This is a genomic window from Pseudomonas sp. SK (assembly GCF_012975065.1).
Classification (GTDB): Bacteria; Pseudomonadota; Gammaproteobacteria; order Pseudomonadales; family Pseudomonadaceae; genus Aquipseudomonas; species Aquipseudomonas anuradhapurensis.
Genome location: NZ_CP051857.1, coordinates 1,655,678 through 1,886,363, shown reverse-complemented (window position 1 = coordinate 1,886,363; position 230,686 = coordinate 1,655,678). Strand labels below are relative to the sequence as shown.

The window sequence follows — 230,686 nt, the reverse complement described above, 5'->3', positions numbered from 1 at the left end:
AATCGATGAAGTACACGTCGGCATTGAGGAACTTGTGCCCGATCAGTTTCTCGATGCCGGCGATCACCGCGCTGACGTTCAGCGCGGCGACGATCCCGACCACGGCGCCGATCAGGGTACCGATCACCCCGATCACCGTGCCCTGGACCATGAAGATGAGCATGATCTGCCCGGGCGTGGCGCCCAGGGTGCGCAGGATGGCGATGTCGCCGCGCTTGTCGTTGACCACCATGACCAAGGTGGAAATGATGTTGAATGCCGCCACGGCCACGATCAGCAGCAACAGCAGGCCGATCATGGCCTTTTCCATGCGGATCGCCTGGTACAGGTTGCCGTGGGTGCGGGTCCAGTCACGGCTGTAGAACTCCTGGTCACCCAGGCGCTGGGCGATATCCCAGGCCACTCGCGGCGCCTGGAACAGGTCGTCGAACTTCAGGCGCAGGCCCTGCACCTGGTCGGGTTTCCAGCGGTGCAGGCGGGACAGGTCGCTGATGTTGGTCAGGCCCAGGTAGCCATCGATCTCGCCCGCCCCGACGTGGAAGGTACCGACCACGGTGAAGCGCTTCATGCGCGGGAACATGCCGGCCGGGGTCACGCTGACCTCGGGGGCGACGAAGGTCAGCTTGTCGCCAATCGACACCCCCAGCTTGGCCGCGGCCTTGTCGCCGATCATGATGCCCCACTCGCCCGGCGCCAGCTGGTCGAGGCGGCCCTGCAGGACGAACCTGTCGATGATCGACACCTCGCGCTCGCGGGCTGGGTCGATACCGTTGAGCAGCACCTTTTGCACCTTGCCGTCATGGGTCAGCAGGCCCTGCATCTGGGTGAACGGCGCAACCGCCAGCACCTGCGGATTCTGCTTTACTTGTTGGGCAAGGGCCGGCCAGTCGGCTATGGGCTGGCCGCTCTCCAGCGTGGCATGCGGGATCATGCCCAGCACGCGGGTGCGCATCTCGTGGTCGAAACCGTTCATCACCGAGAGCACCACGATCATCACCACCACGCCCAGGGCGAGGCCGATCATCGAGGTCAGGGAAATGAACGAGACGAAGTGATTGCGACGTTTGGCACGGGTATAACGCGTGCCGATGAATGCGAAAAGAGGTCTGAACATGTCGGGGCTTGTTCGGATGAAAGGGAACGTCCTTGTGGCGAGGCGCCTACGGCGGCTTTACACTCGGACCACCGCCGCTACCTTGGGTTCGCCATGACGACATTAGACGAAGAAGATCGCCGCGAATACTACCGCATCGAAGATCAGATCGCACTTCAAATCAGCCCCCTCAGCGCGGCCGAAGCCCTTGACCCAGATGTGTTGCAAGATGATTCGCCGCTGTTCAACCTGCTCAGCGAGCTGCACCTGTCCGACTTCGAGTCGCAGCACCTGCTGCGTCAGCTGAGCGAAAAGGACCGCACCCTCGCCGCGTTCCTGCGCGCGCAGAACAAACGCCTCGACCTGCTCAGCGCGGTGGTTGCCCAGACCCTGATCGGCGAAGTGGGCCAGCCCCAGCCGGTGGTCATTTCCGAGGGTGGCATCGAATTCACCCAAGCCACGCGGCTGGCCCCCGGGACCCGGGTGAAGGTGAAGATGGTGCTGATGCCGCGCGCCCATGGCCTGCTGCTGCGCGGCAAGGTCAGCCATTGCGACCCGCGCCCGGAGGGCGGCTTCGAGGTCGGCACCGAATTCACCGACATGAGCGACGCCCAGCGTCAACTGCTGGCGCGCTACATCCTGCAGCGTCAGCAACAACAACGGCGCCAGCAGCTGGAACAGAACGACCCCGCCTCCTGAGCCCATTTTTCCCTGATTTGAAGGAACGAACGTGACCCTGATCTACGGCCATCGCGGCGCCAAGGGCGAAGCGCCCGAGAATACCCTGAAGAGCTTCCAGCAATGCCTGGCCCACGGCGTGACCCGCTGCGAGCTGGACCTGCACCTGTCGGCCGACAACGAGCTGATGGTGATTCACGACCCCACCCTCAAACGCACCACCGGCAAGCGCGGCAAGGTGGTCGAACACACCGCCGCCGACCTGGTCCGGATCGACGCCCGCAAGGGCGGCCCGGGCCACGTCCAGCCCTGCCCCATCCCGCGGCTGGAAGAACTGTTCCAGAAATGCCCGTTCGAGCACTGGCAGCTGGAAGTGAAAAGCGCTTCACGCACCCGCGCGGCTACTACCGTGCTGGCGATCCGTGAACTGGCCCAGCAGTACGGCCTGCTGGACAAGGTGACCATCACCTCCAGCTCGCGCGAAGTGCTGGGTGCCGCACAGGAACTGGTGCCGGATGTGAAACGCGGGCTGGTGGCCGAATACGCCTGGCTCGACCCGTTGAAGGTGGCGCAGAACTACGGCTGTGACCTGCTGGCATTGAACTGGACACTGTGCACGCCGGAGCGCCTGTTGAAAGCGCAGAGCCAGGGGTTGCACGTGTCGGTGTGGACGGTCAACGAACCGGCACTGATGCGCCGGCTCGCTGACTTTGGCGTGGACAGCCTGATTACAGACTTTCCCGGTTTGGCCAAGACCACCCTCGGGCAGGGTTGAAATCGGTCTCTCCGACCGGCTCAGGCCACCGGTCGGAGCCGCTCAAAAAAGCCGGTTCAGGCCGTCGTAGGCAGCTACCCGATAGGCTTCGGCCATGGTCGGGTAGTTGAACGTGGTGTTGACGAAGTACTTCAGGTTGTTCAGCTCGCCCGGCTGGTTCATCACCGCCTGGCCGATGTGGACGATTTCCGAAGCCTGGTAGCCGAAGCAGTGCACGCCCAGCACTTCCAGTGTTTCGCGATGGAACAGGATCTTCAGCATGCCTTGCGGCTCACCGGCAATCTGCGCACGGGCCATGCTCTTGAAGAAGGCCTTGCCCACTTCGTACGGCACCTTGGCCTGGGTCAGCTCCTGCTCGTTCTTGCCGATCGAGCTGATCTCGGGAATGGTGTAGATGCCGGTCGGCACGTCGTTGACGAAACGCCAGCTGCCATTGTCGACGATGCTGCCCGCGGCCGAGCGGCCCTGGTCGTGGGCGGCACTGGCCAGGCTTGGCCAGCCGATCACGTCACCGGCACCGTAGATGTTCGGCACGCTGGTGCGGTAGCTCTCGTCGACCTCGATCTGGCCGCGACTGTTGACCTTGATGCCGATGTTTTCCAGGCCCAGCTTGTCGGTGTTGCCGGTACGGCCGTTGCACCACAGCAAGGCGTCGGCCTTGATCTTCTTGCCCGACTTCAGGTGCAGGATCACACCGTTGTCCAGGCCTTCGACACGCTCGTAGTCTTCGTTGTGGCGCACGGTGATGTTGTTGTTGCTGAAGTGGTAGCTCAGCGCCTGGGAAATTTCCGAATCGAGGAAACTCAACAACTGGCCGCGGTTGTCCACCAGCTCCACCAGCACGCCCAGGCCGCTGAAGATCGAGGCGTATTCGCAACCGATCACGCCGGCGCCGTACACGATCAACTTGCGCGGGGTGTGGCTGAGGCTGAGGATGGTGTCGCTGTCGTAGACGCGCGGGTGGTTGAAGTCGATGTCGGCCGGGCGGTAGGGGCGCGAGCCGGTGGCGATGATGATGTGCTTGGCGTTGAGCTTTTCCACCACGCCGTTCGGGCACACCACTTCGATGGTCTGCTCGTCGGCGAAGCTGCCGGTACCGACGAACACATCGACGCGGTTACGGGCGTAATAGCCGGTGCGCGATGCCACCTGCTTGGCAATGACCTTCTCGGCGCTCTTCAGCACGTCGGGGAACGAGAACCAGCGCGGCTCGCCGATGGCTCGGAACATCGGGTTGGTGTTGAACTGCATGATCTGCCGCACCGAGTGACGCAGTGCCTTGGACGGGATGGTACCCAGGTGGGTGCAGTTGCCCCCGACCTGGCGACGGCTGTCGACCATCGCCACCTTGCGCCCTGCTTTGGCGGCGTTCATTGCCGCGCCTTCCCCGGCCGGGCCGGAACCCAGCACCACTACGTCGTAGTTGTAGACAGCCATGCGTACTCCTTCAGAACTGGCCCGCAAGCCACGGTCGCTCGCGGGGCGCGATCATGCCGCCGGGGCGCCATGAGAAAATTCGGGTGCAGTCTAATCAAGCGTGAACGCCGCGCACATTAACCCTTGGTCGCGTCGTAGGCCAATTTTGCCCGCACTACATGTGGTTCACCCACTCCCTGGCGGCGATCATCCCTGCTTGTGCTTTCACTCGCCTTTCACTGCCCGTTCGAACGCGGGCGTAGCTCGGGAGACGAAGCCACCCTCGACCCGAGTCACCAGCACCGCAGGCAGGCCATGCGCCACGGCAAAATCCCAACCGCGTTGCGGGCCCAGGATCAACAGCAGCGTCGAATAGCCGTCTGCCCGCAGTGCCGAGGCATCGAGCACGCTGACCGCGGCCAGGTCGTGCTGCACCGGGCGCCCGAGGCGGGCATCGAAGGTGTGCGAATAGCGCCGGCCATTGTCCTCGAAATAGTGCCGATAGTCACCCGAGGTTGATACTGAAAGGCCATTGAGCGGAATGATCTGCCGGGCGATCTGGCGGTCTTCGCGGGGCAGCTCCAGGGCGATGCGCCAGGGGCTGCCGTCAGGCTTGCGGCCGACCGCCTTGAGCTCACCGGTCGCTTCGGCGACGAAGCTGGCGACACCCATGGCCTGCAGGCGCGCAGCGATCAGGTCGACGGCATGGCCGGCGGCCATGCTGTTGAAGTCGAGCTGCACCGGGGCGTCCTTGCACAGGGCCTGGCCCTGGATGTGCAGGTGCCGGTAGCCGACACGCTGGCGCACCCGCGCCAGGGCCTGCGGGTCGGGCACCTGCGCGTGGCGCGCCTGGGGGCCGAAGCCCCACAGGTCGAGCAACGGCTCGACGGTGAGGTCGAAGGCGCCATCGCTCTGCTCGGCCAGTTGCTGGCCCAGGCTGACCAGTTCGAGCATGTCGGCCGGCAGGGCCAGGCACTGGTTGGCGGGCAGCAAGTTGAACTGGCTGACGGTGGAGTCGCCGCGGTAGGTTGAGTAGTGCTGATCGATGCCGTTGAGGATGGCCTCGACCGCCGCCTGGACTTGGGCCGGCGCCGGGCCGCCAGGCTCGCGGACGTACTGGATGCTGTAACTGCTGCCCATGGTCGGGCCACCCAGGCGTTCGACGGTCGGGCCCTGGTTACAGGCGGTCAGGAGCATCAGGATGAACAGAAGGGCTCTGCGCAAAGGGTGGGTTCTCGGTGGCTGTGCTGGCCTTATCGCGGATAAATCCGCTCCTACAGGATATGCTCCGCCTGTGTAGGAGCGGATTTATCCGCGATAAGGCCAGTACAGACAAGACAAATTCTGGATAAAAAAACGGGAACCCGAAGGTTCCCGTTTTTTCATTGCCTTACAAGCGAATCAGCGCGGAAACGCTGGCGGGTTCACACCGGCCATCTCTTCCATCACGCGAACCACCTGGCAGCTGTAACCGAATTCGTTGTCGTACCAGACGTACAGGACAACACGGTTATCGTTGGCGATGGTTGCTTCAGCGTCGACCACACCGGCGTGGCGCGAGCCGACGAAGTCGGTCGAAACCACTTCCTGCGAGCTGACGTAGTCGATCTGCTTGTGCAGTTCCGAGTGCATGGCGGTCTGGCGCAGGTACTCGTTGATCTCGTCGCGCGTGGTGGGCTTTTCCAGGTTCAGATTCAGGATAGCCATCGAAACGTTCGGCGTCGGTACGCGAATGGCGTTGCCGGTCAGCTTGCCCTTGAGCACTGGAAGTGCCTTGGCGGCAGCAGTGGCGGCGCCGGTTTCGGTGATGACCATGTTCAGCGGCGCGGCACGGCCACGGCGGCTGCCCTTGTGGAAGTTGTCGATCAGGTTCTGGTCGTTGGTGAACGAGTGAACGGTTTCGACGTGGCCGTTGACGATGCCGTACTGGTCGTTGATGGCCTTGAGCACCGGCACGATGGCGTTGGTGGTGCAGGAAGCGGCCGAGATGATCTTGTCATCGGCAGCGATGTCACCGTGGTTGATGCCGTGCACGATGTTCTTCAGCGCGCCCTTGCCAGGTGCGGTGAGGATCACACGGGCAGCACCCGGGCAGGCCAGGTGCTGGCCCAGGCCGTCGGCATCACGCCATACGCCGGTGTTGTCGACGATCAGCGCGTTTTCGATGCCGTACTGGGTGTAGTCGACTTCGCTCGGGCTCTTGGCGTAGATCACCTGGATCAGGTTGCCGTTGGCGGTGATGGTGTTGTTGGCTTCGTCGATGGTGATGGTGCCATCGAACGGGCCGTGCACCGAGTCACGGCGCAGCAGGCTGGCACGCTTGACCAGGTCGTTCTCGGCGCCCTTGCGCACGACGATGGCACGCAGGCGCAGGCCGTCGCCGCCACCGGTCTTCTCGATCAGGATGCGCGCCAGCAGGCGGCCGATGCGGCCGAAGCCGTACAGGACAACGTCGGTGCCCTTGCGCGCCGAAGCGTTCTGCTGGCCAACCACTTCGGCCAGTTCCTCACGGACGAACTGCTCGGCAGTACGGCCATTGCCTTCCTGCTTGAACTTGTTGGCCAGCTTGCCGAGGTCGACCGAGGCGGCGCCCAGCTTCAGCTCGCTCATGGCCTTGAGCAGGGGGAATGTCTCGTGGACGGACAGTTCGGTTTCGTCGGCTTGACGATGGCGCGCAAAGCGGTGCGCCTTGAGGATCGAGATAACCGAACGGTTGATCAGGCTACGGCCATAAATCGAGCTCACCACATTGTTGTTGCGGTAGAGCTGACCGATAAGCGGGATCATCGCTTCAGCCAGGGCTTCACGATCGATCCACTCACCAAGACACTGGTCGGGCTTCTGAGTCACGGGAACCTTCCACATGTAGGGACAGAAAAAAGGGGCTACATTATGACGCCCCAACGCGTAACCGGCAATGAGCGCCTGTCGCGGCACGCGCGCCAGCGTTCATGCCCTTTCGAGCCTGACAGCCGGCACCGTCACCGGTACAATCGATCTCTTTGCCGCAACGCTTGGAGTGCAATCTCCCGTGTCAGTTCTGCGCCTACCGCAAATGTCGGCCACGGCCGGCAAACAAACCTGGGGTAATCTGCCCGGAGCCGCCCTCAGCCTGGCCATCGCCGAGGCCGCCAGCAGCGCGGGCCGCTTCACCCTGCTGCTGACTGCCGACAGCCAGGCAGCCGATCGTCTGGAACAGGAACTCCGCTTCTTTGCCCCGGACCTGCCGGTGCTGCCGTTCCCCGATTGGGAAACCCTGCCCTACGACCTGTTCTCACCGCACCAGGACATCATCTCCCAGCGCATTGCCAGCCTGTACCGCTTGCCGGAGCTGAGCCATGGCATCCTCGTGGTGCCGGTCACCACCGCCCTGCACCGCCTGGCACCAACCCGCTTCCTGCTGGGCAGCAGCCTGGTGCTGGACGTCGGCCAGACCATCGACGTCGAACAGATGCGCACGCGCCTGGAAGCCAGCGGCTATCGCTGTGTCGATACCGTCTACGAGCATGGCGAGTTCGCCGTGCGCGGGGCGCTGATCGACCTGTTCCCGATGGGCAGCAAGCTGCCCTACCGCATCGACCTGTTCGATGACGAGATCGAAACCCTGCGCACCTTCGACCCCGAGACCCAGCGCTCGATCGACAAGGTCGACTCGGTACGCCTGCTGCCGGCGCGCGAGTTCCCGATGCAGAAAGAGGAAGTGACCCGCTTCAAGGCGCGCTTTCGCGAACGCTTCGATGTCGACTTCCGCCGCAGCGCGATTTTCCAGGACCTGGCCAGCGGCATCATCCCCGCCGGTATCGAGTACTACCTGCCGCTGTTCTTCGAAGAAACCTCGACCCTGTTCGACTACCTGCCGGCCGACACCCAGGTGTTCTCGCTGCCCGGCGTGGAACAGGCTGCCGAGCATTTCTGGAACGACGTGCGCGGGCGTTATGAAGACCGCCGTGGCGACCTGAGCCGGCCCTTGCTGCCGCCCGCCGAGCTGTTCCTGCCGGTGGAAGACTGCTTCGCCCGGCTCAAGCAATGGCCACGGGTGGTGGTCAGCAGCGAGGACCTCGAGCCCGGGGTCGGCCGCGAACGCTTCCCGGCGCGCGCACTGCCCAACCTGGCGATCGAGGCCAAGGCCAACCAGCCGCTGGCCGAACTGGCCAAGTTCCTCGACCAGTTCCCTGGCCGGGTGCTGTTTACCGCCGAATCGGCGGGCCGCCGCGAAGTGCTGCTGGAGCTGCTTGAGCGGCTGAAACTGCGCCCCCAGGGCGTCGAGGGCTGGGCCGACTTCATCACCGGTGCCGAACGCCTGGCGATCACCATCGCCCCGCTGGACGATGGCCTGCTGCTGGACGACCCGGCCGTCGCCCTCATCGCCGAAAGCCCGCTGTTCGGCCAGCGCGTCATGCAGCGCCGCCGCCGCGACAAGCGTGGCGAAACCGCCAACGACGCGGTGATCAAGAACCTCACCGAGCTGCGTGAAGGCGCACCGGTGGTGCACATCGACCATGGTGTAGGCCGCTACCTGGGCCTGGCCACCCTGGAAATCGAAGGCCAGGCCGCCGAATTCCTGACCCTGGAATACGCCGAGGGCGCCAAGCTGTACGTGCCCGTGGCCAACCTGCACCTGATCGCCCGCTACACCGGCAGCGACGATGCCCTGGCGCCATTGCACCGGCTGGGTTCGGAGGCCTGGCAGAAGGCCAAGCGCAAGGCTGCCGAACAGGTGCGCGATGTCGCCGCCGAACTGCTCGACATCTATGCCCGCCGCGCCGCGCGCAAGGGCTATGCGTTCGCCGACCCGGCCGCAGATTACGCCACCTTCAGCGCCGGCTTCCCGTTTGAGGAAACCCCGGACCAGCAGGCTGCCATCGAAGCCGTGCGCGCCGACATGCTCGCGCCCAAGCCGATGGACCGCCTGGTGTGCGGCGACGTCGGCTTCGGCAAGACCGAAGTGGCCATGCGCGCGGCATTCATTGCCGTGCACAGTGGCCGCCAGGTGGCGGTGCTGGTGCCCACCACCTTGCTCGCCCAGCAGCATTACAACAGCTTCCGCGACCGCTTCGCCGACTGGCCGGTGACCGTGGAGGTGATGAGCCGCTTCAAGTCGGCCAAGGAAGTGGCCGCCGCCGCCGCCGACCTGGCCGAAGGCAAGATCGACATCCTCATCGGCACCCACAAGCTGCTGCAGGACGACGTGCGCTTCAAGGACCTGGGCCTGGCCATCATCGATGAAGAGCACCGCTTCGGTGTGCGCCAGAAGGAACAGCTCAAGGCCCTGCGCAGCGAGGTGGACATCCTCACCCTCACCGCCACGCCGATTCCGCGCACGCTGAACATGGCCGTGGCAGGCATGCGCGACCTGTCCATCATCGCCACGCCACCGGCGCGCCGCCTGTCGGTTCGCACCTTCGTCATGGAGCAGAACAAGAGCACGGTCAAGGAGGCGCTGCTGCGTGAATTGTTGCGCGGCGGCCAGGTGTACTACCTGCACAACGATGTGAAAACCATCGAGAAATGCGCCGCCGACCTTGCCGAACTGGTCCCCGAGGCACGCATCGGCATCGGCCATGGGCAGATGCGCGAGCGCGAGCTGGAACAGGTGATGAGCGACTTCTACCACAAGCGCTTCAACGTGCTGGTGGCCTCGACCATCATCGAAACCGGCATCGACGTGCCCAGCGCCAACACCATCGTCATCGAGCGTGCCGACAAGTTTGGCCTGGCCCAGCTGCACCAGTTGCGCGGCCGGGTTGGCCGTAGCCACCACCAGGCCTACGCCTACCTGCTGACCCCGACCCGGCAGAAGGTCAGCGCCGATGCCGAGAAACGCCTGGAGGCGATCGCCAACACCCAGGACCTTGGTGCCGGCTTCGTGCTGGCCACCAACGACCTGGAAATCCGCGGTGCCGGCGAATTGCTGGGCGAAGGCCAGAGCGGGCAGATCCAGGCAGTGGGCTTCACCCTGTACATGGAAATGCTCGAACGCGCAGTCAAGGCGATTCGCAAGGGCACCCAGCCCAACCTGGAGCAACCGCTGGGCGGCGGCCCGGAGATCAACCTGCGCCTGCCGGCGCTGATCCCCGAGGACTACCTGCCCGATGTGCACGCACGGCTGATCCTGTACAAGCGCATCGCCTCGGCCGCCGACGAAGAAGGCCTCAAGGACCTGCAGGTGGAGATGATCGACCGCTTCGGCCTGCTGCCCGAGCCGACCAAGAACCTGATGCGCCTGACCTCGCTCAAGCTGCAGGCGGAAAAGCTCGGCATCAAGAAAGTCGATGCCGGCCCCAATGGCGGCAAAATCGAGTTCGAGGCCGAAACCCCGGTCGACCCGCTGCCCCTGATCAAGCTGATCCAGGGCCAGCCCAAACGCTACAAGTTCGAAGGCGCCACCCAGTTCCGCTTCCTGGTACCGATGGAACGCCCCGACGAACGCTTCAATACCCTGGAGGCGCTGTTCGAGCGCCTGACCCCACAGCCTGCTTAAGGAAGATCCATGCGTGCCATCCGTTGCCTGACCCTGCTGCTGGCGCTGTTCGCCCCGGCCGCCTTCGCCGAAGGCCTGTATCAGGTGGAAATGATCCTGGTGCGGCAGAACAGCGTGCCCGCCTTTACCAGCCCGTTTGCCCCGGAAAACTGGAGCGCCGGCGCCCCGCGCCTGGAAAAGGACGCCGAGCGCCGCCCGGCGCTGGAAGACGAAGCCACCCGCCTGGAAGCCACTGCCGACTACACCGTGCTGATGCACAAGGCCTGGCAGCAGCGGGTTGGCAGCGAACCCAGCCGCATCGCCCTGGGCGAAGGCGCCGAGCAGTTCGGCCACTTCCCCATCGAAGGCAACCTGAGCATCACCGAGGGCCGCTTCATCGCGGTCGAGGCCAACTTCTGGGTCAACCAGCTGGACGGCAACGGCAGCGTGCTGCAAAGCGAGCAGTTCAAGCAGAGCAACAGCAACGTCAAGGGTGGGCAGTTGACCTTCCTTGACGGCGGGCACCTGGCGCTGCTGCTGAAGGTGACGCCACCGGGCACGCCGAAGATGCCGGTGATGGACCCGGAGATGATGGAGCAGTGATGCAATGAGCCGTGACGCTCTGCAGTTGCTGCGTGAGTACCCGAACTGGACCCAGTCGTTCACCGGCCCGGTCCTGCAGCGCGGCGAGCGTTATGCCCGGGAAGAGCGGGTAAAGATCGAATACTGCAGCGGCGCGCTCATCGAAGCCAGCTGTCGTGGCAGCGAGGGCAGCACTTATCGGCAGAAGATCACCCTCACCGCCTTGGCTGGCCGCTGCCATGTACGCGGCCAGTGCAGTTGCCCCGTCGGGCACAACTGCAAGCATTGCGCCGCCGCGCTGTTGGTCCTGGGCGAACAACAGGCCACGGCGAGAAGTGACGGTGACGCACTACCGGCCAACCTGCAGCGCTGGCTGAAAGGTCTCGAACAGCCTGCGCAGGAGCCTGCCGAAACCCAAGACAAACGCGGGCGCATGGTTTGCTACCAACTCCTGCTGACCGACGAGCCCGGCTGCGCGCTGCGGGTACGCAAAGGCACACGCGAAGACCAGGGGCTGCGCTATAGCCGCGTGCAGTCACTCTACGATTTCCTTTACGAACCCCCGCGCTTCGTCAAGGAAGACGATATCCGCATCTTGCGCCTGCTTTCGGCACTCAATCAGGCCGGCAGCCAGGACCGCGGCTACCAGCTCAAAGGCCGGGAAGGCGGCGAGCTGTTCCAGCGCGCGCTGCATACCGGCCGCATGCTCTGTGACGAAAACAAGCCCCTGCTGCGCGAGGGCCCTACGCTTGCGGCCGAGTTCCGCTGGGTACGGCTGGACAATGGTCACTATCGGGGCATCTGGTACCACGGTGAAACGCCGCTGAACTGCGTGATTGCGTTGCTGCCACTTTACTATTTCGACTTCACCGGCAGCGTGGTGGGCAAGCTCGAGCACAGCCTCGATCCGCATATTGCCCTGCAACTGACCATCGCTCCTGACGTTCCGGAACATCTTGTCGTGCCCCTCAGCCACAAGCTCAACGCCTTGAACCACCAACTGCCTACGCCGACCACGCTGGACGAACAACTCATTGACGACCTGCAGCCCAGCCCGTGCCTGACCCTGGGCAGTCTCGAATTCAGCGCCTACATGCCCAAGACCGGCCGCATGCAACGGCAGATGCAACACCGTGCCGCGCTGGCCTTCGACTACGACGGCCTGCGCGCCAGCGGCAGCGACGACAAACCGCTGACCCGCCTGGTCGGCGACACCTGCCAGCGCATCCGCCGCCAACCCCAGGCCGAGCAGGCACTGCGCAAGATGCTGCGCGACCTTGGTTTCAAGGCCGCCACCCGGCAGAGCAAGGCACTGCCTGACAGCGCCGGCGAAATGCTCCAGCTGCCCGATGACGAAGCCTGGCTGCAGTTTGCCCGCGAGGGCCTGCCGCGCCTGCGCGAAGCCGGTTGGCACATCGATATCCACCGCGACTTCGCCTTCAACCTGCAGGAGGTGGACGACTGGTACGCCAGCATTGACGAAGCACCCGGCCATGAATGGTTCGACCTGGAGCTTGGCATCGTGGTCGATGGCCAGCGCCACAGCCTGTTGCCGATCGTGCTGCAACTGCTGCGCAGCAACCCGGAACTGCTGCGCCCCAGTGAACTGGCCCGGCGCAGCGATGACGAGCACCTGCTGCTCGACCTCAACCGCGGGCGCCTGGACGCCCCGGCCTTGCGCGTCGCCCTGCCCTACGGGCGGATCAAGGCGGTCATGGGCACCCTTGGCGAGCTGTACCTGCACGAAGATGCCACCGGCCCAGCGCTACGCCTGGACCGCGCCGACGCCGCGCGCCTGAACGAAATCGAAGGGCTGCCACTGCATTGGGAAGGCGGCGAGCATGTGCGCGATCTCGGCCGCCGTCTGCGCGATGCCCGCGACCTGCAGGTGCAACCACCGGCCGGCCTGCAAGCCAGCCTGCGCCCTTACCAGCAACAGGGCTTGAACTGGCTGCAGGCGCTGCGGGAAATGGGCACCGGCGGCATCCTGGGCGACGACATGGGCCTCGGCAAGACCTTGCAGGCGCTGGCACACCTGCTGCTGGAAAAGGCCTCCGGCCGCCTGCAAACACCGGCCTTGGCCGTCATGCCCACCAGCCTGATACCGAACTGGCTCGACGAAGCGCAACGCTTCGCCCCCGGCCTGCGGGTACTGGCCCTGCACGGGCCAGGGCGCAGCAAGCACTTCGCCAACCTGCACGCTTATGACCTGGTGCTGACCACCTATGCCCTGGCCCCCCGCGACCTCGAACACCTGCGCGCCCAGCGCTGGCACGTGCTGGTGCTGGACGAGGCGCAGAACATCAAGAGCAGCACCAGCAAGGCCGCCCTGGCCGTGTGCGAGCTGCAGGCCGGCCAGCGCGTGTGCCTGACCGGCACGCCGATGGAAAACAACCTCGGCGAGCTGTGGTCGATCTTCCACTTCCTCATGCCTGGCTGGCTGGGCGACCTGAAACGCTTCAACCAGGACTACCGCACGCCGATCGAGCGCCACGGCGACAGTGAGCGCATGGCCCACCTGGCCAAGCGCATCCGCCCGTTCCTGCTGCGCCGTACCAAGGAGCAGGTGGCCACCGAGCTGCCGGCCAAGACCGAGATGGTGCACTGGGTCGAGCTCAGCGATGCCCAGCGTGACACCTACGAGGCGGTGCGAGTGGCCATGGACAAGAAGGTCCGCGACGAAATCGCCCGCAATGGTGCCGCACGCAGCCAGATCGTCATCCTCGACGCCCTGCTCAAGCTGCGCCAGGTATGTTGCGACCTGCGCCTGGTCAAGGGGGTGGAGAGCAAAGGCAACCAGGCTGACAAGGGCAAGCTGGGCGCGCTGCTGGAAATGCTCGACGAGCTGCTCAGCGAAGGGCGCCGGGTACTGCTGTTTTCACAGTTCACCTCGATGCTGGCGCTGATCGAGGAGGAGCTGCACAAGCGCAAGATCCGCTACAGCCTGCTGACTGGCGATACCCGCGACCGGCGCACGCCGGTGCAGCAATTCCAGCAGGGTGACAGCGAAGTGTTCCTGATCAGCCTCAAGGCGGGTGGCGTGGGATTGAACCTGACGGCGGCCGACACGGTGATCCACTTCGACCCCTGGTGGAACCCGGCCAGCGAAAACCAGGCCACTGATCGCGCCTATCGCATCGGCCAGGACAAGCCGGTGTTCGTGTTCAAGCTGATCACCCGGGGCACGGTGGAAGAGAAGATCCAGCTGTTGCAGCAGGAGAAAGCTGCGCTGGCGGCGAGCCTGCTCGATGGCGGGCAGGCCGGGCAATGGCGCCTGGGGGATGAGGAGATCGAGGCGCTGTTTGCGCCGCTGCCCGGGAAGCGCGGGCGATAGCCCAGATTCCTTCACTGCCTGTACCGGCCTCTTCGCGGGCACGCCCGCTCCCACAGGTACGGCACCGCCCTTGAGGGCACTGATATCCCTGTGGGAGCGGGCGTGCCCGCGAAGGGGCCGACGCGGTCAGTCGACCAACTGCGCTTCCTTCAACGCCCCCAACGCCTCCAGCCACCGCGGCTGCTGGCGATAGTCGGTGCGCGCAAAGCCACGCCCGCGCATCCGCGCAATCCGCGGCGAGGGCTTGACCTTCATCCGCTGGGCCGCGCTCAGCGCCAGCTCTGCCGCCGCCCGGTCGTTGCACACCAGCCCCATGTCGCAGCCCGCAGTCAACGCCGCCTCGATCCGGCTGGCCGCGTCGCCGACCACATGCGCACCGGCCATCGACAGGTCATCGCTGAAGATCACCCCGTCAAAGCCCAGCTCGCCACGCAGGATGTCCTGCAGCCAGCGCCGCGAGAAGCCGGCCGGCTGGTTGTCGACCTGCGGGTAAATGACATGCGCCGGCATCACTGCCGCCAGCTGCCCGCTCAAGCGAGTGAACGGCACCAGGTCGGCTTGCCGCAATTGCTCGAGGCTGCGCTCGTCGGTGGGGATTGCCACATGCGAGTCCGCCTCCGCCCAACCGTGGCCCGGGAAGTGTTTGCCACACGCCGCCATGCCCGCAGCATTCATGCCACGGATGAACGCCCCGGCCAGTTGCGTCGCGCGCAGCGGGTCACCCTCGAAGGCGCGGCTGCCGACCACCGCGCTGCGCTGGTGATCCAGGTCGAGCACCGGGGCAAAGCTGAGGTCCAGGCCAACCGCCAACACCTCGGTCGCCATCAGCCAGCCGCACTGTTCGGCCAGGTACTCGGCGTTATCGTTGTCGGCCAGCGCACGCATGGCTGGCAGGCGCACGAAACCCTGGCGCAAGCGCTGCACACGGCCGCCTTCCTGGTCCACCGCCAGGATCAGGTCGGGGCGGATGGCGCGAATGGAGGCGCACAGCTCACGCACTTGGCGTGGGCTGTCGACGTTACGGGCAAAGATGATCAGGCCAGCCACTTCAGGCTGGCGCAGCAGGTGACGGTCTTCGGCGGTCAGCCATTTACCGGCGATATCCACCATCAAGGAGCCTTGCAGGCTGACAGTCATGGGAAATCCTTCATTGGAGACTGAGAGAAGCCCACTGGGGGCAAGCGGCCTGCTCGATGCGCACCAGGCAATGGGCCGGCACGCGCTCGAACAGGCTGAGCAAATCGGTGTTGCGCAGGCGTATGCAGCCATGGGACAGCGCTACGCCCATGGGTTCCGTATCCGGGGTGCCGTGCAGGTAGATATAGCGGCGGAAGGTATCGACCGCGCCAAGGCGATTGACCCCGGGCTCGCAACCGCTGAGCCAGAGGATGCGGGTGAGGATCCAGTCCCGGCCGGGGTACTGCGCCTGCAACGCCGGCGACCACACCTCGCCGGTCCAGCGCCGCCCGGCCAGTACCGCATTCAACGGCAGGCCTGCGCCGATCTTTGCCCGCACCTGGTGCAAGCCGCAAGGCGTGCAGCCCGAGCCGTTGCGCTCGCCGGCACCGTTGCGCGCGGTGGAAACCGGCAGGCGCAGGCATAGCTGGCCACGGCTGAAACCGTACAGGCACTGGTCGGCAAGGGAAATGTGCAGCAGATCGAGATCGGACATGGGCGCTAGCTTAGCCGAAGCGCCCTGCCCCGCCCAGCCTTCAGGCCTTGGCGGTGACGGTAGCGGACTTGCTGCGCGGGCGTAACTGGGCGGTGGCCATGGCCTCGTCGGTAACGCCACTATCGGCACGCATGCCGGCCGCCAGGAAAGGCACCATCAGGCGCATTACCTGCTCGATCGAGGTGTTGATGCCGAAGTCGGTTTCGGCGATCGCGCGCAGGGCCTTGATACCGGACATGCTGAAGGCTGCGGCACCAAGCATGAAGTGCACCCGCCAGAACAGCTCCAGCGGCGGGATACGCGGCGCGGCCTCGTTGACCAGCAGCATGTAGCGGCGGAACACCTTGCCGTACATGTCTTCCAGGTAGCGCCGCAGGTGGCCCTGGCTCTGGCTGAAGGCCAGGCCCAGCAGGCGCATGAAGATCGACAGGTCGTTGTTGCTGCGGGGCTGCACGGCCAGGGCCTGTTCCACCAGCATCTCCAGCAGCTCTTCGAGGCTGGGCTTGTGCTCCGGTTTTGCCTGGCGCCGCTCCAGCTCGCGCTCGAGGCTGGCGCAGAATGGCCCGAGGAAGCGCGAGAATACCGCCTGGATCAGGGCCTTCTTGGAGCCGAAGTGATAGTTGACCGCCGCCAGGTTGACCCCGGCCTTGCTGGTAATCAGCCGCAACGAGGTCTCGGCGAACCCCCTTTCCGCGAACAGCTGCTCGGCAGCATCGAGAATGCGTTCAACGGTTTCCGATTGGGCCATGACTACTCCGACTACTCCGCCAGACAAACAGGTGTTTGAAACATACGTTTCAGCCCTGCTTCTGTCAAGGCTCGGTGACCGGTCGGTCGCCATTAAAAGGCGACGCGCTTCACGCTGCAAGCCTCAAAACAGCAACGGCTCACGCCGGGGCCTGCAGCAGCGTTTCGCAGTTTTCTTGCTGCCGGTAGCTTGCAGCGCATCCAGTACTGTATATAATCCCAGGCACTGTACAAAAAGACAGAGCGCCCAACATGTTGAAACTGACGCCACGCCAAGCCGAAATTCTCGCGTTCATCAAGCGTTGCCTGGAAGACAACGGCTTCCCGCCAACCCGCGCCGAGATCGCTCAGGAGCTGGGCTTCAAGTCGCCCAACGCCGCCGAGGAACACCTCAAGGCCCTCGCCCGCAAGGGCGCGATCGAAATGACCCCGGGCGCCTCTCGCGGCATTCGCATCCCTGGCCTGGAGGCCAAGGCCGAAGAAAGCGGCCTGCCGATCATCGGCCGGGTCGCCGCCGGTGCGCCGATCCTTGCCGAACAGCACATCGAGCAATCCTGCAATATCAGCCCCGACTTTTTCCACCCCCAGGCCGACTATCTGTTGCGCGTGCACGGCATGAGCATGAAGGACGTCGGTATCTTCGATGGCGACCTGCTGGCGGTGCATACCTGCCGCGAAGCACGCAACGGCCAGATCGTCGTGGCGCGTATCGGCGACGAAGTCACCGTCAAGCGTTTCAAGCGTGAAGGCAGCAAGGTCTGGTTGCTTGCCGAAAACCCCGAATTCGCCCCTATCGAAGTCGACCTGAAAGAACAGGAACTGGTGATCGAGGGTTTGAGCGTCGGCGTCATTCGCCGCTGATCCAGGAGGCGTCATGCAGCAGTTCATTCACGCACCCGAGCAAGCCCAGTTGCCATTGTTCGAAGCATTCCTCGCCCAGCCAGTCTTGCCAGGCCTGAAAACCACTGAACTGGCACGCAAGAGCAGCCAGCCCGAGCTGTTCAGCGAACTGTCGCTGCGCGGTGCTCCCGGGCACTGCCACAGCCTGCTGGCACCGGTACTGCGCGAGCTGAGCGAAGAGGACGAGGCCCGCTGGCTGACCTTGATCGCTCCGCCTTCGAGCCTGACCCAGGCCTGGCTGCGCGACGCCGGGCTCAACCGTGAACGCATCCTGCTGCTGCACCCTCGCGGCAATCAAAGCCCGCTGCAACTGGCCTGCGAAGCGCTGCGCCTGGGCCGCAGCCACACAGTGGTCAGCTGGCTCGGCAATGTGAATGCCACGGCACGCCAGCAATTGCTGCGTGCCGCCAGCGCCGGAAACGCACAAAGCCTGAACATCCGCCTCGGCTGATGTTCAGGCTTTGCCTGTTACCGCGTGACACCGGGTGCCGCGCTGCCTATCAGTGCAGCACGCGCGGCCCCTCGTCACGCTCGAGTTCGCCGTCCATCAGGCGACCGGCCATTTGCACGCCCACACTGAGCATGGCCTTGGCCACTTCCACATGTTGACCCTGCAGGAACGCCTTGGCGTCTTCCGAGAAATCCAGGGTTACCAGAGAGCCCTCATCCTCGGCGCGACGCAGTTCGATGCGGCCATCAGGCAACTCGACAATTTCCAGAAACGACGTAGACATAAATGGCAGTTCTCCGCGAAAGGCCAGTATTGTACCAGCCGTAGCGGCTATCAGCACTCACTCAACGCATCACGGAAACGTCTTACAAGGCCCTTGAGGTTGCTGCGCCAGCTTTCCAGTTCTGCACGTGACAGCGCCGGATGCTCGGGCTCATCGAGATTGACAGCCTGGATCAGCGGCTGGGTAACGTCGGTTTTTGGTGTTTTCTTCGCGACCGGTGGTCGGAACAAATCGGCATAAGCACCTAGCATTTGTGCCAGCCAGGTTTCACGCTGGCGGGCCAGCTCCAGCAGCTCGGCCACTTCCGGGATGGCGATGCCGTTCAGGGCGTCGTCGGCCAGTGCTTGTTCGACCGTAGCAACGACAGGCAAGCGATAGAAGCCACCAATCTCATGGCACAGCCCCAGCAGCGCGCCGTACAGGTGAAACAGCGCCGATTCACGCTCAGCCTCGACCAGGCCCTGGGCGTTCATTGCCTGGCTTTGTTCGGCCTTGGCCATGGACTCCAGGGCGAGGCCGGCGAAGAACAGTTTCTGGTTGGTGCGGGTGTAGAGTTCCTGGGCCATCTCGGTGCCCTCCCATAAGGCTGCAAGGCGGATAGCTGCATCATAAATGATTGGGGCCGCAAAGCGGCCCCAATCACAGCACTCAAGGATCAGCGCTTGTCTTCAACCTTCCACGCATTACCGTCGTAGAACGCCTTCCAGCCGGTCGGCTTGCCGTCGACTTCAGACTGCACGTACTGCTCCTTGGTCTTGCGGCTGTAGCGGATCACCGCAGGCCGACCGTCCGGATCCTTCTGCGGCGCATCGCACAGGAAATGGTACTTAGGATCGATCTCGTGCTTGTGCGGCACGATCTCCAGCACCAGCGGCGCACGCGTCTCACGGTTCTTGGGGAACTGGCTGGCAGCCAGGAACAGCCCCGAAGCACCATCACGCAGCACGTAGGTGTCGTCGACCTTCTCGCATTTGAGCTCAGGCATATCCACCTTGTCCATCTTCGGTGGCGCTGCCTCGCCGCTCTTGAGCAGCTTGCGGGTGTTCTTGCAGGCCGGGTTAGTGCAACCGAAGAACTTGCCGAAGCGGCCAGTCTTCAACTGCATCTCGCTGCCGCACTTGTCACATTCCAGGCTCGGCCCTTCGTAGCCCTTGATGCGATAGTTGCCTTCTTCGATCTCATAGCCGGCGCAATCCGGGTTGTTGCCGCAGATGTGCAGCTTGTGCTTCTCGTCCAGCAGGTAGGCATCCATCGCCGTGGCGCAGATCGGGCAGCGGTGCTTGCCCAGCAGCACACGGGATTCCGATTCGCCCTCGTCGTCGGCGGCAATCTCATCGCCCGGCACCAGGTTCACGGTAGCCTTGCAGCGCTCTTTCGGCGGCAGGCTGTAGCCCGAGCAGCCGAGGAACACGCCGGTCGAGGCAGTACGAATCATCATCGGGCGGCCACATTCCTTGCACGGAATGTTGGTCATGGTCGGCTGGTTGGCGCGCATGCCGTCTTCGCTGGACTCGGCAGTCTGCAGCTTCTTGCTGAAGTCGCCATAGAACTCGTCGAGCACGTTCTTCCAGTCACGCTCACCCTGGGCCACGTCGTCGAGGTTCTCTTCCATGTCGGCGGTAAAACCGTAGTCCATCAGGTTGGAGAAGCTCTCGGACAGGCGCTCGGTGACGATGTCGCCCATCTTTTCCGAGTAGAAGCGGCGGTTGTGCAGGGTCACATAGCCACGGTCCTGGATGGTCGAGATGATCGCCGCGTAGGTCGACGGACGGCCGATGCCGCGCTTCTCCATTTCCTTGACCAGGCTGGCTTCGGTGAAGCGTGCCGGTGGCTTGGTGAAATGCTGGCTCGGGTCGATCTGGATCAGCTTCAGCGCTTCACCCTGGACCATCTCCGGCAACACATCGTCTTCGCCCGGCTTGCTCTGCTGCGGCAGCACACGGGTGTAACCGTCGAACTTGAGGATACGGCCCTTGGCCCGCAGCTCGAAGTCGCCAGCAGCCACGGTGACGCTGGTGGACAGGTACTGCGCCGGCGGCATCTGGCAGGCCAGGAACTGACGCCAGATCAGCTCGTACAGGCGCTCGGCGTCACGCTCCATGCCACTGAGCTTGGTCGGGTGGGTGTTGACGTCGGAAGGACGAATCGCTTCGTGCGCCTCCTGGGCGCCCTCCTTGCTGCCATACACCAGCGGCGCATCCGGCAGGTACTGCTTGCCGAATTCACGCTCGATGTAGCTGCGCGCCATGTCCAGGGCGTCGGCCGACAGGTTGGTCGAGTCGGTACGCATGTAGGTGATGTAGCCGGCTTCGTACAAGCGCTGGGCCATCATCATGGTTTTCTTCACCCCGAAGCCCAGGCGGTTGCTGGCGGCTTGCTGCAAGGTGGAGGTAATGAACGGCGCCGACGGCTTGCTGCTGGTCGGGCGGTCTTCGCGCTTGACCACGCTGTAGCTGGAGGCCTTGAGCTTTGCCAGCGCAGCCATGGCCTGGGCTTCGTTCAGCGGCTTGAAGGCCTCGCCCTTCTCGCGCGCCACTTCGAAGCGCACCTTGGCGTTCTTGGCCGTACCCAGGTCGGCGTGGATTTCCCAGTACTCTTCGGGGATGAACGCGCGGATCTCGCGCTCGCGCTCCACCACCAGCTTCACCGCCACCGACTGCACCCGGCCGGCGGACAGGCCGCGGGCAATCTTGGCCCACAGCAGGGGCGAGACCATGTAGCCGACTACACGGTCAAGGAAGCGCCGCGCCTGCTGGGCATTGACCCGGTCGATATCCAGCTCACCCGGCTGCGAGAAGGCATCCTGGATGGCCTTCTTGGTGATCTCGTTGAACACCACGCGCTTGTAGCGAGTGTCATCGCCGCCGATGGCCTCGCGCAGGTGCCAGGCAATGGCTTCCCCTTCGCGGTCCAAGTCGGTTGCGAGATAGATGGTGTCGGCATCCTTGGCCAGGCGGCGCAGCTCTTCGATCACCTTTTCCTTGCCGGGCAGGATCTCGTACTTGGCCTTCCAGCCGTGGTCAGGGTCGACGCCCATGCGTGCGACCAGCTGGCGACGGGCTTTTTCCTTCGGCGACAGCGCCGGAGCCTCACCCGCGGCCTTGCCACGCTTGGCGGTCGGCTCTTTGCTGGCGCTGGCCGAACCGCTGGTGGGGAGGTCTCGGATATGGCCGATACTCGACTTCACCACGTACTGGTTGCCCAGGTACTTGTTGATGGTCTTGGCCTTGGCCGGGGATTCCACAATGACCAGCGATTTGCCCATGGATCGGAGTATTCCTGAATCTGAAGATAAAAAACGCGTCAGGTGCCAGACGCGGCACCGCTATATATAGTGGCAAAAGTGCGAGGTCAAGTTCGGACTATCACGCTTGCGACTTGCCCAGCAGCCCGGACAGCCCCTCTTCGGCCTTGACCAAAGCAAAGCGTGGCACCTGCTCGCCGTCAACCTCGACGGACTCCTGGAACATCGAAAGTGGCCGTACCCAGAAGCTGTAATCACCATACAGGCATTGGTAGAACACCATCCACTCTTCGCTTTCGGAGTGCCGTGCAACACTGAAGACACGGTACTCAGGCCCTTTGTAATGCCGGTATATGCCTGGTTGTATCTGCATGTTGCCCACCCTCTTGAAAAAAACCTGAAAAAAACAAAACCGGGGCACAAGGCCCCGGTCGCTGTCCGCAACGCGATCAGACGCGTTCGAAGACAGTGGTGATGCCTTGGCCGAGGCCGACACACATGGTCGCCACCCCCAGGGTACCGCCATTCTGCTTCATGACGTTGAGCAGGGTGCCGGAAATCCGTGCCCCGGAGCAACCGAACGGGTGGCCCAAGGCAATGGCGCCGCCGTGCAGGTTAACCTTCTCATCCATCTTGTCGAGCACTTTCAGATCTTTCAGCACTGGCAGGGCCTGTGCAGCGAAGGCTTCGTTGAGCTCGATGAAGTCGATGTCGGCCATGCTCAGGCCGGCACGCTTGAGGGCTTTCTGGGTCGATGGCACCGGGCCGTAGCCCATGATCGCCGGGTCGACACCGGCCACTGCCATGGCACGGATGACGGCCAACGGCTGGATGCCCAGGTCCATGGCGCGCTGGCCGGACATGACGATCATGCACGAGGCACCGTCGGTGATCTGCGACGAGGTACCGGCAGTGACGGTACCGCCCTTGGGGTTGAACGCCGGCTTGAGCGAGGCCAGGCCTTCGAGGGTGGTTTCCGGGCGAATGGTTTCGTCGAAGTCGAATACCTTGAGGAAGCCGTTCTCGTCATAGCCCTGCATCGGGATGATTTCGTCCTTGAACTTGCCTTCGACCGTGGCCTTGTGGGCCAGCTGGTGCGAACGCAGGCCGAACAGGTCCTGCTGCTCACGGCTAATGCCGTGCATCTTGCCGAGCATTTCCGCGGTCAGGCCCATCATCCCGGAGGCCTTGGCGGCGTGCAGGGACAGGTGCGGGTTGGGATCCACGCCATGCATCATGCTGACGTGGCCCATGTGCTCCACGCCACCGACCACGAACACATCACCGTTACCGGTCATGATGGCCTGGGCGGCAGTGTGCAGCGCACTCATCGACGAGCCGCACAGGCGGCTGACGGTCTGCGCTGCGGAGGTGTGCGGGATCTGGGTCATCAGCGAGGCCATGCGGGCGATGTTCCAGCCCTGCTCCAGGGTCTGGTTGACGCAGCCCCAGATCACGTCCTCGACCTCTTTCGGGTCGACCTTGTCGTTGCGTTCCAGCAGCTTGCTGATCAGGTGCGCCGACATGTCTTCGGCGCGGGTATTGCGGTGCATGCCACCCTTGGAGCGGCCCATTGGCGTGCGACCGAAGTCGACAATCACCACGTCTCTTGGATTCAGGCTCATATCAAATCTCTCGCTCTAGCTGGTTGACCGCTCAGTTGAAGAAGCGCTGGCCGTTCTTGGCCATTTCACGCAGCTTGGCGGTCGGGTGGTACAGCGGCCCCAGGTCGGCGTACTGATCGGCCAGGGCAACGAATTCGGCCACACCGATCGAGTCGATGTAGCGCAGCGCGCCACCGCGGAAGGGAGGGAAGCCAATGCCATAGACCAGGCCCATGTCGGCTTCGGCAGCGGTTTCGACGATGCCGTCTTCCAGGCAGCGCACAGTCTCCAGGCACAGCGGGATCATCATCCAGTTGATGATGTCTTCGTCGGTGACTTCACGCTGCTCGAAGACGATCGGCTTGAGCACGTCGAGCACGCTGGCGTCGGCGACCTTCTTCGGCTTGCCGCGCTTGTCGGTTTCGTAGGCGTAGAAGCCTTTGCCATTCTTCTGGCCCAGGCGGTTGGCCTCGTACAGGGCGTCGACGGCCGAGCGACGCTCGTCCTTCATGCGGTCCGGGAAGCCTTCGGCCATCACGTCACGACCGTGGTGGCCGGTGTCGATGCCGACCACGTCCATCAGGTACGCCGGGCCCATTGGCCAGCCGAACTTTTCCATGACCTTGTCGATACGCACGAAGTCGACACCGGCACTGACCAGCTTGGCGAAACCGCCGAAGTACGGGAACAGCACGCGGTTGACCAGGAAGCCCGGACAGTCGTTGACCACGATCGGGTTCTTGCCCATTTTCTTGGCGTAGGCCACGGTGGTGGCGACCGCCACATCACTGGACTTCTCGCCACGGATGACTTCCACCAGCGGCATCATGTGCACCGGGTTGAAGAAGTGCATGCCGACGAAGTTTTCCGGGCGCTTGAGCGCCTTGGCCAGCAGGTTGATGGAAATGGTCGAGGTGTTCGAGGCGAGGATCGCATCGTCCTTCACCTGGCCTTCGACTTCGGCCAGCACGGCCTGCTTGACCTTCGGGTTCTCGACCACCGCCTCGACGACGATGTCGACATTGGCGAAATCGCCATAGGACAGGGTCGGGCGAATGGCGTTGAGCGCCTCGGCCATCTTGGCCGGGGTCAGGCGGCCCTTCTCGACGCGGTTGCCAAGCAGCTTGGCAGCCTCGTTCAGGCCCAGCTGGATGGCTTCTTCGCGGATGTCCTTCATCAGGATCGGGGTGCCCTTGACCGCCGACTGGTAGGCGATGCCGCCACCCATGATACCGGCGCCGAGCACGGCCGCCTGCTTCACGTCGTGGGCGATTTCGTCGTGGGCCTTGGCCTTGCGCTTGAGTTCCTGGTCGTTCAGGAACAGGCCGACCAGGCTTTCGGCAACCGAGGTCCTGGCCAGTTTGGCAAAGCCTGCCGCTTCCACTTCCAGGGCTTTGTCACGGCCGAAGTTGGCGGCCTTCTGGATGGTCTTGATGGCTTCGACCGGTGCCGGGTAGTTCGGGCCGGCCTGGCCAGCGACGAAGCCCTTGGCGGTCTCGAAGGCCATCATCTGCTCGATGGCGTTGAGCTTGAGCTTTTCCAGCTTGGGCTGGCGCTTGGCCTTGTAGTCCAGTTCGCCACTGATGGCGCGCTTGATCAGGTCGAGGGCACCGGCCATCAGCAGTTCAGGCGCAACGACGGCATCCACGGCCCCGACTTTCAGGGCGTCTTCGGCACGGTTTTCCTTGCCGGCGGCGATCCACTCGATGGCATTGTCCGGACCGATCAGGCGCGGCAGGCGCACGGTGCCGCCGAAGCCCGGGTAGATACCCAGCTTGACTTCCGGCAGGCCGATCTTGGCGCTGCTGGACATGACCCGGTAGTCGGCGGCCAGGCACATTTCCAGGCCACCGCCCAGGGCGATGCCGTTGATGGCGGCCACGGTCGGCACTTCGAGGTCTTCGAAGGCGTTGAAAATGCGGTTGGCTTCCAGGTTGCCGGCGACCAGTTCGGCCTCGGGCAGCTTGAAGTTGTCGACGAACTCGGTGATGTCGGCGCCGACGATGAACACGTCCTTGCCACTGCTGACGATCACGCCCTTGACCGAGGCGTCGGCCTGGATGGCATCGACGGCCTGGCGAAGCTCGTTCAGGGTAAGGCGGTTGAACTTGTTGACGGACTCACCCTTGAGGTCGAACTTGAGCTCGACGATGCCACTTTCAAGAGCCTTAACCGTGATGGCTTTACCTTCGTAAATCATCAACTGATCTCCACGATATGGAAGCTGAACGTACACGCCGATCGCTGCAGCAAAAGCAGGCCTAGCTGCCCTGCCCCAGGCACACCCGTCAGCGCGCTATTCGGAAGTATGGCTTGGCGCGCTGACATACAAACGCTCAATTCATACGCCCGTTTGATTTGGGTGTGCACACATTCTCCGAAAAGAACGGCGTTGTCAAATGCTCACGAGCCGGGTGAAAACGCGACTTTCCAGTCATTTTGTATCGCTCAGGTACAAAACATGATGACAGTGATCGCTGACCATTCATGTCAGCGATTGACCATAGGCGACGGTGAAGCGCGGTGTTTTTCCGCTTGCGCGACAATGCCTGGCGGCTACACTGCCACTTGCTTGATGAATACCCGGCCTGCCTGGCCTTTTCTGCGCAGCAGAACGCAAAGCGGCGACTTGGCACCCTATCCCTTCAGGGGTATGCCAAGCCGCCGCTTTGTCGTTACAGAGGTTCAAACAGCGCCGCATAGCCTTGCAGGAGCGGCCTTGTGTCGCGATGGGCCGCAGAGCGGCCCCGGCAATTTCAGCTATGACGCAAAAAACCGGAGCCGCTGCGCGTCCCATCGCGACACAAGGCTGCTCCTACAGGGCCCGTGCATGACAGGCCTCAGGCCAGCGTTTCGAGGACGTAGGCAACATCCTGCAACACAGCCGTATCGCCACGCTCGGTCCAGTACAGGGCAATCATCCGCGCATCGGCTTCGACCTTGTAGACGCTCGCGGGCAAGCGCGCCAAGGGCTCCATGAACCGTGGGTCTTCACAGGGCTCGCGCCACTGGTTCCACCACACCCCGGGGCTGATCTGCCAGAAGCTGAAGCTGTCCTCATGCCCGCGACGGCGCGCCCGATGGTATTGCGGGCACGGGCTTGGCGCTGGCCTTTCCAGCCAGTGCGGCCACTGCTGCGGCGCCAACTGCATGGCCAGGCCCATGCGCCGCGCCTCCAGGCGCAGCTTCATCTGCTCGCTCTGCTTGCGCGAGGTGCGCAACCAGGAAAGCGGGCTGAGGATCAGCGCAAGGATTGACACCACCAGCAATACCGTCATATCAGTAGTTCCCATAAAACGTTGCAAATGAGCCGGTTAGCCATTTTTCACGGAAGACCCGCCCGAAAGCGACCATACTTCTTCTATCGCGATTGTCAGGAGTTCCGCTCATGTCCTACGAACATCTTCTGGTCGCCGTCGACCTGACCGAAGAATGCGACCCGGTGATCAAACGCGCCATGGCGCTGGCGACACCGTCAAATGCCAAGGTCTCACTGGTACATATCGTCGAGCCGATGGCCATGGCGTTCGGCGGTGACGTACCCATGGACCTGTCGCAACTGCAACAGCAGCAGTTCGACCAGGCCAAGGAGCGCATGGAACGCCTGTTCAACAAGTACCCGGACATCCACCGCGGCGACTCGCACCTGACCTATGGCCAGCCGCGCCAGGAAATCCACCAGCTGGCCAAGGACCAGAAGTGCGACCTGATCGTGGTCGGCAGCCACGGCCGCCATGGCCTGGCGTTGCTGCTGGGTTCCACGGCCAATGATGTGCTGCATGGCGCGCCGTGCGATGTGCTGGCGGTAAGGCTGCAGAAAAAAGAATGATTTGACCTGTACCGGCCCTTTCGCGGGCTTGCGCGCTTCCACAGGGACTGCACAGAGCTGAAAATCTGTGGAGAACCTGTGGGAGCGGGCAAGCCCGCGAAGACGCCGGCCCAGGCTGACGCCGATCAGCCTTCCAGCTCGGCCCAACGCTCGACCAGCACATCCAGCTCGGCCTGCAGCTTCTCGATCTTCGCCAGCACTGCCGAGGTTTCCGCAATCGGCCGCTGATAGAAGCCCGCCGCATTCACCTCTTCCTGAGCTTCGGCCATGCGCTGCTCCAGTTCGTCGATCTGCCCAGGCAGCATCTCCAGCTCGCGCTGCAGCTTGTAGCTGAGCTTCTTCTTCGAGGCATCGGCCGCCGCAACAACCGGCGCCGGTGCAGGCTTGGCCTCGACCTTTTCGACCACCGCGCTGTTGAGCTCGGACTTGCCGCCCTTGCTCTCGGTCACGCCCAGCAGCTTCGGCGAACCACCCTGGCGGATCCAGTCTTCATAGCCCCCCACGTATTCGCGCACCTTGCCCTCGCCCTCGAACACCAGGGTGCTGGTGACCACGTTGTCGAGGAAGGCCCGGTCGTGGCTGACCATCAGCACGGTACCCTTGTAGTTGGACAGCACCTCTTCGAGCAGCTCGAGGGTTTCCACGTCCAGGTCGTTGGTCGGTTCGTCCAGCACCAGCAGGTTGGCCGGCTTGCTGAACAACTTGGCCAGCAACAGCCGTGCACGTTCGCCACCGGACAGCGCCTTGACCGGCGTACGGGCACGCTGCGGGCTGAACAGGAAGTCGCCCAGGTAGCTCAGCACGTGGCGGTTCTGGCCATCGATCTCGATGAAGTCGCGGCCTTCGGCTAGGTTGTCGATCACCGTCTTTTCCAGGTCGAGCTGATGGCGCATCTGGTCGAAGTAGGCGACTTCCAGCTTGGTCCCGCGCTCGACCTTGCCCGAGGTCGGCTGCAGGTCGCCGAGCATCAGCTTGAGCAAGGTGGTCTTGCCGGTACCGTTGGCACCCAGCAGGCCGATGCGGTCCTCGCGCTGCAGGACCATGGAAAAATCCTTCACCAGCATCGGCCCGTCCGGGTGATGGAAGCTGACGTTCTCCAGCACCATCACCTGCTTGCCGGACTTTTCCGCCGCCTCGATCTGGATGTTGGCCTTGCCCTGGCGCTCGCGGCGTTCGCTGCGCTCCACACGCAAAGCCTTGAGTGCGCGCACCCGGCCTTCATTGCGCGTACGGCGGGCCTTGATGCCCTGGCGGATCCATACCTCTTCCTGGGCCAGGCGCTTGTCGAACAGCGCGTTGGCGGTTTCCTCGGCGGCCAGCGCGGCCTCCTTGTGCACCAGGAAGCTGGCATAGTCACCGTTCCAGTCGATCAGGCCGCCACGGTCCAGTTCGAGGATGCGGGTGGCCAGGTTCTGCAGGAAGGACCGGTCGTGGGTAATGAACAGCACCGCGCCGTTGAAGCCGCGCAGGGCCTCTTCGAGCCAGGCGATGGCGCCAATGTCCAGGTGGTTGGTCGGCTCGTCGAGCAGCAGCAGGTCGGGTTCCGACACCAGCGCCTGGGCCAGCAGCACACGGCGGCGCCAGCCACCGGACAGCTCGGCCAGGGTCTTGTCGGCCGGCAGCTGCAGGCGGCTGAGGGTGCTTTCCACCACCTGCTGCAGGCGCCAGCCGTCACGGGCTTCCAGCTCGTGCTGCACGTGCATGAGTTTTTCCAGGTCTTCATCGCCCTGGATATTCAGGCTCAGGTGATGGAACTGCGCCAGCAACTCGCCGACGCCATCCAGGCCGGCGGCCACCACGTCGAATACCGTGCGCTCGTCGGCCACCGGCAGCTCCTGCGGCAGTTCGCCGATCTTCAGCCCCGGTGCACGCCAGATCTCGCCGTCGTCGCCCTTCTGCTCGCCCTTGACCAGGCGTAGCATGCTCGACTTGCCGGTGCCGTTGCGGCCGATGATGCACACCCGCTCGCCACGAGCGATCTGCCAGGACACATGGTCCAGCAGCGGCATGGCGCCGAATGCAAGGGACACATCGCTGAATTTGAGCAGGGTCATGTTGGTCTCCATAAATCGGGCGCGCATTCTACCTGACTTGGCCCCGGAGGGCATCTGCCTGGCCGGTAGACCAGGGTTGGGCGACATCTGGTCGAACTTAATATCCCGATACAAGCACAGTGCTTTCACCCGCCGCCGGCAAACGGCTAAGCTAAGGCTATAGCTTCCAACAGTGCTGGCTCCGCCGTCACTTCCCCATGGTTCAACTGCCCGGACGTATCATGCGCAGCCGCCTGTTACACATTGCATCCTGCCTGCTGCTCACCGCCGCCACCGGCGCGGCGCAGGCCACCGACCTTACCCTGCAACGCCAATACTATGACGAGGCCAAGCGCGCGCTGGCCAAGGGCGACAAGGGCCCGTACCTGCGCTATGCCCAGGCCCTCAGCGACTACCCGCTGACGCCCTACCTGGCCTATGACGAACTCACCGCGCGCCTGAAAAGCGCCAGCAACCAGGAAATCGAAGACTTCCTCGCCAAGCATGGCGACCTGCCCCAGGCCAACTGGATGAAGCTGCGCTGGCTGCGCTGGCTGGCCGAACGCGGCGACTGGGATACCTTCGTCAAGTACTACGACCCCAAGCTCAACTTCACCGAACTGGACTGCCTCAACGGCCAGTACCAGCTCAGCCATGGCCTGCGTGCCGAGGGCTACGCCACCGCCGACAAGCTATGGAACGTCGGCAAGTCGCAACCGGCCACCTGCGACACGCTGTTCGCCATGTGGGCAGCCGAAGGCCAGCTGACCGAGGCCAAGCGCTGGCAACGCACCAAGCTGGCGGCCCAGGCGCGCAACTACAGCCTGGCCAACAACCTGGTCCAGACCCTGACCACCCTCGGCCCGCAAGGGCGCCTGCTGGTCGACGTGGCGCAAAAGCCCGAACTGCTCAATCAGCCGTCGCGCTTCACCCCGGCCAACGAAGCCATGTCCGACGTGGTCAGCCTCGGCCTGCGTCGCCTGGCCCGGCAGGACCCGGAACGGGCCATGGCGCTGCTCGACGACTACGCCCAGCGCATGCATTTTTCCCGCGACGAAAAGGTGGCGATCGCCCGTGAGATCGGCCTGACCCTGGCCCGTCGCTACGACCCGCGCGCACTCGACCTGATGACCCGCTACGACCCGGAGCTGCGCGATAACACCGTCAGCGAATGGCGCCTGCGCCTGCTGCTGCGCCTGGGCCGCTGGGAGGACGCCTACGAGCTGACCAAGCGCTTGCCGCAGGACCTGGCCAGCAGCAGCCGCTGGAAGTACTGGCAAGCCCGCAGCCTGGAGCTGGCGCAGCCGAACAACCCGCAAGTGCCGTTGCTGTACAAGAACGTGGCGCGCGAGCGTGACTTCTACGGTTTCCTCGCCGCCGACCGGGCACAGACCCCCTACCAGCTGAACAACAAGCCGCTGGTACTCAGCCCGCAGCTGGTCAACAAGGTGCGCAACACGCCGGGCATCCGCCGCGCGCTGGAGTTCCATGCCCGCGGCCAGATCGTCGAAGGCCGCCGCGAGTGGTACCACGTCAGCCGCCACTTCAACCGTGACGAAATGGTCGCCCAGGCGCGCCTGGGCTACGACCTGCGCTGGTACTTCCCGGCCATTCGTACCATCAGCCAGGCACAGTACTGGGACGACCTGGACATCCGCTTCCCGATGGCCCACCGCGACACCCTGGTGCGTGAAGCCAAGGTCCGCGGCCTGCACTCGAGCTGGGTATTCGCCATTACCCGCCAGGAGAGTGCCTTCATGGAGGATGCACGCTCCCCGGTGGGCGCCAGCGGCCTGATGCAGCTGATGCCCGCCACCGCCAAGGAAACCGCGCGCAAGTTCAGCATTCCCCTGGCATCGCCGGCGCAGGTGCTCAACCCGGACAAGAACATCCAGCTCGGCGCCGCCTATCTGAGCCAGGTGCACAGCCAGTTCAACGGCAACCGGGTACTCGCGTCGGCGGCCTACAACGCCGGGCCAGGGCGAGTGCGGCAGTGGCTCAAAGGTGCCAAGCACCTGAGCTTCGATGTGTGGGTGGAATCCATCCCGTTCGACGAGACCCGCCAGTACGTGCAGAACGTGCTGTCGTATTCGGTGATCTACGGGCAGAAGCTCAACTCGCCGCAGCCGTTGGTGGATTGGCATGAGCGGTACTTTGACGACATGTGAGGGTTGCTGAAACTGCACCGGTCTCTTGGTGGATAACCCCGCCAAGAGGCCGGTGCAGGCAACCGGTCACTCCAGGATTTCGACTTCCATCCCTACTTCAAGCTGCCCACCGCCATCCACCGCCAGGTTCTGCCCGAACAACACATCCCCCTCCTTTTCGCGGAAGGTCCTGAGCGTGGCCATCGGCTCGCGGTCGGCACTGCGCTCGCCAGTCGCCGGGTCGATGGTGGTGAAGATGCAGCGCACACTGGGCTTGAGCACGCGGAACTCCAGGCTGCCGATGCGAATCCGCTTCCAGCCATCCTCGGCAAAGGGCGCCGCGCCTTGCACCACCAGGTTGGGGCGAAAGCGCAGCATCTCCATCGGCCGGCCGATCCGCCGGTTGAGTTCGTCCAGCGAGCCCTGGCCGATCAGCAACAACGGAAAACCGTCCGGAAACGCCGCCCGGTCAGTGTTCAAGCCATAGCCATTGGGCAGGTAGCGCGCGCGCTGTTCGGGGCAATGCACCAGGCGTACGGGCTTGCCCAGCAGCTCGCTGAGCCAGGCCGCCGCCGCATCACCGGCATCCGGCACGCGCAAGGTATCGCGCCAGATGGTCACGCCCCGCAGTGCGTCATCGGCCGCCGGCACCGACACCCGCAACGCAGCCTGCCCCGGCGCCTGCAGCAGCAACTGGCCGCTGTCGTCTTCGCTGGCGCGGAGCTGGCCAAGCTGCGGCCAGGCACGTTGGGTGAGGAAGCGTCCGTTCTCCTCCTCCACCACCATCCAGCGCCGATCACCCTGCAACCCCAACAACCCCACCGCTGAAGCCTGCAGGCGTTGCGCCTGCCCCGACTTCACCGGGTACCGATACAGCTCACTGAGAAACATCCCTGCCGCCTCGCGTCATGCAAAAACGCCAAGCTTATACCCGGCAGGGGCCTGGATCACGCAGTAGCGGCATCCAGCAACAGGCGTTGCTTGACCACATCGACAAGGCGATCAGGCTGGAACTTGGACAGGAAGTTGTCGCAGCCGACTTTTTTCACCATCGACTCGTTGAAGCTGCCCGACAGCGAGGTATGCAGCACCACGTAAAGCTGGCGCAAACGGGCATCGCCACGAATCTCGGTGGTCAGCCGGTAGCCGTCCATTTCCGGCATCTCGGCGTCGGTAAACACCATCAGCAACTTCTTGCAGACATCCTCGCCGGCATCGGCCCAGCCCTTGAGCAGGCGCAACGCCTTCAGCCCGTCACTGGCCACGTGCAGCTTCACCCCGAGCTGGGACAGGGTGTCGCGCAACTGCGCCAGGGCCACGCTGGAATCGTCCACCAGCAGCACCTCGCGGCCACGCGCCCGCGCCAGCACCGGGTCAGCGAGCTTGTCGCCGGAAACCCGGGCGTTGTACGGCACGATCTCGGCCAGTACCTTCTCCACGTCGATCACTTCGACCAGCTTGTCATCCACCTTGGTGATGGCGGTCAGGTAATGCTGGCGCCCGGCGCTGGTCGGCGGCGGCATGATCGCTTCCCAATTCATGTTGACGATGCGGTCTACGCCGCCCACCAGGAAGGCCTGGACCGAACGGTTGTACTCAGTCACGATGATGGTGCTGTCAGGCCCCGGCTGCAGTGGGCGCATGCCGATCGCCTGGGACAGGTCGATCACTGGCAGGGTCTGGCCACGCAAGTTCACCACCCCGCAGACGAAGGCGTGGCGCTGGGGCATCAGGGTCAGCTTGGGCAGCTGGAGCACTTCCTGGACCTTGAACACGTTGATCGCGAACAGCTGGCGACCAGCCAGGCGAAACATCAGGATTTCCAGGCGGTTCTCACCCACCAGTTGCGTGCGTTGGTCTACCGTGTCGAGAATGCCAGCCATTGGAAAACCCCCAGGCTTGAGTCGAAAAAATTGAGATCATCCACCTTGTATCGGCGGCTTCACGCCCAGCTTGACCCTTGCCGGAAAATGCGCCGAAACAATTGATATCACTTTAACATCATGCTTTACTGCGGGCACCGCCAGGCAAATCGGCAGCCCGGCAAAAAGTTCCCTACCTGAGGCTCGGATCAGGGAAACCCTTAGCGACAATCGGGTGCAACCTGATGTTCGCGCTATCCTTTAGCCATTAATGTGACGCCATTCTCATTGCATGAATGGAGTCAGGCTTTTGCTAGCTATCGTATCGGCGTGCCCGTCCTCTGCGCCTGCCTTACGCGCGGGGGCATCATGAAGGACAGTGCCTTATCGTTCGATGATGCGCTGCAGCGGTTTCTGCTGGACGCTCAGGTACAGCTGACCCAGGCGCAGGAGTGCCTGCAGCATCTGGAACTGATCGACAACGACCCGGATGCCTGCCGCTGCCTGGACAACGCGCTCGATAGCCTCGCCCGCCAGGCCATGCACCTGGGCCTGCGCGAAGTCGCCCATTACACCACTGCCCTGCAACAGTTGCTCGCCCCGGCCTGCCACGACGGCTGCCTGCAGCGCGAAGCATTGCCGGCCGTGGAGGCATGCCTGACCCTGCTCGCCTGGCAGCTGGAGCTGGTCGACCCCCTGACAGGCCGGCTTAACCTGGACATCGGCGAGCAGCTGGTGCTGCTGGGTGAACTGGCCAAGGTCGTGCAGCAGCCCTTGGCCCGAACCTGCACGTCCTGTGACGAACAAGGCAGCGTGTGCATCCACCCGCATGACAAAGCGGCAGACGGCACACAACCCGACCGCTCGCCGTCCTCGTATTGACCCGGCACAACGTGCAACTGGCCTCGTTGATTCAAGCCCACCATGGTCGAGCCTGGAAGGTGCCCGAAGTTGCCGGAGCAAGGTCGGATCATTACCGCACAAGTTACCCATTACGCGCCTCAACGGGTGGCACTTTGCTGGCCGGCAGGGCGCAACCGGCCGGCGTTTCAAAGCGCTACCCAGCCGCGACCGCGGCAGTACGAAGTGGTAATATGCGCACCCACAAACGCTTGCAACCTACTGAAAGGTTGGAAGCTCATGTGCTCGAAAACCTATCGAAAGAACTGCGCCCAAGCTTCTGACCAGCATTGTGCAAGGCCCTTCATCAGCAATACTTCAGTGGCTTCCCTACCTATGCTCCCACGCTTGAAGACTTCTTTGCGCTGCCGCTCCCGCGCCGCCCTGCTGCGCTGGGCAACGGTCGGGCTGTGCGTGGCCTCGCTGGTCGCCAACCTGGTGCTGTACCTGGGCAACCAGGCGATCCCGACCAGCCTGCTGCTGCTACAGCTGGCCGCCACCCTGGGCACTGCCGTGCAACTGGGCCTGAGCGCAAGGTCGATCAGCCTGCGTCCGGCGGAACTGGCCGAGCGCATGCTCAAGGTCCAGGAAGACGAACGCCAGCACCTGGGCCGTGAACTGCACGACGACATCGGCCAGTTGCTCACCGCCGCCAAGCTGCAGTTGCAATGGCTGCAAAAACGCATGCCTGACGAGCTGCAGGGCCACTGCGAGGCGCTGCGCAGCACGCTGGATGACACCTTGGGCAACGTGCGCAACGTGTCCGCCCTGCTCAACCCGCGGCAGCTGGCCAGCCTTGGCCTGGAAGCCAGCCTGCGTGCGCACCTGGTGCGCACCCTGGCCAACAGCGACGTGCACTGGAGCCTGGCTTGCAACCAGCGCCTGGGCGGCATTGACGAGGCGGTGACCATGGCAGTGTTCCGTATTACCCAGGAAGCCGTGACCAACATGCTGCGCCATGCCCAGGCACGCAACCTGGTCATCGGCCTGCAACGCACCCCCGCAGGGCTGGCGCTGTCGATCCGTGATGACGGCCATGGCTTCGTGCCGGCGAGAAACCCGGCCGAGGCAGGCCAACGCGGCCTGGCCGGCATGCTGGAGCGGGTCACCGCGCTGCAGGGCAGCCTCGCCATCACCAGCCAGCCCGGCCAGGGCACGCACATCGAGGCGGTGTTCCCATGGCCACCGCGTACTCAGCAACGCGCCAGGAATACCGACACCCATGACCTGTAGACTGCTGTTGGTAGACGACCATTCGCTGATCCGCGCCGGGGTGCGTGCCCTGGTCTGCGACATCCCCGGTTATGACGTTATCGGCGAAGCCGACGATGGCAGCCAATTGCTGGAACGGGTGCGCATGCTGGCGCCGGATATCGTCTTGCTGGACATCTCCATGCGCTCGACCAGCGGCCTGGATGCACTTACCCAGCTACGCGCCAGCGGCAACAACTGCAAGGTGCTGATCCTGTCGATGCACACCGACCCGGACCTGATCATGCGTGCCCTGGAAAGCGGCGCCCACGGCTACCTGCTCAAGGACACCAGCGCCACCGAGCTGGAGCAGGCCCTGGCCGCGGTGCGCAACGGCGAACGCTACCTCAGCCCGGCCATCGCCCACACGGTCATCAACCAGGCGCTGCAGCACACCAGGCAGGGCAAGCAAGCCACGGGCGAGCGCCACAGCCTCACCGCGCGGCAACTGGAGATCCTGCGCCTGATCGTGCGTGGCAAATCGACCCGGGAGATCGCCAGCGGCCTGGGCCTGTCGATCAAGACGGTGGAAACCCACCGTTCGCAAATCATGAAACGCCTGCAGATCCATGACGTGGCTGGCCTGGTGCTGTTCGCCGTGCGCGAGAAAATCATCAGCCTGGACGACTGAGCAACGGCGACCCGGCTGGCAGGTGCAGGCGCAATGCCGCGGCCCTGGCCTGGAAGCGCAGCTTGTCGGCCTGCAACGGCTCGCCATCGAGGTTGATGTCCAGCCCCTGCGAGCACTTGATCTCGACCCAGGGCAACCTGGCCCGGACGAACAGGCCGTCTCCGGCCAACAGGTCACGCAAGGTCCCGACCACTTCCTGCGGAGCCGGCAGGATGGCAATGTCGAGCAAGCCGTCGTTGACCACCGCCTCGGGGCACAGCACCTGCCCGCCCCCGGCCTGGCGGCCATTGCCGATACCCAGCGCCAGCAAGTCCCCTTGCCAGTGAAAACCTGGCCCCTGCAACGCCACCGAAGCGGCCTGCAGTTCGCTGAAGCGCGATAGCCCGGTGAACAGGTAGGCGGCAGCGCCCAGGACTTTCTTCAGGTCTTCGGAGGTGTTGGCCGTGACCTGGCTGCCAAAACCGCCTGTGGCCATGTTGAGGAACAACTGCTCGCCGGCCTGCCCCAGGTCTATCGGCTGCGCAGGAACGTTGAGCAAGGCCAGCGCCGTGGCGGTCTCCAGGGGGATGCCGGCGGCCTTGGCAAAGTCGTTGGCCGTGCCCAGCGGCAGCAACGCCAGGCTGGCCTCGGTACCCGCCAGCCCCATGGCCTCGGCGACATCGCGCAGCGTGCCGTCCCCACCCCCTGCAACGATATGGCTGTAGCCGGCGGCCAGCGCTTCGGTAACCAGGCGCTGGGCGTCACCGGCCTCCCAGGTAACCCGCACATCCAGCACCCAGCCGCTGTCGCGCAGGCCGCGCACGGCGCTGCGCACCTCTTCGTTCATCGCCTGCTTGCCGTGCAGGATCAGCATTGCCTTGCGCCCTTGCATGTGCGCGCCTCCATAAATGGATCAACCCAGATCTCGACCCTCGGCAGCCCAGGATCGTTGCATGCCGCTGTGCAATTGATCGGCTCAACCGGTGTTTTTTCACAGCATCGCACAGGCCCGGCTATGCTTGGCTGATGCATCGACAAGTTTTTGACCCGAGCAGGGAGTCTTTCCAGGCCAGTCAGCCTATTGACGCCTGTTTGCCCGGGCCTGCCTCAACCCTGGCCAAGGACGCGCCCCACCGGCAGTGGTGTGCACGCCTGCCGACGCGCGTGCCTTGTCATCCGTGACCTTCAGCGAGGACTCCGGGTCATGCGCATTCTCTGGACGCTGCCTTACCTGCCCTGGCCGACCACCAGCGGCAGCAAGACCCGGCAATACCATCTACTGCGCGCACTGGCCCAGCGCGGCCACCGGATCACCCTGCTGGTGCAATCGAAAATTCCTCTCGACGAGGCGGCTCGCGAGGTCCTGGAGCCGTTGCTCGAACGCCTGATCGTACTGCCCCGCCGGCCCTTGCACAGCCCGCTCAACCTGCTGGCTTCGCCCATCCTCGACTACCCCATGCGGGCGATCATCAATGGCCTGGCGCCCCGCCTGCGGCATCGCTTCGAGCAATTGCTGGACGAGCCGTGGGACGTGATCCAGATCGAGCACAGCTACAGTTTCCAGCCCTTCGAAAAGGCCCTGCAGACCCGCAGGCTGCCGTATATGCTCAGCGAACACACCCTGGAGTCGCTGACAGGCGGTGCCAACCACGACCGCCTGCCGCTGTGGCTGCGCCCGTTCAATGCCTTCGACCGGTGGCGCTACCGGCGCTGGGAACAGCGGGTACTGCGCCAGCCCACCGAACTGGTGGCGGTCAGCAGCCACGACGCCGAGTTGATCGCGCAGGCCAGCGGGCGCCCGGTGAACGTGGTGGTCAATGGCGTGGACTGCGATTTCTACCAGTTCGTGGAACCGGCGCTGCACAGCCAGCGCCTGCTGTTCGTTGGCAACTTCGAGTGCGGCGCCAACCTGGAGGCGATCGAATGGGCGCTGGAAGACATCCTGCCGCAAGTGTGGATGAGCAATCCGGCGGTGCGCCTGGCGATCGCCGGGCATGCCATGCCGGCCAGCTGGAAGCTGCACTGGAACGACCCGCGCATCGAATGGCTGGGCTATTGCCCGGACCTGCGTGAGCTGCAGCGGCGCTCGGCACTGTTCTTTGCGCCGCTGCGTCATGCCGGTGGTTCCAAGGTGAAGATACTCGAAGCGATGGCCGCCGGCTTGCCGGTCATCACCACTGGCAAAGGCGTTTCCGGCCTGGCGGCGAACAACGGCGAGCATTACCTGGGCAGTGACGACGGCGACCAGCTGGCCTTGTTGATCACACAGCTGCTCAACCAGCCCTGGCGCATGAGCCAGCTGGGCGCTGCCGGGCGCCAATTCGCCCGCCAGCGCCATGATTGGCGGGTGGCTGCCCAGCAATTGGAGAATGTACATATGCGCCTGGCCCAGGCGGCAGCGGCCGAGGCCGCGCCGCTGCCCAGCGCCTGGCTGGGCCGGTCAGCCAAGTAGCTCGCTGAACGGGATGAACGGCACGCAGTCACCCTGCTTCGGCGTGCTGCCTTCGCGCACCTCCACCAACCCTTCGGCCCAGGCCGCACTGCGCAGCACGCCAGAGCTCTGGTTCTTGTAGATGCGCACCTGGCCCTGCTCGATGCGGGCACGCAGGTATTCGCGACGGGTGCCGGGCTTGGGCCAGTCGAAGCCTGCCGGCATGTCGAAACGTAGCGGCGTGACGTCGGCCACGCCCTGGCGCCGCAACAGATACGGCCGGGCCAGCAGGCCAAACGTGACCAGGGTCGACGCCGGGTTACCGGGCAGGCCGATCACCGGCACACCCTGGTAGTGGCCGAAGGTCAACGGTTTGCCCGGCTTGATTGCCAGCTTCCACAAGGCCAGCTCGCCCGCTTCGCGCAGGGCGGCACCGAGGTAGTCGGCTTCGCCCACCGAAACGCCGCCCGTGGACAGGATCAGGTCGACAGCGACCAGCTCGGCCAGGCAGGCGCGGGTTCGCGCCAGGTCATCCGGCAGGATGCCCGCATCGACCACCTCGCAGCCCAGCCGCTGCAACCAGCTGACCAGCAGCTGGCGGTTGCTGTTGTAGATCTGCCCCGGCCCCAGCGGCAGGCCGGGCTCGACCAGTTCGTCGCCCGTGGACAGCACTGCCACCCGCACCTTGCGCACCACCTGCAGGCGGTCGTAACCCAGGCTGGCGGCCAGGCCCAGTTCGATCGGCCCCAGCCGGGTGCCGGCATTCATCACCTGCTCGCCCTTGCGGGTTTCCTGGCCCTGGGGACGAATGTTCTGCCCGGCTTTCAACGGCTCGAGGAAGCGGACCCGGCCCTGTTCCACGTCGGCGGTGTTTTCCTGCATCTCGACGCAGTCGGCGCCGTCAGGGAGCGGCGCGCCGGTGAAGATCCGTGCACAGGTGCCGGGTTGCAGCGGTTGCGGCGCATGGCCAGCGAAAATCCGCTGGCTGACCGGCAGCGGCTCGCCGTGCCAGTCGGCCAGGCGCAGGGCATAACCGTCCATGGCGCTGTTCGGCCAAGGCGGCAGGTCGAGCGGGGCCAGCAGAGCGCTGGCCAGCACACGGCCCTCGGCCTCCGCCAGCGGCAGGCTCTCGGAGTCGCCGATCGGGGCGGCCTCGGCCAATGCCAGCAGTTGCGCCAGGGCCTGTTCCACCGGCATCAGCGGCCGGGCCTGGTGGACCTCAGCCACGGCTGTCACAGGCCGCAGCCTGCTTCAGGTGCGCGACGAAGTTGCACGGGCGATGGCGGGCATCCAGCTGCTCCGCGAGGATACCGTCCCAGCCGGTGCGCACCGCATTGGTCGACCCCGGCAGGCAGCACACCAGGGTGCCGTTGGCCAGCCCGGCGAGGGCGCGCGACTGCACGGTGGAGGTGCCGATATCGGCCACGGAAATCTGCCGGAACAGCTCGCCAAAGCCTTCCACCTGCTTGTCCAGCAGGCACGCCACGGCCTCTGGCGTGCTGTCACGCCCGGTGAAACCGGTGCCGCCGGTAATCAGCACCACTTGCACATTGTCATCGGCAATCCAGGTGGCAACCTGCGCACGGATCTTGTACAGGTCGTCTTTCAGCAGCACACGCTCGGCCAGGCGGTGGCCGGCTGCATTCAGGCGGTCAACGAACAGCTGGCCGGAGGTATCTGTGTCGAAGGTACGGGTGTCGCTGACCGTGAGCACGGCGATGTTCAGCGGCACGAAGGGGGTATCTGCCTTGGCTTTCATGGAGGTCCGTCACAACAAGATGGGATGGCCGCAGTTATAACACAGCGCGCCCCCATCACAGCGTGACACCCGTGGCTGTTGCGCTTAGTCAATGCCTTGGCTGAGCGGCTATGCTGCACTGTAGAAGGAACTTGCGCGGACGCCCTGCGTCTTAATGTCATCTAGCACCATCGCACTGGAGAAACACGATGATTCAACGGACCCTACCCGCCTTCCTGCTCGCCCTGGGCCTGGGCGCCCTGGCAGGCTGCGCATCGCCAACCGTCATTACCCTGAACGACGGTCGCGAAATCCAGGCCACCGACACCCCAAAATTCGATGAAGACTCCGGCTTCTACGAATTCGAGCAACTGGATGGCAAGCGCACGCGCCTGAACAAGGACCAGATTCGCACCGTGAAAGAGCTCTGATTGCAGCATGCTTTTTTGCAAACGCCCTTTTAACAACAAGGGGTTGCGTGCAAAAACAGGATGCAGTAGGATTTCCTTCATCGGAGTGTAGCGCAGCCAGGTAGCGCGTCTCGTTCGGGACGAGAAGGCCGCAGGTTCGAATCCTGTCTCTCCGACCAAATCCTGATCAAAAAGCCCGCCATTGTGCGGGCTTTTTGTTGCATCCGAGAAAGGGTCCCCGCTTCTGCAGGGACCGCATGAACGCTGGAACGCCTCAAGCAGTGAGGCGTGAGGTGACCTCACCCAATTGTCCCGACAAGCCATGCAGGCGCTGCCCGGCTTGTTCGGTGTGCTGCACCGCCTCCTGGTTGGCCGTGGCGATGCGGGTGATCTCGATCAGGTTGCGCGAGATGTCTTCGGCCACGCTGGTCTGCTCCTCGGCCGCCGTGGCGATCTGCCGGTTCATGTCGCGGATAGCCTCTACTGCCAGGGTGATGCGCTGCAGCATCTGCCCGGCCTGCTGCACCTGCGCGGCGCCCTCCTCGCTGCGCTGCTGGCCGCTTTCGATGGCCTTGGCCGCTTCCACTGCCCCGGACTGCACCGCTTCGATGATCTGCTGAATCTCGGCAATCGACGCCGCCGTGCGCTGGGCGAGGCTGCGCACTTCATCGGCGACCACGGCAAAGCCACGACCGGCCTCGCCAGCGCGGGCCGCCTCGATGGCCGCGTTGAGCGCCAGCAGGTTGGTCTGTTCGGCTATGCCACGGATCACTTCGAGGACTTTGCCAATGCGCGTGCTGTCATGCTCCAGGTCGCGAATCACCGCCGCCGTGCCGGCAATCTCGCGGTTGACCACGCCGATGATGTCGATGGTCTGCTGCATCACCTGCTCGCCCGCCTGGGCACTGTGGTCGGCATCGTCCGCGGCGCGGGCCGCCTCAGCGGCGTGGCGTGCGACTTCCTGCGCGGTGGCAGACATCTCGTGCATGGCCGTGGCCACCTGGTCAGTGCGCTGGAACTGGTCGTGGGTGCCACGGGCCATGTCGCCAGCGATGTTGCGCAGCTGGCCGCTGGCACCCTCCAGCTCCTGGGCGTTGTCCTGCAGGCGGCCGACGGTATCGGCGAGGAAATCGCGCAAGGTGTTGGCCGCCCGCGCCAGGCGCCCCAGTTCATCCTCGCGGCGGCTGTCTACCCGCGCGGCAAAGCGGCCCTGGCTGAGCTGTGCGACATAGTCGATCAACTGGCGGATCGGCTCGATCAGGCTGCGGTTGACCAGCCACAGGCTGAACAGCCCCACCAGTACCGCCGAGGCGAGCATCACCAACAGGCCCAGCCATACCGTGCGTTCGGCGCCGGCGCTGAGGCTGGCGGCGCGCTGGCGGGCATCGGCCCGCAGTTGCTCGACCAGCTCGCTCATCTGCTCGCTGGCGGCACGGTCCACGCCCTTGACCGCCTGGTCGCCGGCAACCGGGTCGCCCCCCGCCGCCAGGAACGCCTGGCGGCCCTGCGCATAGGCCTGGCCAAGCTGCCGGTGGCTGTCGCGCAGTTGCTGCAGCGGTGCCTTGAGACGCGCGTCGCTGCTCTCGATCAATTGCCCGAGCAGTTGCTGCACCTGCTGCTCGCGGGCCTGGAACTGCTGCCAGTACTTGTCCATGTCAGCGGGTTGGCGCCCGCGCAACAGCACGTTCTTCCATTCCTGCACCTGGATCTTGAACTGCAGGTTGGCTTCGTCGATCAATTGCGAGGCCCGCAGCGGCCCGTCCACCAGCTCGGCATAGCCACGCACGCTGGACGAGAGGACCTGGAAGCACACCAGGGCGATCAGCAGCATGGCCAACAGGCTGCCACCGAGCAGCGAGAGAATTTGCACTCTGAGTGATTTACGCAACATCTTGGATCTCGGAAACCAGGGGGAAGGCTGGGGCCGACGACGCAGCCCCGGTTACTGGCAGGCCAAAAAAAAGCTGCCATCAAGCAATGGCAGCCAGGTCAAGCGCGCAACAGTTGAGACAGATACTCTCAGGCAAATACTACAGAAATGTTACAAAGCCACGACAAGCTAGCCGGTGGTGAACTGCAAGGCTGCCAAGCGCGCATAAAGCGGGCTGGTTTCGATCAACTGGCGATGCGTGCCTATCGCCACCAGCCGGCCCTTGTCGATGACGGCGATACGGTCGGCATGCTGTACCGTGGCCAGGCGATGAGCAATCACCACGGTGGTGCGCCCGGCCATTAGGCTGGGCAGTGCCTGCTGGATCAAGTGTTCACTCTGCGCGTCGAGGGCGCTGGTGGCTTCGTCCAGCAACAGGATCGGCGCATCGACCAGCAACGCCCGGGCGATGGACAGGCGTTGCCGCTGGCCGCCAGACAGGCCGATGCCCCCCTCGCCCAGCGGGGTCTGGTAACCCTGGGGCAGTTGCCGGATGAACGCGTCGGCATGAGCACCACGGGCCGCCGCCTCGACCTCGGCCAAGGTGGCCTCGGGCCGCCCATAGCGGATATTGGCCTCGACCGTGCCGCGGAACAGCGCGGGGGATTGCGCCACCAGGGCGAACTGCCGGCGCAATTGCTCGGGGTCCAGTTCGGTAATCGCCTCGCCGTCGAGCAGGATGCGCCCTTGCTGCGGGTCGTAGAAGCGCAGCAACAGATCGAACAAGGTCGACTTGCCCGCCCCCGAAGGGCCCACCAGCGCCACGGTCTGCCCCGGCTCGATGGTCAGGCTGAGGCCATCGACAGCCGCGACCGAGGGCCGTGACGGATAGGCGAACAGCAGTTCCTGCAGCTCGATACGCCCACTGGCCCGTTGCTGTGGCAGCACCCGCGCCACACTGGGCGCCAGGATCGCCGTGCGTGCCGCCAGCAGTTCGGCAATTCGCTCGGCTGCGCCGGCCGCACGCTGCAGCTCGCCGATCACTTCACTGAGGGTGCCGAAGGCACTGCCGACCAGCAGGCTGTAGAACACGAAGGCGGCCAGTTCGCCCGCCGAGATTCGCCCGGCGATCACATCCATGCCGCCGACCCACAACATCACCCCCACCGCGCCGAGCACCAGCACGATCACCAGGGTGATCAGCCAGGCACGCTGGGCAATGCGTTGCCGCGCCACGGCGAACGCCGCCTCGACTGCGCCTGCGAACAACTTGCGGTCATGTGCCTGGTGGTTGTAGGCCTGCACGGTCTTGATCTGGCCGAGGGTCTCGGCTACGTAACTGCCCACGTCGGCTACACGGTCCTGGCTCTGCCGCGACAGGCGGCGTACCCGGCGGCCAAACAGCAGGATCGGTGCCAGCACCAGCGGCAGGGCCACGACCACGATGCTGGTGAGCTTGGGGTTGGTGATGAACAGCAATACCACACCGCCGATGACCATCAGCGCGTTGCGCAGGAACATCGACAGCGACGAACCGATTACCGACTGCAGCAAGGTGGTGTCGGCGGTCAGCCGCGACTGGATCTCGGAGCTGCGGTTGTCTTCGAAAAAGCCGGGGTGCAGGCCGATCAGGTGGTCGAACACAGCCCGTCGGATGTCGGCCACGCAGCGCTCGCCGATCCATGACACCAGGTAGAAGCGGCTGAAGGTACCCACCGCCAGGGCCAGCACCAGCAGCAGGAACAGGCCGATGGTCTGGTTGAGCTGGTGCGCGGAGCGGGTCATGAAGCCTTGGTCGACCAGCAGGCGGATGCCCTGCCCCATGGACAAGGTAATGGCAGCCGTGACCACCAGGGCCAGCAACGCCAGCAGCATCTGTCGACGGTATGGACGGAGGAACTGCCAACCCAGGCGCAAGGCGCGGCGTTGACGTGGGGAAACCGATTCAGGCATGGCGGCGACCACAAGAGCGGGGAAACCGCAGCCTACCACTCATCGGCGCCCAGGGAACCCTTGCAGGTCGCTATAGCCTATCGGTCTAACCAGGCGCTGGAGCTTTGTCGCCGTTTCTGCTGGAGTATTTCTGCCGGGACGCGGCGGTAGGTTTCACAGGCCAGTCACGGCGCAGGGTTACCCTGAGCTTGAACCTGATAAGGAGGCACTACATGAGCTTGCAGCATGGCAGCGACAACCAGAAGCCCCGCCCCATCCCGCCCACGCAGGTGTGCGGCTCGATCATCGACGCCCAGGGGCGCGAGGTACCGATTACCGAGCAGATGATCCAGCAGGCCTGCAAGGCCTTGGAACAAAGCCGGGTCGAGCGCGTACGCAAAGGTTGATCGGCGAATCCCTTGTAACCCGGCGCTTGCGCCGGGTTTTTATTTGCCTTGCGGTCGGCGTAAACCGCCCCCTGCAGGAGTTCGCATAGCTGTGGCGAAGGCTGTCAGACCAGTACCCCACCCAAGGCGCTCACCAGTTGCGCCAACTGCGGCGACTCACCGCGCAAGCGCACCGCCAGGCCTTCGATCTCGCGCCGTGGCGGGTACTGTTTGCGCAACTGGTCGAATGCCGCGCGCTGCTGCTGCGGGTCGTCGCTGAGGCTGCGGCGGAAATCGGCATCGTCACGGCGCGGGTCGTACACGGCGCGGCACAGGGTGGCCAAGGCCCAGGCGGGGTCGGCATCGGCGTCCAGCTCGATCTGTGCCAGCGGCGGGCGTGGCAGCAGGTCGGCCAGTTGCACCTGTGCCTCCACGCCGAGGAAGCGGCACAGCGCCTGGTAGATCTGCGCCGTGCCACGCTGGCGACCGTCGAGGCTATAGCCGGCAATGTGCGGTGAGGCCAGGGTGCACAGGTCGGCCAGTTGCAGGTCGACTTGCGGCTCGCCCTCCCACACGTCCAGCACCGCATGCACGTCTTCACGGTCGAGCAGCAGTTCGCGCAGGGCGCTGTTGTCTACCACCGGGCCGCGGCTGGCATTGATCAACCAGGCGCCGGGGCGCAGTTGTGCCAGCTGTGCCTGGCCCAGCAAGTGCCAGGTCGGGTGCTCGCCGCCGCGCTGCAAGGGCGTATGCAGGCTGATCACATCGCATTGTTGCAGGAGGGTATCGAGGCTGACGTAGTCGCCGCCTTCGGCGGCCTGGCGCAACGGGTCACACACCAGCACCTTCCAGCCCAGGCCGTGCAGTACCCGCACCAGGCGCCCGCCTACCTCACCTGCACCCACCACGCCATACACCCGCTCGGGCAATGCGACGCCATCCAGTTCGGCCAGGGTCAGCAGGCTCCCCAGCACGTAATCCACCACGCCACGGGCATTGCAGCCCGGCGCGCTGCTCCAGCGAATGCCAGCTTCGGCAAAGTAGTCGAGGTCCAGGTGGTCGGTGCCGATGGTGCAGGTGCCGACAAAGCGCACGCGGCTGCCTTCCAGTAACTGGCGATCGACCTTGGTCACCGAGCGCACCAGCAGGATGTCGGCGTCCTTGACGCTGGCGGCATCGAGGCTTCGGCCCGGATAACGGCGGATTTCGCCGAAGCCCTGGAAGAAGGCATCGAGCAGCGGGATGTTCTCGTCGGCAACTATCAGCATGGCGCTCTCCTGTCTGGGGAACGCAGTGTAGGCGCAACGCGGGGCGTGTTCCAGAGCGCTTCAGTCGGCTTTCTTGCGAATCCAGTACAGGAAGGTGCCGGCGTCTTCCTGCTGCTGCAGCAGTTCGTGGCCGAGGAAGTTGCAGAACTTGGGGATATCGCGACGGGTCGAGGGGTCGGTGGCGATGACCTTGAGCAGGCCGCCAGCGGCGAGGTCACGTACGTGCTGGTGCAGCATCATCACCGGTTCCGGGCAGTTCAGGCCGGTGGCGTCGAGGATGGCGTCGGGGGTGAATTCGGTCATGGGGGGCTCCGCAAATGATTCGCCATTGTCGCGCATAGCGCGACGCGCTCCAAGCACCACACGCCCTACTCGTTCTTCTTGCTCTTGCTTTGCTTTTGATCTTGATCTTGATCTTGATCTTGATCTTGATCTTGATCTTGATCTTGATCTTGATCTTGATCTTGATCTTGATCTTCGCGACTTCAGGAGGCCGAACGCAGGCCTTGCGGAGGGAGGTGACGGGCATGGATGCCCGTCAAGCGCTGAGGCCCCATGGATGGGGCCTGCAGCGCGTCCTCCCGGGAGCAAGGCCGGAGTGAGGGAACCCCGGAGCGCAGCGGAGGGGCCGGATGATGGGAGCGCAGCGTTTTTTGGTTACTTTTTGCCGCGTTTGGCAAAAAGTGACTCGCCGTAAGGGCGAAAAGGTGAGTCAGCGTCGCCATCGCCAATGGACTTTGCGCGCGATAAAAACCAGCGCTATCCCGCTTCAAGCTTTTCGCTTTTCGCTTTTCGCTTTTCGCTTTTCGCTTTTCGCTTTTCGCTTTTCGCTTTTCGCTTTCAAGCGTGGGCTTCAACAATGAGGTCAACATTCATTTTCGAAGGCGGCGCTTCGTCACCTTTCCGCCCTTACGGCGGGTCACTTTTTGCCAAACGCGGCAAAAAGTAACCAAAAAACGCTGGCTCCCATCATCCGGCCCCTACGCTGCGCTCCGGGGTCCCCTCGCTACGGGCTTGCTCCCGGGAGGACGCGCTGCAGGCCCCATCCATGGGGCCTCAGCGCTTGACGGGCATCCATGCCCGTCACCTCCCTCCGCAAGCCCTTCGCTCGGCCTCCTGAAGTCGCATTCGGCGGCGCCTGAACTATCGCGCGCTTAAAAGCAAAAGCAACGGCAACGGCAACGGCAACGGCAACGGCGATTTCCGGGCACTGCTCAACGCGGTTTCAAGTCTATTCGACGCAGGTGGCAAGTCACTTCCTCTCGGTCATGGTACAGCTGCTTGCAGGCAATCGACACCTTGATCTTGCGTGCCTTGAATGTCGCCTCCATGCGCTCGAGCAGCCGCCGCACCTCGGCATAGCGCTGCTTCATCGGCAATTTCAGGTTGACCACCGCTTCGCGGCACAAGCCCTCGCCCAGCCAGGTCTCGATCAGCGCGGTAGTGCGCGCCGGCTTCTCGACAATGTCGCATACCATCCAGTCTACCGGCTGCTTCGGCTGCCAGGTAAACCCATCGGCCATCAGGTGCTGAACCAACCCGGTATCCATCAGGCTTTCAGCCATCGGCCCGTTGTCGATGGCCGTCACCAGCATGCCCCGACGCACCAGCTGGTAGGTCCAGCCGCCCGGCGAGGCCCCCAGGTCGACACCGGTCATGTCGTCACCCAGGCGCTGCGCCCATTGCTCGCGCGGGATGAACTGATGCCAGGCCTCTTCCAGCTTGAGGGTCGAGCGGCTAGGTGCCTCACGGGGAAACTTCAGCCGCGGGATACCCATGGGCCACAGCGCGCTGTTGTTGGCCGGGGCAACGCCGGCGAACACGCGCCGGCCACTGATGAACGTAAGCAGCAGGCGTGGACGGCTGGCATCGTCGACCAGGCGACCGGCCTTTTCCAGCGCCTTGCGCAGCGGTACCTCAAACTTGCGGCAGAACGTGGACAGTTCCTTGCCTTCGTTGCTGTCCAGCACCTCCAGCCACAGGCTACCGAACACCGGTAACCCCGCCAGGTGCGCCAGCAACACACTGATGCGGTCGTTCTCCGGCAACTCGACATAGCCGCCACGGGCCCATTGCCGCGGGAAAATCAGCTGATTGAAGCGCATTTCCCCCATCAAGCGCTCGGCACCGCCCTCCTCGCTGCTGACAAACTCGGCACTGGCACTGTGCGGCTTGCCTTTGGCATAGCCGGCAATGCCCAGACGTGCGGCATGTTCGCTGATTTCGGCGCAAACCTCGCCCTCGAAGCCGGGCCGGCAATGCATGAACAGGGTATTCATCTCTCACTCCACTACGGCGGGCGCCACAGGCGCCGGCAGGGCGGCGATGATAAAGGAAGATCGGAACCTGCGACACGCCCCGCCGGTCCAGAAAAGGGTCAGGTGGCGCAAAGCGGTCTAACCTGACTTTTCAGCCAGGTCCGTAGCCTGCGGACCGATACAGAGCGGTGCCCCGGAACACCTGAGTCGTGCCCGGCACCGGCGCAGAAGGAGTTGGCAATGCCCTCGCTCGATAGCCTGAACACACTCAAGCCCCTCAAGGTCGGCGACCAGACCTACCACTACTACAGCCTCACCGAAGCCGCCCGACAGCTGGGCGACCTGCAGCGCCTGCCCATGTCGCTGAAGGTGCTGCTGGAAAACCTGCTGCGCTGGGAGGACGGCAAGACCGTTACCGGCGAGGACCTGCGCGCGCTCGCCCAATGGCTGGGCGAGCGGCGCTCCGACCGCGAGATCCAGTACCGCCCGGCACGGGTACTGATGCAGGACTTCACCGGCGTGCCGGCCGTGGTCGACCTGGCCGCCATGCGCGCTGCCATGGCCAAGGCCGGTGGCGACCCGCAGCGGATCAACCCGCTGTCGCCGGTGGACCTGGTGATCGACCATTCGGTGATGGTCGACCGCTATGGCACACCACAAGCCTTCAGCGAGAACGTCGACATCGAAATGCAGCGCAACGGCGAACGCTACGCGTTCCTGCGCTGGGGCCAGAGCGCCTTCGACAACTTCCGCGTGGTACCCCCAGGTACCGGGATCTGCCACCAGGTCAACCTGGAATACCTGGGCCGCACCGTCTGGACCCGTGAGGCCGATGGCCGCACCTACGCCTTCCCGGACACCCTGGTCGGTACCGATTCGCACACCACCATGATCAATGGCCTGGGCGTGCTCGGCTGGGGTGTGGGCGGCATCGAAGCGGAGGCAGCCATGCTCGGCCAGCCGGTGTCGATGCTGATTCCGGAAGTGATCGGCTTCAAGCTGACCGGCAAGCTGCGCGAAGGCATCACCGCCACCGACCTGGTGCTGACGGTGACGCAGATGCTGCGCAAGAAAGGCGTAGTGGGCAAGTTCGTCGAGTTCTATGGCGATGGCCTGGCCGAGCTGCCCCTGGCCGACCGCGCAACCATCGCCAACATGGCCCCGGAATACGGCGCCACCTGCGGTTTCTTCCCGGTCGACCAGGTGACCCTGGACTACCTGCGCCTGTCAGGCCGCCCCGAGGCGACCGTGCAACTGGTCGAGCAGTACTGCAAAACCCAGGGTTTGTGGCGAATGCCAGGGCAGGAACCGCTGTTCAGTGACAGCCTGGCGCTGGACATGCACGAGGTCGAGGCCAGCCTGGCCGGGCCCAAGCGGCCGCAGGACCGCGTGGCCCTGGGCCAGGTGCGCCAGGCCTTCGACCACTTCATCGAACTGCAACCCAAACCCCTGGCCAAGGAAGTCGGCCGCCTGGAAAGCGAAGGTGGCGGCGGCGTGGCGGTGGGCAACGCCGACCAGGCCGGGGAAATCGACTACAGCCATCAAGGCCAGACCCATACCCTGCGCGATGGCGCGGTGGTGATCGCTGCGATCACCTCCTGCACCAACACCTCCAACCCCAGCGTGATGATGGCCGCCGGGCTGGTGGCGAAAAAGGCCCTGGAAAAAGGCCTGCAACGCAAGCCTTGGGTCAAGAGCTCGCTGGCACCGGGCTCCAAGGTCGTCACCGACTACTTCAAGGCCGCCGGGCTCAGCACTTACCTCGACCAGTTGGGCTTCGACCTGGTCGGCTATGGCTGCACCACCTGCATCGGCAACTCCGGTCCGCTGGATGACGCGATCGAAAAGGCCATCGGCAGCGCCGACCTCACCGTAGCCTCGGTGTTGTCGGGCAACCGCAACTTCGAAGGCCGCGTGCACCCGCTGGTGAAGACCAACTGGCTGGCCTCGCCACCGCTGGTCGTGGCCTATGCCCTGGCCGGCACGGTGCGCCTGGACCTGACCTGCGACCCGCTGGGTATCGGCAACGACGGCCAACCTGTGTACCTGCGCGACATCTGGCCCAGCCAGCAGGAAATTGCCGCTGCCGTGGCCAAGGTCGACACGGCGATGTTCCACAAGGAATACGCCGAAGTGTTCGCCGGCGATGCGCAGTGGCAAGCGATCGAGGTACCGCAGGCGGCCACCTACGTGTGGCAGGCCGACTCGACCTACATCCAGCACCCGCCATTCTTCGATGACATCGGCGGGCCACCCGCGCAGGTCACCGACATCCGCGGCGCACGGATACTGGCGTTGCTCGGCGACTCGGTGACCACCGACCACATTTCCCCGGCAGGCAACATCAAGGCCGACAGCCCGGCCGGGCGCTACCTGCGCGCCCAGGGCGTGGAGCCACGTGACTTCAACTCCTACGGCTCGCGGCGCGGCAACCATGAAGTGATGATGCGCGGTACCTTCGCCAACATCCGTATCCGCAACGAAATGCTCGCGGGCGAGGAAGGCGGCAACACCTTGCACGTGCCCAGCGGCGAGAAACTGTCGATCTACGACGCCGCCATGCGCTACCAGCAGGCTGGCACCCCGCTGGTGGTGATTGCCGGGCAGGAATACGGCACCGGTTCGAGCCGCGATTGGGCAGCCAAGGGCACCAACCTGCTGGGAGTCAAGGCCGTACTGGCGGAAAGCTTCGAACGCATTCACCGCTCCAACCTGGTTGGCATGGGCGTGCTGCCGCTGCAATTCATGGCTGGGCACAACCGCAAGCAGCTGGGGCTGACCGGCAAGGAACAGATCGATGTCCTGGGCCTGACCGGCACGCAGTTGCATCCGGGCATGAGCCTGCCCTTGCGCATCACCCGCGAGGACGGACAACAGGAACAGATCGAGGTGCTGTGCCGGATCGATACCTTGAACGAGGTGGAGTATTTCAAGGCCGGGGGAATCCTGCATTACGTGTTGCGTCAATTGATCGCGGGCTGAACCGGGTATGCTTGGGCCGCTCCTACCAGCGATGGGCAGCGGCCCATTTCCATTTACCCGAGAAGGACCACTCGTGCCTCGCCTCCAGTTGATCGCTCTCCTACTCCTGGCCCTCGGTTACACGCTCGCCCTGAGCCACGGCAAGCTCGGCATCGCCAGCCTGCCCACCTTCCTCGCCCTGCTCACCAGCGCCCTGCTTGCTGGTCGCCCGCAGCGCTGGCTACAAGCCTTGGGCCATGGGATGTTCATCCTGCTGGCTATCGCCCTGGCACTGCACTGGCTGCCCGGTTTCAACGCAGCCAAGGTCATCGACAGCGCCACCTTCAGCCCCGGCGCCCAGCCTTTCACGATGTACCTGAACCTGGACAAACCGCTGATCGGCGCCTGGCTGCTGCTGGCCTGCCCTTGGCTGATCCTGTGGCGCAGCCAGGGCCTGCCGGCCAGTCTGCTGTGCGCCCTGCCCCTGACCCTGCTGGCCTGCCTGGGCGGGGCCTGGGCCCTGGGCATGGTCGCATGGGCGCCGAAATGGCCCGAACAAGCCTGGTTGTGGCTGCTGAACAACCTGTTGTTGGTCAGCCTGACCGAAGAGCTGCTGTTTCGCGGTTATCTGCAAGGCGGCCTGCAACGCCTGCTGCGCCATCAGGGGCTGGCGTTGCTCGCCGCCGCCATGCTGTTCGGCCTGGCCCACCTGGGGGCTGGCTGGCAGTGGGTATACCTGGCCACGCTTGCCGGTGTGGGCTACGGCCTGGCGTACCGCTGGGGCGGCTTGGCGGCAGCCGTGCTTTGCCATTTCGGCCTGAACCTGGTGCATTTCGCGCTGTTCAGCTACCCAATGCTGGCTCTTGGCTAGCTAATCGGTCATCATCTGACTTCTACGTCATTAATCCGCAGTAAAAACGCAATAATGACGCAAACAAGCCTGAACGTGCCCGGCGACTATCCCAGATTGCATAATGGCTCATTGCCATAGATCAAGCCTTGCAAATATTCACTCAATAAAACCAGGGCCTTGCCGATAGCTTTGGAAAGCCCTGCGGACTATCAACCCATGCGTAACAACCAGCCGATTACCCAGAGAGAAAGGACTTTCCCTGCCCAGCAGCGGTTGATCTCCACCACCAATGCCAAAGGTGTGATCACTTACTGCAACGATGCTTTCATCGAGATCAGTGGTTTCACCCGCGAGGAACTGACTGGCGCGCCGCACAACCTGGTGCGCCACCCGGACGTGCCGCCTGCCGTGTTCGCGCACATGTGGCAGACCCTCAAGCAGGGCCAGCCATGGATGGGCATCGTCAAGAACCGCTGCAAGTCCGGCGACCACTACTGGGTCAACGCCTACGTCACGCCGATCTTCGACAATAACCAGGTGGTTGGCTTCGAATCGGTGCGGGTCAAACCCACTGCCGAACAGATTCGTCGCGCCGAGGCGCTCTATCAGCGCATCAATCAAGGCAAGCCGCCCATACCACGCCGCGACAAGTGGCTACCGGTGCTGCAGGACTGGCTGCCGTTCATCCTGATCAGCCAGGTGGGCTTCCTGATCGGCAACTGGCTCGGCCATTCCTGGGGCTTCGCCCTGGCCGCCGGGCTTTCGGTACCCCTGGGCCTGCTCGGCCTGGGCTGGCAGCAACGCGGCCTCAAGCGCCTGCTGCGCCTGGCCGAACAGACCACCTCCGACCCGCTGATCGCCCAGATGTACACTGACAGCCGCGGGGTACAGGCACGCCTGGAAATGGCCATGCTGAGCCAGGACGCCCGCATGAAAACCTGCCTGACCCGCCTGCAGGACAGCGCCGAACACCTCAGCGAACAGGCGCGCCAGTCCGATGCCTTGGCCCACAAGAGTTCTTCGGGGCTGGAACGCCAGCGCGTGGAAACCGAGCAAGTGGCCGCCGCAGTCAATCAGATGGCCGCCACTACCCAGGAAGTGGCCAACCACGTGCAGCGCACCGCCGACGCCACCCAGGAAGCCAACCGCCTGACCAGCCAGGGCCGGCAGATTGCCGGGGAAACCCGCGAAGCCATCGAGCGCTTGTCGGCGGCGGTAGGCGAGACGGGCCAGACGGTCACTCAGCTGGCCAAGGACAGTGACGAGATTGGTGGTGTGGTCGACGTGATCAAGGGCATCGCCGATCAGACCAACCTGCTGGCATTGAATGCGGCCATCGAAGCGGCGCGGGCGGGTGAAATGGGCCGTGGCTTTGCCGTGGTGGCCGACGAAGTGCGCCAGCTGGCGCAGCGCACCGCCGAATCCACCGGGCAGATCCACGGGCTGATCGCCAAGCTGCAACAGACTGCCAGCAACGCCGTGCTGACCATGGAAACCGGCCACCGCCAGGCGCAGGAAGGCGTGGACCGCGTGATGCAGGCCGACGAGGCGTTGGTCGGAATCAGCGAAGCAGTGGCCAACATTACCGACATGGCGACTCAGATTGCGGCAGCGACAGAAGAGCAGACGGCGGTAGCGGACGAGATCAGCCGCAACATCAGCACCATCGCCCAATTGGCCGACCAGACTGCCGAACAGGCTCAGCATTCGGCGCTGCTCAGCGAAGAGCTGACCAGCACAGCGGGTACCCAGTACTCACTGGTGGAGCGTTTCAACCGCTGAGGCGGTTTCCACGGTACTGCGTCGGCTTGTAGGAGCGGCTTCAACCGCGACCGCCGGCACAGCCGGTGCCAGCCACCGCATCGCCTGCTTCGCGGATAAATCCGCTCCTACAGTTGGTGCTTTCCCCGTAGGAGCGGCTTCAGCCGCGATCACCGGCACCGCCGGTGCCAGCCTCCGCGTCGCCTGCTTCGCGGATAAATCCGCTCCTACAGTTGGCGCTATCCCTGTAGGAGCGGCTTCAGCCGCGATCAACGGCACAGCCGGTGCCAGCCACCAGATTACCAATCCAGGTGCAAGCGGCTCTCGAAATAACGCTCTTCGCCACTCAGTGGGTCCTCGAAGCGCAAGCTCTGCGCCAGCAGTTTCAACGGCCGCTGGTAGTCATCCTCTTCCTTGAGCAACTGCGGGTAAAACGGGTCATTGCTGATCCCTGCGCCCAATGCTGCCATGTGTACACGCAACTGGTGGGTCTTGCCGGTCACTGGCGACAACCCGTAACGCCACAGGTCGCCATGCTTTTCCAACACCTCAGCCCACGTTTCGCTGTTCGCCTCCCCCTCGACCTCATGCATGCGGAAAAACGGCTCGCCATGCACCAGGCGGCTTTTATGCACCAACGGGAAATCGTGCTGCGGCATGGCCGCGGCAATGGCCTGGTAGCGCTTATCGATGCGCCGCTCGGGAAATAGCCTCTGGTAGGCACTGCGGCTCTGCGGGTTGGCGGAAAACAGCACCAGCCCGGCGGTATGCCGGTCGATTCGATGCAACGGCACCAGGTGCGGGTTACCCAGCTGGCGAATCAACCGGCGCAGCAAGGTCTGCTCGACGTATTCTCCGCTCGGCGTCACTGGCAGGAAATGCGGCTTGTCCGCCACCACCAGGTGTTCATCCACATGCAACACCGCCTCCTGCACCGGGATCGGCCGCTCGTTCGGCACCTCGCGGAAGTAGTGCAGGCGCATGCCCCGTTTGTACGGCAGCTCGGCCGCGACTGCTCGCCCCTCGGCATCCAGCACCCGGCCACGGGCAAAGCGATCGAGCCATTGGGCTCGGTCGATGGCCTTGAAATGGTCGCACAGGCAGTCGAGTACCGTCGCCCAGTTACCGGGTGGCAGGCACACCGTGCTGGCTTGCTGGCGGGCGGGGTCGAACGGCGTGGTCATGGCAGGGCTCGAAACAGTCACGGCCGCGCATTATCCTCCAACCCCGCGCCCTCAACCAGCCTTGGCCATCGCTTCGCTGCGCTCCTTCAACCAACGCAGTACCTGCACCGGCTCCCAGCGGCCAGGGTCGTACAGGGCATACAGCAAGCCCTGGTAACCCACCACATCCAGCCCGCGGTGGTAGCCGGCACGCTGGAACAAGGCCTCTATCTCGGCAAAGCAGGTATTGAAGTGGACCTTGCCGAACGGTGTGCGGTCGTCGGTTACCAGGCCTTCGAGGCGCAGTTCCAGAACGGCGTCGGCCACCCGTTCGACGGGCATGCGGTTGACGCTGTACTTGAGTTGCTCGACGTTGAGCATGGCTTTACCTCGACACTGTATTTATATACAGCATACGAACATCCCCTTGCCGCCGTCAATGCGCTTCATTGCAGCCCCTCCTCGTAGCCGCTGCCTCTGCGAATCGTCAGTACCTGTCGTTGCGGCGTGCCTGGGGTCACCGCCAGGTGTACCCATTGGTCGAATTCGAGGATCAGCTGGTCGAAGGGAATGGCGCTTTCGCTGATGCGCCGCACGACTTCGCGCGGGCTGACTTCGATCACCGTGAAGTCGGCGGCGAGCCCTTGCAAATGCTTGCTCGTAACCGACCCGCCAATGCGGCTGTTGACCGCCGGACTGCGATAGCCGCTGCTGACGATGACCGGCGCGCCGAACAGTGCGCGTACCTGCTCCAGGACATTGCACAGCAGTTGCAGGTTGGCCCGCGCCTCGGCTGGCGGGTCGTTGTCGAGCCCTTCCCTGGCGGCGAGCTGCGAAACGGTCATTTCATCGAGGGAGAAATGAGGGGAAATAAGCATGGTTGGAGTCCTGATGATCGGTGGCAAAGCCGGCCTCAGTGTGCCGGCAGGTGATCATCACGACGCAGCGCGCCACATGGAGCAGGGAGGCACCTCCCCTGGTGCCGTCATTGCGCGAGAAACGCCACGACCTGCTCGGCATCGAATGGCCAATGCAGCTCGGCGCCATTGTCGCAGCGCCGCAGCACCGGAATGATCAGGCCGTAACGCTCGGCCATCGCCTCGCTTTCACTGATATCGACCAGCTCCACCAACAGGCCGTGATCGACGAAGGGCATCAGCACGGCCTCGGCCACTTCACATAGGTGGCAGCCGAGGGTGCCGAACAGTTGGCATTCAGGCAGCATGGGCAGGTTCCGGTTTGGCATGCACAGAAGCCTATTCTAGGCCGCTCCCGCCCAGCGCGCACCTGACCTGGCTCAATCCTGGCTGGTTGCGCCGATACGGTGCAGCGACAGGTCGGCGCCCTGGAACTCCTGCTCATGGCTCAAGCGCAGGCCATGCAGCGCGCGGATCGCACCGTACACGGCAAAGCCACCGGCCAGCGCCACCAGCACGCCCAGCAGGCTGCCCAGCAACTGGCTGACCAGACTGACACCGCCCATACCGCCCAGGGCTGCCTGGCCGAACACACCACAGGCCAGGCCACCCCACACGCCGCACAGGCCATGCAACGGCCACACGCCCAGCACATCATCGATCTTCCAGCGGTTCTGGGCCGCCGTGAAGGTCCAGACGAACAGCGCCCCGGCGACCAGGCCAGTGACCAATGCGCCAACCGGGTGCATCAGGTCGGAGCCCGCACAAACCGCCACCAGCCCGGCCAGCGGGCCGTTATGCAGGAAGCCCGGGTCGTTACGGCCGGCCAGCAAGGCCGACAGGGTGCCACCGACCATGGCCATCAACGAGTTGATCGCCACCAGGCCGCTGATCCCCTGCAGGGTCTGCGCACTCATGACGTTGAAGCCGAACCAGCCAATGATCAGGATCCACGAGCCCAGCGCCAGGAACGGGATGCTCGACGGCGCAAACGCCACCAGGCGGCCATCGCGATAGCGCCCTCGACGCGCGCCCAGCAGCAGCACCGCTGCCAAGGCCAGCCAGCCGCCCATGGCATGCACCACCACCGAGCCGGCAAAGTCATGGAATGGCGCGCCAAAGCGTGCCTGCAACCAGGCTTGCAGGCCGAGGTTGCCGTTCCACACCACACCTTCGAAGAACGGGTAGACGAACGCCACGATCAACGCCGTGGCGCACAGCTGCGGCACGAAGCGCGCCCGCTCGGCAATGCCCCCGGAGATGATCGCCGGGATCGCTGCGGCGAAGGTCAGCAGAAAGAAGCACTTGACCAGCGCGTAACCCTGGTCGGCCGCCAGTGCGGCTGCCGGCTGCAGGAAGTTGACCCCGTAGGCGATCCAGTAGCCGATGAAGAAGTACACCAGCGCCGAGATGGCAAAATCGCTGAGAATCTTCGACAAGGCATTGACCTGGTTCTTGTGGCGCACCGTACCCACTTCGAGAAACGCGAAGCCGGCATGCATGGCCAGCACCAGGATGGCGCCCATGAGGATGAACAGGGTATTGGAACCGTGGACCAGAGAATCCATCGCGCTGTGCATGTTTTCCATGAAGTAGGCAGACCTGCTGAAAAGGCACCAGGACAGTTCAAGAACCTGCATCCCTGCACCGAATCGGTGCCACCCCCCTGCCCTGTTTCGGTGAGCCTGGCGGGCCTGCGCGGTTTTTTCTTGGGTTTGTCGTGGATTGGGTTAAGGTTTATCGGTAGCCGCTGCGTCGGCGCCCTGAATCGGCGCAATACCTGCCACGGACGCCCCGCAACGTGGCAAAGCCTTAGCAAGGCCCATACCAGCGCCGGCACTTGAACCTTCCGCGTGTGCTATCACTCGAACTACCAACATTCATCGACAGGGAGACACCCATGGCCAGCAAATCGGCAAAGACTGCACAAGAGATATTGATGGCTGACTTCCAGGCGCTGGTGCGCGACACCGAGAAGCTGCTGGCCGACACCGCCAACCTGGCCGGCGACCAGGCGGACGAATTGCGCGGACAGATTCACGAGCGCCTGGCCCAGGCCCGCGAAACCCTGCAACTGACCCAGGACTCGGTGCGTGAGCGCGGCCAGGCCGCGTTGGGCAGCGCCGAGCAGTACGTGCAGGAAAACCCGTGGCAGGCGATCGGCATCGCGGCGGGCGTCGGGCTGTTGATCGGCCTGCTGGCCAACCGCCACTGAGGGGATACCATGGATAACGACGCCAACGGCGCCAGCGCTTCAGGCAAGCGCCTGGGCGCAGCTGCGCTGGGGCTGCTGCACAGCCATATCGAACTGTTCGGCATCGAGTTGCAGGAACAGAAGGGCCGCACCTTGAGCCTGCTGTTGTTCGCCGGCCTGGCCCTGGTGTTCGCCTTGCTGCTGCTGACCGCCTTGTCCGGGCTGTTGTTGGTGCTGCTGTGGGACAGTTATCGCCTGGCCGGGATCATCGGCCTCTGTGTGTTCTACGGCATCGCCGCACTGTACTGCGGGCTGCGCCTCAAGGCCGCGGTGTTCGACGAGTCGTCACCGTTTGGTGCCACCCTCGAGGAACTCGCCAAGGACCGGGAGCGCCTGTTGCCATGAGCCTGCCACAACTGCCAGACACGCGTAACCCGCGTGAATTGCGCAAGGCGCTGTTGCGCCTGCGCATGGAAATGCACCGCCAGGAAATCCGCCACGAATCGGCGCAGTTGCTGGAACCGCTGCGCCGCGTGCGGGGCATGGGCAACTCGCTACAGGACGGGCTGGGCATCAAGCATGCACCGCTGTGGGGCATCGGCGCCGTGGTGGCACTGGGTTTCCTCACCGGCAAGGGCGTGCGCAGCGGCAACCTCGCGCGGCTGCTGCGCCTGGGCACCAGCCTGCTACCGCTGGTGCGCCTGTATCTGCAAGGCAACCGTCGCCCTTGAGTGTTTTATTGCCGCCGGCAACGGCCCCGTTGCCGGCTTCCCCCTTGCACTGACCTTTCGGACACCCGAAGCTATAGCCCTCGATGCACAGGAGACCGCGCCTTGGACTGGCACACCCTGCTCACCCGCGAACGCCTGGGCAAAGCGCTGTACAGCGCCGATGAACTCGGGCGCAGCCCCTTTCACAAAGACCACGACCGCATCATCTTCTCCGGGGCCTTCCGCCGTCTCGGGCGCAAGACCCAGGTGCACCCGGTTTCCAGCAACGACCATATCCACACACGCCTGACCCACTCGCTGGAAGTCAGCTGCGTCGGTCGCTCGCTGGGCATGCGCGTCGGCGAAACCCTGCGCGACAGCCTGCCGGACTGGTGCGCCCCGAGCGACCTCGGCATGATCGTGCAATCGGCCTGCCTGGCCCATGACATCGGCAACCCACCGTTCGGCCACTCCGGCGAAGATGCCATCCGCCACTGGTTCCAGCAGGCTGCCGGGCGTGGCTGGCTGGATGACATGAACGACGACGAGCGCGCCGACTTCCTCAACTTCGAAGGCAACGCCCAGGGCTTTCGCGTACTCACCCAGCTGGAATATCACCAGTTCGACGGCGGTACCCGGCTGACCTACGCTACCCTCGGCACCTACCTGAAATACCCGTGGAGCGCGCGCCACGCCGACGCCCTGGGCTACAAGAAGCACAAGTTCGGCAGCTACCAGAGCGAACTGCCCCTGCTCGAGCAGATCGCCCGCAAGCTTGGCCTGCCGCAACTGGAACACCAACGCTGGGCGCGCCACCCGCTGGTCTACCTGATGGAGGCCGCCGATGACATCTGCTATGCGCTGATCGACCTGGAAGACGGCCTGGAAATGGAGCTGCTGCAATACGCCGAAGTCGAAGCGCTGCTGCTCGACTTGGTCGGCGAAGACCTGCCGGAAACCTACCGCCAGCTCGGTCCGGGCGATTCCCGGCGGCGCAAGTTGGCGATCCTGCGTGGCAAGGCTATCGAACACCTGACCAACGCCGCCGCCCGTGCCTTCGTCGAGCAACAGCAAGCCCTGCTGGCCGGCCAGCTGGCGGGCGACCTGGTCGAACACATGCATGGCCCGGCCAAACGCTGCGTGCTGCAGGCCAAGGCCATGGCGCGCAACAAGATCTTCCAGGACAAGCGCAAGACCTTGCACGAGATCGGCGCCTATACCACCCTGGAAATTCTGCTGAATACGTTCTGTGGTGCGGCCCTCGAACAGCACGGCGGGCGCACGCCCTCGTTCAAGAGCCGCCGGGTGCTGGACCTGATCGGCAATAATGCCCCTGACCCCCATGGTTCGCTGCACAGTGCTTTCTTGCGCATGATCGACTTCATCGCCGGGATGACCGACAGCTATGCCAGCGAAATGGCGCGCGAGATGACCGGGCGCTCCAGCCCGGTCTGAAGCGCACCGGGTGCAGCCCGGGCACAGCCCGAGGCTGCCACCCTGCCTGAAGGAAACTTCCTACATATACACAGGACCAACTAAACAATACGATTAAAGATAAATGATTGGTTACCAAACTTGTTTTGACATCGCATTGAATCCCCCAATTTCGTAGCCAGATTTGCTTTATCTTGTAAGCCATTTCCCATATAGGGCTAATAGCCGTTCCTCGCATGCCCGATGACTTCCAACTGCGATAAGGTGCCGCCTGTCCCCTCAATCGCCCGCAGGAAGTTGAACATGCAATCCATATTTATTGTCGACGACCATCCTGTCATCCGTCTGGCTGTGCGTATGTTGCTGGAAAACCAGAATTACCAGGTTGTCGGCGAGTCGGACAACGGCGTTGACGCCATGCAGATGATTCGCGAAACCAATCCCGACCTGGTCATTCTCGACATCAGCATCCCCAAGCTGGACGGGCTGGAGGTGCTGTCCCGCTTCCAGGCCATGGCGTTACCATTGAAGGTTCTGGTATTGACCGCACAATCACCGGCATTGTTTGCCGTACGCTGCATGCACTCGGGTGCCGCCGGCTATGTATGCAAGCAGGAGGACCTGAGCGAATTGCTCAGTGCAATCAAGGCGGTATTGGCCGGTTATAACTATTTCCCCAGCCAGGCGATAAAGCACAACCAGGCGATGGATGCCGACCTGCAACTTTTCCGCCAGGTGAACGACCGCGAACTGATGGTGCTGCAGCTGTTTGCCCAAGGCCGCAGCAACAAGGAAATTGCCAAGGGCATGTTCCTCAGCAGCAAGACCGTCAGCACCTACAAGAAGCGCCTGATGCACAAACTCCAGGTCGACACGCTGGTCGACCTGATCGAAATGGCCAAGCGCAACGCACTGGTCTGAGGATGGTCATGGCGCGCCCTATCGCTCGCCTGCTGCTCGCCCTGCTCCTGCTCAGCAGCGTGGCACAGGCTACCCATCAAGAAGCCTCTTCCTACACGTTGCTGGCCCGGTCATCGGCCCGCCCCGCCCAGCCAGCGCTTACCGCCGAACAACGGCAATGGCTCGACAGCCGTCAGGAACTGGTGCTGGGCACCTCGGCACCGGACTACCCACCCTTCGACATCACCAGTGGCGGCCGCGACTACCAGGGCCTGACCGCCGAGTACGCCAGCCTGATCGGCAAGGCCCTGCAGTTGCCGGTCAGGGTACTGCGCTTTTCCAGCCGGCAGGCGGCGGTGGAGGCGTTGCGCCACGGCGACATCGACCTGCTTGGCAGTGCCAATGGCTACGAGGCAGCCAGCGACGGCCTGGCGCTCTCGCACCCCTACGCCATCGACCAACCGGTGCTGGTAACCCGTGAAGACGAAAGCCGGGTTCTGGACATGGGCTTGCCCGGCATGCGCCTGGGCATGCTCTACCACTACCTGCCCAGGCAGGAGGTCCTCGGCACCTACCCCAAGGCCGAGCTACTGGCCTTCGGCTCTTCCAGCCAGGCCTTGAATGCCGTGGCGTTCGGCCAGGCGGACGTGTTCATCGGGGATACCATTTCCACCCATTACCAGCTCAACCGCGGCCACTTGCCGCGCCTGCGCATGGCCAACTTCGGCAAGCACGAAGCCATCGGCTTCGGCTTTGCCCTGCGCCAGCAGGACATGCTACTGATGGAGCTGGTGAATACCGTGCTGGACAGCCAGCCCCCCGCCATACGCGCCAGTATCTTCAAACGCTGGAGTGCCGGCAGCGATTTGTTGCTGACCGACCGCAAGCTGCAACTGACCGAGGCCGAAGAGCAATGGTTGCGCGACCACCCGGTGATGCGTGTGGCGATCGATGACACAGCCGCACCGGTGTCCTACTTCGATGGCGCGGGGCATTTTCGCGGCATTACCGCCGACCTGCTGGAACTCATCCGCCTGCGTACCGGCTTGCGCTTCGAAGTGCAGCGCGCCAGTGGCATCGCCGACATGATTGCCCGCCTCAAGGACGGACGCGCGGATGTCATCGCCGCATTGGCCACCGGCGGCGACGCCGAGGACAACCTGCAGATCAGCCGCCCTTACCTGGAAAGCGCCTACGTACTGGTCAGCCGCAAGGACAACGAGGCACCGGCCTCGCTGGAACAGTTGCACGGGCGTCGCATCGCCATTACCCGCTACAGCGCCATGGACGCGATGCTGTCACAGCACTATCCACAAATCGGCTGGATCGAGACGGAAAGCACGTTCTACTCCATGGCATTGCTCAACAGCGGCGCCGTCGATGCAGTGATTACCACCCTGGTCGACGCCAACCATGCCCTGGCCAGCAATCCCGAGCTGGTCATCCGCACCACTGTCGGTAGCGAACCCGCCAATTTCGCCATGGCGACCAGCGCCTCGTCGCAGGTGCTGGTCTCGATCCTCGACAAGGCCCTGCTGAGCATCTCGCCGGAGGAGCTGGGGGTAATCAACAACCGCTGGCGCGGCTTCGACCTGCACGATGACGGCAACGGCCGGGATTACCGTCGCCTCGCGGTACAGCTGGTACTGGGCGCAGCCGTGCTGTTGCTGCTGGCGCTGCTCTGGAACGCCCGCCTGCGCCTGCAGATTCGCCAGCGGCAACGCGCCGAGCGCGCGCTGAACGACCAACTGGCGTTCATGCGCGCGCTGCTCAACGGCACGCCTCACCCCATGTACGTGCGTGACCGCGAGGGCTGCCTGCAAAGTTGCAACTTCAGCTACCTGGAAGCCGTGCAGGCGCGCTCCGAGGAGGTCATTGGCAAACGCCTGAAAGACAGCCTGTTCGCCGAGTACGAGCATATTCGCCAGATCGAGGCGGACTACCTGAAGGTGATGGCAGTCGGCACCCCGCTGATCATGGACCGGCCGCTACGGATCAAGGGCCGTGAGATGACCATTTACCACTGGATCCTGCCGTATCGCGACTCGCTGGGCGAGGTCCAGGGCATCATCGGCGGCTGGATCGACATCAGCGACCGCCGCCAACTGGTCATGGAACTGCGCCAGGCCAAACAGCAGGCCGACGATGCCAACCGCGCCAAGAGCACGTTCCTGGCCACCATCAGCCACGAGATCCGCACCCCGATGAACGCGGTCATCGGCATGCTGGAACTGGCGGTCAAGCGTGCCGACCAGGGCCGGGTGGACCGCAGCGCTCTGGAACTGGCGCACCACTCGGCAAAGGACCTGCTGGGCCTGATCGGCGACATCCTCGATATCGTGCGCATCGAGTCAGGGCACTTGACCCTCGCCCCGGAAACCGTCGACCTGGCGGCCCTGGTCGAATCGGTAGGGCGCATTTTCGAGGGCCAGGCACGGCAGAAAGGCCTCGCCCTGGAAGTGATGATCGCCCCCGCGGCACGCTGCCATGCACTGCTCGACCCACTGCGTTTCAAGCAGGTGTTGTCCAACCTGGTGAGCAACGCCATCAAGTTCACCGAACATGGCCAGGTGCGCATCAATGTCAGCCTGGATGAGGCCTGCACCCCGGCGGTGCTGGAGCTGGAGGTGCGCGACAGTGGCATTGGCATACCCGCTGACGACCTGCAACGCCTGTTCAACCCCTTCATCCAGGCCAACCCGCACAGCCAGGGCGCTCGCGCGGGCACCGGCCTGGGCCTGGCCATCTGTCGCAACCTGTGCGAAATGATGGGCGGCGACCTGAGCATCAGGAGCCTGGAAGATGTCGGTACCCAGGTGCGCCTGAAGATGCCGCTGCAGCGGGTAGACGCCCCCACGCTGCAGGCCCCGTTGCCTGAAGAACTCGACGTGCCCGACCCACGGCTGAGCGTGCTGGTGATCGACGACCATCCGGCCAACCTGCAGTTGATGGCGCAACAGCTTGGTTACCTGGGCCTGGACCATGCCAGTGCCCACGATGGCCGTGAAGGCCTGGCTACCTGGCGGGCGGGCGACTTCGATGTGCTGGTACTCGACTGCAACATGCCACACATGAACGGCTATCAGCTGGCCTCTGCGGTTCGTACCGAAGAGCGCCATGGCAAGCGCTCGCGCTGCACCATTCTCGGCTACACCGCCAATGCGCAACCGGAGGTGCGGCGCAAATGCCTGAGCGCCGGCATGGACGACTGCCTGCTCAAGCCCATCAGCCTCAGCACGCTCAGCCAGCGCCTGGCCGGCATCCGCCCGCGGCGCCAGCAAAAACCCCGGCGCAAGCTGTATCACCTGGACGGGCTGGCTCCAGTGGTCGGGCATGACCCCAACGACCGCCAGCGCTTCCTGGAAGCCCTGCAGCAAAGCCTGCAGGCCGACCTGGCCACGCTCATGGCACTGCATCCGGAGCACGACAGCGGGGCCATCGGCGAACAGGCGCACAAGGTGCTCAGCGCCGCACGCATGCTCGAAGCTCCCGAGCTGATGGCGGCCTGCGAAGCCCTGGAGGCCGGCGGCTTGTCCACCCTCCAGCTGCGCCGGCGGCGCCAGGCACTGGCGCGGCACATGTGCCGGGTGGAACGGGCCCTGGCCAGGGAACTGGCTACCGATAGCTGCACACAGGCAGGCAGCCAGGCGTGTTAACTGGTAGACTGCGCGGCGTTATTACCTAAGAGGATTGTTTCATGGCCACAAACCGCTCCCGTCGTCTGCGCAAGAAGCTGTGTGTCGACGAGTTTCAGGAATTGGGCTTCGAGCTGAACCTGGAATTCAAGGAAGATCTGGATGACCAGGCAATCGATGCTTTCCTCGACGCGTTCCTGGCAGAAGCCATGGACGCCAACGGCCTGGACTATGTAGGCGGTGACGATTTCGGCCTGGTGTGCTCGGTCAAACGCGGCTCGGTCAGCGAAGAACAGCGTGCAGCCGTTGAAGCCTGGCTCAAGGGCCGCAGCGAACTGACCAAGATCGAAGTCAGCCCGCTGCTGGACGCCTGGTACCCGGAAAAGCCGATCAACAAGGCCGAGTAATACCGGCCCGATCGCTGAAAAGGCCACCTTCATGGTGGCCTTTTTCATGGCCAGTGGTTTTGCCATGGGTGGTGCTTTTCTATCGAACGTGGCGCATCGTCGCTGCGCTTGGGGCATAATGCGCATTCTTTCATCCTGGGGCCATCATCCTTTACAGCCCCAATGCCCTTTCCCCTCGCCGTAGGGTATTTACTCACTATGATCAAAAAGCTTCGTCCCCTCATGCTTGCCGGCCTGCTGCTGCCATTCGCCCTGCCCAGCCAGGCCGCCGCCGTCAATACCACCCTGCCCCCCAAAGTGCAGCAGGCCCTCAAGGCCAACAAGCTGCAGGACTCGGCGCTGTCGCTGGTGATGCTGCCGCTGGACGGCCCTGGTACACCGACCGTATTCAACGCAGATGTGTCGGTAAACCCGGCCTCGACCATGAAACTGGTCACCACCTACGCCGCCCTCGAACTGCTTGGCCCGACCTTCCAGTGGAAGACCGAGTTCTACACCGATGGCACGCTCAGCAACGGGGTGCTCAACGGCAACCTGTACCTCAAAGGCGGCGGCGACCCGAAACTGAACATGGAAAAGCTGTGGCTGCTGATGCGTGACCTGCGTGCCAATGGCGTGCGCACCATCACCGGCGACCTGGTGCTGGACCGCAGCCACTTCGTGCAGCCCAACCTGCCGCAGTTCAACGATGATGGCGGCGATGAGAACAAGCCGTTCCTGGTCAAGCCGGACTCGCTGATGATCAACCTCAAGGCCCTGCGCTTCGTGGCCCGCAATGATGGCGGCAAGGTCACCATTGCGGTCGAGCCGCCGATTGCCAGTATCCGCATCGACAACCAGGTCAAGGCGGTAGCCTCCCGGCAGTGCGCGGGTGATGTGCGCTACAACCCGGTGCCGCAGGCCGATGGCATCAGCGTGACGGTCAGCGGCCAGCTGGGTGAAGGCTGCAACTCGCAGACCTACCTGTCGCTGCTTGACCACCCGACCTACGCCGCCGGTGCCGTGCGCGCGATCTGGAACGAGCTGGGTGGCAGCATCCAGGGTGGCGACCGCTTCGAGAACGTGCCCAAGGGTGCGCGCCTGCTGGCCCGGGCCTTCTCGCCAGACCTGGTGGAAGTGATCCGCGACATCAACAAATACAGCAACAACACCATGGCCCAGCAACTGTTCCTGAGCCTTGGCGCGCAGTTCCGCACCGATGCCGATGGCGACGATGCCCGCGCCGCCCAGCGCGTGGTGCGTCAATGGCTGGCGAAGAAGGGCATTACCGCACCGCACCTGGTCATGGAAAACGGCTCCGGCCTGTCGCGCGCCGAGCGGGTCAGCACGCGGGAAATGGCGGCAATGCTGCAGGCCGCCTGGAAAAGCCCGTACGCCGCCGAGTTCATCAGCTCGATGCCGCTGGTGGGCATGGACGGCACCATGCGCAAGCGCCTGAAACGTACGGCGATGTCGGGTGAAGGGCACATCAAGACCGGCACCCTGAACACCGTGCGGGCGATCGCCGGCTTCAGCCGCGACAGCAATGGCCATACCTGGGCGGTGGCGGCAATCCTCAACGACCCGAAACCGTGGGGCGCATCGCAGGTGCTCGACCAGGTGCTGCTGGACCTGTACCGCCAGCCGAAGCTGGCTGGCAGCACTGCGGCCAACTGACCGCAGCGGCCCGGCAACACAGGGCCGGCTGACCCGGTCGGTGTAGGAGCGGCCTTGTGTCGCGATGGGCTGCGCAGCAGCCCCCAGCCATTTGGTATTGCGAAGCTGGAGTCCTGGGGCTGCGTTGCAGCCCATCGCGACACAAGGCCGCTCCTACATCGATCGCGCCCGCCATGGCCGATCAGGCCGACTCCCCCTCCACCCGGTCGCGCCCGGCCTGCTTGGCCGCGTACACCCCGGCATCGGCGCGCAGCAGCAAGGCATCGGCACCCTCTCCTCGCCGCCAACCCGCTACCCCAAAGCTGGCAGTCACCCTGCCCACACCCTCCACCGGCACATTGCGCACCCCTTGCCACAGCTCCAGCGCCAGCTGCCGCGCCTGCTCGGCATTACTGCCTGGGCACAGCACCATGAATTCCTCGCCACCCAGCCGGCAGAACACATCGGTACGCCGCAAACGCTGGGCAATGCGCAAGCACAAACTGCGCAGCACACGGTCACCGACGGCGTGGCCGAAGCGGTCATTGATGCGTTTGAAATGATCGATGTCGAGCATGATCACCGCCAGCGCCTGGCCATCGCGCTGGGCCCGTTCCAGCTCGGACTTCAAGCGCTCCTGGAAATAGCGACGGTTGTGAATGCCGGTCAGCGAATCGGTCACCGACAGCGTCCGCAACTCCTCTTCCACGCTCTTGAGGTCGGAGATATCGGTCAGGTAGCCATGCCATAGGGTGCAGCCCTGCTCGCCCACCTCCGGCGTCGCCTCGCCACGCACCCAGCGCAACCCGGCACGCGGCAGGCAGACCCGGTACTCCTCGCGCCAGGGCGACAGGTGCTCGGCCGAGTAACGCACCGAACGGCGTACCCGCTCGAGGTCATCGGGGTGGATACGCTCGAACACGGCCGTCGCATCCTCGCGCAACTGCTGCAGGTCGACTTCGTAGATGTCGTACAGGCCCATGCTGGCATAGGGGAAACACGAATGGCCATCGCCATCCAGGCGGTACTGGTAGATGCCGCCCGGCACTTCGGCAGTGAGCTTTTCCAGGAGCCGATCACGCGCCGCCAGCGCCTCATGTACCCGACGCCGTTCGGTGACATCGATGCAGATCGCCAGGTAGCCCGTCCACAAGCCTTGTTCATCGAGCATGGCGGTGACCAGCATGTTGGCCACCAGCTGGCTGCCATCGGCGCGCAACAGCGTCCACTCCCCCGGCTCGGCACCATGCGCCTGCACCGTCTCGGCGAACATGGCCTGGCCGCCGGCGATCGGTCGGCCGTAACGCAGGCTCAAGGCGTGGGCGCGCTGGCTCAATTCCTCGGCCAGTACCAGGTCTTCCAGGTGCAGTTGGCCAATCGCCTCGCTGGCCGGGTAACCGAGCATGCGCTCGGCACCCGCGTTGAAGGTGCTGATGACGCCCTTGAGGTTGGTGGCGATGATCGCCACCTGGGTCGCGGCATCCAGCACGCTGCGCAGCTGATTATGGGTGCCGCGCAGGGCTTGCTCGCTGACCCGCAGCTCGGCGCTGCGCTGCTCGACCAGGGCCAGGGCACGCTGGCGCTGGCTGAACAGGCTGTGGAACAGCACGCTGAGCAGCAGGCTCAACAAGCCGCCCAGCAAGCTCACCGCCAGCACTGCGGAGGAACGGTTGGCCTGCATGAACGCCAGGCTCGGCCTGATGCCCAGCTGATAGTGGTGGTCGGCCAGGTGCAGCAGTTGGTTGCTGGCCAGCGCCAGGGGGGCTACCGGGTTCTGCGAATCGAACAGCACTTCGGGGCCACGCGAGCCGGCGGGATCGACGATACGCACGACCAGGTTGTCGTCTGCCACCGCCGGTTGCCCGTCACTGACCAGTTCAAGCATGCTCAGCAAGGCCACCACGTAGCCGATTGCTGCGCCGCTGGGCGCGGAATCGGCAAACACCGGCGCCACCATCAGCAGGCCGCGTGCGTCCGAGCGCCCATCGAACAGGGGCAGTGATCCGGAAACCGCCATGCTGCCTGGCCCGAGCGCCCGCGCCAGTGCCGCCCGGGACGTGGCCTGGCCGGCGAGGTCGAGCCCATAGGGCAACCCAGGCAATTCGCCCGACTGGGTATAGAACACCGGGAAGTAATGGTCACGCAGCGGGGCGGGGTGCCACTGGCCATGTTCGTCCTGGTCCCGCACTACATAACCCGGGCCAAGATACACGCTGGCCTGGCGCTCGAACTCGGCGCGTTGTGCAGCTTCCACACGCGGCGCCCAGGCATAGGCCAGGGTCCGCTGCAACAATGGCCGGGCGTAGGCGTTGAATGCCTGCGGGGTGACTGCCTCGGCCAAGCTGAAAAACCGCCGCAGCCCGTCCAGGCGCTGCTGCTGTTGGTCAAGGCGCTCGGCGATACGGCTGAAGCGCTCGCTGGCCAGCAGCTCGAAGCGCTGGCGCAACTGCTGCTTGTAGAAAGTTTGCGCGGCAAGCGCCAGCACGGCGGTCAGCAGGCCGCCCACCAGCAGGGCGACCAGCGCCACAGCCCAGGCGGGCACCCCCTCTGTGCACAGGCCAAGCAACCGCGCACGCACGCCACCCTTCGACATACACCCGTCTCGTCAAGCCAGCGTCCTGCGGATTATCTTGCCCTGCTGTCATTTATAGCTATTGGCCATTAGCCGCGCAATGTACCTCGTCGCCTCACCGCAGCTGCAAACGCCAGGCGCGATGAATGCGGTTGTTGCGGGCGAAATCCGGGTCCAGCGTCTGGGCGGTGATTTCCTCCACGGCGTAACGCGTCATCAGGTGCTCGTCGAGCTGGAACTTGCGGAAGTTGTTGGAGAAATACAACACACCGCCCGGAGCCAGGCGGGCCATGGCCAGGTCCAGCAGTTGCACGTGGTCCCGCTGCACGTCGAACACACCCTCCATGCGCTTGGAGTTGGAGAAGGTCGGCGGGTCGATGAAAATCAGGTCGTAGCTGTCGCGGTTGCCTTCCAGCCAGGCCATCACATCACCCTGCTCCAGGCGGTTGCGTTCGGAGAAACCGTTGAGCGCCAGGTTGCGCCGCGCCCAGTCCAGGTAGGTTTTCGACAGGTCGACGCTGGTGGTACTGCGCGCCCCGCCCTTGGCGGCGTGCACGGTGGCCGTGGCGGTGTAGCAGAACAGGTTGAGGAAGCGCTTGCCGGCGGCCTCGCGCTGGATGCGCATGCGCATCGGGCGGTGGTCGAGGAACAGCCCGGTATCGAGGTAATCGGTGAGGTTGACCAGCAGCTTGACGCCGCCTTCGCGCACTTCCTGGAAGCGCCCTTCGGTGGCCTGACGCTCGTACTGGCGCGTACCGCTCTGCCGTTCACGGCGCTTGAGCACCACCCGCTGCGGGGCAATGCCCAGCGCCTGGGGGATGGCTGCCAGCGCGTCGAGCAGGCGTGCCTGGGCCTTGTCCGGGTCGACCGAACGTGGCGCGGCGTACTCCTGCACGTGCACCCAGTCCTGGTACAGGTCGACTGCCAGGGCATATTCGGGCATGTCGGCATCGTACAGGCGGTAGCAATCGACCTGCTCGCGACGCGCCCACTTGCCCAGTTGCCGAAGGTTTTTCTGCAGGCGGTTGGCGAACATCTGCGCCCCTTCCGACAGGCGCGCCGGCTGGCTGGCCACCGGCGCCTGCGCATCGAGGTCTGCGCCTTGCGCGGGCAGCTCGCGGCGCTCGCCGGTCACGAACTGGTCAGGCTGCACCTTGAACAGCAACAGCTTGCACGGCAAGGCGCCGTTCCAGAACGCGTACTGCTTGTGGCTGCGAATGCCCATGCGCTTGCCCAGCTGCGGCGCGCCGGTGAATACCGCGGCCTCCCAGCCCATGCAGGCCTGGCGCAGGCGCTCGCCGAGGTTCTGGTAGAGATACAGCAGGCTGGCTTCGTCACCCAGGCGCTCGCCGTAGGGCGGGTTGCTGATGACCAGGCCTTTCTGGTTCTGGTCCGGGCGCGGCTCGAAGGTGCTGACCTCGCCCTGGTAGATCTTCACCCAGTCGCCCAGGCCGGCACGCTCGACGTTATTGCGGCCGGGCTGGATCAAGCGTGGGTCGGCCTCGTAGCCACGGATCCACAGCGGCGGCCTGGCCAGGCCGGCTTCGGCCCGTGCCTGCGCTTCTTCATGCACCTTGCGCCACAGCGCCGGCACGTGGCCGAGCCAGGCACTGAAGCCCCAACGTTCACGCTTGAGGTTGGGCGCGATGTCGGCGGCGATCATCGCGGCTTCGACCAGGAAGGTACCGACACCGCACATCGGGTCGGCCAGCGCGCCCCCTTCGGCGGCAATGCGTGGCCAGCCGGCACGGATCAGCACCGCCGCCGCCAGGTTTTCCTTCAGCGGCGCGGCGCCTTGCTGCAAGCGGTAGCCACGCTGGTGCAGGCTGTGCCCGGAAAGGTCGAGGGAGAGGATGGCTTCACCACGGTCCAGGCGCAGATGCACGCGTACGTCAGGGTCGATCTTTTCCACCGACGGGCGCAGGCCTTCGCGGTTGCGCAGCTTGTCGACGATCGCATCCTTGACCTTCAGCGCACCGAAGTGGGTGTTGTCGATGCCCGAGCCGTGGCCGCTGAATTCCACCGCCAGGGTGCCATCGGCAGCCAGGTGGTCGGCCCAGTCGACCGCGTGCACGCCGTCGTAGAGATCGTCGGCGTTCTTCATGGAGAAGCGCTTGAGCACCAGCAGCACGCGGTTGGCCAGGCGTGACCACAGGCACAGGCGGTAGGCGGTTTCCATGTCGGCGGCGCCGCGAATGGCCGAGGTGTGCTCACGCACCTCATCCAGGCCGAGGCTGCGCGCCTCTTCGGCAAGCAGGCCTTCCAGGCCTTTGGGGCAAGTGAGATAAAGTTCGAAACGGTCCGACATGAGTAATCCAGCGCCTTGGGCTATTTGACTGACGGGGCAACGCATCGCCCCGCGATGTTTGCCGCACCCCTTTCCAGCAGGTGTGCGGGTGGCCTTCCCCGGCACGCGAGCGTGCGGTGAACGGCCGGGCCGCCTGACCAATCTGCGCCTGGCCCAGCGGCAAGGACAGCTTAGATCATCAGGCAGTACGTAAAATTCTGGCGACGGCGGGGCCAATGTGACCCTTCGTCGCATTTCAAATTATTTCCATCATCCGCCAGCAACGCTGGCGAAATGGCGTCAAGGTTCGGCAAACCCTGATCATAGCGGGCTCAACGCTAAACAAGGTTGAGTCGCATTTATTTACTTATCCCGTCACCCTTGGAAAGGTTACGTCCTTATGACAAATCGATCATTCACACCGTGACCCGCATTCGATAGAACTGGTCTCAGGCCGCTTCGCAACGAGGCGGCACTTTCAGCTCGCCACGCCGGCAGCGAGCGCACACCGGCAGAAAGACTCTGCCCGGCCTCGGAGAGGCCGACGGGACATTACAGTCAACAAGTGAGGGCAACACCCTATGAGAAGACTTAAGCGTGATCCGTTGGAAAGAGCATATTCACGTGGCTACCAATACGGGGTCACCGGCAAATCCCGCGAACTTTGCCCCTTCAATCTTCCTTCTGTTCGCCAAGCCTGGATCAACGGCTGGCGTGAAGGTCGCGGTGATAACTGGGACGGAATGACTGGCACCGCTGGCATCCATAGACTCAACGAAAATCACGCCGTTGGCTGAACGAGGACACTGAATTCGATTTACCATGCACGCCCTATCCGGGCGGCGGGCGAAGGCCCAGGGGCCCCTTGATGGGGCCCTTTTTTATGGCTTCGATTCGGCATCCACCCTGGCTTTTGCGGTTCCCCGGCAAATGGGCCCGTCAGGTCAACGCGGCATCGCGGCGATCGCGTCGACCGCCTCGCGAATCAGCGCCGGCCCCTTGTAGATGAAGCCCGAGTAGATCTGCACCAGGCTTGCACCGGCAGCGATCTTTTCCGCAGCATGGCGGCCTTCGGTAATGCCGCCGGCAGCGATGATCGGCAACTTGCCGCCCAGCTCGCCCGCCAGCACCTTGACGATATGGGTGCTCTTCTCCAGTACCGGCGCGCCCGACAGGCCGCCGGCCTCGCCGCCGTACGGCAGCCCTTCGACACCTTCACGGCCCAGCGTGGTGTTGGTGGCGATCACCGCATCCATGCCCGACTCCATCAGCGCGGCGGCCACCAGGGCGGTTTCTTCATCGCTCATGTCCGGGGCAATCTTGATCGCCAGCGGCACACGCTTGCCATGCGCACCAGCCAGTTGCTCACGGCGCTCGGCCAGGGCGTCGAGCAGTTGCTTGAGCGAATCGCCGAACTGCAGGCTGCGCAGGCCAGGGGTGTTTGGCGAGCTGACATTGACGGTGATGTAGCTGGCGTCGGTGTAGACCTTGTCCAGGCAGATCAGGTAGTCATCCACGGCGCGCTCGACCGGGGTGTCGAAGTTCTTGCCGATGTTGATGCCCAGCACGCCTTTGTAACGTGCTGCGCGCACCCGGCCGAGCAGGTGGTCGACGCCCAGGTTGTTGAAGCCCATGCGGTTGATGATCGCGGTGGCCTCCGGCAGGCGGAACAGGCGCGGCTTGGGGTTGCCCGGCTGCGGGCGTGGGGTGACCGTGCCGATCTCGACAAAGCCGAAGCCCAGCTGGGCGAAACCGTCGATGGCCGCGCCGTTCTTGTCCAGGCCGGCCGCCAGGCCTACCGGGTTGGCGAAGTTCAAGCCCATGACCGTGACCGGCAATGCCAGCGGCTGCTTGCACAGCACGCCGTTGAGGCCAAGCCGGCCACCGGCACCGATCAGGTCCAGGGAAAGGTCGTGGGAGGTTTCCGGAGAAAGCTTGAACAGCAGCTGGCGGGCCAGGGTATACATGGGCGGCGAGGCTCGGGGTGAATGAGGGGGCGATTATAGCCAGCGCGCAGCCGGCATGACAGCAAATCGTGGGGTAACTGCGCCAGTGCTGCCGCCAGATGGCACATCGGTTGCACCAGACAAGCCCACAGCCTTATCAGTACGGGCGAGGAACCTTGTGAACACAGCACCCCGAGCAATGCCCCTGGCCTGGGTCAACGGCAGCGACGCGCCGGAAAAGCCCAGCCTGAATATCGGCTACATGGCACTGACCGACTGCGCCTCGGTGGTGGTCGCCGCCACCCAGGGCTTTGCCCAGCAGCATGGCCTTACCCTGAACCTCAAGCGCCAGGGTTCCTGGGCTGGGCTGCGTGACAAACTGGTCAGCGGCGAGCTGGATGCCGCACATTGCCTGTACGGCCTGGCCTATGCCGTGCACCTGGGCATCGGCGGCGTACCGGCCAGCGCCATGGCCGTGCTCATGGGGCTGAACCAGAACGCCCAGGCGATCAACCTGTCGCCGGCCCTGCAACGCAAGGGCGTGACCAACCCCGAGGCATTGGCGCGCCTGGTGCACCAGCATGGCGCACGGCTGACCTTCGCCCAGACCTTCCCCACCGGCACCCATGCCATGTGGTTGTATTACTGGCTGGCCAGCCAGGGCATCCACCCGTTGCGCGACGTCGACAGCGTGGTGGTGCCGCCAGCGCAGATGGCTGCGCACATCCAGGCCGGGCGCATCGACGGCTTCTGCGTGGGCGAACCTTGGGCTGCCGATGCGGTGGCCAGGGGCCAGGGCTTCACCCTGGCCACCAGCCAGTCGATCTGGCCGGACCACCCGGAAAAGGTCCTCGCCTGTGCCCGTGCCTTCAGCGAACAGTACCCCAACAGCGCCCGCGCGCTGATCAAGGCGATCCTCGCCGCCAGCCGCTTCATCGAGCAAAGCCCGGAGAACCGCCGCAGCACCGCACAGCTGCTCAGTGGCAGCGCCTACCTGGACACCCCGCTGGAGCGCATCGAACCGCGCCTGCTCGGCCATTACCAGGACGGCCTGGGCAATCACTGGCAAGACCCGCACGCCCTGCGCCTGCACGACCATGGCCAGGCCAACCTGCCCTACCTGTCCGACGGCATGTGGTTCATGACCCAGTTCCGCCGCTGGGGCCTGCTGCGCGAAGACCCCGACTACCTCGGCGTGGCCAGCCAGGTGCAGCAACTGGCCCTGTACCGTGAAGCGGCACAGTGCCTGGGCGTGGCCTGCCCCGAGCAGCCCATGCGCAGCAGCCTGCTGATCGACGGTACCCGCTGGGATGGCAGCGACCCCTACGCCTATGCCCGCAGTTTCCGCCTGCATGCCCTGGGCGAGCTGCCCGATGCTCGCGTCGGCGCGTAAGGGGGATGAGCATGTTGCGTATCCTGCTGATCGACGATACCCAGAACAAACTCGGCCGTCTCAAGGCGGCACTGAGCGAGGCCGGTTTCGAGGTGATCGAAGCCCCAGGCCTGACCATCGACCTGCCTGCCTGCGTCGAAACAGTGCGCCCGGACGTGGTGCTGATCGATACCGATTCACCAGACCGTGACGTGATGGAGCAGGTGGTACTGGTCAGCCGGGACCAGCCACGCCCGATTGTGCTGTTTACCGACGAACACGACCCCGCGGTGATGCGCCAGGCGATCCAGGCCGGCGTCAGCGCCTACATCGTCGAAGGCATCCATGCCGCACGGCTGCAGCCGATCCTGGATGTGGCCATGGCCCGCTTCGAAAGTGACCAGGCGCTGAAGGCGCAGTTGCAGGCGCGCGACCAGCAACTGGCCGAGCGCAAGCGTGTCGAGCAGGCCAAGGGCTTGCTGATGAAAATGAAGGACTGCAACGAGGAACAGGCCTACACCCTGATGCGCCGGCAGGCCATGAGCCGCCAGCAGAAGCTGATCCAGGTAGCCGAGCAGATCATCGCCATGCACGAGATGCTCGGTTAGCAACCTGCTTCACGCGCCCCCCTGTAGGAGCGGCCTTGCGTCGCGATGGGCTGCGCAGCAGCCCCGGCAATCTGTGCTGCGGGCTGAAAGTCGGGGCTGCTGCGCAGCCCATCGCGACGCAAGGCCGCTCCTACAAATACCCGGTCGCTTGGCAAAGTTGGCCCATCTCTTGCTGAACGAATTGCACCGGTAACCAACGGCGGTTGCCCACTTGATCCCGACAAAGACGTCGCTCTCCCCTCCACACCCGTGGAGCGGGAAGCGGCGTCTTTTTCGTTCCGCTGCATTGCCAAGTGAGGTGTTCGATGAGTACCAGCTTCTGGAAATCCGGGCATGTGCCCACCCTGTTCGCCGCGTTCCTGTACTTCGACCTCAGCTTCATGGTCTGGTACTTGCTCGGCCCGCTGGCGGTGCAGATTGCCGCCGACCTGCAACTGAGCGCACAACAACGGGGCCTGATGGTGGCCACACCGATCCTGGCCGGGGCGATCCTGCGCTTCGCCATGGGTGTGCTGGTCGACCGCCTGTCGCCGAAAACCGCCGGGTTGATCGGCCAGGTGGTGGTCATCGTCGCGCTTGCGGCAGCCTGGCACCTGGGCGTGCGCAGCTATGAACAGGCGCTGCTGCTGGGCGTGTTCCTCGGCTTTGCCGGTGCCTCGTTCGCCGTGTCGCTGCCGCTGGCCTCGCAGTGGTACCCACCGCAGCATCAGGGCAAGGCCATGGGTATTGCCGGGGCCGGCAACTCCGGCACGGTGTTCGCCGCCCTGTTGGCACCGGCGCTGGCCGCAGGCTTTGGCTGGAACAACGTGTTCGGCTTCGCGCTGATACCGCTGTCGCTGGCACTGCTGGTGTTCGCCCTGCTGGCACGCAATGCCCCGCAGCGGCCCAAGCCGAAAGCCATGGCCGACTACCTCAAGGCCCTGGGCGACCGCGACAGCTGGTGGTTCATGTTCTTCTACAGTGTCACCTTCGGTGGCTTCATTGGCCTGGCCAGCGCCCTGCCCGGCTACTTCAGCGACCAGTACCGCCTGAGCCCGGTCACCGCCGGCTACTACACCGCCGCCTGCGTGTTCGCCGGCAGCCTGATGCGCCCGCTCGGCGGCGCGCTTGCCGACCGCTTCGGCGGCATCCGCACCCTGCTGGGCATGTACAGCGTGGCGGCCATCTGCATCGCTGCGGTCGGCTTCAACCTGCCCAGCGCGGCCGCCGCCCTGGCGCTGTTCGTCAGTGCCATGCTGGGCCTTGGTGCCGGCAATGGCGCAGTGTTCCAGCTGGTGCCGCAACGCTTCCGCCAGGAGATCGGCGTGATGACCGGGCTGATCGGCATGGCCGGCGGCATCGGTGGCTTCCTGCTGGCGGCCGGTCTCGGCACCATCAAGCAGCACACCGGTGACTACCAATTGGGCTTGTGGCTGTTCGCCAGCCTGGGCCTGCTGGCCTGGTTCGGCCTGCATGGCGTCAAACAGCGCTGGCGCACCACCTGGGGCTCGGCAGCCGTTACCGCGGCGCGGGTCTGAGGCACACCGATGAGCCTGCAACTGAGTTTTGCCCAAGCCAGCGCCACCGGGCCGCGCGAGGAAAACCAGGATGCCCTGCGCCTGGTCACCCCGGCGCCAGAGCTGGCCGCCAGCAAGGGCTACCTGTTCGCCCTCGCCGACGGCGTCAGCCAATGCGCCGATGGTGGCCTGGCGGCACGCGCCAGCCTGCAGGCGCTGGCCCTGGACTACTACGCCACCCCCGCGACCTGGAGCGTGGCCCAGGCTCTCGACCGCCTGCTGCTGGCGCAGAATCGCTGGCTGCGTGCCCAAGGCAGCGGCCAGCCGTTGCTGACCACCCTCAGCGCACTGGTATTGCGTGGCCGGCGCTTTACCCTGGCCCACGTCGGCGATTGCCGGGTGTACCGCTGGCACGCCGGGCGCCTGCAGTGCCTGAGCGAAGACCACGTGTGGGACCAGCCCGGCATGCAACATGTGCTCAAGCGTGCGCTGGGCCTGGACCAGCACCTGCTGGTGGATTACCTGGAAGGCGAGCTGCAGGCCGGTGAATGCTTCCTGCTGCTCAGCGATGGGGTCTGGGCCAGCCTGGGCGACCAGCACATCCAGGCGGTGTTGCGCGAGCAACCCGACCTGCAACTGGCCGTCGATACCCTGGTTGCCAGCGCGCACCTCAACGGCAGCCAGGACAACGCCAGTGCCTTGCTGGTGCAGGTCGAGCAGCTGGGCACGGCCAACCTCGGCGACACCCTGGCCCAACTGCAGCAATGGCCGCTCCCTGGCCCGCTGCGCGAGGGCCAGGCAATCGATGGCTGGCAGGCCGAAAAGCTGCTCGCCCACAGCCGCCAGTCGCTGCTGTACCGGGTACGCGATGGCCACGGCCAGCCCTGGCTGCTCAAGACCCTGCCCGCCGCGCGCGAGCAGGCGCCCGGCGCGGCGCAAGGCCTGCTGCTGGAAGAGTGGTTCCTGCGCCGGGTCGCCGGCCGCCACTTCCCCGAGCTGCACCCGGCCAGCCAACGCCAGCACCTGTACTACGTGATGCGCGAATACCCCGGCCAGAGCCTGGCGGCGCTGCTCGCCGAGCACGGCCCACTGCCCCTGTCGCAGTGGCTGGAGCTGGCCCGGCAACTGCTGCAGGCAGTCGGCGTGCTGCACCGGCGCAACCTGCTGCACCGCGACATCAAGCCGGAGAACCTGCACCTGGGCAGCGACGGTCAGCTACGCCTGTTGGACTTCGGCCTGGCCTACTGCCCGGGGCTGTCCGAAGACGCGCTGCACGAGCTGCCGGGCACGCCCTCGTACATTGCCCCGGAAGCGTTCGATGGCCAACCGCCGAGCCCACGCCAGGACCTGTATGCCGTAGGCGTTACGCTGTACCACCTGCTGACCGGGCATTACCCGTACGGCGAGGTCGAGGCCTTCCAGCGCCCGCGCTTCGGCCAGCCGGTCAGCGCCGCGCGCTATCGCCCCGACCTGCCGGAATGGCTGCAGCACAACCTGCAGCAGGCGGTCGCGGCCGACCCGGCGCAACGTTTCGAAACCGCCGAACACTGGTTGCTGCTGCTCGAGCGCGGCGACCGCCAGGAACTGCCCGACCGGCCACGCCCACTGCTGGAGCGCGAGCCACTGAAGGTGTGGCGCACCCTGGCCCTGCTGTCCTTGCTGTTCAACCTGATCTTGCTGCTCACCCTGCTCAAGGGCTGAATGCTCGACGCCAAAGAGGAAGTGCTGATGAATGCGAAAGTCTGGCTGGTCGGTGCCGGCCCTGGTGACCCTGAGTTGCTCACCCTCAAGGCCGTGCGCGCCCTGCGGCAGGCCGCCGTGGTGATGATCGACGACCTGGTCAACCCGGCAGTGCTGGAGCATTGCCCCCAGGCCCGGGTGATTGCCGTGGGCAAGCGCGGTGGCTGCCGCTCCACGCCGCAAGCGTTCATCCAGCGCCTGATGTTGCGCCATGCCCGGCAAGGGCGTTGCGTGGTACGCCTGAAAGGGGGCGACCCGTGCATTTTTGGCCGTGGTGGCGAAGAGGCGCTGTGGCTGCAGGGGCATGGCATCGAGGTGGAAGTGGTCAACGGCATCACCGCCGGCCTGGCCGGCGCCACGCAGTGTGGCATTTCCCTGACCTCACGGGGTGTGAGCCGGGGCGTGACGTTGGTCACGGCGCATACCCAGGACGACAGCGAACTGAACTGGGCGGCCTTGGCCCAGGGCGGAACCACGTTGGTGGTGTACATGGGCGTGGCACGACTGGAGCAGGTGCGCCAGGGGCTGCTGGACGGCGGCATGGCACCGGGAATGCCGGTGGCGATGATCGAGAATGCCTCGTTGCCACAACAGCGGGCATGCTGGAGCGATGTGCGCGGGATGGTGGAGGCTGCGCGGGGGTTTGGCTTGCGTAGCCCGGCGATATTGGTGATTGGCGAGGTGGTTGGAGAACAGGCGGTTCAGCCGCTGGTGGCAGCAGCCGGCTGAAACACGGTCCGTTGTAGGAGCGGCCTTGCGTCACGAAAGGGCTGCAAGGCAGCCCCAGCGACTTTTGCACCTGCGCGGAAATCCTGGGGCTGCTACGCAGCCCTTTCGCGACGCAAGGCCGCTCCTACAACGGACCGTGCGGACCGGCTTGGCGGTGGAAGGGCCGGCACCGGCAACACAAATTCCTGGCAAAGAAAAACCCGGCCGAGGCCGGGTTTTTCGTGAAGCTTCAAACCAATTACTTGGCCTGGGCTTCTACCTGAGCTTCAACGCGACGGTTGATAGCGCGGCCTTCTTCGGTGGCGTTGTCGGCAACCGGACGGGTTTCGCCGTAGCCTACCGAGTCAACACGGCTAGCTTCTACGCCGTACTGCTGGGTCAGGACCTGCTTGACAGCGTTGGCACGACGCTCGGACAGCTTCTGGTTGTAAGCGTCTGGGCCGACGGAGTCAGTGTGACCTTCCACGGTGGTGGTGGTCTGTGGGTACTGCTTCATGAAGTCAGCCAGGTTCTTGATGTCGCCGTAGCTGTTTGGCTTGACGACCGACTTGTCGAAGTCGAACTTGACGTCCAGCTCAACGCGAACGACTTCGGCAACAGCCGGGCAGCCATCAGCGTCAACGGTAACGTTGGCCGGGGTGTCCGGGCACTTGTCAACGTTGTCGCAAACGCCGTCGTTGTCGGAGTCGGAGCAGACTTCAGCAACAGGAGCCGGAGCAGCTTCAGCTTGCTTCGGGCTACCGCCGAAGTTCAGGCCAACGCCAACGCTCGGGGCCCACTCGGTGTCGCCCTGGTCGATGTTGTACTGAGCTTCAACGCCAGCACGGGCGTAGAACATGTCGGTGATGTACCACTTGGCGCCAGCGCCAACGTTGGCGAAGGTGGAGTGGTCACGACCGCCACGGCCGGTCTGGCCCAGCGACTGGTGCGAGAAACCAGCGGAAACGTACGGACGGATAGCGTCGTACGGGTTGTTGAAGTGGTAAACGGCGTCCAGGGCGGTGTTCGAGCCCTTGATGTTCTTGCCGTCTTCGCCACGAGCGTTGTGAACTTCGTCGTAGCCCAGACGCAGCTCAACGTCGTCGGTCAGGAAGTAACCGATCGAACCGCCGAACAGGTTGCCGTCGTTCTTGAAGTCGCGCTGGCTGTCGAAGAACTCTTTCTTGTAGAAGACTTCAGTTTCGACGGCGCCTTGGCCTTGCGCCATAGCGCCAATCGAAGTGGCGGCTACAAGCGAACCAATGGCCAAGCCCAAGGTGTTTTTCAATTTCATCCGTTAAATCCCCATCTGGTGATAGTTAAGCAGTCCCACCACAAACAAGGGGGACAACTCGACGGCAAGTCTAGCAGAACTCGCCGGTTCGTTAGAGATATTTGCACGCCCCTAAGTTTCATCAAGGCCGGCAAATTTCTCCCGAAGCTTGTCTAGCGCGCGCTTGTAGCGCATTTTCGTCGCGCTCAGGCCCATGTGCATGATGTCGGCAATTTCCTGAAATTCCAGCTCTGCGACAAAACGTAGCACCAGAATTTCCCGGTCAATCGGGTTCACATGCACCAGCCACTTGTCCAGCCCGCCTTTTTCTTCCGGCTTCGGCGCCTTTTCTTCGGACGCCTCTTCCACCGGGTCCAGGCTCAAGGCATCCATCAAGCGCCGCTTGCGGCGCTCCTTGCGGTACTGGGTAATGCATTCGTTGTAGGTGATGCTGTAGAGCCAGGTCTTGAACTTGGACTTGCCCTCGAAGTTCTTCAACCCGTAGAGCACTTTCAGCATGACCTCCTGACAGACATCGTCCGCGTCACGGTCGTTCCCCAGATAACGCGCACAGACGTTGAACAGGGTCCGTTGATAGCGCCGCATGAGCTCCTCATAGGCGCGGGTAACGTGGTACAGCTCCTCATGCGAACGCGCCACCAACTCTTCGTCGGTGAGCTCGCGGGGGTCATAGCGCATGGGCGGCGAATGAACTTTATTCAAAACGGATCTGGCCGACAGTCAGGTCAATGTCGCCGCGTGACCCCGTGGGTCGATTTTCGCGGCGGCATACATTAACAGCTTTTGTGCGGTTAGCGGCTATTGACTCGCTGTTCCAGCAACTCGCGGTTGGACAGCGACACCAGTTCGCCATCATCGGTCAGCAGCGTGGTCTTCACCGTACCGATCTCCTCGATCTGCCCTTCGACCTCGCCAATCCGCACCTGCTGGCCTACCTGGTACAGCTCGCGCACGTAGATGCCGGCCAGGATCTGCCCGGCAATTTCGCGGCTGCCAAGGCCCATCGCCAGCGCAACGGCCAGACCAACGGTAATCAGCCCGATCACGATCACATGGTTCAGCAGGTCGGTTTTCACCTCCAGCTGGCTGATGGCCACCGAGATGCTGATGATGATCACCAGGCCCTGGGTGATACGCCCCAGGCCTGCCGAGTATTCCAGGCCAATGCCTTCGGCAGCGCCACGCACCAGGCCGTTGGCGACCTGGGCCAGGAGCACGCCGGCGAGCAGCACCAGGGCCGCGCCGAATACCTTCGGCAGGTACAGGGCGAGCATGTCGAGGGTCGCCGAGACCCGCTCCAGGCCCAGCGACTCCGCCGCCGAGACCAGGAAAATGAGCAGCACGAACCAGTACACCACCTTGCCGATCAGGGTCGAGATCGGCACCTGGATGCCGACCCGGCCGAGCATCTTGGTCAGCCCGGTGCCGGCCATCAGGCGGTCCAGGCCGAACTTGGCCAGCAGTTTGGACAACAGCGTGTCGAGCAGCTTGGCCACCACGAAACCGAGCAGCACCACGACCAGCGCGCCGAACAGGTTGGGGATGAAGTTCGCTACCTTGGTCCAAAGGGCGGTCATGGCAGTGACCAGGCTCTGGGTCCAGAGATCGAGTTCCATATTCAATCGGCCTTATCTGCTTTGCTGCCATTGGCAGCGTTGCGGGAAGAATGTCGGCGCACCGGCGCAACATGCGCCGCGCCATTGTTCACGGCGATCAGCAGCGCCTGGCTCCAGCGGCCAAGCAGGCTGAACAGATCACCGGCGCCAACCTGGCGGTTGGCGGTTTTCAGCACGCGACCCAGGCAGGCGGCGTCATCCCGGTCGTCCCGGTCATTGCCGGAGGGTGACGCCTTGAGCAGGTCACGCAGGGATTCTTCAAACGGATCGTGCATGGGCACCTCGCGCAGTGTCAGTCAGAGACGAGACGGCCGGGCGATGGGTCACACATCGCAGTGGGACGGATGTTTCAAAATGAGTGCTGCCTGCCTGCGCCGGCCCTGGCGCCGGCAGGCCCGCCCGCACAGCGATGGCACCAGGCTGGAAACCTGTGGCATCGCTGTGCGAGCTGGTTTGGCGGTAACAGGGCCCGGACAGGTCAATCAACATCTATACCCACCGCAAGCGGCGGAACAGCCACCACTGCCCCACCGCCAGCCCCAGCACCACAATGCAGGCGAACAGGAAGCCATAGGGGTTTTCCGCACCTGGAATGCCGCCGACATTGATGCCCAGCAGCCCGGTGATGAAGCTCATGGGCAGGAAGATGCAGGTGATGATGCCGAAACGGTACATGGTCCGGTTCATCCGCTCGCTGCGCCGGCGGTCCTGGCTTTCCAGTACCAGCGCGGCACGTTCGCGGGCCAGCTCCAGCTCTTCGAGGTAGCGGATCAGGCTGTTGTTCAGTTCGTTCCAGTAATCGGCATCGGCATTGGCGAACCAGCTCCATTTGCTGCGCGACAGCTGGGCGTAGATTTCCCGCTGCGGGGCAAGAAAACGGCGCAGGCTGGCAGCGCGCCGGCGGATCTGCTGCAGGCAACCGTTTTCGGGTGTATACCGTTCGTCGGATTCGACCTTTTCTTCCTCCAGGTCGACCTGTTCGGACAGGTCGCTGACCAGGCCCTGGACCTTTTCTGTCAGCAGTTCGCCCATCAGCAGCAACAGTTCGGAGGCCGATTTCGGCCCCCGGCCCTCTTCGAGCTGCTGGAGAATCTCGTCACTGGCACGCAAGGGCCGCAGGCGCAGCGAGATGACCCGCTGCGCCTCAGCGAAGATGCGCACCGAGACCATGTCTTCAGGCTCGGCACCGGGGTTGAGGTTGACCCCACGCAGGAACAGCAACAGCTGCTCCTGCGCCAGGGGCAGCAGGCGCGGGCGGGTGTTTTCTTCCAACAGCAGCTCGCAGGCGAACTCGCTCAGCCCGCTGTCGTGCAGCAGCCAGGTGCGGGTTTGCGGATGGCTGCGGTCCCAGTGCAGCCACAGGCTCTGCTCGGGTTGCAGCTGCAGGTCGTCCAGTTCGGTACGGGCAATCGAGCGCGCGCCGCCTTTGCCATCGAGCACCAGGGCATGGACCAGCCCCCACTGCGCGTTGTCTTCCTCGAACATCAAAGCTCCATCAGCGCGGCTGGCGCATTACGCCGGCATTTCCAGCGGGCTTGGCGAGACCAGCACGCCGTTGTTGTCGGCATACACATACTCACCCGGGCGGAAGGTCACCCCGGCGAAGGTCACCGGCACATTGAGGTCGCCGATGCCGCGCTTGTCGGTCTTCATCGGGTGGCTGGCCAGGGCCTGCACGCCGACATCGGTCTGGATCAGCACATCGACGTCACGCACGCAGCCATAGATCACCAGGCCTTCCCAGCCGTTCCTGGCGGCCTTCTCGGCGAGCATGTCGCCAAGCAGTGCACGGCGTAGCGAGCCACCGCCATCGACTACCAGGACCTTGCCCTTGCCATCGAGCTCGACCTGCTCCTTGACCAGCGAGTTGTCCTCGAAGCACTTGATGGTGACGATCTGGCCACCGAAGGAATCGCGGCCACCGAAATTGCTGAACATCGGTTCCAGCACCTGCACCAGGTCCGGGTAGGCGTCACACAGGTCGGGCGTTACGTAATGCTGCATGGGAAACTCCTGTCAGTCACAACGAAAGCGGTTATCGGCCAAGGCTACACCCTGGAGACCGTCGCAGTCATCCAGGACTGAGCAGTCAGCCGAATCAACCAGCAGGTACAGGCTGCACCGCCACCGTGGAGGCATGCACCGGCAGCAACGGGTCACGCAACCAGCGCTCCACCAGCGGCCACACCTGCACCTGTGCGGCCTTGCTCACCAGCATGTCGACATGCCCGAAGGCCTCGAAGCCTTCCTCGCGCCCCAGCCGCAGAAACTGCTTGCGTTCCCCGCCCAACTGCTCGAACAGTTTGCGGCAGGCCCATACCGGGTCCTGGAAGTCGCCTGCGCCGGCCACTGCCAGCAGCGGCACATCCACCTCGGCAAGCCCGGCCCACCAGTCGTTGTGCTTGTCGCCAAAGCGCCCGAACAGGCCATGCCAGCGCATGCTCTCCAGGGCCAGGCCAATCGGCTCGTCCTCCGGCCCACGCTTGAAACGCGGCCCGGAGATCTGCCCCCAGCGCTTAAGCAACAGCTTCGCGCCCCAGGTCAGCGGCGGGACCTTCAACGGCCAGTACACACGGCTGACCTGGGTGCCGAACAAGGCCACGCTGGCCACCTGCCCGGCCTCCAGGAAGCCACCGCCAAGGGCGGCCACCAGGGTCGTGCCGCCCAGCGAATGACCGACCCAATGTGGCGCCTGGCCCGACTGCTCGCGCACGAACGCCGCAATCAGCGGCAGGTCATCACGGGCATAGGCAGCGACGTTGTTGTGCTTCCACTCGCGGTTGCGCGGCGACAGGCCGTGGCCGCGCATTTCCGGGATCCACACATCGAAGCCGGCGCGGGCGAGAAAGGCCCCCAGGCCGACGCCCTTGGGCGAGTACCAGAAGCGACGGTTGGAAAAACTGCCGTGTAGAAGGATGACCGGTGCGCCCTGGGCCTGCCCCTGGTCGGCCAACCCCAGGCGGGTCACCGCCAACTCGACGCTGGGGTCGGGGCCGTTGCCGGCCTTGATCCGATACACGTCTTCGCTGAGGTCGCCGCGGCGTTCGGCACTGAGCAGGGCCACGGGGAATAGAGTGCTGCTGCTTTGCATAATTTTGCTTGGTGCATAAAAAAGGGCGGGATCCATTGCTGGAACTCGCCCTGGAAAAACCAGGCGGGGGTACGCCAGACGTCCCCCCGCGTTCTACTGCGTCAGACCTCGCCCTGGCCCTCGGCCAGGTAGAACCAGGTTTCGAGTACCGAATCCGGGTTCAGCGACACGCTGTCGATGCCCTGCTCCATCAGCCACTTGGCCAGGTCCGGGTGGTCCGAGGGGCCCTGGCCGCAGATGCCAATGTACTTGCCAGCCTTGTTGCACGCGGCAATGGCGTTGGCCAGCAGCTTTTTCACCGCAGGGTTACGCTCGTCGAACAGGTGGGCGATGATGCCCGAGTCGCGATCCAGGCCCAGGGTCAGCTGGGTCAGGTCGTTGGAACCGATCGAGAAGCCGTCGAAGTACTCGAGGAATTCTTCGGCGAGGATGGCGTTGGACGGCAGTTCGCACATCATGATCACGCGCAGGCCGTTGTCGCCGCGGGCCAGGCCGTTTTCGGCGAGCAGGTCGACGACCTGGCTGGCTTCGCCCAAGGTGCGCACGAACGGCACCATGATCTCGACGTTGGTCAGGCCCATCTCGTTGCGCACACGCTTCAGCGCACGGCACTCGAGCTCGAAGCAGTCGCGGAACGACTCGCTGATGTAGCGCGAGGCACCGCGGAAGCCCAGCATCGGGTTCTCTTCTTCCGGCTCGTACAGCTTGCCGCCGATCAGGTTGGCGTACTCGTTGGACTTGAAGTCCGACAGGCGCACGATGACCTTTTTCGGGTAGAAGGCTGCCGCCAGGGTGCTGATACCCTCGACCAGCTTCTCGACATAGAAGCCGACCGGGTCGTTGTAACCGGCGATGCGCTTGTCGACGCTGTCTTTCAGGTCGGCAGGCAGGCCGGCGTAGTTCAGCAGCGCCTTGGGGTGCACGCCGATCATGCGGTTGATGATGAATTCCAGGCGCGCCAGGCCGACACCGGCGTTGGGCAGCTGGGCGAAGTCGAAGGCACGGTCCGGGTTGCCGACGTTCATCATGATCTTGAACGGCAGGTCGGGCATGGCATCGACCGAGTTCTGCTTGACGTCGAAGCCCAGCTCGCCCTCGAAGATGAAGCCGGTGTCGCCTTCGGCACAGGATACGGTCACGCCCTGGCCGTCTTTCAGCACCTGGGTGGCGTTGCCGCAACCGACCACGGCCGGGATGCCCAGCTCACGCGCGATGATCGCCGCGTGGCAAGTGCGCCCGCCGCGGTTGGTGACGATGGCGCTGGCGCGCTTCATCACCGGCTCCCAGTCCGGGTCGGTCATGTCGGAAACCAGCACGTCGCCCGGCTGGACCTTGTCCATTTCCGAGACGTCGTGGATCACCCGGACCTTGCCGGCGCCGATGCGCTGGCCGATGGCGCGGCCTTCGACCAGGACGGTGCCCTTTTCCTTCAGCAGGTAGCGTTCCATGACATTGGCGCTGGAGCGGCTTTTCACCGTTTCAGGGCGGGCCTGGACGATATACAGCTTGCCGTCGTCACCGTCTTTGGCCCACTCGATGTCCATCGGGCGCTGGTAGTGCTGCTCGATGATCATCGCCTGCTTGGCCAGCTCGCTGACTTCGGCATCGGTCAGGCAGAAGCGCGCGCGTTCGGCACGGTCCACTTCCACGGTCTTGACCGAACGGCCGGCCTTGGCTTCGTCGCCATAGACCATCTTGATCGCCTTGCTGCCCAGGTTGCGGCGCAGGATCGCCGGGCGACCGGCCTGCAAGGTGCTCTTGTGCACATAGAATTCGTCAGGGTTGACCGCACCCTGCACCACGGTTTCGCCGAGGCCGTAGGCGCCGGTGATGAACACCACGTCGCGGAAGCCCGACTCGGTGTCGAGGGTGAACATGACGCCGGCGGTGCCGGTTTCCGAGCGGACCATGCGCTGCACGCCGGCCGACAGGGCGACCAGCTTGTGGTCGAAGCCCTGGTGCACGCGGTAGGCGATGGCGCGGTCGTTGAACAGCGAGGCGAACACTTCCTTGGCCGCGCGGATCACGTTGTCGACGCCACGGATGTTGAGGAAGGTTTCCTGCTGGCCGGCGAACGAGGCGTCCGGCAGGTCTTCGGCGGTGGCCGAGGAACGCACGGCCACGGCCATGTTGTCGTTGCCGGCGGCCATGGCGGCGAAGGCCGCGCGGATCTCGCTGTCAAGGCGCGGCGGGAAGTCGGCTTCCATGACCCACTGGCGAATCTGCGCGCCGGTCTTGGTCAGGGCATTGATGTCATCCACGTCCAGTGCGTCGAGCGCCGCATGGATACGGTCGTTGAGACCACTCTGTTCGAGAAAATCGCGGTACGCCTGCGCCGTAGTGGCAAAGCCGCCCGGCACCGATACACCAGCACCTGCGAGGTTGCTGATCATCTCGCCCAGGGATGCGTTCTTGCCCCCCACATGCTCCACATCATGGACGCCGAGCTTATCGAGGGAAACTACGTACTCTACCAAGGTGATCTCTCCACTAACTGTGTTGGAAAAGCTCAAGGGCGCCCGCCTGCCTTCATTGACTTGGCCGGGCGCTTGTGGCCTGTACATGGAAAATAAGTGAGAATGCCGACAGCCGCATTCGGCAAACCGAACTTATCATATCCAAGAAACGTCATCAGCTTAAGGCCCAGATCGCAAATGAAACGAACCGCGTTCTTCATCTCCGACGGCACCGGCATCACTGCGGAAACCCTGGGCCAGAGTCTGCTCGCTCAATTCGAGAGCATTCCTTTCAATAAATTCACTCGTCCCTACATCGATTCGCCGGACAAGGCACGCAGCATGGTCCAGCAGATCAATGCCGCGGCCGAGCGTGACGGTGTCCGCCCGATCATCTTCGACACCATCGTCAATCAGGACATCCGTGAAATCCTGGCGACCTCGAACGGCTTCATGATCGACATCTTTTCTTCGTTTTTGTCCCCGCTCGAACAGGAATTGACGGCCCATTCGTCGTATTCCGTCGGTAAATCGCACTCGATTGGCGGCAATTCCAACTACATGGAGCGCATCGAGGCGGTCAACTTCGCCCTCGACAACGACGATGGCGCGCGCACCCATTACTACGACAAGGCTGACCTGATCCTGGTCGGCGTGTCGCGCTGCGGCAAGACCCCGACCTGCCTGTACATGGCCATGCAGTTCGGCATCCGGGCGGCCAACTACCCGCTGACCGAAGACGACATGGAGCGCCTGCAACTGCCGGCGGTGCTGAAAAAACACCACAACAAGCTGTTCGGCCTGACCATCGACCCCGACCGCCTCACCGCCATCCGCCACGAGCGCAAACCCAACAGCCGTTATTCGAGCTTTGCCCAGTGCGAGTTCGAAGTGCGCGAAGTAGAGAGCCTGTTCCGTCGGGAGAACATTCCACATATCAATTCCACGCATTTCTCGGTGGAAGAGATTTCGGCCAAGATCCTGGTCGAGAAAGGTGTGGAGCGCAGGTTCAAGTAGGGCGAAGGGCTCGCCACAAGATTTTTATCGCCAGTAAGACCGAGCGCCGCCCACGCGGCGCATCGCGGATAAATCCGCTCCTACATTTGTTGCAACGTGGCCATGCCTGTGAGGCCATGGTTGTCAGCCGGTTTGCACGGCTCAAGACATGCGTCAAGGCAGGCAACCATGGCCTGACAGGTTCGGCACGTTGCAACAAATGTAGGAGCGGATTTATCCGCGATGCGCCGCGCGGGCGGCGCTCGATTTGCGCACCCCACAAAATCCGCGCCAGGCACCTATGAAAAGCCCCGACATCGCTGCCGGGGCTTTGTTTTAACGCACTACCAGACTCAGGACGGCACCACCGTCGCCTGCCCGCTCATGGCCAGGTCGACCAGCTCGCGGTTGGCCACCGCGTACATCGCATAGTCGGTACCGGTGGCGTTGCGCAGGTCGTCGAGCATGGCGCGCCAGCGCTCCACCATCACCCGGTGCTGCTCGGCCCACAGCGCCACACGGGCGTCCATGTCTTCCGGCCCGTCGGCCATCTGCAGTACCGAGATGGTGATCGCCCGCTGCTGCAGGTCGATGTCGTCGCGGAAGGCTTCGCGGGCCAGCGCCTGCCAGTTGTTCTCCACCGGCAGGTTGCTGATCTCCTGCAGGTACCAGGTCAGGTCCAGCGCGCTGCCCACGGCGAAGAACGCCTTGGCCACCTGCGCCGGGTCATGCCCGGTAACGTCAGCCGCCTCGATGATCGGCAGCAGGGTGTACAGGTGGCTGGTACCGGCCACCATGCGCGCCAGCAGCTCCGGCACCCCAGCCTCGACGAAGCCCTGGTAACGCACCATCCAGCGCTCGCGGGTCGGCCCTTCGAGCAGCTCGTCGAGCTTGAGCCCCAGCTGCGCGATCTTCGGCCCGAAGTGCGCGGCGTCGCGCCCGGCGTCCTGCTCGTTGCGGCGGCTGCGCAGGAACCAGCGGGTAGCCCGGCGGCCCAGGCGCATCAGCTCGTCCATCAGGGTCAGCTGGACTTCCGCCGGCACCTGGTAGTCGAGCGCCTCGATCTGGCGGAACCAGTGCGGCAAGTGGAAGATGTCGCGCACGATCACATAGGCACCGGCCACGTTGGCCGGGCTCATGCCGGTCGACTCCTTCAGGCGCTGGACGAAGGTGATGCCCATGTTGTTGACCAGGTCGTTGGCGATCTGGGTGCTGACGATCTCGCGCTTCAGGCGGTGGCGGCGCATGGACTCGGCGAACTTGCTGACCAGCGACGGCGGGAAGGCGGTTTCCATGTCGCGGGTCAGGTAGTCGTCGTCCGGCACCAGCGACTTGAGCAGTTGCTCCTTGAGGTCGATCTTGCTGTACGAGATCAATACCGACAACTCGGCGCGGGTCAGGCCCTGGCCAGCGGCCAAGCGTTCGGCCAGCTGCTCTTCGGACGGCAGGAACTCGATGGCGCGGTCCAGCTTGCCACGGGCTTCGAGGTCTGCCATCAGGCGCTTGTATTCGGCAATCCGCTCGCGGGCGCGGCGGGCTGCCAGCGACAGCGCCTGGGTCTGCTTGTAGTTGTTGCCCAGCACCAGGCCGGCCACTTCGTCGGTCATGCTGCCCAGCAGCTGGTTGCGCTGCTTCTCGGTCATGTCGCCACCCTGCACCACTTCATTGAGCAGGATCTTGATGTTGACCTCGTGGTCGGAGCAGTCCACGCCGCCGGCGTTGTCGATGAAGTCGGTGTTGGTGGCACCGCCGTTGAGGCCGAACTCGACCCGGCCGAGCTGGGTCATGCCCAGGTTGCCGCCCTCGCCCACCACCTTGCAGCGCAGTTCGTTGCCGTTGACCCGCAGCGCATCGTTGGCCTTGTCGCCGACATCGGCGTGGCTTTCCGTGCTGGCCTTGACGTAGGTACCGATGCCGCCGTTCCACAGCAAGTCCACCGGCGCCTTGAGCAGTGCATTGAGCAGCTCGGTCGGGGTCAGGCGGTCGGCTTCGATGGCGAAGCGCTCTTTCATCTGCGGGCTGATGGCGATGCTCTTGGCACTGCGCGGGAAGATCCCGCCGCCTTCGGACATGATGCTGGTGTCGTAGTCGCTCCAGGCCGACCGCGGCAGGTCGAACAGGCGCTTGCGCTCGGCAAAGCTGGAGGCCGGCTCCGGGTTCGGGTCGATGAAGATGTGCAGGTGGTTGAAGGCAGCCACCAGCTGCAGCTTGTCGGACATCAGCAGGCCGTTGCCGAACACGTCACCAGCCATGTCGCCGATGCCGATCACGGTGATCGGGTCTTCCTGCACATTGATGCCGCGCTCGCGGAAGTGGCGCTGCACGCCGACCCAGGCGCCGCGTGCGGTAATGCCCATCTTCTTGTGGTCGTAACCGGCCGAACCGCCCGAGGCGAAGGCGTCACCCAGCCAGAAGCCGTAGTCGATGGCAATGCCGTTGGCGATGTCGGAGAAAGTCGCGGTGCCCTTGTCGGCCGCCACCACCAGGTACGGGTCGTCATCATCGTGGCGCACCACGTTGGCCGGCGGCACCACGCCACCGTCCTTGAGGTTGTCGGTGATGTCGAGCAGGCCGGAAATGAAGATGCGGTAGCACGCCACGCCTTCGGCAGCGATCTCGTCGCGGCTGCCACCCAGCGGCAGGCGGCGCGGCAGGAAGCCGCCCTTGGCACCGACCGGCACGATCACCGAGTTCTTCACCTGCTGGGCTTTCACCAGGCCCAGCACCTCGGTGCGGAAGTCTTCCTCGCGGTCCGACCAGCGCAGGCCGCCGCGGGCCACGTTGCCAAAGCGCAGGTGCACGCCCTCGACCCGTGGCGAGTAGACGAAGATCTCGAACTTGGGCACCGGCTTGGGCAGCTCGGGGATCAGCTTGGGGTTGAACTTGAAGCTGAAGTACGACTTGTTCTGGCCGTTGGCATCCGGCTGGTAGAAGTTGGTGCGCAGGGTGGCCTTGATCAGGTCCAGGTAGCGGCGCAGGATGCGGTCTTCGTTGAGCACCTGCACATCGTCCAGCGCGGTCAGGATGGCCTGCTCCAGGCGCTGCTGCTTGTCGTCCAGGTCTTCCTGGGTGAGCTTGCGCGCCAGGTAGAAGCGGGTCTTGAACAACCGGGTCAGCTCGCGGGCGATGTCGGTGTGGTTGTTCAGGGTGCTGGCGATATAGCCCAGGTCGAAGCCCAGGCGGATCTGCTTCAGGTAGCGGGCGTAGGCGCGCAGCAGCGCCACGTCACGCCATGGCAGGCCGGCGGTCAGCACCAGGCGGTTGAAGGCGTCGTTCTCGGCATCGCCACGGACGATATGGATGAAGGCGTCCTGGAGGATGTCGTTGAGCTGTTGGATATCCAGGCTCAGGCCTTCGCTGTAGGTAAAGGCGAAGTCGTGGATCCAGTACTCACGGCCGCTGGCATGGCGCAGCCGGTAGGGGAACTCGCCGAGCACGCGCAGGCCGAGGTTCTCCAGGATCGGCAGCACATCGGACAACGCCAGCGGTGTATCGGCGTGGTACAGCTTGCAATGCAGGATGCGCTCGCCGACCTGGGTCAGCGGCTGGTAGAAGCTCATCGCCAGGGGCTTGCTTTCCGACAGGTTCAGCACGTGCTGCAGGTCGACCACCGCCGAGTGCGCGGCAAAGCGCTCGCGGTAGCCGGCCGGGAAACCTTTGGGGAAGTCGGCGAGAATGTTGGTGCCCTGGGCTTCGCCGAAGTTCTCGATCACCAGCGCGGAGTAGTCGTCGTGCCAGGAGCGGCAGGCCTGGATCACTTCGCGCTCCAGCTGCTGCGGGTCGATGTCGATGCGATTCTTCGGGTCTACCCGCAGGATCAGCTGCACGCGTGCCAGCACCGACTCGGAGAAGAAGGTCCAGAACTCGCAGTCGCTGGCCTTCAGGCGCTCCATCAGGACCTGCTGGATCTTCTGTCGCACTTCGGTGGAGTAGATTTCCCGCGGGACATAGGCCAGGCAGTAGCAGAAGCGACCGTACGGGTCCTTGCGCAGGAACACGCGGATCTTGTTGCGCTCCTGGATCTGCACGATCGACATGACGGTGCTGAACAGCTCGTCGACCGGTGTCTGGAACAGGTCGTCACGCGGCAGCACTTCCAGCACCTGGGCCAGTTCCTTGCCCAGGTGCGCCTTGGGATCGAAGCCCGAGCGGCGCTCGACTTCGTTGACCTTGACCCGGATATAGGGGATGGCATGCACGCTTTCGCCATACACCGACGAGGTGTACAGGCCCATGAAGCGGTGTTCCTTGATGACCTTGCCGTCGGCGTCCAGCTGGCGGATCGACACGTAGTCCGGGTAGGCCGGGCGGTGTACGCGGCTGGGCAGCGCGGCCTTGGCGAACGACAGCAGCAGTGGCTCGTTGAGGTAGGCCACGGCGTAGTCTTCGATGCGCAGCTCGTCGCTGGTCAGGCCCACGCGCAGGCGGCGCGGCAGGCCGAGGAACGACTGCTCGTCGTAGACCATCTGGCCGCCATCGGCGCCACCCTGGACGGTAAATTCTTCATAGCCGAGGAAGGTGAAGTGGTTGTCCAGCAGCCACTCGAGGAACGCCTTGACCTCGGCCTTCTCGTGCTGCGCCGGGGCAAAGGCGGTCTGTTCCACCTCCGCCACCACCTGGCGCAGCTTGGCCTTCATCGGTTCGAAGTCGGCCACCACCACGCGCACCTCGGCCAGCACCTGCTCGATCTCGCGGGCCAGCACGGTCAGCTCGGCGGCATTGGCGCAACGGTCGATTTCCAGGTACATCAGCGATTCATGGCGCACGCCCTCGCCCTGGGTACCCTTGGGCAGCAGTTCGAGCAATTCGCCCTTGGCGCCACGGCGCACGCTGAGCACGGTGGTCTGCAGGGTGTGGATGCTGTAGCCACGGCGGTTGAGTTCGGTACGCACCGAGTCGACCAGGAACGGCAGGTCGTGGTGCAGCACCTCGACCACCGAGTGGGTCGACTGCCAGCCATTGCGTTCGTAATCGGGGTTGTACACCCGCACCTGCGGGTACTCGGGGTCGAAACGTTCGATGATACGCCAGGCTGAAAGGGTGCAGCCGGCCAGGTCGGAAAGCCTGCGCTGGGTGAGTTCGTCCAGAGAGATGATGCCGAAGAACTGCTCGGCGAACAGCGCCACTTGTGGCAGGGACTGTTCGCTGATGTGCTGCGCCAGGGCCGCTTGCAGTTGATGCTGGAAGTCGGCTTTGCTGGCTGCGGTGAAGAACGCCATCTGTGGTACTCCGCTTGGGCTTTGTAATAGTTGAAGCGTCGCTGCGTGCGCCATGTACGGATCAACGATAGCCAACCCGTGGCAAGGCGGACGGTAAAACCAGGCGTTGAACGTGCGCAGGCACGCCCAGGGCTCGCCGAAGCTTACCGACTGATCGGTCATTCAGGCTTGCAGCGCTGCGACAATTTCGGTCAAGGGGCGGTAACTTTACGTTTATGCCTGCTGACAAGACTGTCAGAATTCCCTTCCGTTTCCCTTGATCCGAGCCTTGTCCATGCAAATCAATACTGCCCTGCTGTTCGCCACCCCTTGCGATGACGAGGAAGACAACATGGCGACCCTGTGCTGTCACAGCGACAAGGGCCAGATGTTCCTGCTGACCCGCTACCCGGACGAAGACACCGTCGACCTGACCCTGGACGACGAACCGTCGACGCTGGATGGGTTGAAAGTGACCTTGAGCGCCAAGCGCCTGCTGATCGAAGTGGCGGCCGGCGACCGCGATGCGCTGAAGGGGGATGAAACGCTGGAGATCAACCTGACCAGCGAGCTGAGCGACCTGGATGAGGTGAAGCAGACCCTGGAGAACATCCTGGCCGGGACCGGCACCTTGGTCTGCGAGCTTTGAGCCACCAGGCAGGCACCGTGGTGGATGGCACCGGCTTTGCCGGTGTTCGCGGCTAAAGCCGCTCCCACAGCGACCGCGTGAGGCCCGAACCTGCGCGATCCCTGTGGGAGCGGCTTTAGCCGCGAAGCAGGCGCCGCACAGGCTCGGCGGGCGCTACATCAAGGCCGCCTGCATTTCCTGCGCCTGCACCCGCAACGCCTCACAGAACGGCTCCACCGCCGCCGACGCTGGCCGGTGGTCCGGGCGTATCAACATCACCTGGTACGGCACCGAAACCCGCAACCGGCGGATCGGCAAGCCACCCTGCGCCGCCTCCAGCCCGCTCAGCGGGTTGATGATCGCCACCCCGAGGCCTTGCCTGACCATGGCGCACACCGAGGCGGCACTGGTGGTCTCGATGACCGTGCGGCGGTTGACCCCCGCCGCCCGGAAGTGCTGGTCCAGGCGCTGCCGGTAGGTATCCAGGCTGGCCAGGTTGATGAAGTCGACCTCGTGGAAATCGCTCAGCTCCAGCTCGGTCTTGGCCTGCAGCGGGTGCCCCTCGGGCAGCACGCAGACCATGTTGGCGCTGAACAACAATTCGCCGTAGGCGCCGCGTGGTATCTGCTCGACCTCGGTCAGGCCCAGGTCATGCTGCTGGGCGACCAGCGACTCCTCCAGCAACGGTGACTCCTGCGCCAGGATGCTCACGCTCACGCCCCGGTGCTGCTGATGAAAGCGCTGGCACGCCTTGGGCAACAAGGTCTGGGAAAACAGCGGCAAGCACGTGATGGCCAGCCGGCCTTGCTCGAAATTGCGAATGGCCTGGGCAAAGCGCTCGATCCGCTCCAGCCCGAGGTAGGCGCGCTCCACCTCCTCGATCAACAGCAACGCCTGGGCCGTGGCCACCAGGCGCCCAGCCTCGCGCTCGAACAGGTTCAGCCCAGTCACCTGCTCCAACCGCGCCAGTTCACGGCTGACGGTGGGCTGCGAGGTGAACAGCAGGCGCGCTGCACCGGTGACACTGCCAGCGGCCATGATGGCGCGGAACACTTCGATATGACGAACAGAGAGTTTCACGGCAGTCCCAGGAAAGTGGCGGAGGGTATATCAGATATGAATGACCAACAGAAAAATAGCTATTTTTCTGAATTTCCACTTTGGCTCATCCTCGAACCCTTCCTTATATGAGTAGCGCCACCATGACCGCACCCTTCCCCCTCCTGGCCGAGGCGGCCCGCCAGCACGGCACGCCGCTGTGGGCCTACGACGCCAGCACCATCGCCGCACGGGTCGAACAACTGAAAGTGTTCGACACCGTGCGCTTCGCGCAGAAGGCCAACCCCAACCTGCACGTGCTGCGGCTGATGCGCGCCCACGGCCTGGTACTGGACGCGGTATCGCTGGGCGAGATGGAGCGGGCCTTCGCTGCCGGTGCGAGCGTGGATGGCGACCCCGCCGGCGTGGTCCTGACCTGCGATGCGCTGGACCGGCCGACCCTGGAGCGGGTGGTGGCGTCGAAGATCGAGGTCAACGCCGGCTCCATCGACATGCTGCGCCAGCTGGGGGAACGCTCCCCCGGCCACCGCGTGTGGCTGCGCATCAACCCCGGTTTCGGCCATGGCCACAGCCGCAAGACCAACACGGGTGGCGAGAACAGCAAGCACGGCATCTGGCACGAGCAGCTGGACGAGGCGCTGGCCTGCGTCAAGGCTCACGGCCTGCACCTGGTGGGTGTGCACATGCACATCGGCTCCGGGGTGGACTACCAGCACCTGGAGCAGGTGGCCAGGGCGATGATCGAGCTGGTTGGCCGGCTGGGCGTGGACATCGAAGCGTTCTCCATCGGCGGCGGGCTTTCCACCCCGTATCGCAGCAGCGACACGCCGGTCGACCTGCAGCGCTACGCCCGCACCTGGGCCGTGGCGCGCCAGGAAATCGAAGCCATGCTGGGCCATCCGGTACGCATGGAGATCGAGCCCGGGCGCTTCCTGGTGGCGGAATCGGGCTACCTGGTGGCCGAAGTACGGGCCGTGAAGCAGGCCGGCCGCAATACCTTCGTCATGATCGACGCCGGCTTCAACGACCTGATGCGCCCGGCCATGTATGGCGCCTACCACCGCATGACCCTGCTCGACGCCAATGGCCAGCCGGTGGACCGCCCACGCCAGCCAACCGTGGTCGCCGGGCCGCTGTGCGAGTCGGGTGACGTGTTTACCCAGGATGACCAGGAACTGACCCCGCACGACCTGCCCCAGGCACAGGTGGGCGACCTGCTGGTGATCCACGACGCCGGCGCTTACGGGGCATCGATGTCGTCGAACTACAACAGCCGGCCACTGTTGCCGGAATTGCTCATCGAGGAAGGCGCGTTGCGGATGATCCGCCGCCGGCAGACCGTGCAGGACTTGCTGAACCTGGAGTGACAGGCAGCGTAACCTGCAGCGTCGGGGGGCTCTGTTAAACTGCCCCTCTTTCATTTTGCCGACAGGGCAAGGCATGAACCCGACGCGCTATGCCCGTGTGGCAAAGGACCTGATGCAAGGCATCACCAGCGGCCGTTACCCGGTGGGCAGCCTGCTGCCCACCGAGCTCGAACTGTGCGACCTGTACGATGTCAGCCGGCATACGGTGCGCGCGGCCATCGACCAATTGCTCGACCAGGGGCTGGTGTCGCGCCGCAAGCGCGTGGGCACCCGGGTCGAGGCCAGCCGCCCGCGTGGCGGCTTTTGCCAGGCACTGGCCAGCGTGGCGGAGCTGGTGCAACTCGGGCAAAACCAGCAGCGGCAAATACAGGACGTGCGCCAATTCGTCGCCGACCTGAGCGAGGCCGAGCGGTTGGGTCTGGTACCGGGTGAGCACTATCTCTGCGTGTCGAGCATCCGTGTCGACCGCGTGCACGATAGCTTGCCGCAGTGCTGGAGCGAGGTTTACCTCCCGCGGGACTACGCCGAGGTCATCGAACTGGCCCGCGAACACCCCGACCAAGTGATTGCAGGACTGATCGAGCAACGCTACGGCCGGGCCATCGCGCTGGTCGAGCAGCAGGTGCGGGGAGTCTTGCTGACTGCGCCGATCGCCCAGGCGCTGAAGGCCGAGGCGGGTTCACCTGGGCTGCGGATCATCCGCCACTACCGTGAGGAAAACGGCGACCTGATGGCGGTATCCGAGACCGTGCATCCGGGCGACCGCTTTACCCTGGTGACCCAACTGCGTCGGGATCGTCCAGCGGGTTGAACCCATCATCGCGGTGCTCTCGAAGCAATACGCACCAGTTTCTGCAGGTTAAGTCGAGGCCAACAGGCATGGCAGTAGAAAGCACACGAATGCTAACGGTAGGGGAAGTGGCCAGGCGCAGCGGCGTGGCCGTGTCTGCGCTGCATTTCTACGAAACCAAGGGGTTGATTGCCAGCACCCGAACGGCAGGCAACCAGCGCCGCTATCCCGCGCTGGTGCTGCGAACATTGGCGATCATCAAGGTGGCGCAGCGCACCGGCATTCCCTTGGAAGAAATCAGGCAGGCGTTCAGCCGCTATCCGCCGAACAGCAAGCTGACGGCGGCGCAATGGGGGGAAATGTCCACCGCCTGGCGCGAAGACCTGAATGCGCGCATCCGTACGCTGGAGGCGTTGCGCGACAGCCTGGACAATTGCATTGGTTGCGGCTGCCTGTCGCTGGAGGAGTGCCCGCTGCGCAACCCTGAGGATGTGTTGGGCAAGCAAGGCACCGGTGGGCGGATCCTGGAGCGCAAGGCCCGATAAGGCATGCGCCCCCACAAGGCGCGCCCTGAAACAGGCAGCGCGGTGGATGGCACCGGCTGTGCCGGTGATCGCGGATAAATCCGCTCCTACCAGGTGCAGCCTCAACCTGAAGCCGTTCACCTTGTAGGAGCGGATTCATCCGCGATGCAGGCGACGCGGTTCGCGGCCGAAGCCCGGCCCCCTTACCAGATGGCGATATCGTAGGTCAGATAAAGGCGATTACTGTCGCGCCCCCGAGCAAAATCCGAACGGTAGACATAATTGCGCAACTTCACCCCCAGGCCTTTCAACGGCCCGGCCTGCACTACATAGGCAAGCTCGGCGTCACGCTCCCACTCCTTGATCCCCTCGCTACCGGAGCGGCCATTGTCGCCACTCAGGTAGCGCGTCATGAAGGTCAGCCCAGGCACACCAGCGGCGGCAAAGTTGTAGGCGTAGCTGGCCATCCAGGTCTTCTCCTCTTCCTCGATGAACTTGCCGATACCGACGTTGCTGAACGAATACACCGTCGCACCACTGATATACGGCAACCCCGCGTCGCCATCGAGCACCTGGTAGCCCGCACCAATGGTATGGCCGGAATGGGCATAGGCCAGTTGCCCGCTGAACATGTCGTTGTCGATGGCGCCGCCATAGGCCGCCCCGCTGTCGCGGCTCTTGAAATAGCGCAGGTCGGTAGTCAGCACCCCACCGGCCAACGGCAGGTCGTGGACCAACCCGGCGAAATCCTGGCGATAGAAATGTTCGAGCTGGCCGTGGTAGTAGCTCAGGCGCAGCTGCTTGTTAACCGCATAATCGGCACCGGCAAAGTTGAAGTCACCCGACCTGTCGCCGCCATAGCCATCCAGGTAAAGGCCGGTGCTGTCGGAAGAGTCACGCTGCTTGAAGCGGTCCAGGTGGCCAGCCGTCAAGGCCAACCCGTCAATGTCGGTGCTGCTGAGCTGCGTGCCCTGGTAGGTCTGCGGCAACAGCCGCGCATCGTTGTATACCAGCAGCGGCATCTTCGGCAGCAAGGTGCCGTGCTTGACCACGGTCTGGCCCAGGCGCGCCTTGGCCGTCACCCCGGCGCTGGCGAACTCGTCCGCAGCACGGCCGTCGTCGTGTACCGGCAGCAGCCCGGTGCCACTGCGCCCACGACCGGAATCGAGGCGTACGCCCCACAGGCCAAGGGCATCCAGCCCCACGCCCAGGGTGCCGTTGGTAAAGCCCGACTGGTAGTCGAGCAAAAAGCCCTGCGCCCACTCTACCCGCTCGCTCTTGGCATTGGCCGCGGCGCGCGCGCTCATGCCCTGCTCGTCACGGAAATTCTCGTTGAAATAGACATTGCGCAATTGCAGCTTGAGCTTGCTGTCATCGACGAAACCAGCGGCGCCGGCAACAGGCAGCCAGCCGCACAGCAGGCCACAGGTGGCCCCACGGAACACAGCTCGGGACATGATCGGTACTCTGTTGTTGTTTTCAGAATGAGTAGTGGCGGGCGCCTGGCAGCGCCCGGTAACGCTTAGACGAAGAAGGACAAGGCCCCGGTGAGCAATGCCAGTGCGGTGATCACCAGCGAGGTGAGCACCGCCCATTTCACCGTGGCTTTCTGGAAGTCGCCGATATCCCGGTCGACCATGCCCACCAGTAGCAGGGTCGACGCCACCAGTGGGCTCATCAGGTGCACCGGCTGGCCCAGCACCGAGGCGCGGGCGATTTCCACCGGGTCGATGCCATAGGCCGCCGCGGCATTGGCCAGGATCGGCACTACGCCGAAGTAGTAGGCGTCGTTGGACAGCACGAAGGTCAGCGGCATGCTGGTCAGCGCCACCACCAGCGGGAACCAGTGGCTCCAGGCTTCAGGGATCCAGTCCACCAGGGTTTGCGCCAGCGCATCGACCATCTTGGTGCCAGAGAAAATACCGGCGAAGATGCCCGCGGCGAACACCAGCAGCACCACGGTCATCGCATTGCCCGAGTGAGCGAGGATACGTTCCTTCTGCAGCTCCAGCTGCGGGTAGTTGATCATCAGCGCGGCGACGAAACCGATCATGAACAGGATGGCGGCGTGCATCAGCCCCAGCACCAGCGCGGTCATCACGGCAATCACCAGCACCAGGTTCACATAGGCAAGGCGCGGGCGCTTGTGCGGGCTATCGCCGAGGATTTCCTTGATGTAGCAGTTGCCACCACCGGACTCCAGCGCGATGTTGCCGATACGCCGGCGTTCGGCGCGGCCCAGCAGGAAGGCGGTGAACACCACCCACGCGGCGCCACCAATCACGGTGGGCAACATCGGGATGAAGTATTCGCTGGCATCCAGCCCCAGCGCGGCAATGGCACGCGTGGCCGGGCCGCCCCAGGGGCTCATGCCGCTCATGATGCTCAGCGACAACATCGACACGGTGGCCAGGATCATCGGGTTCATGCCAATGCGCTTGTACAGCGGCAGCATGGCGGCACAGGTGATCATGTAGGTGGTGGTGCCATCACCGTCCAGCGCCACCAGCAGCGACAGCAGTGCGGTGCCGATGGCGATCTTGACCGGGTCGCCGTTCACCCGCTTGAGGATCTTGCGGATCAGCGGGTCGAACAGCCCGGCGTCGATCATCAGGCCGAAAAACAGGATGGCGAACAGCAGCAATGCAGCAGACGGTGCAACCATTTTCAGCCCGTCGAGCATCATCTTGCCCAGCTCGGGGGCAAAGCCGCCGATCAGGGCGAAGACGATCGGCACGACGGTCAGTGCAACGATCGGAGACAGGCGTTTACTCATGATCAGGTAGGTGAAGGTCACCACCATGATCAGGCCCAGAAGTGCGAGCATGGTTTGTTCTCTTGTTGTTATTTTTCCAGTGTGGCCGAGCGCAGCGCAGACGGCCCCCTACCCCACCCGGCAAAAGCGGGTGGGGGGATTGGTCGACAAGGGTTCAGGGCACCGCAGTTCAGCCGTGACGACGCGGCTCGGCAGTCCATTCAGGTGTTTGCACAACCGGGCCGGGCAGCGGTTCGCCGTTCAGGCGGCTGAGCAGGGTCTGGCGGTCGCAGGCGTTTTCCGACAGTGACACCACCACCGTTGCCACTGCGTTGCTGGCAAGGCTGGTCAGGGCACGGGCTTCCGACATGAAGCGGTCGATGCCGATCAGCAGGGCCAGGCCGGCGAGGGGGATATCGTGGATCACGGTCAGGGTCGAAGCCAGCGCCACGAAGCCGCTGCCGGTCACGCCTGCGGCGCCCTTGGACGACAGCAGCATGATCGCCAGCATGGTGACCACCTGGCCCAGGCTCAGGTCGATGTTGCAGGCCTGGGCGATGAACACTGCGGCCAGCGACAGGTAGATGGCGGTACCGTCCAGGTTGAACGAGTAGCCAGTGGGCAATACCAGGCCGACCACGCCCTTCTTGCAGCCCAGCTTCTCGAGTTTCTCGAGCATGCGTGGCAGCACCGGCTCGGTCGAGGACGTGCCCAGCACCACCAGGAATTCTTCGCGGAAGTAGCGCAGCAGCTTCCACAGGCTGAAGCCATGGGCACGGCAGATGCCGCCCAGCACGACCAGCACGAAGAACGCGCAGGCGATGTACAGCGTGCCCACCAGCTTGGCCAGCGAGCCGAGCGAGGTGATGCCGTACTGGCCGACGGTGAACGCCAGCGCACCAAAGGCACCGATCGGGGCAAACCGCATCAGGTAGCCGAAGATACGGAACACCATGGTCGAGGCCGACTCCAGCACATCCAGTACCGGCTTGCCCTTCTCGCCCATCGACGACAGGGCGAAACCGCTGAGCACGGCAATGAACAGCACCGGCAGCACTTCACCCTTATTGAAGGCACCGATGAAGGTGTCCGGGATGATGTGCATGAAGAAGTCCACCACGCTCAGCTTGGCCGCCGACGCGGTGTACTGGCTCAGGCCTGCGGTGCTCAGGGTGGCCGGGTCGATGTTCATGCCGACGCCGGGCTTGAACAGGTACACCGCCGCCAGGCCGATCACCAGGCTGACCACGGTCAGGCCCAGGAACAGCAGCAGGGTCTTGCTCATCAGGCGCCCCAGGGAGCGCTTGTCGGTCATGCCGGCGATGCCGGTGACGATGGTGCAGAACACCACCGGGGCGATCATCATCTTGATCAGCTTGATGAACGCATCACCCAGCGGCTTCAGGGCCACTGCCTGTTGCGCCCAGAAATGGCCGACCACCACGCCCAGCAGGACGGCGCAGAGGATCTGGAAGTACAGCGATTTGGCGAGTTTCATGTGGCATCACCCATTGTTGAAATTGTGCGGATGCGCTGGTTGCGATTGTGCAGGTCTGGATAACGCCTGGTCTTACCCCGCCAACCTGCGGAATGTAGGGGCGTAGACGAACCCTGAGAAGAGCCGCCGGGCGGTTCGCACCACCGAGGCCTGGATCGTCTTGCCATCGGCACCGCTGCGCGACAGCGCGACATCGATGCCGCCGCTCGGGTGTTCCAGGCGCACCTCGGTGAGTTGCTCGGCACCCTCGCCCAGCAGGTCGCCGATCACCGTACCGGGGCTGACGCAGGCAGTCGCCAGCCCTACCGCGCCGGTGATGGCCAGGGCGCGATGGCAGTTGTGCGGCATGAAGTAGCGAACCTGCACGGTGCCGTCGTAGCGCGGTTTGGACACCAGCACCGGCTTGGGAATGACCATGCCACTGACATCACCCAGGCCCATGGCCTTGCCGGCCTTCAGGCGCAACGCCTCGAGGCGAGCGAGCAGCGCGCCGTTGGCGTCGAGTTCAGCCGGGGTTTCCGCGCCGCTGACCCCCAGTTCGCTGGCCTGCACCACCATCATTGGCATGGCCATGTCGATGCAGGTGACCGGCACACCATCGATCACATCCTTGGCCTGGCCGGTGGGGAACAGCTTGCCGGTCTTGCTGCCGACCGCATCGAGGAAGGTCAGGTGCACCGGGGCGGCAGTGCCCGGTACGCCGTCGATCGCCGTACGGCCTTCGTAGCGCACGATACCGCCGGGGGTTTCCACCAGCGAATTGACGAAGGTGCCAGTGTTGAGGTTGCGAATACGCACCAACGTCTTGCCGTCCTGGCCCTTGACCAGGCCTTGCTCGATGGCGAACGGGCCCACGGCGCACAGCATGTTGCCGCAGTTCGGGGCTGTGTCGACCCGGCGTTGGGCGACCATGACCTGGACGAACAGGTAGTCGACGTCGGCGTCGGCATGCAACGACGGGCTGATGATGGCGACCTTGCTGGTCTGCGGGCTGCCGCCACCGATGCCGTCGATTTCCAGCTCGTGGCCGGAGCCCATCAGGTTGATCAGCAATTCGTCGCGCTCGACCACATTGGCAGGCAAGTCCCAGGCGTGGAAGAACGGCCCCTTGGAGGTGCCACCGCGCATGAGTACGCAAGGAATTCGTTGCATGATTTCGCACTCTTGTTGATCAATGGACATCATTGATGCTGTGAGCAAAAGAGTGACAGGGATGGATAAATCAATCCAATGCAAATATCGTAGCCATTATTGCTTTTCACAAAATAATTCTCCGTCAAACGGGCTGTGGTTTATTTATGGAATATGAGCTGCAAGACATCCGATCTTTCGTGAAAATCGCCGAACTCGGCAGCTTCCATGAAGCCGCCGAAGCACTGCACCTGTCGCAGCCGGCACTGAGCCGGCGGATCAAGAAGCTCGAAGAAGGGCTAGGCACCTCGTTGCTCGAACGCACCACCCGTCGGGTCAGCCTGACCAGTGTCGGGCGTGACTTCCTGCCCAAGGCCAGGCGGCTGCTGGATGACTTCGAGGACTCGATCCTCAGCATCCGTGAGCTGGCCGAGCGGCAGACCGGCCAGGTCACCCTCGCCTGCATTCCCACCGCCGCGTTCTACTTCCTGCCGTCGGTGATCCGCGACTACAACGAGCAGTACCCGAAAATCCGTATCCGCCTGCTCGACCTCAGCGCCAATGACGGGCTGGAAGCCGTGCTGCGCGGCGAAGCCGACTTCGGCATCAACATGATGAGCGGGCAACACCCGGACATCGAATTCGTCTCGCTGGTGCAGGAGCACTTTGTCCTGGCCTGCCGGCGCGACCACAAACTGGCGGGACGTGAAGCCGTGACCTGGACCGAGCTTGCCGACTACCGGCTGATCGGCGTTGGCCGCCTGAGCGGCAACCGCATGCTGCTCGACCATGCCCTCTCCGGCCTCAACCTGCGCCCCAAGTGGTTCTACGAGGTGCAGCACCTGTCCACCTCGCTGGGCATGGTCGAGGCCGGGCTGGGGGTATCCGCCATGCCCAGCCTGGCCATGCCCAGCGCCGACCACCCGACGTTGGTCAGCGTGCCGCTGATCGAACCCCAGGTAACGCGTACCCTGGGCCTGGTGTACCGGCGCGGTGCGTCGCTGTCGCCTGCCGCGGAAAAGTTCGTTTCGATCCTGCTGGAGAAGTGGCCCAACCGCTGAGCGAGCGCGGCCATCAGGCCGATGCCCGGCCCAGGCAAATACGTGCGCCGCGCCCATGCCTCAGTCCCCACCCAGGCCATGCGGGTCGGGCCGGCGTTTCTCGATGGCGAACTTCAGCAACGCGGCGCTGCGGAACAGGCCATGGGCGAACTTGCCATAGGGCAGCGTGAGGAACAGCGCCATCACCGTGCCCAGGTGGATGGCCAGCAACATGGCCATGGCCCCGCTGTCACGCAGCGCCAGCAGTGCCAGCCCGCTGACGCTGACCAGCAACAGCAGCAGGATGAACGCCCGGTCCATCGGCCGTTGCCGGGCATCGCCGTGTTCCGGCGCCCGGCGCAGGTTCAGCGCCAGTAGCCCGAGCGGGCCGATGACCAGGCCAACCCCACCGGCCGTGCCCAGCAGCACCGGCAGGCTCAGCAGCGGGTAAGGCGCTGCCAGGCCGAGCAGGTAGTGATAACCGGTGGCGACCAGCGTGGCCGCGAAGCACAGCAGGAAGCCGTAGAAGGTCAGGTGATGGAAGCGGCGCCGCCACAGCGTGTAGCGGTCGTCGGCATTGTTGCAGCCCTGGCCATGCCCGCCGTCGAGGTACTTCAGCGTCAGTACCGCCGCCGATGCCTCGAGCACAGCGCCATCGGCCGGCGCTGCCTGCTGCCCGGCGGGCGAAACCTGGCGCCAGAAGCGCCGCACGGCCAGTGCCAGCGCCACACCGGCAAGGCTGAAGACGCTGCCGAACAACAGCGCCAGGGTGTTGTGCGGGAACACCGCATAGAAATCGCCCGCCAGCCGCCCGGGCAGCAAGGTGCCGTTGACCGCCAGGGCCAGCAACAGGAACAGCGACAGCGCCACGGCCAGCGCGCTGGCGACATAGGTGCCATTGTGCCGGTACAGCCGGCCGAACGCCGCCGGCCAGGCATAGTCGGCGTAGGTCTGGCCGCGCACCTTGGCCATCGCCTGCGGCACGTTGACGGCGAACTCGTGGGGCGCGGCGTACTGGCAGGCGTGCAGGCAGGCGCCGCAGTTGTGACAGAGGTTGGCCAGGTAATGGATATCGGCCTTGCCGAAGGTCAGCCGGCGGGTCATCGCCGGGAACACGGCGCAGAACCCTTCACAGTAGCGACAGGCGTTGCAGATGCTCATCTGCCGCTGTACTTCCTGTTCGTCCAGGTTCAGCAACGGGATCAGTTCGGGGCCGCTGGCAGCAGGCTGGTACTGGCGGGGTTCAGGCAGTTGCGCGGTCATGGCGGGCCTCGTCAGGGGATGGAATGCGCGCAGCGGCGGCAGCGGCGCGGGTGCCGGCAATACGCCCGAAGGCGGTGCCGATGGACATGCCGACCCCAGCGGTGTAGCCCTTGCCCAGCACGTTGCCGGCCATCATTTCACCGGCCACGAACAGGTTCGGGCTGCGCCGGCCAGCGAAGTGCACGGCGGCGGTCTCGTCGGTGCGCAGGCCCAGGTAGGTGAAGGTCACGCCAGGGCGTAGCGGGTAGCCGTAGAAAGGCGGCGTATCGATGGGCAGGGCCCAGTGGCTCTTGGCCGGGGTGATACCGACGGTGTGGCAGTCGTCCAGCCGGGTATGGTCGAAGGTGCCAGGCTGGCAGGCGCGGTTGTAGGCCTGCACACTGTCGACGAAGGCCGCCGGCGGCAACCCAAGCAGGCCCGCCAGTTCTTCGAGGGTGTTGGCCGTGGTACCTGGAAACACCGGCGGCATGAAGCGGCCCAGGGCCTTCTGGTCGATGATGGAAAAGCCCACCTGGCCCGGCTGCTGGGCCACCAGGCGGCCCCAGATCGCGTAGCGCTTGGGCCAGAAGTCTTCGCCCTCATCGTAGAAGCGCTGCCCTTCGCGATTGACCACCACCCCCAGCGACACGCAGTCGATGCGGGTGCAGATGCCGCCGTCGTACAGCGGCGCGCGGGCATCGATGGCCACCATGTGCGCCTGGGTCGGGTCACCGATGGTATCGGCACCCAGGTCGATCATGCGCCGCAGCAGCACACCGTCATTGAAGCGGGTACCGCGCACCAGGAAGTTGTCCGCCGGCCATTCGCCGCGTTGGTTCTGCCCCCAGGCCTCACGCAGCCAGCTGCGGTTGGATTCAAAGCCACCGGCGGCCAGCACGCAGCTGCGTGCCTGGATACGTTCGGCCGGCAACTGCCGCCCGCCTACCTCGCGCGCCGGTACATGGGCGGCGACGAAACGCTCGCCGTGCAGCTCGATGTCGCACACCGGGGTGTCGTAGCGAACCTGCACGCCCAGGTGTTCGGCGCTGCGGAAATAGGCATTGACCAACGCCTTGCCGCCGCCCATGAAAAACGCATTGGTACGTGCCGTGTGCAAGGCCCCGGACAACGACGGCTGGAAGTGCACACCGTGGCGCCGCATCCAGTCGCGGCATTCGGACGACGCCCTGATCACCAGCCGCGCCAGTTTTTCGTCGGTCTGGCCGTCGGTGACCTTGAGCAGGTCTTGCCAGAACTCTTCTTCCGGGTATGCATCGACCAGCACATCCTGCGGTGCATCGTGCATGCACCGCAGGTTGCGGGTGTGTTGCGAGTTGCCACCTCGCCAGGCACGCGGCGCGGCCTCCAGCAGCAGCACGCTGGCGCCGGCCTCACGTGCCATCAACGCAGCGCACAGGGCGGCGTTGCCACCGCCAATGACAAGCACATCGATCATTTTGCCTCCAGGTCTCGAGGAGCCAGAACGGTCGGTGTGCTCCTCGCGGACCACGGAATCTAATGACCCCGTGCGGGGGACGAAACGCGATCAGCGGGGGTAGGTGTTCAGTTTTTCTAAAGGGTGGCGGCGCGGCAGGCCCTGCTCAGAGCAGTCGCGCGCCCGGCCATTGGCCGTGGGCGACCAGGTCGCGGGCCACTTCATGCAGCACGATCCGGGTCGCCAATGCTGCTGGCGAGAGCTCGTCTTCACCCAGGCTCACCACCAGGTTGCGGCGCTGCGCCTGGGCATCGTCGATGGCGAATACCCGCACGCCGGCCTGGGCTGCCCGGGCTACCGCAGCACCGGGTTGCAGGGTGGCGGCGTGGCCGGCAGCCACGCAATCCATGAGCAGCGACAAGCCGTCGACCTCCATGACGATGTCGGCTTCAAGCCCGGCCCGGGCCAGGATCGCCTGCAAGGTCGAACGCAGGCCATGCTGGGTACTGGGCATCACCAGCGGCAGCGTGGCGATCTGCTGCAAGCTCAGCGCTTCGCCCCAGCCCTCCTGCACCAGGCGCTGCGGCACCAGCGCGAACAAGCGCTCCTGCAGCAGCGGGCGCACCTCCAGCCGCGCCCCCGCTTCCGCCTGGAACAATACCGCCAGGTCCAGGTGTCGGGCGTTGAGTTGGCTCAGCAGATAGCCCGAGAGCATTTCCACCAGGTGCAGGTGGATGTCCGGATAGCGCTGGCGCATGCGCTCGATCAGGGCCAGGCCCAGAACCGATGCGGTGGTCGGTGCCAGGCCGACGCTGACGTAGCCGCTCATGCGCCCGCTCTGTGCCGCCAGCATGGCGTGTTCGGCCTGGCGCAGCGCCAGCCGCGCGTGGTATTCGAAGGCCAGGCCCGCCGCTGTCGGCGTAACACCGGTACTCGAGCGGGTCAGCAGGCGGGTACTCAGCTCGCTTTCCAGCTTCGACAGCTGCTGGCTCAGGGCGGACGCGCCCACCCCGAGCTCGAGCGCGGCCCTGCCCAGGCTGCCGTGCTCCAGCACACTCAAAAAGTAGCGAAACTGGCGTAACTCCACGTTGACCTCGCGATGCCCCTGCCCTGCCCGCATTGTACGCAGGATCGGCGACTGTTCGCGGCCTACTTGTCGCTCGGGGTGACCAGTACCGTCTCGTTGCTGTCGAGCACGAACACCGCCATCAGCTTGGCCGGCTTGCTGTCGCTGGCGTTGGCGCTGACGCCATGGAACGCGCCCGGGGCCTCGTACCAGTTCTCGCCGGGCTTGTAGACCTTGGCCGGCTCGCCGTTGACGCTGCTGCGTACTTCACCTTCGAGCACGGTGGCGTAGATGAACGCGGAATTCGGGTGGCGATGCGCGGGTGACGCAGCGCCCGGCGCGTAGTCGACGATGACCCCGCGCATGCTCTTGCCTGGCACGTTCGGCAATGGCTTGTCGAACACCACGGTGACCTTGCTCAGCGGGCGTTCGGCGGCGATTGCCGGAGTAATGGCCAGCACGCTGAACGCGGCGGCCAGGAGGGTGCGATTGAACATGCTGATGCTCCTTGGTTGACGGGTGGGGGCTGGGCAACTCACTGGCGCGCCAGCCAGTCTTCGAAACGGATGGTGCCAAGCCGCGCGCCGCTGCCGGGGGTGAGTGACTTGTCGTCGAGCTCGGCGCCGAAATAGCGGGCGTGCACATCGGCCACCACCTTGCGGTTGTCGCCACGCAGGCGCAGCAAGCGGCGCACCAGTTCGTCCATCGGCAGTGCCTCCGGCCCGGCCACCTCCAGCGTAGCGTTGGCCGCGGGTGCCAGGGCCACGTCGATCAGTGCCGCCACCACGTCATCGGAAGCCAGTGGCTGGAACAGCGCCGGCGACAGGTGGACTTCGTCACCGACAGTACCCGCCTGGGCGATGCCTTCGACGAACTCGAAGAACTGCGTGGCCCGCAACACGGTGTACGGCAACGCCGAGTCCTTGATCAGCGCCTCCTGGGCGACCTTGGCGCGGAAGTAGCCGTTATCCGGCAGGCGCTCGGTACCGACGATCGACAACGCCACATGGTGCTTCACTCCAGCGGCTTTCTCGGCCGCCAGCAGGTTGCGCGTGGACGTCTCGAAGAACTCCAGCACCGCCTGGTCCTCCCAGGACGGGGCGTTGGCCACGTCTACCACCACATCCGCACCATCCATCGCCTCGGCCAGGCCCTCGCGGGTGATGCTGTTGACCCCGGTGCTCGGCGCTGCCGCGACGGCCTGGTGGCCGCGCTCACGCAGGCCGTTGACCAGCTTCGAACCAATGAGGCCGGTGCCTCCGATGACCACGATTTTCATTGGGCTGTCTCCGCATGCACGACCGCAACCATTGCCGTCGTCTGGCTGCAGCATGCGCCGCCTGGCACAGCGAGTCCTTGTTCGCAGGCTGGATTTGCCTCCACGCAGGCTTTAATTTGCGTCCAAACTATTCAAACCGGGCGCAGGCCAGTACTGCCGCCTGGGCTGCTGCCGTATCATCGACCGATACCTGAAACCAGGCGCCTCGGCCACCAGGCCCAGGGCGTGCGAGGGATGCCACGTGCCATTCGTGTTTGACGACTATCAGCTCGACGAGCAGCGCCGGGAACTGACCCGCCAGGGCCAGGCCGTGGCCATCGGCCCGCAGGTGTTCGACCTGCTGGTACAACTGGTCAGCCACCGCGACCGGGTGCTGGGCCGCGACGAATTGCTGGCACGGGTGTGGAACGGCAAGGTGGTCTCCGAATCGACCATCACCAGCCACATCAACGCCGTGCGCAAAGCCATCGGCGACTCCGGCGAGGAGCAACGGCTGCTGCGCACCGTGGCGCGCAAGGGCTATCGCTTCGTCGGCGAAGTCCGCGAAGCCGCCAGCGGCCCGGCGCCAACCGCAGCCGAAACGGTGCCGGCACCCAGCGGGCCCGCGCTGCCGGACAAGCCATCAATCACCGTGCTGCCGTTCCAGAACCTCAGCGGTGACCCCGAGCAGGACTATTTCGCCGATGGCATGGTCGAGGACATCATCGCCGCCCTGTCACGCATCCGCTGGCTGTTCGTCATCGCCCGCAATTCCAGCTTCACCTTCAAGGGCCAGCCCATCGACGTGCAGCAGGTGGGCCAGGCACTGGGCGTGCGCTATGTACTCGAAGGCAGCGTGCGCCGGGCCGGCCAGCGGCTGCGCATCACCGGCCAGCTGATCGACGCCAGCAGCGGCGAGCACCTGTGGGCCGAGCGGTTCGAAGGGTCGCTGGATGATGTGTTCGAGTTGCAGGACCAGGTCACTGAAAGCGTGGTAGGGGCGATCGCGCCGCAGCTGGAGCGGGCCGAGATCGAGCGGGCCAAGCGCAAGCCTACCGCCGACCTTGGCGCCTACGATTTCTACCTGCGCGGCACGGCCAAGCTGCACCACGGCACCCGCGAGGCGATCGCCGAGGCGTTGACGCTGTATTACCACGCCATCGAGCGCGATCCTGAGTTCGCTTCGGCCTATGGCATGGCGGCATGGTGCTACTTCTGGCGCAAGCTCAATGGCTGGATGGACAGCCGCGCCGAGGAAATTGCCGAGGGCGCCCGGCTCGCGCGCCTTGCCGTGGCGCTGGGGCGTGACGATGCCGTGGCCTTGACCCGTGGTGGCCATGCCCTTGGCCACCTGACCGGCGACCTGGACGGTGCCATCGCCTTGCTCGACCGGGCACGCCTGCTCAACCCCAACCTGGCGCCGGCCTGGTACCTGGGCGGGGTGTTGCGGGCGCTGCGTGGCGAGACCCAGACCGCCATCGACAACCTCAGCCATGCCACCCGGCTGAGCCCGCTGGACCCGGAGATGTTCCGCATGCAGGTGGGCATGGCGTTGGCGCACTTCTTTGCCGGGCGCCTGGAGCAAGCGCTGGAGTGGGCGGAAAAATCGTTGGGCAACCTGCCCAACTTGCTGGTGGCGGTCGCCCTGGTCGCCGCCAGCCATGCGCTGAGCGGGCGGATGGACAGCGCCTACCGGGCCATGGCGCGCTTGCGCGAGCAAGACCCGGGGCTGCGTGTATCGACCTTGCGTGAGTGGTTGCCGATCCATCGCGACGAGGACTTGGCCCGGCTGGCCGAGGGCCTGCAACTGGCCGGGCTGCCAGCCTGACCGGCAAACCGCCGGCCAGGCACGAGCCACTAGCGGCCTGGGTTCACCCTGCCCAGCCAGTCGCTACGGGTCATCTCCCAGATCTCGACGCGCATTGGCCCGGCAACGAAATCGCCATCGCGCACATCGACCAGGCGCATGCCTTCGTGTTCCGAAACCTTGCGTGACGCTTTGTTGGCCACCGCCTTGGGAACCCGCATGACGGAGCGCGACAAGGTTTCGAACCAATAAGCATTGATGGCCCGGCATGCTTCGCGCATATAGCCTTGGCCCCACCACTGCGGCGCCAGCCAGAATCCGCGGTTGTTTCCAGCCTGGTCATACAGGCTGACGCTGCCGATGATGCGCTCGTCTTCGTCGCGCAGGCGGATCATCCAGTGCCACTCTCGGCCGGCGGCCATCGCAGGCAGGGCGATATCACGCAAATAGGTCAGCGCCCCGTCTGGCGGATACGGCCATGGCACGCGACGGTCGAGGTAGCGCACCACCTCCCATTGGGGAAACAGCGCCTGTATCGCCTGGGCATCCTCCAAGCGCAGCGGCGTCAGCAGCAGACGCTTTGTGAACAAGGTAGCAAGGCCTTCCATGCTTGCGCTCCCGAATATCCTCAGCAATGAGTCATTTTTGAAAGTCGACACCGCGCCTGGCGCGCTCATCGACACTCAATGAAAACACGTCGGGCCGCGAATAATGGCCCACCACATCGAAATCGTAGCGAGCGCGCACCAGCTCCTCCAGGTCGATATCCGCGGTCAACAGCCCCGCTTCACCACGCAGCGGCCCGGCAAGCACGTCGCCCAGCGGCCCGACAATAACACTGTTGCCCTGAATCAGCGGACGCTGCGGATCCCAGCTTGGCACTTCGATGCCCAGTTCACGCGGCGACGGCTGGACCTGACAGGCACTGACCAGGAACATCCGCCCCTCATGCGCGATATGGCGCATGCTGGCTTGCCAGACATCCCGCTCGTCGACGGTCGGCGCGCACCACACCTGTACCCCTTTTGCGTACATGGCCGTGCGCAACAGCGGCATGTGGTTCTCCCAGCAGATCGCCGTGCCCAGTTTACCCGCGGGCGACTCGACCACCGGCAGGGTCGAGCCGTCACCCTGGCCCCAGATCAGGCGCTCGGTGCCCGTCGGCATCAGCTTGCGGTGCTTGGCGACCAGCCCGCCCTCTGGCGAGAAGAACAGCGCGGAACAGAACAGGGTGTTGCCGGAGCGTTCGATCACCCCGACCACCAGGTGCGCCCCGGTGCGCTCGGAGAGCGCGGCGAGTTCGTCGGTTTCCGCGCCGGGTACGTCCACCGCATTGGCGAAATAGGCCTGGAATGCCTCACGCCCCTCGGGCAGGCGATAGCCCAGGTAGGTGCCGAAGGTCGCGCCTTTCGGGTACCCGCCAAGCAGCGCTTCGGGCATCACGACCAGTTTTGCCCCGCTCGCCCTGATCGCTTCCTCGTAACCGAGGATCGACTTCAGGGTCTCGGTCTTGCCGTCCGGGTGGGAACCTATCTGCAGTGCTGCAACGGTGATACGGGCCATGATCGACTGTCTCGTGTGGAGGGTGTGGCTGCCATGTTCTGTCGCGAGGCGTTATTGAACAACGCCGCCAGCGCAACATCTGATATGACTGGCATTCATATCGGGTTTCGCCTAGCGTGACCGCAGTCATTCTTGCAAAGGGCAGTCCCGGTCATGAGCAAACTCGACCTCGCCTCGGTGGACCTGAACCTGTTCAAGGTCTTCGAAGCCTTGTATGAAGAAGGCGGTGCCGGCCGCGCCGCCATCCGCCTGGGCATTACCCAGTCAGCGGTAAGCGCTGCGCTGGCCAGGCTTCGTCTGGTTTTCGCTGACCACTTGTTCGAGCGCACCGGGCGCGGCCTCAAGCCCACGGCAAAAAGCGAGGAACTGCGCCCTGTGGTTGCTGCCGCGCTGGACAAGTGTCGCCAAGGCTTGATGTTGGCATTCAACGACGATGCAGCCATCCAGGGACGCACGATCGCGTTGGGCATGTCGGATGATTTCGAACTGGCGATCGGCAGGCAGCTGATCGATCGGGCGAAAGCCCATGCGCCTGGCATCCGCCTGGTGTTCAAGCAGACCCACAGCTTGCTGGCCAACGATGCCTTGATGAATCGGCAGTTCGACCTGGCGTTGACTTCCGGCGCCGTCGCCTCGAAAGCGCTCGGGCGCCTGGCGCTCGGAACCGGTGGCTACAGCTGCCTTACGGCAACCAGCGCTGCGCCGGTTGCGCTGACCCTTGAGGCTTACCTGGAAAAACGCCATGTGCTGGTTTCTTCAGGCGGTTATGTTGGCGTGGTGGACGAAGTGCTGGCAGCGCAGGCACAGAGCCGCACGGTGGAGGCTTCCACCACGCATTTCGCTGCGCTCCCTGCGCTGTTGCAAGGCAGTGACTGCGTAGCCACCCTGCCGACGCATGCGGCCAAGGCGCTGGCCATGGTGAGCCATGTCGTGTGCCAGCCTTGCCCGATCCACTTGCCGCGGTATTCGATAGAACTGGGCTGGCGCATCGACAATGCTCGCGACCCCGCGATTCGCCTGATGACGGCCTTGCTGCGCGAGGTCATCGCCCAACTGCCAGGCAGCGATACAAGGCCGCTCATGCCTGAGTGAAGCGATTGCAAGCAGGTACCTTGTGGGACCGGGCACACCCCGCTCCCAGCGCCTGCGAAATTGTCTCCATTCAGCGCCCTGACACGCCCCCTGTAGGAGCGGCTTCAGCCGCGATCACCGGCACAGCCGGTGCCATCCACCGCGTCGCCTGCTTCGCGGATAAATCCGCTCCTACAGTTGACGTACTGCACCTTCAACCGGCAGACGTACCAGCTTCAAGAGGAAAAACAACCCTGAAGGTCGTACCCCGTTCTGCACTGGAAACGACCTCTATCGTGCCACCATGGCTGGTGACAATCTCGTTTGCAATGAACAAGCCAAGCCCCAGCCCATGCGGTTTTCCACTCTCGGCATGGCCCGCCCGGGCCAAGCGTGCCTCGGGATTGAACAGGTACATCATGTGGTCTGGCGAAATGGGATTGCCCCAGTTGTGAATCTCGATCACCGCGCAATCGTTCTCGGTCGCAAGCCGCACCTGGATCGGCAAGCGGGTATCGCCGTGGCGTATGGCATTGTTGACCAGGTTCGACACCGCCTGGGACATGCGTGACGGGTCGAAGCTGGCCGGCAATGGCGCTACCTGCTGCAAACGCAGGTCGATCTGCGGATGGGCCAGGCTGACTTCCTTGACGATAGCGTTACACAGAGCGCTGAGCTCATTCGGCTCACGCTGTATGGGTATGCCCAGGCTCAGATTGCATCGGGCCAGGTCGAGCAAATCGTTCACCAGGTCGTTGGCTCGCCCGACGCTCGCGTAGATCTGGGTGACCACGGTCTGTTCCCGGGGCCCCAGCTGTTGGCTCTTGGCAAGCATGCCGGCCCCCATGGTGATCGCTGTCAGTGGCGAGCGAAGGTCATGGCCGAGTACACCCAGCACCATCTTGCGGGTGGTCTCGACGGCCTTGCCATACGAGGCGATGGATTCGACCAAGGCCTGGTCGATGGCTTCGTTGAAGCGGATGATCTCCGCCACCCGCTCGGGCTGGTCGATCGACCTTTCCTGAGCAAGCCACAGGCGCAACACGCTTGAGCGAAGGGCGCGGTACTCCGACACCATCTGGTCCATGCTGAAGCCGTCCATCAGGCGCATGACTGCGTGGGTTTCTGCCGCACTTTCGCGCGCCGACACCGGAGCGAGGCCCTGGGATTTGTCTATTTCCTGCTGTAAGGTCTGGTGGGTTTGCATGTCCCGCGCCACGGCCAGAAGAATGTGCGCGGCGTGGTTCCTCAGGCCCGATACGCTCAGTGCTTCCCTGGGCAGGTCAACCGTTCGGGCGAAGTCCTCCCAAGCCTGGAGGATGCTTTCCATCTGCTCAATGATGAACGTAGACAACCGCATGCAGTCATTCCTCCGCTGCTTGACCAGGGCAGTTTTCGATTGGGTGGAATAAGCGTAGCGCTGCAAAGCCCGGTTTTCGAGCCGGGCGCCACCTTTCTGGCGCTTGTAGCGCTACCGTCTGGCAGTTTCCCAGCGATAAAAATGTACGGTTTGTTGGTGAACCAGTGTCGGGCGGCGCAGTCATAGCCGGGCCCTTTGACCGGCCTCACTGCCAATCTCCTGCCGAGCTGTCTGTCCCATGCGCCACGCTGCCTGCTGCTCCCGCCTTGTCTCGCTCTGCCTGTTGCCTTTGCTGCCGTTGTTGACCAGCCCCGCCCTTGCCAGCGGGGAGCGCCAGTTGGTAGCGGCGATCAACGACTATCGCGCCCAGCCACAGCGTTGCGAGCGGCGCCTGGTTCGGGCCTCGACGCCGCTGGCGCTGAAGGCGAACCTGGCGCTGCCGATCGGCTATGGGGGTGGCTTGCGCGACGGCTTGAAGGCGGTTGGCTACCAGGCAGTGAAGGTGCGGGCTATCCGCCTGGTTGGCGCGCACGATGCCGAGGAGGCCTTCGACATGCTGCGCAGCGACTACTGCGCTGCGTTGCTCGATAGCCAGTATGCCGATATTGGCGTGCGCCGCGCCCGCAATGAGTGGCAGGTGCTGCTGGCGCGCCCATTGCTGGAGGCGCAACTCGGCGATCGGCGCAGCACGGGCCAGGCGTTGCTGGCCCAGGTCAACGCGGCCCGGGCCAAACCGCGCCTGTGCGGGCGCCAGCGCTTTGCTGCCGCACGCCCGCTGACCTGGAACGCCGCCTTGGGCGCGGCCGCACAGCGCCACAGCCGGGCGATGGCCAACGAAAACTTTTTCGCCCACCGCGACCTCGACGGTGACCTGCCGGCGGACCGGGCGCGGGATGCCGGCTATCGCGGCCGCCAGATCGGCGAGAACATCGCCGCCGGCCAGGGCTCAGCAAGCAAGGCGATGGCAGGCTGGCTGGCCAGCCCGGGGCATTGCGCCAACCTGATGAATCCGATGTTTACCCAGGTGGGGGCGGCATATGCCGAGAATTCACGTAGCGATGATGGTGTTTACTGGACGATGGTGTTTGGTGCGCCTTGAGCGGCTTGTCAGTGGCTGGGTGTTACCGAGGCACAATACAAATGCTGGCGGGTCGTCTAGTGCTAGGCACAGATCAAGCAGCCCCATGCAGGGCATGGGAGAAATTATTCACCTTACCCTTTCAACTCACAGGCCCTGAAGCATTACCAGTGAAATACCTAGTATCGATATCCGCTGCAGGCTCAAGCCCGCCGTAAAATTCCTTTATATTGAATTTTCTTGATAAAGCAACGGCATACTCCTGCATAGCAAACATTATTTGATCAATATCAAACGACGGGACCTCATCGAAAGAAAGATCAATATCAAATTTGCCCTCATACTTAATAACCCTCATCAAAACCAAAGGAAGGCGTATCGCTTCCAAAACCTTGAATCCATGCAACTGCTCCGTCAGGCACACCTCTCCCTCAGCGGCAACAACTGCATCAATCAAGCTCTTGTTAATCCCCACCGCGCCTACCTCTCCAAAATCTCCAGAAACAGCTAAGCTAGAGAGATCTTGAGCCCCCATCTCTATTAATTTCAGCAACGCATGTAGGTCGACTGCCGCAACTTGCTGAAGGACAATCTCATAGGACTCAGACATAAATGCGTTAACCAATAAAGTCTTTAAAAGTTCTGTCCATATTCAACCGAACGCCGCGACCATCATGCAGCTGCTTCTCCATGAAGATAGCCCCTTATCCGTTGTCTCCGGCTTGAACTGCCTAGGGACTCGTACAATTTCTCGCAACTACCTGATCGCCTGATCGCTCCAGGTACTCATTGATCCCGCAGTAAACTCCACCCTCCTTCAACGTAGTAATGCCAATAGACCGACCCACATCAACCATCCTTACGAATTGGCCATTGGGCAGCGCTGTAGGATGCCTTTAAGCTCACCCGGAGCAATGGTAAACACGGGGCGCGAGTTGGAGATTTCTCTGTTGAACTGTCCATCTATAACGTGCGCAGCGGCGGCCAGCAACACCGATCAACTGCGAGTTCATTACCAGCAAAGTCTTCTGTAATCAATGCCCACATCGTATTTCGCACTAAGTACACCGCTCCGCTAGGCTCTGCAGCGGGCGCAATTCTCCACCACCAGCTACTGCATTCGGATAGCGGCGACGAAAGTACGGCGACGATGACACAACGCTTGCTTATGACACATTGTGTCATTAAGATCGAATTGTGTCCTGACGTCGCCCCGCGCCGATCAGCCCCTGTTCGCCATCCCATGCAGGTACCGCCCATGACGACCACCATGCAAACCCCCAAGGACCAGCTCGTCAAACTCGCCCAACAGCAAATGCTGACGGCACTGGCCGACAACACCTACACCCCGCGGCAAAAACTCGCCCTCACCTGCCGCATCCTGTTCGACGCTGGCCACGACTCCGGCCTGGCCGGGCAGATCACCGCGCGCGCCGAGCAACCCGGCACTTACTACACTCAGCAACTCGGCCTGGGCTTCGACGAAATCGCCGCCTCCAACCTGCTGCTGGTGGACGAAGACCTCAACGTGCTGCAAGGCCGCGGCATGGCCAACCCGGCCAACCGGTTCCACAGCTGGCTGTACCGCGCACGCGCCGACGTCAACTGCATCATCCACACGCACCCGCTGCACAGTGCCGCCCTTTCGATGCTGGAGGTGCCGCTGGCCATCTCGCACATGGACCTGTGCCCGCTGTTCGATGACTGCGCGTTTCTCAAGGAATGGCCCGGCGTACCGGTGGGCAATGAAGAAGGCGAGATCATTGCCAGGGCGATCGGCGACAAGCGCGCGATCTTGCTTTCCCACCACGGCCTGCTGATCGCCGGCCGCTCGATCGAGGAAGCCTGTGTGCTCGCCATGCTGTTCGAGCGCGCAGCGAGGATGCAGCTGCTCGCCATGGGCGCCGGCGACATCCGCCCCATCCCCGAGGCACTGGGCAAGGAAGCCCACGACTGGATCTCCACCCCGAAACGTCATGGCGCCGCGTTCAGCTATTACGCGCGCCGTGCCTTGCGTGCCCATGGCGACTGCCTGGGCTGATCGAAGATGTTGCTCCCTATCCCTACAACGGCAGAGGTGCCTGCTCATGTCCACACCTGTAATTCGCGGCGTTATCGGCTACACCATCACTCCTTTCACGGCAGACGGCACGCTTGACCTGGATGCCCTGGGCCTGTCCATCGACCGCCTGATCGCCGACGGCGTGCACGCCATCGCACCGCTGGGCAGCACCGGCGAGGGCGCCTACCTGTCCGACAGCGAATGGGAAACGGTGGTGCGCTTCAGCCAGGCGCGCATCGCCGGCCGTGTGCCAACCGTGGTCAGCGTCTCCGACCTGACCACCGCACGCACCGTGCAGCGCGCCCGCCTGTCCCAGGCTTGCGGCGCCACGGCGGTAATGGTGCTGCCCATTTCCTACTGGAAGCTCACCGAAGCCGAAGTGGTCGCCCACTACCGGGCAGTGGGCGAGGCGATCGACATTCCGATCATGCTCTACAACAACCCCGGGACCAGTGGCACCGACCTGTCGGTAGAGCTGATCTTGCGCATCCTCGACGAAGTGCCCAACGTGACCATGGTCAAGGAAAGCACCGGTGACATCCAGCGCATGCACCGCCTGTTCAAGGCCACCGAGGGTCAGGTGGCGTTCTACAACGGTTGCAACCCGCTCGCCCTGGAAGCCCTGGTGGCCGGTGCCGCCGGCTGGTGCACCGCCGCGCCCAACCTGATCCCGGCTCTGAACCTGGCGCTGTGGGACGCGGTGCAGCAAGGCGACCTGGGCGAGGCCCGTGCGCTGTTCTATCGCCAGTACCAACTGCTGGAGTACATCACCCGCCGCGGCCTGCCCACCACCATCAAGGCGGGCCTGAAAATGCTCGGCCATGATGTCGGCGCGCCACGCCTGCCGCTGCAACCGCTGGATACGCAAGGCAGCACCTACCTGAAAAGCCAGCTGGTAGCGCTGGCCAACTGACCGCGCCAACAGCCCGGCGGCGCCCTGCCGCCGGGCCTCATCGCAACAGCTTTGCTGCGCCCTATGTGCCAGTACACCGGAGCCCCCCCCATGGACGCACCTGCACACTCCGCTTCAACCCCGCTACGGCTGACCGATCTCCTGCACCCCATGGTGGCGGGGATCGTTTCGGTCATTGTCAATTACGGTGGCACCTTCATCCTGGTGTTCCAGGCTGCCAAGCTGGCCGGACTGAGCCCGGAGCTGACTTCGTCGTGGGTCTGGGCCGTGTCGATCGGTGTCGGCCTCAGTGGCTTGGCCCTGTCCTGGTACAGCCGCGAGCCGGTGATTACCGCCTGGTCGACGCCGGCGGCAGCGTTTCTGGTCACCGCGCTGGCCAGCGTGCCCTACAGCGAGGCCATCGGCGCTTATCTGTTGTCGGCCGCCGGCTTCGTGGTGCTGGGGCTGACCGGGTGCTTCGAGCGCCTGGTGCGGGTGATTCCCGCCGGGATTGCCGCTGGGCTGCTGGCGGGTATCCTGCTGCAGTTCGGCATCGGGGCATTCGGCGGCCTGTCGGTCGACCCCGCGCTGGCCGGGCTGCTGATCGCGGCCTATGTGGCATTCAAGCGCTTTACTGCACGCTACGCCGTGGTAGGCATTCTGCTGCTGGGCATGGGCTACCTGCTTGTGCAGGGCCAGGTCGGCCTGGCAGCGCTGAGGCTGGAATTCGCCTCGCCAGTGTTCACCGCGCCCACCTTCTCCCTCAATGCGGCACTGAGCGTGGCCCTGCCGTTGTTCCTGATCACCCTCACCGGCCAGTACATGCCTGGCATGCTGGTGCTGCGCAACGATGGCTTCAAGACCAGCGCCAACCCGATCGTCGCGGTGACTGGCCTGGGATCGTTGCTGATGGCTCCGTTCGGGTCGCACGCCTTTAATATCGCCGCCATCACCGCCGCCATCTGTACCGGCAAGGATGCCCACGAAGAGCCCGGCAAACGCTGGATTGCGGGCATCGCGGCCGGTGTCTGCTACATCCTCGTGGGGGTGTTCGGGGTCACCCTGGCCAGTGTGTTCATGGCCCTGCCGGCCACCTTCATCACCACCCTGGCCGGGCTTGCCCTGCTCGGCACCATCGGCGCCAGCCTGGCCAGCGCAATGGCCGATGCCCGTTCGCGCGAGGCAGCACTGATCACCTTCCTGGCGGCAGCCGCCAACATCAGCCTGCTCGGCATTGGCGGGGCATTCTGGGGGTTGGTCATCGGCCTGCTGGCCCACGCCGTGCTGAACGGCCGCCTACCCGGTTACAGCCGCTCGCCCCGCTAAGCGGGCTTCCCCCCTGCCGTGCGCCATGTGCGCACGCCGTACAACAGGTATCGACATGCCCCAAGCTGGCCCCAAGCTTCTTACCCAAATTGCTGCGGTGCACTTCGTCAGCCATGTGCACATCATGCTGGTCCCGGCGCTGCTACCCGTGCTCCCCGGCTTGCTCGGGGTCGGGTTCGTCGAACTCGGCGTGGCCCTGGCGGTGTTCAACATCGTCTCCGCCCTGGTGCAGGCGCCGCTGGGCTATGCCGTCGACCATTACGGTGCGCGCAAGGTGCTCAAGGCCGGCTTGCTGCTGGGCAGCCTCAGCTTCCTGCTGGTGGCCTTCAGCCCCGGCTATACGCTGCTGCTGCTGGCGATGGCCATGGCCGGCCTGGCCAATGGTGTGTACCACCCGGCCGACTATGCGCTGCTGGCCAACGGCATCGAGCAAAGCCGCCTGGGGCGGGCGTTCTCGATCCATACCTTTGCCGGTTTCCTTGGCTCGGCGCTGACGCCAGCGGTGTTTCTCGGCATCGCTGCGGTGTCCGGCACGCAGGCAGCCCTGGCGGTGGGCGCGGCAGCGGGGCTGGCTGCCTTGCTGCTGCTATCAGTGCCAGGCAGTGGCGTGTATCAGCTTGCCAGGCCCGACAATGCGCGTGACGCAGGCCCGGCAACAGCTGCTCGCGTGCGGCTGTTCACGCCTATGCTCGGGGTGCTGACGGTGCTGTTCATCCTGCTCAACCTGAGCACCAGTGCCATCGAGAAGTTCTCCGTGGCTGCGCTCGTCCAGGGCCAAGGCTTGACCCTGGCCTGGGCCAACACGGCGCTCACGGCCTTCCTGCTCAGCAGTGCAGTGGGCGTGCTGTGCGGCGGGGCCTTGGCAGACCGGACCCGGCGCCATGGCCTGGTAGCGGCACTGGCCTTTGCCCTGGCAGCGGCCTTGACCGCGCTGGTGGCCCTGGGGCTGCTTCGGGGCTGGCCGTTGGTGGTGGTGCTGGGTGCCATTGGCTTGCTGACCGGGGTCATCGCCCCGTCGCGGGACATGCTGGTCAAGGCTGCAGCTGCGCGTGGTGACGAAGGCAAAGCCTTCGGGCTGGTCTCGACCGGCTTCAACATCGGCGGCGCCCTGGGGCCGGTGGCGTTTGGCTGGATGCTCGACCAGCGTCTGGCCAATGGCGTCTTCGTGGCATCGGTGGTGTTCATGCTGCTGACAGTGCTGCTGACCCTGGCGCAGGAAGCGTACCTGGCCAGAAGGCAGCGACAACGTGCCTAGCCGCTGCCGCAAGTAATGGCCGCTCTCCCGCTTGACGCCTGACCTGCGGGAGCGGTTTACCGGCGGACACCGGCGCAGCCGCTGCCATGCAAGCCGATTGCCGCAGTTGGCTCAGGCGAGCGGATTGGCATGCAGCACGCGACCTTCCGCTGCGGGCCGGTTGACGAACAACACATCCAGCACACTGTTACGCAACCCCTTCACGGCATTCCAGTTCGCCGACGCATGTATGTACCGGTGGCGCAACAGCTGCTCCTCCTCCGCCGTCAGCCCCGGCTGTTGCTGCTCACCCAGGGCGAACGCATGCAACTTGCGGCTGATTTCCAGCAATGCCTCCGGCAAGCGATGCTCGGCCTGCCCGCCCAACGGGGCAAACGGCACCCCCGCCCGCACCGCCAGTTCGCGCATGATGCTCAGGTACACCCGAGATAGCTGCCCCGCCACCTCCCGTTCACGGTATATCGCCGCATACACCTGCTTTTGCGCCTCATCCAAGCGGTTACCGGCAAGCGGCACCTCCCAGGCCAGCACCTGCCCTCCACGTGCCTCCGGTATCGACGCCAGCAAGGCCTGCATCGTGGCGTATACGCGTGTCTGCTCGGCACGCATACCTTGCGGCACACGCTGTGATTGCGGTTTGCACAGCAACACCTGCTCCTGGGTGGTCTCCGGATAACCACCACCGATGTTCGCGTGCACGCCCGGCAACACGATGTCATGGCTGCTGCGCAGCAGTGGGTAGTTGTGCCGCTGCTCGTCCCGCGCCACCAGTTGCACCGTTTGCCGGGCAATGCCTGGCCAAAGCCCCAGGCGCAAGCCGGCGTAGCGCTCGTCTGCCGGGTCGAAGTCACCCTGCAACGGCGCGACGATCGCCGCCACGGTGTCGAACAGGCCGATGAAATTGATCACCAGCCTGCAGGGCACCGGCATCAGCCGGCCTGCATTGTCGTGCAGCAGGTTGGCCAGATGCCGCGCTGCCGCCGCCCCCCGGCTGAAGCCGAACAGATCGAACTCGACGCGCTCGGGCCTGGCCTGGGGATGCGCCTGGTACCAGCCGCGCAATTGCTCGGCTATCGCGGCCAGCGCCTCGGCAACCCGCGCCGCCACCCCTGTCGAGCCAGACCCGGTGGCAGACGCGTACACCTGGTCCGCCTCGCCCGCCAAGGTACCCACGCCTTCGACATAGTGTTTCAGAAACGCCATGCGGCCCTCGGCATCGGCCCCCTGACCCGGATACAGGGCATGCAACAGGGCCACATTGCTCAATGCGTTGACATAACTGGCCCCCATGCCCTGCGGCACCTCCAGCTGTGCCGCATTGTTCTGGTTGTTGCCGGTGCCATCGAAAAACACCCCGAAACGCAGGGCGACCGGGGCCATACATTCATTGTTACAGCTGTTCGCTACCATCAGCGTGCTTCCTGCTTGTTCAAAAAGCACAAGCAAGCGCCAGCGCGCCGCGACGGAACATCAGCCAATGGCCAGCCATGATCGGGAAAATTCAGCGCGTGCATGGCCCCCGGCAAGGATAAATTTCCCTGCCGCCATTGGTCGCCGCCCCCCCGGATGGATTAAAGTATCAGCCCTTGCCAGGGCAGCTGCTTCCAGTTGCCTGCGGCCCCACACCAGGAACCGTCGCCGATGGAACACCGTGAAGCGCTGATCGCGCTGCGCACTTTTCTTTCTTCCCAGATCCTGGGCCAGGAAAAACTGGTCGAGCGACTGTTGATCGTGCTCCTGGCCGATGGCCACATGCTGGTCGAGGGCGCGCCGGGCCTGGCCAAGACCAAGGCCATCAAAGAGCTCGCCGAAGGCATCGAGGCGCAGTTCCATCGCATCCAGTTCACCCCCGACCTGCTCCCGGCCGATATTACCGGCACCGAGATCTATCGCCCGGAAACCGGCAGCTTCGTGTTCCAGCAGGGCCCGATCTTCCACAACTTGGTGCTGGCCGACGAAATCAACCGTGCCCCGGCCAAGGTGCAGTCGGCGCTGCTCGAAGCCATGGCCGAGCGCCAGGTCAGCGTGGGCCGCAGCACCTACGACCTGTCGCCGTTGTTCCTGGTCATGGCTACGCAGAACCCGATCGAGCAGGAAGGCACCTATCCGCTGCCCGAAGCCCAGCTCGACCGTTTCCTGATGCACGTGAAAATCGGCTTCCCCGACGCGGCGGTAGAACGGCGCATCCTGTTGCAGGCCCGTGGCGAAGCCCTGGGCGGCGAGACCAAGCCCGAACGCCGGGTCAGCCAGCAGGCGATCTTTGCCGCCCGCAAGGAAATCCTCGGCCTGTACATGGCCGACGCGGTGGAGGAATACCTGGTGCAGCTGGTGATGGCCACCCGCACCCCGGCCAAGTTCGACGCCGAGCTGGCCGACTGGATCGCCTACGGTGCCAGCCCACGCGGTTCCATTTCGCTGGACCGCTGCGCGCGCGCGCATGCCTGGCTGGCCGGGCGCGATTTCGTCAGCCCCGAGGATATCCAGGCGGTGCTGTTCGACGTACTGCGCCACCGCATCATCCTCTCGTTCGAGGCCGAGGCCGCCGGGATCGACCAGGACCGCGTGGTCCAGCGTATCCTCGACGTCGTCGCCGTAGCCTGAGCCCATGCCCACCGCGTCGCTGGCCGAACCCGGCATCCGTATCGGCCTTGCCGAACTGATCGACATGCGCCACCGCGTGCGCGAAATCCAGCTGTTTTCCCGGCCCGGCCAGCGCAGCCCGCTGGTGGGCCTGCACCATTCCAAGCTGCGCGGGCGTGGCGTGGACTTCGACCAGGTGCGCGTGTACCAGGCCGGCGACGATGTGCGCAATATCGACTGGCGGGTCACCGCGCGCACCCAGGAGCCGCACACCAAGCTGTTCCATGAAGAGCGCGAACGGCCGATCTTCATCCTCGTCGAGCAGAGCCAACGGCTGTTCTTCGGCTCGGGGCTGATGTTCAAGTCGGTGCTGGCCGCTCAGGCTGCAGCACTGTTCGGCTGGGCCGCGCTGGGCCACAACGACCGCATCGGCGGGCTGGTGTTCGGCGACAACGAACACCACGAAATCAAGCCGCGACGCAGCAAGCAGAGCCTGCTGCAGTTGCTCAACCGCCTGGCCAAGGTCAACCAGGCACTGCACACCGAGGCCACCCCCGGCACGGACAGCCTGGGCCTGGCCCTGCGCCGCGCCCGCGAGGTACTGCGCCCCGGCAGCCTGGCCATCATCATCTGCGACGAACGCTCGCTCACCGCCCAGGTGGAACAGCACCTGGCGATGCTCTCGCGCCATTGCGACCTGCTGTTGATGCCGGTATCCGACCCGCTCGACCACGCCCTGCCCGCCGCCGGCCTGTTGCGTTTTGCCCAGCGCAGTGCGCAACTGGAGCTCGACACCCTCGACGCCAACCTGCGCCAGGCGTACCGCCAGCAGGCCGAAGCACGTATCGAACGCTGGGAACTGATGGCGCAGAAGCTGCGCGTGCTGCTGATGCCACTGAGCACCCAGAGCGAAATGATCGAGCAACTGCGCGAATACCTGAATGCCCAGCGGCCACGGAGCGCGTCATGAAGAGCTGCGGCCAATGAACCCGCTTGACCAATTGCAACCGCTGATCGCCCCGGCGCCGATCGGCCTGTGGCCGCCGGCGCCCGGCTGGTGGGTGTTGCTGGCCGTGCTGCCGCTGCTGGCCTGGGGCCTGTGGCGGCTACGCCGCTGGCGCCCGGGCAAACGCCGCGTGGTACGCGCCGAGCAACCGCTGGACCCGCTGCGAGTTGAGGCGCTGGCCGAGCTGGCCCGCCTGCCACGCCCCTATGACGGCGCCCCCGCTGGTGCCTGGCTGCAACAGATCAACGCGCTGCTCAAGCGCCTGTGCCGCATCCACTACCCCGGGGCCAACAGCCATACCCTCAACGGCCGCCAGTGGCTGGCGTTTCTCGACAACCGCTGCCCGGCCGCCGGGCTGACCCGCTGGATGGTGCTGGTCGAAGGCGCCTACAAACCCGAGTGCAAGCTCGACGACAAAGCCATCGCCGGGCTCAGCCAAGCCGTCGAGACCTGGATCCGCAAGCATGTTTGAACTGGCCTGGCCGTGGGTCTTCGCCCTGTTGCCGTTGCCGTGGCTGGCGCGCCTGGTGTTGCCGGCCGCCGACAGCGGCGAGCCGGTGCTCAAGGTCGGCTTCCTCAACGAACTGGAAAGCCTGGCCGGGCGCCGCGCGCGGCTGAACCTGCCGACCTGGCGCCAGCAGGCGCCGTTCGTCGTCATCTGGCTGCTGTTGCTGTGCGCCGCCGCCCGCCCGCAGTGGCTGGGCGACCCGGTACCGGTGGCCGCCAGCGGCCGCGACCTGCTGGTGGCGGTGGACGTGTCCGGGTCGATGGACTTCCCCGACATGCAGTGGCACAACGAGGAGATCAGCCGTCTCGACCTGGTCAAGGCGCTGCTCGGCGACTTTCTGCAGGACCGCGAAGGCGACCGCGTGGGCCTGATCCTGTTCGGCAGCCAGGCCTACCTGCAGGCCCCGCTCACCTTCGACCGGCGCACCGTGCGCACCTTCCTCGACGAAGCCCAGATCGGCATCGCCGGCAAGAACACGGCGATCGGCGACGCCATTGGCCTGGCGGTCAAGCGCCTGCGCCAACGCCCGGCACAAAGCCGGGTGCTGGTACTGATCACCGACGGCGCCAACAACGGCGGGCAGATCCACCCACTGACCGCCGCCCGCCTGGCCGCCCAGGAAGGCGTGCGCATCTACACCATCGGCATCGGCGCCAACCCCGAGGCCAGCGGCACCCCGGGCCTGCTCGGCCTGAACCCGAGCCTGGACCTGGACGAAGCCTCGCTCAAGGAAATTGCCGAGATCACCCATGGCAGCTACTTCCGCGCGCATGACGGCGCCGAACTGGACGCCATTGGCGACACCCTTGACCAACTTGAACCGGTGGCCCAGCAACCGACCCAGTCGCGCACCGCGAAAGCCCTTTACGCCTGGCCGCTGGCCCTGGCGCTGTTGTTGAGCGTGCTGCTGGTGGTGGCCGTGCAATGGCCCGACAACCTGCTGCAGCGGGTGTTGCGCAAGCCGCGCTTCCTGCAGCCGCACCCGGAGTGGCGCCAACGCCTGAAGCGCCTGCGCCTGAGGAGGCGGCGATGAGCGAACTGTGGCCTGAATGGTTGCGCCCGCTATGGCTGCTGGCCGTGCCCCTGCTCGGCTGGCTGCTGTACAAGCTGTGGCACCGGCGCAAGCGCGCCGGGCGCTGGCAGATGATCCTGCCGCCGGCGTTCCATGGCGTGCTGCTCGGTGGCGGCAGTGGCAGCAGCAGCAAGCTGCCATGGGTGGCGCTGGGCCTGGCCTGGGCGCTGGTGGTCCTGGCCCTGATCGGGCCCAGCTGGCAGCGCGTGGAGGAAAGCCGCCAGCGCCCGGCCGACCCGCTGGTGATCCTGCTGGAACTGACCCCGCAGATGCTCGCCGAGGACAGCCCACCCAACCGCCTGGAGCAGGCGCGGCGCAAGATCCTCGACCTGCTGGAGCACCGCCGCGACAGCCAGACCGCACTGGTGGTCTACGCCGGCTCGGCGCACACCCTGGTACCGCTGTCCGACGACCTGGCGACCACCCGCAACCTGCTGGAAGCGCTCGACCCGTCGATCATGCCCAAACCCGGCCAACGCGCCGATCTCGCCGTGCAGAAAGGCCTGGCCCTGCTGGCCCAGAGCGGCCTGGGCCAGGGCCGCCTGCTGCTGATCGGTTCTGCGCTGAGTGCGCCGGAGCGCCAGGGTATCGCCCAGGCCCTCGGCCGCCAGGGCCCGAGCCTGCTGATGCTGGGCATCGGCAGCCGCGAGGGTGCGCCGGTGCGCCAGGCCAACGGCGAATACCTCAAGGACGACCAGGGCGGCATCCTCCTGCCACGGCTGGACAGCGCCAGCCTCAAGGGCTTCATCAGCGGCACCGGCGGGCGCTACCGGCATGCCCGGATCGACGACCTCGACCTGCGCGGCCTGGGCCTGTTCGACAACCCACGCAGCGGGCGTAGTGACGGCCAGACCTTGCAACTGGACAGCTGGGCCGACCAAGGCTATTGGCTGTTGCTGCCGCTGTTGCTGCTGGCCGCCTGTGCCGGCCGACGCGGCTGGCTGTTCTGCCTGCCCTTGCTCCTGGCCGTGCCACAACCCAGCCACGCCTTCGAATTCAACGACCTGTGGCTGCGCCCCGACCAGCAAGGCCAGCGCCTGCTCGAGCAGAACCGCCCGGCCAGCGCCGCGCGCCACTTCCACGACCCACAATGGCGCGGCATGGCCTTGTACCAGGCCGGCGACTATGCCGCTGCCGCCGAAGCGTTTTCCCAGGGCGATACGGCCGCAGCCCACTACAATCGAGGCAATGCCTTGGCCCGCAGCGGCGAGCTGGAAGCTGCGCTGGACGCCTATGAACAAGCCCTGGAGCGCCAGCCCGACCTGCAAGCAGCGCTGGACAACCAGGCGCTGGTGCAGCAAATGCTGCAACAGCGGACGGCCAAGGCCGACGAGCAACCGGCCAACAGCGATGCCCAAGGCACGCCCGGCAGCGAAACCGAAGGCAACAGCAGCTCGGCCAGCAGCCCGGCCCAAGGCACCCCGGGCGATGATGAACAGCCAGGCAACGAACAGCCCGGTGAAGGCAGCGGCAACAGCCAGGCTGCGTCCGGCAACCAGCCGGGCGCAGATGACGGCGTCATCCAGCCGCCGCAGCGCCCGGTGTCGACCAGCCTCGATGCCGAACAGCGCCAGGCCCTGGAACAGTGGCTGCGCGAGATCCCCGACAACCCGGCCGAGCTGCTGCGGCGCAAATTCTGGTATGAACAGCAATTGCAACAGGAAAATCCACAATGAGTCGCTTCGGCGTCTTTCTACTCGGCCTGCTGTGGGCCGTGCTGGCCCAGGCCGAACCGCTGCTGCGGGCCAGCGTTGACCGTACCCGCGTAGAGGCCGGCGAAAGCCTCGAGCTGACCCTGGAAAGCCAGGACGTCACCGAGTTTGGCAAGCCCGACCTGCGCGCGCTGGAAAACGACTTCGAGGTGCGCGGCACACGCCAGCTGAACAGCCTGCACAGCCTGGATGGCGAAACCCGCGCCAGCACCCGCTGGATCATCACCCTGTTGCCACGGCGCAGTGGCAGCCTGCGCATCCCCGAACTGCAATTGGGCCAGTCGCACAGCCAGGCCATCGACCTGCAAGTCCTGCAGGCCGACGCCAGCCGCCAGGACAGTGCTTCCCAGGTATTCATCGAAGCGAGCCTCGACACTGCCGACGTCTATGTCCAGGCCCAGGCCGTGCTGACCCTGCGCATCTACCACTCGGTGGCACTGTACGACGACAGCAGCCTGAGCCCGCTGCAACTGGACAATGCCAAGGTCGAACCGCTGGGCGAATCGCGTACCTATGAAAAGGAAATCAACGGCGTACGCCATGGCGTGATCGAAACCCGCTATGCCATTTATGCGCAGCAGAGCGGTACCCTCGAGATACCGTCGTTGACCTTCAGCGCCACCGCTGCCGCCAGCCCCGACGCGGCCTCGGCCGCCAACGGCACGGCCCGGGCCGGGCGCCAGGTGCAGGTCAGCTCGCTGCCATTGCGCCTGGCCGTGCGGCCGATTCCGGCGGCCTGGCCAGCTGGCGTGCCGTGGCTACCGGCCCGTAGCCTGAGCCTGGAAGAGCACTGGAACCCTGACCCGGGCGACCAGCAGGTGCAGATTGGCGACTCGCTGACCCGGAACATCACCTTGCGTGCCGAAGGCCTGTCCAGCACCCAGCTGCCACCGCTGCCAGCCACCGAAATCACCGGGCTGCGCCGCTACCCCGACCAGCCGCTGCTGCGCAACGAGATTGGCGAACGGGGCATGACCGCCAACCGTGAGGAACGCGAGGCACTGGTGCCGACCCACAGTGGCGCACTGGCCCTGCCGGTACTGGAAGTAGCCTGGTGGAACACCCGCGAGGACCACCTGGAGCACAGCAGCCTGCCGGCGCGTACGCTCAACGTGCAGGACAACCCGGCACTGAGTGCCGACACCCCGGCGGGCGACAGCAGCAGCGCCGGCAGCCTGCTGTGGCCGTGGCAGCTGGCCACCTTGCTGTTTGCCCTGACCAGCGTGCTGGGCTTCGCCCTGTGGTGGCGCGCCCGTTCGCAACCGGCCGTGCTGCGCGCCGCGCAGACCGGGCCGAGCCCGCGTACCTTGCTGGATGACCTCAAGCGCGCCTGCCAGGCCAACGACCCGCAGGCTACCCGCCAGGCACTGGACGCCTGGGCCCGGCAGCAGCCGGAAACCCTGGCCGAAATGGCGGCGCGCTTCGTGCCGCTGTCGGATGCGCTGGACGGCTTGAACGGGGCGTTGTACAGCGAGAGCGGGCAATATTGGCAGGGTGAGGATCTGTGGCGGGCGATCGGTACCATTCCGCCGGCTGAGCAGGTATTGCTGCCGACCGGCGAGAACGGCAGCCTGCCGCCGCTCTATCCCAAGTGATGTGCTGCCTGTGCGGGCCTCTTCGCGGGTTCACCCGCGAACACCGGCGTACGACATTTCTCCGAATACATCTGCGCCAATGCCGGCGAGCCCGGCATCAACATGCTGGTCAACGCGGTGCATCACGTTCAGATAACCAAGGCCTTGGCCGAGTTGCTGTTGCACCGGCAAGCCGGGGATATAACCTGGCACTGACTACACAGCCCCAAGACATACGCGGCCCCTGTAGGAGCGGCCTTGTGTCGCGAAAGGGCTGCGAAGCGCCGCCAGGATCTCCGCACCACCACAAAATCGCCGGGGCCGCCTTGCAGCCCTTTCGCGACACAAGGCCGCTTACAGAGACCACGATCGGAGAGCGGGCTTCATCAACCTGCGAGCACCGGTTGAACTGGCTGACGGTTCAGATGAACCGCTGCCCCTCGAACGGGTTCCAGCCCTGCTGCCCTTTGGTCTGCTTCAGGTAGTAGGCACGGTTGGTCAGGAAACCGTACAGAAACGCAAACCCCATGCTGATGCCGTTATCCAACGGCCGCGGGATTTCGCTACCGGTCGCGATCTCGTAGTAGCTCAGGAGAACGCCAATGACGATCATGATGGCCAGCATGACCAGGTTCTTTTTCCACAGCCCCAGCACGAACCAGTAGATCGGGCCGAAGAAGAACGCGATGAAGTTGTTGTTGATCAGTATTTTCTTGCCAAAGGGCAAGGCGCGAAAAGCGGCTTTGTAGGCCTCGGAGGTGGGTGCGCCGTACTGATCGAAGAAGGCGAAACGCTCCTGCCATTTTGGCTTGAGGTTGCCTGGGTTGGATTGGGTCTGTGGGATCCCTTCCATTGGTAGCTCCTGTGATTTCGTCCGTGGATATCGAATCGCCATGATCATGGCGGGCCGCGAGGGTAAATCAGCACGTCTTCGAGAGCAAACCTGATGCCTGACAGCTTGCCGATCCACCGTGAAACTGACCGGCCGCTTCTACACCATCATCCAGGCCATACCCTTGCGTCGCGAAAGGACTGCAAAGCGGCCCCGGCAATCTGACAGTGATGCGAGGATCCCGGGGGCGCTTCGCACCCCTTTCGCGACGCAAGGCCGCTCCTGCAGAATGCGCTGCGCAGGCCTTGAGGCTTGCCGGCGATCGGGGCGCACAGCGGCCCCACGCTTGGGTTACCATACCGCCCTTGCGCAACGCCCATCACCCAAGCCAAGCCCTCGCTTGCTCGACTCGACACCAACAGGTCATCCATGCGTCTGTTTCATACCTCCGACTGGCACCTGGGCCAAAGCCTGCACGGCCAGGAACGCGATTTCGAACACGCCTGCTTCCTCGAATGGCTGCTCGGCCAGCTGCGCCTGCGTCAGCCGGATGCGCTGCTGATCGCCGGGGATATCTTCGATACGGTCAACCCGCCGGTCAAAGCCCAGGAGCGCCTCTACGATTTCATCGTCCAGGCCCACGAGCAGTTGCCCAAGCTGGACATCGTGATGATCGCCGGCAACCACGACTCCGGCTCGCGCATCGAGCTGCCCGCCGCACTCATGCGCCGCCTGCGTACCCATGCCCTGGGCCGCGTGCACTGGCTGGACGAAGGCCAGCTGGACGCCGAGCGCCTGCTGATCCCGCTGACCAATGGCCGCGGCAAGGTCGCCGCCTGGTGCCTGGCCCTGCCCTTCCTGCGCCCGGCCGAGGTGACTGGCCCGCAACTGGGCGACGATTACCTGCAAGGCATCACCCAGGTACACCAGCAACTGATTGCCGCTGCGCAGAAGAAGCGCAAGAAAGACCAGGCGCTGATCGCCATCAGCCACGCGCACATGGCCGGTGGCGCGGTGTCGGAGGACTCCGAACGCAGCCTGATCATCGGTAACGCCGAGGCGCTGCCGGCCAGGCTGTTCGACAAGGCCATCAGCTACGTCGCCCTGGGCCACCTGCACAAGCCGCAGAAGGTCAACCGCGAAGAACGCATTCGCTACAGCGGTTCGCCGATCCCGCTGTCGTTCGCCGAGATCAACTACCCGCACCAGGTGCTGGAAGTGGAGCTGGATGGCAGCGGCCTGGTCAGCGTCGAGCCGCGCCCGGTACCACGCGCGGTGGCCCTGCAACGGGTTGGCCCGGCACCGCTGGGCGACCTGTTGGTGCAACTGGGCGAGCTGCCAGTGATCGACCTGCTTGAAGACCCCAATCGCCAGCCCTGGCTGGAAGTGCGGGTGATCCTCGACGAGCCGCAACCCGACCTGCGCCAGCAGATCGAAGGCGCCCTGCAAGGCAAGGCCGTGCGCCTGGTGCGCATCAGTGCCGAATACGCCGGCCGCAACAACGCCGAAGACGATGACCTGGCCTTCATCGAGCTGGCCCAGATGACCCCGCAGGACTTGTTCAGCCGCGCCTGGGAGCAGGCCTATGGCAACCCTGTCGACGAACAGGCGCTGGCCGACTTTGCCCTGCTGTTGCAGGACGTGCAGCAGGAAGAGGAACAGCCATGAAGATTCTCGCCATCCGCCTGAAGAACCTGGCATCGCTGGCCGGCCCGATCGACATCGACTTCACCGCCGAGCCACTGGCCAGCGCCGGCCTGTTCGCCATCACCGGCCCTACCGGCGCCGGCAAGAGTACCCTGCTCGACGCCCTGTGCCTGGCCCTGTTCGGCAGCGTCCCGCGGCTGAACGACATCGGCCGCGAGGCCAAGGTGCCGGACGCCGACGGCGATATCCCCACCTCCGACCCGCGCAACCTGCTGCGCCGGGGCACCGGCAGCGGCTTTGCCGAAGTCGACTTCGTCGGCATCGACGGCCGCCGCTACCGCGCTCGCTGGGAAGCCAACCGCGCCCGCGACAAGGCCAACGGCAAGCTGCAACTCAGCCGCCAGAGCTTCTACGACCTGGACAGCGAGCAGGTGCTGGCCAGCGGCAAGAACGAATACAAGCAACTGGTCGAAGCCCGCCTGGGCCTGAACTTCGAGCAGTTCACCCGCGCGGTGATGCTGGCCCAGAGCGAGTTCGGCGCCTTCCTCAAGGCCGACGACAAAGAGCGCAGCGAACTGCTGGAAAAGCTCACCAACACCGCCATCTATACCCGCCTGGGCCAACGCGCCTTCAGCAAGGCGCGCGAGGCTGGCGAAGCCCACAACGCCCTCAAGGAGCGTGCCAGCCACCTGCTGCCGATGGCCGCCGAAGCCCGCGCCGAACTCGACCAGCGCCTGGAGCTGGCACAGCAGCAGTTCAAGGCCGACCAGGCCGCCGAGCGCCAGCTGGAACAGCAACGCAACTGGCTGAATGAACAATCCCAGTTGCAGGCCCAGCACGCCGCAGCCAGCAGCGCCCTGCAGGCTGCCGAACAGGATTGGCAGCAACTGGCCGAGCAGCGCCTGGACCTGGTCCGCCTGGAGCGCCTGGCGCCGCAGCGTCATCAGTTCCATCGCCAGCAGACGCTGGATGCGCAACTGGCGCCGGTGGCGGAGAAAATCGCCGAGCAACAGCGTCAGCAAACTGAGCTGCTGGGCCGTACCGGCGAGCTCGAACAGGCGCTGCAAGCGGCACGCCAGGCACTGGCCGACAGCCAGGCGCAACACGGCGAAAATGCGCCGCGGCTGCGCCAGGCCTTCGCCGCCCAGGACAACCTGGCCCGCCTGGATCAGGAGCTGGCCGCCCAGCGCAGCGCCAGCCAGCAGGCCGACCAGCAGGTTGCCGAGTGCCAGCAACAGGTGCAGCAACTGCACGAGCACCAGCAGCGCAGCCTGCAACAGTTGGCGCAGGTCGACAGCGCCCTCGCCGACAGCCAGCACCTGGCGGGCCTGGCCGATGCCTGGCATGCCTACCTGCCGCAATTGAAGCAGGTGATGCTGATCGGTGGCCGCCTGGCCAAGGGCCGCGAGGAATTGCCCGGCCTGCAGGCCCAGGCCAGCCAGGCCACTGCGCAACTGCAGGCCGAGCGCGAAGCCTTCGACCTGCTGTTCCGCGAAGCCAAGGCCGAGCCACAGGCACTGGCGGAGCAGATCGACCTGCTGGGCGGCATGCTGCAGGACAACCGCAAGCAGCAGCGCGCCGTGGAAGAGCTGTCGCGCCTGCATGGCCGTGAACAGGAACTGCGCGAGCAGCTGGCAGTGCTGCGCGAGCGGCAACAGCAGGCCATGCAGCAGCGCCAGCAACTGATCAGCGAGGGCACCGCCGCCAAGGCCGAGCTGCAAGCTGCCGAGCAGGCGCTCAACCTCACCCGGCAGTTGCTGGAGCGCCAGCGCCTGGCGCGCAACACCAGCGTCGAAGCGCTGCGCGAGCAGCTGCGCGACGGCGAACCTTGCCCGGTGTGCGGCAGCGTCGAGCATCCGTTCCATCAACCGGAAGCGTTGCTGCAGAGCCTGGGCCGGCATGACCAGGCCGAAGAAGACGCCGCGCAGCAGCAGGTCGATACCTTCAACAGCAAGCTGGTGGAATTGCGCACCCAGCTGGGCGTGGTCAACGCCCAGCTCAAGGACTACCAGCAGCAACAGCAACAACTGGGCGAGCAGCTGCAAGCCCAGGTGGCCCAGGTGCAGGCGCACAGCCTCTGGCCAGCCCTGGCGCCGCAGGACGATAAGGCCCGCAGCGCCTGGCTGGACGGGCAGCTGCGGCGCCTGGAGCAGGAAATCAGCCACGACGAGCAACGCCAGAGCGCGCTGCTCGCGCTGCAGAAGGATGCCGCCCGCCTCAACCAGCAGCTGCAGGCCGCCCACCAGGCGCAACAGCAAGCCCAGCGCCACCTCGAGCACCAGCACCAGGCCCTGGCCAGCGACGAGCAGCAGTTGCAGCAAAGCCTGAACGACCTGGCCGGCGTGTTGCCGGAAACAGTGCTCAAGGCCCTCAGCGACGACCCGGCCAACGCCTTCCTGGCCCTGGACCAGCAGATCGCCCTGCGCCTGCAGCTCCTCGAGCAACGCAAGGACGAGCAGCAGGAACAGCAAGCCCGCCAGGCCCAGCTGGACAAGCTGCACGACCAGCACCAGGCGCGCGTGCAAACCCAGCAGCAGTTGCAGCAACAGCTTGCCGCCCTCGACGCACAGCGTCAGCACGCCCAGGCCTCGCTCGGCGAACTGCTGGGCGAACACGCCAGCGCCGAAGCCTGGCAGCAGTACATGGACACTGCCCTGGAACAGGCCCGTGCGCTTGAGGCGGACACTGCCCAACGCCTGCAGGAGCTGCGCAACCAAGGCGTGCAACTGGCCAGTGAACTGAATGCCAACAGCCGCCAGCAACAGGCACTGGAGGCCGAGCGCCAGCAGTTGCAAGCGCAGATCGCTGAGTGGCGCAGCGCCCATGCGGAACTGGACGATGCCGGCCTGGATCGCCTGCTGGCCATCGATGACAGCCAGGTGAACGAGCTGCGCCAGCGCCTGCAAGGTGCCGAAAAAGCCATCGAACAAGGCCGCGTGCTGCTGCGGGAACGTGAGCAGCGCCTGCAGCAGCATGCTGCGCAGATGGCCGTGGACACCTCGGCCGAAGCCTTGGAACAGGCCTTGGCCGACTTGCGTGAACGCCTGGCCGGACATGAGCAGCAGTGTGCCGAACTGCGCGCCCAGCAGGCCGACGACCAGCGCCGGCAACAGGCGCACCAGGCGCTGGCGGCAGAAATCGAGCAGGCACACCAGCAATGGCAGCGCTGGGCCCGCCTGAATGCCCTGATCGGCTCGGCCTCGGGCGATGTGTTCCGCAAGATCGCCCAGGGCTACAACCTCGACCTGTTGCTGCACCACGCCAACGCCCAGCTGCGCCAGCTGGCCCGTCGCTACCGCCTCAAGCGCGGCGGCAGCGCCCTTGGCCTGCTGGTACTGGATACCGAAATGGGCGACGAGCTGCGTTCGGTGCACTCGCTGTCAGGCGGGGAAACCTTCCTGGTGTCGCTGGCCCTGGCCCTGGGCCTGGCCTCGATGGCCTCCAGCACCCTGCGCATCGAATCGCTGTTCATCGATGAGGGCTTCGGCAGCCTCGACCCGGAATCGTTGCAGCTGGCCATGGACGCCCTCGACGGCCTGCAAGCCCAGGGCCGCAAGGTGGCAGTGATTTCCCACGTGCAGGAAATGCATGAGCGCATCCCGGTGCAGATCCAGGTGCGCCGGCAGGGCAACGGCCTTAGCGATGTGGAGGTGTGCGGGTGATTCTCTACTCGTTCCGCCGTTGCCCCTGGGCCATGCGTGCGCGCCTGGCCCTGCGCTATGCCGGCTGCGAGGTGGAAATCCGCGAAGTGGCGATGAAGAACAAGCCGGCAGAACTGCTGGCGTTGTCGCCCAAGGGCACGGTGCCGGTGCTGGATACCGGTACCGAGGTGCTGGAAGAGAGCCTGGACATCATGCGCTGGGCGCTGGCACGCAACGACCCGCAGGATTGGCGGCTGCAAGCCGACGCTACCGCGGCGCAGCAGGCCGAATCACTGATCGCCCGCAACGACAGCACGTTCAAGGCACAGGTAAACCTGTACAAGTACGCCGAGCGCTACCCGGCGCACTCCCGCGCATATTACCGGCAACAGGCCGAAACCTGGCTGGCCGAGCTTGAGGGCTTGCTCGCCGGCCGGCGTTACCTGCTGGCCGACCATCCGAGCATTGCCGATGCCGCGCTGCTGCCCCTGATGCGCCAGTTTGCCGGGGTCGAACCGCAGTGGTTCGCCGAGGCGGCTTATCCGCGGGTGCGGAGCTGGCTGGAGAGCTGGTTGGCTTCGGCACTGTTCAAGGCAGTCATGGCCAAATAGGTTCATACGGTCCGTTGCAGGAGCGGCCTTGTGTCGCGATGGGGCGCGCAGCGGCCCCGGTTTTTTGCATTACAGCTGCAATTGCCGGGGCCGCTCTGCGGCCCATCGCGACACAAGGCCGCTCCTACACCGGACCGAGTCGGATTCACGCGTGCTGCTTGCCGCTCAGGGCCGCATGGAAGTTGGCACTCTGGCGCAGGTACTGCTCGGTGTAGCTGTGGGTAGCGGACGCTTTGCCGCTGCTGTCGGCATGGGCATGCGTCGGCAGGACGACCGAAGCGGAAATGGCGGATGCAGCAATGACCGGGAAGAGATTGAAGTTCATCTGGGTTGACCTCGACGGCGGTGGTTTGACGGTGGCCCGCTCGGGCCTTGGGTCAAACTTACGCCGCCGAGGGCGCCGGCAGAAATTCATTGCGGCAGTATCGGTTATCACGGCAATCGATATCACTCGATGAATTTCAAGTCCGACGGGGCGTCCTGCTTCAGCGTCTGCACCGTCTCCCCCAGCTTGCCGCTACGTGGGTCGCGGCGTATCACCATGATCTGGTTGCTCTTCTGGTTGGCCACCAGCAGGAAGTTGTCACTCGGGTCGAGGGCGAATTCCCGGGGATGATCACCCTCCACCGAGCGGCGTTGCAGCAGCGTCAGCTGGCCGTCCTGCTCGCCCACGCTGAAGGCGACGATCTCGTTGCTCGTGCCACGGTTGCTCACATACAGGAAGCGCCCGTCCGCCGACAGGTGCAAGCCACCGGCCGCTTTCGCCGCCGCCTCCTGGCGCTCGGCCAGGGGCAGGCGCTGGCGTTCGACCAGGTTGCCGTCCTGCACGTCGAACATGACCACCTCGGCGCTCATCTCCAAGGTCAGGTAGGCATGCCGGCCCTTGGCATCGAACAACAAATGGCGCGGCCCGCTACCCAGTGGCAGGGCCACCGACGCCGGGATCGCCGGAGTCAACGGGTGGTCGGCGCTGGCGCCGTCGTAGCGGTAGATGAACACCTTGTCGGCGCCCAGGTCGCTGGCGTACAGGTGCCGACCGTCGGGCGACAGCACCAGCGAATGCACGTGGGCACTGGCCTGGCGCTCGGGCTTGACCCCGCTGGCCTGGTGCCGGGCATGCTGCACCACCGGCTTGAGCTTGCCGTCCCTGGCCACCGGGATCACCACCAGGCTGCTGCCGGGGTCGGGCTTGACCGCATAGTTGGCGACGAACAGGTAACGCTGGTCGCGGCTGAGGCTGGCATGGGTCGGTTCGTCACCCTGGCTGGCGACCTGGTTGAGCGGCTTGATCTCGCCCTTGGCGCTGACGCTGAAACTGCTGACCTGGCCGCCTGGGGTTTCATTGACCGCGAACAGCTGGCGCTGGTCGGCCGAAAGTACCAGCCACGAGGGGCTGACGCTTTTCACCACTTGCAGCGGCGTGGGGTCGATGTGGCCGGCCTTGCTGTCAAAGCGATAACGGTAGATGCCCTGGCTGGCACCGTCGGTGTAACTGCCCACCAGCAAGGTGGCGGCAGGGGCATTGAGGCTCAGGCTCATCAGGCTAGCGGCCAGCAGGCTCGTCCAGATCCGCTTCATTGTCATTATCATCCGGGGCGCGAAAGGCACTCATACAGACTAGTCGATGCGCGCCGTCGGCATCGTCGAGTTGCCATTCGTCAGCGATGGCGACGGCAGCGGCGACCTGTTCGGCGCTGAACACCCAGCGGCGCAGCTGGCGGCCGTCCATGCATTCGACGGTGAGGCCGGATGCGTCGGCGGTGAAGTCGAAGGCGTGCAGGCCGTCGATCAGGAGCATGTCGCAGGACTGCAGGGCGGTGGCGAGGGGGGACATGGGATTACCTGTGAGGGATGTGCCGGCATTATAACCCTGGGGCTGCGTTGCAGCCCATCGCGACACCAGGCCGCTCCTACACGGGTCGCGCCAATTGGCACGGCGCGTTCCCAGGTAGGAGCGGCCCCGCTCTTCAATGGGCGAAGATCGAGCCGCCCTCCTTGCCCACCATCTTCTCCGGCTTGATCAGGAACCGCGCCAGGGCCGGCAGCAGCCACAGCGCACCAAACATGTTCCACAGCAACATGAAGGTCAGCATCAGGCCCATGTCGGCCTGGAACTTGATCGCCGAGAAGATCCAGGTGCACACGCCAATCGCCAGGCACAAGCCGGTGAACAGCACCGCCTTGCCGGTCGAGCGCAGGGTCTGGTAGTAGGCTTCCTGCAACGGCAGCCCCGCGCGCAGGAAACTCTCCAGGCGGCTGTAGATGTAGATGCCGTAGTCCACGCCGATGCCCACGCCCAGCGCCACCACCGGCAGGGTCGCCACCTTGACGCCGATGCCCAGGTAGGCCATCAGCGCGTTGCCCAGCACCGAGGTCAGCACCAGTGGCAGGACGATGCACAGGGTGGCGGCGAACGAGCGGAAGGTGATCAGGCACATCACCGCCACGCAGATGTACACCATGATCAGGATGGTCAGCTCGGCCGACTTGATCACTTCGTTGGTCGCCGCCTCGATGCCGGCGTTGCCCGCCGCCAGCAGGAACTGCAGGCCTTCCTTGTTGTGGCTGTCGGCAAACGCCTTGGCCACGGCAGTGACCCGTTCCAAGGTCTCGGCCTTGTGGTCGTTGAGGAACACCAGCACCGGTGCCAGCGAGCAGTCACCGTTGTACAGGCCATCGGCGCGGGCAATGGAGTTGTTGAGGATGTCGGGGTTGCGCGACAAGGTCTCCCACTTCAGGCTGCCCTCGTTCATGCCCTTGATCACCTGCTTGGACACGGTCACCAGGGAAATCGCCGATTGCACCCCCGGGGTGTTCTGCATGGTCCACATCAGCTCGTCGATCGGCGCCATGGTCGAGTGGATCGAACAGTGTTCCGGTGGCGTCTTGACCATGATCACCAGCACATCGGAACTGGTCGAGTAGTTGCTGATGATGAAGTTGTTGTCCTGGTTGTAGCGCGAGTCGGGGCGCAGTTCCGGCGCGCCCTGGTCGAGGTCGCCGATCTTCAGGTTCTGGCTGTACCACAGGCCACCGGCAAAGGCGACCAGCGCCAGCGCCACCGACACCGGTGCTACCCGGGCGCTGGCGAAGTTCGACAGCAGGCGCCAGAACGGATGTTCGCGGGTGGCGTCCTGCTTGCTGCGCGCGACGGCCTTGTTGCTGATGCCGACGTAGGAGATGGCCACCGGCAGCAGGATCAGGTTGGTGAACACGATCACCGCCACGCCGATGGAGGCGCCGATGGCCAGTTCACGAATCACCCCGATGTCGATGATCAGCAGGGTGATGAAGCCCACGGCATCGGCAAGGATGGCGATCATCCCCGGCAGGAACAGCTGGCGGAAGGTGCGCCGGGCTGCAGTGAGGGCGTTGTCGGCGTCGCTGGACTGCAGGGCGATGCCGTTGATCTTCTGCACCCCATGGGAAATACCGATGGCGAAGATCAGGAACGGCACCAGCATCGAGTAGGGGTCCAGGCCGAAACCCACCGCATGCATCAGGCCCAGCTGCCAGACTACCGCCACCAGGGTGGTGATGAGCACGGCGATGGTGCTGCGGATGCACCAGGTGAACCAGTACAGCAACACCCAGGTGATGGCCAGCGCGATGCCGAAGAACATCGCCACCATCACCAGGCCATCGATCAGGTCGCCGACCTTCTTGGCGAAACCGATGATGTGCACCTTGACGTTGGGGTTCTGCGCCTGGAACTTGTCGCGGATCTTCTCTTCCAGCTGGTGCGAGAACTGCTGGTAGTCCAGCTTCACCTGCCTGCCCGGGTCCTGCGGGTCGGGGTAGCTCTCCAGCAGCGGCACGTCGACGATGCTGGACTTGAAGTTGTTCGCCACCAGGCGCCCCACCTGGCCCGACTTGAGCACGTTGTCGCGCAAGGTGTCGAGGCTGTCCTGGGAACCGTTGTAGGTGTTGGGTATGACTTCGCCGCCGGAGAACCCTTCTTCGGTCACCTCGCTCCAGCGCACGCTGGGGCTCCACAGCGACTTCAGCCCGGCCCGGTCGACACCGGGGATGTAGAACACTTCGTCATGGACCTGGCGCAGGGTCTCCATGTAGTCCTTGTCGAAGATGTCGCCGTTGACCGCCTCCACCGAGATGCGCACGGTGTTGCCCAGGTTGGCCAGGTCGTTGCGGTGCGCCATCATCTGCTCGATGAACGGGTGCTGCAGCGGGATCATCTTCTCGAAACTGGTAGACGGGCGAATCTGCGTGGCCTGCCAGAACAGGAAAATGCTCACCAGCAGGCACAAGGCGATGACCACCGGGCGGTTGTTGAAGATCAGGCGCTCCAGCAACGTGGCCTTGTCCTGGTGATGCGGGTGCATGGTGATGCTCTCCCTGCTGGTCATGGCTGCACCTCCTGGTCGGCACCCTGGGCAGTGGCCAGGTGCACGCCACCCTGCCCTACCAGCAACAGGCCGCCGTTGGCCAGGCCACTGACGCCGGCCAGGGCAATGCGGTCGGCGCGGTTGTAGACACTGAAGGTGTGGCCATCGTCGGTGCTGCGTAGCACGCTGCCGCCGTTGCCGACCAGTACCAGGCTGCCATCCTCGACAAGCGTAGCGCCTGCCAGGCCGAACTCGAGGTTGCCGCGTGCGGCCTTGAGTTCGATCGGTTGCCAACTGTCACCGAAGTCGCTGGAGCGGAACAGGTTGCCGCGCAGGCCGTAGGCCAGCAGCGCATGGGGCTGGGCGGTGCCGATCACGCCGAACAGCGAGCCTGCGTAGGGGCCCAGGACCTTGCTCCAGGTCTGGCCGTGGTCGGCCGAGCGGAACATGCTGCCCTGCTCGCCGACGATGAACAGCCCGGCATCACGGACCTCGGCGATACCGTTCAGGTGCAACTGGTCGGGGTTGTCCAGGCGCTCGGCCACGTCCTGCCAGTGCTGGCCGCCGTCGCTGGTTTCCAGCAAGGCGCCGTAGGCGCCTACGGCAAAGCCATGCTGGGCGTCGAGGAAGACCACATCGAGCAACGGTGCTTCACGGGAAAGGTCTTCGAACTGCTTGCTCCAGGTGGCCCCGCCATCGTTGCTGGTGAGCACCTGTGCATCATGGCCGACCGCCCAGCCGCGCTTGTCGTCGAGGAAGAACACCGCGGTCAGCAGTTGCCGGGTGGGTACCCGGGCCTGGGTCCAGGTGCGGCCCTGGTCGTCGGAAAACAGGATGTGGCCGCGATCGCCGACCACTACCAGGCGTTTACCGGCCTGGGCGGCATCGATCAGCAGGCTCTGGCTGGCCTTGGCCGACTCGGTGGAATATTCCTCGGCCGCTGCGGCCTGGGCAGCCTCGGCCCAAACCCCCAGTGCCAGTGCCAGCATCGCACTGGTTGCCAATGGCCAGGCACCACGCCTGTTCTGCTGCCCCATGACTGCCCCCTGTTGTGTTCTTGTTGGTGGGTCAATGCATTGCAGGTACTGCGAAAAGCTTGAGCTAGAGGCCTGCAATAACTTGACCGGATCGTAGCGGGGATGTTTGCGGGAAGACAACGGGCGGGGTGTTATGTTTTGTTATCGGCGTGTAGCCGGGGGCCGCTGTGCGGCCCCTTTGGCCCTCAAGCCAGGCTCTTGCTCACCACTTCATACACATCACTGGACAGCTCACCGGAAGCCAGAATCCGCTCCAGCTCGCCTTTCATCAGCGCCTGGCGCGCAGCGTCATACTTGCGCCAGCGGGTCAGCGGCGCCAGTTGGCGCGAGGCGATCTGCGGGTTCAGCGCATTCAGCTCGATCACCAGGTCGGCCAGGAAGCGATACCCCGAGCCATCCGCGGCATGGAAGTTGACCAGGTTCTGCCCGGCAAAGGCGCCGATCAGCGCACGCACCTTGTTCGGGTTCTTCAGGGTGAACGCCGGGTGCTGCATCAGCGCCTTGACCCGCGCCAGCCCGCCCGGCAGGGTGCTGGCCGCCTGCACGCTGAACCACTGGTCCATGACCAGCGGGTTGTCCTTGAAGTGCTCGGCAAAGGCCTCCAGGGCCTTGGCCCGTTCAGCCTCGTACGGCGAGTTGACCAGTACCGCCAGCGCGGTCAGGCGCTCGGTCATGTTGTCGCAGCGCTCGAACTGCTCCAGGGTCGCCTCCAGCACCTGCGACTGGCCGCTGAGCATCAGGTACGACAGGGCAATGTTCTGCAAGCTGCGACGGGCAAAATGCTCGGCCGAGGCCACGTAGGCGGTGTTGCGCGATACCTCGCGGTTGGCCTGGTAGCGCGCCCACAGGGCGTCGAACAGCTGCTCGGCGATCTGCCGCCGGGCGAACTCGCGGGCAGCGTGAATGGCATCCACATCGGCGACCTGGCTGATCTCGGTGAGGTAGGCCTCACCCGGCAGCGAGAGCATCTCGGCGACCATCGCCGGGTCCAGTGCCTGGTTGCCGAGTACGGTAGCCAGGGCGGTGATCAGGCGCTGGTCGAGTTGCAGCGCTTCGCCACGCTGATGCTGACCGATCAGCTCCTGCAGCACCTGCACCGACAGCTGCTGCCCGGCTTCCCAGCGGTTGAAGCCATCGCTGTCGTGCTGCATCAGGAACATCAGCTGGTCGCGGTCGTAGGGGAAGCTGAGCTTGACCGGCGCGCTGAAGCCGCGCAGCAGCGACGGCAGCGGCTTGGCCTGGATGCCGTGGAAGGTGAAGGTCTGCTCGGCTTCGGTCACCGCCAGCACGCGGCTGCTGCCTTGCGCGGCCGCTTCACCCGCCAGTTGCAACGGCAAGTCGTTGCCGGCGGCGTCCAGCAGGCCCAGTTCCACCGGGATCACGAACGGCAGCTTCTCGGCCTTGTCCGGGGTCGGCGGGCAGCTCTGGCGGAAGCTCAGGCTGTAGGTCTGCGCGGCAGCATCATAAGCCTCGCTGACGTCCAGGCGCGGGGTGCCGGCCTGGTTGTACCAGCGCTTGAACTGGGTGAAATCGACGCCATTGGCGTCTTCCATGGCCTTGATGAAGTCGTCGGTGGTCACCGCCTGGCCATCGTGACGCGCGAAGTACAGGTCGCTGCCCTTGCGGAAGCCCTCGGCGCCCAGCAGGGTACGCACCATGCGCACCACTTCGGCGCCCTTCTCGTACACGGTCAGGGTGTAGAAGTTGGAAATTTCGATGAAGCTGTCCGGGCGCACCGGGTGCGCCATCGGCCCGGCGTCTTCGGCGAACTGGTGGGTACGCAGGTAGGCGACATCCTCGATGCGCTTGACCGTGCGCGAGTTCATGTCGGCACTGAACTCGGCATCGCGGAACACCGTGAAGCCTTCCTTGAGCGACAGCTGGAACCAGTCACGGCAGGTGACGCGGTTGCCCGACCAGTTGTGGAAGTACTCGTGGGCCACCACGCCTTCGACGCGCTGGTGGGCAGCATCGGTGGCGGTTTCGGCACGCGCCAGCACGCAGCTGGAGTTGAAGATGTTGAGGCCCTTGTTTTCCATGGCGCCCATGTTGAAGTCGTTGACCGCGACGATCATGAAGATGTCCAGGTCGTACTCGCGGCCGTAGACTTCCTCGTCCCAGCGCATCGACTTCTTCAGGCTGACCATGGCGTGCTCGCACTTGTCGATGTTCTCGGGCTCGACATAGATGCGCAGGGTCACGTCGCGGCCGGACTGGCGGGTGAAGCTGTCCTCGACGCACCACAGGTCACCGGCCACCAGGGCGAACAGGTAGGCCGGCTTCATGAACGGGTCTTCCCAGGTTGCCCAGTGGCGGCCGTCTTCTGCCGGCCCGCTGCCGGTCGGGTTGCCGTTCGACAGCAATACCGGGTAGCGGTGCTGCTCGGCGATCACCGTGGTGGTGAAGGTGCTCATCACATCCGGGCGGTCGAGGTAGTAGGTGATCTTGCGGAAGCCCTCGGCCTCGCACTGGGTGCAGAACATCTTGCCCGACTTGTACAGGCCTTCCAGCGCAGTGTTGCTCTCGGGGTGGATCTTCACGCTGGTATCGAGGGTGAAGCGCTCGGCCTTGGGCTGCACGGTCAGGCTGTCGGCATCCAGCCGGTAGGCATCCGCCCCCAGTTCCTGGTCGTCCAGCGAAACGCGCAGCAGTTCCAGCTGCTGGCCGTCGAGTACCAGTGGCGGCAGGCCGGCACCGCGTGCCGGGTTGCGGCGCATGACCAGTTGCGCGTGGACCAGGGTGTGGTCCTCGAACAGCTCGAAGGTCAGGTGCGTCTCGTCGATCAGGTACTCGGGCGCCTGGTAATCCTTGAGGTAGATCACTTGCGGTTGTTCGGTACGCATGTGCAGGTCCTTTTTACTGGAGCACGGCCAACTGGTAGGCCGTGTACTTGCGAATGTTGATCACACCGGTGTCGAAGATCAGGTACTGGCCCTTGATGCCCAGCAGCGTGCCTTCGGCCACCGGGTCCTTGTCGAGGTTGAAGCTGACGATCTTCTTCGGGTAGGCCTCGACCGGGTATGTCATATGTACCACTTCGGCGTCAGTCAGCGGCTGGATCGCCTGCAGGCCGAAGCGGCCCTGCAGTGCTCGCAGGCCATCGGCGCAGGCAGCGAACACCTGCTCGCGAATGGCGACCAGGTCAAGTACCTCGGCGTCCCCCTTGAGCAGGGTGCGCCAGTTGGTGCGGTCGGGTACCTGGCTGCGCAGCAGGTCTTCGACCAGGCCGGACTGCTGACGGGTGGCCACGCGCAGGATCGGCAGGGCCTGGCTGGCGCCCTGGTCGAGCCAGCGGGTCGGCAGCTGGGTGGCGCGGGTGATGCCGACCTTGATCCCCGACGAGTTGGCCAGGTACACCACATGGTCGGTCATGCAGAACTGTTCGCCCCACGACGGTTCGCGGCAGGTGCCGGCGTCGTAGTGGCATTTTTCCGGGGCCATGATGCACACGTCGCACTGGGCCAGCCGGGTCATGCACGGGTAGCAGTACCCCTGGCTGAAGCTGGTCTTGGTGCGCTTGCCGCAATGGCTGCAGTGAATGGCGCCGAGGTATTCCAGGCGCAGGCGCTGGCCGATCAGCGGGTTGACCGGCACCTGGGTGTCACCCAGGCGGAAGCTGTATTGCACCACCGGCGCCTGCAGGCTGACCGCCATCTTGCTCAACGAGCCACGTGCGAGTTCGATCAATGTAGCGAGTCCGACTTGAACAGGATGTTGGCAATCGGTGCCGACTTCGACGCGCATTCCTGCGGGCCCATGTAACCGGTGCGCTGGTCTTCGGGCAGGTTCTTCATCTCCCAGGCGATTACCGCCTGCAGCGAAAGCTCCTTCTGCTCGGCGGTGAGCTTGCGGCCATCGGACCATTTGCCGATCTCCACCGCCAGTTTCAGGCTCTGGTAGATCTCGGGTGTGATGTTTTCGATCATTTGCGCGAAAGTGGACATAGTGTCTCCTGATTCAAGCCGACAGTTTACGCCTGGCCAGCGCCCCACCCAAGAGCCCGGTCAGGCATCCGATGAGCAGCCCGCCGACATGCGCGGCGTTGGCGATCTGGCCCAGGCCCAGGGTACCGACCACGCCGGTCAGGCACACCACCAGCCAGATCAGCATCATGGCCAGTACGCCCTTGGGCAGGGCGAAGTAGCGATTGGGCGCCAGCCACTGGTACAGCCAGATGTGCCCGAGCAGGCCGTACAGCACACCGGACAACCCGCCGAACAGGCTCGGCCCGCTGGTGTAGTGCTGGGCCAGGTTGGACACCAGGCTGAACAGCACGGTCAGGCCCAGCAGCGCCCAGGGGCCCTGGCGCAGTTCGATGCGTTTGCCCAGTTCCCAGTACCACAGGCTGTTCATCGCCAGGTGCAGCACGCCGAAGTGCAGCAGCATCGGCGAGACCAGGCGCCACCACTGGCCTTGTTCCAGGCTTTGCGCCAGCGGGCTGAAGTACAGGTAGTCGCCCTGCACGCGGAAGTCGAGGAAGGTGAACCAGCTGATGGTGGTGAAGTTGTCGCCCAGCCCGGTGAGGCCGGCGACGATGAAGCACAGCAGCAGGGTGATGGTGGTGACCTTGCAGGCGCGTGCCTGTTCTGCCAGGGAGGGCTGGCCAGGGCCAGGCGCGGGCATGCCCGCCGCCACCGGTTCATCGCTCACCTGGATGTCGGCGTTGCCGTCGGGGTAGCGCTGGTAGAGTTCGCGCACGTCTGCGGCCAGGTTGTCAGGCGCCCACAGCACCTGCACCTCGCCCTCCTCGCTGACCCGGTGCGGCACCTGCAGGCGCTGCAGTAGCTGGACGAAGCCGCTGAGGTCGACCGACAGCGGCAGGCGCATCACTTCGATAATGTTCATTGGCTGGCCTGTGGGCGGTCGACGTCGACCCAGACGAACTTGTGCGGGTCGATGCGGGTTTCATCATCCAGCCGGTAGGCGGCCAACTTGCCGTAGAGCACCGCGCTGTAGTCCAGGCAGGCCAGGTTGGCACGGATCGGCGCCGGGCGGCCGCTGCGCCAGTAATGGCCGACGAACAGCATGGGCTCGTCTTCGGCATAGCGCAGCAAGGCGTTCTTCTGGCTGTGGCTGAGTGGGGTATTGGCCACTTCCGCCGGCAGGGCGTCTGGCTGGAACACGATGTCGCCGTAGGTTTGCGGGTCTTCTTCCCAGAACTTGGTGCGGAAGAATGCCCGGGTCAGGCCGTCGCCGCCTGTCAGCGTCAGCCCGTCCGGCAGGCGCATGTCGGTACCGCGCAACAGCCGGTTGCACACGTTGGCCGCAAAGCTGCCGTTCACCGCCGACGCCTGGATGAAGTGCTGGTCGATGCAGCCGTCGGGGTATTGCTGGCGCAGCGGCTCGATCAGGCGCGGGTCCCAGCAGGCGTGCACCAGGCGGAAACGCCCGGCGTCGACGAACAGCGGCAGCTCGTAGAACCAGTTGACGAAGTCGTGCCAGTCCGCCGGGTGCTGGGCGAACTGGGTCAGGGTTTCGTCGATCAGCCGGGCATGTCGTGGCGTGTGCTCGCGCACATAGGCCTTGCCGCTGCCAGGCAGCGCCGGGGTCACCCAGCCCAGGGCGTTGTATTCATGGTTGCCCATGATGCAGAACGCCTGGCCGGCCTCGACCATGTCATGGACGATATGCAGCGCCTCGCGAATGCGTGGCCCGCGGTCGACGATGTCGCCCAGGAACAGCGCCTGGCGCCACGGATGGCGCCACACGCCGGCCTGGCGTTTGTAACCGAGGGCGTCGAGCAGGCGTTCGAGGGTCAGCGCACAGCCATGCACATCGCCGATGATGTCGAAACTTCGCGCCGGATCGAGCATCAGTCGTCCCTGCCCCCCAGACGGCTGCCCCAGCCGAGCTTGGTGCGGCAGACCTCGTAGTAGTTGTGGTCCAGCGGATGGATCAGGCGCAGTTTCTGCGGCTTCTTGCTCACCGTGATGGTGTCGCCGGGGGCGCAGGTGAAGTGGTTCTGGCCGTCACAGGACACCTGCGGGTAGATCTGCAGGTCCTTGGACACCACGATCTTCAGCTCGCTGTTGCCGTCGACCACGATCGGCCGGCCGGACAGGGTGTGCGGGTACATCGGCACGATGACGATGGCGTCGAGCTTGGGGTGCATGATCGGCCCGCCAGCCGACAGCGCGTAGGCGGTGGAGCCGGTGGGCGTGGCGACGATCAGGCCGTCGGCCTTCTGGCTGCAGACGAACTGGCCATCGATGTAGATCTCGAACTCGATCATGCGCGTGGACTTGCCCGGGTGCAGCACCACGTCGTTCAGCGCGTCGCCCTGGCCGATGGCTTCGTTGTGGCGGCGCACCTCGGCCTGCAGCAGGAAGCGGTTTTCCACCAGGTAGTGGCCGTCGAGCACTTCGGCGACCTTCTCTTCCAGTTCGTCCGGGCGGATGTCGGTGAGGAAGCCGAGGTTGCCACGGTTGATGCCGAGTACCGGAATGTTGTGCCGGGCCAGGGCGCGGGCGGCGCCGAGCAGGCTGCCATCGCCGCCGACCACGATGACCAGGTCGCAGACCTCGCCCAGCAGCTTGCGGGTGGAGGTCTGCAGGCCATGGCCGGGCAACACTTCGGCGATGGTGTCCTCGAGGATCACGTGCAGGTGGCGCTCGAGGAGGAATTTTTTCAGTCGGCGAATGGTGTCGAGCACCTGCGAGCTACCAAGGCGGCCGATGATACCGATATTGCGAAATTGCTCCATGGGGCTCCTGCGAGGCTCTGCGGCGGGTGACAATGCGCCGATTATGGGCGAAACCACCGGGCAGCGGCAAACCGGCTATGCTCGCAGGATGATGCCATTCGCCCTGCTCCACGACCTGCCCCGACAGTTACGCCGCCCCGCCGTGCGTGACCTGGCCTGGGCGCTGTTGTCGCCACCGTTGCTCAGCGCCCCGCCGTGCCCCCAGCGCCACCCGCTGGCCGGCAGCCTGTGGGCAGACCGGCCGCAAGGCCTGGAGCGCTGGTTGCGGGCCCTGGACGATGATGACCGGCCTTTGCGCGAGTGGCTGGCGCAACTGGGCAGCCGGCGCCTGGGCCATTACTACGAACGCCTGTGGCAATTCGCCCTGGGCCAGGCGCCGGGCATCGAAGTGCTGGCGGCGAACCTGGCGATTCGCGACGGCGGGCGCACCTTGGGCGAGCTGGATGTGCTGCTGCGCGACCGCGACGGCGTGCACCACCTGGAACTGGCCATCAAGCTGTACCTGGGGCCGGAGCACGCCGGGCAGGACCCTGCCACCTGGCTGGGGCCGGGGTGCCATGACCGGCTGGGGACCAAGCTGGCGCACCTGGCGGGGCACCAGTTGCCCATGTCGCACAGTGCGCACAGTCGCGAAGTGCTGGCGCAGCTGGGCGTCGGCCAGGTGCAGGCGCATGTTTGGCTGGGGGGTTATCTGTTCTACCCGTGGCCAGGCCAGGCCGAGCCACCGCAGGGCGCCAACCCGCAGCACCTGCGCGGGCGCTGGCTGCGGCGGCGCGACTGGGTACTGGCCGAGGGTGAGCGCTGGCAGCCGCTGCAGCGGCATGCCTGGCTGGCACCGGCGCGGGTCGAGGCGGCGGACTGCTGGGAGGTGGAGCAGTTTGCAGCATGGTTGCACCTGCTGCAGCGGCAGGCACCGGCGCAATTGCTGGTGCGCCTGGAACGCGAGGCTGACGGCGCCTGGCAGGAAGCGGAGCGGGTGTTTCTGGTGGCTGACAGCTGGCCACATTTGCCTTAACGCTTGTCTTGTGATTTGCGGAGTTTTCAAGATCGAGCGCCGCCCGCGCGGCGCATCGCGGATAAATCCGCTCCTACATTTGTTGCAACGTGGCCATGCCTGTCAGGCCAGGTTGTCTGCCGGTTTGCACGACCCAAGTCATGCACCAAGGCAGGCGATCATGGCATAACAGGTTCGGCACGTTGCAACAAATGTAGGAGCGGATTTATCCGCGATGCGCCGCGCGGGCGGCGCTCGATCTCACAAGCACAAAAAATATAACGACATACAACCGACCTGATAACGAGGACCGATCATGGTTTCAACCACCCCCGCGCCCCATTACGCGCGCCTGTCCATCGCCCTGCACTGGCTGATGCTGGTGCTGCTGGCCGCTGTCTATGCCCTTATCGAGTTCCGCGGCCTGTTCCCCAAGGACAGCGTCGAACGCAACCTGATGAAAGAGCTGCACTTCATGCTCGGGCTCAGCGTGTTCGTGCTGGTCTGGCTGCGCCTGGCCATCCGCCTGAGCAACCCGACACCACCGATCACGCCAAAGCCGCCGGCCTGGCAGACCGGGCTGGCGCACCTGGTGCACCTGGCGCTGTACCTGCTGATGATCGGCCTGCCGCTGGCCGGCTGGCTGATCCTCAGCGCGGCCGACAAACCGGTGCCGTTCTTCGGCCTGGAGCTGCCGCACCTGATCGGCCCCGACCCGGACCAGGCCAAGTTCATCAAGGGCTGGCATGAACGCGTCGCCAGCTGGGGCTACTGGTTGATCGGCATCCATGCCGTGGCCGGCCTGTACCATCATTATGTCAAGCGCGACAACACGCTGTTGCGCATGCTGCCCTACAAGTAACCGCGCCGGCCCTGCAGGCCGCCGGTATGCACCACGATCAGGCGAGTGCCGGGCGCAAACAGCCCGGCCTCGACCTGTTGCCGCAGGGCCAGCAGCGCCTTGCCGGTATACAGGGCTTCCAGTGGCACGCCGGTGTGCCGCTCGCAGTCGGCGATGAACGCCAGCAGTTCATCATCGAACTTGCCGAAGCCGCCACGGCAGGCGTCGTGCAGCTGATAGCCCTGCGTCCCCGCCAGTTCCTTCACCGCCTGCTCCACGCCATGATCGCGGGGTACGGCCAGTGCGCCATGCACCACATGCCTACCCTCCTCGGCCAGCACCAGGCCGGCCAGGGTCGTCCCGGTTCCAACGGCCAGCCACCAGGCGTCATGGTCGGCCCAGCCGAGTGCGGCGAGTTGGGCGCGGGCCTGCTGCAGGATCAGGGCACAGCCTTGCGCCCCCGCCAGCCCGCCACCACCCTCGGCAATACACTGCCAACCCGGATAGCGCGCCTGCCAGGGTTGCCAGAAACCGGGTTGGTTGCGCGCGCGGTAGCCGCCGTAGCCCAGCCAGTGCAGCTGCATGCCCAGCGCCTGCAGGTCACGCACGGTAGGCGTGTCCTGGGCGTGCCCGCGCAGCAGCCCGGCGGTGGCGAAACCGAAGCGTTTGCCGGCGGCGGCCAGGGCGTGCAGGTGGTTGGAATGGTTGCCACCCAGGCTGATCAGCCCGGGAGCGTTGCTGGCCATGGCCTGCTGCAGGTGATGGCGCAGCTTGAACCATTTGTTGCCGCTGATCAGCGGGTCGATCAGGTCCAGGCGCAGGATGGCGGCTTCGACCCTGGCGTTTACCAGCCAGGGCAGGTTCAGTGGATGCAGGGGGGCTTGGGCTAGGTCGAGGCGCATGCAGCGAGTTTACCAGTGAACGCGGGGGGCGCTGCGCGCCCCTTTCGCGACACTAGGCCACTCCTACAGGGGCCCAGGGTAGTGCAAATTCTGTAGGAACGGCCTTGTGTCGCGAAAGGGCGGCAACGCGGCCCCCGACAAATTCAGAGCTCGGCCGCCAATCTCGAACCTTGATTGATCGCCCGCTTGGCATCCAGCTCCGCCGCCACATCCGCACCGCCAATCAGGTGCACCGACTGCCCCGCCGCCACCAGCCCTACCTGCAGCTCGCGCAACGGCTCCTGCCCGGCACAGATCACCACGTTGTCCACCGCCAACACCTGCGGTTCACCACCCGCCACGCGAATGTGCAGGCCGGCATCGTCGATGCCCAGGTATTCGACGCTGTTGAGCATCTGCACCTGCTTGTTCTTCAGCCCGGTGCGGTGAATCCAGCCGGTGGTCTTGCCCAGGCCGTCGCCCACCTTGGATGCCTTGCGCTGCAGCAGGTAAACCTGCCGCGCCGGCGCATGCGGCTCGGCCTTGACCCCGGCGACGCCACCGCGTGCTTCCAGCTGGGTATCGATGCCCCATTCCTTCCAGAACGCTTCACGGTCCTGGCTGCTGGCCACACCTTGATGCACCAGGTATTCGGAAACGTCGAAGCCGATACCTCCGGCGCCGATCACCGCGACAGCCTTGCCGACCGGCTTGCGCCCAAGCAGCACATCCAGGTAGCTGAGCACCTTGGCATGCTCGACACCCGGGATGTCCGGCGTGCGCGGGGCAATGCCGGTGGCCAGGATGATCTCGTCGTAGCCGCCGGCGAGCAGGCCCGGCACATCGACCCGGGTGTTCAGGCGCAGGTCCACGCCTGTGCTTTTGACCTTGTTGCGGAAATAACGCAGGGTTTCATGGAATTCTTCCTTGCCCGGCACCCGCTTGGCCACATTGAACTGCCCGCCGATCTCGCTGGCGGCATCGAACAGGGTCACTGCGTGGCCGCGCTCGGCAGCCACCGTCGCGGCGGCCAGGCCGGCCGGGCCAGCACCCACCACGGCAATGCGCTTCACCGCGCGCACCGGCAGGTAGTTGAGCTCGGTCTCGTGGCAGGCACGCGGGTTGACCAGGCAACTGGTCAGCTTGCCGCCGAAGGTATGGTCCAGGCAGGCCTGGTTGCAGCCGATGCAGGTATTGATTTCGTCGCTGCGGCCGGCGGCGGCCTTGTTGACGAAGTCCGGGTCGGCCAGGAATGGCCGGGCCATCGAGACCATGTCGGCATCGCCCGCGGCCAGCACCGCCTCGGCCACTTCCGGGGTGTTGATGCGGTTGGTGGTGATCAGCGGAATGCCGACCACGCCCCGCAGCTTGGCGGTGACCTTGCTGAACGCCGCGCGCGGCACCTTGGTGGCGATGGTCGGGATGCGCGCCTCGTGCCAGCCGATGCCGGTGTTGATCAGGGTTGCGCCGGCCTGCTCGATGGCCTTGGCCAACAGCTCGATCTCGTCCCAGCTGCTGCCGCCCTCGACCAGGTCGAGCATCGACAGGCGGAAGATGATGATGAAGTTCGGCCCCACCGCAGCACGCACCCGGCTGACGATTTCCACGGCCAGGCGCATGCGGTTTTCATAGCTGCCGCCCCAGCGGTCGGTGCGCTGGTTGGTGTGGGCGGCGAGGAACTGGTTGATGAAATAGCCTTCCGAACCCATGATCTCGACGCCATCGTAGCCGGCCCGCTGGGCCAGTACGGCGCAATTGACGAAGTCGGCGATCTGCTTCTCGATCCCTGCTTCGTCCAGCTCCCTGGGCTTGAACGGGTTGATCGGCGCCTGGATCGCGCTGGGTGCCACCTGCCGTGGGCTGTAGGCATAACGCCCGGCATGCAGAATCTGCAGGCAGATCTTGCCGCCGGCGGCGTGTACCGCTTCGGTGACGATGCGGTGCTTGTCGGCCTCCTCCGCGGTGCTGAGCTTGGCCGCGCCGGAATACACCCCGCCTTCATCGTTGGGCGCGATGCCACCCGTGACCATCAGGCCGACGCCGCCCCGGGCGCGTTCGGCAAAGTACGCGGCCATGCGCTCGAAGCCGCCAGGGCGCTCTTCCAGGCCGGTGTGCATCGAGCCCATCAGGGTGCGGTTGCGCAAGGTGGTGAAGCCCAGGTCCAGCGGGGCAAGCAGGTGCGGGTAGCGGTCGGCGGCCATGGAAGGTCCCCTGGTGGCGTGATCACGGGATGCGGGCGCCTCACCAGCCGATGGGCCCCGTCGATTGTCTGCCTGCGACAGTAAACAGCCGTTTGAACCGGCTCAATGATCGAAACTGACAAGTTGATGATCCTGGTGCACAGGGTTTCACCGACTGGGCGCTGTTCTTCAAGCATTGCAGCGGTATGTCGCGGTAAATCCTGCCCTGGCTAACGGCAACTGCCCTCACAGGAGGCCCATCTGTCATCAGGCCCGCGCTGTACCGTGGGAGCCGCGCTTGCCGGCGATGGGGCGCGAAGCGGCCCCAACATTCATGAGTCCGCAGTGGGTCGGTAGAGGATGTGATGATGGGGTGCTTTCGACCCCGTAGCGGACTGTCTTGCCTTGGGGCTTGCGTGGATTTGGATGTGTTCGCCTTGGGGTGTGTAGCGCCTATGAGATCGAGCGCCGCCCGCGCGGCGCATCGCGGATAAATCCGCTCCTACATTTGTTGCAACGTGCCGAACCTGTTACGCCATGGCTGCCTGCCTTGGTGCATGTCTCAAGGCATGCGAGGCGGCATCGATGCCCCCCCAAAAAATCCCGTCGTGCCAACAAGGCTGACAACCGTGGCCTCACAGGCATGGCCACGTTGCAACAAATGTAGGAGCGGATTTATCCGCGATGCGCCGCGCGGGCGGCGCTCGATCTCATAGGCGCTACATCCCCCAAGGCGAACACATACGAATCCACGCAAACTCCAGGCACATCCGCTTTGGATCGATAGCGGTCTGTCGTGAACGGCTGCAATCGACCCATTGCGGACATAGCGTTTGTCGCTGACTTGGACAACTCAGCCAACAATCCTTGAGTTTCCTCCTTGCCATTGGCATACCCCACCGTCAGGATGGATGCTTTATCAGGCTTAAGGAGAGAGCCGTGTTTCCAATGAATGTGTGGTTTGCCTACACTGCTGCCTGCGTGCTGTTGGTATTGGCGCCGGGCCCTGACAACCTGTTGGCCATTGGCCGTGGTCTCAGCCAGGGCAAAGTCGCAGCGGCCGTATCCGGCATGGCGTCAGGCGCGGGTATTCTGTTTCACGTCGCAGCCGCTTCGTTAGGGTTGACCCTTCTGATGCAAACCTCGGCGGTCGCTTTCTGGGTGATCAAACTCATCGGTGCTGGCTATCTGCTCTGGCTCGGCATCAAAGTCTTGCGCGCGCGCAGTTTGATCAGCTTTCAGCCGGCGTCCCGGCAATCGTTGCCCAGCATTTTTCTAACGGGTCTGCTTTCGGCTGCGCTCAACCCGAAACCAGGCTTGTTCGTGTTGGCATTCATTCCCCAATTCGTCGATCCAGCTCGCGGATCGGTCAGCGTGCAGATGATGGTTTACGGGATGTGGTTTGCTGTACTCACAGCCTTGGGTTTTGCCTTGATGGGCATTTTCGCCACGGTGTTATCTCGCTACCTATACCAGCGGCCGCGGCTGGTAAATGGGCTAAACGTGGGCGCTGGCCTCACCTTTGTCGCATCTGGTGTTTCGATTGCGGCTTTGAGTCAAAGGTAGTGGGTAGGGAAAAGCGGCGGGGCTTCGGATGAGCCCCGCGTTATCATCAAGATGCTGAAGGTTCGTTGGCAAGCTTCGCATGGGTGGTCAGTTCTTCACTGATGAAGGCCGAAATCATTGCCCGGTAGACCTGCTCCACGACCTCAGCCGAGGCACCAGTTTCCTCAGCCATTTCACGAACCTTCCTTATCACTTGCTCAACCCGAGCAGGCGCACGCACATCATCAGTGGTTTTCTTGAAGACAGCTGCTTGCGTCACAAGCCGGCCCCGTTTGGCGAGAAGCGAAACGAGGTTGCGGTCGATTTCATCGATCCCTTGGCGGACTTCGTCCAGAGAGGTGCAAAGTACATCCATTTGCTTGACTTCCTTTTCATGAGCCTACGCTTGATTAGGGCAGGCAGTTGCTGATGGTTTGGGGCTTTATTGTAGACTCTGGTGGATGTCCGCAATGGGTCGATAGCGGCCTGTCACGTACGGCAGCTTTCGACCCATAGCGGACACTGATCCAATGCTCTGGTGTCCGTGCAGGCCTCATGATTATCACCAGTCCGTACCTTTGGAGTGAGCTTGCCATCAACGGGTCGCTCTCGCCCTGATTTACCATTCGGTACCGAGAAGCACCATGGCTGTGAAACGCACATTAGAGGGAATGGTCGAAGCAGGCGAGCCGCTGATGCGGCAAGCGCTTCAAGCCATCCGCGATGCTCAAGCAGCGGAGGCCTTAGGGTTGGCAAAGCATGAGCTAGAGCGCCTTGAGCTATTGGCGGACTCGCTTTATCTGACCGTCGTTGACGTTCAGCTTGGGAATGCCGGTAAGCTACCTTTGATCATTCACTAAGGTGACTGGTCATGACACAAAAATTGCCCATCCTTGCTCCCGACCATCAGCAGTACACTGATGCTGTCGATGCGATGAAACGGTACCATGAGGCTCAGCTTCGGCTCGACCCGGGGATGAAATCGAGCGGCTACGTCAAATAGCGGAGTCGCAATTTCGAGCTGTAAACGAGTACCAGCTCAAAGTTATGGGTCGTCATTCTCCAGGCACCCTCAACTGGATATTTAAAAATAGCTACTCGATGGACTGAAGTTGGGAATAAAGGAAAGCTGACTCGATGAGCATACTGGGCGACAGGCAGATTACGATTCCATCTCATTACGTCGAAAGCGTTTTAGCGATGATTGAGCAGCATCTAGTCGAGCTGAGTGCCACTATTGAGGATGACAACGAAAGCAATCCGGCGCGACGTGAAATTGCGGCATTTCGACATATGGCACAGCAGCTGGGTTACGATTTTAAAATTGTTATTAAAGCGAACGGTTTCTTCTCTGTATCACGAATCGCTCTGCAGTCCAAACGCCAAACCTAGAAAAAGCCGGCATACAATTCGGCGATTGCTACCGCTTTAAGCAAAAAAGCTTTAATTGTTGTTTTGGGCAAGCGATAGCAATCATAACCTGAGGCTATACCGCTGCGTTGGATCTGAGCCAATCGGCTACAGTGGAAACTCTTACATTCTCTATATAATTATAAGATACTTCTTTGCTCCACGCTACACCAGCGCCGTTGTCATTGCCTTGCGCGAACACCAGTCGATATCTTTTCAAGACGTTAGTGGGATCTTTTTTGAGCTCGTCTTGTAGGAGAGGGATCGTCCAAACATTTCTTGCGACGGAACAATTCAACGCCTCATCTATGAGATCTGCCAGCTGACGATAGGAAACGGTATCGCCCGCAGTGTAAATTACCTTACTAGTGATTTCAGGCTCGGAAAGTACTGCTCTCGCTGTCAACTTACCAATGTCTTCAGGCGTGGTGACGGTAACGGACGTATCCCAGTCGCCGAGTGCATTAACTGTCCTGTTTTCGAGATCTACAACGCCAAAGGATGGCTCAAAGAGAAAGCTTGTGAACATACCCGTAGAAATAATAGTCCAGTCGATCCTGCTTTGTGAGCGCAACAGGTCACGAACATCAAGTTGCTCATCGAAGAGTGGCTGAGCGCTACCGCGACCGATCACGTCGTAGTCAACACCAAACTGCCAAGGATAGTATTTTTTGATACCTGACTCGATCGCTGCCAAGGCCAGCTTTAGCTGCGTGCCTGGACCAGCAGCAAAGCCTACGCAACTGACCACTACCTCAAACTGGCCAAAAGTTTCGGCTATGGTTTCCAGAGTGTCACCCACCACATCCCCTGCAATTACACTAACCCCAAGAGCATCTAGTTCCGTGAGCAGTTGACTCCGTTGGCTTGAAAAACTGCTGGATGATGTCCTCAGCATTACCGAGACATCTGCCTTTCCGATGGCCACCCCTTGGGCAGATAACTCTCGCAAAACCTCTAGCCCCAATTCACCTGCGCCGAGCACGAGTATCTTGCGCTTGTTAAAAGTAGTCTCTTTAGTCATAAAGCCACCTCGTTAGAACTGAAAACCCTCAGAATGAGCAGCTGGCGACTCTTGCAGTTGCTAGCCAGTTAACGATTTTGGCCAAAAGCATTCATGATGTCTGTGCCGAAACTCGATTTCACAATTGCAAATATTTGAATTATGGGCTTCGATCAAACCTCATTCGGCTTCAACGCTTGGCATTTAGGAAGGTGAAATGGGTTACTTTCCTAGTCCTAATTTTGAGTTTTTGAATAGCTCAATGACCCAGTCTACGAACGACCTCAGCGTCGGTGAGTGGTAACTGCTGTGGTGATACATCACTGAGATCGGCACGGGCGGTGCGGTGTAACCCTCAAGCACTGAAACAAGTCTGCCGGAATCCAGGTGGGGCCAAACCATGTAGCTGCCCACCCGTATCAGGCCAAGACCTTCTAGCCCGCATGTCACATAGCCGTCTGTATCATTTACCGCTAGCTTTTCAGGGACTCGAACGAAGACGGGTTCGTCGTTGACCAAATAATGCCATTCGATCGATCGCCCGGTCCTGCTAGACAGGTAACCCACTGACTGATGCTTCTGCAAGTCGTCCAAGGACCTGGGTACGCCATACGCTTGTAGGTATTGTGGAGAGGCGCACGTTACCCAGTCGAAACTGCCAATTTGCCGAGCTACCAGGCTTGCTGAGTCAAGCGGCACTCCGGTACGGACCACGCAGTCGATGCCTTCCTGTACCAGGTCTACGGTCCGGTCACTCAGGCCGATGACCAATTCAACCTCAGGGAATCGCTGCTGATACTCGCGCACTGCAGGTAGAACGAAAAGACGACCTAAAGAATTCGAGATATCCACACGCAATCTGCCTCGCGGCGTGGCATTCCCGCCCGGAAAGGTGGATTCCGCACGATCAATGTCCGCCAGCACCTGCCGACAGTGACGATAGTAATGTTCACCATCCGCTGTCAGGCTCAGCTGCCGTGTCGTCCGATTGAGCAAGCGGACCCCCAGGTAATCCTCAAGATTCTTGATCATGCGGGTGGCCGATGACGGCATGATCCCCAAGGCCTCAGCTGCTCTATTGAAGCTGTTGGTCTCGACTACTCGGGTAAAAACCTGCATTGCTTGCAAACGATCCATCCCAACCCCTTCTTCTGTGCGAAGCACCACTGGCAGCCATAGGCTGCCACAGCTGTGCCCAGGCAGGTACCAGGCCAGAAAATCCTACCCAGGTGCCCCGTGATTCGATACACGAGGTCACAAATGAAGTACCTCAGGGCATATTTATCAGTTTGCTCTGAAATCTTAAAGTTTCTCCATCAACTGCTCATCACCCAAATGCACACTTGACAGAGGAACTTCCCATGCCATTCATCAGCGTCCGCATCACTCGTGATGGTGTTACCCGAGCGCAAAAGGCTCAGGTAATAAAAGAAATTACTGAAACTATGGAGCGCGTGCTTCATAAAGACCCTAAGTTGACCCACATCGTGATCGAAGAAGTCGACACTGATAACTGGGGCTACTCCGGCATTACGACTACCGAGTACAGAAAGCAATTGTCGGAGTCAAAGCCATGAAGCACACGGTAAAAATCGACTTCGTTTCTGATGTCGTCTGCCCCTGGTGCGCACTGGGCTCGACTGCCTTGGACCAAGCCATCGCCAACGTAGCCGACGAAATCGACGTCAGGTTGACGTTTAAACCGTTTGAGCTCAATCCCGATATGCCTGCCGAAGGTGAGGACGCCATCCAGCACATGATTCGCAAGTACGGAAGAACTGCGGAGCAAGTGGCGGCACGTAATCAGATGATTGTTGAAAGAGGACGGGAGCTCGGCTTTGAGTTCAATCTCCAAAGGCGAACTCACTTTTTCAATACCCATGATGCACATCGCCTGCTGTTCTGGGCAGCGAACGAAGGGCTCCAAAGCGAGCTTCACCGAGCGCTAATTGAGGCTTACTTCGTGAACGGGCAAAACCCTAGCAGTCACCAGACGTTGGTGGCGTTGGCTCAGAAAGTCGGTTTAAACGCCCAGCAAGCGCAGGTAGTACTTGAAAGCGGGCAATTCACCGATGAAGTCCGAGCGCTCGAAAATTTTTACTTGGACCGCGGCATCAATTCTGTACCCGCAATGGTACTGAACAATCGGCAAGTCGTCGCAGGCTCACAGTCTGTTGAGTATTACGAGCAAGTGTTAAGGCAGGCGGCACAAGCCGCTTCGTCTAACTGAAAACTTAATCCATCGTAGAGGAAATATCATGAGCAATTCTCAAAAAGTCATCATCGTAACTGGTGCATCTCAAGGCATTGGTGCAGGTGTAGTGGAAGGGTTCCGAGCCCTCGGCCACAAAGTGGTAGCGACCTCGCGCTCCATTCAACCATCGACCGATCCAGATATCCTGACTGTTGCCGGTGATATTGCGGATCCGGCCACAGCGGAACGAGTTGTGCGCGAAGCCGTGGCCCGCTTCGGGCGCATCGATACGCTCGTCAACAACGCCGGGATTTTCGTCGCCAAACCATTCACCAGCTACACCAAAGAAGACTATGCGCAGGTCGTTGCGACCAATATGAGCGGCTTCTTCTACATCTCCCAGCTCGCCATCGCAGAAATGGAGAAGAATGGTAGCGGGCATGTGGTCAGCGTCACCACCAGCCTGGTTGACCACGCAATCGACGGCGTTCCGTCGGTAATGGCATCCCTCACCAAAGGTGGCATCAACGCTGCCACCAAATCGATCGCGATTGAGTATGCCAAGCGAGGCATCCGCGCTAACGCCGTATCGCCTGGCATCATCAAGACCCCAATGCATGGCGCCGAAACTCACGATGCCCTGGGCAAGCTGCACCCCGTCGGCCACATGGGCGAGATCAACGACATCGTTCAAGCGATTCTCTACTTGGACAGCGCTTCGTTCGTCACCGGCGAGATCCTGCACGTCGACGGCGGTCAGAGCGCAGGTCATTGATTGACAGAATGCTCATCACCGGCACATTCCGGTGATGAGCAGTTTCCTGTGAAGGCTGGTTTCTCAGAAATCGAATGCACTGCGATAGGCATAAACGCCTGGTCCGCCGCCTGTAAACAGGAACAGTAGGTTAGCCCCCTCGACGAAGCCTCCTGCAGCAATATCATGAAGCATGCCGGCAAAGGCTTTTGCAGAGTAAACCGGATCAAGCAGGATGCCTTCGGATTGAGCTAGGGAAGCAATTGCCTCAAGAGCCTCAGCCGTCGGAATTCCATAACCCTCCCCCCGGTGATTCCCATCTACATCGATCTGATTGGGCGCGATCTCTGAGGCCCCGACCAATGCCAGCGCGTCGTTAGCGAGCTTCAGGGTTTGCTGCACCGCCTGCTCTTGCTCTCCCAACACTGAATAGGATCGAATAATCGTCGGGGATCGTCCACGCGTGACGAAACCTGCGGCTAGACCCGCGTGAGTACCCGAGCTGCCGTTAGGCAGAAGAACCTTCTCGAAGCGGATGTCGTTATCCCGTTCATACTGCATTATCTCATCACCGCATCTGGCGTAACCCAGCGCGCCAAGAGGTGACGATCCCCCCATAGGGATCAGGTAGGGTTTCTTGCCCTCTTCGATCAGCAGCTGGATTCTTTTAGCTGCGAACTCGGCTGCCTTTTTTCCTTGCGGGAGTACATGGAGCTTGGCGCCATAGATCTTATCAAGCAGAACGTTGCCGTTGTTTTCGTACTCTACATCATGCCGCGGCACTACCCGGCCGAGGACCAGTTCGCAGTCCAAGCCGAGTCGCGCAGCTGCAGCGGCAGTAAGTCGTGCATGGTTAGATTGGAGTCCGCCAGTCGTGACGATTGTGTCGAATCCCTGTGCGATCGCTTCACCTAACAGGAACTCAAGCTTACGAAGCTTGTTGCCACCCCCGGCGAATGCCATGTGATCGTCACGCTTGATGTACAGATTGACTCGCTTGATACCCAGTCGCAGTTCAAGCTTTTTTAGCCGCTGAATCGGGGTTGCCGCCTCGATGAGCGTCACTCTATCGAAAGCGTCCAGTACATCCTTTTGAGCATCCCTCATTGGCATGTGCTCCGGTTGGTATTTCACATTGACAGCGACCCAGCCCCCAACGCAGAGGGCTGGCCTCTTTGAAAGCAGTGAGTGTGCTTGGGCTATGGATTAAATGCTGGTGTCAACAACGAGGCGCCCGCGAATCCTTCCAGCCAATAGGTCATCTGCAACAGGGATTACTTCTGAAAGTGGTACTTCGCTTGTTAACTGCTCCAGAATCGACAGATCAAGCTCCGCGTTTAGCCGAGCCCATGCCTCGACTCGCTCGGCATATGGACGTGTGACGCTGTTGATCCCCAAGAGGCTCACCCCCCGCAGAATGAAGGGCGCTACGGTAGCCGGGAACTCCATGCCCTGTGCCAGGCCACACGCGGCAACCCAGCCGTCGGCTTTGGTCTGAGCACATACGTTCGCAAGGGTATGACTTCCTATCGAGTCAATCGCCGCTGTCCAGCGCTCTTTGCCCAATGGCTTACCCGGTGAAGATAACGTGTTTCGATCAATCACTTCCGTCGCGCCCAGCCGGACCAAGTGATCTGCCTCATCTAACCGGCCGGTCGAGGCAATGACCTCATATCCTCGGGCGGCCAGCAGCGCTACGGCAATGCTGCCGACGCCACCATTCGCCCCGGTTACCAAAACAGGCCCTGCATCAGGCCTTAGCCCGGCGCGTTCCAGGGCGATTAGACTAAGCATGGATGTGTAACCTGCGGTGCCTATCGCCATGGCGTTACGGGGTGTCATCCCCTGCGGCAAAGGAATCAGCCAATCTGCGCTTACCCGGGCCTTCTGGGATAGTCCGCCCCAATGACTTTCCCCAACACCCCAGCCGTTGAGTAAAACAGCGTCGCCTTCGCGATAGCGGCTGTCTTCGCTGCGCTCCACTACCCCTACCAAATCGATCCCAGGAATCATGGGAAAGTGCCGGGCGATCGGACTGCGGCTTGTGATGCAAAGGGCATCTTTGTAGTTCAGCGTACTGTGAGACACCGCAACGGTGACACTGCCGGCTGGCAATTGGTCATCTGATAGCTCTCTGTAATGGGCCTGCTTAGCGCCTTCCTGGTTCTCCACAACGACAGCATTGAACATAGCGACTCCTTTTAGACCGGTTGTCTAGTAATCGACGATAAAAACTCACCGGGCAATGCCGGCGAGAAATCCCCTGACGAAGATCGATAGTGGGTGACCACTTTCGCGGAGACGTGCGCGCGTAATTGCGCCCTCCCAGCCAATCCAGAAAAAAGCTGCCAGTTGCTGACACTCCACAGACTGGGCTATCGATTGGTTGGCCTGCGCTTCCTGGAGGCATTGGCTGAGTAGTGCCTCCCAAACTCGAAAAATCTTCTCTATCTGATCGCGAAAATCATCGGGCAGCAAAGTCACTTCCTGGCCGAGATTGCCTACTAGGCAGCCGCGACGCCAGTTGTACTTTTCCATGCCGATGAGCGACTCCTGCAGCAGATCTTCGATGCGCGCCAACGGTTCTCGATGGGGGTTGAGCAGGATCCGGCGCAGGCGGCGCTCAAAGAAATTTCCGTATTCAGCGAGGACCTCACGCCCGAAGGCATCCTTGCTGTCGAAATAGTGATAGAAGGAGCCTTTCGGTACGGAGACCCGTTTGAGAACCTGTTCAATACCAGTAGTGTTGAATCCTTGCTCGGTCAGCAGCTCCACGCCGCAGCGGATCAATGCACGCCGAGTATCGGGATCGCTACGCGAGATTTTTGGAGGGCGCCCGCGCCTGGGGGCTTTCATTGGAATGTCCATCCAAGGATAATTGGACCGAGTAGTCTAAATGTCAAGCAGCGTTCTCCGGTCGGCGCAACCGTCTACTGCAGTCCGACACCAAGCCTTCTACCAGCCCCTGTACGGATAAATCCTATGAAGCGGCATTTTGACGATCTGCAGTTGGGAAGTATTGAGCTGTTTTGCCTGTCCGCAGAAGCGGGCAGCTTTACTGCCGCAGCTCAGCTCGCTGGCGTTACTCCGGCCGCAGTGAGCAGGTCGATCCTTCGCCTGGAAAAAAGGCTTGGCTCTCGGCTGTTTGCAAGGACTACCCGAAGCATCCGATTGACCGATGCGGGAAAGGATTTTTTCGAGCAGTGCAGCCAGGCGCTCACGCAACTGGTGGAGGCCCAGCAGGCAGTTATGGGCGCTCAAGCAACACCTTCAGGCCGCCTTCGTATCAGCCTGCCTACGACCTATGGGCACCACCGAATCCTGCCGTTGCTGCCAAAATTTCGAGAGCTTTATCCTGAGGTAACCGTTGATATCCACCTCGGTAATCGAAATATCGACTTCGTTGCAGAAGGGTACGATCTGGCGATTCGAGTACGAGCTCAGCCTGACTCCACGATGATTGCGAGGTTGCTGGAGGATGCCAAGTTGGTTGTCGTAGCGTCTCCGGCCTACCTGGAGAAAGTCGGGACACCGCATACCTTGCAGGACCTGGACCTGCATGAATGCATTCAATTTGAGCTTCCGAGTAGCGGGCGGCGTATCTCTTGGCTGTTTCAAGAGGACGGTCGAGAGCGTGAGGTATTCACTGCTGGAAGCTATTCCTGTTCCGACGACGTGCTGGGCGGAGTGACACTTGCCAGGAACGGTGCCGGATTATTCCAAACCTACAAATTCATCGTGGAACAAGAGCTCGCTGATGGGCGACTCGTCGAAGTCTTGAAACCGTTTAGTGGGCGATCGAGGCCGTACACGTTGTTGTACCCTCAAGGTCGTCACATCCCGCAGAGGGTGCGCGCTTTTGTGGACTTCCTGGTTCAGTATCGCGAAAAGTGGGCTTCGCTCTAGCACGAAAGTTGGTCCCCCGTTCCGTGTTCGAGTAGGGGCGAACGAAACACGACGCAGGATCCCCACCCAGTTTTGAGAGCTTGATGGGGAGCCAAGCGGATTGGATGTCTCGATTCTTGGGTGAGTGTTGCGCCCGCCTGGGAGTTGAATGCCAGCTTACGGCATGGCTGGAAGCCTAAGCAAACCAGCAAAAGATGCGCTGTCGAGTCGTCTTTTAATCGCTCAGAGGCGAACCTCGCCCATCGTCGAGCTCGATTCACGGGGTGCAAGCGCATTGATAACTGTGGCCGCTAAAGACAGCAGAATGCCAACCGCGGCAAGGCCGATCCAGCCGGCCTCGTGCACGCCATAATTCCCCAATGCGGCGCCGATCGCTCCCCCCAGAAAATACGACCCCATGAATACGGTATTTAGCCGACTTCTGGCCTCGGTCCTCAGGGTGAATACGCGTGCCTGGTTGGCAACCAGCCCAGCACGATTGCCCAGGTCCAGCAGCACCATGCCGAGGATCAGCCAGCCAAGATGTTGCCCGCCCGCTGCAATGCTGGCGAAGCCCAGGGCGAGGGTTATTGCGCCGGCTAGAACCATGATATGTCTGCCCAGGCGATCGGTCAGCGTGCCGATATAAGGTGACGCGACGATGCCCAACAACGCGACCAGGCCAAACAGACCAATGGTAGCGGAGTCGAGTCCGTATGGAGGTTGTGCCAATAGCGCGGCAAGCGAGGCCCACAGCGCACTGAATGCAGCGAACATCAGCAGGCCGCTCGCCGCGCAGTAACGCAGCACGCTTTCCTGTTTGACCAGGCTGCCTAACGAACCCAGGAGCCGCCCGTAGCTTATCGTCTGCAGACTCGCGGTGGCGGGCAGGCGCTTGGCAACGATGAACAGCAGTAGGACATCGCTGAGCGAGGCCAGCACGAAGACGACTCTCCACCCCGCATGTGCACCGGCGAAGCCCCCGAGCATGCGGGCCAGTAACAGGCCTGCCGAGAGGCCGCTGAGCAGGCTCCCTACGATTCGACCTCGCTCAGCCGGAGTGGCCAACCCCGACAGACAGGGAATGATGAGCTGCGCAGTAATCGCCGTCACCCCGACCAGAAGGCTGCTTATGCACAGCATCATGAAAGTCGGTGATACCGCGCAAAGAAGTAAGGCAACGGCATTTCCCGCGATGGCCAGCAGCGCGAGTTGGCGTGGTTGTCGGCAATCGGCGAGTGGCACGATAAACAGCAGGCCTAGCGCATAGCCAAGCTGCGTCAGCGTGGCGACCAGGCCGGCCTGTGTCGGCGCCATGCCAAACGACGCTGCCATCTGCGGCAGAAGCGGCTGGTGGTAGTAGATGGTCGAGACCGCCAGCGCGCAGCACATGGCCATGAGTGTGGCAAGGCGGCTGGAAACCCCCATTGGCGATGCGCAAGAGGCAGACATGCGTTGCCTCCTCACTGCTGTTGCAAAGTCTGTACGAGCCCGCGGGTGTCGACGATGCTGTGCGCAAACGTCGGCCCGTTCAGTTCGTGTGCCGCGTGCATCATTTCCTTGCTGAAGGCGGCAGTCGCATCGCGGACCAGCGTGACGTGATAACCCAACTCCATGGCGAAGCGTGCGGTCGATTCGATGCAGGTGTTCGCCAGCAGGCCGACGACGATCACGTGTGTGATGCCTCGTTGCTTCAGCTGGAAATCGAGGTCGGTATTGGCGAACCCGCTTTGTCCCCAGTGCTCCTGGATGATGATGTCGCCCTCCTGTGGCACGAAGTCGGGATGCCATTCGCCGCCCCAGGAGCCCTTGGCAAAGGTGTGACGTTCCTGGATCAGGCGTTGGGTGGGATTGGGGTGATCCCAGCGGGTGTAGTCGCCGGGCTGCCAGCGCCGATGAGGCACGTAATACACCTGAATTGCTTGCGCCCGCACGGCGGCAACGGTCCTGCGCAGGTTGTCGAGCAGTTGAACCTCGTCCGCGACGGTTCTGAGCATGGGATAAAGCTTGCCGCCATCGGACAGGAAGTCATTGTAGGGGTCGACTAGCAACAGAGCGGTCCGCTCCGAGGCATACATAGGATGGGTCATGATGGTGCTCCAGGTGAGAGAGGCGCTCTGGGACGTTTGCTATACCGACAAATGCCGCGTTGCGACAGCGCAAGCCGCATAGGCCTCATACTAACTATGAAAATCATAGTGTCAACAGGTATGAGGCTTTGAGCGTTAATCCATGCGACATGGTTAATCACGCTGGGTTACTATGAAAACAATAGTTTCGGAGAAAGCAGCGTGATGTCGAGGCTGGACGTGACAAGCGATACGGTGTGCCCGGTGGCACGCTCGATGGATTTAGTGGGCGACAAATGGACCATTTTGGTCCTGCGTGAGCTCTACATGGGCGCGACACGCTTCGAGGAAATGCAGATCCAGACCACCGCTACGCCTCAGATGCTGACTTCGCGGCTCAAAGCGCTTGAGGCGAATGGCCTGGTCGAACGCCGGGCCTACAGCGAGAAGCCGCTGCGCTACGAATATCATCTGACCGACAAGGGCTGGGACTTCTATCCTGTGATTTACGCGCTGCGCGCCTGGGGCGAGAAGTGGTGCAAGAACCCGGATGAGGGGTTGGCCGTGCATTTCGTGCACCGCGCCTGCGGCCATGATGTGGGTGTGGCCAGCGTTTGTCCTCTCTGCGGCGACGCTGTGGAGCGCAAGGACTTGGAAGCGCTGATCAGCGATCGTTTCCTTCACGAACGCGAGTCTCGTCGTGATGCCTTCAAGCGGAAGTAGCTGAGGCTAAGAGGTTTTCCTGTACTGACATGTTTGAATTGGAAGTGAACGCTATGAAGGGAAGCAATTAGCCGGGGTCTCGCTCAGCGCCTGAAGACTAAGCGTCCTGAGCCTGAATGGTACCGGCAGGTTCCCTCTCTTCTTTCAATAGGATGATCAAAGCTGATGCGAGGCCGGCAAGCATGATGGAGACGTACCACAAGGTAACGTACTCACCCGTGTGATCGAATATCCACCCTCCGAAAAATGCGCCGGATGCACCGCCGATCGCGTGCCCGGCAGAGAGTAAACCAAGCGATAGCCCTAAATTCCGTAGACCCAATCGGCTACCCAGTAGGCTCGCAGTGACCGGAACCGTGGAGTAGTCAAAAATGCCGAACAAGACGGCGAATGCCAGCAGCAGTTCATAACTGTCACCAATAACCAGCAAAAGCCCGAAGCAGAGGGCCCTGGCCACGTATATGGTGAAAAGAAGGAGTGGGCGATTTACTCTGTCTGTAAGCCAGCCGGCCAATATCATCCCGCCGAGGTTTACCGCTGACAGCACTCCGTATGCCGTTGCGCTGGGGACAGGTGCGAAACCACACATCGCTGCGTAGGGTAGTAAGTGGGTCTCGATGACCCCACTGGTGGTGAAACCGCAAATCAAGTAGCTCCAGAAGAGTACCTGGAAGCCTTTATCCTTCAGCATACTGCTGACTTTGATTTTTCCAGCGCTGCCTGCTTCGGGGGATGACTTCCCAGCATGCCCTCTCGATGGTTTGAGTGAAAACCATACGGCAGGGATCAGGATGACTGCGCTTGCCCCCAATAGCCAGAAGCTGTTTTGCCACGCTCCTGCCGAAAAAAGCATGGCAAAAATGGGCAATAGGACAAGCTGCCCTCCGCTTGAGCCGGAAACACCTAGCCCGGTGGCCAACCCTCTTCGAGTTGTAAATCGCGTTGCGATAGCAGTGGCGACGACATGCTGCGCTAGCACGCCGAAACCTATCCCACCCAGCAGACTGAATCCAACCAGTAACTTCCACTCTTGAGATTCGACCGAGATCGAAGCCACCAGGAACATCCCAGCCGCTAGGAATGCCAAGCCGCATGACATGATGGATCTAGATCCATAACGATCGACTAGGCCACCAGCAAAAGGCGCAATTACCGCCATCACGATCATGGAGCAAGCCGCAGCGCTCGAAACGACAGATCTGCTCCAGCCCAGCTCGCTTTGCCAAACAGGTATCGCGATGGACATGACAGCCCTGGCCGAGAACGAAAGGGCTAAGGCGAGGAAACCTAGGCCAACTACCATCCATGCCGTCAGAGGAATGGTTCTGTCTGGGCGGTGCATGGGCGTCTCCGAATATTGCCTCATGAATGCCTATGCGGGCACTCATGAAGTGCTAGGCCCAGGCGGGCTCAGTCAATATCAGGCCGAGCTTGAGCAGTCCATTGGACTACCGATGGCCGTTTCCACTGATTTTTCGCATAGGCGGCCAGCTTCGGTGGTACATCGTCACCGTTCATGACCATCCGATTCAGAAGAAGAGCCAGGTCAACATCGACGATGCTCCAGTCCCCAAAGAGATTGGCCTCTGGATTTTCTATCAGCGGATCGATCGCTTCGAACAGCCGATGCGCGGCCTGTTGCGCGTCTTCGGATAGCGGATTGTTGGTTGGTCGGTAGAAGATCACAGCAGTGGAGCGCTCTTCACGAATGGGCATGAAATCACTGCGTATCCATGCCTGAAGTTGCCTAGCACGTGCTTTAGCACGGGGCGCACGAGGATATAGAGGCCCGTCGGGGTAAACGTAATCCAGATACTCGGTAATGGCTGAGGATTCAGTTAACGCAAAACCGTCATCAATGATCATGGGCACCCGGCGCGTGATCGATAGCTTGGCGTACTCAGCGCTGTGCTGCTCACCAGCGTCGATGTCGATGTTAATGATGTCAAAATCCAGACCTTTTTCCACCAAGGCAACAAATACCGACATGGAGTAGGGACTAGCGAACAAATGGTCTACGTACAACTGAATCTTGGATGACATACCCGCTCCTCGTTCAATGCTCACAGTTGATTTCAGCCGCTAGCAACTTGATCAAAGCTGCTGCTGGCATTTCCCTAGCAAGCGGAGCCCCCTGCCCCGCCCATTGCACCGCGAAATCAAAATTACTTTGCGCGTTTGCTGCGGCATTCAGAGCTTTATTGGCATCGTAGGTGACGGGATATGCCGGGATAGAGGCGTGCTCCGAAGGTAGATCCGTGAAGTTCCGATTGACCATGCCCCGGGCAGGTCGCCCAGAAATCACACTGGTAACCTGGGTGTGATAGGCGCGATGGCTTTTCATTGCTTCCCGGTACACAGCGTTTGCGGATGTCTCAGGGCAGAGGATAAAGGCTGTGCCGAGCTGAGCACCGCAGGCGCCGAGCGCCATTGCAGCTTTGATCCCTGCCCCATCCATAATTCCGCCAGCCGCTACCACTGGTAACTTGCATCGCGACGTCAGCAACCGAACCAATGCCATGACTCCGATCGCATCATCGTTCGCCGGCTCGAAGACTCCTCTGTGGCCCCCGGCCTCGATACCTTGGGCTATGAGCAAATGCACGCCAGCGCGCTCAGCCAATTGCGCCTCTTCGAGGTTTGTGACTGAGCACATAGTCACGATACCGGCTGCATTGAGCGCATTGATCATCGACTGGGGAGGAAGGCCGAAATGGAAGCTGACTACGTCAGGCCGCTCTTCCAGGAGCATTTGCAGCATCGGTACATCTTCAACGAAGGAGCTGTAGATCTCTCTCAGCGAACTTGGCGGCACAGCCTCATACTCAGCAAAAAGTGGTGCAAGACGGCGAAGCCAGCCTTGCTCCAAATCCTCATTGCGCTCAGCAGGGCGATGACAAAAAACGTTCACGTTGAACGGTTTGTCCGTAAGCCTAAAGGTCTCGCGGATCATTTCCCGTGCTTGGTCTACCGAACTGGCTCCAATGCCGATTGACCCTAGGCCGCCTGCGTTGGAAACCGCTGCGGCAAGTTTGGGCGTTGAGACCCCGACCATGGGGGCCTGGATGACGGGGATTTCGATCTCAAGAAGCGACTGCAGCGGGTTTGGCATCGCGTTTACCTCTGTTATCTCGTCAGGCCCTACCATGAGCTTGACTTACTATCTCTCATGGAGAATATTTCTTGTAATACGTTCTCTGCAAGAGATTTGAGGTGATTGATGGATCTGGCGGTATTGGAAATTTTTCGTGCGGTAGCGGAAGCGCAAAGTGTGACGCGAGCGGCCGCGGCCCTGAATCGCGTACAGTCGAACGTCACGACCAGGATTCGGCAGCTTGAGGACGAACTGGGTGTTGAGCTTTTCCTGCGTGATGGAAAACGCATGAAACTGTCCGAGCGGGGCCGGGAGTTCCTTGTCTACACTCAGCAGATTCTTGCGCTCACAGAACAAGCGAAGCAGTCCATGCATCCCGATCGCCCGGCTGGCCTACTGCGCCTGGGGACAATGGAAAGTACTGCTGCCAGTCGCCTGCCACAGAAACTGGCTTGCTTTCATCGCGAGCATCCAAAGGTGGAGTTGACCGTTACAACCGGACCGACAGGACGAATGCTTGATGCTGTGTTGGAGCGGCGTGTGGATTGTGCGTTGGTCGCACAACCCTCTTCCCTTAAGGATGGGCGTTGGGAAGCAGAGCCGTTCCCGCCTGAAATTGAGAGCCTCCCAGTCTTCACCGAAGAACTCGTATTGGTGTTGCCTGAAGGTCATCCGGTAGTGAATGGACCCGATGATGTGTCGCTGACGACCCTAGGCGGTTTCGCCTCCAGCTGTTCTTATCGCCAAATCGCCGAGCAGTGGTTCAACAGCGGGAAGGGACATCCTTTCCGAGCTTTGAAGGTCCAGGAACTTGGGTCGTATCACGGAATACTGGCGTGTGTGACGGCCGGGTCGTGCTTTGGCATCGTGCCGCGTTCTGTACTAGAACTGATTGGCGGCACGACGAACCTGACGCTGCATCCGATCATGCAGATTGATACCCAGCTGGTTTGGCGTGCTGGCTACAACACCCCGGCCTTCAAATCGTTGCGAGACCTGCTGCTGAGCTGATTTATCCCGCTTGGCCTTGGCGGCGTTTTCGGAATTCCGCCACTTTATGACGGTTGCCGCACAAGGCCATGCTGCACCAGCGTCGCTTATGAGATTTGGTTCGGTCATAGAACATGAGTGAACAGTCCGGGCTCTCGCATTTCCTGACAAGACTGAAATCACCTTCTGCCAGCAGCTCAGCTGCTGAGTACGCCAACCTGGCGAGCTGGCGGCTGGCTTCATCTTTGTGATGAAAACGGTCCAGCTCTGGTTGGTGAGCATCCCATGTCAGCTGCGGTACCGCATCACGCAAGAAACTGTTGAGCACCGAAGGATCTGCGTCGCGCTCTTGGCGCCGTGCATGAACAAGCACTTCAACCGCATCCCGCAGGGTGCGGAGGTTCGATAGGAGCACTCCACCTTTCGCCGACGGTAAAGATGCCGGACCAAAACCAGCTTGAGCGAGCCATGTAAAAGCTTGCTCATCACTGTTCAAAAGGTCCGTCTTTCGTCCGTCCACCATCATCACAGTATTGAGAAGGTCGAGCACCGGGTGGTCTGCCAGCACGTAGGGCGCCGGAAGGTTCGCTGCAGGATTAGGGGGGGTCATATGGCCTCCTTTGGGTGTCGACAGTGATTGTAACCGATAAAAAAGATTTGACTAGTTACAAAAGCTGTGCAAAATGAAGCCACGTAACCGCTAAAACCAACCAGACCAGTTACAGGAGCTAAAGCAATGACCCAGTCCAAGCACACCAATGTCGCTTTCAAATTCGCCGAAGCTGATGGCGTCCGTGTCTTCTATCGAGAGGCTGGTGCTCCTGACGCTCCTGTCCTTCTTCTTTTGCACGGCTTCCCGAGCTCATCGCACCAGTTCCGTGATCTGATCCCTCTGCTGGCATCCCGTTATCGGATCATTGCTCCCGATCTGCCTGGCTTCGGCTTCACCGAAGTCCCAGCCGAGCGGGAGTACGTATACACCTTCGATGCGATCGGTAAGACGATCGGCGATTTTGTCGAGAAGCTGGGCCTCAAGCGCTACGCGATGTACTTCTTCGACTACGGTGCGCCGACTGGTTTGCGCTTGGCTCTCGCACATCCGGAACGTGTCAGTGCGATCATTTCCCAGAACGGCAATGCTTACCTGGAAGGTCTTGGAGAGGCTTGGGCACCGATCCGTAAGTACTGGGAAGATGGCCTGCCGGAAAGCCGCCAAGTTATCAACGATGCAATTCTGCATCTGGAGGGGACCCGCTGGCAGTATGTTGAGGGGGTAAGTGATCCTAGCCAGATTGCCCCTGAGTCTTACTACCTCGATGCACTTCTGCTTGAGCGGCCGGGCAACAAAGAGATTCAACTCGACTTGTTCTATGACTATCAGAACAACCTGAAGCTGTATCCTGAATTCCAGCAGTTCTTCCGAACCACGAAGGTGCCGACCCTGGCGATCTGGGGCAAGGGGGACCCTTTCTTCATCCCACCAGGAGCCGAAGCCTTCAAGCGGGACAACCCGAATGCCGTCGTCGAGCTGCTGGATACCGGGCATTTCGCACTGGAGACGCACGTCCAGTACATCGCTGACCGGATCGTCGAAGTGCTGGGCGACTCGATCAACTGATTGATCCCTAAAACGCCACGAACCTTGTTCGTGGCGTTTTCATTTCTGAATAAAGCTATCGCCCATGGACATCATCAATTTTCCCTTTTTTGCCGCCGCTGTCATCGCACTCCATGCCACCCCAGGGCCCGACACAGCCTATGTTGTCGGACGCACCCTTGCCCATGGTAGGGGGGCTGGCCTCATCTCGGCGTTAGGTATCACGGCGGGTTGTCTGTTTCACACGCTTGCTAGCACTTTAGGATTCAGTGCACTGATCGCGGCGGTTCCAGCCGCATTTGATGCAGTGCGTATTCTCGGTGCCTTGTACCTCGCTTATCAGGGCGTCAGGCTGATACTCAGCAAGCCGTCGGTTTCAGCGGAGGGCGGTGGGTTACACGCTTCGCTTCCATATCGCAGGTTGTTCACACAGGCCTTCCTCACAAACGTCCTGAATCCGAAAGTGATCCTGTTCTACCTCGCTTTCTTTCCTCAATTTGTCGATCCTGAGGGTGTTAATAAGCCCGCGGCCTATCTAGTGCTTGGAATTTATTTCGCTGTCACTGCAGGTATCTGGGCGAGTGGAGTTGTGTGGTTTGCTGGGGCCTTGGGACGGAAACTGAAGACAAGCCAGGCTAAGGCACTGCTGCTCAATCGCGCTATAGGTGCTTTGTTCGTTGGGCTGGGAGCTAAGTTACTGGCCTCATCGTAGTGGCCAAGGCTTCGCCTCAGCCAATCCAAAAATGAAGGGGGCCGCAATGCGGCCCCCTTCATTTAGCTTGGCCAGCAGGACTGGCGAATGATGCTGCAGAAGTTACCAGGCTGGAAGCCAGGCTCTTTGTCGGCGATCACATCTGCTTTGACGTTGCCAAATGTCGTTTGCGGCTTGTGGCGGATGCCGTTGTAGAACGTCTGGATAATCGCTTCTTTGAACTGATCGCCACGAGGATGTGCAAGAACGACGGCGTCCCGGTCGTCAGCACTGAGTCCTTCATGGTGCAACCCGAGAACATCGGTTTCTACACCAGCAGTGACCAATGCAATGAGCGGGTGCATATGTTCCGGAATGCCTGGAGTGGTGTGAAGTGCAATTGCAGTCCACACGCGCTCTATGTCGCGCTCGTTGACGCCGTGACCCTCCAGGAAATCACGCGCAGCATTCGCTCCATCGACCTCGAAACGGCAACAATCGCTGCTGTGCTGGTGGGTAAGGCCCATGTCATGGAACATGCAGCCAGCGTAGAGAAGCTCGTCGTCGTACTTCAGGCCCAGACGCTTACCGGCGAGCGATGCGAAATAAAAGACCCGGCTCGAATGATGGAAAAGGAGGGGCGAAGCGGTGTCCCGAACCAGCTCGGTGATTTGTCGGGCCATCGAACTGTCAGGCACGTGAATGCCAGCAATAGCGTTAGTCATCTTGAGATCCTAGAGGGTGAGTGAGGACTCCAGTCTGAGTGCCACACTAAATGGCATCAATTGACTTGTTACGTCATATTCTGCCATTGTCAGCCGGTATCGGACCTGGACACCCTGCCTTCGCTTTTAGGAGCCGTTATGCGCCGTCAAATAACTCTCGCCATCCTGGGCATGCCAGGGGTTCAGCTTCTCGACGCTTGCGGTCCGTTGGACGTCTTCGCGGAGGCCAACCGGCAAGCGGGGTATGAAGCCTATCGGTTGCTTCTGCTCGCTTGTGAACCTGGGCCGCTGGTGAGCTCATCGGGCACCCGGTTGATTCCAGATGCCTGGATCGGAGAGGAGATCGATGCAATTGATACCTTGCTGATAGCCGGAACCCCTCAAGCCGCCGATCAGTACCTTCGATCAGGGATTCTGGATTGGCTCCGCCAGCGTGCTCCGTTGAGCAGGCGCTTCGGTTCGGTATGCACTGGGGCATTTGCGCTCGCAGCTGCTGGACTACTTGATGGCCGCCGGGTCACTACCCACTGGGCTGTGGCGCAGCCGCTCTCTGAGAGATACCCCCAAGTCACCGTGGAGGCGGATGCCATCCAGGTTCATGATGGAAACTTGAGGACAGCTGCGGGTGTAACGGCTGGGCTGGATCTTGCGCTTACGCTGGTTCAGGAAGATTTGGGCGATGAGATTGCGAAGGATGTAGCAGGTCACCTGGTCATGTATTTCAAACGGACCGGTGGGCAGATGCAGTTCAGTCGTCAAGGATCTACCTCACCCACAGGGCGCTCTGCTCTACAGGCATTGCAGCGGTATGTCGCTGCCAATCCGGCTTTGGATCATGGGGTTGCGAAACTGGCAGAACGTATGGGCGTAAGCCCAAGGCATTTCGCCCGGATCTTTCAAAATGATGTGGGCATGACGCCGGCAGCGTGGGTGGAACAGACGAGGGTGAATGCTGCTCGCGAACGGCTGGAGGCTGGAAATGATGCGCCTAAGCAAGTAGCTGCCATGTGTGGATTTGCTAACGCAGACACATTGCGCCGAGCTTTTGTACGTCATATGGGCGTTACCCCTGCGGAATACCGCAAACGCTATGCGCGACATTGTTGAGAACAGAGTGCTGTTTAATAAAAGGCTCAAGGTCAGTTGCTGCGAAAGGAATACTGGCAAGGCCTACGATGTTGAATGGAAGTCTGTTCACTGCTGAGCGTCCGCTATGGGTCGAAAGCTGCCGTACGTGACAGGCCGCTATCGACCCATTGCAGACAGAGAATCTTCAGCAATCTTTGTGGGAGCGGGCGCGCCCGCGAAGAATCCAACGCGGAGCCTGGCACCGGCAGCGCCGGTGTTCGCGGGCACGCCCGCTCCCACAGAGTGCACGTCGCGCTGACGAAACCGATTATGTTCCATCTGCAATGGGTCGATAGCGGCCCCTGGCTACCAATCGCTTTCGACCTGAAGCAGACGCAAAGCCCGATCACAATCCCCTGCCCTAATCGTGCAACAAGAATTGCAACACTGATGAATAGGCCACACCCTGTGCCTGATGGCCAGTTCATTCTTACTGTGCAGTGAAGAAGCCAAGCATCGGCGCCAGCACACTCGGTGTCTGCGCACCGAATACCACCGTACCGTTGATGCGCAAAGACGGAACCACGCGTCCCGCCCACGCCGCAGCCGTGGCTTCGCTGGCCTGCAGTTCCTCACCGAACGTGTCGCCGTGCATGAATTGAACGACTTCGCCCAGAGGTACTTGTTCTCGCTCCAGCAGCTGTTCCAGAACCGCCGGATCAGCAATGTCCTGGCCATGGCAATACAAGGCCTCGAACGCACTTTGCACAAAGTGATGAGCGGGTTTCCCGCTACGCTGCAGCCACAGTACAGCGGCAAGCGCGGGACGCGTGTCGGGCAAGCGGACGATCTGGCTGAACACCGGTTCAATGCCGAGCTGGCGCATCTGCGCAGCCACCAGGGATTGCTGGATCAGCGCCTCGGTGCCGAAGCGACGCTCGAGAAAGTCGTGGTAGGCCATGCCAGCAGCGGCACGGCTCAATGGCGAGCGGCACGGCTGAAAGGTGACGCTCAGTGGTTGGCCGGCCTGGCTCATCGCGAGCGCAAGGCGGCGCAGCGCTACCCAGCTCCAAGGGTCGAGAAAGTCGAATGCCAGGAGCGGGGGAATGTGCATGGTCCAGGCCCTGAGTAAGGTAGTTCAGCCCAGAGTACGGCGTCAGCTGCACAGGCAGAAGCCACACAGCACGCAATAGAGCGTTGCGCAATGTCGCTAGGCAATACTGACCAACTCTTTCATGAAATGCGCAAAGGCCCTGATACGCGTCGAGGCGCGATTGATCGGCAGGTAGACGATATTGATCGAGGCGTTGACTGACATCGGGTTCACTTCGTATTCAGGCAGCAAGCGGGTGAGCCGGCCCTGTTGCACATCCTCGGCAACCAGCCAGTCGGCCAGCAGCGCAATGCCCTGCCCGGCGACCGCTGCCTGCCTGAGAATGTCGGCATTGTTGCTCTGCATCCGGCCCTGCACCGCGACGGGCACCGTCTCGTCAGCCACCTCGAACAGCCAGTCGCGCATTGGCCCGCCGTAATCGAAGCGCATGCAGGAGTGCTGGGTGAGTTCGCTCGGTTGCGTCGGCGCACCGTGCCGCTCCAGGTAGGCCGGGCTGGCCACCAGCCAGCGCTGGAAATGACCGATGGTGGTGCAGATCACGTCTTCGCTGGAGACGGTCGACCCCAGGCGCACGGTCAGGTCGATACGGTCCTTGTAAAGGTCCACCCGCTCGTCGCTGAGGTTGAGGCTGACCTCCAGCTCCGGATGGCTCGCCAGAAACCGCGCCAGGTGGGGAGAGATCAAGCGTCGGCCGAACTCCACCGGCACGCTGACCCGCAGCTTGCCTTTCGCTTCGCTGCCCCTGTCGGTGACCATGCCATCGGCTGCAGCGAGCGCATCGAGAATGCCCACCGCGTTGTCGAAATAGGCTTGGCCCAGGTCGGTCAGGCGGTTCTGGCGTGTGCTGCGGGTAATGAGCGTGGTGCCCAGCTCCGCCTCCAGTGCTGCCACCTGGCGCGCCACGGACGATGTTGCCACGCCAAGCTTGCGGGCTGCGGCGGAGTAGCCACCGCAACGTACCGTCTCTACGAACATGCTCAAGGCGAGAAACTTATCCATTGACCGACCCTGTCGAAGATATCCATGAGGGAAGCTGGTGGCATCACCAGTCGAGGTTGCATCAGCCTGCAGCATAGCCACCTGCCCGGCCGCAAGATTGAACAGGCGTGCTATCGAACACGCGCTGCCAGCCTTGCGTAATGAGCAAAGCTGCCTTGCGCGAGCGACCCATACCCGCACCAGCCGTGCTCCTTTAGGCTCGCCCTGAACTGATCGGCATCCGGCAATACCGAGAGTTGCTGGTTGCTAATGGCGGAGAACGAGGTGGGTATCGATGTCACGTAGGAAGCGTTGGGCATTGGCAGCTATTGCGCTGGGCGTGGGCGGGCTAGCCGCAGCGTTCGGGTTGATGTGGCGACCGGCAATCGACCCGATCGAGCGGCCCATGGCATTCGAACCCGCACAGATCGCGCGCGGTGCCCAGGTCGTCACCGCCGGCGACTGCGCGGTCTGCCATACGCGTCCTGGCGGCAAGTACCTGGCGGGCGGCCTGCCACTGGTGACGCCGTTTGGCACGCTGTACAGCACCAACATCACCCCTGACGCGCAAACCGGTATCGGCAAGTGGCCACTCGAAGCGTTCCAGCGCGCCATGCGCGACGGGATTTCCCGCGATGGGCATTTCCTCTACCCGGCCTTCCCATACACGCATTACCGGCTGCTCGACGATCAGGACCTGGCGGACGCCTACGCCTACCTGATGAGCGGGCCTCCGGTGCACCAGCCGGCAACCCCCAACCGCATGAAGTTCCCGATGAACCTTCGCCCGCTGGTCGCAGGCTGGAACCTGCTGTTCCTGCATTCAGCGCCGTTCGTGCAGACCGCGCAGGCGTCGCCGCAGTGGAACCGTGGCCGCTACCTGGTCGAAGGCGCGGGCCACTGCGGCGGATGCCATACCCCTTTGAACCTGCTCGGTGCCGAGAAAACGGGCCAGGCGCTTGCCGGTGGCGTGGTTGACGGCTGGGCGGCCCCTTCCCTGCTCGGCCTGGCCAGCCGCGAAACGCCCTGGACCCAAGCCCAGCTGGTGGATTACCTGCAAGCCAAGGTCGTCGACGGCCATGGCACCGCCGCCGGCCCCATGCGCCCGGTCACCCAGGAACTCGCGCGGCTGCCTCGGAGCGATGTCGAAGCCATGGCGGAATATCTGCTGGGTTTGCCGGCCTCCCCTCATCAACCCGCCACGCTGGAAACAAAAGCTGTGGCCTCGGCCGAATCGCCCAGCCTGGGTGGTGATCTGTTCCAGGCTGCATGCGCAGGCTGCCACGGCGCAGGCGCACCGATGCGCAGTATCGACGGCCGGCCAGCGCTGACGGCGACGTCCTCGGTGCAGGCCCCTGCGCCACGCAACTTCATCAAGACGGTACTGGAAGGCATTGCCCCCACACCCGGTGAGCCAGGCCCGGCGATGCCGCCGTTCGCGGCCAGCCTGAGCGACCAGCAGCTCGCCGCCCTGGCGGCCTTCGTCCGTGGCCAAGCCGCCCCAGAACGGCCGTGGCCGGATTTGCATTCGACTATTCAGGCTCTGCGCGAGGAGACCCCATGAGCAACGTGAACCTTACAGTCAACGGCCAGCTGCACAGCCTGGATATCGACCCGGACATGCCGCTGCTCTATGCCTTGCGCAACCACCTGGAACTCAACGGCGCCAAGTATGGCTGCGGGCTGGGCCAATGTGGCGCGTGCACCGTCATCGTCGACGACCAGCCGGTATTCGCCTGCGTGACGCCGTGTGCCGGCATGCAAGGCCGCCAGGTGCGCACCGTCGAGAGCCTGGGCACGCCTGAACGGCCAGGCCCGCTGCAGCAAGCCTTCATCGATACCCAGGCCGCGCAATGTGGCTACTGCATCGCCGGGATGATCATGCGCGCCCAGGCCTTGCTGGAGCACAATCCACAGCCCGACGCAGCCACCATCCGCGCACACATGGCCAGCAACCTGTGTCGCTGCGGCACGCATCTGCGCATCATCGAAGCGATCACCCGCGTCGTCGAAAACGGTGGCCTGCATGCCGTCCACAACTGAATTCGGTCGCCGCGCCTTCCTGCAAGGCGGCAGCCTGCTGATGGCATTCGCGCTGATGCCGGCCGCGCGCAAGGCACTGGCCGATACCGAGGTGGATACCCTCGGTACTGTCGTGCTCGCCCCGGACCTGCCTGGCAGCTTGCGTACCAACCCGTACCTCGACGCGTGGATCAGGGTCGGCGTCGAAGGCATCACCGTGTATACCGGCAAGGTGGAACTGGGCACCGGGGTAAAGACCGCGCTGTTGCAGATCGCCGCCGAGCGGCTGGACGTCTCGCCGGCAGCGGTGACGTTCCTCACGGCGGACACGGCGCTGACGCCGAACGAAGGCTACACGGCCGGCAGCCATACCATCTTCGACAGCGGCACGGCGCTGTTCAACGCCGCCGCGCAGGTGCGCCAGATGCTGATGGAGTCGGCCGCCAGGCGCTGGGGTGTGGAAGTGTCGTCGCTGCGCACCGGCGATGCGATGATCACGGCCCCGTCCGGCGCCCGCATGAGCTATGCCGAGGCGGTGGCAGGCGTGGACCTGCATCAATATGCCAAGGCCAGCTCGCCGGACCTTCCACCTGCGCAGTTCAAGCTCATCGGCCACGCCATCCCACGCCTGGATATTCCGGCCAAGGTCAGCGGTGGCGCGGCGTTCGTGCAGGACATGCGCCTGCCGGGCATGCTCCATGCCCGGGTGATCCGGTCACCCAGGCCGGGCTGCACGCTTACCGGCTTCGATCGCCAGGCGATTGAACGCCTGCCGGGCGTCGTCAAGGTGGTCGAGGACGGCAACTATCTCGCCGTGGTGGCCAAGGATGAATGGCAAGCGATCAAGGCGATGCGGGCGGGCTACGCGGCGGCGACGTGGACCACTGGCGAGGTGATCCCGGACCAGGCCGTCATCCACCAGCTGCTGCCCAGGCTGCAATCCAGGCGCTACCCCATCCAGCACGAAGGCCAGCCGACGCCTTCAAGTGGCAAGGGCTATCGGGCGCGCGTCAGCAAACAGTACCTGATGCATGGCTCTATCGGCCCCTCCTGTGCGCTGGCCTGGTTCAAGGACGGTAGGTTGACCGTCTGGACCCACACCCAGGGTGTGTTCCCGCTGCGTGCGGGCATCGCCGAAATGCTCGGCCTGCCGCTGAGCTCGGTACGCTGCATCCACGCCGAAGGCTCTGGATGCTATGGCCACAACGGCGCCGATGATGCCGCCGCCGACGCGGCGCTCATCGCCATGCGCGTGCCCGGTGTGCCGGTGCGCGTGCAGTGGATGCGTGAACAGGAAAACCTGTGGGAACCGTACAGCTCGGCCATGCTCAGCGAACTGGAGGCCAGCCTGGACAGCAGCGGGCGCATCAACCACTGGAAGTACCAGCTATGGACCACGCCGCATAACGAGCGCATCACCAACGCCGGCCGCCTGGTGCCCGCGCGCATGCTCGCCCGCCCGTTCACCTCGGCGCCATCGGTGCCGATTGCCCAGCCTGAAGGCGATGGCGACCGCAACGCGATCCCGCTGTACCAAACCGGCGCAAGCGACATCGACATGCACTTCATCAGCGAAATGCCGTTCCGCACTTCGGCAATGCGCTCGCTGGGTGCCCATATCAATGTGTTTGCCATCGAGGCCTGCCTGGACGAACTGGCGGCGCAGGCAGGCGTGGATGCCGTCGAGTTCCGCCTCAGCCACCTCACCGACCCAAGGGCCCGCGCCGTGGTCGAACGGGCCCGCGATGAATTCGCCTGGCCACGGCGTTCGTCTGCACCCGGCACGGGCATCGGCCTGGGCTTCGCCCGCTACAAGAACATCATGGGCTACTGCGCGGTGGCAGTGGAAATCCAGGTGCATCCGCAAACCGGCGAGATCGAGATTCAGCGGGTGGTCACGGCGGTGGACGTCGGGCAGATCGTCAATCCCGATGGGCTGCGCAACCAGGTCGAGGGCGGCATCGTCCAGTCGAGCAGCTGGACGCTCTACGAGGCGGTCAGTTATGACCCCGGCGGGGTACGCAGCTATGACTGGAGTGGCTATCCGATCCTGCGCTTCCCGCAACTGCCGAAACACGTGGAAGTGCACCTGATCGACCAGCCTGGCCAACCCTTCCTCGGTGCCGCCGAAATTGTCCAGGGCCCGATGGCGGCAGCCCTCGGTAACGCAGTGGCGGATGCCACCGGCCAGCGCCGGCTGGCGCTGCCGCTGACCCGCAAGGCGTGAATCGGCGGCGCTTGAACCTGTGTCTTGCAAAGGTAACGGCAGATGCAACATCTTGATGTGACGGTCCTGGAGCAGGCGCTGGCCTGGGCTGACCAAGGACACAGCGTGTGGCTATGCACGGTCCTTTCCACCTTCGGTTCGGCACCGCGCGCGCCTGGCGCAATGCTGGTGGCCATCCAGTCCGGTGCGCACTGCGGCTCGTTGTCCGGCGGCTGCGTCGAGGAGGCGTTTCTCGAAGCGCTCGGTCGTGGCGAGCATGCCGCACCGGCACAGGTCATCTGCTACGGCGCCAGTGCCGAGGAGCGAAGTCGCCTGCAACTGCCGTGTGGCGGTAGCCTGGACGTACTGGTCGAGCACCGACGCTCGAGCGCCGAATGGCGCGCCCACCTGGGCCAGTTGCTCGACGCTCTGCGCGGTCAACGTCGGCTGACCCGGGTGATCGACCTGGAAAGCGGCCTGTTCAGCACCCGCAGCCGCACCGACGGCAGCGACACCGTAGTGCGCAGCGGAAGCCGCCTGGAGATCGCCCTGGGCCCGGCACTGCGCTTGCTGCTGGCAGGCCTGTCACCGGTTGCCGAGGCCTGCGCACAGTTCGCCCTGGCCCTGGGCTTTGAAGTGATCGCTTGCGACCCGCGAGAAGAAGTGGCCGCGCTGTCGCTCGAAGGCGTGACGGTGATTCCGCTACTGCCCTCGAGCTACATCGCCAACGGCGGTTGCCACGCAGCGACGGCGGTGGTTGCGCTGACCCATGATCCGAAAATCGACGATCTCGCATTGATGGAGGCCGTGCACACGCCGGCCTTCTACATCGGTGCCATGGGCTCGAAACGGACCTCGGAAAAACGCGCGGAGCGATTGCGCCGGATCGGCGGCTTGACGCCTGCGGATGTCGATCGCCTGCACATGCCCATCGGCCTGGATATCGGCTCCAGGACCCCCGCCGAAATTGCATTGTCGGTGATGGCTGATGTGCTGCGGGTGTATCGAGGTAAAGCGCGAACGGCGCTTTGAAGGTTGCCGGGTTTTGCGAATTGCGCAATGCACTTGCCCCGGTTGTGCTGATTATCAGGTGGGGCGCCGGACATTAACCTGACTCCAGCAAACAGCCGCGCTATCGCTGCACTTGCCAACCGCATTCAAACCACTTGCAAAGGAACTGAGTAATGGCCCGTCATCTGTTCAATCCCATTCGCGTGGGCGCCTTGCAACTGCCGCACCGTATCGCCATGGCGCCACTGACCCGCTCCCGAGCAGGCCAACCCGGCGACATCCCGACGGCAATGGCGGCGCAATATTATGCCCAGCGCGCCAGCGCAGCGTTGATCATCACCGAAGCCACGCAAATCTCCCGGCAGGGGCAAGGTTATGCCTGGACACCCGGTATCTACACGGCTGAACAGATCGCAGCCTGGCAGCAGGTGAGCGACAAGGTGCACGCACAGGGCGGACGCATCTTCATGCAGCTGTGGCACGTCGGGCGCGTTTCGCACCCCAGCTTCCAGCCAGGTAATGGCCTGCCCGTTGCACCGAGTGCGATCGCCGCGCCCGGCAAGACGTTCATCGTCGACCACGACGGCAATGGCGTCTGGGGTGATGTACCGGTCCCGCGCGCCCTGGAAGTCGAAGAGATCGCGGCGATCATCGATGATTACCGTAATGCTGCGCTCAATGCCATGGCGGCGGGCATGGATGGCGTCGAGATCCATGCCGGCAACGGCTACCTGCTCGACCAGTTCATCAACAGCAACAGCAACCGGCGCAGCGACCCTTACGGCGGCTCGTACCAGAATCGGGCGCGCCTGCTGCTGGCGGTGGTCCAGGCCGTGGCGCAAGAGATCGGCGCAGATCGCGTCGGTGTGCGCCTCACCCCGATGGGGCGGTTCATGGGCATGGGCGACGACACCCCCTTCGAAACCTTCAGCTACATCGTCAAGTCGCTGAACCGCTACGGCCTGGCCTACCTGCACCTGGTCGAGCCCGCGGTCGTCGGCACCGTCAAGGACGAAAACTTCGACCCGCGCTGGGACGAGATCATCTTGCAGCTGCGCGATGCCTGGGAAGGTGTCCTGGTGATCGCAGGCGGCTACGACGCAGCTTCTGCCGAACAAGCGATTGCCGAAGGCCGTGCCGACGTGGTGGCTTTCGGCCGACCGTTCCTGGCCAACCCGGACTTGCCACGCCGCATCCGCGATGGCCTGCAACTCAACACCCCCGACCCAGCAACCTTCTTTGGTGGCGACGAACGAGGCTACATCGACTATCCAGCCCACCCCTGACAGCGCCGTGCCGACTGGCTGGATCGCCCAGCCCGTCTGCACGGCGGTACGCAGGTTTTAGCCGCATGGCTGGGCGCGAGCGACAAGATGGCCGTAACCGGCAGCGCGGGTGAAATCGGCGAGATGCCAGAGGTTGCCGTTGGCGCCCCAGGTGCCATCGGCGACGTCGACCAGCTGTATCGACGTCATCAGCATGCGCCCGTCAGCCTGCCCCACGCAGTGTTCGATGGCCTGGTGCAGGCCCTGCACATAATCCTTGCGCATCTGTGCATCGAGGACCCCGGCCGGCACCTTTACCGTGACGATGCAGGGAATGGCCTGGGCGTGCAGGTTCACCCCGCCACACAGCCAGTCAGCGCCACGCACCTGCTCGATGAGCACCCAGCACAGGCTGCGCTGCGGTAGCGCGTTACCGATGTGTTCGTGGGCGATGGCGGCCTCGCTGACGCGCTTGAGCAGCTGTTCGCGTTGCGCCTCGTTGAAAGCCCCGGCAGGTACCTTGATCAGGATGTTGGGCATGGCGGAAACCTTGATGATGAATGGAGGCGCCATTAGGCCTGCCAGCCGTTGCGTGCATAAGTGTCGGATCCGTCCCGTTTCGAGCATAATCCGCCAATGTACGATTTCACCATCCTGGTCACGCCGGGGGCATTCGCGACGAGCGTGGCCGCCACCCTGGACATCCTCGCCAGCGCAGCCACCGTCAGCGAGCGGCTCGGCCTGGCCGCACCACGCTGGCGGGTTTGCGGCCCGCAACCGGGGCCGGTAGCGCTGGGCCATGGCCTGCAACTGCCGGTGCAACCGCTCGAAGCAAACGCCGCGGACCATTCCTGCTGGGTCATACCGGGCATCGGCGTCAGCGACATCGAGCTGCTCGAGCAGCGCCTCGCCGAGCCATGGACAGCGCCCTGTCTCGCTGCGCTGCGCAGTCATATCGCCAACGGCCAGGAAATTGCCGCATCCTGCTCGGCGGTGTTTCTGCTGCAGGCAGCCGGGCTGCTGGACGGCCGGCGGGTGACCACCTCCTGGTGGCTGGCAGCGCATCTGCAGCAACTGGCGCCCGGTTGCCGCGTGGAGCCGGACTTCATGGTGCTGGCCGATCACCCGGTGACCACGGCAGGTGCCGCCTTCGCACAGACCGACCTGATGCTGCAACTGCTCCGGCGGCGCCTGTCACCTGCAATCGCCGACGCGGTGGGCAAGGCGCTGCTGCTCGACCGCCGGCAACTGCAGGCGCCTTTCGTCATCCCCGCCGTGCTGGCGCAAGGCAATGCGCTGATCTCGCGCCTGACTGCCGAAATCGACAAGTCACTGCCGCAACCGACCAGCGTCAAGGCCCTGGCGGCAAGCGTCGGCATGTCCGAGCGGACCCTGTCGCGGCATGTGCGCAAGGCAACGGGGCACTCCACCCAGCAGCTGATCCAGCGGGTGCAGTTGCACAAGGCCCGGGCGCTGCTCGAGTCTGGCGAGTACTCCGTCGAAGCGGTCTCGGCGCAGGTCGGCTACCAGGACGCCACGGCGCTCCGACGCTTGATGCGGCGCCTGCTCAATGCCACCCCGCGACAATTGCGCCAGCGCTGACTCAAGGCTGGCTGCGCCACCCTCAAGGTGAGGTCACGACCACCAGATAATGGCCTTGGGTCAACGGCTTGCCGTGCTCATCGACCAGCCTGTAGGCCTGGTCCACGCTGTGCCCACGATCAATGCGTACCGCCTGCGCCGGCAGCGCCTGCTCGTCCACCGCTTGGATGCCAATGACGCTGTCACGCGCCAGTGCCGGACAGTTATCCATGCGCCAACCGGCACTGCCCACGGTGGTGGTGCAGGATGGTTCGACGATGCTGCCACTGAATTGCAGCACTCCTGAGGCGACAACGCCGCCTGCCTGGGCCTGGCCCACCAGGGCCAGGCACATTGCCACACTCACTGCGAATCGCTTGCCGCTCATGATTTCCACTCCCCGATACCCACGCTTGAGACTATCGGATGAGCGTTGGCTGGCCTGGCTGCATGCGTGAGGTCGTTCACAAACCCGCAAAATAAACCACGCGACGGTTTAAGAAACGTCTCAAAGCCGGCGGCGGTGCAGCGGTCTAGGATAGCCAGGCCCCTCCCAGCCAACCTCACCGGAGCCCCTTCCCGACCATGTCGCGCCTGCTTCATACCCTCTCGCGCCCGGCCATGGCGGCACTCCTGCTGATGAGCCTGGCCTCCACGGCCTGGTGCCAACTCAAGATCGAAGGCACGCGCCTGATCTACCAGGGCTCGGCCAAGGAAGCGAACATCAACGTGGTCAATCGCAGCGGCCTCGACACGGTCGTGCAGAGCTGGGTCAGCAGCCCCGACGAGGGCCGCGATACCCCCTTCGCGGTTGTCCCGCCGTTAGCCTTGATACCGGCCAACGGCCAGCAGCTGCTGCGGGTGCTGTACGCCGGCCAGGGCCTGCCCGAGGACAGGGAGTCACTGTTCTGGCTGAACATTCTCGAGATCCCGCGCAAGCCCGAACAGGCCGACACCCTGCAGTTCGCCATCCGCCAGCGCCTGAAGCTGTTCTACCGCCCTGCCGGCCTGCCAGGCTCGGCCAGTGCGGCAGCCGATGGCCTGCAATGGCGCACGCCCCAGCCCGGCCGGATCGAAGTGCATAACCCGAGTGCCTTCCATGTTTCGCTGGTGGACCTGCGGCTCGACAACCCTGGGCAGTCGCAACAGCTCACGGACTATATCCTGCTGCGCCCGGGGCAATCGCTCACCCTCGAAGCACCTTCACCCTTGCCCGTGCAGAGCCACCTGACGTTCAGCGAACTCACCGATATCGGCCTGCAGAGGCCCCACCGCATCGCGCTGCCGTGAACCCACTGCCACAGGATAGCTACCCCATGACCCCGATCCGCAAACACCTGCTGGGCCTGTTGCTCGTCGCCGCCAGCTGCCCCGCCACCAGTTATGCCCTGTCCTGCAAGCTGGACCCGTCCAAGGCGGCGGTATTCAAGGAGGCACTGGGCACCGCACTGGCAGTACCGGCCGACGCGCCCGACGGCACGATCATCTGGGAGTCGGCACCCCACTCGCTTCCGGTCATCTGCGCCGACGACTATGAAACCGGCATCAGGGAAGACGTCTATTTCTATGTCAACCCGGCCAAAGCCAATATTGGCAAGGGCATACGGGTCGGGATTCGCTACGGCTCGCAGACCATCACCCAGAGTTCGGGCGCCGTCACCACGGGCTACAACTCGCTTCATGGTTGCAGCTGGGCGAACTGTGCAGGCTGGGACAAGGCCCGCTTCACCCTGAACTTCACCGTGTTCATCGAAAAGTACGGCGCAACGCCAACCGATGGGCAAGCCAGCACGCTCAGCGAATACCGGGTGTTCCAGCTGGACGGCAGAGGTGGCCTCAATCCCAAGCCCAACAGCAACCTCAACTATGTGGTCACCGGCATGAACAACATCCGCTTCGTGCCTTGCTCGCCTGAATTGACCATCTTGCCTTCGGTGGTCAATTTCCGCCGTGCCCTGGCCAGCTCGGCACAGGTCGGCCAGGTCGCCAGCTCGGCCGATTTCAGCCTCGACCTGGTGCGGTCGTGCGACACCCCCTACACCGTCAATGCTCGCTTCACCCCGGTCGCTGGCAGCGCCAGCGTCATCGACAAGCTGCTGGTGCCCAGCAACAACAGCTCGGTCGGCATCGCCCTGACCCGGCAGGACAGCAACCAACCGGTGCCCTTCGACAGTTGGTTCAAGCTGGCCGAGCTGACCGGGCCGGGCGTGATCCGCAACGCGTTCCGCGCCGACCTGATCTGGCGCTCGGCGGCCATCCCCGGTCCGTTCGAAGCCATGGCGCTGGTGGACCTGTATTACAAGTAAGCCCACGGCCAGACGGCCTTTAAGGATCGTCTGATGTCCAGTTGCCAGCGGCTTGCCTACATTCGCCGCATGCGACTCAAAGCCTACCTGCAACAGATCAACCCCCTCCTCTCCGACCCCGAGGCAGCGCGCCGGCTGCTTCGGCTGCTGGCGATCGTGCTGTCGGCCGGCATTCTCGGCGCGGCCTACAATTTCCTGTCGTTCACCTTCAACACCGACATCGCCCGGCGCCACGGCGCCATGAGCAGCGCGATCGCCGAGGCGCACACTTTCTTCACCAACCGCGAGGCACTGCTGGAGAGCCTGAGCCTCGCGGCCGTGCGCCAGACGGAACCGGGCGCGGACTGGCTGCCCCTGGCCCCGGGCGAAGAAGTGCACCTGGAACTGGGCAGCCAGCCGGGCAAGCGCTGGAGCCTGTGGCTGACCCAGCGCATGTGCGCCTACCTCCAGGCCAGGCAGGTCAACCTGCTGTACGTCGACACGGCAGCCCCGGCTCCGATGCGCTGGCTATACCATGCAGACGCCGAGGCCGCGCCGCCTTCGCCTGCGCTGCTGGAACAGCTGCGTGCTGCAGGGGAACGATCCACCGCGCCCCAGGAATTGTGGCTGGCCGACCGGGACGCGCACCGCTCGCGCCTGTTCATCTTCCTGCGCCTGGACGAGCGCGACGCCGATTCGGGCTGGCTGGGCCTGGAAATCGACAGCCAGGCCGTGGCGCCGGCGCTCCGGGATGCCAGCGCAGGCGAATTCATGATGTTCAACGCCGACGGCATGCTGGTATTCACCAACAGCCCGGGGCCGACGCTGGAGCGCTCGCTGCGCCAGCCCGTGGGCAACGACTTTTTCGGCTTCGCCGGCCAGGGATTGCTGCCTGAGCACCTGGTCATCAGCAAGCCATTGATGTCCTCGGACTGGCAACTGGTCTACGCGATCGACCTGTCCGCCATCCTTGCCGGCCTGTGGCAACAACTGCTCGGTGCCTTGCTGTTCTGCGTGCTCAGCATCAGCTTGATACGGGTACTGATCCAGCGTTTCGACCAGCGCTTCTTCACCCCCACCGTCGAACGCATCCGCGCACTGGTGGAAAGCGAGATGTTCAGCCGTGACGTCATCGAAACCGCCCCCGTCGCCCTGTGTGTGCTGCGCCGCAGCGATGGCCAGGTGGTGCTGGAAAACCACCTGGCCCAGCAGTGGCTGGATCAGGACCAGGCCCGCAGCCTGCGCAGCGCGCAATGGATCGAGCAGGCTTTCGAGCGGCCCGACGGCCAGTGCAGCGACTACTTCGAGAGCGCCGAAGGGCGCCACCTGTACCTGAGCTGCTCACCCACCCGCTACAAGGGCGAGCAGGTGCTGCTGTGCGCGTTCAGCGACATCAGTACCCGCAAGCAGATCGAGGCCGCGCTGGAGGACGCCCGGCGCGCGGCCGACGCCGCCAACGAAGCGAAGACGCAGTTCCTGGCGACCATGAGCCATGAAATCCGCACGCCGTTGTATGGCGTGCTGGGCACCCTGGAGCTGCTCTCGCGTACCACGCTCGACGCCCAGCAACGCGATTACCTGAGGGCCATCGAAGGTTCCTCGTCAACCTTGCTGCAGCTGATCTGCGACGTGCTGGACGTGTCGAAGATCGAGGCCGGCCAACTGGCCCTCGAACTCAGCGAGTTCAGTGCCCCGGACCTGGTCCGCGAAGTGATCCAGGGCTACAGCGCAGCGGCCACGAGCAAGGGCCTGCAGCTCTACAGCTGCCTGGACCCGCGCCTGCCGGAACACCTGATCGGCGACGTCAACCGGATCCGCCAGATCCTCAACAACCTGTTGAGCAACGCGGTCAAGTTCACCGATTGCGGGCGCGTGGTGCTGCGCGCCAGGCTGCTCAACCGCGACGGCGAGCGCTCCTGCCTGTTGTGGCAGGTGTCGGACACCGGCAAGGGCATCGCCGAACAGGACCAACCGTTCATCTTCGACGCCTTCTACCAGACCGAAGGGTACACCCAGGCCATCCCCGGCACCGGGCTCGGGCTGCCGATCTGCCAGCGCCTGACGCAACTGATGAACGGCCAGCTGCGCCTGGTCAGCGAGCTGGGGCTGGGCAGCAGCTTCAGCCTGAGCCTGCCCCTGGAAGAGGCGTCAGGCCGTGCCAGCGCCCCGTTCAACCTGCTGGCCGAACGCATTCACGTGGTATCGCCGGTACACGAACTGGCCGAAGCCATCAGTGGCTGGCTGTGCCGCTGGGGCGCACGCGCCCAGGTCGGCGCGCCGCCAGCGGGCAGCGCCCTGGCTGGCGAACTGCTGGTCGAACTGCATCCCGGCAATGTCGAGCGCTGGCTGGTCGCCGAATGGCCTGGCCCACGCATCCTGGCCAGCGCCCAGGACTGCTGGGAGGCGCGGCACGAAGCCGGTCACTGGCAGGTCAACCTCAACGACCTGGCGGCCCTGCACCAGGCCGTCGGCCAGGCCCAGGGCCTGCGCCGCCCCCGGGACCAGGCCGTGCCGGCCCCCTCGACCGAGCCACTGGGGCTGCACGTGCTGGTGGCCGAGGACAACGTCATCAACCAGTTGATCCTGCGTGACCAGCTCGAACAGCTCGGCTGCAGCGTGGCCTTGGCCAGCGACGGCGAACAGGCCCTGCAAGCCTGGCAGCGCGAGCATTTCGACCTGCTGCTGACCGACGTCAACATGCCCGCCATGAACGGCTACGAACTGGCCCGCGCCCTGCGCCGGCTGGGCTGCACCCGGCCCATCGTCGGTGCCACCGCCAATGCCCTGCGCGGCGAGGAAGAACTGTGCCTGGCCGCCGGCATGGATCGCTGCCTGATCAAGCCCTTCAACCTGCAAGCCCTGTTCAACTGCCTGGCCCCGTATCGAGGTAGCCGTCTTGAAGCCCTTTAACATCCTGATCGTCGAAGACCACCCGTTCCAGCATATGTACCTGCAACACCTGTTCAGCGAACTCGGCAGCTTCAACCTGGAAGCGGCCCGGGATGGCCAGGAAGCGCTGGAGCGCTTGCGCCAGCGTGACTTCGACCTGGTCCTGACCGACCTGCTGATGCCCGGCATGGACGGTGTGCAGTTCATCCAGCACCTCGCCGGGCTGCGCCACAAGCCAGGCCTGGCGATCATGAGCGCGGCCTCGCGGCGCATGCTGATGGCGGCCAGCCTGGTGGCCAAGAACCTCGGCGTGGACGTGCTCGGGCTGATCTCCAAGCCCGTCGAGCCCAGCGCACTGCGCAGCCTGATCGACCAATTGCAGCTGCACCATCAGGCGCCGGCCCAGGCCACGGCGGCCAGCCCCGAATTCGACCGCCAGACCTTGGTCGATGCCTTGAACAACCGGGCCTTCCAGGCCTGGTTCCAACCCAAGAAGTCCTTGCACAACGGCCGCATCGTCGCGGCCGAGGCGCTGGTGCGCTGGATGCATCCGGAGCAAGGCGTGCTGCTGCCAGGCACCTTCCTGCCAGCGCTCAATGCCTTCGGCCTGGAGGAACGGCTGCTGTGGGTGATGCTCAAGCAAGCCATGGATGCCCAGGCGCGCTGGCGGGAACGGGGCTATGACATCCCGGTGTCGATCAACCTGCCGACCCACCTGCTGAACAGCCATGACCTGGCCGACCGCCTGCTGGAATTCGTCCTGCACCACCAGGGCGTGCCCGGCAAGCTCTGCTTCGAGCTGATGGAATGCTCCATTCCCGAACAACTGAGCAACTTCTATGCGGGTGCCTGCCGCCTGCGCATGAAAGGTTTCGGCCTGTCCCAGGACGACTTCGGCAAAGGCTACAGCTCCTACATGAGCCTGGTCTCGACGCCCTTCACCGAACTCAAGATCGACCGCGCGCTGGTGCAGCGTTGCGATGAAAGCGAAAGCCTGGCCTCGGCCCTGGCCAGCATCGTCGCCCTGGGCCGCAAGCTCGGCCTCACCGTGGTCGCCGAAGGGGTGGAGACGCCGCAGGAGCTCGAACTGCTGCGCAAGGTCGATTGCAACCAGGTGCAGGGCTTCCTGATTTCCCATGCCGTGTCGGCGGAACAGTTCCAGCGCCTGCTGAACAGCGACGGCCCGCCGTCGGCCTACTGACCCGTTGTAACTCACGGCGCCGGGCGGGCATCCAAGGTAATCTACATTGGTTATCGACGCCCCACGGCCTTGCGGATCCTTGCATGAAACAGTACAACGCCCTGCTGGAAAACCTGGCCCGCAGCTCCCTGCGCCTGAACAAAGGCATGACCGTGCTGCTGGGCCTGGCACTGCTGCTGGCGGGCTTCAGCTTGTGGTCGATCGAGCGCCTGGTCGAAGAACACAGCGATACGATCAGCATCCATTTCGCCCGCCTGATGGAGAATGTCCAGGAACAGGAAACCTTCCTCCAGGCCCTCGTGCAACGCAGCGCCAAGGGGGAGTTGCTGGACTACCCTCGCGCGCTGGAACCCGTGCTGACGCCGCTGCCCGAAGAAGGGCCGGACATTTACAAGGGCGAGGTCTTTCCATTCTCCATGCCGTTCAGCCTCAAGCTAGACCGGCGCCATTTCGCTGACCGCGACGTGTCGGAGGTGTACACCCAAGGGGCGAACCTGGCCAGTTTCTACAGCATGTTCTGGTCAGCCTCACCCTACCGCTCGCCGCAGGTGTTCCTGTTCTCGCCGGATGCCCGTTACGACATCACCGTGCCCGCTGCAGGACGCGGGCGCGGCAAGCCCGAGGAAGAACCGTTCATCGACGTCATCCGCCAGGTCATGGCACGCCAGCCGCACGCCGAGGATTGGCGCCCCGGAGGCGCAATCATCTGGCGCAGCTATGTCGAACAGCCGGACCAGGCCTCCCCGCCGCGTGTGCTGGCCTACGCCAATGTCATCCTGCACCCGGCCAAGGGCGACAGCCAGCGCACGCAAGTGGCGTCGCTGGTGGACCTGGCGCAGATCGACGATTTCGAACGCATCATGGACTGGACCGTGTATGACCACTTCAACCTCATCGCCCCGTCCGGCGAGGTGCTGATCGGCACGCCTGCCTCCCTGGAGGGCGTGCACGAGGGCCTCAACATCAAAGCCGAAGGCCTGGTGTTCCGCCTGCACGAACAGGCCAACGGCGGCTGGAGCGCGGTCTACACCGTGACCTACCGGCACTTCTTCCGTTATGCGTTCTGGTCGCTGACCAGCATCGCCGCCACCTTCCTGGTGCTGATCGGGCTGGGCCGGGTGGCCATCCGCTGGTATCAGCGCCAAGTCGTCCTGCCGGCACGCGCCGCCCACGAAACCATCGCCGAGAGCGAGGCCTTCAGCCGGGTGGTCATCGATACCGCCCCGACCGGCCTGTGCGTGGTGCGTAGCAGCGACCATGAAGTGTTGCTGGAGAACCAGCGGGCGCAGCAATGGCAAGGCACCCGCGAACTGGTCAGCACCCTCGCCTCGACGGTGGACGAGGCCAGCAGCGGCGAACATTCCCTGCAGGTCGCAGGCCGCCACCTGCAGGTGGGTTTCGTGTCGACCCGCTACCACGGCGAAGACGTGCGCCTTTATGCATTCAACGACGTAACCCGCCACGTCGAGGACGCCCAGGCGCTGGACGAGGCGCGCCGCGCCGCCGATGCCGCCAACACTGCCAAGACCCTGTTCCTGGCGACCATGAGCCACGAGATCCGCACCCCGCTGTACGGCGTGCTGGGCACCCTCGAGCTGCTCGGCCTGACGCAGCTGGATGCTCGCCAACAAGGCTACCTGCACACCATCCAGCGCTCCTCGGCAACCCTGTTCCAGCTGATCAGCGACGTGCTCGACGTGACCAAGATCGAGTCCGGGCAAATGGCGCTCGAGCCGGTAACGTTCTGCCCGCTGGAACTGCTCGAGGACACCGTGCGCACCTATCGCGCCTTCGCCGAGCGCAAGGGCTTGCTGCTGTATGCCTGCCACGACGCCCGCCTGCCGGCCCAGGTGGTCGGCGACCCGATACGCATCCGCCAGATCCTCAACAACCTGCTGAGCAACGCCATCAAGTTCACTGACACCGGCCGGGTGGTGCTGCGCACCCGTGTGCTGGCGCTCGACGCCAACCAGGTCAGCCTGCAGTTCCAGGTTGCCGATACCGGCATCGGCATTTCCCAGGCGCAGCAAGCCAGGTTGTTCGAATTGTTCTACCAGGTCGCCGACGCCTCCAGCGAGAGCGGCGCAGGCCTGGGCCTGCCGATCTGCGGCTGGCTGGCCGAGATGATGGGCGGCCGGATCAAGGTGGTCAGCGAGCCGGGCCTGGGCAGCAGCTTCTCGCTCACCGTCAGCCTGCCGCTGGCCGAGGGGGCGCTGAGCGACTGCCCGAGCCTGGTGCCCGACCCGACCCCGGTGTACGTGCGTGCGCCGATACCGGAACTTGCCCAGCATGGCGTCGACTGGCTGCAGCGCCTGGGCATCGCCGCCACCCTGACGATTCCCCCCCTCGAGCAGGACAACCCCCAGGCCCTGCTGGTCGACCTGCTCGACTGCCCGGACGCTGCCAGCTGGCATGGCCAGCGGATCTGCGCCTGCAGCGACGGCCCGGCCCCCGGTGCATTCATCGACGGCTGCTGGCGGGTAGACCTGCATGACGTGCGCGCCATCGCCCAGGCCATCGCCCTGGTGCGCCAGGGCGGGGCGGCCGATGGCCACGACCCCACCCAGCAGCAACGTGCCGCCCTGCGCCTGCATGTGCTGGTGGCCGAGGACAATCCGATCAACCAGGCGATCCTGCAGGAGCAGCTCGAGGCGCTGGGCTGCACCACGGTCGTCGCGGCCAACGGCGAACAGGCCATGCAACGCTGGCAGCCAGGCCTGTTCGACCTGGTCCTGACCGACGTGAACATGCCGTTGATGAATGGCTACGAACTGGCCAGGACCCTGCGCCAGCACGACGCCCGCCTGCCGATCATCGGCGTTACCGCCAATGCCCTGCGCGAAGAGGGCCAGCGCTGCCTCGAGGTGGGCATGAATGCCTGGATGGTCAAACCGTTGAGCCTGCAGGCCTTGCGCAGCCATCTGCTCCGTCTGTGCCGGCCGGTCCTGGCCGATGGGCCCAGCCAGGCGCAAGCGGACACCCACGGCAGCTCGCCCCTGCCCGCCACCGGCGACACCGTGCAAGTACCCGCCAGCATGCGCGCGCTGTTCATCAGCACCCTGCACGAAGACCTGCAGCAGTTGCGCCTGGCCCTCGAACAGCGCGACCATCGGCGTCTTGGCGAGCGCCTGCACAGCGTCGCCGGGGCCCTCGGTGCGGTGCAGGCCAGAGCCCTGTCCGAGCAGTGCTGCGCACTTGAGGACGCGCTGGCCAACTCGCCGCTCGACGCTACCCTGGCGGCTAGGATGCGGGAGGTGCTGGACAGGTTGTCGGCCATGCTCGACAGCCTTGCATAGAATCAACTACAGCGCTGATAACGCATGGAAACCACCCTCTCATCCGCACCGGCTAACGGGTCGTCATTTATGGAAAAACTCAAGGTCATCATCGCCGACGATCACCCCATCGTACTGCTCGGCGTCCGTGAACTGGTCGAACGCGACCCGCGCTTTTGCGTGGTCGGCGAAGCCGTTTGCTCGCAAGGGCTGATCGAACTGCTCGAACGCCAACCCGTGGACATGGTCATTTCCGACTACAACATGCCGGCAGACTCACCCTACGGTGACGGGTTGAAACTGATCGACTATCTCAAGCGCCACTACCCCGCTGTTCGCATTCTCGTGCTGACCATGATTTCCAACCCGCTGATCCTCACGCGGCTGCAGGAGCTGGGCGTGGACGGTGTCATCCAGAAGAGCCAGCTGCACGGCGAAATCGAGAAGGCGCTGAACGCCGTGGCACGCAACAGCACCTATCGGGCGCCGGAACCGGCCAGGCATTCGGTGGTGGCCTGCAACACCGCCATCGATCAACGGGTAGAAAACCTGTCACCGAAGGAATTCGAAATACTGCGCCTGTTCGTGGCCGGCCAAAGTGTCAGCGAAATTGCCCGCAGCCAACACCGAAGTACCAAGACCATCAGTGCACAGAAAGTTTCCGCCATGCGCAAACTTGAAGTAAACAGCGACCAGGAATTATTGGCCTATTGCCTGGCAAGTCATATCTTCAATTAACCTAGTGTGATTGGCCGACCATTAAGATTCGTCTGATGGGCCAGGGAAACCACCTGACTTATTGTGAGCGTGCATTTAGTTGCAGCACTTACTCACTTTCATGTGGACATCAATATGAATAAATTCTCCCTGGCCGCACTGACCCTCTCGCTGATTACTGCATCAGCCGGCGCCCTGGCTGCCGACCCTACCGGGCCAGTCAAAGGTGGCAGCGGCAAGATTTCCTTCACCGGCGTGATCAACAATGACGCCTGTTCGGTCGACGGCGCCAACGCCGACCGCGTAATCGCCGTGGACATGGGCACCGTCTCGATCAAGGACATGGGCACCGCCGAAAATCCGAGCGCAGGCCGCGTGACCGGCAAGGACTTCAACCTCAACGTCAACTGCAACGTCGGCACCAAGGTAGCGATGGTCTTCGACGCCAACAGCGGCGGCTCGGGCCTGGTCACCGGCAAGAAGGTCCTGGCCCTGACCAAAGGCACCGGCACCGCGGCCAACGTCGGCATCGCCCTGCTCGACCCGAACGGCAACCTGATCGACCTGAGCTCGGCCGCCACCGCCAAGATCCAGAGCGACGTACACGGCACTGGCGCCGCGGGCGGCGATGCCACCCTGAGCTTCTCCGCAGCCTACGTGACCACCGGCGCCGCCGGCACTGCCACCGCCGGTCGTGGTGACGCCACCCTGCCGTTCATCCTGCAGTACGAGTAATCGATTCGCCGCTGCTCCCCTGCGCGAGGCTCAACAGCCTCGCCACTTCTTCGTCCCGCAAGGTACCCCAACCATGTTGCGTCGTTCTCTGTATCCCGTTTTCGGGTTGCTGGGCATGCTCGTCGCTGCCCAGGCAACCGCCAGCATCTCCCTGAGCGCTACGCGCGTCGTGTTCGACGGTGCTCACAAGGAGGCCAATGTCACCGTGCGCAATGGCAACCAGGAAGTCCTGGTGCAGTCCTGGGTGGATGCCGGCGACAGCGCGCAGGCGCCGTTTGCCATTACCCCTCCCTTGGCCAGGGTGATGCCCAAGCAGGAACAACTGCTGCGCATTCTCTATGAGGGCCAGGGCCTGCCGACCGACCGCGAATCGGTGGTCTGGCTGAATGTGCAGGAAATCCCGCAAGCCAGTACCCAGGCCAATACCTTGCAGTTGGCGGTGCGCCAACGCATCAAGATTTTCTTCCGCCCGGCCAACTTGCCCGGCAATGCCCTGCTGGCACCGGAACAATTGGTCTGGCAAGTAACCCGGCACGCCGGCAAGGCACAGCTGAGCGTGAACAACCCCAGCCTGTATCACGTGTCGATGGCCGACATCGAAGTCAAACGCGGTAACCAGAGCGTGTTCAGCGTCGACTCGAGCATGATCGCCCCCGGAGAACAAAAGACCTTCAGCTCGGCACTTTCGCAAGTGGACGGCCCGCTGACGCTCACCTTCAAGAGCATCAACGACTATGGCGCCCAGCATGGCTATTCCGTGCTGCTGAACCCTGCCCAGCCAGGTAGCGCCAAGCCTGCCGAACCCGCCATCAGCTTGTGACCGCATAAAGCCCACCTCGCGCGCCCCGGTCGTGTGCGGCCTCCCGTGCCCAGCCCGTGCCGGGACATGAAATAGGTTCCTCGTATGTCTTTGTCCATCGCCCCCCGCTCCGTAGACGGTGCCGATGCAGGCGCGCGCGCGCTCAATGGCGGCACGCCTCGCCCGGCCTGGAAGCTCAATGCCCTGTCATTGCTGCTGTGCAGCGCGCTGCCCGGCCTCGCGACGGCGCAGGACGATCCCCAGTTGCTGGGCTTCAACACCACCTTTTTGCAAGGTGCGCAATCGGCAGTCGACCTGCAGTTGCTGCTATCGGCCAGCAGCGTGCTGCCGGGCAACTATCGGGTAGACCTGTACAGCAACGAAGTACTGGTGGGCCGGCGCGACATCGACTTCAACCGCAACCCCCATACCGGGCGCGTGGAGCCGTGCCTGACCCTGGAGCTGCTCGAGCAGCTGGGCATCGACATGGACAAGCTCAGGGCCCAGGGGCGCCTGGATACCGCGCAGGCTTGCCACGACCTGCCCACGCTGATCGACCAGGCCAGCCTGAACTATGACTCGGGTCACCTGCGCCTGTCCGCCAGCATTCCGCAAGTCGCCATGAAGCGCGGCCTGCGCGGCTACGTCGACCCGCAACTGTGGGATGCGGGGGTGTCTGCGGCATTCGTCAACTATCAGTTCAACACCAGCCGCAGCGGCGGTGATGCCGAGACCCGCATCAACAACAACCTGAGCCTGCGCAACGGCATCAACCTGGGCAGCTGGCGCTTGCGCAACGAGTCGAACTTCAGCAGCGGCACCGGGCGCCCGGACAGCTTCAAGAGCAACCGCAGCTATCTGCAGCACGATGTGACCGCGCTCAAGGGCCAGTTCAGCGCCGGCGACATCTTCAGCGACAGCGACCTGTTCGACAGCGTGCGCTACCGGGGCCTGAAGCTGGCTTCGGACGAAGGCATGCGCGCCGACAGCGAGCGCGGCTACGCACCCGTGGTGCGGGGCGTGGCGCAGACCAGCGCCAGGGTCGAGATCCGCCAGAACAGCTACCTGCTGTACACCGCCAACGTACCGCCCGGCCCGTTCGAGATCAGCGACATCTACCCCAGCGGCTCCAACGGCGACCTGGAAATCACCATCATCGAGGCCGACGGTCGCCGCCGGGTCAGCGTGCAGGCGTTCTCCAGCCTGCCGCTGATGGTCCGTGGCGGCCAGGTCAAGTACAGCCTGTCCGCCGGGCGCTACAACAGCAACAGCGAGGGCCTGGCGACGCCGCAGATGCTCAGCACGACGCTGGCCTACGGCCTGACCAACACCGTGACCGGCGTGGTTGGCCTGCAAGCCACCGACGACTACAAGGCACTGGCCTTGGGCAGCGGCCTGAACACGCTGGTGGGCGCCTTTTCGCTCGATGTCACCCATTCCTCGAGCAAGGCCCAGGGCCAGACCACCCAGGGCAACAGCCTGCGGGCACTGTACGCCAAGACCTTCACCGGCACCGATACCAACTTCACCCTGGCCGCCTACCGCTACTCCACCGAGGGCTTCCGCACCCTCACCCAGCATATCGAGGACCAGAGCAGCGACGCGATCAAGCGCAGCGGCAACTCCAAGACCCGCACCGACCTGACCATCAACCAGAGCCTGGGCCGCGACCGTGCACTCGGCAGCCTGTACCTGACGGCCAGCGACCAGCGCTACTGGAACCGCGGCGGTTCGCAGAGCCTGTCGGCCGGCTACAGCAACAACTGGGGCGATATCTCCTACAACCTCGACGTCAGCCGCACCAAGGAGCTGGGAACCTCAGGCCCTGCGGGGCAGGATACCCAGTTCAACCTGTCGCTGTCGTTCCCGCTTGGCAGCCGCAGCCGCGCACCGCGGGCGTTCGTCACCAGCAGCACGCAGAAAGGCAACGACACCACCCAGGCCGGCATCAACGGCTACCTGTCGGAGACCAGCGACACTTTCTACTCGATCCAGGGCGGCCATAGCCGCACCAGCGGCAGCTCGGCCTCGGCCAACCTGAACACCCGCACCTCGGTCGCCGACATCAGCCTGGGCTACAGCCAGGGGCGCGGCTACGATTCGCAGAACCTCAACGTCGCCGGCGCCGTGGTTGCCCACCAGGGCGGTATCAACCTCGGCCAGACGCTCGGCGAAACCTTCGCCCTGGCCGAAGTACCGGGGGTGCCGGGGGCGAAGATCAGCAACTACAGCGGCGTGGAAACCGGGCGCAACGGCTATGCGGTGATCCCCAGTGCCCAGCCCTATCGGGTCAACTGGATCAGCCTGGACACGCGCGACCTGGGCGGCGACATCGAGATCGACAACGCCACCCAGCAGCTGGTGCCGCGCCGCGGCGCCGTAGTGCTTGCCCGCTACACCGGCAAGAGCGGGCGTCGGGTGCAGTTCGAGCTGTACGACGAGCGCGGCCAGTTGCTGCCGTTCGGGGCATCGGTCGAGGACGCCGAAGGCCGCCAGCTGGCGATTTCCGACCCGAGCGGCAAGGCCTTGGTGCTGCTGGAGCAGGACCAGGGCAGCCTGACCATCAAGTGGGGCGAACGCCAGTGCGCGGCCCACTACGACCTGCCGGAACGGGACACGGCGGTCAACTACGAGCGCCAGCGCCTTATGTGCCAACCGTGACACCCGGCCTGTCGCGCAGCAGAGAATGCGCCTAACTGCCCGGCAGCTTTGGTATGATCCAGTCGCGATACTGCAAACGCAGTGCAACAGGGACTCCAGAGCTGATGAATCAGGCTGCGTCATGTCCTTGATTTCTGCACGGCCGGTTCATTTTTAGGTGAAAGCTGAAGTTTGATGCGAAAACTCCTGGCAAGCACCCTGGCGCTGGTGATGGCCGCCGCACTCTGTGGCTACGGTTTCTGGACCCAGCAGCGCCCGGAAGGCCATTACCTGTCCGACCTGCGCATCGAACTGGCGCTGAACCATGGCGTACCCGGCGAGCACGGCAACCTGCTCGGCGTCGAGCCGCTGCTGTACCCGGGCGACTACCAGAACCTGCAACGCCTGCACCGCAAGCTCGCGGCCTACCTGGAGCAGGCCCGGGCCCAGGGCCTGGTCGGCCCACGCACGGTGGTGGTGCTGCCCGAGCACATCGGTACCTGGCTGTGGGCGCGCGGCGAAAAGAACGAGCTGTACCAGGTCACGCAAAGCCGGGAAGCCCTGCAATGGCTGGAGCTGAGCAACCCGCTGCGCTATGGCCTGGCCATGCTCGGTGCTGACGGCGACGACCGCCGCGCCGACGCGCACCTGCGCATGAAGGCCGAGCAGATGGCCACGGATTACCAGCAACTGTTCGGTGGCCTGGCCAAGGAATTCAACGTGACCCTGGTAGCCGGCTCGATCGTGCTGCCCGCCCCCTATGTGAAGCAGGGCGTACTGCATGCCGGCAGCGGCCCGCTGTTCAACAGCAGCATGGTGTTCGCCGGCGACGGCTCGCTGCTGGGCCAGCCACAGCGTCAACAGTTCCCCGACAGCGAAATGCGCCGCTATGTCCACGATGGCCGCCAGCAGCCGTTGCAGGTCGTGCAAACCCCCGCCGGACGCCTGGGGGTACTGGTGGGCAGCGACAGCTGGTACCCGGAAAACCACCAGCAACTGGCCCGCCAGGCAGTGGAACTGATCGCCAACCCGGTGTTCCTCAGCGGCAAGGGCAGCTGGCAGGCACCCTGGCGTGGCAATCGCCACCAGGACGCCAGCGCCAGGTTGCCCTTGCAGCGCGGCGAAGTCAGCGAACAGGCTGCCTGGCAGCACCTGACCAAGGCCGCCGGTGGCAATGTCAGCAGCATGAGCGTGTTCATGCGTGGGCAGTTCTGGGAACAAGGCAGCGACGGCCAGGGCTTTGCCCACCAGGCTGGCGAACTGCTGGCGGGAACGCCCAGCCCTGGCGCCCGCCTGCTGAACCTGTGGCTGTAGGCCGATGGCCCGCCCCCGTGTGCGCCTGGGCGACCTTTCGGTCGGTTTTGTCCAGCCGCTGAGCGAGGCCCTGCGCGCGCTTGGCCACGACCCACAGCCGCTGTTGCAGCGCTATGGCCTGGACGCGGCACGCCTGGGCGAGGCCAATGCACGCTTGTCGATACCGCGCTACATGCACCTGGGGCACGCCGCCATCGAGCTCTGCGGTGAGGCTGCGCTGGGCCTGCACATGGGGCGCCTGAGCCGTCTGGCGCAGGCCGGGCTGGCCGGGGTCACGGCGGCCCAGGCGCCCAGCGTGGGCGAGGCGGCGCGCACCCTGCTGCGCTTCGAGCCGTTGTATGCAGCCAATTACCGTGGCCATTCCACTTTCCATGAAGATGCCCACGGCGCCTGGCTGCGCTTCTACTCGATCAGCCCCTACAACGCCTACAACCGCTTTGTCGTCGATTCCCTGCTCGCGGGCTGGTTGGCCCAGCTGAGCGACCTTGCCGGCACACCGGTGCAGGCCGAACGCCTGGAAATCGAATTTGCCGCCCCCGCCTACGCCGAGCGTTACCAGCCGTTGTGCGCTACACCCGTGCAATTTGCCGCCGAAAGCAATCAGCTGCGCCTGAGCCGCGCCACGCTGCAGCTGGCCAACCCGCGGCATTGCCCAAGCACCTGGCAGCACCTGCTGCAGTTGTGCGAGGCGGAGATGCTGCAACGCACCCGCGTACGCAGCCTGGGTGAGCGCATCACCCACCTGCTGGGCCCGTTGCTCAATGGCGGTCGCGAACCGGACCTGGAAGAAGTGGCGCGCCACCTGCAGCTGCCGACCTGGACCTTGCGCCGCAAGCTGGCCGAGGAAGGCACGCGTTTTCGCGACCTGCTCAACGAAACACGGCGCGACCTGGCCGAGACCTATATCCGCGATACGGAACTGGCCTTTGGCGAGATCGCCTATCTGTTGGGGTTTGCGTCGGCCGAGGCCTTCCAGCGCGCTTTCAAGCGCTGGACGGGCCTTACGCCGGGGGAGTTCCGCCGCAACCAGCGGCGGGTGGGCTAGAGCTCGGTGGCGTCGTCGGCCGGTTCCGGAGTGTCCAGTTCATAAGCCTGGTATTCGAGAAGTTCTTCCTGATATTCGTCCATCGACCTGCGTCCTCTCATCTCATGATCTTTATCGGTGTCGCCTTCAACCTAAGCAGGTGGAGTGAAGGAATGATGACAATCTTATGAGTGGTAAACGTAGCAGGTGTTCAGGACATAATCACCGGGTGTCTGTAACAGGGATGTGTTCGCCCTGTGCCGGCCTCTTCGCGGGCTTGCCCGCTCCCACAGGATCTCGATAGGCTCTGGAACTTGCGCATTATCTGTGGAAGCGGGCAAGCCCCGCGAGAGGCCGGTACAGGCTAAAAATCAGAGGGCGGGCGACACGGCCTCGGCAGGCTGCGCTTGCTGCTGTACTTCAATAGGAGCCGCCTCCGCCGGCGGCGCCACCGGCTGCGAGCCCTGGCTGTCATCCACCACCGGTGCCGCTACTGCCTCATTGGCTGGGGTAACGGCAGCCGGGGCTGGCGCCGCTTCCACCAAGGGTGCCGCTGCCGGGGCTGGTGCCACCGGCGCCACCGCAGCCTGCTCCGGCAGCCCCAGGGCAGGCGCGGGCGCTTCGGCCTTCGGCGCGGGCTCCTCGACCTTGGCCTTGCTTTCCTGCTGCGGCTTGGGCTTGGGCAGATAGCTCTCCACCAGGGCGAAATAGCGATCATAGAACTGCGCCGCCGTCACCGTCTCGCTGGCCACCTTGACCATGGAGTCGTCGCTGGAGCCGATCGGCATCGACACCGAGCCCAACACACCCACGCCCAGGCTGGCGGAGGTGTTGGACTTTTTCAGGGCATAGCGGTCCTGCAGGGCGTTGGCGAACATGGTCGAGCGCTGCTCGTCGCTCACATCCGGCGCACAGGTAACGTTGAAGCTGATCTGCAGGTGATTCTCGCTGTTCTGCTGGAAACTCTTGTTGCCCATCACCTGGTTGGCACCGCTGCTGGTGATGATGTAGCCCTGGCTGAGCAAGGCGCGCCGGGCGGCCTCGCAAGAGCCGGCATCGCTCACCGGGAAGCTGCGCGAAAAGGTGCCCGAGTCATCGAAATTCTCGTGCTCGTAGACGGCGGCTTTTTTCGAGGAACAACCGGTCACGCCCGCCAGCACCAGGGCCAGCCCGAGCGCACCAAAGACGGAAGATCTGGTCATTGCGTATTCCGGGTAAGTCAGAAAGGTGCCTATTGTGCAACACACGAGGCTGGCACAGGAACCGCTGATCGGTGAAGAGTCTGTCAGATTCGTGTAAATCTGGGCCAAGGCCGGTGATGGCCAGGCGTAGAAACGAAAAAAGCGACCCTGAGGTCGCTTTTTCGTGCTTCGAGGCGTTCAAGGGGCCTCGAGGCGAAGATGGCGCAGCGGACGGGACTCGAACCCGCGACCCCCGGCGTGACAGGCCGGTATTCTAACCGACTGAACTACCGCTGCGTATCATTCAGGCTTGCGCCCGATTGAAACCTGGGTCTACCCTTCCGGCTCGATGGCCTCAGGACAGGCACAAAAAAAGCGATGACTGGATCGCTTCTCTTGTGTTTGCTTCAAGGTGTTCAAGGGACCTTGAAACGAAGATGGCGCAGCGGACGGGACTCGAACCCGCGACCCCCGGCGTGACAGGCCGGTATTCTAACCGACTGAACTACCGCTGCGTATCGTTCAGGCTTGCGCCCGATTGAAACTGGGATCAGCCCAAGGCAGCTTGCCTTGCGACTTCAGACCGGTGCCAGGCACCCATCTGTTATTGAAAAATGGCGCAGCGGACGGGACTCGAACCCGCGACCCCCGGCGTGACAGGCCGGTATTCTAACCGACTGAACTACCGCTGCGCAGTGCGCTCCTCTCTGGCTATCGGCTTCTTGCGAAACCTCGAGCACCAGGAGCTTCTCAGGAAGTGGTGGGTGATGACGGGATCGAACCGCCGACCCTCTGCTTGTAAGGCAGATGCTCTCCCGGCTGAGCTAATCACCCTCGCGATGTTGCTTGTTGCGTTTGCTTCGCTGAGGCCGCGAAATTTACGCAGGTGGTGAAGCTAAGTCAATAGCCCCGTTGGATTTTTTTCAAAAAAGGTCGGTTGGCTGCACCGACCTCTTCGCGGGCTCGCCCGCTCCCACAGGATCTCCACCGATCCTGACCTATGTGAAATACCTGTGGGAGCGGGCGTGCCCGCGAAGAGGCCAGTACAGGATATGCAGAATGCTCAGGTGTAGATCATCTTGCGGGTCATGCCGCCATCGACCACGAACTCCTGGCCGGTAACGAATGCCGCCTGGCGTGACAACAGCCAGGCCACCATGGCCGCGACGTCTTCCACCGTCCCTACCCTGCCCGTCGGATGCTGGGCATGGTCGGCCTCGGTCAACGGTTCGGCACGGCGCTGCGACGGGTCGCGGGCGTCGATCCAGCCCGGGCTCACCGCATTGACGCGGATCTCCGGGCCGAGGCTCATGGCCAGCGCATGGGTCAACGCCACCAGGCCGCCCTTGCTGGCTGCGTAGGCCTCGGTGTCGGGCTCGGACTGCCGCGCCCGGGTAGAGGTCAGGTTGACGATCGCCCCGTTGTGCGCACGCAGGTACGGCGCACAGTGCTTGGCCAGCAGCATCGGGCCACTGAGGTTGACCGCCAGCACGCGGTTCCACTGCGCCAGGCTCAGGCTTTCCAGGGTGTGGTTGTGCGGGTTGGCAATGGCCGCGTTGCACACCAACGCGTCCAGGCGGCCAAACTGCCCCAGCACCTCGGACACCCCGGCACTGACCTGAGCCTCGTCGGCAACGTCCATGGTAATGAACCAGGCGTTGTCACCCAGGGCCTTGGCCACCTTGGCGCCACGCTGGCGGTCGAGGTCACTGAGCACCACCTGCCAGCCTTCGCAGATCAGCCAGGCGGCAATGCCCAGGCCAATGCCGCGTGCGGCACCGGTGACCAGGGCCACCCGGCCGTTGTGGCCGGGCGCAGCGCCGCCGATCTCGATCACAGTGCCGCCAGCCCGCGCGCCAGGTCGGCCTGCAGGTCAGCGACGTCTTCCAGGCCCACGGCAACACGGATCAGGCTGTCGCGGATACCCGCGGCTTCACGCTCCTGCGGCGTCAGGCGGCCGTGGGAGGTAGTGGCCGGGTGGGCGATGGTGGTCTTGCTGTCACCGAGGTTGGTGGTGATGGAAATCACCCGGGTGGCGTCGATGAAGCGCCAGGCGCCCGCTTTGCCGCCCTTGACCTCGAAGCTGACCACCGCACCGAAGCCGCTCATCTGGCGCTTGGCCAGCTCGTGCTGCGGGTGGCTCGGCAGGCCGGCGTAATGCACCTTCTCCACGCCTTCCTGCTGCTCCAGCCATTCGGCCAGTGCCTGGGCGCTTTCGCAGTGCGCACGCATGCGCAGGCGCAGGGTTTCCAGGCCCTTGGTGAAGATCCAGGCGTTGAACGGGCTGAGGGTCGGGCCTGCGGTACGCAGGAAACCAACCACTTCCTTCATCTGCTCGGCACGCCCGGCAACCACGCCGCCCATGCAGCGGCCCTGGCCGTCGATGAACTTGGTGGCCGAGTGGAACACGATGTCGGCACCCAGCTTCAGCGGTTGCTGCAGCGCCGGGGTGCTGAAGCAGTTGTCCACCACCAGCATGGCACCGTGGGCGTGGGCGATCTCGCTGAGGGCAGTGATATCGACCAGCTCGGCCAGCGGGTTGGACGGCGACTCGACGATCAGCAGCTTGGTGTTGGCCTTGATGGCCTTTTCCCAGCCAGCCAGGTCGACCAGCGGCACGTAGTCCACCTGCACGCCAAAGCGCTTGAAATACTTCTCGAACAGGCTGATGGTCGAACCGAACACGCTTTGCGACACCAGCACGTGGTCACCGGCGCTGCACAGCGACATCACCACGGCGAGGATCGCGGCCATGCCGGTGGACGTGCCCACGGCCTGTTCGGCGCCTTCCATGGCCGCCAGGCGCTCCTCGAAGGCGCGCACCGACGGGTTGGTATAACGCGAGTAGACGTTGCCCGGCGTTTCGCCGGCAAAGCGCGCGGCGGCGTCGGCAGCCGTGCGGAACACATAGCTGGAGGTCAGGAACAGCGCTTCGCTGTGCTCGGCCTCCGGTGTACGGTGCTGACCGGCGCGCACCGCAAGGGTGTCGAAACCGACACCCTCGAGGTCACTGTCCAGCCGCCCGGCATCCCATTGATCCGTCATGCCGTCGCTCCCGAATCAGTTGTTGTACAGGTCGATGATCGCGCTGACTGCCTGGTTCTTGACCTTGGCCAGGTCATTGCGGGCTTGTTCGATGCGGTCGAGGTAGGCCTCGTCGATGTCGCCAGTGACGTATTCACCGTTGAACACCGCGCAGTCGAAGTGCTCGATCTTGATCTTGCCGCCACCGACCGATTCGATCAGGTCCGGCAGGTCCTGGTAGACCAGCCAGTCGGCGCCGATCAACTCGGCCACCTGTTCGGTGGTGCGGTTGTGGGCGATCAGTTCGTGAGCGCTCGGCATGTCGATGCCGTAGACGTTGGGGTAGCGCACCGCAGGGGCTGCGGAGCAGAAGTAGACGTTCTTGGCGCCGGCTTCGCGGGCCATCTGGATGATCTGCTTGCAGGTGGTGCCGCGCACGATCGAGTCGTCCACCAGCATCACGTTCTTGCCGCGGAACTCCAGCTCGATGGCGTTGAGCTTCTGGCGTACCGACTTCTTGCGCGCGGCCTGGCCGGGCATGATGAAGGTACGGCCGATGTAGCGGTTCTTGACGAAACCTTCGCGGAATTTCACGCCCAGGTGGTTGGCCAGCTCCAGGGCCGCGGTGCGGCTGGTGTCCGGAATCGGGATGACCACGTCGATGTCGTGGTCCGGGCGCTCGCGCTGGATCTTCTCGGCCAGCTTCTCACCCATGCGCAGGCGCGCCTTGTACACCGACACGCCGTCCATGATCGAGTCCGGGCGGGCCAGGTAGACGTGCTCGAAGATGCACGGCTGCAGTTTCGGCGCGTCGGCGCACTGCTTGGTGTACAGCTGGCCTTCTTCGGTGATGTACACCGCTTCGCCGGGTGCCAGGTCGCGGATCAGGGTGAAGCCGAGCACGTCCAGGGCCACGCTTTCCGAGGCGATCATGTATTCCACGCCTTCGTCGGTATGACGCTGGCCGAACACCACCGGACGGATGCCGTTGGGGTCGCGGAAACCGACGATGCCGTAGCCGGTGATCATCGCCACCACGGCGTAACCGCCGACGCAGCGGCTGTGCACGTGGGACACGGCGGCGAACACGTCTTCTTCGGTCGGCTGCAGCTTGCCGCGTACGGCCAGCTCATGGGCGAACACGTTCAGCAGCACTTCCGAGTCGGAGTTGGTGTTGACGTGGCGCAGGTCGGACTCGTAGATCTCCTTGGCCAGCTGCTCGACGTTGGTCAGGTTGCCGTTGTGTGCCAGGGTGATGCCGTACGGCGAGTTGACGTAGAACGGCTGGGCCTCGGCCGAGGTCGAGCTGCCCGCTGTCGGGTAGCGCACGTGGCCGATGCCGATGTTGCCGACCAGGCGCTGCATGTGGCGCTGCTGGAAGACATCGCGCACCAGGCCATTATCCTTGCGCAGGAACAACCGGCCGTCATGGCTGGTCACGATACCGGCAGCGTCCTGGCCGCGGTGCTGGAGGACCGTAAGCGCGTCATACAGCGCCTGATTGACGTTCGACTTACCGACGATACCGACGATGCCACACATGCGACGCAACCCCTACTTTGACGAAACTTGAGTGAATAGCGCTCAGGGCTTTGCCGGCCCGAGCAACTGTTCCTTGAACGGAAGATCAGCTGGAGTGCCGATCAGCCCACTGGGTGTCCACTGGCCGGTAAAACCCAGGATCAGGTTTTTCGACCAGTCGGCAACCAAGAGAAATTGTGGTATCAGGCGTGATTCCTGCCACCAGGTGTCCTGTTGAACCGGCCCCAGGCTGATCAGCCCGATGGCCACCACCACCAGCAAGGCCCCGCGCGCGGCGCCGAAGGCCATGCCCAGGAAACGATCGGTGCCGGACAACCCGGTCACGCGGATCAGCTCGCCGATGAGGAAGTTGATCATGGCGCCTACCAGCAAGGTGGCGACGAACAGAATGGCGCAGCCGGCGATGACCCGCATCGACGGCGTCTGGATGTAGCTTTCAAGATATACCGAGAGCGAACCGCCGAACATCCAGGCAACCGCGCCGGCAATGATCCAGATGAGCAATGACATGGCTTCCTTGACGAAGCCGCGCTTGAGACTGATCAGTGTGGAGACGGCGATGATCGCGATGATCGCCCAATCAACCAGGGTAAATGCCACGGTGCTGCCTGCAGACGTTTGAGGCAGCGCATTTTACCAGAGCGGCGAGGGGTTGGGTAAGCGGAATGTCAGGTCGATTGGTGTTGGCTTCGCCGCCGGCAAGCCAGCGCCCACAAGGATTGCGCGCCAAAGCGAAACGCACGACTTCTGCAGGAGCGGCCTTGTGTCGCGATCGGGCCGCGCCGCGGCCCCAGCAATTTCGGCCATAGCAATAACCGAGGGGCCGCTGCGCGGCCCGATCGCGACACGAGGCCGCTCCTACATGGACCGAGTCAGCAGTATCAGCTGCGCTCGGGCTGGAAACGCACCACAAAGCCCTTGAGGCTGTTCTGGCGGTTGATCGCATCGCGCATGCGCTCGGCCTCGGCGCGCTCGATCAACGGCCCAACGTACACCCGGTTCATGCCACCCGCCGAGCGGACATAGGCGTTGTAACCCTGGCTACGCAAGGTTTGCTGCAGCTTCTCGGCACCGGCGCGGTTGGACAGGCTGGCCAGCTGGATGGACCAACTGACCGGCAGGCCATTGACGTCGATCTTCGAGGGCGCTTCCGCTTTGGCCACGGCAGCGGCCGGGGCCGAAGCGACTGCGGGCTTGGGCTCTGGCTTGGGCTCGACCTTCGGCGCAGGAGCCTGGGCCTTGGGCGGCTGAGCCTGCACCTGAGTTTGAGCCTGGGCCTGGGCCTGCGGCGACGGCGTGATCGGCTGGCTGGGCGGGCTCGCCGGTGCAGTGGATTCTTCTACCACCACCGGGGGCTGTTGTGGCTCTTGCGCAATGGCCTGTGGCTCCGGCACGGCGACCGGCTCCACCTTCACTTCCGGCAGGTTTGGCATGGACGGTGCCTGCGGGGCCTCGACGTGCACCTGGCGCATCTCGTCCTCGCGGGTGAACAGCATCGGCAGGAAAATCACCGCCAGCGCCACCAGCACCAACGCACCCACCATGCGCTGTTTCATCCCTTTATCCAGCACTGCCATCTACTCCACCCTCCTGGGCGTGCCGCTCCAGCCATTCCAGCGCCTGGGCAACACAGAAAAACGAACCGAACAGCAAGATCTGGTCATCTGCCGTCGCCTGCGCGCATTGCCCCTCGAGGGCGGCGTCGACGCTGGCATAAGACTTCACCGCGGCGCCGAGGTTCGTCAAGGCCGCAGCCAGCTCGGCAGCCGGGCGGCTGCGCGGGGTGTCCAGCGGCGCCACCGCCCAGTCATCGACCAGGCCCTGCAGCGGCGCGACAACACCGTCCAGGTCCTTGTCGGCGAGCAGCCCGAACACCGCCAGGCGGCGCCCCTTCAGCGGGCGGGCGGCCAGGCGTCGCGCCAGGTATTCTGCGGCGTGCGGGTTGTGCCCCACATCCAGCAACAGCTCCACCGGCCGCCCCTGCCAGCTCAGCAGCCGACGATCGAGGCGCCCGGTGATACGGGTATCCAGCAGCGCCTGGCGAATCTGCCCGGCGTCCCACGGCAGCCCCATCAGCAGGTAGGCCTGCAGGGCGAGCGCGGCGTTCTCCATCGGCAGGTCGAGCAATGGCAGGTCGGGCAACGCTACCGGCTCCCCCGTCGCGGCTGTACCACGCCAGCTCCAGTGGCCATCGGCGCTGGCCAGGTCGAAATCGCGCCCGCGCAGGAACAATGGCGCAGCCAGCTCGGCGGCCTTGTCCAGCAGCGGCTGGGGCGGATCCAGGTCACCACACAGGGCAGGCTTGCCCTGACGGAATATCCCGGCCTTTTCAAAGGCCACCTGCTCGCGGGTATCGCCCAGGTAGTCGACATGGTCGACGCCGATACTGGTCACCAGGGCCAGGTCGGCATCCACCACGTTGACGGTGTCCAGGCGCCCACCCAGGCCGACTTCCAGCACCACCGCGTCCAGTTGCGACTGGTAGAACAACCAGAACGCGGCCAGGGTGCCCATTTCGAAATAGGTCAGCGAAATATCGCCCCGCGCCGCCTCGACAGCGGCGAAGGCATCACACAGGCGCTGATCGCTGGCTTCCTGGCCATCGATCAGCACCCGTTCGTTGTAGCGCAACAGGTGCGGCGAGCTGTAGACGCCGACCTTCAACCCCTGGGCACGCAGCAGCGAAGCCACGAAGGCGCAGGTCGAGCCCTTGCCGTTGGTACCGGTCACCGTTACCACGCGTGGCGCCAGCTTGCCCAGCGCCAGCCGGGCAAGCACCTTCTGCGACCGCTCCAGGCCCATGTCGATGGCCGTGGGGTGCAACTGCTCGAGGTAGGCGAGCCATTCGCCCAGGGATCGTTGTTTCATCACGCGACGGCAGCCGCCTCACGCGCCTGCTCCGGGGTTTTCTGGCCAGTCATCTGCGCCAGCAGGCGGGCCAGGCGCGGACGCAGCTCACCACGCGGGATGATCAGGTCGATGGCGCCGTGCTCCAGCAGGAACTCGCTGCGCTGGAAGCCTTCCGGCAGTTTCTCGCGCACGGTCTGCTCGATCACGCGTGGGCCGGCGAACCCGATCAGCGCCTTCGGCTCGCCGACGATCACGTCGCCGAGCATCGCCAGGCTGGCGGAAACGCCACCGTACACCGGGTCGGTCAGTACCGAGATGAACGGGATGCCTTCTTCACGCAGGCGCGCCAGCACGGCCGAGGTCTTGGCCATCTGCATCAGCGAGATCAGCGCTTCCTGCATGCGCGCACCACCCGAGGCGGAGAAGCAGACCATCGGGCAGCGGTGTTCCAGGGCGTAGTTGGCGGCGCGCACGAAACGCTCGCCGACGATAGCGCCCATCGAGCCACCCATGAACGAGAACTCGAAGGCACTGACCACGATCGGCATGCCCATCAGGGTGCCGCTCATGGAGATCAGCGCGTCTTTCTCGCCGGTCTGCTTCTGGGCGCCGGCCAGGCGGTCCTTGTACTTCTTGCCATCACGGAACTTCAGGCGGTCGACCGGCTCCAGGTCGGCGCCCAGTTCGGCACGGCCATCGGCGTCGAGGAAGATGTCGATGCGCGCACGTGCGCCGATGCGCATGTGGTGGTTGCACTTGGGGCAGACATCCAGGGTCTTTTCCAGCTCCGGACGATACAGCACGGCCTCGCAGGCCGGGCACTTGTGCCACAGGCCTTCAGGCACCGAGCTCTTCTTCACCTCGGAACGCATGATCGAAGGGATCAGTTTGTCGACTAACCAGTTGCTCATGCTTTCTTTCTCCAGTATCGGCAGGCAGCGGCCGCTATCGCCGGCCCCGCCCTTGAGCTCACAATCTTGTATGAAACGATGATGGACCGACCGCCGGGGCTTCCGGCGCGCCACTCCACCGCTAATGTGTCGTTCTGCCGCCTCAGGCGCAGGCGGCTGCCCAACAGGGCTGCGAAAGCTATGGACGATGGCGCGCAGCCAGCCGTCACATCTGCCATCACGCCTGTTTCACCGCCCGCACGAAGGCTTCGATCTTCGCCGCATCCTTGATGCCCTTGGCCTGCTCCACGCCGCCACTGACATCCACCGCGTATGGCCGCACCTGGGCGATGGCCTGGCCGACATTGTCGGCCGACAGCCCACCGGCCAGGATGACCGGCTTGCTCAGGCGCGCCGGCACCAGCGACCAGTCGAATGCCTCACCGGTACCTCCGGGTACGCCAGGTACGTATGTGTCCAGCAGAATGCCGCGGGCGCCGGCGTAAAGCCGGCAAGCCGCCTCCAGGTCGTCGCCCGGGCGCACCCGCAGGGCCTTTATCCAGGGGCGCTGGTAGCCTTCGCAGTCCTGCGGAGTTTCATCGCCGTGGAACTGTAGCAGGTCCAGCGGCACCGCTTCGAGAATCTCGTTCAGCTCGCAGCGTGTGGCGTTGACGAACAGCCCCACCGTGGTCACGAACGGCGGCAGTGCGGCGATGATCGCCCGTGCCTGACGCACGTCCACCGCGCGTGGGCTCCTGGCGTAGAACACCAGGCCGATGGCATCAGCCCCGGCCTCGGCAGCGGCCAGTGCGTCTTCGATGCGGGTAATACCGCAGATCTTGCTGCGAACGTTGCTCATGGACAGCGAACCCTGCTGGTGGCAGTCAAAGGCCGGATGTTAACAAATGACGTTTGGCCCGTCAGTCAGCCAGTGCCTCGTAGCCGGTCAAAAAGTGTGGGCCGATGTAACGTTTGGGCAGGGCATACTCCTCGGGGTACTCCACCTGCACCAGGTAGAGCCCGTACGGGTGCGCCGTGACCCCGCCTTCGCGGCGATTGCGCCCCTCCAGCACCTCACGCGCCCAGGCCACCGGGCGTTCGCCGGCACCGATGGTCATCAGGACGCCGGCAATGTTGCGCACCATATGGTGCAGGAAGGCGGTGGCGCGTACATCCAGCACGATCATCTGGCCATGGCGGGTCACGCGCAGGTGGTAGATGTGTTTGATCGGCGACTTGGCCTGGCACTGGCTGGCACGGAAGGCGCTGAAATCATGGGTGCCAAGCAGGTACTGGGCAGCTTGCGCCATGCGCTCGACATCCAGCGGGCGATGGTTCCAGGTGACCTCCTCGGCCAGGTGCGCCGGGCGGATCGGGTCGTTGTAGATGACGTAGCGGTAACGCCGGGCACAGGCCTTGAAACGGGCGTGGAAGTCGGCCGGCATCGGCCGCGACCAGACCACACTGATGTCATGCGGCAGGTTGAAGTTGGTACCCATGGTCCAGGCGCGCTCGTCGCGCACGGCGCGGGTGTCGAAATGCACGACTTGCCCGCAGCCGTGTACGCCGGCATCGGTGCGCCCGGCGCAGATGACCGAGATCGGCTCGTTGGCCACCTTGGACAAGGCTTGTTCGAGCGCCTGCTGGACACTCGGCACACCACTGGCCTGGCGCTGCCAGCCGCGGTAGCGCGCACCTTTGTATTCCACGCCCAGGGCGATGCGAGAGTAGCCTTCGGCCGCAGACTCGGCGGCGGCGGTGTCGATGATGTCCAAGAGCATGAAACCTGTGGGGTGTACGAAATGGCGGGGATTATAACGACAACGGCAGCCGTGTTGGACTGCCGTCGGGTCTGCACGCTCTTTGATGGTTTCTTCGCGGCTGAACCCGCCCCCACAGGGACCCCACGGGTTCAAAGCCCCGGGGTAACTCGTGGTAGCGGGTTTACCCGCGAAAAGGCCCAGGCTTGCCTGCCTCAAATCAGACGGGAAAGCATGTCCTCGGCTTCCTGGCGCTGACTTTCATCGCCATCCTTGACCACTTCGTCGAGGATGTCACGCGCCCCCTGGTGATCGCCCATGTCGATATAGGCACGGGCCAGGTCAAGCTTGGTGGCCACTTCGTCGCTGCCGGAGAAGAAGTCGAAGTCCAGGTCGTCCAGTGGCTCGGGCTCTGGCTGGGCAGCCGCGTCTTCGCTGGTGAAGTGCGGCTCCAGCGAGGGGGACTCGAGGCTCTGCGACAGCTTGTCCAGCTCGGCGTTGACGTCGTCCAGCTCGGAGGCAAAGCTCTTGGCTGCCGGCGAATCGTCTTCCAGCGACAACGACAGGTCGAAGTCGGACGGCAGGTCGAATTCGGACAGTGGGTCGAACGCCGGCACGCTGTCGAAGGCGGCCAGTTCCGCAGCGACATCCACCGCGGGCTCGTCGGCCGCCGCCGGAGCAGCCGGGGCAACCGGCTCGCTGACATCGAGGTCGAAATCGGACAGGTCGACCGTGGGTTGCGCTTCGGCCTGGGCCAGCATGGCCTCGAAATCGGCGTCGGCATCGGCCTGCAGCTCGGCATCGACGGCAAACGGCTCTTCTGCTGCCGGAACCTCTGGCGGCAGAGGCTCATCCAGCACTGGCTCGGCCAGCGGGCCATCCTCGGGCAGGTCATCACCCAGGCTCAGGTCGAAGGCACTGTCCAGGTCCTGCTCATCCAGGCCCGGTACATCCAGGGTCGGCACTTCATCGAAGGCATCCAGCCCCGCTTCCGGCTCTAGCGCTGCTTCAGGCTGCGCTGGCGCGACGGCCTCCGGCTCGACCGCCAACTGCGGCTCGAGGGCCGGCAGGTCGTCCAGCCCGATATCGGCAGCCGCTGGGGTTTCAGGCTGATCCTGCAGCAAGCCCTGCACATACTGTTCGTCCATCTCGGCAGCCAGGGCCGCAGCACCGAGGCCGGCAGCAGCCAGGCCGAGCATGGCCGGGTAGCGTTCCTTCAAGCCGGCAACTGCGGCGCTGTTCTGCTCGCTGGCCGGCAGCTTGCGCTCCTGCTCGGCGAAGGCGCTCTGGTCACCCTGGCGGGCGTACACATCCATCAGTTGCAGGCGCAGGTCATCACGCTGCGGCGCGGCGGCCACAGCGGGCTCCAGCAGGTCGGCAGCACGGTTCAGGCGGCCGGCGGCCAGGCATTGCCCAACTTCCTCCAACAGCGCGGCGTACGGGTCGGCTTGCGCCTCGGGCTGCGCTTCGACGGCAGCTGCCGGCGGTTTTTCCGCTGCTGCTGCGGCGGCGGCCGAAGCGGCGACCACGGCTGGCGACAGGGTCACGCTCGGGGCCGAGACCTCGACGCCCTCGAGGCTTGCGCTGTCGTTGTCGAAGCCTGCGCCCTGCTCTTCTTCCAGCGCGCGCGCCATGCGCAGGTGTTTCTCGGCTTCCTGCTGGGCCTTGCGCTTGCGCGCCAGCAGCAACAGCAGAAGCAGCAGCACGAGGAATGCACTGCCGGCAATCAGCCCCAGCAGCAGCGGGTTGCCGGTGATTTCGTCCAGCACACCGCCAGGCTGCTCATTGGCTGCTGCCTCGGTGGCTGGCGCCGGCTCGGGCGCGGTATCCACGGCGGCAGGTGCAGGCTTGACCACGGGTTGCGCATCGGCTGCAGGCTGGGCCGGGGCAGCTGCGCCCTGGGCCTCCAGCTGGGCCAACTGGTTGTTCTTCAGCTCGATCAGACGCTGCAGCTTGTCCAGCTGGCTCTGCAGGTCGGCCATGCGGCTCTTGAGCTCTTCGTTGTCGCGACGGCTGGTGTCCAGGCTTTCCTCGGCCACGGCCAGCTTGTCGCTGAGTGCCTTGGCCTGGTCGGCGCCGGCCTGGGTGCCCGGGCTGACCAGGCGCAGGTTGTCGCCCTGGGCAATGCGCGCCGGCGCTGCATCGGCGGCACCGCGACGGGTGGCATCCAGCTGGCGGGCACGTGGGCCCAGACGGCGGCCTTCACGCCAGGCCGCATACTGCTCGGCCACCTCACGGGTCGCCTCGCCCTGCGCAATACTCTGGATCTGCTGCTGGTCGGGCAGGCGCAGCACCTGGCCCACCTTCAGCTGGTTGATGTTGTTGCCGATGAAGGCGTCCGGGTTCAGCGCCTGGATCGCGATCATGGTCTGCTGGATCGAGCCACCCTGGGTGTTGCGCGCGGCAATCTGCCACAAGGTGTCACGACGTTGGGTGGTGTAGCTGCCGGCACTGGTCACCGCCGGTGCGACATTGCCTGCCGCCGGCTTGTCGCCCTGGGCCTTGGCCTGGTCGAGCAGCACACTGTAGTCACGCAGCAGACGGCCCTGCGGCCACATCACCTGGACCAGGAACTTGACCACCGGCCCGGGCAGCGGCTGGCTGGAGGTTACCCGCAGCACACTCCTGCCGTTGGGGTTGATCACCGGCGTGAAGGTCAGGTCTTCGAGGTAAGGCGGCAGCGCCACCCCGGCCTTGCTGAACTCTTCCGGCGGCGCCAGGCTCGGCGCCACTTCGGCGGCGGTGAGGTCGCGCACGTCCAGCAGCTCGATCTCGGCGTCCAGCGGCTGGTTCTGTGCCGACTTGAGGGTCAACTCCCCCAGGCCCAGGGCATTCGCCATGCCTGATGACAGCGCCGATGCTGCAGCCATGGCCAGAACCAGTTTGCGAATTCGAAGCATGACCTCTTCCCTTGTATGAAGCGTCCTGAAACCTGCATGCGGAGCAGGACAAAATTGCTCGCCAGTATCTTTTACGGCATGTGTTTAATCAACAATTGCGCCACTTGCACGGCGTTCAGCGCGGCGCCTTTGCGCACGTTGTCGGTAGTCAGCCAGAGGTTGAGCTGCTGGTCTTCATCAACGCCGTGCCGTACACGACCAACATAGACCACGTCTTGGCCCACTGCGTCACCAACCGGGGTCGGATAATCGTCGCGTTCCACCAGTTCGACACTGTCGGCGGCCTCGAGTGCCTGTTGAATCGCCTCCAGGTCGACCGGGCGACGGCTCTGCACCGCCACACTGAAGCTATCGCCAAAAAACACCGGGACTTGAACACAGCTCACGGAAATCTTCAGTTCAGGCATGCCCAGCAGCACACGCAGCTCGCTGACCAGGCGCCGCTCCAGCGCGGTATGGCCCTGTTCATCGGCAGCACCCACCTGGGCCAGCAGGTTGAATGCGACCTGACGACCGAAGAAGCGTGGCTCCAGCGGCCGGGCATTGAGCAGCTCGGCGGTTTGCCGGGCCAGTTCAGTGACCGCCTCGCGGCCCTGTGCGGACACGGCCAGTGCCGCCATCACTTGCACTCGCTCGATATCCAGCAGGCCTTTGAGCGGTGCCAGCGCCACAGCCAGGGCAACGGCGGCCGAGCATGGGCTGACAATGCGCGCGGGTAGCGCCAGGCCGGCCAGGCGTTCGGCGTTGGCTTCGGGCACCAGGGCCAGGGCGTCGTCCAGGCCGCCGGACAGGTCGATGACGGTACAACCCGCCTGCAGCGCCTTGCCGGCAAAACTGCGGCTGACGGCGGCGCCGGTGGCGAAGAAGGCGAGCTGGACCTGGGCGAAGTCGAAGCTGTCCACTTCGCGTACTTTCAGCTTCTTGCCGGCGAACATCACGCTGCTACCGGCGGACTCCATGCTGGCCAGCAGGTGCAGCGTGCCGACCGGGAAGGCCAGTTCTTCGAGGATCTGTACCAGGGCTTCACCGACGCTGCCGGTGGCGCCGACGACGGCGATGTCCAAAGGGTTTGTCATGGAAGGAATCCTTTTGCTGAAAACGGCGGGGGCGGCACTTTACTTGGATTGTAGAGTTTTGTCTGTGCCAGCCCAAACCCCGCCCCACAGCCAAACCCTACTCACTCCGCTCTCGCTCTCGCTTTCGCTCTTGCTCTTGCTCTTGCTCTTGCTCTTGCTCTTGCTCTTGCTCTTGCTCTTGCTCTTGCTCTTGCTCTTGCTCTTGCTCTTGATCTTGCTCTAGATCTAGATCTTGATCTTGATCTTGCTCTTGATCTTCGCGACTTCAGGAGGCCGAACGCAGGCCTTGCGGAGGGAGGTGACGGGCATGGATGCCCGTCAAGCGCTGAGGCCCCATGGATGGGGCCTGCAGCGCGTCCTCCCGGGAGCAAGGCCGGAGTGAGGGAACCCCGGAGCGCAGCGGAGGGGCCGGATGATGGGAGCGCAGCGTTTTTTGGTTACTTTTTGCCGCGTTTGGCAAAAAGTGACTCGCCGTAAGGGCGAAAAGGTGAGTCAGCGTCGCCATCGCCAATGGACTTTGCGCGCGATAAAAACCAGCGCTATCCCGCTTCAATCTTTTCGCTTTTCGCTTTCAAGCGTGGGCTTCAACAATGAGGTCAACATTCGTTTTCAAAGGCGGCGCTTAGTCACCTTTCCGCCCTTACGGCGGGTCACTTTTTGCCAAACGCGGCAAAAAGTAACCAAAAAACGCTGGCTCCCATCATCCGGCCCCTACGCTGCGCTCCGGGGTCCCCTCGCTACGGGCTTGCTCCCGGGAGGACGCGCTGCAGGCCCCATCCATGGGGCCTCAGCGCTTGACGGGCATCCATGCCCGTCACCTCCCTCCGCAAGCCCTTCGCTCGGCCTCCTGAAGTCGCATTCGGCGGCGCCTGAACTATCGCGCGCTTAGAAGCAAGAGCAAAAGCAAAAGCAAAAGCAAAAGCAAAAGCAAAGCTGGGACTTGGCAGGACAGGAAATAAAAAACCCGCACTGTCGCCAGCACGGGTTTTCGGTCACACCAGAACGATCAACGCTCCAGCAGGATCCGCAGCATACGACGCAGCGGCTCGGCCGCGCCCCACAGCAGCTGGTCACCGACGGTGAACGCACCGAGGTACTGCGACCCCATGTTCAGCTTGCGCAAACGGCCAACCGGAATATTCAGGGTCCCGGTCACCTTGGTCGGGGTCAGCTCCTGCATGCTGATCTCCCGCTGGTTCGGCACCAGTTTCACCCAAGGGTTGTGCTGGCTGATCATGCCTTCGATGTCGGCGAGCGGCACATCCTTGTTCAGCTTGATGGTCAGCGCCTGGCTATGGCAACGCATGGCGCCGATGCGCACGCAGATGCCGTCCACCGGGATCGGGCTCTTGAAGCGCCCGAGGATCTTGTTGGTCTCCGCCTGGGCCTTCCACTCTTCGCGGCTCTGGCCGTTCGGCAGCTCCTTGTCGATCCACGGAATCAGGCTGCCGGCCAGCGGCACACCAAAGTTCTCGGTCGGGAACGCTTCGCTACGCATGGTTTCGGCAACCTTGCGGTCGATGTCGAGGATGGCGCTGGCCGGGTTGGCCAGGTCATCCGCCACCGCGGCGTGGGTAGCGCCCATCTGCTTGATCAGCTCACGCATGTTCTGCGCGCCAGCACCCGAGGCCGCCTGGTAGGTCATGGCGCTCATCCACTCGACCAGGCCGGCTTCGAACAGGCCGCCCAGGCCCATCAGCATCAGGCTGACGGTGCAGTTGCCGCCGATGTAGTTCTTGGTGCCCGCGTCCAGTTGCTGGTCGATGACCTTGCGGTTGACCGGGTCGAGGATGATCACCGCGTCATCCTGCATGCGCAGGGACGAAGCGGCATCGATCCAGTAGCCCTGCCAGCCGGCTTCACGCAGCTTGGGGAAGACCTCGTTGGTGTAGTCGCCGCCCTGGCAGGTCAGGATCACGTCGAGGGTCTTGAGTTCTTCGATCGAATAAGCATCCTTGAGTGGAGCAGTATCCTTGCCCACGTTCGGGCCTTGGCCACCGACGTTGGAGGTGGTGAAGAACACCGGCTCGATAAGGTCGAAATCCTGCTCCTCCAGCATCCGCTGCATGAGCACGGAACCGACCATACCGCGCCAACCGATCAGACCTACACGTTTCATCGCAACTACACCTTTGCTAAAAGTGGGCCGCCACCGGGAATTTGGGGTGGCGGGCCAGAGAGATTACAGATTCCGCAGCGCTGCGACTACTGCGTCGCCCATTTCCTGCGTACCCACCTTGCGGCAGCCTTCCGAGAAAATGTCGCCGGTGCGCAGGCCCTGGTCCAGAACCACGCTCACGGCCTTCTCGATCGCTTCGGCGGCAGCCACCTGGTTGAAGCTGTAGCGCAGCATCATCGACACCGAGAGGATGGTCGCCAACGGGTTGGCGATACCCAGGCCGGCGATGTCTGGCGCCGAGCCGTGGCAAGGTTCGTACATGCCCTTGTTGTCGGCATCCAGCGACGCCGAAGGCAGCATGCCGATGGAACCGGTCAGCATAGAAGCTTCATCCGACAGAATGTCACCGAACATGTTGTCGGTCACCATCACGTCGAACTGCTTGGGTGCTCGCACCAGCTGCATGGCAGCGTTGTCGACGTACATGTGGCTCAGTTCCACGTCCGGGTAGTCCTTGGCCACGTCCTCGACCACTTCGCGCCACAGCTGGCTGGACGCCAGGACGTTGGCCTTGTCCACCGAGCACAGCTTCTTGCCGCGCACACGGGCCATGTCGAAGCCGACCCGGGCAATGCGACGCACTTCGCTTTCGCTGTACGGCAGGGTGTCGTAGGCCTGGCGCTCGCCGCCTTGCAGCTCGCGCTGGCCACGCGGTGCACCGAAGTAGATACCACCGGTCAGTTCACGGACGATGAGGATGTCCAGGCCCGAAACGATCTCCGGCTTGAGCGACGAGGCATCGGCCAGTTGCGGATAGAGAATGGCCGGGCGCAAGTTAGCGAACAGGCCCAGTTGCGAACGGATCTTCAGCAGGCCGCGCTCCGGGCGGATGTCACGCTCGATCTTGTCCCACTTCGGCCCGCCCACGGCGCCCAGCAGCACGGCGTCGGCCTTGCGCGCACGCTCCAGGGTCTCGTCGGCCAGCGGCACGCCGTGCTTGTCGATGGCGGCGCCACCGATGACGTCGTGGGCCAGGCTGAAACCGAGCTGGAACTTGTCGTTGGCCAGCTCCAGCACCTTGACCGCCTCGGCCATGATTTCCGGGCCGATACCGTCACCTGGGAGAATCAGAATCTGCTTGCTCATGCTTTCCTCTATCCATTCACGCGGTGCGGCCAAGCGGGCCACACCGAAAAGTTCTTAACGCTCGGCCCACAACACCAGCACATCCGTGCTGAACGAACCATCGGCCTCGATCTGGTAATACTGCCGTACTTCTGCGCCCATGGCTTGCTGCAACTGGCGGATGGCCACGCGCATCGGCTCGGGGGTGCGCATGCGCTCGACCCAGCTGCCGAACTCCAGGCGCAGCGGCTGGCGGGTGTGGCTGCGCACGTGCAGGCCGGCCTCGCTGACCTGGCGCTGCCATTCGGCGGCGGAGTAGTCGCGTACGTGGCTGGTGTCGCGCAGCACTTCCACCGTTTGCAGGTAGGTATCGAGCAACGGGCTACCGGGCGACATGACGTCGATGAAGGCTGCCACGCCGCCCGGCTTGAGCACCCGGCGCACTTCGCGCAGGGCCAGGCCCAGGTCGCTCCAGTGGTGGGCCGAGTAGCGGCTGAAGACGAAGTCGAACGAGGCGTCGGCGAACGGCAGGTGTTCGGCGGCGCCGCGTTCGGTAGTGATATTGGCCAGGCCGCGCTCGGCAGCGGCACTGGCGACCACGTCGAGCATGGCTTGCGAAAGGTCGTAGGCAACCACTTCGGCAACCAGCGGGGCGACGTGGAAGCTGACATGGCCGGCACCGCAGCCCAGATCCAGCACGCGGGCATGGCCCTGCCCCGCCAGCGCGGCCTGCAGCAGGGCGAATTCGCTGCCCTGGGCGTGTACGGCGCTGCTGAGGTAGGCGTTGGCCTGTTCGCCGAACTGGCGCTGGACCACATCGGTGTGGGTAGTGCTGGTCATGTCTCGATCCTTTTGGTTTCTTGCTGCCTGTACCGGCCCTTTCGCGGGCATGCCCGCTCCCACAGGTACAGCGCTGCTCTCTGTGGGAGCGGGCGTGCCCGCGAAGAGGCCGGTACTGCCACCTACAAACAATCAGGCATCACGGAACAGCCAAGGCTGCGCTGCGCGGTGCTTGCCTTCGAAAGCCTTGATCGCGTCGCTGTCCTGCAAGGTCAGGCCGATATCGTCCAGGCCATTGAGCAGGCAGTGCTTGCGGAACGCGTCGATCTCGAAGTGCAGCACCTTGCCATCCGGGCGGGTCACGGCCTGCGCCTGCAGGTCGATGACCAGCTGGTAGCCGGGATTGGCTTCGACCTGCTTGAACAGCTCGTCGACTTCCTCATCACTGAGGATGATCGGCAGCAAGCCGTTCTTGAAGCTGTTATTGAAGAAGATGTCGGCAAAGCTTGGCGCGATCACGCTGCGGAAGCCGTACTCGTCCAGCGCCCACGGCGCGTGCTCACGGCTCGAGCCGCAACCGAAGTTCTCCCGCGCCAGCAGCACGCTGGCGCCCTGGTAACGTTCGTGGTTGAGCACGAATTCCTTGTTCAACGGGCGCTTGCTGTTGTCCTGGTAGGGCTGGCCCACATCCAGGTAACGCCACTCGTCGAACAGGTTGGGGCCGAAGCCAGTGCGCTTGATCGACTTCAGGAACTGCTTGGGGATGATCTGGTCGGTGTCGACGTTGGCACGGTCCAACGGGGCGACCAGGCCAGTGTGCTGGGTAAAGGCTTTCATGCTGCGCTCCCTTGGATCAACTCGCGGACATCGATGAAGTGGCCGGTCACCGCAGCAGCGGCGGCCATGGCCGGGCTGACCAGGTGGGTACGGCCACCGGCGCCCTGACGGCCTTCGAAGTTGCGGTTGGAGGTGGACGCGCAATGCTCGCCGCTCTCCAGGCGGTCCGGGTTCATCGCCAGGCACATCGAGCAGCCTGGTTCACGCCATTCGAAACCGGCTTCGAGGAAGATCTTGTCCAGGCCTTCGCGTTCGGCCTGGGCCTTGACCAGGCCCGAGCCCGGCACCACCAGCGCCTGCTTGACGTTGGCTGCGACCTTGCGGCCCTTGGCGATTGCAGCCGCGGCGCGCAGGTCTTCGATGCGCGAGTTGGTGCACGAGCCGATGAACACGCGGTCGAGCTTGATGTCGGTGATCGCCTGGTTGGCGGCCAGGCCCATGTACTTGAGGGCACGCTCGATCGAACCACGCTTGATCAGGTCCGGCTCGGCAGCCGGGTCCGGCACGCGCTGGTCGACAGCCAGGACCATCTCCGGCGAAGTGCCCCAGCTGACCTGCGGCTTGATTTGCGCAGCGTCGAGCTCGACCACGGTGTCGAACACCGCGTCAGCGTCGGAAACCAGGCCTTTCCAGGCTGCGACCGCCTGTTTCCAATGCTCGCCCTTGGGCGCATACGGGCGGCCTTCGACATAGGCAACGGTGGTGTCGTCCACCGCTACCAGGCCTACGCGGGCACCGGCTTCGATGGACATGTTGCAGATGGTCATGCGGCCTTCCATCGACAATTCGCGGATGGCGCTGCCGGCAAATTCCATGGCGTGGCCGTTACCACCGGCGGTGCCGATCTTGCCGATCACCGCCAGGACGATGTCCTTGGCGGTAACGCCGGCAGGCAACTGGCCTTCCACGCGCACCAGCATGTTCTTCATCTTCTTGGCGACCAGGCACTGGGTCGCCAGCACGTGCTCGACTTCGGAAGTACCGATACCGTGGGCCAAGGCGCCGAAAGCGCCATGGGTGGAGGTGTGCGAATCGCCGCAGACCACGGTCATGCCCGGCAAGGTGGCACCCTGCTCCGGGCTGATGACGTGGACGATGCCCTGGCGCTCGTCGTTCATCTTGAATTCGACGATGCCGTATTCGTCACAGTTTTCGTCGAGGGTCTGTACCTGCAGGCGCGACACCTGGTCGACGATGGCCTCGATCCCCCCCTTGCGCTCGGGCGTGGTCGGCACGTTGTGATCCGGCGTGGCGATGTTGGCGTCGATGCGCCAAGGCTTGCGATTGGCCAGGCGCAGGCCTTCGAAGGCCTGGGGCGACGTCACTTCGTGGATGATGTGGCGGTCGATGTAGATCAAGGACGAGCCGTCATCGCGGCGCTTGACCTCATGGGCTTCCCAGAGTTTGTCGTAGAGCGTTTTGCCAGCCATCAGACTGTTCCTCATCAGCGTCTTTCTATGCCAAAGACCCCTTGGCTTGTGCGGTCGATGCTAGGGGTTTAGATTGAATAACTCAAATTCATAATTTTTATGCTTTGGATAACCAACAGGAATTCAAACCATGGACCTGGCCAACCTTAGCGCCTTCATCGCCATTGCCGAAACTGGAAGCTTTTCCGCGGCAGCCGAACGCCTGTTCCTGACCCAGCCAGCGGTCAGCAAGCGCATCGCCGGGCTGGAACAGCAACTGGAGGTGCGCCTGTTCGACCGGCTGGGCCGCGAGGTCACCCTGACCGAGGCTGGCCGCGCCTTGCTGCCGCGCGCCTACCAGATCCTCAATGTCCTGGACGACACCCGCCGAGCGTTGACCAACCTCACCGGCGCAGTGAGCGGCCGTCTGACCCTGGCCACCAGCCACCATATCGGCCTGCACCGCCTGCCGCCGCTGTTGCGGGCCTTCACGCGCCAATACCCAGCCGTGGCGCTGGATATCCAGTTCATGGATTCGGAACAGGCCTACGACGAAATCCTGCATGGCCGCGCCGAGATTGCCGTAATCACCCTGGCACCCGAACCGCATCACCTGGTCAAGGCCGTGCCGGTGTGGGACGACGCCCTGGATTTCGTCGCCGCCCCTGAACACCCACTGGCCGCCAACCATGCGGTGAGCCTGGCCGACGTCGCGCGCCACCCGGCAGTATTCCCGGGCGGCAATACCTTCACCCACCATATCGTCCAGCGCCTGTTCGAAAGCCAGGGCCTGGCCCCGAACATCGCCATGAGCACCAATTATCTGGAAACCATCAAGATGATGGTGTCGATCGGCCTGGCCTGGAGCGTGCTACCGCGCACCATGCTCGATGAACAGGTTGCACCCATCACTTTGCCGGGCATACAGCTGTCGCGCCAGCTAGGCTACATTTTGCACACTGAGCGTACGTTATCGAACGCGGCCAGGGCATTCATGGCCCTGCTCGACAGCCACGCGGGGCCCGCCTGACCGGCCGTCAGCCCGGTTTTTCCATCTCAAAGGACGCGTCATACGCCAAAGGTCTGGTACCGATGCCCAAATCAGCGAACCGCTTTCCGCGCCTGCCGCGCATCCCTGCGGCCGATCCCCAGGAGTCGGAACAGGCCTGGCAGAACGCTCCGCAACTGCTGGCCGCGCTCAATGGGGCGCGGCTGGGCGCCTGGCTCTGGGATATACAGACCGGCCGGGTGAGCTGGTCGCGCGGCACCCAGGCGCTGTTCGGCTTCGACCCGTACAAGCCGCTACCCAGCGATATCGACTATCTCGACCTGCTGCCAGAAGAAGACCGCGCCCGCACCCGCCAGGTGTTCCAGGCCGTGGTCAACGGCGAGCCGGCGGAAAAAGCCATGCGCCATCGCATCCGCTGGCCGGACGGCAGCCTGCACTGGCTGGAGATTAACGGCAGCCTGACCCATGACCAGCAAGGCCGGCCGCAGATGATCGGGGTGATCCGCGAGATCACCCGCCAGCGCGAACGGGAAACCGCGCTGATCAACTCGGAGAAGCGCTTCGCCACCCTGTTCCACCTCAGTCCCAACGCCATTCTGCTGACCCGCCGCCACGACGGCATGATTTTCGAGGTCAACCAGCACTTCGAAAACATGTTCGGTTGGCCCGGCAGCCAGGTGATCGGCAAGACCAGCCTGGAACTGGGCCTGTGGGTCAACCCCGAACAGCGTCACCAGTTGCTGGAGTCGACCCGCACCAGCAACGGCCCGTTGAACCTGGAAGTCCAGTTCCGCGCCATCAGCGGCAAGGTACATGACGGCATACTCAGCACCCAGGGCATAGAGCTGGAGGGCGTGACCTTCCTCCTCAGCACCTTCATGGACACCACCGAACGCAAACGCGCCGAACAGGCGCTGAAGGAAAGCCAGGAGCGCCTGGACCTGGCCCTGGACTCGGCCCAACTGGGCACCTGGGACTGGCATATCCCCAGCGGCATGCTCTACGGCTCGGCCCGCGCCGCGCAGTTGCATGGCCTGCCGCCGATCCCCTTTCACGAATCGTTCGACGCATTCTTCGAAGGGGTGCCGGAGCAAGAGCGCAACGCGATGCGCCAGACCTACCGCAGCTTGCGCGAAGGCCCTGCCGGCAACTACCAGGTGACCTACCAGGTACAACTGGAAAACGGCGTCTCGCGCTATATCGAAAGCCGCGCCCGGCTGTACCGCGACGAGCAGGGCAACCCGCTGCGCATGGCCGGCACCTTGCTCGACATCACCGACCAGGTGGAACGCGAACAACGCCTGAGCGCTTCGGAAGAGAAGTTCGCCAGCCTGTTCCAGGTCAGCCCCGACCCGATCTGCGTCAACCGCCAGGACACCGGCCAGTTCATCGAGATCAACCCGGCGTTCACCCAGACCTTCGGCTGGAGCACCGACCAGGTCATCGGCCGCACGGCCGAGGAAATCGGCCTGTGGGCCGAGACCTTCGAGCGCGCGCAACGCATCGAGCGGGTGATCCGCGAACAGGCCCTGAGCAACGTCGCCGTGGTGGTCAACCACCGCAATGGCGCACCGCTGACCTGCGTGATTTCCAGCCGCCTGATCACCGTCGACGGCCAGCCCTGCAGCGTCACCACCCTGCGCGACATCACCCAGCAGCAGCGCGCCGAGGCGGCGCTCAAGTCCAGCGAGGAGAAGTTCGCCAAAGCCTTCCACTCCAGCCCCGATGCCATCACCATCACCGAGCGCTACAGTGGCCGCTACCTGGAAATCAACGACGGTTTCTGCCGCCTGACCGGCTACAGCGCCGCCGAAGTGGTCGGCCGCACGGTGTACGAGGTGGGCATCTGGGCCGACGACAAGCAGCGTAGCGCCCTGCTGGCCGAGTTGCGCGAGCGTGGCCGGGTGCACCACCGCGAGATGCTCGGGCGCAACAAGCGTGGCGATATCCTCACCGTGGAGGTATCGGTCGAACCCATTACCCTGAACGAAGTCGACTGCCTGCTGCTGAACGCTCGCGATGTCAGCCAGCTGAAGAATGCCCAAGCGCAGATTCGCCACCTGGCCTATCACGACCCTTTGACCAACCTGCCCAACCGCGCCCTGCTGATGGACCGCCTGAGCCAGCAGATCGCCCTGCTCAAGCGCCATAACCTGCGCGGCGCCCTGCTGTTCCTCGACCTCGACCATTTCAAGCACATCAATGACTCGCTGGGCCACCCGGTGGGCGACACGGTGCTGAAGATCGTCACTGCGCGCCTGGAAGCCAGCGTGCGCCTGGAAGACACCGTGGCGCGCCTGGGCGGCGACGAGTTCGTGGTATTGCTGAGCGGCCTGGAAGGCAGCCGCGACATGGTCGAAGCAAAAGTCCGCGAACTGGCCGACACCCTGCGCGAACTGCTGGCCGAGCCGATGTCGCTGGATGGCCAGCGCCTGCAGGTGACGCCGAGCATCGGTGTCGCACTGATCCCCGACCATGGCGCCACGCCAGCCGACCTGCTCAAGCGCGCCGATATCGCCTTGTACCGGGCCAAGGACTCCGGGCGCAACACCACCCAGTTGTTCCACACCACCATGCAGAAAGCCGCCAGCGAGCGCCTGCGCATGGAAAACGACCTGCGCCTGGCCCTGGCCCGTGGCGAACTGGCGTTGCACTTCCAGCCGCAGGTGGACGCGCGTGACAACCGCATCGTCGGCGCCGAGGTGTTGCTGCGCTGGCACCACCCGCAACTGGGCCAGCAACCGCCGGCACAATTCATCCAGGTGCTGGAAGAAAGCGGCCTGATCCTGGAGGTTGGCAGCTGGATTCTCGACGAAGCCTGCGACGCCTGCGCCAGCATGCTGGCCGACGGGCTGGTCGAGGCCGACAGCTTCAGCCTGTGCGTGAACATCAGCCCGCGGCAATTCCGCCAGAACGATTTCGTCGGGCGGGTGCTGCGCAGCCTGGACGACTACCGTTTGCCGCGGCAGATGCTGAAGCTGGAAATCACCGAAGGTATCGTCATCCAGAACCTCGAAGACACCATCAGCAAGATGCGTGAGCTGAAGCGTCACGGGGTGAGTTTTGCCATGGATGACTTCGGCACCGGCTACTCCTCGCTGACCTACCTGAAACGGCTGCCGGTGGACGCACTGAAAATCGACCAGACCTTCGTGCGCGATGCGCCGATGGACCCGAACGACGCCGAAATCGTCCGCGCCATCGTCGCCATGGCCCGCAGCCTGGACCTGGCGGTGATTGCCGAAGGGGTGGAACTGACCGAACAGCTGGAGTTCCTGGAGCGGCTGGGCTGCCATTTGTACCAGGGGTACCTGCACAGCCGGCCGCTGCCCTTGTCGGAGTTTCGGCAGATGTTGCTGGAGGCGCCGGCGAATTCCGGAAGCTGACACTGACACGCGCCCTGCAGGAGCAGCCTGGTGTCGCGATGGGCAGCGTCGCAGCCCCGGCTATTGTTGCAACGGCTGGGATCTTGGGGTCGCTTCGCGCCCCATCGCGACACAAGGCCGCGCCTACAAAAGGTAGCGCGCAAAGGCCAGTACAGCGGGCACAAAAAAGGGCACCCCGGGGGTGCCCTTTTTCACATCGCCGCGATCAGTTCAGCGCTGGCTTGTCACCATTGATCGGGATGCGCTTGGCCTTGGCTTCTTCAGGCACGATGCGCAGCAGGTCGATGCTGAGCAGGCCATTAGCCAGGCCGGCAGCCTTGACTTCGATATGGTCGGCCAGGCGGAAGGACAGCTTGAAGGCGCGCTGCGCGATACCCTGGTGCAGGTAGGTCACTTCTTCAGTGCCGTTGTCGCGCTTGCCACCGGACACGGTCAGGACACCTTTTTCGACCTGCAGGTCGAGGTCCTGCTCCTGGAAGCCGGCTGCGGCTACCACGATGCGGTATTGGTCATCGCCATGCTTTTCCACGTTGTAGGGCGGGTAGCTGCTACCGGCCTCGTTACGTGCCGCAGATTCGAACAGGTCGTTGAAACGGTCGAAACCTACGGAATGGCGGAACAGTGGAGCAAGAGAGAAAGCAGTGTTCATGGTCATAAACTCCTGAGATTCAGCAAGTAAAGTCACTACGCGACCCGACTTCGGCATCGCGTACTCAAGAGATAGGGTCGAGGGAAATGCTTTCAAGAGGGGCCAGCAAAAAAAATCTTGAACCGGGGCGCCCCCCTTTTCGCAGGCACGCCGGTGAAAGCGCCTGATCAGGCAACACATGCCGTCAAGGGTTGCGCTTCAACTCCCAGCAAGCGACTGATCCGCGCGCAGTCATCTTCCCGGCGCAATTCGGCGAACAGCACCACCGCCTCCGGGTAACTGCGGGTCAGCATCGCCAACCACTGCTTCATCCGCCCCGGCGCATAACGCGGCGACAGCTTGGCCTGGGCCTGGCGCCAGAATTCACGCAGCAACGGCAGCAGGTCGGCCCAGGTCATCGGCAGGTATTCCCGCCCATCACGCGCTGCGGCAATCTGCAGGCCCAGGTCCGGGCGCGAGACCAGCCCGCGGCCCAGCATGATGTCTTCGGCACCACTGACTTCGCGACAACGCTGCCAGTCGTCCACGGTCCAGATCTCGCCATTGGCGAACACCGGCACCTTGACCACATCCTGCACCCGCGCCACCCACTCCCAGTGGGCCGGCGGCTTGTAGCCCTCGACCTTGGTCCGCGCATGCACCACCAGGTGCGCCGAACCGCCCTCGGCCAGGGCGGTGGCACAGTCCAGCGCGCCATCGGGGCTGTCGAAGCCCAGGCGCATCTTCGCCGTCACCGGAATATCCGCCGGCACGGCGCGGCGCACCTCGCGCACGATGGCGTGCAGCAGCTCCGGCTCCTTGAGCAGTACTGCACCACCACGCGACTTGTTAACGGTCTTGGCCGGGCAACCGAAGTTCA

195 protein-coding genes, 5 tRNA genes and 2 pseudogenes (2 of these 202 cut by a window edge) are annotated in these 230,686 nt (G+C 63.8%); 90 read left to right on the top strand and 112 right to left on the bottom strand.

Annotation, left to right across the window (positions count from 1 at the left end; translation table 11 throughout):
* On the bottom strand, positions 1-1,114 hold the 5' portion of the coding sequence (locus HG549_RS08635; protein WP_170029106.1) for a lipoprotein-releasing ABC transporter permease subunit. 137 nt of this gene lie to the left of the window's left edge; 1,114 of the gene's 1,251 nt are visible here — the first part of the coding sequence; it begins with the start codon at positions 1,112-1,114; its stop codon lies off the left edge, out of view.
* A 93-nt stretch (positions 1,115-1,207) separates the two neighbouring features.
* Between HG549_RS08635 and HG549_RS08630 the strand changes: the two genes are divergently transcribed.
* Both HG549_RS08630 and HG549_RS08625 read left to right on the top strand, forming a co-directional pair.
* On the top strand, positions 1,208-1,792 hold the full coding sequence (locus HG549_RS08630; protein WP_170029105.1) for a PilZ domain-containing protein: 585 nt from the start codon (positions 1,208-1,210) through the stop codon (positions 1,790-1,792).
* 31 nt (positions 1,793-1,823) lie between these two features.
* A complete protein-coding gene (locus HG549_RS08625) occupies positions 1,824-2,546 on the top strand; it encodes a glycerophosphodiester phosphodiesterase (RefSeq protein WP_170029104.1) in 723 nt (240 codons plus the stop codon).
* Positions 2,547-2,588: 42 nt separating this feature from the next.
* On the opposite strand, the gene sthA is transcribed toward HG549_RS08625, so the two are convergent.
* From sthA to HG549_RS08610, 3 genes are all read right to left on the bottom strand, one after another.
* Positions 2,589-3,983: a Si-specific NAD(P)(+) transhydrogenase gene (gene sthA, locus HG549_RS08620; protein WP_170029103.1), complete on the bottom strand. Its 1,395-nt coding sequence runs from the start codon at positions 3,981-3,983 to the stop codon at positions 2,589-2,591.
* Between the two features lie 204 nt (positions 3,984-4,187).
* The gene (locus HG549_RS08615) at positions 4,188-5,186 is read right to left on the bottom strand and encodes an FAD:protein FMN transferase (RefSeq protein WP_170029102.1); all 999 of its coding nucleotides are present in this window, start codon (positions 5,184-5,186) and stop codon (positions 4,188-4,190) included.
* Between the two features lie 177 nt (positions 5,187-5,363).
* On the bottom strand, positions 5,364-6,827 hold the full coding sequence (locus tag HG549_RS08610) for a glyceraldehyde-3-phosphate dehydrogenase (RefSeq protein ID WP_170029101.1): 1,464 nt from the start codon (positions 6,825-6,827) through the stop codon (positions 5,364-5,366).
* Between the two features lie 166 nt (positions 6,828-6,993).
* On the opposite strand from HG549_RS08610, the gene mfd reads away from it, so the two are divergent.
* The 3 genes from mfd to HG549_RS08595 are packed head-to-tail and all read left to right on the top strand — an operon-like array spanning position 6,994 to position 14,338.
* Complete coding sequence (gene mfd / locus HG549_RS08605) at positions 6,994-10,443, top strand: transcription-repair coupling factor (protein ID WP_170029100.1); 3,450 nt, start codon at positions 6,994-6,996, stop codon at positions 10,441-10,443.
* 9 nt (positions 10,444-10,452) lie between these two features.
* Positions 10,453-11,025, top strand: a complete 573-nt coding sequence (locus tag HG549_RS08600) for a CsiV family protein (protein ID WP_170029099.1) — start codon at positions 10,453-10,455, stop codon at positions 11,023-11,025.
* 4 nt (positions 11,026-11,029) lie between these two features.
* Complete coding sequence (locus HG549_RS08595; protein ID WP_170029098.1) at positions 11,030-14,338, top strand: DEAD/DEAH box helicase; 3,309 nt, start codon at positions 11,030-11,032, stop codon at positions 14,336-14,338.
* A gap of 126 nt (positions 14,339-14,464) precedes the next feature.
* Here the strand turns inward: HG549_RS08595 and nagZ are convergent, their stop codons facing one another.
* Genes nagZ through HG549_RS08580 form a run of 3 tightly spaced genes read right to left on the bottom strand, consistent with a single transcriptional unit; the run spans position 14,465 to position 16,758 of the window.
* Positions 14,465-15,463: a beta-N-acetylhexosaminidase gene (gene nagZ / locus HG549_RS08590; RefSeq protein ID WP_170034102.1), complete on the bottom strand. Its 999-nt coding sequence runs from the start codon at positions 15,461-15,463 to the stop codon at positions 14,465-14,467.
* Positions 15,464-15,485: 22 nt separating this feature from the next.
* Complete coding sequence (locus HG549_RS08585; RefSeq protein ID WP_170029097.1) at positions 15,486-16,010, bottom strand: L,D-transpeptidase; 525 nt, start codon at positions 16,008-16,010, stop codon at positions 15,486-15,488.
* A 40-nt stretch (positions 16,011-16,050) separates the two neighbouring features.
* On the bottom strand, positions 16,051-16,758 hold the full coding sequence (locus tag HG549_RS08580; protein WP_170029096.1) for a TetR/AcrR family transcriptional regulator: 708 nt from the start codon (positions 16,756-16,758) through the stop codon (positions 16,051-16,053).
* 251 nt (positions 16,759-17,009) lie between these two features.
* Between HG549_RS08580 and lexA the strand changes: the two genes are divergently transcribed.
* On the top strand, positions 17,010-17,618 hold the full coding sequence (lexA, locus tag HG549_RS08575; RefSeq protein WP_114170995.1) for a transcriptional repressor LexA: 609 nt from the start codon (positions 17,010-17,012) through the stop codon (positions 17,616-17,618).
* A gap of 13 nt (positions 17,619-17,631) precedes the next feature.
* A complete protein-coding gene (gene sulA, locus HG549_RS08570) occupies positions 17,632-18,108 on the top strand; it encodes an SOS-induced cell division inhibitor SulA (RefSeq protein WP_170029095.1) in 477 nt (158 codons plus the stop codon).
* A gap of 49 nt (positions 18,109-18,157) precedes the next feature.
* Here sulA and HG549_RS08565 read toward each other — a convergent pair whose 3' ends face one another.
* The 7 genes from HG549_RS08565 to HG549_RS08535 form a co-directional block, all read right to left on the bottom strand.
* On the bottom strand, positions 18,158-18,391 hold the full coding sequence (locus tag HG549_RS08565; protein WP_004376430.1) for a hypothetical protein: 234 nt from the start codon (positions 18,389-18,391) through the stop codon (positions 18,158-18,160).
* Between the two features lie 50 nt (positions 18,392-18,441).
* Positions 18,442-18,957: a DUF6586 family protein gene (locus HG549_RS08560; protein WP_170029094.1), complete on the bottom strand. Its 516-nt coding sequence runs from the start codon at positions 18,955-18,957 to the stop codon at positions 18,442-18,444.
* An 89-nt stretch (positions 18,958-19,046) separates the two neighbouring features.
* Positions 19,047-21,656, bottom strand: coding sequence for a type I DNA topoisomerase (gene topA, locus HG549_RS08555; RefSeq protein ID WP_170029093.1), 2,610 nt, complete (start codon positions 21,654-21,656; stop codon positions 19,047-19,049).
* A 100-nt stretch (positions 21,657-21,756) separates the two neighbouring features.
* A complete protein-coding gene (locus HG549_RS08550; protein ID WP_170029092.1) occupies positions 21,757-22,008 on the bottom strand; it encodes a DUF1653 domain-containing protein in 252 nt (83 codons plus the stop codon).
* Positions 22,009-22,084: 76 nt separating this feature from the next.
* Positions 22,085-23,260 carry an acetyl-CoA C-acyltransferase FadA gene (gene fadA / locus HG549_RS08545; protein WP_170029091.1) on the bottom strand — a complete coding sequence of 392 codons (1,176 nt, stop codon included), beginning with the start codon at positions 23,258-23,260 and terminating at the stop codon, positions 22,085-22,087.
* A 31-nt stretch (positions 23,261-23,291) separates the two neighbouring features.
* Complete coding sequence (gene fadB, locus HG549_RS08540) at positions 23,292-25,439, bottom strand: fatty acid oxidation complex subunit alpha FadB (protein WP_170029090.1); 2,148 nt, start codon at positions 25,437-25,439, stop codon at positions 23,292-23,294.
* A 640-nt stretch (positions 25,440-26,079) separates the two neighbouring features.
* Positions 26,080-26,517: a hypothetical protein gene (locus tag HG549_RS08535; protein ID WP_170029089.1), complete on the bottom strand. Its 438-nt coding sequence runs from the start codon at positions 26,515-26,517 to the stop codon at positions 26,080-26,082.
* Positions 26,518-26,627: 110 nt separating this feature from the next.
* On the opposite strand from HG549_RS08535, the gene HG549_RS08530 reads away from it, so the two are divergent.
* On the top strand, positions 26,628-27,068 hold the full coding sequence (locus tag HG549_RS08530; RefSeq protein ID WP_170029088.1) for a universal stress protein: 441 nt from the start codon (positions 26,628-26,630) through the stop codon (positions 27,066-27,068).
* 125 nt (positions 27,069-27,193) lie between these two features.
* On the opposite strand, the gene HG549_RS08525 is transcribed toward HG549_RS08530, so the two are convergent.
* A complete protein-coding gene (locus tag HG549_RS08525) occupies positions 27,194-29,122 on the bottom strand; it encodes an ATP-binding cassette domain-containing protein (RefSeq protein ID WP_170029087.1) in 1,929 nt (642 codons plus the stop codon).
* 221 nt (positions 29,123-29,343) lie between these two features.
* On the opposite strand from HG549_RS08525, the gene HG549_RS08520 reads away from it, so the two are divergent.
* Entirely contained in the window at positions 29,344-31,269 is a 1,926-nt protein-coding gene (locus tag HG549_RS08520; protein ID WP_170029086.1) for a transglycosylase SLT domain-containing protein, read from the top strand.
* Positions 31,270-31,335: 66 nt separating this feature from the next.
* Here the strand turns inward: HG549_RS08520 and HG549_RS08515 are convergent, their stop codons facing one another.
* The gene (locus tag HG549_RS08515) at positions 31,336-32,139 is read right to left on the bottom strand and encodes an MOSC domain-containing protein (protein WP_170029085.1); all 804 of its coding nucleotides are present in this window, start codon (positions 32,137-32,139) and stop codon (positions 31,336-31,338) included.
* Between the two features lie 56 nt (positions 32,140-32,195).
* On the bottom strand, positions 32,196-33,131 hold the full coding sequence (locus HG549_RS08510; protein ID WP_170029084.1) for a chemotaxis protein CheV: 936 nt from the start codon (positions 33,129-33,131) through the stop codon (positions 32,196-32,198).
* Positions 33,132-33,479: 348 nt separating this feature from the next.
* On the opposite strand from HG549_RS08510, the gene HG549_RS08505 reads away from it, so the two are divergent.
* The 3 genes from HG549_RS08505 (at position 33,480) to HG549_RS08495 (ending at position 35,892) form a co-directional block, all read left to right on the top strand.
* Positions 33,480-33,992: a histidine kinase gene (locus tag HG549_RS08505; protein ID WP_170029083.1), complete on the top strand. Its 513-nt coding sequence runs from the start codon at positions 33,480-33,482 to the stop codon at positions 33,990-33,992.
* A gap of 354 nt (positions 33,993-34,346) precedes the next feature.
* Positions 34,347-35,243: a sensor histidine kinase gene (locus tag HG549_RS08500; protein WP_170029082.1), complete on the top strand. Its 897-nt coding sequence runs from the start codon at positions 34,347-34,349 to the stop codon at positions 35,241-35,243.
* Positions 35,233-35,892 carry a response regulator transcription factor gene (locus HG549_RS08495; RefSeq protein WP_170029081.1) on the top strand — a complete coding sequence of 220 codons (660 nt, stop codon included), beginning with the start codon at positions 35,233-35,235 and terminating at the stop codon, positions 35,890-35,892. Before HG549_RS08500 ends, HG549_RS08495 begins: the two co-directional genes overlap by 11 nt.
* Here the strand turns inward: HG549_RS08495 and yegS are convergent.
* Entirely contained in the window at positions 35,876-36,763 is an 888-nt protein-coding gene (yegS, locus tag HG549_RS08490) for a lipid kinase YegS (protein WP_170029080.1), read from the bottom strand. The genes HG549_RS08495 and yegS overlap by 17 nt on opposite strands.
* 312 nt (positions 36,764-37,075) lie before the next feature.
* Here yegS and HG549_RS08485 point away from each other — a divergent pair, with 312 nt between their 5' ends.
* Entirely contained in the window at positions 37,076-38,323 is a 1,248-nt protein-coding gene (locus HG549_RS08485; RefSeq protein ID WP_170029079.1) for a glycosyltransferase family 4 protein, read from the top strand.
* Here HG549_RS08485 and glp read toward each other — a convergent pair.
* Positions 38,312-39,538, bottom strand: a complete 1,227-nt coding sequence (glp, locus tag HG549_RS08480; RefSeq protein WP_170029078.1) for a gephyrin-like molybdotransferase Glp — start codon at positions 39,536-39,538, stop codon at positions 38,312-38,314. The genes HG549_RS08485 and glp overlap by 12 nt on opposite strands.
* The gene (gene moaB, locus HG549_RS08475; protein ID WP_170029077.1) at positions 39,522-40,061 is read right to left on the bottom strand and encodes a molybdenum cofactor biosynthesis protein B; all 540 of its coding nucleotides are present in this window, start codon (positions 40,059-40,061) and stop codon (positions 39,522-39,524) included. Before moaB ends, glp begins: the two co-directional genes overlap by 17 nt.
* Before the next feature lie 188 nt (positions 40,062-40,249).
* Here moaB and HG549_RS08470 point away from each other — a divergent pair, with 188 nt between their 5' ends.
* Positions 40,250-40,471 (top strand): YgdI/YgdR family lipoprotein, encoded by a 222-nt coding sequence (locus HG549_RS08470; RefSeq protein ID WP_025338312.1) that lies wholly within the window; start codon positions 40,250-40,252, stop codon positions 40,469-40,471.
* An 81-nt stretch (positions 40,472-40,552) separates the two neighbouring features.
* A tRNA-Pro gene (locus HG549_RS08465) sits at positions 40,553-40,629 on the top strand.
* 95 nt (positions 40,630-40,724) lie between these two features.
* Here HG549_RS08465 and HG549_RS26240 read toward each other — a convergent pair.
* The 3 genes and pseudogenes from HG549_RS26240 to HG549_RS08455 all read right to left on the bottom strand — a co-directional run bounded on the left by HG549_RS26240 (position 40,725) and on the right by HG549_RS08455 (position 44,273).
* Positions 40,725-41,429, bottom strand: coding sequence for a methyl-accepting chemotaxis protein (locus HG549_RS26240; protein WP_372241567.1), 705 nt, complete (start codon positions 41,427-41,429; stop codon positions 40,725-40,727).
* A 228-nt stretch (positions 41,430-41,657) separates the two neighbouring features.
* A pseudogene (locus tag HG549_RS26235) lies at positions 41,658-41,768 on the bottom strand (hypothetical protein); the annotation flags it as partial.
* A 741-nt stretch (positions 41,769-42,509) separates the two neighbouring features.
* Positions 42,510-44,273 (bottom strand): ABC transporter transmembrane domain-containing protein, encoded by a 1,764-nt coding sequence (locus tag HG549_RS08455; protein ID WP_170029075.1) that lies wholly within the window; start codon positions 44,271-44,273, stop codon positions 42,510-42,512.
* 212 nt (positions 44,274-44,485) lie between these two features.
* Here HG549_RS08455 and HG549_RS08450 point away from each other — a divergent pair, with 212 nt between their 5' ends.
* Positions 44,486-44,659 carry a PA1571 family protein gene (locus HG549_RS08450; protein WP_170029074.1) on the top strand — a complete coding sequence of 58 codons (174 nt, stop codon included), beginning with the start codon at positions 44,486-44,488 and terminating at the stop codon, positions 44,657-44,659.
* A 104-nt stretch (positions 44,660-44,763) separates the two neighbouring features.
* Here the strand turns inward: HG549_RS08450 and pdxB are convergent, their stop codons facing one another.
* Together pdxB and tusA are read right to left on the bottom strand one after the other, a co-directional pair.
* Positions 44,764-45,906 (bottom strand): 4-phosphoerythronate dehydrogenase PdxB, encoded by a 1,143-nt coding sequence (gene pdxB, locus HG549_RS08445; protein ID WP_170029073.1) that lies wholly within the window; start codon positions 45,904-45,906, stop codon positions 44,764-44,766.
* 60 nt (positions 45,907-45,966) lie between these two features.
* The gene (gene tusA, locus HG549_RS08440) at positions 45,967-46,209 is read right to left on the bottom strand and encodes a sulfurtransferase TusA (protein WP_170029072.1); all 243 of its coding nucleotides are present in this window, start codon (positions 46,207-46,209) and stop codon (positions 45,967-45,969) included.
* Positions 46,210-46,538: 329 nt separating this feature from the next.
* On the opposite strand from tusA, the gene HG549_RS08435 reads away from it, so the two are divergent.
* Positions 46,539-46,769 (top strand): hypothetical protein, encoded by a 231-nt coding sequence (locus HG549_RS08435; RefSeq protein WP_170029071.1) that lies wholly within the window; start codon positions 46,539-46,541, stop codon positions 46,767-46,769.
* Between the two features lie 351 nt (positions 46,770-47,120).
* On the opposite strand, the gene rlmM is transcribed toward HG549_RS08435, so the two are convergent.
* Positions 47,121-48,185 carry a 23S rRNA (cytidine(2498)-2'-O)-methyltransferase RlmM gene (gene rlmM, locus HG549_RS08430; protein WP_170029070.1) on the bottom strand — a complete coding sequence of 355 codons (1,065 nt, stop codon included), beginning with the start codon at positions 48,183-48,185 and terminating at the stop codon, positions 47,121-47,123.
* A 219-nt stretch (positions 48,186-48,404) separates the two neighbouring features.
* On the opposite strand from rlmM, the gene acnA reads away from it, so the two are divergent.
* The 3 genes from acnA (at position 48,405) to HG549_RS08415 (ending at position 53,760) form a co-directional block, all read left to right on the top strand.
* The gene (gene acnA, locus HG549_RS08425) at positions 48,405-51,146 is read left to right on the top strand and encodes an aconitate hydratase AcnA (RefSeq protein ID WP_170029069.1); all 2,742 of its coding nucleotides are present in this window, start codon (positions 48,405-48,407) and stop codon (positions 51,144-51,146) included.
* A gap of 73 nt (positions 51,147-51,219) precedes the next feature.
* On the top strand, positions 51,220-51,996 hold the full coding sequence (locus tag HG549_RS08420) for a CPBP family intramembrane glutamic endopeptidase (RefSeq protein WP_256666085.1): 777 nt from the start codon (positions 51,220-51,222) through the stop codon (positions 51,994-51,996).
* Between the two features lie 198 nt (positions 51,997-52,194).
* Positions 52,195-53,760, top strand: a complete 1,566-nt coding sequence (locus HG549_RS08415) for a PAS domain-containing methyl-accepting chemotaxis protein (RefSeq protein WP_170029068.1) — start codon at positions 52,195-52,197, stop codon at positions 53,758-53,760.
* Positions 53,761-54,038: 278 nt separating this feature from the next.
* Here the strand turns inward: HG549_RS08415 and HG549_RS08410 are convergent, their stop codons facing one another.
* The 5 genes from HG549_RS08410 to HG549_RS08390 form a co-directional block, all read right to left on the bottom strand.
* On the bottom strand, positions 54,039-54,923 hold the full coding sequence (locus tag HG549_RS08410) for a pseudouridine synthase (protein ID WP_170029067.1): 885 nt from the start codon (positions 54,921-54,923) through the stop codon (positions 54,039-54,041).
* A 51-nt stretch (positions 54,924-54,974) separates the two neighbouring features.
* Positions 54,975-55,283, bottom strand: a complete 309-nt coding sequence (locus HG549_RS08405; protein WP_170029066.1) for a transcriptional regulator — start codon at positions 55,281-55,283, stop codon at positions 54,975-54,977.
* A gap of 65 nt (positions 55,284-55,348) precedes the next feature.
* Positions 55,349-55,780, bottom strand: a complete 432-nt coding sequence (locus HG549_RS08400; protein WP_170029065.1) for a D-Ala-D-Ala carboxypeptidase family metallohydrolase — start codon at positions 55,778-55,780, stop codon at positions 55,349-55,351.
* A gap of 107 nt (positions 55,781-55,887) precedes the next feature.
* On the bottom strand, positions 55,888-56,127 hold the full coding sequence (locus HG549_RS08395; protein WP_170029064.1) for a glutaredoxin family protein: 240 nt from the start codon (positions 56,125-56,127) through the stop codon (positions 55,888-55,890).
* Positions 56,128-56,199: 72 nt separating this feature from the next.
* Positions 56,200-57,408, bottom strand: a complete 1,209-nt coding sequence (locus HG549_RS08390) for an ammonium transporter (protein WP_170029063.1) — start codon at positions 57,406-57,408, stop codon at positions 56,200-56,202.
* Positions 57,409-57,719: 311 nt separating this feature from the next.
* Here HG549_RS08390 and HG549_RS08385 point away from each other — a divergent pair, with 311 nt between their 5' ends.
* The 8 genes from HG549_RS08385 to dacB all read left to right on the top strand — a co-directional run bounded on the left by HG549_RS08385 (position 57,720) and on the right by dacB (position 66,755).
* The gene (locus tag HG549_RS08385; protein WP_170029062.1) at positions 57,720-58,034 is read left to right on the top strand and encodes a YqjD family protein; all 315 of its coding nucleotides are present in this window, start codon (positions 57,720-57,722) and stop codon (positions 58,032-58,034) included.
* Positions 58,035-58,043: 9 nt separating this feature from the next.
* Positions 58,044-58,418 carry a phage holin family protein gene (locus HG549_RS08380; RefSeq protein WP_051098817.1) on the top strand — a complete coding sequence of 125 codons (375 nt, stop codon included), beginning with the start codon at positions 58,044-58,046 and terminating at the stop codon, positions 58,416-58,418.
* A complete protein-coding gene (locus tag HG549_RS08375; protein ID WP_170029061.1) occupies positions 58,415-58,744 on the top strand; it encodes a hypothetical protein in 330 nt (109 codons plus the stop codon). Before HG549_RS08380 ends, HG549_RS08375 begins: the two co-directional genes overlap by 4 nt.
* Positions 58,745-58,846: 102 nt before the next feature.
* Positions 58,847-60,178 (top strand): deoxyguanosinetriphosphate triphosphohydrolase, encoded by a 1,332-nt coding sequence (locus HG549_RS08370; protein WP_170029060.1) that lies wholly within the window; start codon positions 58,847-58,849, stop codon positions 60,176-60,178.
* Positions 60,179-60,460: 282 nt separating this feature from the next.
* A complete protein-coding gene (locus HG549_RS08365) occupies positions 60,461-61,078 on the top strand; it encodes a response regulator transcription factor (protein WP_170029059.1) in 618 nt (205 codons plus the stop codon).
* Between the two features lie 8 nt (positions 61,079-61,086).
* Complete coding sequence (locus tag HG549_RS08360; RefSeq protein ID WP_170029058.1) at positions 61,087-64,713, top strand: ATP-binding protein; 3,627 nt, start codon at positions 61,087-61,089, stop codon at positions 64,711-64,713.
* A gap of 41 nt (positions 64,714-64,754) precedes the next feature.
* Positions 64,755-65,099 (top strand): YggL family protein, encoded by a 345-nt coding sequence (locus HG549_RS08355; protein WP_004376110.1) that lies wholly within the window; start codon positions 64,755-64,757, stop codon positions 65,097-65,099.
* Positions 65,100-65,297: 198 nt separating this feature from the next.
* A complete protein-coding gene (gene dacB, locus HG549_RS08350; RefSeq protein WP_170029057.1) occupies positions 65,298-66,755 on the top strand; it encodes a D-alanyl-D-alanine carboxypeptidase/D-alanyl-D-alanine-endopeptidase in 1,458 nt (485 codons plus the stop codon).
* 181 nt (positions 66,756-66,936) lie between these two features.
* Here the strand turns inward: dacB and HG549_RS08345 are convergent, their stop codons facing one another.
* Entirely contained in the window at positions 66,937-69,327 is a 2,391-nt protein-coding gene (locus HG549_RS08345; protein ID WP_170029056.1) for a GGDEF domain-containing protein, read from the bottom strand.
* 94 nt (positions 69,328-69,421) lie between these two features.
* Positions 69,422-71,614, bottom strand: coding sequence for a bifunctional 23S rRNA (guanine(2069)-N(7))-methyltransferase RlmK/23S rRNA (guanine(2445)-N(2))-methyltransferase RlmL (gene rlmKL, locus HG549_RS08340; RefSeq protein ID WP_170029055.1), 2,193 nt, complete (start codon positions 71,612-71,614; stop codon positions 69,422-69,424).
* A gap of 560 nt (positions 71,615-72,174) precedes the next feature.
* Here rlmKL and rmf point away from each other — a divergent pair.
* Positions 72,175-72,390, top strand: coding sequence for a ribosome modulation factor (gene rmf, locus HG549_RS08335; protein WP_003248687.1), 216 nt, complete (start codon positions 72,175-72,177; stop codon positions 72,388-72,390).
* Between the two features lie 147 nt (positions 72,391-72,537).
* Here rmf and HG549_RS08330 read toward each other — a convergent pair whose 3' ends face one another.
* Positions 72,538-73,560: a quinone-dependent dihydroorotate dehydrogenase gene (locus tag HG549_RS08330; protein ID WP_170029054.1), complete on the bottom strand. Its 1,023-nt coding sequence runs from the start codon at positions 73,558-73,560 to the stop codon at positions 72,538-72,540.
* Positions 73,561-73,717: 157 nt separating this feature from the next.
* On the opposite strand from HG549_RS08330, the gene HG549_RS08325 reads away from it, so the two are divergent.
* The 5 genes from HG549_RS08325 to cobA all read left to right on the top strand — a co-directional run bounded on the left by HG549_RS08325 (position 73,718) and on the right by cobA (position 79,484).
* Positions 73,718-74,932: a CmpA/NrtA family ABC transporter substrate-binding protein gene (locus tag HG549_RS08325; RefSeq protein ID WP_170029053.1), complete on the top strand. Its 1,215-nt coding sequence runs from the start codon at positions 73,718-73,720 to the stop codon at positions 74,930-74,932.
* A gap of 11 nt (positions 74,933-74,943) precedes the next feature.
* Positions 74,944-75,519 (top strand): ANTAR domain-containing response regulator, encoded by a 576-nt coding sequence (locus HG549_RS08320; RefSeq protein WP_170029052.1) that lies wholly within the window; start codon positions 74,944-74,946, stop codon positions 75,517-75,519.
* Positions 75,520-75,824: 305 nt separating this feature from the next.
* Positions 75,825-77,036 carry a NarK/NasA family nitrate transporter gene (locus HG549_RS08315; RefSeq protein ID WP_170029051.1) on the top strand — a complete coding sequence of 404 codons (1,212 nt, stop codon included), beginning with the start codon at positions 75,825-75,827 and terminating at the stop codon, positions 77,034-77,036.
* Between the two features lie 9 nt (positions 77,037-77,045).
* On the top strand, positions 77,046-78,716 hold the full coding sequence (locus HG549_RS08310) for a bifunctional protein-serine/threonine kinase/phosphatase (RefSeq protein WP_170029050.1): 1,671 nt from the start codon (positions 77,046-77,048) through the stop codon (positions 78,714-78,716).
* A gap of 27 nt (positions 78,717-78,743) precedes the next feature.
* Positions 78,744-79,484 carry a uroporphyrinogen-III C-methyltransferase gene (gene cobA / locus HG549_RS08305; protein WP_170034098.1) on the top strand — a complete coding sequence of 247 codons (741 nt, stop codon included), beginning with the start codon at positions 78,744-78,746 and terminating at the stop codon, positions 79,482-79,484.
* Positions 79,485-79,722: 238 nt separating this feature from the next.
* Here the strand turns inward: cobA and HG549_RS08300 are convergent, their stop codons facing one another.
* The 8 genes from HG549_RS08300 to ppsA all read right to left on the bottom strand — a co-directional run bounded on the left by HG549_RS08300 (position 79,723) and on the right by ppsA (position 87,941).
* Positions 79,723-80,757 (bottom strand): OmpA family protein, encoded by a 1,035-nt coding sequence (locus HG549_RS08300; RefSeq protein WP_170029049.1) that lies wholly within the window; start codon positions 80,755-80,757, stop codon positions 79,723-79,725.
* 111 nt (positions 80,758-80,868) lie between these two features.
* Positions 80,869-81,435: an RNA polymerase sigma factor SigX gene (gene sigX, locus HG549_RS08295; RefSeq protein ID WP_033696348.1), complete on the bottom strand. Its 567-nt coding sequence runs from the start codon at positions 81,433-81,435 to the stop codon at positions 80,869-80,871.
* Positions 81,436-81,548: 113 nt separating this feature from the next.
* A complete protein-coding gene (locus HG549_RS08290; protein ID WP_170029048.1) occupies positions 81,549-82,373 on the bottom strand; it encodes a mechanosensitive ion channel domain-containing protein in 825 nt (274 codons plus the stop codon).
* A gap of 2 nt (positions 82,374-82,375) precedes the next feature.
* Positions 82,376-82,648 (bottom strand): hypothetical protein, encoded by a 273-nt coding sequence (locus HG549_RS08285; RefSeq protein ID WP_004376140.1) that lies wholly within the window; start codon positions 82,646-82,648, stop codon positions 82,376-82,378.
* A gap of 214 nt (positions 82,649-82,862) precedes the next feature.
* Positions 82,863-83,858 (bottom strand): zinc transporter ZntB, encoded by a 996-nt coding sequence (locus HG549_RS08280; protein ID WP_170029047.1) that lies wholly within the window; start codon positions 83,856-83,858, stop codon positions 82,863-82,865.
* A gap of 27 nt (positions 83,859-83,885) precedes the next feature.
* Positions 83,886-84,377, bottom strand: a complete 492-nt coding sequence (gene rraA, locus HG549_RS08275; protein ID WP_170029046.1) for a ribonuclease E activity regulator RraA — start codon at positions 84,375-84,377, stop codon at positions 83,886-83,888.
* A 94-nt stretch (positions 84,378-84,471) separates the two neighbouring features.
* Complete coding sequence (locus tag HG549_RS08270; protein ID WP_256666084.1) at positions 84,472-85,464, bottom strand: alpha/beta fold hydrolase; 993 nt, start codon at positions 85,462-85,464, stop codon at positions 84,472-84,474.
* Positions 85,465-85,565: 101 nt separating this feature from the next.
* On the bottom strand, positions 85,566-87,941 hold the full coding sequence (gene ppsA, locus HG549_RS08265) for a phosphoenolpyruvate synthase (protein WP_170029044.1): 2,376 nt from the start codon (positions 87,939-87,941) through the stop codon (positions 85,566-85,568).
* Positions 87,942-88,118: 177 nt separating this feature from the next.
* Between ppsA and HG549_RS08260 the strand changes: the two genes are divergently transcribed.
* Positions 88,119-88,937 (top strand): pyruvate, water dikinase regulatory protein, encoded by an 819-nt coding sequence (locus HG549_RS08260; RefSeq protein ID WP_170029043.1) that lies wholly within the window; start codon positions 88,119-88,121, stop codon positions 88,935-88,937.
* A gap of 332 nt (positions 88,938-89,269) precedes the next feature.
* Here HG549_RS08260 and HG549_RS08255 read toward each other — a convergent pair whose 3' ends face one another.
* The gene (locus tag HG549_RS08255) at positions 89,270-94,135 is read right to left on the bottom strand and encodes an NAD-glutamate dehydrogenase (protein WP_170029042.1); all 4,866 of its coding nucleotides are present in this window, start codon (positions 94,133-94,135) and stop codon (positions 89,270-89,272) included.
* 274 nt (positions 94,136-94,409) lie between these two features.
* On the opposite strand from HG549_RS08255, the gene HG549_RS08250 reads away from it, so the two are divergent.
* Positions 94,410-94,763: a hypothetical protein gene (locus tag HG549_RS08250; protein ID WP_170029041.1), complete on the top strand. Its 354-nt coding sequence runs from the start codon at positions 94,410-94,412 to the stop codon at positions 94,761-94,763.
* Between the two features lie 153 nt (positions 94,764-94,916).
* On the opposite strand, the gene HG549_RS08245 is transcribed toward HG549_RS08250, so the two are convergent.
* On the bottom strand, positions 94,917-95,822 hold the full coding sequence (locus HG549_RS08245) for a LysR family transcriptional regulator (protein ID WP_170029040.1): 906 nt from the start codon (positions 95,820-95,822) through the stop codon (positions 94,917-94,919).
* A gap of 122 nt (positions 95,823-95,944) precedes the next feature.
* On the opposite strand from HG549_RS08245, the gene lysA reads away from it, so the two are divergent.
* The 3 genes from lysA to soxR all read left to right on the top strand — a co-directional run bounded on the left by lysA (position 95,945) and on the right by soxR (position 98,503).
* Positions 95,945-97,168 (top strand): diaminopimelate decarboxylase, encoded by a 1,224-nt coding sequence (lysA, locus tag HG549_RS08240; RefSeq protein ID WP_170029039.1) that lies wholly within the window; start codon positions 95,945-95,947, stop codon positions 97,166-97,168.
* Between the two features lie 73 nt (positions 97,169-97,241).
* Positions 97,242-97,979 carry a GntR family transcriptional regulator gene (locus tag HG549_RS08235; RefSeq protein ID WP_170029038.1) on the top strand — a complete coding sequence of 246 codons (738 nt, stop codon included), beginning with the start codon at positions 97,242-97,244 and terminating at the stop codon, positions 97,977-97,979.
* Between the two features lie 68 nt (positions 97,980-98,047).
* Positions 98,048-98,503 carry a redox-sensitive transcriptional activator SoxR gene (gene soxR, locus HG549_RS08230; protein WP_170029037.1) on the top strand — a complete coding sequence of 152 codons (456 nt, stop codon included), beginning with the start codon at positions 98,048-98,050 and terminating at the stop codon, positions 98,501-98,503.
* 182 nt (positions 98,504-98,685) lie between these two features.
* Here soxR and HG549_RS08225 read toward each other — a convergent pair whose 3' ends face one another.
* From HG549_RS08225 to HG549_RS08210, 4 genes are all read right to left on the bottom strand, one after another.
* Positions 98,686-99,939 (bottom strand): OprD family porin, encoded by a 1,254-nt coding sequence (locus HG549_RS08225; RefSeq protein WP_170029036.1) that lies wholly within the window; start codon positions 99,937-99,939, stop codon positions 98,686-98,688.
* A gap of 65 nt (positions 99,940-100,004) precedes the next feature.
* Positions 100,005-101,309, bottom strand: a complete 1,305-nt coding sequence (locus HG549_RS08220; protein ID WP_170029035.1) for a CitMHS family transporter — start codon at positions 101,307-101,309, stop codon at positions 100,005-100,007.
* Positions 101,310-101,427: 118 nt separating this feature from the next.
* Positions 101,428-102,735 carry a dicarboxylate/amino acid:cation symporter gene (locus HG549_RS08215; RefSeq protein ID WP_170029034.1) on the bottom strand — a complete coding sequence of 436 codons (1,308 nt, stop codon included), beginning with the start codon at positions 102,733-102,735 and terminating at the stop codon, positions 101,428-101,430.
* 72 nt (positions 102,736-102,807) lie between these two features.
* The gene (locus tag HG549_RS08210) at positions 102,808-103,887 is read right to left on the bottom strand and encodes a 4-oxalomesaconate tautomerase (protein ID WP_170029033.1); all 1,080 of its coding nucleotides are present in this window, start codon (positions 103,885-103,887) and stop codon (positions 102,808-102,810) included.
* A 146-nt stretch (positions 103,888-104,033) separates the two neighbouring features.
* On the opposite strand from HG549_RS08210, the gene HG549_RS08205 reads away from it, so the two are divergent.
* Positions 104,034-104,927, top strand: coding sequence for a LysR family transcriptional regulator (locus HG549_RS08205; RefSeq protein ID WP_170029032.1), 894 nt, complete (start codon positions 104,034-104,036; stop codon positions 104,925-104,927).
* Between the two features lie 60 nt (positions 104,928-104,987).
* Here HG549_RS08205 and tcuB read toward each other — a convergent pair whose 3' ends face one another.
* The 5 genes from tcuB to HG549_RS08180 all read right to left on the bottom strand — a co-directional run bounded on the left by tcuB (position 104,988) and on the right by HG549_RS08180 (position 109,928).
* Positions 104,988-106,169 carry a tricarballylate utilization 4Fe-4S protein TcuB gene (tcuB, locus tag HG549_RS08200; protein WP_170029031.1) on the bottom strand — a complete coding sequence of 394 codons (1,182 nt, stop codon included), beginning with the start codon at positions 106,167-106,169 and terminating at the stop codon, positions 104,988-104,990.
* Complete coding sequence (gene tcuA, locus HG549_RS08195; protein WP_170029030.1) at positions 106,150-107,604, bottom strand: FAD-dependent tricarballylate dehydrogenase TcuA; 1,455 nt, start codon at positions 107,602-107,604, stop codon at positions 106,150-106,152. Before tcuA ends, tcuB begins: the two co-directional genes overlap by 20 nt.
* Before the next feature lie 145 nt (positions 107,605-107,749).
* Positions 107,750-108,670, bottom strand: a complete 921-nt coding sequence (locus HG549_RS08190) for a LysR family transcriptional regulator (protein WP_170029029.1) — start codon at positions 108,668-108,670, stop codon at positions 107,750-107,752.
* A gap of 62 nt (positions 108,671-108,732) precedes the next feature.
* Positions 108,733-109,146 carry a cupin domain-containing protein gene (locus HG549_RS08185; protein ID WP_170029028.1) on the bottom strand — a complete coding sequence of 138 codons (414 nt, stop codon included), beginning with the start codon at positions 109,144-109,146 and terminating at the stop codon, positions 108,733-108,735.
* A 38-nt stretch (positions 109,147-109,184) separates the two neighbouring features.
* Positions 109,185-109,928: an SDR family oxidoreductase gene (locus tag HG549_RS08180; protein ID WP_170029027.1), complete on the bottom strand. Its 744-nt coding sequence runs from the start codon at positions 109,926-109,928 to the stop codon at positions 109,185-109,187.
* Between the two features lie 241 nt (positions 109,929-110,169).
* Between HG549_RS08180 and HG549_RS08175 the strand changes: the two genes are divergently transcribed.
* Entirely contained in the window at positions 110,170-111,735 is a 1,566-nt protein-coding gene (locus HG549_RS08175; RefSeq protein WP_170029026.1) for a winged helix-turn-helix domain-containing protein, read from the top strand.
* Positions 111,736-111,764: 29 nt separating this feature from the next.
* Here the strand turns inward: HG549_RS08175 and HG549_RS08170 are convergent, their stop codons facing one another.
* The gene (locus tag HG549_RS08170) at positions 111,765-112,322 is read right to left on the bottom strand and encodes a GNAT family N-acetyltransferase (RefSeq protein WP_170029025.1); all 558 of its coding nucleotides are present in this window, start codon (positions 112,320-112,322) and stop codon (positions 111,765-111,767) included.
* A 31-nt stretch (positions 112,323-112,353) separates the two neighbouring features.
* Complete coding sequence (locus HG549_RS08165) at positions 112,354-113,277, bottom strand: carbon-nitrogen hydrolase family protein (RefSeq protein ID WP_170029024.1); 924 nt, start codon at positions 113,275-113,277, stop codon at positions 112,354-112,356.
* Between the two features lie 153 nt (positions 113,278-113,430).
* On the opposite strand from HG549_RS08165, the gene HG549_RS08160 reads away from it, so the two are divergent.
* Positions 113,431-114,369, top strand: coding sequence for a LysR substrate-binding domain-containing protein (locus HG549_RS08160; RefSeq protein WP_170029023.1), 939 nt, complete (start codon positions 113,431-113,433; stop codon positions 114,367-114,369).
* A 193-nt stretch (positions 114,370-114,562) separates the two neighbouring features.
* Here the strand turns inward: HG549_RS08160 and HG549_RS08155 are convergent, their stop codons facing one another.
* On the bottom strand, positions 114,563-115,708 hold the full coding sequence (locus HG549_RS08155) for a sensor histidine kinase KdpD (RefSeq protein ID WP_170029022.1): 1,146 nt from the start codon (positions 115,706-115,708) through the stop codon (positions 114,563-114,565).
* Between the two features lie 238 nt (positions 115,709-115,946).
* Here HG549_RS08155 and HG549_RS08150 point away from each other — a divergent pair, with 238 nt between their 5' ends.
* Positions 115,947-116,807, top strand: a complete 861-nt coding sequence (locus HG549_RS08150; protein ID WP_170029021.1) for a CAP domain-containing protein — start codon at positions 115,947-115,949, stop codon at positions 116,805-116,807.
* 121 nt (positions 116,808-116,928) lie between these two features.
* On the opposite strand, the gene HG549_RS08145 is transcribed toward HG549_RS08150, so the two are convergent.
* Positions 116,929-117,396 (bottom strand): hypothetical protein, encoded by a 468-nt coding sequence (locus HG549_RS08145; protein ID WP_170029020.1) that lies wholly within the window; start codon positions 117,394-117,396, stop codon positions 116,929-116,931.
* Positions 117,397-118,044: 648 nt separating this feature from the next.
* Between HG549_RS08145 and HG549_RS08140 the strand changes: the two genes are divergently transcribed.
* The 4 genes from HG549_RS08140 to HG549_RS08125 all read left to right on the top strand — a co-directional run bounded on the left by HG549_RS08140 (position 118,045) and on the right by HG549_RS08125 (position 122,321).
* Complete coding sequence (locus HG549_RS08140; RefSeq protein ID WP_170029019.1) at positions 118,045-118,827, top strand: aldolase; 783 nt, start codon at positions 118,045-118,047, stop codon at positions 118,825-118,827.
* 46 nt (positions 118,828-118,873) lie between these two features.
* Positions 118,874-119,761: a dihydrodipicolinate synthase family protein gene (locus HG549_RS08135; protein ID WP_170029018.1), complete on the top strand. Its 888-nt coding sequence runs from the start codon at positions 118,874-118,876 to the stop codon at positions 119,759-119,761.
* A gap of 90 nt (positions 119,762-119,851) precedes the next feature.
* Positions 119,852-121,066 (top strand): benzoate/H(+) symporter BenE family transporter, encoded by a 1,215-nt coding sequence (locus HG549_RS08130; protein WP_170029017.1) that lies wholly within the window; start codon positions 119,852-119,854, stop codon positions 121,064-121,066.
* Positions 121,067-121,121: 55 nt separating this feature from the next.
* Entirely contained in the window at positions 121,122-122,321 is a 1,200-nt protein-coding gene (locus HG549_RS08125; RefSeq protein ID WP_170029016.1) for an MFS transporter, read from the top strand.
* Positions 122,322-122,432: 111 nt separating this feature from the next.
* On the opposite strand, the gene HG549_RS08120 is transcribed toward HG549_RS08125, so the two are convergent.
* Complete coding sequence (locus HG549_RS08120) at positions 122,433-123,731, bottom strand: DUF2235 domain-containing protein (RefSeq protein ID WP_170029015.1); 1,299 nt, start codon at positions 123,729-123,731, stop codon at positions 122,433-122,435.
* Positions 123,732-123,962: 231 nt separating this feature from the next.
* On the opposite strand from HG549_RS08120, the gene HG549_RS08115 reads away from it, so the two are divergent.
* Genes HG549_RS08115 through HG549_RS08090 form a run of 6 tightly spaced genes read left to right on the top strand, consistent with a single transcriptional unit; the run spans position 123,963 to position 130,794 of the window.
* A complete protein-coding gene (locus HG549_RS08115; RefSeq protein WP_013971644.1) occupies positions 123,963-124,922 on the top strand; it encodes a MoxR family ATPase in 960 nt (319 codons plus the stop codon).
* A 4-nt stretch (positions 124,923-124,926) separates the two neighbouring features.
* Complete coding sequence (locus HG549_RS08110; RefSeq protein WP_170029014.1) at positions 124,927-125,871, top strand: DUF58 domain-containing protein; 945 nt, start codon at positions 124,927-124,929, stop codon at positions 125,869-125,871.
* A 13-nt stretch (positions 125,872-125,884) separates the two neighbouring features.
* The gene (locus HG549_RS08105) at positions 125,885-126,379 is read left to right on the top strand and encodes a DUF4381 domain-containing protein (RefSeq protein WP_170029013.1); all 495 of its coding nucleotides are present in this window, start codon (positions 125,885-125,887) and stop codon (positions 126,377-126,379) included.
* Positions 126,372-127,448: a VWA domain-containing protein gene (locus HG549_RS08100; protein WP_170029012.1), complete on the top strand. Its 1,077-nt coding sequence runs from the start codon at positions 126,372-126,374 to the stop codon at positions 127,446-127,448. The genes HG549_RS08105 and HG549_RS08100 overlap by 8 nt, the downstream gene beginning before the upstream one ends.
* On the top strand, positions 127,445-129,163 hold the full coding sequence (locus tag HG549_RS08095; RefSeq protein WP_170029011.1) for a tetratricopeptide repeat protein: 1,719 nt from the start codon (positions 127,445-127,447) through the stop codon (positions 129,161-129,163). The genes HG549_RS08100 and HG549_RS08095 overlap by 4 nt, the downstream gene beginning before the upstream one ends.
* Positions 129,160-130,794, top strand: coding sequence for a BatD family protein (locus HG549_RS08090; RefSeq protein WP_170029010.1), 1,635 nt, complete (start codon positions 129,160-129,162; stop codon positions 130,792-130,794). The genes HG549_RS08095 and HG549_RS08090 overlap by 4 nt, the downstream gene beginning before the upstream one ends.
* A 400-nt stretch (positions 130,795-131,194) precedes the next feature.
* Here the strand turns inward: HG549_RS08090 and HG549_RS08085 are convergent, their stop codons facing one another.
* Positions 131,195-131,626: a DUF2628 domain-containing protein gene (locus tag HG549_RS08085; RefSeq protein WP_170029009.1), complete on the bottom strand. Its 432-nt coding sequence runs from the start codon at positions 131,624-131,626 to the stop codon at positions 131,195-131,197.
* A gap of 408 nt (positions 131,627-132,034) precedes the next feature.
* On the opposite strand from HG549_RS08085, the gene HG549_RS08080 reads away from it, so the two are divergent.
* From HG549_RS08080 to HG549_RS08070, 3 genes are read left to right on the top strand one after another with little or no spacing between them, the layout of a single operon-like run.
* Entirely contained in the window at positions 132,035-133,273 is a 1,239-nt protein-coding gene (locus HG549_RS08080) for an exonuclease SbcCD subunit D C-terminal domain-containing protein (protein ID WP_170029008.1), read from the top strand.
* On the top strand, positions 133,270-136,914 hold the full coding sequence (locus HG549_RS08075; protein ID WP_170029007.1) for an AAA family ATPase: 3,645 nt from the start codon (positions 133,270-133,272) through the stop codon (positions 136,912-136,914). The genes HG549_RS08080 and HG549_RS08075 overlap by 4 nt, the downstream gene beginning before the upstream one ends.
* On the top strand, positions 136,911-137,504 hold the full coding sequence (locus tag HG549_RS08070) for a glutathione S-transferase (RefSeq protein WP_170029006.1): 594 nt from the start codon (positions 136,911-136,913) through the stop codon (positions 137,502-137,504). The genes HG549_RS08075 and HG549_RS08070 overlap by 4 nt, the downstream gene beginning before the upstream one ends.
* 145 nt (positions 137,505-137,649) lie before the next feature.
* On the opposite strand, the gene HG549_RS08065 is transcribed toward HG549_RS08070, so the two are convergent.
* The 11 genes from HG549_RS08065 to HG549_RS08015 form a co-directional block, all read right to left on the bottom strand.
* Positions 137,650-137,829, bottom strand: a complete 180-nt coding sequence (locus HG549_RS08065) for a hypothetical protein (RefSeq protein ID WP_170029005.1) — start codon at positions 137,827-137,829, stop codon at positions 137,650-137,652.
* Positions 137,830-137,951: 122 nt separating this feature from the next.
* Positions 137,952-139,082, bottom strand: coding sequence for a lactonase family protein (locus HG549_RS08060; protein ID WP_170029004.1), 1,131 nt, complete (start codon positions 139,080-139,082; stop codon positions 137,952-137,954).
* Positions 139,048-139,338 carry a DUF5629 family protein gene (locus HG549_RS08055; protein ID WP_170029003.1) on the bottom strand — a complete coding sequence of 97 codons (291 nt, stop codon included), beginning with the start codon at positions 139,336-139,338 and terminating at the stop codon, positions 139,048-139,050. Before HG549_RS08055 ends, HG549_RS08060 begins: the two co-directional genes overlap by 35 nt.
* A 133-nt stretch (positions 139,339-139,471) precedes the next feature.
* Positions 139,472-141,847 (bottom strand): RND family transporter, encoded by a 2,376-nt coding sequence (locus tag HG549_RS08050; protein WP_170034096.1) that lies wholly within the window; start codon positions 141,845-141,847, stop codon positions 139,472-139,474.
* Between the two features lie 20 nt (positions 141,848-141,867).
* Positions 141,868-142,887, bottom strand: coding sequence for a YCF48-related protein (locus HG549_RS08045; protein WP_170029002.1), 1,020 nt, complete (start codon positions 142,885-142,887; stop codon positions 141,868-141,870).
* A 185-nt stretch (positions 142,888-143,072) separates the two neighbouring features.
* Entirely contained in the window at positions 143,073-145,730 is a 2,658-nt protein-coding gene (gene pepN / locus HG549_RS08040; RefSeq protein ID WP_170029001.1) for an aminopeptidase N, read from the bottom strand.
* A 13-nt stretch (positions 145,731-145,743) separates the two neighbouring features.
* Entirely contained in the window at positions 145,744-146,574 is an 831-nt protein-coding gene (locus tag HG549_RS08035; RefSeq protein WP_170029000.1) for a DUF2797 domain-containing protein, read from the bottom strand.
* Positions 146,571-146,831, bottom strand: a complete 261-nt coding sequence (locus tag HG549_RS08030) for a YeaC family protein (RefSeq protein ID WP_161774617.1) — start codon at positions 146,829-146,831, stop codon at positions 146,571-146,573. Before HG549_RS08030 ends, HG549_RS08035 begins: the two co-directional genes overlap by 4 nt.
* Positions 146,832-146,844: 13 nt before the next feature.
* Positions 146,845-147,732, bottom strand: a complete 888-nt coding sequence (locus HG549_RS08025; RefSeq protein WP_170028999.1) for a rhomboid family intramembrane serine protease — start codon at positions 147,730-147,732, stop codon at positions 146,845-146,847.
* Complete coding sequence (locus tag HG549_RS08020; RefSeq protein WP_170028998.1) at positions 147,729-148,700, bottom strand: metallophosphoesterase; 972 nt, start codon at positions 148,698-148,700, stop codon at positions 147,729-147,731. The genes HG549_RS08025 and HG549_RS08020 overlap by 4 nt, the downstream gene beginning before the upstream one ends.
* The gene (locus HG549_RS08015) at positions 148,700-149,590 is read right to left on the bottom strand and encodes an NAD(+) kinase (protein ID WP_011532967.1); all 891 of its coding nucleotides are present in this window, start codon (positions 149,588-149,590) and stop codon (positions 148,700-148,702) included. The genes HG549_RS08020 and HG549_RS08015 overlap by 1 nt, the downstream gene beginning before the upstream one ends.
* A 43-nt stretch (positions 149,591-149,633) precedes the next feature.
* On the opposite strand from HG549_RS08015, the gene HG549_RS08010 reads away from it, so the two are divergent.
* Together HG549_RS08010 and HG549_RS08005 are read left to right on the top strand one after the other, a co-directional pair.
* Positions 149,634-150,605: a DUF1853 family protein gene (locus tag HG549_RS08010; protein WP_170034094.1), complete on the top strand. Its 972-nt coding sequence runs from the start codon at positions 149,634-149,636 to the stop codon at positions 150,603-150,605.
* Between the two features lie 295 nt (positions 150,606-150,900).
* Positions 150,901-151,446: a cytochrome b gene (locus HG549_RS08005; RefSeq protein ID WP_170028997.1), complete on the top strand. Its 546-nt coding sequence runs from the start codon at positions 150,901-150,903 to the stop codon at positions 151,444-151,446.
* On the opposite strand, the gene HG549_RS08000 is transcribed toward HG549_RS08005, so the two are convergent.
* Positions 151,437-152,327: a 1-aminocyclopropane-1-carboxylate deaminase/D-cysteine desulfhydrase gene (locus HG549_RS08000; RefSeq protein ID WP_170028996.1), complete on the bottom strand. Its 891-nt coding sequence runs from the start codon at positions 152,325-152,327 to the stop codon at positions 151,437-151,439. The genes HG549_RS08005 and HG549_RS08000 overlap by 10 nt on opposite strands.
* Before the next feature lie 143 nt (positions 152,328-152,470).
* Positions 152,471-154,507: an NADPH-dependent 2,4-dienoyl-CoA reductase gene (locus HG549_RS07995; RefSeq protein ID WP_170028995.1), complete on the bottom strand. Its 2,037-nt coding sequence runs from the start codon at positions 154,505-154,507 to the stop codon at positions 152,471-152,473.
* Positions 154,508-155,434: 927 nt separating this feature from the next.
* Between HG549_RS07995 and HG549_RS07990 the strand changes: the two genes are divergently transcribed.
* A complete protein-coding gene (locus tag HG549_RS07990; protein ID WP_218576034.1) occupies positions 155,435-156,052 on the top strand; it encodes a LysE family translocator in 618 nt (205 codons plus the stop codon).
* A gap of 46 nt (positions 156,053-156,098) precedes the next feature.
* On the opposite strand, the gene HG549_RS07985 is transcribed toward HG549_RS07990, so the two are convergent.
* Positions 156,099-156,407: a chorismate mutase gene (locus tag HG549_RS07985; RefSeq protein ID WP_170028993.1), complete on the bottom strand. Its 309-nt coding sequence runs from the start codon at positions 156,405-156,407 to the stop codon at positions 156,099-156,101.
* A gap of 274 nt (positions 156,408-156,681) precedes the next feature.
* Here HG549_RS07985 and HG549_RS07980 point away from each other — a divergent pair, with 274 nt between their 5' ends.
* The 3 genes and pseudogenes from HG549_RS07980 to HG549_RS07975 all read left to right on the top strand — a co-directional run bounded on the left by HG549_RS07980 (position 156,682) and on the right by HG549_RS07975 (position 157,423).
* Positions 156,682-156,891: a hypothetical protein gene (locus HG549_RS07980; protein ID WP_170034092.1), complete on the top strand. Its 210-nt coding sequence runs from the start codon at positions 156,682-156,684 to the stop codon at positions 156,889-156,891.
* Positions 156,892-156,902: 11 nt separating this feature from the next.
* Positions 156,903-157,141 (top strand): annotated as a pseudogene (locus tag HG549_RS25940) (hypothetical protein).
* A 27-nt stretch (positions 157,142-157,168) separates the two neighbouring features.
* Positions 157,169-157,423, top strand: coding sequence for a hypothetical protein (locus HG549_RS07975; RefSeq protein WP_170028992.1), 255 nt, complete (start codon positions 157,169-157,171; stop codon positions 157,421-157,423).
* Positions 157,424-157,517: 94 nt separating this feature from the next.
* On the opposite strand, the gene HG549_RS07970 is transcribed toward HG549_RS07975, so the two are convergent.
* Positions 157,518-158,465 (bottom strand): aromatic alcohol reductase, encoded by a 948-nt coding sequence (locus HG549_RS07970; protein WP_170028991.1) that lies wholly within the window; start codon positions 158,463-158,465, stop codon positions 157,518-157,520.
* Between the two features lie 201 nt (positions 158,466-158,666).
* Positions 158,667-159,581, bottom strand: a complete 915-nt coding sequence (locus HG549_RS07965) for a LysR family transcriptional regulator (protein WP_170028990.1) — start codon at positions 159,579-159,581, stop codon at positions 158,667-158,669.
* A gap of 224 nt (positions 159,582-159,805) precedes the next feature.
* Between HG549_RS07965 and HG549_RS07960 the strand changes: the two genes are divergently transcribed.
* Genes HG549_RS07960 through HG549_RS07950 form a run of 3 tightly spaced genes read left to right on the top strand, consistent with a single transcriptional unit; the run spans position 159,806 to position 161,413 of the window.
* A complete protein-coding gene (locus HG549_RS07960; protein ID WP_170028989.1) occupies positions 159,806-160,021 on the top strand; it encodes a 4-oxalocrotonate tautomerase family protein in 216 nt (71 codons plus the stop codon).
* On the top strand, positions 160,018-160,674 hold the full coding sequence (locus HG549_RS07955) for a DsbA family oxidoreductase (protein WP_170028988.1): 657 nt from the start codon (positions 160,018-160,020) through the stop codon (positions 160,672-160,674). Before HG549_RS07960 ends, HG549_RS07955 begins: the two co-directional genes overlap by 4 nt.
* Positions 160,675-160,702: 28 nt before the next feature.
* Positions 160,703-161,413, top strand: coding sequence for an SDR family NAD(P)-dependent oxidoreductase (locus HG549_RS07950; RefSeq protein WP_003291493.1), 711 nt, complete (start codon positions 160,703-160,705; stop codon positions 161,411-161,413).
* A gap of 63 nt (positions 161,414-161,476) precedes the next feature.
* Here the strand turns inward: HG549_RS07950 and HG549_RS07945 are convergent, their stop codons facing one another.
* From HG549_RS07945 to HG549_RS07935, 3 genes are all read right to left on the bottom strand, one after another.
* Positions 161,477-162,499 carry a D-cysteine desulfhydrase family protein gene (locus HG549_RS07945; protein ID WP_170028987.1) on the bottom strand — a complete coding sequence of 341 codons (1,023 nt, stop codon included), beginning with the start codon at positions 162,497-162,499 and terminating at the stop codon, positions 161,477-161,479.
* 99 nt (positions 162,500-162,598) lie between these two features.
* Complete coding sequence (locus HG549_RS07940) at positions 162,599-163,582, bottom strand: MDR family oxidoreductase (RefSeq protein ID WP_170028986.1); 984 nt, start codon at positions 163,580-163,582, stop codon at positions 162,599-162,601.
* Positions 163,583-163,627: 45 nt separating this feature from the next.
* Positions 163,628-164,248, bottom strand: coding sequence for a TetR/AcrR family transcriptional regulator (locus tag HG549_RS07935; RefSeq protein ID WP_170028985.1), 621 nt, complete (start codon positions 164,246-164,248; stop codon positions 163,628-163,630).
* A gap of 126 nt (positions 164,249-164,374) precedes the next feature.
* On the opposite strand from HG549_RS07935, the gene HG549_RS07930 reads away from it, so the two are divergent.
* Positions 164,375-165,298, top strand: a complete 924-nt coding sequence (locus HG549_RS07930) for a LysR family transcriptional regulator (protein ID WP_170028984.1) — start codon at positions 164,375-164,377, stop codon at positions 165,296-165,298.
* Positions 165,299-165,520: 222 nt separating this feature from the next.
* On the opposite strand, the gene HG549_RS07925 is transcribed toward HG549_RS07930, so the two are convergent.
* Together HG549_RS07925 and HG549_RS07920 are read right to left on the bottom strand one after the other, a co-directional pair.
* On the bottom strand, positions 165,521-166,729 hold the full coding sequence (locus HG549_RS07925; protein WP_256666083.1) for an MFS transporter: 1,209 nt from the start codon (positions 166,727-166,729) through the stop codon (positions 165,521-165,523).
* A gap of 11 nt (positions 166,730-166,740) precedes the next feature.
* Complete coding sequence (locus tag HG549_RS07920) at positions 166,741-167,367, bottom strand: isochorismatase family cysteine hydrolase (RefSeq protein ID WP_170028983.1); 627 nt, start codon at positions 167,365-167,367, stop codon at positions 166,741-166,743.
* A gap of 204 nt (positions 167,368-167,571) precedes the next feature.
* Here HG549_RS07920 and HG549_RS07915 point away from each other — a divergent pair, with 204 nt between their 5' ends.
* A complete protein-coding gene (locus tag HG549_RS07915) occupies positions 167,572-168,069 on the top strand; it encodes a helix-turn-helix domain-containing protein (RefSeq protein ID WP_170028982.1) in 498 nt (165 codons plus the stop codon).
* Between the two features lie 97 nt (positions 168,070-168,166).
* On the opposite strand, the gene HG549_RS07910 is transcribed toward HG549_RS07915, so the two are convergent.
* From HG549_RS07910 to HG549_RS07900, 3 genes are all read right to left on the bottom strand, one after another.
* Positions 168,167-169,411, bottom strand: a complete 1,245-nt coding sequence (locus tag HG549_RS07910) for an MFS transporter (protein WP_170028981.1) — start codon at positions 169,409-169,411, stop codon at positions 168,167-168,169.
* A gap of 68 nt (positions 169,412-169,479) precedes the next feature.
* Complete coding sequence (gene yfcF / locus HG549_RS07905; RefSeq protein WP_170028980.1) at positions 169,480-170,112, bottom strand: glutathione transferase; 633 nt, start codon at positions 170,110-170,112, stop codon at positions 169,480-169,482.
* Positions 170,113-170,125: 13 nt separating this feature from the next.
* Positions 170,126-171,181, bottom strand: coding sequence for a nitronate monooxygenase family protein (locus HG549_RS07900; protein ID WP_170028979.1), 1,056 nt, complete (start codon positions 171,179-171,181; stop codon positions 170,126-170,128).
* Positions 171,182-171,289: 108 nt separating this feature from the next.
* Between HG549_RS07900 and HG549_RS07895 the strand changes: the two genes are divergently transcribed.
* A complete protein-coding gene (locus HG549_RS07895) occupies positions 171,290-172,174 on the top strand; it encodes a LysR family transcriptional regulator (protein ID WP_170028978.1) in 885 nt (294 codons plus the stop codon).
* 1 nt (position 172,175) lies between these two features.
* Here HG549_RS07895 and HG549_RS07890 read toward each other — a convergent pair whose 3' ends face one another.
* Positions 172,176-172,763, bottom strand: a complete 588-nt coding sequence (locus tag HG549_RS07890; RefSeq protein WP_170028977.1) for an ABATE domain-containing protein — start codon at positions 172,761-172,763, stop codon at positions 172,176-172,178.
* Between the two features lie 126 nt (positions 172,764-172,889).
* Here HG549_RS07890 and HG549_RS07885 point away from each other — a divergent pair, with 126 nt between their 5' ends.
* The gene (locus HG549_RS07885) at positions 172,890-173,771 is read left to right on the top strand and encodes an alpha/beta fold hydrolase (RefSeq protein ID WP_003290584.1); all 882 of its coding nucleotides are present in this window, start codon (positions 172,890-172,892) and stop codon (positions 173,769-173,771) included.
* Positions 173,772-173,835: 64 nt separating this feature from the next.
* Positions 173,836-174,462: a LysE family translocator gene (locus tag HG549_RS07880; RefSeq protein ID WP_170028976.1), complete on the top strand. Its 627-nt coding sequence runs from the start codon at positions 173,836-173,838 to the stop codon at positions 174,460-174,462.
* Between the two features lie 62 nt (positions 174,463-174,524).
* On the opposite strand, the gene HG549_RS07875 is transcribed toward HG549_RS07880, so the two are convergent.
* Entirely contained in the window at positions 174,525-175,166 is a 642-nt protein-coding gene (locus HG549_RS07875) for an HD domain-containing protein (protein WP_170028975.1), read from the bottom strand.
* 138 nt (positions 175,167-175,304) lie between these two features.
* Between HG549_RS07875 and HG549_RS07870 the strand changes: the two genes are divergently transcribed.
* Positions 175,305-176,273, top strand: coding sequence for a GlxA family transcriptional regulator (locus HG549_RS07870; RefSeq protein ID WP_170028974.1), 969 nt, complete (start codon positions 175,305-175,307; stop codon positions 176,271-176,273).
* A gap of 451 nt (positions 176,274-176,724) precedes the next feature.
* Here HG549_RS07870 and HG549_RS07865 read toward each other — a convergent pair whose 3' ends face one another.
* Both HG549_RS07865 and HG549_RS07860 read right to left on the bottom strand, forming a co-directional pair.
* Positions 176,725-177,348, bottom strand: a complete 624-nt coding sequence (locus HG549_RS07865; RefSeq protein ID WP_170028973.1) for a DsbA family protein — start codon at positions 177,346-177,348, stop codon at positions 176,725-176,727.
* A gap of 96 nt (positions 177,349-177,444) precedes the next feature.
* Positions 177,445-178,347: a LysR family transcriptional regulator gene (locus HG549_RS07860; protein WP_170028972.1), complete on the bottom strand. Its 903-nt coding sequence runs from the start codon at positions 178,345-178,347 to the stop codon at positions 177,445-177,447.
* A gap of 385 nt (positions 178,348-178,732) precedes the next feature.
* On the opposite strand from HG549_RS07860, the gene HG549_RS07855 reads away from it, so the two are divergent.
* The 5 genes from HG549_RS07855 to HG549_RS07835 all read left to right on the top strand — a co-directional run bounded on the left by HG549_RS07855 (position 178,733) and on the right by HG549_RS07835 (position 184,851).
* Positions 178,733-179,890: a cytochrome c gene (locus tag HG549_RS07855; RefSeq protein ID WP_372241547.1), complete on the top strand. Its 1,158-nt coding sequence runs from the start codon at positions 178,733-178,735 to the stop codon at positions 179,888-179,890.
* Complete coding sequence (locus tag HG549_RS07850; protein ID WP_170028970.1) at positions 179,887-180,369, top strand: (2Fe-2S)-binding protein; 483 nt, start codon at positions 179,887-179,889, stop codon at positions 180,367-180,369. The genes HG549_RS07855 and HG549_RS07850 overlap by 4 nt, the downstream gene beginning before the upstream one ends.
* A complete protein-coding gene (locus HG549_RS07845) occupies positions 180,353-182,575 on the top strand; it encodes a molybdopterin cofactor-binding domain-containing protein (protein WP_170028969.1) in 2,223 nt (740 codons plus the stop codon). Before HG549_RS07850 ends, HG549_RS07845 begins: the two co-directional genes overlap by 17 nt.
* 42 nt (positions 182,576-182,617) lie before the next feature.
* Positions 182,618-183,586 (top strand): XdhC family protein, encoded by a 969-nt coding sequence (locus tag HG549_RS07840; RefSeq protein WP_170028968.1) that lies wholly within the window; start codon positions 182,618-182,620, stop codon positions 183,584-183,586.
* Positions 183,587-183,738: 152 nt separating this feature from the next.
* Positions 183,739-184,851 carry an alkene reductase gene (locus tag HG549_RS07835; RefSeq protein WP_170028967.1) on the top strand — a complete coding sequence of 371 codons (1,113 nt, stop codon included), beginning with the start codon at positions 183,739-183,741 and terminating at the stop codon, positions 184,849-184,851.
* A gap of 57 nt (positions 184,852-184,908) precedes the next feature.
* Here HG549_RS07835 and HG549_RS07830 read toward each other — a convergent pair whose 3' ends face one another.
* Complete coding sequence (locus HG549_RS07830; RefSeq protein WP_170028966.1) at positions 184,909-185,370, bottom strand: tautomerase family protein; 462 nt, start codon at positions 185,368-185,370, stop codon at positions 184,909-184,911.
* Positions 185,371-185,466: 96 nt separating this feature from the next.
* On the opposite strand from HG549_RS07830, the gene HG549_RS07825 reads away from it, so the two are divergent.
* On the top strand, positions 185,467-186,432 hold the full coding sequence (locus HG549_RS07825) for a GlxA family transcriptional regulator (RefSeq protein WP_170028965.1): 966 nt from the start codon (positions 185,467-185,469) through the stop codon (positions 186,430-186,432).
* Between the two features lie 22 nt (positions 186,433-186,454).
* On the opposite strand, the gene HG549_RS07820 is transcribed toward HG549_RS07825, so the two are convergent.
* Complete coding sequence (locus HG549_RS07820; RefSeq protein WP_170028964.1) at positions 186,455-186,799, bottom strand: hypothetical protein; 345 nt, start codon at positions 186,797-186,799, stop codon at positions 186,455-186,457.
* A gap of 197 nt (positions 186,800-186,996) precedes the next feature.
* Here HG549_RS07820 and HG549_RS07815 point away from each other — a divergent pair, with 197 nt between their 5' ends.
* From HG549_RS07815 to HG549_RS07765, 11 genes are all read left to right on the top strand, one after another.
* Positions 186,997-187,701: a molecular chaperone gene (locus HG549_RS07815; protein WP_170028963.1), complete on the top strand. Its 705-nt coding sequence runs from the start codon at positions 186,997-186,999 to the stop codon at positions 187,699-187,701.
* A 26-nt stretch (positions 187,702-187,727) separates the two neighbouring features.
* Positions 187,728-188,717, top strand: coding sequence for a fimbrial protein (locus tag HG549_RS07810; RefSeq protein WP_170028962.1), 990 nt, complete (start codon positions 187,728-187,730; stop codon positions 188,715-188,717).
* A 69-nt stretch (positions 188,718-188,786) separates the two neighbouring features.
* Entirely contained in the window at positions 188,787-191,606 is a 2,820-nt protein-coding gene (locus tag HG549_RS07805; protein WP_170034088.1) for an ATP-binding protein, read from the top strand.
* Positions 191,593-192,786: an EAL domain-containing protein gene (locus tag HG549_RS07800; RefSeq protein ID WP_170028961.1), complete on the top strand. Its 1,194-nt coding sequence runs from the start codon at positions 191,593-191,595 to the stop codon at positions 192,784-192,786. The genes HG549_RS07805 and HG549_RS07800 overlap by 14 nt, the downstream gene beginning before the upstream one ends.
* An 83-nt stretch (positions 192,787-192,869) precedes the next feature.
* The gene (locus HG549_RS07795; RefSeq protein WP_170028960.1) at positions 192,870-196,082 is read left to right on the top strand and encodes a hybrid sensor histidine kinase/response regulator; all 3,213 of its coding nucleotides are present in this window, start codon (positions 192,870-192,872) and stop codon (positions 196,080-196,082) included.
* A gap of 69 nt (positions 196,083-196,151) precedes the next feature.
* Entirely contained in the window at positions 196,152-196,799 is a 648-nt protein-coding gene (locus HG549_RS07790) for a response regulator (RefSeq protein ID WP_063913809.1), read from the top strand.
* Between the two features lie 114 nt (positions 196,800-196,913).
* Complete coding sequence (locus HG549_RS07785; protein ID WP_170028959.1) at positions 196,914-197,513, top strand: fimbrial protein; 600 nt, start codon at positions 196,914-196,916, stop codon at positions 197,511-197,513.
* 73 nt (positions 197,514-197,586) lie between these two features.
* Positions 197,587-198,333 carry a molecular chaperone gene (locus HG549_RS07780; RefSeq protein WP_170028958.1) on the top strand — a complete coding sequence of 249 codons (747 nt, stop codon included), beginning with the start codon at positions 197,587-197,589 and terminating at the stop codon, positions 198,331-198,333.
* 84 nt (positions 198,334-198,417) lie between these two features.
* On the top strand, positions 198,418-200,973 hold the full coding sequence (locus tag HG549_RS07775) for a fimbria/pilus outer membrane usher protein (protein WP_170028957.1): 2,556 nt from the start codon (positions 198,418-198,420) through the stop codon (positions 200,971-200,973).
* Between the two features lie 174 nt (positions 200,974-201,147).
* Positions 201,148-202,266, top strand: a complete 1,119-nt coding sequence (locus HG549_RS07770) for a nitrilase-related carbon-nitrogen hydrolase (protein WP_170028956.1) — start codon at positions 201,148-201,150, stop codon at positions 202,264-202,266.
* Positions 202,267-202,270: 4 nt separating this feature from the next.
* Positions 202,271-203,311 carry an AraC family transcriptional regulator gene (locus HG549_RS07765; protein WP_170028955.1) on the top strand — a complete coding sequence of 347 codons (1,041 nt, stop codon included), beginning with the start codon at positions 202,271-202,273 and terminating at the stop codon, positions 203,309-203,311.
* A 350-nt stretch (positions 203,312-203,661) separates the two neighbouring features.
* Here HG549_RS07765 and HG549_RS07760 read toward each other — a convergent pair whose 3' ends face one another.
* The 21 genes from HG549_RS07760 to leuC all read right to left on the bottom strand — a co-directional run bounded on the left by HG549_RS07760 (position 203,662) and on the right by leuC (position 224,804).
* On the bottom strand, positions 203,662-204,492 hold the full coding sequence (locus HG549_RS07760; protein WP_170028954.1) for a DUF2242 domain-containing protein: 831 nt from the start codon (positions 204,490-204,492) through the stop codon (positions 203,662-203,664).
* Positions 204,493-204,691: 199 nt separating this feature from the next.
* Positions 204,692-204,768: transfer RNA gene (locus HG549_RS07755), tRNA-Asp, on the bottom strand.
* Between the two features lie 141 nt (positions 204,769-204,909).
* Positions 204,910-204,986: transfer RNA gene (locus HG549_RS07750), tRNA-Asp, on the bottom strand.
* 100 nt (positions 204,987-205,086) lie between these two features.
* Positions 205,087-205,163 (bottom strand) — tRNA-Asp (locus HG549_RS07745).
* 66 nt (positions 205,164-205,229) lie between these two features.
* Positions 205,230-205,305: transfer RNA gene (locus HG549_RS07740), tRNA-Val, on the bottom strand.
* A gap of 229 nt (positions 205,306-205,534) precedes the next feature.
* Complete coding sequence (locus tag HG549_RS07735) at positions 205,535-206,308, bottom strand: SDR family oxidoreductase (protein WP_170028953.1); 774 nt, start codon at positions 206,306-206,308, stop codon at positions 205,535-205,537.
* Positions 206,305-207,516: an O-succinylhomoserine sulfhydrylase gene (locus HG549_RS07730; RefSeq protein ID WP_170028952.1), complete on the bottom strand. Its 1,212-nt coding sequence runs from the start codon at positions 207,514-207,516 to the stop codon at positions 206,305-206,307. The genes HG549_RS07735 and HG549_RS07730 overlap by 4 nt, the downstream gene beginning before the upstream one ends.
* 15 nt (positions 207,517-207,531) lie before the next feature.
* Entirely contained in the window at positions 207,532-209,037 is a 1,506-nt protein-coding gene (gene purF, locus HG549_RS07725) for an amidophosphoribosyltransferase (RefSeq protein WP_170028951.1), read from the bottom strand.
* Positions 209,038-209,079: 42 nt separating this feature from the next.
* The gene (locus HG549_RS07720) at positions 209,080-209,637 is read right to left on the bottom strand and encodes a CvpA family protein (RefSeq protein WP_170028950.1); all 558 of its coding nucleotides are present in this window, start codon (positions 209,635-209,637) and stop codon (positions 209,080-209,082) included.
* A 281-nt stretch (positions 209,638-209,918) separates the two neighbouring features.
* Positions 209,919-210,614: an SPOR domain-containing protein gene (locus tag HG549_RS07715; protein ID WP_170028949.1), complete on the bottom strand. Its 696-nt coding sequence runs from the start codon at positions 210,612-210,614 to the stop codon at positions 209,919-209,921.
* The gene (gene folC, locus HG549_RS07710) at positions 210,598-211,905 is read right to left on the bottom strand and encodes a bifunctional tetrahydrofolate synthase/dihydrofolate synthase (protein ID WP_170028948.1); all 1,308 of its coding nucleotides are present in this window, start codon (positions 211,903-211,905) and stop codon (positions 210,598-210,600) included. The genes HG549_RS07715 and folC overlap by 17 nt, the downstream gene beginning before the upstream one ends.
* Positions 211,905-212,798: an acetyl-CoA carboxylase, carboxyltransferase subunit beta gene (gene accD, locus HG549_RS07705; RefSeq protein WP_170028947.1), complete on the bottom strand. Its 894-nt coding sequence runs from the start codon at positions 212,796-212,798 to the stop codon at positions 211,905-211,907. Before accD ends, folC begins: the two co-directional genes overlap by 1 nt.
* A 217-nt stretch (positions 212,799-213,015) precedes the next feature.
* Complete coding sequence (locus tag HG549_RS07700) at positions 213,016-213,636, bottom strand: phosphoribosylanthranilate isomerase (RefSeq protein WP_170028946.1); 621 nt, start codon at positions 213,634-213,636, stop codon at positions 213,016-213,018.
* Positions 213,637-213,697: 61 nt separating this feature from the next.
* A complete protein-coding gene (gene truA, locus HG549_RS07695) occupies positions 213,698-214,558 on the bottom strand; it encodes a tRNA pseudouridine(38-40) synthase TruA (RefSeq protein WP_170028945.1) in 861 nt (286 codons plus the stop codon).
* A 194-nt stretch (positions 214,559-214,752) separates the two neighbouring features.
* Positions 214,753-217,437, bottom strand: coding sequence for a FimV/HubP family polar landmark protein (locus HG549_RS07690; RefSeq protein ID WP_170028944.1), 2,685 nt, complete (start codon positions 217,435-217,437; stop codon positions 214,753-214,755).
* Positions 217,438-217,508: 71 nt separating this feature from the next.
* On the bottom strand, positions 217,509-218,513 hold the full coding sequence (locus HG549_RS07685; RefSeq protein WP_170028943.1) for an aspartate-semialdehyde dehydrogenase: 1,005 nt from the start codon (positions 218,511-218,513) through the stop codon (positions 217,509-217,511).
* Between the two features lie 1,006 nt (positions 218,514-219,519).
* Positions 219,520-220,632, bottom strand: coding sequence for an aspartate-semialdehyde dehydrogenase (gene asd, locus HG549_RS07680; protein WP_023660790.1), 1,113 nt, complete (start codon positions 220,630-220,632; stop codon positions 219,520-219,522).
* A 63-nt stretch (positions 220,633-220,695) separates the two neighbouring features.
* Entirely contained in the window at positions 220,696-221,778 is a 1,083-nt protein-coding gene (leuB, locus tag HG549_RS07675; protein ID WP_170028942.1) for a 3-isopropylmalate dehydrogenase, read from the bottom strand.
* Positions 221,779-221,832: 54 nt separating this feature from the next.
* On the bottom strand, positions 221,833-222,597 hold the full coding sequence (locus HG549_RS07670; protein ID WP_170028941.1) for a class I SAM-dependent methyltransferase: 765 nt from the start codon (positions 222,595-222,597) through the stop codon (positions 221,833-221,835).
* A gap of 132 nt (positions 222,598-222,729) precedes the next feature.
* Positions 222,730-223,374 (bottom strand): 3-isopropylmalate dehydratase small subunit, encoded by a 645-nt coding sequence (gene leuD, locus HG549_RS07665; RefSeq protein WP_114170365.1) that lies wholly within the window; start codon positions 223,372-223,374, stop codon positions 222,730-222,732.
* Positions 223,371-224,804: a 3-isopropylmalate dehydratase large subunit gene (leuC, locus tag HG549_RS07660; RefSeq protein WP_170028940.1), complete on the bottom strand. Its 1,434-nt coding sequence runs from the start codon at positions 224,802-224,804 to the stop codon at positions 223,371-223,373. The genes leuD and leuC overlap by 4 nt, the downstream gene beginning before the upstream one ends.
* A gap of 130 nt (positions 224,805-224,934) precedes the next feature.
* Between leuC and HG549_RS07655 the strand changes: the two genes are divergently transcribed.
* Both HG549_RS07655 and HG549_RS07650 read left to right on the top strand, forming a co-directional pair.
* Positions 224,935-225,813: a LysR family transcriptional regulator gene (locus HG549_RS07655; protein WP_170028939.1), complete on the top strand. Its 879-nt coding sequence runs from the start codon at positions 224,935-224,937 to the stop codon at positions 225,811-225,813.
* Between the two features lie 62 nt (positions 225,814-225,875).
* Positions 225,876-229,178, top strand: coding sequence for a PAS domain S-box protein (locus HG549_RS07650; protein ID WP_170028938.1), 3,303 nt, complete (start codon positions 225,876-225,878; stop codon positions 229,176-229,178).
* 205 nt (positions 229,179-229,383) lie between these two features.
* On the opposite strand, the gene HG549_RS07645 is transcribed toward HG549_RS07650, so the two are convergent.
* Both HG549_RS07645 and HG549_RS07640 read right to left on the bottom strand, forming a co-directional pair.
* Positions 229,384-229,827 carry an Hsp20 family protein gene (locus tag HG549_RS07645; RefSeq protein ID WP_170028937.1) on the bottom strand — a complete coding sequence of 148 codons (444 nt, stop codon included), beginning with the start codon at positions 229,825-229,827 and terminating at the stop codon, positions 229,384-229,386.
* Positions 229,828-229,994: 167 nt separating this feature from the next.
* Positions 229,995-230,686, bottom strand: the 3' portion of a protein-coding gene (locus HG549_RS07640) for a tRNA-dihydrouridine synthase (protein WP_170028936.1). The gene runs 280 nt beyond the window's last position; only the last 692 of its 972 coding nucleotides appear in the window; the start codon falls outside the window, past its right edge — the gene reads right to left on this strand; its stop codon occupies positions 229,995-229,997.

Coding starts and splice junctions, on each gene's coding strand:
- HG549_RS08630 (WP_170029105.1), top strand. CDS start 1,208: ATGACGACATTAGACGAAGAAGATCGCCGCGAATACTACCGCATCGAA.
- sthA (WP_170029103.1), bottom strand. CDS start 3,983: ATGGCTGTCTACAACTACGACGTAGTGGTGCTGGGTTCCGGCCCGGCC.
- HG549_RS08610 (WP_170029101.1), bottom strand. CDS start 6,827: ATGTGGAAGGTTCCCGTGACTCAGAAGCCCGACCAGTGTCTTGGTGAG.
- HG549_RS08600 (WP_170029099.1), top strand. CDS start 10,453: ATGCGTGCCATCCGTTGCCTGACCCTGCTGCTGGCGCTGTTCGCCCCG.
- HG549_RS08595 (WP_170029098.1), top strand. CDS start 11,030: ATGAGCCGTGACGCTCTGCAGTTGCTGCGTGAGTACCCGAACTGGACC.
- HG549_RS08585 (WP_170029097.1), bottom strand. CDS start 16,010: ATGTCCGATCTCGATCTGCTGCACATTTCCCTTGCCGACCAGTGCCTG.
- HG549_RS08580 (WP_170029096.1), bottom strand. CDS start 16,758: ATGGCCCAATCGGAAACCGTTGAACGCATTCTCGATGCTGCCGAGCAG.
- lexA (WP_114170995.1), top strand. CDS start 17,010: ATGTTGAAACTGACGCCACGCCAAGCCGAAATTCTCGCGTTCATCAAG.
- sulA (WP_170029095.1), top strand. CDS start 17,632: ATGCAGCAGTTCATTCACGCACCCGAGCAAGCCCAGTTGCCATTGTTC.
- HG549_RS08565 (WP_004376430.1), bottom strand. CDS start 18,391: ATGTCTACGTCGTTTCTGGAAATTGTCGAGTTGCCTGATGGCCGCATC.
- HG549_RS08560 (WP_170029094.1), bottom strand. CDS start 18,957: ATGGCCCAGGAACTCTACACCCGCACCAACCAGAAACTGTTCTTCGCC.
- topA (WP_170029093.1), bottom strand. CDS start 21,656: ATGGGCAAATCGCTGGTCATTGTGGAATCCCCGGCCAAGGCCAAGACC.
- HG549_RS08550 (WP_170029092.1), bottom strand. CDS start 22,008: ATGCAGATACAACCAGGCATATACCGGCATTACAAAGGGCCTGAGTAC.
- fadA (WP_170029091.1), bottom strand. CDS start 23,260: ATGAGCCTGAATCCAAGAGACGTGGTGATTGTCGACTTCGGTCGCACG.
- fadB (WP_170029090.1), bottom strand. CDS start 25,439: ATGATTTACGAAGGTAAAGCCATCACGGTTAAGGCTCTTGAAAGTGGC.
- HG549_RS08535 (WP_170029089.1), bottom strand. CDS start 26,517: ATGACGGTATTGCTGGTGGTGTCAATCCTTGCGCTGATCCTCAGCCCG.
- HG549_RS08530 (WP_170029088.1), top strand. CDS start 26,628: ATGTCCTACGAACATCTTCTGGTCGCCGTCGACCTGACCGAAGAATGC.
- HG549_RS08525 (WP_170029087.1), bottom strand. CDS start 29,122: ATGACCCTGCTCAAATTCAGCGATGTGTCCCTTGCATTCGGCGCCATG.
- HG549_RS08520 (WP_170029086.1), top strand. CDS start 29,344: ATGCGCAGCCGCCTGTTACACATTGCATCCTGCCTGCTGCTCACCGCC.
- HG549_RS08515 (WP_170029085.1), bottom strand. CDS start 32,139: ATGTTTCTCAGTGAGCTGTATCGGTACCCGGTGAAGTCGGGGCAGGCG.
- HG549_RS08510 (WP_170029084.1), bottom strand. CDS start 33,131: ATGGCTGGCATTCTCGACACGGTAGACCAACGCACGCAACTGGTGGGT.
- HG549_RS08505 (WP_170029083.1), top strand. CDS start 33,480: ATGAAGGACAGTGCCTTATCGTTCGATGATGCGCTGCAGCGGTTTCTG.
- HG549_RS08500 (WP_170029082.1), top strand. CDS start 34,347: ATGCTCCCACGCTTGAAGACTTCTTTGCGCTGCCGCTCCCGCGCCGCC.
- HG549_RS08495 (WP_170029081.1), top strand. CDS start 35,233: ATGACCTGTAGACTGCTGTTGGTAGACGACCATTCGCTGATCCGCGCC.
- yegS (WP_170029080.1), bottom strand. CDS start 36,763: ATGCAAGGGCGCAAGGCAATGCTGATCCTGCACGGCAAGCAGGCGATG.
- HG549_RS08485 (WP_170029079.1), top strand. CDS start 37,076: ATGCGCATTCTCTGGACGCTGCCTTACCTGCCCTGGCCGACCACCAGC.
- moaB (WP_170029077.1), bottom strand. CDS start 40,061: ATGAAAGCCAAGGCAGATACCCCCTTCGTGCCGCTGAACATCGCCGTG.
- HG549_RS08470 (WP_025338312.1), top strand. CDS start 40,250: ATGATTCAACGGACCCTACCCGCCTTCCTGCTCGCCCTGGGCCTGGGC.
- HG549_RS26240 (WP_372241567.1), bottom strand. CDS start 41,429: ATGTCTGCCACCGCGCAGGAAGTCGCACGCCACGCCGCTGAGGCGGCC.
- HG549_RS08455 (WP_170029075.1), bottom strand. CDS start 44,273: ATGCCTGAATCGGTTTCCCCACGTCAACGCCGCGCCTTGCGCCTGGGT.
- HG549_RS08450 (WP_170029074.1), top strand. CDS start 44,486: ATGAGCTTGCAGCATGGCAGCGACAACCAGAAGCCCCGCCCCATCCCG.
- pdxB (WP_170029073.1), bottom strand. CDS start 45,906: ATGCTGATAGTTGCCGACGAGAACATCCCGCTGCTCGATGCCTTCTTC.
- tusA (WP_170029072.1), bottom strand. CDS start 46,209: ATGACCGAATTCACCCCCGACGCCATCCTCGACGCCACCGGCCTGAAC.
- HG549_RS08435 (WP_170029071.1), top strand. CDS start 46,539: ATGATGGGAGCGCAGCGTTTTTTGGTTACTTTTTGCCGCGTTTGGCAA.
- rlmM (WP_170029070.1), bottom strand. CDS start 48,185: ATGAATACCCTGTTCATGCATTGCCGGCCCGGCTTCGAGGGCGAGGTT.
- acnA (WP_170029069.1), top strand. CDS start 48,405: ATGCCCTCGCTCGATAGCCTGAACACACTCAAGCCCCTCAAGGTCGGC.
- HG549_RS08415 (WP_170029068.1), top strand. CDS start 52,195: ATGCGTAACAACCAGCCGATTACCCAGAGAGAAAGGACTTTCCCTGCC.
- HG549_RS08410 (WP_170029067.1), bottom strand. CDS start 54,923: ATGACCACGCCGTTCGACCCCGCCCGCCAGCAAGCCAGCACGGTGTGC.
- HG549_RS08405 (WP_170029066.1), bottom strand. CDS start 55,283: ATGCTCAACGTCGAGCAACTCAAGTACAGCGTCAACCGCATGCCCGTC.
- HG549_RS08400 (WP_170029065.1), bottom strand. CDS start 55,780: ATGCTTATTTCCCCTCATTTCTCCCTCGATGAAATGACCGTTTCGCAG.
- HG549_RS08395 (WP_170029064.1), bottom strand. CDS start 56,127: ATGCTGCCTGAATGCCAACTGTTCGGCACCCTCGGCTGCCACCTATGT.
- HG549_RS08390 (WP_170029063.1), bottom strand. CDS start 57,408: ATGGAAAACATGCACAGCGCGATGGATTCTCTGGTCCACGGTTCCAAT.
- HG549_RS08385 (WP_170029062.1), top strand. CDS start 57,720: ATGGCCAGCAAATCGGCAAAGACTGCACAAGAGATATTGATGGCTGAC.
- HG549_RS08380 (WP_051098817.1), top strand. CDS start 58,044: ATGGATAACGACGCCAACGGCGCCAGCGCTTCAGGCAAGCGCCTGGGC.
- HG549_RS08375 (WP_170029061.1), top strand. CDS start 58,415: ATGAGCCTGCCACAACTGCCAGACACGCGTAACCCGCGTGAATTGCGC.
- HG549_RS08365 (WP_170029059.1), top strand. CDS start 60,461: ATGCAATCCATATTTATTGTCGACGACCATCCTGTCATCCGTCTGGCT.
- HG549_RS08360 (WP_170029058.1), top strand. CDS start 61,087: ATGGCGCGCCCTATCGCTCGCCTGCTGCTCGCCCTGCTCCTGCTCAGC.
- HG549_RS08355 (WP_004376110.1), top strand. CDS start 64,755: ATGGCCACAAACCGCTCCCGTCGTCTGCGCAAGAAGCTGTGTGTCGAC.
- dacB (WP_170029057.1), top strand. CDS start 65,298: ATGATCAAAAAGCTTCGTCCCCTCATGCTTGCCGGCCTGCTGCTGCCA.
- HG549_RS08345 (WP_170029056.1), bottom strand. CDS start 69,327: ATGTCGAAGGGTGGCGTGCGTGCGCGGTTGCTTGGCCTGTGCACAGAG.
- rlmKL (WP_170029055.1), bottom strand. CDS start 71,614: ATGTCGGACCGTTTCGAACTTTATCTCACTTGCCCCAAAGGCCTGGAA.
- rmf (WP_003248687.1), top strand. CDS start 72,175: ATGAGAAGACTTAAGCGTGATCCGTTGGAAAGAGCATATTCACGTGGC.
- HG549_RS08330 (WP_170029054.1), bottom strand. CDS start 73,560: ATGTATACCCTGGCCCGCCAGCTGCTGTTCAAGCTTTCTCCGGAAACC.
- HG549_RS08320 (WP_170029052.1), top strand. CDS start 74,944: ATGTTGCGTATCCTGCTGATCGACGATACCCAGAACAAACTCGGCCGT.
- HG549_RS08315 (WP_170029051.1), top strand. CDS start 75,825: ATGAGTACCAGCTTCTGGAAATCCGGGCATGTGCCCACCCTGTTCGCC.
- HG549_RS08310 (WP_170029050.1), top strand. CDS start 77,046: ATGAGCCTGCAACTGAGTTTTGCCCAAGCCAGCGCCACCGGGCCGCGC.
- cobA (WP_170034098.1), top strand. CDS start 78,744: ATGAATGCGAAAGTCTGGCTGGTCGGTGCCGGCCCTGGTGACCCTGAG.
- HG549_RS08300 (WP_170029049.1), bottom strand. CDS start 80,757: ATGAAATTGAAAAACACCTTGGGCTTGGCCATTGGTTCGCTTGTAGCC.
- sigX (WP_033696348.1), bottom strand. CDS start 81,435: ATGCGCTATGACCCCCGCGAGCTCACCGACGAAGAGTTGGTGGCGCGT.
- HG549_RS08290 (WP_170029048.1), bottom strand. CDS start 82,373: ATGGAACTCGATCTCTGGACCCAGAGCCTGGTCACTGCCATGACCGCC.
- HG549_RS08285 (WP_004376140.1), bottom strand. CDS start 82,648: ATGCACGATCCGTTTGAAGAATCCCTGCGTGACCTGCTCAAGGCGTCA.
- HG549_RS08280 (WP_170029047.1), bottom strand. CDS start 83,858: ATGTTCGAGGAAGACAACGCGCAGTGGGGGCTGGTCCATGCCCTGGTG.
- rraA (WP_170029046.1), bottom strand. CDS start 84,377: ATGCAGCATTACGTAACGCCCGACCTGTGTGACGCCTACCCGGACCTG.
- HG549_RS08270 (WP_256666084.1), bottom strand. CDS start 85,464: ATGCAAAGCAGCAGCACTCTATTCCCCGTGGCCCTGCTCAGTGCCGAA.
- HG549_RS08260 (WP_170029043.1), top strand. CDS start 88,119: ATGAAACGAACCGCGTTCTTCATCTCCGACGGCACCGGCATCACTGCG.
- HG549_RS08255 (WP_170029042.1), bottom strand. CDS start 94,135: ATGGCGTTCTTCACCGCAGCCAGCAAAGCCGACTTCCAGCATCAACTG.
- HG549_RS08250 (WP_170029041.1), top strand. CDS start 94,410: ATGCAAATCAATACTGCCCTGCTGTTCGCCACCCCTTGCGATGACGAG.
- lysA (WP_170029039.1), top strand. CDS start 95,945: ATGACCGCACCCTTCCCCCTCCTGGCCGAGGCGGCCCGCCAGCACGGC.
- HG549_RS08235 (WP_170029038.1), top strand. CDS start 97,242: ATGAACCCGACGCGCTATGCCCGTGTGGCAAAGGACCTGATGCAAGGC.
- soxR (WP_170029037.1), top strand. CDS start 98,048: ATGGCAGTAGAAAGCACACGAATGCTAACGGTAGGGGAAGTGGCCAGG.
- HG549_RS08225 (WP_170029036.1), bottom strand. CDS start 99,939: ATGTCCCGAGCTGTGTTCCGTGGGGCCACCTGTGGCCTGCTGTGCGGC.
- HG549_RS08220 (WP_170029035.1), bottom strand. CDS start 101,309: ATGCTCGCACTTCTGGGCCTGATCATGGTGGTGACCTTCACCTACCTG.
- HG549_RS08215 (WP_170029034.1), bottom strand. CDS start 102,735: ATGAAACTCGCCAAATCGCTGTACTTCCAGATCCTCTGCGCCGTCCTG.
- HG549_RS08210 (WP_170029033.1), bottom strand. CDS start 103,887: ATGCAACGAATTCCTTGCGTACTCATGCGCGGTGGCACCTCCAAGGGG.
- HG549_RS08205 (WP_170029032.1), top strand. CDS start 104,034: ATGGAATATGAGCTGCAAGACATCCGATCTTTCGTGAAAATCGCCGAA.
- tcuB (WP_170029031.1), bottom strand. CDS start 106,169: ATGACCGCGCAACTGCCTGAACCCCGCCAGTACCAGCCTGCTGCCAGC.
- tcuA (WP_170029030.1), bottom strand. CDS start 107,604: ATGATCGATGTGCTTGTCATTGGCGGTGGCAACGCCGCCCTGTGCGCT.
- HG549_RS08185 (WP_170029028.1), bottom strand. CDS start 109,146: ATGTTCAATCGCACCCTCCTGGCCGCCGCGTTCAGCGTGCTGGCCATT.
- HG549_RS08180 (WP_170029027.1), bottom strand. CDS start 109,928: ATGAAAATCGTGGTCATCGGAGGCACCGGCCTCATTGGTTCGAAGCTG.
- HG549_RS08170 (WP_170029025.1), bottom strand. CDS start 112,322: ATGGAAGGCCTTGCTACCTTGTTCACAAAGCGTCTGCTGCTGACGCCG.
- HG549_RS08165 (WP_170029024.1), bottom strand. CDS start 113,277: ATGGCCCGTATCACCGTTGCAGCACTGCAGATAGGTTCCCACCCGGAC.
- HG549_RS08160 (WP_170029023.1), top strand. CDS start 113,431: ATGAGCAAACTCGACCTCGCCTCGGTGGACCTGAACCTGTTCAAGGTC.
- HG549_RS08155 (WP_170029022.1), bottom strand. CDS start 115,708: ATGCGGTTGTCTACGTTCATCATTGAGCAGATGGAAAGCATCCTCCAG.
- HG549_RS08150 (WP_170029021.1), top strand. CDS start 115,947: ATGCGCCACGCTGCCTGCTGCTCCCGCCTTGTCTCGCTCTGCCTGTTG.
- HG549_RS08145 (WP_170029020.1), bottom strand. CDS start 117,396: ATGTCTGAGTCCTATGAGATTGTCCTTCAGCAAGTTGCGGCAGTCGAC.
- HG549_RS08140 (WP_170029019.1), top strand. CDS start 118,045: ATGACGACCACCATGCAAACCCCCAAGGACCAGCTCGTCAAACTCGCC.
- HG549_RS08135 (WP_170029018.1), top strand. CDS start 118,874: ATGTCCACACCTGTAATTCGCGGCGTTATCGGCTACACCATCACTCCT.
- HG549_RS08130 (WP_170029017.1), top strand. CDS start 119,852: ATGGACGCACCTGCACACTCCGCTTCAACCCCGCTACGGCTGACCGAT.
- HG549_RS08125 (WP_170029016.1), top strand. CDS start 121,122: ATGCCCCAAGCTGGCCCCAAGCTTCTTACCCAAATTGCTGCGGTGCAC.
- HG549_RS08120 (WP_170029015.1), bottom strand. CDS start 123,731: ATGGTAGCGAACAGCTGTAACAATGAATGTATGGCCCCGGTCGCCCTG.
- HG549_RS08115 (WP_013971644.1), top strand. CDS start 123,963: ATGGAACACCGTGAAGCGCTGATCGCGCTGCGCACTTTTCTTTCTTCC.
- HG549_RS08110 (WP_170029014.1), top strand. CDS start 124,927: ATGCCCACCGCGTCGCTGGCCGAACCCGGCATCCGTATCGGCCTTGCC.
- HG549_RS08105 (WP_170029013.1), top strand. CDS start 125,885: ATGAACCCGCTTGACCAATTGCAACCGCTGATCGCCCCGGCGCCGATC.
- HG549_RS08100 (WP_170029012.1), top strand. CDS start 126,372: ATGTTTGAACTGGCCTGGCCGTGGGTCTTCGCCCTGTTGCCGTTGCCG.
- HG549_RS08095 (WP_170029011.1), top strand. CDS start 127,445: ATGAGCGAACTGTGGCCTGAATGGTTGCGCCCGCTATGGCTGCTGGCC.
- HG549_RS08090 (WP_170029010.1), top strand. CDS start 129,160: ATGAGTCGCTTCGGCGTCTTTCTACTCGGCCTGCTGTGGGCCGTGCTG.
- HG549_RS08085 (WP_170029009.1), bottom strand. CDS start 131,626: ATGGAAGGGATCCCACAGACCCAATCCAACCCAGGCAACCTCAAGCCA.
- HG549_RS08080 (WP_170029008.1), top strand. CDS start 132,035: ATGCGTCTGTTTCATACCTCCGACTGGCACCTGGGCCAAAGCCTGCAC.
- HG549_RS08075 (WP_170029007.1), top strand. CDS start 133,270: ATGAAGATTCTCGCCATCCGCCTGAAGAACCTGGCATCGCTGGCCGGC.
- HG549_RS08065 (WP_170029005.1), bottom strand. CDS start 137,829: ATGAACTTCAATCTCTTCCCGGTCATTGCTGCATCCGCCATTTCCGCT.
- HG549_RS08060 (WP_170029004.1), bottom strand. CDS start 139,082: ATGAAGCGGATCTGGACGAGCCTGCTGGCCGCTAGCCTGATGAGCCTG.
- HG549_RS08055 (WP_170029003.1), bottom strand. CDS start 139,338: ATGTCCCCCCTCGCCACCGCCCTGCAGTCCTGCGACATGCTCCTGATC.
- HG549_RS08050 (WP_170034096.1), bottom strand. CDS start 141,847: ATGCACCCGCATCACCAGGACAAGGCCACGTTGCTGGAGCGCCTGATC.
- HG549_RS08045 (WP_170029002.1), bottom strand. CDS start 142,887: ATGGGGCAGCAGAACAGGCGTGGTGCCTGGCCATTGGCAACCAGTGCG.
- pepN (WP_170029001.1), bottom strand. CDS start 145,730: ATGCGTACCGAACAACCGCAAGTGATCTACCTCAAGGATTACCAGGCG.
- HG549_RS08030 (WP_161774617.1), bottom strand. CDS start 146,831: ATGTCCACTTTCGCGCAAATGATCGAAAACATCACACCCGAGATCTAC.
- HG549_RS08025 (WP_170028999.1), bottom strand. CDS start 147,732: ATGAACATTATCGAAGTGATGCGCCTGCCGCTGTCGGTCGACCTCAGC.
- HG549_RS08020 (WP_170028998.1), bottom strand. CDS start 148,700: ATGCTCGATCCGGCGCGAAGTTTCGACATCATCGGCGATGTGCATGGC.
- HG549_RS08015 (WP_011532967.1), bottom strand. CDS start 149,590: ATGGAGCAATTTCGCAATATCGGTATCATCGGCCGCCTTGGTAGCTCG.
- HG549_RS08010 (WP_170034094.1), top strand. CDS start 149,634: ATGGGCGAAACCACCGGGCAGCGGCAAACCGGCTATGCTCGCAGGATG.
- HG549_RS08005 (WP_170028997.1), top strand. CDS start 150,901: ATGGTTTCAACCACCCCCGCGCCCCATTACGCGCGCCTGTCCATCGCC.
- HG549_RS08000 (WP_170028996.1), bottom strand. CDS start 152,327: ATGCGCCTCGACCTAGCCCAAGCCCCCCTGCATCCACTGAACCTGCCC.
- HG549_RS07995 (WP_170028995.1), bottom strand. CDS start 154,507: ATGGCCGCCGACCGCTACCCGCACCTGCTTGCCCCGCTGGACCTGGGC.
- HG549_RS07990 (WP_218576034.1), top strand. CDS start 155,435: ATGAATGTGTGGTTTGCCTACACTGCTGCCTGCGTGCTGTTGGTATTG.
- HG549_RS07985 (WP_170028993.1), bottom strand. CDS start 156,407: ATGGATGTACTTTGCACCTCTCTGGACGAAGTCCGCCAAGGGATCGAT.
- HG549_RS07975 (WP_170028992.1), top strand. CDS start 157,169: ATGAGCATACTGGGCGACAGGCAGATTACGATTCCATCTCATTACGTC.
- HG549_RS07970 (WP_170028991.1), bottom strand. CDS start 158,465: ATGACTAAAGAGACTACTTTTAACAAGCGCAAGATACTCGTGCTCGGC.
- HG549_RS07965 (WP_170028990.1), bottom strand. CDS start 159,581: ATGGATCGTTTGCAAGCAATGCAGGTTTTTACCCGAGTAGTCGAGACC.
- HG549_RS07960 (WP_170028989.1), top strand. CDS start 159,806: ATGCCATTCATCAGCGTCCGCATCACTCGTGATGGTGTTACCCGAGCG.
- HG549_RS07955 (WP_170028988.1), top strand. CDS start 160,018: ATGAAGCACACGGTAAAAATCGACTTCGTTTCTGATGTCGTCTGCCCC.
- HG549_RS07950 (WP_003291493.1), top strand. CDS start 160,703: ATGAGCAATTCTCAAAAAGTCATCATCGTAACTGGTGCATCTCAAGGC.
- HG549_RS07945 (WP_170028987.1), bottom strand. CDS start 162,499: ATGAGGGATGCTCAAAAGGATGTACTGGACGCTTTCGATAGAGTGACG.
- HG549_RS07940 (WP_170028986.1), bottom strand. CDS start 163,582: ATGTTCAATGCTGTCGTTGTGGAGAACCAGGAAGGCGCTAAGCAGGCC.
- HG549_RS07935 (WP_170028985.1), bottom strand. CDS start 164,248: ATGAAAGCCCCCAGGCGCGGGCGCCCTCCAAAAATCTCGCGTAGCGAT.
- HG549_RS07930 (WP_170028984.1), top strand. CDS start 164,375: ATGAAGCGGCATTTTGACGATCTGCAGTTGGGAAGTATTGAGCTGTTT.
- HG549_RS07925 (WP_256666083.1), bottom strand. CDS start 166,729: ATGTCTGCCTCTTGCGCATCGCCAATGGGGGTTTCCAGCCGCCTTGCC.
- HG549_RS07920 (WP_170028983.1), bottom strand. CDS start 167,367: ATGACCCATCCTATGTATGCCTCGGAGCGGACCGCTCTGTTGCTAGTC.
- HG549_RS07915 (WP_170028982.1), top strand. CDS start 167,572: ATGTCGAGGCTGGACGTGACAAGCGATACGGTGTGCCCGGTGGCACGC.
- HG549_RS07910 (WP_170028981.1), bottom strand. CDS start 169,411: ATGCACCGCCCAGACAGAACCATTCCTCTGACGGCATGGATGGTAGTT.
- yfcF (WP_170028980.1), bottom strand. CDS start 170,112: ATGTCATCCAAGATTCAGTTGTACGTAGACCATTTGTTCGCTAGTCCC.
- HG549_RS07900 (WP_170028979.1), bottom strand. CDS start 171,181: ATGCCAAACCCGCTGCAGTCGCTTCTTGAGATCGAAATCCCCGTCATC.
- HG549_RS07895 (WP_170028978.1), top strand. CDS start 171,290: ATGGATCTGGCGGTATTGGAAATTTTTCGTGCGGTAGCGGAAGCGCAA.
- HG549_RS07890 (WP_170028977.1), bottom strand. CDS start 172,763: ATGACCCCCCCTAATCCTGCAGCGAACCTTCCGGCGCCCTACGTGCTG.
- HG549_RS07885 (WP_003290584.1), top strand. CDS start 172,890: ATGACCCAGTCCAAGCACACCAATGTCGCTTTCAAATTCGCCGAAGCT.
- HG549_RS07880 (WP_170028976.1), top strand. CDS start 173,836: ATGGACATCATCAATTTTCCCTTTTTTGCCGCCGCTGTCATCGCACTC.
- HG549_RS07875 (WP_170028975.1), bottom strand. CDS start 175,166: ATGACTAACGCTATTGCTGGCATTCACGTGCCTGACAGTTCGATGGCC.
- HG549_RS07870 (WP_170028974.1), top strand. CDS start 175,305: ATGCGCCGTCAAATAACTCTCGCCATCCTGGGCATGCCAGGGGTTCAG.
- HG549_RS07865 (WP_170028973.1), bottom strand. CDS start 177,348: ATGCACATTCCCCCGCTCCTGGCATTCGACTTTCTCGACCCTTGGAGC.
- HG549_RS07860 (WP_170028972.1), bottom strand. CDS start 178,347: ATGGATAAGTTTCTCGCCTTGAGCATGTTCGTAGAGACGGTACGTTGC.
- HG549_RS07855 (WP_372241547.1), top strand. CDS start 178,733: ATGGCATTCGAACCCGCACAGATCGCGCGCGGTGCCCAGGTCGTCACC.
- HG549_RS07850 (WP_170028970.1), top strand. CDS start 179,887: ATGAGCAACGTGAACCTTACAGTCAACGGCCAGCTGCACAGCCTGGAT.
- HG549_RS07845 (WP_170028969.1), top strand. CDS start 180,353: ATGCCGTCCACAACTGAATTCGGTCGCCGCGCCTTCCTGCAAGGCGGC.
- HG549_RS07840 (WP_170028968.1), top strand. CDS start 182,618: ATGCAACATCTTGATGTGACGGTCCTGGAGCAGGCGCTGGCCTGGGCT.
- HG549_RS07835 (WP_170028967.1), top strand. CDS start 183,739: ATGGCCCGTCATCTGTTCAATCCCATTCGCGTGGGCGCCTTGCAACTG.
- HG549_RS07830 (WP_170028966.1), bottom strand. CDS start 185,370: ATGCCCAACATCCTGATCAAGGTACCTGCCGGGGCTTTCAACGAGGCG.
- HG549_RS07825 (WP_170028965.1), top strand. CDS start 185,467: ATGTACGATTTCACCATCCTGGTCACGCCGGGGGCATTCGCGACGAGC.
- HG549_RS07820 (WP_170028964.1), bottom strand. CDS start 186,799: ATGAGCGGCAAGCGATTCGCAGTGAGTGTGGCAATGTGCCTGGCCCTG.
- HG549_RS07815 (WP_170028963.1), top strand. CDS start 186,997: ATGTCGCGCCTGCTTCATACCCTCTCGCGCCCGGCCATGGCGGCACTC.
- HG549_RS07810 (WP_170028962.1), top strand. CDS start 187,728: ATGACCCCGATCCGCAAACACCTGCTGGGCCTGTTGCTCGTCGCCGCC.
- HG549_RS07805 (WP_170034088.1), top strand. CDS start 188,787: ATGCGACTCAAAGCCTACCTGCAACAGATCAACCCCCTCCTCTCCGAC.
- HG549_RS07795 (WP_170028960.1), top strand. CDS start 192,870: ATGAAACAGTACAACGCCCTGCTGGAAAACCTGGCCCGCAGCTCCCTG.
- HG549_RS07790 (WP_063913809.1), top strand. CDS start 196,152: ATGGAAAAACTCAAGGTCATCATCGCCGACGATCACCCCATCGTACTG.
- HG549_RS07785 (WP_170028959.1), top strand. CDS start 196,914: ATGAATAAATTCTCCCTGGCCGCACTGACCCTCTCGCTGATTACTGCA.
- HG549_RS07780 (WP_170028958.1), top strand. CDS start 197,587: ATGTTGCGTCGTTCTCTGTATCCCGTTTTCGGGTTGCTGGGCATGCTC.
- HG549_RS07775 (WP_170028957.1), top strand. CDS start 198,418: ATGTCTTTGTCCATCGCCCCCCGCTCCGTAGACGGTGCCGATGCAGGC.
- HG549_RS07770 (WP_170028956.1), top strand. CDS start 201,148: ATGCGAAAACTCCTGGCAAGCACCCTGGCGCTGGTGATGGCCGCCGCA.
- HG549_RS07765 (WP_170028955.1), top strand. CDS start 202,271: ATGGCCCGCCCCCGTGTGCGCCTGGGCGACCTTTCGGTCGGTTTTGTC.
- HG549_RS07760 (WP_170028954.1), bottom strand. CDS start 204,492: ATGACCAGATCTTCCGTCTTTGGTGCGCTCGGGCTGGCCCTGGTGCTG.
- HG549_RS07730 (WP_170028952.1), bottom strand. CDS start 207,516: ATGACGGATCAATGGGATGCCGGGCGGCTGGACAGTGACCTCGAGGGT.
- purF (WP_170028951.1), bottom strand. CDS start 209,037: ATGTGTGGCATCGTCGGTATCGTCGGTAAGTCGAACGTCAATCAGGCG.
- HG549_RS07715 (WP_170028949.1), bottom strand. CDS start 210,614: ATGGCAGTGCTGGATAAAGGGATGAAACAGCGCATGGTGGGTGCGTTG.
- folC (WP_170028948.1), bottom strand. CDS start 211,905: ATGAAACAACGATCCCTGGGCGAATGGCTCGCCTACCTCGAGCAGTTG.
- accD (WP_170028947.1), bottom strand. CDS start 212,798: ATGAGCAACTGGTTAGTCGACAAACTGATCCCTTCGATCATGCGTTCC.
- HG549_RS07700 (WP_170028946.1), bottom strand. CDS start 213,636: ATGAGCAACGTTCGCAGCAAGATCTGCGGTATTACCCGCATCGAAGAC.
- truA (WP_170028945.1), bottom strand. CDS start 214,558: ATGCTCTTGGACATCATCGACACCGCCGCCGCCGAGTCTGCGGCCGAA.
- HG549_RS07690 (WP_170028944.1), bottom strand. CDS start 217,437: ATGCTTCGAATTCGCAAACTGGTTCTGGCCATGGCTGCAGCATCGGCG.
- HG549_RS07685 (WP_170028943.1), bottom strand. CDS start 218,513: ATGACAAACCCTTTGGACATCGCCGTCGTCGGCGCCACCGGCAGCGTC.
- asd (WP_023660790.1), bottom strand. CDS start 220,632: ATGAAACGTGTAGGTCTGATCGGTTGGCGCGGTATGGTCGGTTCCGTG.
- leuB (WP_170028942.1), bottom strand. CDS start 221,778: ATGAGCAAGCAGATTCTGATTCTCCCAGGTGACGGTATCGGCCCGGAA.
- HG549_RS07670 (WP_170028941.1), bottom strand. CDS start 222,597: ATGACCAGCACTACCCACACCGATGTGGTCCAGCGCCAGTTCGGCGAA.
- leuD (WP_114170365.1), bottom strand. CDS start 223,374: ATGAAAGCCTTTACCCAGCACACTGGCCTGGTCGCCCCGTTGGACCGT.
- leuC (WP_170028940.1), bottom strand. CDS start 224,804: ATGGCTGGCAAAACGCTCTACGACAAACTCTGGGAAGCCCATGAGGTC.
- HG549_RS07655 (WP_170028939.1), top strand. CDS start 224,935: ATGGACCTGGCCAACCTTAGCGCCTTCATCGCCATTGCCGAAACTGGA.
- HG549_RS07650 (WP_170028938.1), top strand. CDS start 225,876: ATGCCCAAATCAGCGAACCGCTTTCCGCGCCTGCCGCGCATCCCTGCG.
- HG549_RS07645 (WP_170028937.1), bottom strand. CDS start 229,827: ATGAACACTGCTTTCTCTCTTGCTCCACTGTTCCGCCATTCCGTAGGT.